Origin of the sequence: Shewanella sp. SM23 (assembly GCF_025654295.1) — a bacterium.
GTDB lineage: Bacteria > Pseudomonadota > Gammaproteobacteria > Enterobacterales > Shewanellaceae > Shewanella > Shewanella oncorhynchi.
The window spans coordinates 346,029-576,714 of the sequence record NZ_JAKKRM010000001.1 but is presented as its reverse complement, the minus strand read 5'-3'; the positions used below and the strand labels follow the sequence as shown (position 1 = coordinate 576,714).

At 44.8% G+C, this 230,686-nt stretch carries 203 protein-coding genes, 10 tRNA genes, 3 pseudogenes and 2 riboswitches (2 of these 218 only partly in view); of the genes and pseudogenes, 85 read left to right on the top strand and 131 right to left on the bottom strand.

What is annotated here, in order from left to right; all coding sequences use genetic code 11:
- The 10 genes from hyaB to hypA all read left to right on the top strand — a co-directional run.
- On the top strand, positions 1–533 hold the end of the coding sequence (gene hyaB, locus L5L98_RS02540; protein WP_028760177.1) for a nickel-dependent hydrogenase large subunit. It extends 1,171 nt beyond the left edge of the window; the window shows 533 of its 1,704 coding nt (coding positions 1,172–1,704); the start codon falls outside the window, past its left edge; its stop codon occupies positions 531–533.
- Between the two features lie 19 nt (positions 534–552).
- A complete protein-coding gene (gene cybH, locus L5L98_RS02535; RefSeq protein ID WP_028760178.1) occupies positions 553–1,227 on the top strand; it encodes a Ni/Fe-hydrogenase, b-type cytochrome subunit in 675 nt (224 codons plus the stop codon).
- 7 nt (positions 1,228–1,234) lie between these two features.
- Positions 1,235–1,792, top strand: a complete 558-nt coding sequence (locus L5L98_RS02530; RefSeq protein WP_028760179.1) for a HyaD/HybD family hydrogenase maturation endopeptidase — start codon at positions 1,235–1,237, stop codon at positions 1,790–1,792.
- Positions 1,793–1,795: 3 nt separating this feature from the next.
- Positions 1,796–3,712 (top strand): NiFe hydrogenase, encoded by a 1,917-nt coding sequence (locus tag L5L98_RS02525; protein ID WP_263138292.1) that lies wholly within the window; start codon positions 1,796–1,798, stop codon positions 3,710–3,712.
- A gap of 94 nt (positions 3,713–3,806) precedes the next feature.
- Positions 3,807–6,212, top strand: a complete 2,406-nt coding sequence (hypF, locus tag L5L98_RS02520) for a carbamoyltransferase HypF (protein WP_263138291.1) — start codon at positions 3,807–3,809, stop codon at positions 6,210–6,212.
- Positions 6,213–6,399: 187 nt separating this feature from the next.
- Positions 6,400–7,197 carry a hydrogenase nickel incorporation protein HypB gene (gene hypB / locus L5L98_RS02515; protein WP_263138290.1) on the top strand — a complete coding sequence of 266 codons (798 nt, stop codon included), beginning with the start codon at positions 6,400–6,402 and terminating at the stop codon, positions 7,195–7,197.
- A complete protein-coding gene (locus tag L5L98_RS02510; RefSeq protein ID WP_028760183.1) occupies positions 7,197–7,442 on the top strand; it encodes a HypC/HybG/HupF family hydrogenase formation chaperone in 246 nt (81 codons plus the stop codon). Before hypB ends, L5L98_RS02510 begins: the two co-directional genes overlap by 1 nt.
- A gap of 62 nt (positions 7,443–7,504) precedes the next feature.
- A complete protein-coding gene (gene hypD / locus L5L98_RS02505; RefSeq protein ID WP_263138289.1) occupies positions 7,505–8,644 on the top strand; it encodes a hydrogenase formation protein HypD in 1,140 nt (379 codons plus the stop codon).
- On the top strand, positions 8,637–9,653 hold the full coding sequence (gene hypE, locus L5L98_RS02500; RefSeq protein WP_263138288.1) for a hydrogenase expression/formation protein HypE: 1,017 nt from the start codon (positions 8,637–8,639) through the stop codon (positions 9,651–9,653). The genes hypD and hypE overlap by 8 nt, the downstream gene beginning before the upstream one ends.
- The gene (gene hypA / locus L5L98_RS02495; protein ID WP_168824038.1) at positions 9,653–10,006 is read left to right on the top strand and encodes a hydrogenase maturation nickel metallochaperone HypA; all 354 of its coding nucleotides are present in this window, start codon (positions 9,653–9,655) and stop codon (positions 10,004–10,006) included. The genes hypE and hypA overlap by 1 nt, the downstream gene beginning before the upstream one ends.
- Positions 10,007–10,161: 155 nt before the next feature.
- Here the strand turns inward: hypA and lpxM are convergent, their stop codons facing one another.
- From lpxM to pheS, 4 genes are all read right to left on the bottom strand, one after another.
- The gene (gene lpxM / locus L5L98_RS02490) at positions 10,162–11,100 is read right to left on the bottom strand and encodes a lauroyl-Kdo(2)-lipid IV(A) myristoyltransferase (RefSeq protein ID WP_263138287.1); all 939 of its coding nucleotides are present in this window, start codon (positions 11,098–11,100) and stop codon (positions 10,162–10,164) included.
- A gap of 104 nt (positions 11,101–11,204) precedes the next feature.
- On the bottom strand, positions 11,205–11,501 hold the full coding sequence (gene ihfA, locus L5L98_RS02485) for an integration host factor subunit alpha (protein ID WP_006081370.1): 297 nt from the start codon (positions 11,499–11,501) through the stop codon (positions 11,205–11,207).
- 3 nt (positions 11,502–11,504) lie between these two features.
- Positions 11,505–13,892 carry a phenylalanine--tRNA ligase subunit beta gene (gene pheT, locus L5L98_RS02480; protein WP_263138286.1) on the bottom strand — a complete coding sequence of 796 codons (2,388 nt, stop codon included), beginning with the start codon at positions 13,890–13,892 and terminating at the stop codon, positions 11,505–11,507.
- A gap of 15 nt (positions 13,893–13,907) precedes the next feature.
- On the bottom strand, positions 13,908–14,891 hold the full coding sequence (pheS, locus tag L5L98_RS02475) for a phenylalanine--tRNA ligase subunit alpha (RefSeq protein ID WP_011789476.1): 984 nt from the start codon (positions 14,889–14,891) through the stop codon (positions 13,908–13,910).
- A 469-nt stretch (positions 14,892–15,360) separates the two neighbouring features.
- On the opposite strand from pheS, the gene L5L98_RS02470 reads away from it, so the two are divergent.
- Positions 15,361–16,881: a methyl-accepting chemotaxis protein gene (locus L5L98_RS02470; RefSeq protein WP_107947207.1), complete on the top strand. Its 1,521-nt coding sequence runs from the start codon at positions 15,361–15,363 to the stop codon at positions 16,879–16,881.
- 174 nt (positions 16,882–17,055) lie between these two features.
- Here L5L98_RS02470 and L5L98_RS02465 read toward each other — a convergent pair whose 3' ends face one another.
- Positions 17,056–17,496, bottom strand: coding sequence for a YcgN family cysteine cluster protein (locus tag L5L98_RS02465; RefSeq protein ID WP_131525467.1), 441 nt, complete (start codon positions 17,494–17,496; stop codon positions 17,056–17,058).
- Between the two features lie 143 nt (positions 17,497–17,639).
- Positions 17,640–17,918, bottom strand: coding sequence for a YcgL domain-containing protein (locus L5L98_RS02460; protein ID WP_028760191.1), 279 nt, complete (start codon positions 17,916–17,918; stop codon positions 17,640–17,642).
- A 122-nt stretch (positions 17,919–18,040) separates the two neighbouring features.
- Here L5L98_RS02460 and minC point away from each other — a divergent pair, with 122 nt between their 5' ends.
- Genes minC through minE form a run of 3 tightly spaced genes read left to right on the top strand, consistent with a single transcriptional unit; the run spans position 18,041 to position 19,803 of the window.
- Entirely contained in the window at positions 18,041–18,706 is a 666-nt protein-coding gene (minC, locus tag L5L98_RS02455; RefSeq protein WP_006086392.1) for a septum site-determining protein MinC, read from the top strand.
- A 27-nt stretch (positions 18,707–18,733) separates the two neighbouring features.
- Positions 18,734–19,543 carry a septum site-determining protein MinD gene (gene minD / locus L5L98_RS02450; RefSeq protein WP_006086391.1) on the top strand — a complete coding sequence of 270 codons (810 nt, stop codon included), beginning with the start codon at positions 18,734–18,736 and terminating at the stop codon, positions 19,541–19,543.
- A 2-nt stretch (positions 19,544–19,545) separates the two neighbouring features.
- Positions 19,546–19,803 carry a cell division topological specificity factor MinE gene (gene minE / locus L5L98_RS02445; RefSeq protein ID WP_028760193.1) on the top strand — a complete coding sequence of 86 codons (258 nt, stop codon included), beginning with the start codon at positions 19,546–19,548 and terminating at the stop codon, positions 19,801–19,803.
- Positions 19,804–19,896: 93 nt separating this feature from the next.
- Here the strand turns inward: minE and rnd are convergent, their stop codons facing one another.
- From rnd to tsaB, 7 genes are all read right to left on the bottom strand, one after another.
- Positions 19,897–21,006, bottom strand: coding sequence for a ribonuclease D (gene rnd / locus L5L98_RS02440; RefSeq protein ID WP_263138285.1), 1,110 nt, complete (start codon positions 21,004–21,006; stop codon positions 19,897–19,899).
- Positions 21,007–21,076: 70 nt separating this feature from the next.
- Positions 21,077–22,750, bottom strand: coding sequence for a long-chain-fatty-acid--CoA ligase FadD (fadD, locus tag L5L98_RS02435; protein WP_028760195.1), 1,674 nt, complete (start codon positions 22,748–22,750; stop codon positions 21,077–21,079).
- Positions 22,751–22,954: 204 nt separating this feature from the next.
- Positions 22,955–23,818, bottom strand: coding sequence for an alpha/beta fold hydrolase (locus L5L98_RS02430; protein ID WP_263138284.1), 864 nt, complete (start codon positions 23,816–23,818; stop codon positions 22,955–22,957).
- A gap of 21 nt (positions 23,819–23,839) precedes the next feature.
- The gene (locus tag L5L98_RS02425; protein ID WP_028760197.1) at positions 23,840–24,652 is read right to left on the bottom strand and encodes a class I SAM-dependent methyltransferase; all 813 of its coding nucleotides are present in this window, start codon (positions 24,650–24,652) and stop codon (positions 23,840–23,842) included.
- Between the two features lie 210 nt (positions 24,653–24,862).
- A complete protein-coding gene (locus tag L5L98_RS02420; RefSeq protein WP_028760198.1) occupies positions 24,863–25,591 on the bottom strand; it encodes a M50 family metallopeptidase in 729 nt (242 codons plus the stop codon).
- Complete coding sequence (locus L5L98_RS02415; RefSeq protein ID WP_263138283.1) at positions 25,584–25,898, bottom strand: hypothetical protein; 315 nt, start codon at positions 25,896–25,898, stop codon at positions 25,584–25,586. Before L5L98_RS02415 ends, L5L98_RS02420 begins: the two co-directional genes overlap by 8 nt.
- A 106-nt stretch (positions 25,899–26,004) precedes the next feature.
- Entirely contained in the window at positions 26,005–26,718 is a 714-nt protein-coding gene (tsaB, locus tag L5L98_RS02410; RefSeq protein WP_263138282.1) for a tRNA (adenosine(37)-N6)-threonylcarbamoyltransferase complex dimerization subunit type 1 TsaB, read from the bottom strand.
- A gap of 351 nt (positions 26,719–27,069) precedes the next feature.
- Here tsaB and hemB point away from each other — a divergent pair, with 351 nt between their 5' ends.
- Entirely contained in the window at positions 27,070–28,053 is a 984-nt protein-coding gene (gene hemB / locus L5L98_RS02405) for a porphobilinogen synthase (protein WP_028760201.1), read from the top strand.
- 148 nt (positions 28,054–28,201) lie between these two features.
- On the opposite strand, the gene L5L98_RS02400 is transcribed toward hemB, so the two are convergent.
- Complete coding sequence (locus tag L5L98_RS02400) at positions 28,202–29,107, bottom strand: bifunctional methionine sulfoxide reductase B/A protein (RefSeq protein WP_263138281.1); 906 nt, start codon at positions 29,105–29,107, stop codon at positions 28,202–28,204.
- Positions 29,108–29,467: 360 nt separating this feature from the next.
- On the opposite strand from L5L98_RS02400, the gene L5L98_RS02395 reads away from it, so the two are divergent.
- Entirely contained in the window at positions 29,468–30,307 is an 840-nt protein-coding gene (locus L5L98_RS02395; RefSeq protein WP_105252267.1) for an isopenicillin N synthase family dioxygenase, read from the top strand.
- A gap of 150 nt (positions 30,308–30,457) precedes the next feature.
- Entirely contained in the window at positions 30,458–31,399 is a 942-nt protein-coding gene (ylqF, locus tag L5L98_RS02390; protein WP_011919190.1) for a ribosome biogenesis GTPase YlqF, read from the top strand.
- A 301-nt stretch (positions 31,400–31,700) separates the two neighbouring features.
- Here the strand turns inward: ylqF and L5L98_RS02385 are convergent, their stop codons facing one another.
- The 7 genes from L5L98_RS02385 to L5L98_RS02355 all read right to left on the bottom strand — a co-directional run bounded on the left by L5L98_RS02385 (position 31,701) and on the right by L5L98_RS02355 (position 38,872).
- Entirely contained in the window at positions 31,701–32,078 is a 378-nt protein-coding gene (locus L5L98_RS02385) for an SH3 domain-containing protein (RefSeq protein WP_263138280.1), read from the bottom strand.
- 334 nt (positions 32,079–32,412) lie between these two features.
- A complete protein-coding gene (locus L5L98_RS02380) occupies positions 32,413–34,401 on the bottom strand; it encodes a GMC family oxidoreductase (RefSeq protein ID WP_263138279.1) in 1,989 nt (662 codons plus the stop codon).
- Positions 34,398–34,928 (bottom strand): hypothetical protein, encoded by a 531-nt coding sequence (locus L5L98_RS02375; protein WP_219250513.1) that lies wholly within the window; start codon positions 34,926–34,928, stop codon positions 34,398–34,400. Before L5L98_RS02375 ends, L5L98_RS02380 begins: the two co-directional genes overlap by 4 nt.
- Positions 34,929–34,947: 19 nt before the next feature.
- Positions 34,948–36,264: a hypothetical protein gene (locus L5L98_RS02370; protein WP_263138278.1), complete on the bottom strand. Its 1,317-nt coding sequence runs from the start codon at positions 36,262–36,264 to the stop codon at positions 34,948–34,950.
- A 993-nt stretch (positions 36,265–37,257) separates the two neighbouring features.
- Positions 37,258–37,725 (bottom strand): GNAT family N-acetyltransferase, encoded by a 468-nt coding sequence (locus tag L5L98_RS02365; RefSeq protein ID WP_028760209.1) that lies wholly within the window; start codon positions 37,723–37,725, stop codon positions 37,258–37,260.
- Between the two features lie 298 nt (positions 37,726–38,023).
- A complete protein-coding gene (locus L5L98_RS02360) occupies positions 38,024–38,320 on the bottom strand; it encodes a hypothetical protein (RefSeq protein WP_028760210.1) in 297 nt (98 codons plus the stop codon).
- Between the two features lie 69 nt (positions 38,321–38,389).
- Positions 38,390–38,872, bottom strand: coding sequence for a low molecular weight protein-tyrosine-phosphatase (locus tag L5L98_RS02355; protein ID WP_263138277.1), 483 nt, complete (start codon positions 38,870–38,872; stop codon positions 38,390–38,392).
- A gap of 431 nt (positions 38,873–39,303) precedes the next feature.
- On the opposite strand from L5L98_RS02355, the gene L5L98_RS02350 reads away from it, so the two are divergent.
- On the top strand, positions 39,304–40,374 hold the full coding sequence (locus tag L5L98_RS02350; protein WP_131525545.1) for a type I restriction endonuclease: 1,071 nt from the start codon (positions 39,304–39,306) through the stop codon (positions 40,372–40,374).
- Between the two features lie 70 nt (positions 40,375–40,444).
- Here the strand turns inward: L5L98_RS02350 and L5L98_RS02345 are convergent, their stop codons facing one another.
- Positions 40,445–41,356, bottom strand: a complete 912-nt coding sequence (locus tag L5L98_RS02345; RefSeq protein ID WP_263138276.1) for a DNA ligase — start codon at positions 41,354–41,356, stop codon at positions 40,445–40,447.
- Between the two features lie 280 nt (positions 41,357–41,636).
- Here L5L98_RS02345 and L5L98_RS02340 point away from each other — a divergent pair, with 280 nt between their 5' ends.
- On the top strand, positions 41,637–42,008 hold the full coding sequence (locus tag L5L98_RS02340; RefSeq protein ID WP_028760259.1) for a diacylglycerol kinase: 372 nt from the start codon (positions 41,637–41,639) through the stop codon (positions 42,006–42,008).
- A 10-nt stretch (positions 42,009–42,018) separates the two neighbouring features.
- Here the strand turns inward: L5L98_RS02340 and hdfR are convergent, their stop codons facing one another.
- Positions 42,019–42,888, bottom strand: coding sequence for an HTH-type transcriptional regulator HdfR (gene hdfR / locus L5L98_RS02335; protein ID WP_263138275.1), 870 nt, complete (start codon positions 42,886–42,888; stop codon positions 42,019–42,021).
- A 108-nt stretch (positions 42,889–42,996) separates the two neighbouring features.
- Here hdfR and L5L98_RS02330 point away from each other — a divergent pair, with 108 nt between their 5' ends.
- The 3 genes from L5L98_RS02330 to L5L98_RS02320 all read left to right on the top strand — a co-directional run bounded on the left by L5L98_RS02330 (position 42,997) and on the right by L5L98_RS02320 (position 45,705).
- Positions 42,997–43,446, top strand: coding sequence for a DUF413 domain-containing protein (locus tag L5L98_RS02330; RefSeq protein ID WP_028760261.1), 450 nt, complete (start codon positions 42,997–42,999; stop codon positions 43,444–43,446).
- A gap of 20 nt (positions 43,447–43,466) precedes the next feature.
- Positions 43,467–44,468 carry a RimK family alpha-L-glutamate ligase gene (locus tag L5L98_RS02325; protein WP_113941500.1) on the top strand — a complete coding sequence of 334 codons (1,002 nt, stop codon included), beginning with the start codon at positions 43,467–43,469 and terminating at the stop codon, positions 44,466–44,468.
- 373 nt (positions 44,469–44,841) lie between these two features.
- Complete coding sequence (locus L5L98_RS02320) at positions 44,842–45,705, top strand: hypothetical protein (RefSeq protein WP_263138274.1); 864 nt, start codon at positions 44,842–44,844, stop codon at positions 45,703–45,705.
- A gap of 132 nt (positions 45,706–45,837) precedes the next feature.
- Here the strand turns inward: L5L98_RS02320 and L5L98_RS02315 are convergent, their stop codons facing one another.
- Positions 45,838–47,460: a M28 family metallopeptidase gene (locus L5L98_RS02315; RefSeq protein WP_263138273.1), complete on the bottom strand. Its 1,623-nt coding sequence runs from the start codon at positions 47,458–47,460 to the stop codon at positions 45,838–45,840.
- A 209-nt stretch (positions 47,461–47,669) separates the two neighbouring features.
- Here L5L98_RS02315 and L5L98_RS02310 point away from each other — a divergent pair, with 209 nt between their 5' ends.
- A complete protein-coding gene (locus tag L5L98_RS02310; RefSeq protein ID WP_028760265.1) occupies positions 47,670–48,695 on the top strand; it encodes a GGDEF domain-containing protein in 1,026 nt (341 codons plus the stop codon).
- A gap of 105 nt (positions 48,696–48,800) precedes the next feature.
- Here the strand turns inward: L5L98_RS02310 and L5L98_RS02305 are convergent, their stop codons facing one another.
- The 3 genes from L5L98_RS02305 to pdsO all read right to left on the bottom strand — a co-directional run bounded on the left by L5L98_RS02305 (position 48,801) and on the right by pdsO (position 52,762).
- Entirely contained in the window at positions 48,801–49,508 is a 708-nt protein-coding gene (locus tag L5L98_RS02305; protein WP_263138272.1) for a class GN sortase, read from the bottom strand.
- A 17-nt stretch (positions 49,509–49,525) separates the two neighbouring features.
- Positions 49,526–51,844, bottom strand: coding sequence for a marine proteobacterial sortase target protein (locus tag L5L98_RS02300; RefSeq protein ID WP_263138271.1), 2,319 nt, complete (start codon positions 51,842–51,844; stop codon positions 49,526–49,528).
- Positions 51,845–51,931: 87 nt separating this feature from the next.
- Complete coding sequence (gene pdsO / locus L5L98_RS02295; protein WP_317633945.1) at positions 51,932–52,762, bottom strand: sortase-associated OmpA-like protein PdsO; 831 nt, start codon at positions 52,760–52,762, stop codon at positions 51,932–51,934.
- A gap of 258 nt (positions 52,763–53,020) precedes the next feature.
- Between pdsO and pdsR the strand changes: the two genes are divergently transcribed.
- The 3 genes from pdsR (at position 53,021) to L5L98_RS02280 (ending at position 57,395) form a co-directional block, all read left to right on the top strand.
- A complete protein-coding gene (gene pdsR, locus L5L98_RS02290) occupies positions 53,021–53,713 on the top strand; it encodes a proteobacterial dedicated sortase system response regulator (RefSeq protein ID WP_006081337.1) in 693 nt (230 codons plus the stop codon).
- Between the two features lie 93 nt (positions 53,714–53,806).
- Positions 53,807–55,966: a proteobacterial dedicated sortase system histidine kinase gene (gene pdsS, locus L5L98_RS02285; protein ID WP_028760269.1), complete on the top strand. Its 2,160-nt coding sequence runs from the start codon at positions 53,807–53,809 to the stop codon at positions 55,964–55,966.
- 229 nt (positions 55,967–56,195) lie between these two features.
- On the top strand, positions 56,196–57,395 hold the full coding sequence (locus L5L98_RS02280; RefSeq protein WP_263138269.1) for a cystathionine beta-lyase: 1,200 nt from the start codon (positions 56,196–56,198) through the stop codon (positions 57,393–57,395).
- 156 nt (positions 57,396–57,551) lie between these two features.
- Here the strand turns inward: L5L98_RS02280 and L5L98_RS02275 are convergent, their stop codons facing one another.
- On the bottom strand, positions 57,552–58,040 hold the full coding sequence (locus L5L98_RS02275; protein WP_173496577.1) for a CreA family protein: 489 nt from the start codon (positions 58,038–58,040) through the stop codon (positions 57,552–57,554).
- A 45-nt stretch (positions 58,041–58,085) separates the two neighbouring features.
- Complete coding sequence (yegD, locus tag L5L98_RS02270) at positions 58,086–59,552, bottom strand: molecular chaperone (RefSeq protein ID WP_263138268.1); 1,467 nt, start codon at positions 59,550–59,552, stop codon at positions 58,086–58,088.
- A gap of 376 nt (positions 59,553–59,928) precedes the next feature.
- On the opposite strand from yegD, the gene ppk1 reads away from it, so the two are divergent.
- From ppk1 to atcC, 6 genes are all read left to right on the top strand, one after another.
- Positions 59,929–62,100, top strand: a complete 2,172-nt coding sequence (gene ppk1 / locus L5L98_RS02265) for a polyphosphate kinase 1 (protein ID WP_028760273.1) — start codon at positions 59,929–59,931, stop codon at positions 62,098–62,100.
- A gap of 42 nt (positions 62,101–62,142) precedes the next feature.
- Positions 62,143–63,687 (top strand): exopolyphosphatase, encoded by a 1,545-nt coding sequence (gene ppx / locus L5L98_RS02260; protein WP_263138267.1) that lies wholly within the window; start codon positions 62,143–62,145, stop codon positions 63,685–63,687.
- A 402-nt stretch (positions 63,688–64,089) separates the two neighbouring features.
- Positions 64,090–64,374 (top strand): J domain-containing protein, encoded by a 285-nt coding sequence (locus L5L98_RS02255; protein WP_006081330.1) that lies wholly within the window; start codon positions 64,090–64,092, stop codon positions 64,372–64,374.
- Between the two features lie 22 nt (positions 64,375–64,396).
- Positions 64,397–64,924 (top strand): cold adaptation protein AtcA, encoded by a 528-nt coding sequence (gene atcA / locus L5L98_RS02250; protein ID WP_115015148.1) that lies wholly within the window; start codon positions 64,397–64,399, stop codon positions 64,922–64,924.
- A complete protein-coding gene (gene atcB, locus L5L98_RS02245) occupies positions 64,924–65,682 on the top strand; it encodes a cold adaptation protein AtcB (protein WP_173245325.1) in 759 nt (252 codons plus the stop codon). The genes atcA and atcB overlap by 1 nt, the downstream gene beginning before the upstream one ends.
- An 11-nt stretch (positions 65,683–65,693) precedes the next feature.
- Positions 65,694–66,590 (top strand): cold adaptation protein AtcC, encoded by an 897-nt coding sequence (gene atcC / locus L5L98_RS02240; protein WP_263138266.1) that lies wholly within the window; start codon positions 65,694–65,696, stop codon positions 66,588–66,590.
- A gap of 208 nt (positions 66,591–66,798) precedes the next feature.
- Here the strand turns inward: atcC and L5L98_RS02235 are convergent, their stop codons facing one another.
- The 7 genes from L5L98_RS02235 to L5L98_RS02205 all read right to left on the bottom strand — a co-directional run bounded on the left by L5L98_RS02235 (position 66,799) and on the right by L5L98_RS02205 (position 77,402).
- Positions 66,799–67,191: a DUF6678 family protein gene (locus L5L98_RS02235; protein ID WP_263138265.1), complete on the bottom strand. Its 393-nt coding sequence runs from the start codon at positions 67,189–67,191 to the stop codon at positions 66,799–66,801.
- Between the two features lie 689 nt (positions 67,192–67,880).
- Positions 67,881–69,197: a hemolysin family protein gene (locus tag L5L98_RS02230; protein ID WP_263138264.1), complete on the bottom strand. Its 1,317-nt coding sequence runs from the start codon at positions 69,195–69,197 to the stop codon at positions 67,881–67,883.
- A 942-nt stretch (positions 69,198–70,139) separates the two neighbouring features.
- Positions 70,140–71,117 (bottom strand): transposase, encoded by a 978-nt coding sequence (locus tag L5L98_RS02225; RefSeq protein WP_263138263.1) that lies wholly within the window; start codon positions 71,115–71,117, stop codon positions 70,140–70,142.
- A gap of 404 nt (positions 71,118–71,521) precedes the next feature.
- Entirely contained in the window at positions 71,522–74,356 is a 2,835-nt protein-coding gene (locus L5L98_RS02220) for an ExeM/NucH family extracellular endonuclease (RefSeq protein WP_263138262.1), read from the bottom strand.
- Positions 74,357–74,639: 283 nt separating this feature from the next.
- Complete coding sequence (locus L5L98_RS02215) at positions 74,640–75,155, bottom strand: GDYXXLXY domain-containing protein (protein ID WP_263138261.1); 516 nt, start codon at positions 75,153–75,155, stop codon at positions 74,640–74,642.
- Complete coding sequence (locus tag L5L98_RS02210) at positions 75,155–76,318, bottom strand: DUF4401 domain-containing protein (protein WP_263138260.1); 1,164 nt, start codon at positions 76,316–76,318, stop codon at positions 75,155–75,157. The genes L5L98_RS02215 and L5L98_RS02210 overlap by 1 nt, the downstream gene beginning before the upstream one ends.
- Positions 76,305–77,402 (bottom strand): DUF2157 domain-containing protein, encoded by a 1,098-nt coding sequence (locus L5L98_RS02205; protein WP_263138259.1) that lies wholly within the window; start codon positions 77,400–77,402, stop codon positions 76,305–76,307. Before L5L98_RS02205 ends, L5L98_RS02210 begins: the two co-directional genes overlap by 14 nt.
- 137 nt (positions 77,403–77,539) lie before the next feature.
- On the opposite strand from L5L98_RS02205, the gene L5L98_RS02200 reads away from it, so the two are divergent.
- On the top strand, positions 77,540–78,355 hold the full coding sequence (locus L5L98_RS02200) for a substrate-binding periplasmic protein (RefSeq protein ID WP_263138258.1): 816 nt from the start codon (positions 77,540–77,542) through the stop codon (positions 78,353–78,355).
- A gap of 66 nt (positions 78,356–78,421) precedes the next feature.
- Here L5L98_RS02200 and L5L98_RS02195 read toward each other — a convergent pair whose 3' ends face one another.
- The 13 genes from L5L98_RS02195 to L5L98_RS02135 all read right to left on the bottom strand — a co-directional run bounded on the left by L5L98_RS02195 (position 78,422) and on the right by L5L98_RS02135 (position 89,248).
- The gene (locus L5L98_RS02195) at positions 78,422–78,817 is read right to left on the bottom strand and encodes a hypothetical protein (RefSeq protein WP_105252761.1); all 396 of its coding nucleotides are present in this window, start codon (positions 78,815–78,817) and stop codon (positions 78,422–78,424) included.
- 327 nt (positions 78,818–79,144) lie between these two features.
- On the bottom strand, positions 79,145–79,549 hold the full coding sequence (locus tag L5L98_RS02190) for a hypothetical protein (protein ID WP_263138257.1): 405 nt from the start codon (positions 79,547–79,549) through the stop codon (positions 79,145–79,147).
- Between the two features lie 32 nt (positions 79,550–79,581).
- A complete protein-coding gene (locus tag L5L98_RS02185; protein ID WP_263138256.1) occupies positions 79,582–80,046 on the bottom strand; it encodes a GNAT family N-acetyltransferase in 465 nt (154 codons plus the stop codon).
- Positions 80,047–80,065: 19 nt separating this feature from the next.
- Positions 80,066–80,671, bottom strand: a complete 606-nt coding sequence (locus tag L5L98_RS02180) for a GNAT family N-acetyltransferase (protein WP_105252763.1) — start codon at positions 80,669–80,671, stop codon at positions 80,066–80,068.
- Between the two features lie 383 nt (positions 80,672–81,054).
- Positions 81,055–81,678 (bottom strand): 2OG-Fe(II) oxygenase, encoded by a 624-nt coding sequence (locus L5L98_RS02175; RefSeq protein ID WP_173496565.1) that lies wholly within the window; start codon positions 81,676–81,678, stop codon positions 81,055–81,057.
- A gap of 193 nt (positions 81,679–81,871) precedes the next feature.
- Positions 81,872–82,369, bottom strand: a complete 498-nt coding sequence (locus L5L98_RS02170) for a GNAT family N-acetyltransferase (protein ID WP_263138255.1) — start codon at positions 82,367–82,369, stop codon at positions 81,872–81,874.
- 31 nt (positions 82,370–82,400) lie between these two features.
- Positions 82,401–82,949 carry an NAD(P)H nitroreductase gene (locus L5L98_RS02165; RefSeq protein WP_263138254.1) on the bottom strand — a complete coding sequence of 183 codons (549 nt, stop codon included), beginning with the start codon at positions 82,947–82,949 and terminating at the stop codon, positions 82,401–82,403.
- A gap of 185 nt (positions 82,950–83,134) precedes the next feature.
- A complete protein-coding gene (locus tag L5L98_RS02160; RefSeq protein ID WP_263138253.1) occupies positions 83,135–83,728 on the bottom strand; it encodes a DoxX family protein in 594 nt (197 codons plus the stop codon).
- An 81-nt stretch (positions 83,729–83,809) separates the two neighbouring features.
- Positions 83,810–84,667: a DUF6279 family lipoprotein gene (locus tag L5L98_RS02155; RefSeq protein WP_263138252.1), complete on the bottom strand. Its 858-nt coding sequence runs from the start codon at positions 84,665–84,667 to the stop codon at positions 83,810–83,812.
- Positions 84,668–84,859: 192 nt separating this feature from the next.
- Positions 84,860–85,972: a phosphotransferase gene (locus tag L5L98_RS02150; RefSeq protein ID WP_263138251.1), complete on the bottom strand. Its 1,113-nt coding sequence runs from the start codon at positions 85,970–85,972 to the stop codon at positions 84,860–84,862.
- Positions 85,972–86,625 carry a nicotinamide riboside transporter PnuC gene (pnuC, locus tag L5L98_RS02145; RefSeq protein WP_105252816.1) on the bottom strand — a complete coding sequence of 218 codons (654 nt, stop codon included), beginning with the start codon at positions 86,623–86,625 and terminating at the stop codon, positions 85,972–85,974. Before pnuC ends, L5L98_RS02150 begins: the two co-directional genes overlap by 1 nt.
- Before the next feature lie 46 nt (positions 86,626–86,671).
- Positions 86,672–86,932, bottom strand: a complete 261-nt coding sequence (locus tag L5L98_RS02140) for a hypothetical protein (protein ID WP_028760297.1) — start codon at positions 86,930–86,932, stop codon at positions 86,672–86,674.
- Positions 86,933–87,028: 96 nt separating this feature from the next.
- Entirely contained in the window at positions 87,029–89,248 is a 2,220-nt protein-coding gene (locus tag L5L98_RS02135) for a TonB-dependent receptor (protein ID WP_263138250.1), read from the bottom strand.
- A 54-nt stretch (positions 89,249–89,302) separates the two neighbouring features.
- Positions 89,303–89,441: riboswitch (TPP riboswitch) on the bottom strand.
- A gap of 197 nt (positions 89,442–89,638) precedes the next feature.
- Here L5L98_RS02135 and L5L98_RS02130 point away from each other — a divergent pair.
- The gene (locus L5L98_RS02130; protein WP_012196926.1) at positions 89,639–90,319 is read left to right on the top strand and encodes a Crp/Fnr family transcriptional regulator; all 681 of its coding nucleotides are present in this window, start codon (positions 89,639–89,641) and stop codon (positions 90,317–90,319) included.
- 67 nt (positions 90,320–90,386) lie between these two features.
- Here the strand turns inward: L5L98_RS02130 and tsgA are convergent, their stop codons facing one another.
- The 6 genes from tsgA to hinT all read right to left on the bottom strand — a co-directional run bounded on the left by tsgA (position 90,387) and on the right by hinT (position 94,547).
- Positions 90,387–91,562, bottom strand: a complete 1,176-nt coding sequence (gene tsgA, locus L5L98_RS02125; protein ID WP_263138249.1) for an MFS transporter TsgA — start codon at positions 91,560–91,562, stop codon at positions 90,387–90,389.
- 50 nt (positions 91,563–91,612) lie between these two features.
- On the bottom strand, positions 91,613–92,317 hold the full coding sequence (gene deoD, locus L5L98_RS02120) for a purine-nucleoside phosphorylase (protein WP_012196924.1): 705 nt from the start codon (positions 92,315–92,317) through the stop codon (positions 91,613–91,615).
- 300 nt (positions 92,318–92,617) lie between these two features.
- On the bottom strand, positions 92,618–93,013 hold the full coding sequence (locus L5L98_RS02115) for a YcfL family protein (protein WP_263138248.1): 396 nt from the start codon (positions 93,011–93,013) through the stop codon (positions 92,618–92,620).
- Positions 93,014–93,182: 169 nt separating this feature from the next.
- Positions 93,183–93,680, bottom strand: a complete 498-nt coding sequence (locus L5L98_RS02110) for a PaaI family thioesterase (protein WP_168823948.1) — start codon at positions 93,678–93,680, stop codon at positions 93,183–93,185.
- A complete protein-coding gene (locus L5L98_RS02105) occupies positions 93,667–94,194 on the bottom strand; it encodes a PaaI family thioesterase (RefSeq protein WP_028760303.1) in 528 nt (175 codons plus the stop codon). Before L5L98_RS02105 ends, L5L98_RS02110 begins: the two co-directional genes overlap by 14 nt.
- Positions 94,191–94,547 carry a purine nucleoside phosphoramidase gene (hinT, locus tag L5L98_RS02100; RefSeq protein ID WP_006081303.1) on the bottom strand — a complete coding sequence of 119 codons (357 nt, stop codon included), beginning with the start codon at positions 94,545–94,547 and terminating at the stop codon, positions 94,191–94,193. The genes L5L98_RS02105 and hinT overlap by 4 nt, the downstream gene beginning before the upstream one ends.
- Positions 94,548–94,691: 144 nt before the next feature.
- Between hinT and L5L98_RS02095 the strand changes: the two genes are divergently transcribed.
- Positions 94,692–96,458 (top strand): M61 family metallopeptidase, encoded by a 1,767-nt coding sequence (locus L5L98_RS02095; protein WP_263138247.1) that lies wholly within the window; start codon positions 94,692–94,694, stop codon positions 96,456–96,458.
- Positions 96,459–96,576: 118 nt separating this feature from the next.
- On the opposite strand, the gene L5L98_RS02090 is transcribed toward L5L98_RS02095, so the two are convergent.
- Positions 96,577–97,212: a LuxR C-terminal-related transcriptional regulator gene (locus tag L5L98_RS02090; RefSeq protein ID WP_028760305.1), complete on the bottom strand. Its 636-nt coding sequence runs from the start codon at positions 97,210–97,212 to the stop codon at positions 96,577–96,579.
- A 297-nt stretch (positions 97,213–97,509) separates the two neighbouring features.
- On the opposite strand from L5L98_RS02090, the gene L5L98_RS02085 reads away from it, so the two are divergent.
- On the top strand, positions 97,510–98,256 hold the full coding sequence (locus tag L5L98_RS02085) for a cytochrome b/b6 domain-containing protein (RefSeq protein ID WP_263138246.1): 747 nt from the start codon (positions 97,510–97,512) through the stop codon (positions 98,254–98,256).
- 98 nt (positions 98,257–98,354) lie between these two features.
- Here the strand turns inward: L5L98_RS02085 and cctA are convergent, their stop codons facing one another.
- From cctA to L5L98_RS02070, 3 genes are all read right to left on the bottom strand, one after another.
- Positions 98,355–98,705 (bottom strand): tetraheme c-type cytochrome CctA, encoded by a 351-nt coding sequence (cctA, locus tag L5L98_RS02080; RefSeq protein WP_105252823.1) that lies wholly within the window; start codon positions 98,703–98,705, stop codon positions 98,355–98,357.
- 510 nt (positions 98,706–99,215) lie between these two features.
- A complete protein-coding gene (locus tag L5L98_RS02075; protein WP_263138245.1) occupies positions 99,216–100,298 on the bottom strand; it encodes an AI-2E family transporter in 1,083 nt (360 codons plus the stop codon).
- Positions 100,299–100,523: 225 nt separating this feature from the next.
- Entirely contained in the window at positions 100,524–100,757 is a 234-nt protein-coding gene (locus L5L98_RS02070; protein ID WP_131523892.1) for a sulfurtransferase TusA family protein, read from the bottom strand.
- 111 nt (positions 100,758–100,868) lie between these two features.
- On the opposite strand from L5L98_RS02070, the gene L5L98_RS02065 reads away from it, so the two are divergent.
- The 4 genes from L5L98_RS02065 to L5L98_RS02050 all read left to right on the top strand — a co-directional run bounded on the left by L5L98_RS02065 (position 100,869) and on the right by L5L98_RS02050 (position 105,502).
- A complete protein-coding gene (locus L5L98_RS02065) occupies positions 100,869–102,338 on the top strand; it encodes a M48 family metalloprotease (protein ID WP_173496555.1) in 1,470 nt (489 codons plus the stop codon).
- 128 nt (positions 102,339–102,466) lie between these two features.
- On the top strand, positions 102,467–102,817 hold the full coding sequence (gene arsC / locus L5L98_RS02060; protein WP_105252827.1) for an arsenate reductase (glutaredoxin): 351 nt from the start codon (positions 102,467–102,469) through the stop codon (positions 102,815–102,817).
- A 52-nt stretch (positions 102,818–102,869) separates the two neighbouring features.
- The gene (locus L5L98_RS02055; protein ID WP_028760312.1) at positions 102,870–103,244 is read left to right on the top strand and encodes a DUF2069 domain-containing protein; all 375 of its coding nucleotides are present in this window, start codon (positions 102,870–102,872) and stop codon (positions 103,242–103,244) included.
- Positions 103,245–103,546: 302 nt separating this feature from the next.
- Positions 103,547–105,502: a hypothetical protein gene (locus L5L98_RS02050; RefSeq protein ID WP_263138244.1), complete on the top strand. Its 1,956-nt coding sequence runs from the start codon at positions 103,547–103,549 to the stop codon at positions 105,500–105,502.
- A 118-nt stretch (positions 105,503–105,620) separates the two neighbouring features.
- Here the strand turns inward: L5L98_RS02050 and hda are convergent, their stop codons facing one another.
- Together hda and L5L98_RS02040 are read right to left on the bottom strand one after the other, a co-directional pair.
- Complete coding sequence (gene hda, locus L5L98_RS02045; protein ID WP_168823935.1) at positions 105,621–106,331, bottom strand: DnaA inactivator Hda; 711 nt, start codon at positions 106,329–106,331, stop codon at positions 105,621–105,623.
- 62 nt (positions 106,332–106,393) lie between these two features.
- Positions 106,394–107,485 carry a DUF2066 domain-containing protein gene (locus L5L98_RS02040; protein ID WP_105252829.1) on the bottom strand — a complete coding sequence of 364 codons (1,092 nt, stop codon included), beginning with the start codon at positions 107,483–107,485 and terminating at the stop codon, positions 106,394–106,396.
- 215 nt (positions 107,486–107,700) lie between these two features.
- Between L5L98_RS02040 and L5L98_RS02035 the strand changes: the two genes are divergently transcribed.
- Positions 107,701–108,951 (top strand): uracil-xanthine permease family protein, encoded by a 1,251-nt coding sequence (locus L5L98_RS02035; RefSeq protein WP_028760316.1) that lies wholly within the window; start codon positions 107,701–107,703, stop codon positions 108,949–108,951.
- Positions 108,952–109,112: 161 nt separating this feature from the next.
- Here the strand turns inward: L5L98_RS02035 and grxD are convergent, their stop codons facing one another.
- Positions 109,113–109,445, bottom strand: coding sequence for a Grx4 family monothiol glutaredoxin (grxD, locus tag L5L98_RS02030; protein WP_011846572.1), 333 nt, complete (start codon positions 109,443–109,445; stop codon positions 109,113–109,115).
- 225 nt (positions 109,446–109,670) lie between these two features.
- On the opposite strand from grxD, the gene sodB reads away from it, so the two are divergent.
- From sodB to L5L98_RS02010, 4 genes are all read left to right on the top strand, one after another.
- Entirely contained in the window at positions 109,671–110,255 is a 585-nt protein-coding gene (sodB, locus tag L5L98_RS02025; RefSeq protein WP_028760317.1) for a superoxide dismutase [Fe], read from the top strand.
- Positions 110,256–110,541: 286 nt separating this feature from the next.
- Entirely contained in the window at positions 110,542–112,476 is a 1,935-nt protein-coding gene (locus L5L98_RS02020) for a PrkA family serine protein kinase (protein WP_131523897.1), read from the top strand.
- A gap of 66 nt (positions 112,477–112,542) precedes the next feature.
- Positions 112,543–113,811, top strand: coding sequence for a YeaH/YhbH family protein (locus L5L98_RS02015; RefSeq protein WP_063883574.1), 1,269 nt, complete (start codon positions 112,543–112,545; stop codon positions 113,809–113,811).
- A 9-nt stretch (positions 113,812–113,820) separates the two neighbouring features.
- The gene (locus tag L5L98_RS02010; protein WP_198572694.1) at positions 113,821–115,347 is read left to right on the top strand and encodes a SpoVR family protein; all 1,527 of its coding nucleotides are present in this window, start codon (positions 113,821–113,823) and stop codon (positions 115,345–115,347) included.
- Positions 115,348–115,431: 84 nt separating this feature from the next.
- Here the strand turns inward: L5L98_RS02010 and fadR are convergent, their stop codons facing one another.
- Complete coding sequence (gene fadR / locus L5L98_RS02005) at positions 115,432–116,148, bottom strand: fatty acid metabolism transcriptional regulator FadR (protein WP_028760321.1); 717 nt, start codon at positions 116,146–116,148, stop codon at positions 115,432–115,434.
- A gap of 301 nt (positions 116,149–116,449) precedes the next feature.
- On the opposite strand from fadR, the gene nhaB reads away from it, so the two are divergent.
- The 3 genes from nhaB (at position 116,450) to L5L98_RS01990 (ending at position 121,459) form a co-directional block, all read left to right on the top strand.
- A complete protein-coding gene (gene nhaB / locus L5L98_RS02000; protein WP_028760322.1) occupies positions 116,450–118,051 on the top strand; it encodes a sodium/proton antiporter NhaB in 1,602 nt (533 codons plus the stop codon).
- An 89-nt stretch (positions 118,052–118,140) separates the two neighbouring features.
- Positions 118,141–118,668, top strand: a complete 528-nt coding sequence (dsbB, locus tag L5L98_RS01995; RefSeq protein WP_028760323.1) for a disulfide bond formation protein DsbB — start codon at positions 118,141–118,143, stop codon at positions 118,666–118,668.
- A 160-nt stretch (positions 118,669–118,828) separates the two neighbouring features.
- A complete protein-coding gene (locus L5L98_RS01990) occupies positions 118,829–121,459 on the top strand; it encodes a PAS domain-containing protein (RefSeq protein WP_263138243.1) in 2,631 nt (876 codons plus the stop codon).
- 11 nt (positions 121,460–121,470) lie between these two features.
- On the opposite strand, the gene L5L98_RS01985 is transcribed toward L5L98_RS01990, so the two are convergent.
- The 8 genes from L5L98_RS01985 to L5L98_RS01950 form a co-directional block, all read right to left on the bottom strand.
- Positions 121,471–121,833, bottom strand: a complete 363-nt coding sequence (locus L5L98_RS01985) for an STAS/SEC14 domain-containing protein (protein WP_028760325.1) — start codon at positions 121,831–121,833, stop codon at positions 121,471–121,473.
- Positions 121,834–122,256: 423 nt separating this feature from the next.
- A complete protein-coding gene (locus L5L98_RS01980) occupies positions 122,257–122,613 on the bottom strand; it encodes a DUF3802 family protein (RefSeq protein WP_028760326.1) in 357 nt (118 codons plus the stop codon).
- Positions 122,614–122,789: 176 nt separating this feature from the next.
- Complete coding sequence (locus tag L5L98_RS01975; RefSeq protein WP_028760327.1) at positions 122,790–123,365, bottom strand: YceI family protein; 576 nt, start codon at positions 123,363–123,365, stop codon at positions 122,790–122,792.
- Between the two features lie 155 nt (positions 123,366–123,520).
- Positions 123,521–123,973, bottom strand: coding sequence for a YaiI/YqxD family protein (locus L5L98_RS01970; protein WP_006081277.1), 453 nt, complete (start codon positions 123,971–123,973; stop codon positions 123,521–123,523).
- Between the two features lie 68 nt (positions 123,974–124,041).
- Entirely contained in the window at positions 124,042–124,680 is a 639-nt protein-coding gene (gene pdxH, locus L5L98_RS01965) for a pyridoxamine 5'-phosphate oxidase (protein ID WP_263138242.1), read from the bottom strand.
- Positions 124,681–124,708: 28 nt separating this feature from the next.
- Positions 124,709–125,650 carry an S-adenosylmethionine decarboxylase proenzyme gene (locus L5L98_RS01960; RefSeq protein ID WP_263138443.1) on the bottom strand — a complete coding sequence of 314 codons (942 nt, stop codon included), beginning with the start codon at positions 125,648–125,650 and terminating at the stop codon, positions 124,709–124,711.
- 159 nt (positions 125,651–125,809) lie between these two features.
- Positions 125,810–127,723, bottom strand: coding sequence for a biosynthetic arginine decarboxylase (speA, locus tag L5L98_RS01955; RefSeq protein ID WP_028760330.1), 1,914 nt, complete (start codon positions 127,721–127,723; stop codon positions 125,810–125,812).
- Positions 127,724–128,210: 487 nt separating this feature from the next.
- Positions 128,211–128,363, bottom strand: coding sequence for a hypothetical protein (locus L5L98_RS01950; protein ID WP_011846564.1), 153 nt, complete (start codon positions 128,361–128,363; stop codon positions 128,211–128,213).
- Positions 128,364–128,959: 596 nt separating this feature from the next.
- On the opposite strand from L5L98_RS01950, the gene L5L98_RS01945 reads away from it, so the two are divergent.
- The 9 genes from L5L98_RS01945 (at position 128,960) to L5L98_RS01905 (ending at position 141,031) form a co-directional block, all read left to right on the top strand.
- A complete protein-coding gene (locus L5L98_RS01945) occupies positions 128,960–129,802 on the top strand; it encodes a S1 RNA-binding domain-containing protein (protein ID WP_263138241.1) in 843 nt (280 codons plus the stop codon).
- 133 nt (positions 129,803–129,935) lie between these two features.
- A complete protein-coding gene (locus L5L98_RS01940; protein WP_263138240.1) occupies positions 129,936–130,607 on the top strand; it encodes a YceH family protein in 672 nt (223 codons plus the stop codon).
- 175 nt (positions 130,608–130,782) lie between these two features.
- Positions 130,783–131,613 carry an ABC transporter permease subunit gene (locus L5L98_RS01935; RefSeq protein ID WP_263138239.1) on the top strand — a complete coding sequence of 277 codons (831 nt, stop codon included), beginning with the start codon at positions 130,783–130,785 and terminating at the stop codon, positions 131,611–131,613.
- Positions 131,610–132,521, top strand: coding sequence for an ABC transporter ATP-binding protein (locus L5L98_RS01930; protein WP_105252836.1), 912 nt, complete (start codon positions 131,610–131,612; stop codon positions 132,519–132,521). Before L5L98_RS01935 ends, L5L98_RS01930 begins: the two co-directional genes overlap by 4 nt.
- Before the next feature lie 340 nt (positions 132,522–132,861).
- On the top strand, positions 132,862–133,137 hold the full coding sequence (locus tag L5L98_RS01925; RefSeq protein ID WP_006086318.1) for an HU family DNA-binding protein: 276 nt from the start codon (positions 132,862–132,864) through the stop codon (positions 133,135–133,137).
- A 688-nt stretch (positions 133,138–133,825) separates the two neighbouring features.
- Positions 133,826–134,440: a MotA/TolQ/ExbB proton channel family protein gene (locus tag L5L98_RS01920; RefSeq protein WP_263138238.1), complete on the top strand. Its 615-nt coding sequence runs from the start codon at positions 133,826–133,828 to the stop codon at positions 134,438–134,440.
- Complete coding sequence (locus L5L98_RS01915) at positions 134,437–134,775, top strand: DUF2149 domain-containing protein (RefSeq protein WP_263138237.1); 339 nt, start codon at positions 134,437–134,439, stop codon at positions 134,773–134,775. Before L5L98_RS01920 ends, L5L98_RS01915 begins: the two co-directional genes overlap by 4 nt.
- Positions 134,762–138,718: a cobaltochelatase subunit CobN gene (locus L5L98_RS01910; RefSeq protein ID WP_263138236.1), complete on the top strand. Its 3,957-nt coding sequence runs from the start codon at positions 134,762–134,764 to the stop codon at positions 138,716–138,718. The genes L5L98_RS01915 and L5L98_RS01910 overlap by 14 nt, the downstream gene beginning before the upstream one ends.
- Positions 138,719–138,745: 27 nt before the next feature.
- Positions 138,746–141,031 carry a TonB-dependent receptor gene (locus L5L98_RS01905; protein ID WP_263138235.1) on the top strand — a complete coding sequence of 762 codons (2,286 nt, stop codon included), beginning with the start codon at positions 138,746–138,748 and terminating at the stop codon, positions 141,029–141,031.
- 99 nt (positions 141,032–141,130) lie between these two features.
- Here L5L98_RS01905 and bioD read toward each other — a convergent pair whose 3' ends face one another.
- From bioD to bioB, 4 genes are all read right to left on the bottom strand, one after another.
- Entirely contained in the window at positions 141,131–141,874 is a 744-nt protein-coding gene (gene bioD, locus L5L98_RS01900; RefSeq protein ID WP_263138234.1) for a dethiobiotin synthase, read from the bottom strand.
- A 166-nt stretch (positions 141,875–142,040) separates the two neighbouring features.
- Positions 142,041–143,000 carry a methyltransferase domain-containing protein gene (locus L5L98_RS01895; protein WP_263138233.1) on the bottom strand — a complete coding sequence of 320 codons (960 nt, stop codon included), beginning with the start codon at positions 142,998–143,000 and terminating at the stop codon, positions 142,041–142,043.
- Between the two features lie 64 nt (positions 143,001–143,064).
- Complete coding sequence (locus L5L98_RS01890) at positions 143,065–144,297, bottom strand: aminotransferase class I/II-fold pyridoxal phosphate-dependent enzyme (protein ID WP_263138232.1); 1,233 nt, start codon at positions 144,295–144,297, stop codon at positions 143,065–143,067.
- A 151-nt stretch (positions 144,298–144,448) separates the two neighbouring features.
- On the bottom strand, positions 144,449–145,501 hold the full coding sequence (gene bioB, locus L5L98_RS01885; RefSeq protein WP_263138231.1) for a biotin synthase BioB: 1,053 nt from the start codon (positions 145,499–145,501) through the stop codon (positions 144,449–144,451).
- Positions 145,502–145,625: 124 nt separating this feature from the next.
- Here bioB and bioA point away from each other — a divergent pair, with 124 nt between their 5' ends.
- Together bioA and L5L98_RS01870 are read left to right on the top strand one after the other, a co-directional pair.
- Positions 145,626–146,981: an adenosylmethionine--8-amino-7-oxononanoate transaminase gene (bioA, locus tag L5L98_RS01880; RefSeq protein ID WP_263138230.1), complete on the top strand. Its 1,356-nt coding sequence runs from the start codon at positions 145,626–145,628 to the stop codon at positions 146,979–146,981.
- A 379-nt stretch (positions 146,982–147,360) separates the two neighbouring features.
- Positions 147,361–148,903: pseudogene (locus tag L5L98_RS01870) on the top strand (methyl-accepting chemotaxis protein).
- Between the two features lie 141 nt (positions 148,904–149,044).
- Here the strand turns inward: L5L98_RS01870 and L5L98_RS01865 are convergent.
- Positions 149,045–152,485, bottom strand: a complete 3,441-nt coding sequence (locus tag L5L98_RS01865) for a PAS domain-containing hybrid sensor histidine kinase/response regulator (RefSeq protein ID WP_263138227.1) — start codon at positions 152,483–152,485, stop codon at positions 149,045–149,047.
- Between the two features lie 174 nt (positions 152,486–152,659).
- Here L5L98_RS01865 and acs point away from each other — a divergent pair, with 174 nt between their 5' ends.
- From acs to L5L98_RS01850, 3 genes are all read left to right on the top strand, one after another.
- Complete coding sequence (acs, locus tag L5L98_RS01860) at positions 152,660–154,612, top strand: acetate--CoA ligase (RefSeq protein WP_263138226.1); 1,953 nt, start codon at positions 152,660–152,662, stop codon at positions 154,610–154,612.
- Between the two features lie 222 nt (positions 154,613–154,834).
- Positions 154,835–156,589, top strand: a complete 1,755-nt coding sequence (locus L5L98_RS01855; protein ID WP_263138225.1) for a DEAD/DEAH box helicase — start codon at positions 154,835–154,837, stop codon at positions 156,587–156,589.
- Positions 156,590–156,649: 60 nt separating this feature from the next.
- The gene (locus L5L98_RS01850) at positions 156,650–156,910 is read left to right on the top strand and encodes a GrxA family glutaredoxin (RefSeq protein ID WP_028760344.1); all 261 of its coding nucleotides are present in this window, start codon (positions 156,650–156,652) and stop codon (positions 156,908–156,910) included.
- A 382-nt stretch (positions 156,911–157,292) separates the two neighbouring features.
- Here the strand turns inward: L5L98_RS01850 and L5L98_RS01840 are convergent.
- The 19 genes from L5L98_RS01840 to motY all read right to left on the bottom strand — a co-directional run bounded on the left by L5L98_RS01840 (position 157,293) and on the right by motY (position 167,849).
- Positions 157,293–157,368 (bottom strand) — tRNA-Lys (locus tag L5L98_RS01840).
- 40 nt (positions 157,369–157,408) lie between these two features.
- Positions 157,409–157,497 (bottom strand) — tRNA-Lys (locus L5L98_RS01835).
- 59 nt (positions 157,498–157,556) lie between these two features.
- Positions 157,557–157,632, bottom strand: a tRNA-Lys gene (locus L5L98_RS01830).
- Between the two features lie 37 nt (positions 157,633–157,669).
- Positions 157,670–157,760, bottom strand: a tRNA-Lys gene (locus L5L98_RS01825).
- Positions 157,761–157,797: 37 nt separating this feature from the next.
- A tRNA-Lys gene (locus tag L5L98_RS01820) sits at positions 157,798–157,873 on the bottom strand.
- Positions 157,874–157,910: 37 nt separating this feature from the next.
- Positions 157,911–157,986: transfer RNA gene (locus L5L98_RS01815), tRNA-Lys, on the bottom strand.
- Between the two features lie 59 nt (positions 157,987–158,045).
- Positions 158,046–158,121, bottom strand: a tRNA-Lys gene (locus L5L98_RS01810).
- A 37-nt stretch (positions 158,122–158,158) separates the two neighbouring features.
- A tRNA-Lys gene (locus L5L98_RS01805) sits at positions 158,159–158,234 on the bottom strand.
- A 37-nt stretch (positions 158,235–158,271) separates the two neighbouring features.
- Positions 158,272–158,361, bottom strand: a tRNA-Lys gene (locus tag L5L98_RS01800).
- A 58-nt stretch (positions 158,362–158,419) separates the two neighbouring features.
- Positions 158,420–158,495, bottom strand: a tRNA-Lys gene (locus L5L98_RS01795).
- A 142-nt stretch (positions 158,496–158,637) separates the two neighbouring features.
- Positions 158,638–159,384: a tol-pal system protein YbgF gene (gene ybgF / locus L5L98_RS01790; protein ID WP_028760345.1), complete on the bottom strand. Its 747-nt coding sequence runs from the start codon at positions 159,382–159,384 to the stop codon at positions 158,638–158,640.
- A gap of 24 nt (positions 159,385–159,408) precedes the next feature.
- The gene (gene pal / locus L5L98_RS01785; protein ID WP_028760346.1) at positions 159,409–159,942 is read right to left on the bottom strand and encodes a peptidoglycan-associated lipoprotein Pal; all 534 of its coding nucleotides are present in this window, start codon (positions 159,940–159,942) and stop codon (positions 159,409–159,411) included.
- Positions 159,943–159,988: 46 nt separating this feature from the next.
- Complete coding sequence (gene tolB, locus L5L98_RS01780) at positions 159,989–161,317, bottom strand: Tol-Pal system beta propeller repeat protein TolB (protein ID WP_028760347.1); 1,329 nt, start codon at positions 161,315–161,317, stop codon at positions 159,989–159,991.
- Positions 161,318–161,326: 9 nt separating this feature from the next.
- Positions 161,327–162,352 carry a cell envelope integrity protein TolA gene (tolA, locus tag L5L98_RS01775; RefSeq protein WP_263138224.1) on the bottom strand — a complete coding sequence of 342 codons (1,026 nt, stop codon included), beginning with the start codon at positions 162,350–162,352 and terminating at the stop codon, positions 161,327–161,329.
- Positions 162,353–162,787 carry a protein TolR gene (gene tolR, locus L5L98_RS01770; protein ID WP_028760349.1) on the bottom strand — a complete coding sequence of 145 codons (435 nt, stop codon included), beginning with the start codon at positions 162,785–162,787 and terminating at the stop codon, positions 162,353–162,355.
- Positions 162,787–163,473: a protein TolQ gene (gene tolQ, locus L5L98_RS01765; RefSeq protein WP_028760350.1), complete on the bottom strand. Its 687-nt coding sequence runs from the start codon at positions 163,471–163,473 to the stop codon at positions 162,787–162,789. The genes tolR and tolQ overlap by 1 nt, the downstream gene beginning before the upstream one ends.
- The gene (ybgC, locus tag L5L98_RS01760) at positions 163,463–163,864 is read right to left on the bottom strand and encodes a tol-pal system-associated acyl-CoA thioesterase (protein WP_006081251.1); all 402 of its coding nucleotides are present in this window, start codon (positions 163,862–163,864) and stop codon (positions 163,463–163,465) included. Before ybgC ends, tolQ begins: the two co-directional genes overlap by 11 nt.
- 171 nt (positions 163,865–164,035) lie before the next feature.
- Entirely contained in the window at positions 164,036–166,219 is a 2,184-nt protein-coding gene (locus L5L98_RS01755) for a prolyl oligopeptidase family serine peptidase (RefSeq protein WP_168823900.1), read from the bottom strand.
- 760 nt (positions 166,220–166,979) lie between these two features.
- Positions 166,980–167,849, bottom strand: a complete 870-nt coding sequence (motY, locus tag L5L98_RS01750; protein WP_113938782.1) for a flagellar protein MotY — start codon at positions 167,847–167,849, stop codon at positions 166,980–166,982.
- Between the two features lie 141 nt (positions 167,850–167,990).
- On the opposite strand from motY, the gene rnt reads away from it, so the two are divergent.
- The gene (rnt, locus tag L5L98_RS01745; protein WP_105252848.1) at positions 167,991–168,662 is read left to right on the top strand and encodes a ribonuclease T; all 672 of its coding nucleotides are present in this window, start codon (positions 167,991–167,993) and stop codon (positions 168,660–168,662) included.
- A 101-nt stretch (positions 168,663–168,763) separates the two neighbouring features.
- Here rnt and L5L98_RS01740 read toward each other — a convergent pair whose 3' ends face one another.
- The gene (locus L5L98_RS01740; RefSeq protein WP_006081247.1) at positions 168,764–169,369 is read right to left on the bottom strand and encodes a peroxiredoxin C; all 606 of its coding nucleotides are present in this window, start codon (positions 169,367–169,369) and stop codon (positions 168,764–168,766) included.
- Between the two features lie 385 nt (positions 169,370–169,754).
- On the opposite strand from L5L98_RS01740, the gene L5L98_RS01735 reads away from it, so the two are divergent.
- Positions 169,755–171,074, top strand: coding sequence for a Na+/H+ antiporter family protein (locus tag L5L98_RS01735; protein WP_168823896.1), 1,320 nt, complete (start codon positions 169,755–169,757; stop codon positions 171,072–171,074).
- Positions 171,075–171,226: 152 nt separating this feature from the next.
- Here the strand turns inward: L5L98_RS01735 and L5L98_RS01730 are convergent, their stop codons facing one another.
- Entirely contained in the window at positions 171,227–172,642 is a 1,416-nt protein-coding gene (locus L5L98_RS01730) for a GGDEF domain-containing protein (RefSeq protein WP_263138223.1), read from the bottom strand.
- A gap of 253 nt (positions 172,643–172,895) precedes the next feature.
- A complete protein-coding gene (gene upp / locus L5L98_RS01725; protein ID WP_011789711.1) occupies positions 172,896–173,522 on the bottom strand; it encodes a uracil phosphoribosyltransferase in 627 nt (208 codons plus the stop codon).
- A gap of 330 nt (positions 173,523–173,852) precedes the next feature.
- Here upp and purM point away from each other — a divergent pair, with 330 nt between their 5' ends.
- The 7 genes and pseudogenes from purM (at position 173,853) to asnB (ending at position 181,995) form a co-directional block, all read left to right on the top strand.
- The gene (gene purM / locus L5L98_RS01720) at positions 173,853–174,890 is read left to right on the top strand and encodes a phosphoribosylformylglycinamidine cyclo-ligase (RefSeq protein WP_113938786.1); all 1,038 of its coding nucleotides are present in this window, start codon (positions 173,853–173,855) and stop codon (positions 174,888–174,890) included.
- Positions 174,890–175,534: a phosphoribosylglycinamide formyltransferase gene (gene purN / locus L5L98_RS01715; protein ID WP_028760357.1), complete on the top strand. Its 645-nt coding sequence runs from the start codon at positions 174,890–174,892 to the stop codon at positions 175,532–175,534. Before purM ends, purN begins: the two co-directional genes overlap by 1 nt.
- A 159-nt stretch (positions 175,535–175,693) precedes the next feature.
- A complete protein-coding gene (locus tag L5L98_RS01710; RefSeq protein ID WP_028760358.1) occupies positions 175,694–176,440 on the top strand; it encodes an HAD-IIA family hydrolase in 747 nt (248 codons plus the stop codon).
- A 314-nt stretch (positions 176,441–176,754) separates the two neighbouring features.
- Positions 176,755–177,564, top strand: coding sequence for a nucleotide-binding protein (locus tag L5L98_RS01705; protein WP_263138222.1), 810 nt, complete (start codon positions 176,755–176,757; stop codon positions 177,562–177,564).
- Positions 177,565–177,712: 148 nt separating this feature from the next.
- Positions 177,713–177,853: pseudogene (locus L5L98_RS01700) on the top strand (HAD hydrolase-like protein); the annotation flags it as partial.
- Positions 177,854–178,082: 229 nt separating this feature from the next.
- Entirely contained in the window at positions 178,083–179,759 is a 1,677-nt protein-coding gene (locus L5L98_RS01695) for a M28 family metallopeptidase (protein WP_131523918.1), read from the top strand.
- Positions 179,760–180,330: 571 nt separating this feature from the next.
- Positions 180,331–181,995: an asparagine synthase B gene (gene asnB, locus L5L98_RS01690; protein ID WP_105252850.1), complete on the top strand. Its 1,665-nt coding sequence runs from the start codon at positions 180,331–180,333 to the stop codon at positions 181,993–181,995.
- Positions 181,996–182,165: 170 nt separating this feature from the next.
- On the opposite strand, the gene L5L98_RS01685 is transcribed toward asnB, so the two are convergent.
- The 3 genes from L5L98_RS01685 to L5L98_RS01675 form a co-directional block, all read right to left on the bottom strand.
- Positions 182,166–183,266, bottom strand: a complete 1,101-nt coding sequence (locus tag L5L98_RS01685) for a patatin family protein (protein WP_263138221.1) — start codon at positions 183,264–183,266, stop codon at positions 182,166–182,168.
- Positions 183,267–183,509: 243 nt separating this feature from the next.
- Positions 183,510–185,756 carry a TonB-dependent siderophore receptor gene (locus tag L5L98_RS01680; protein WP_263138442.1) on the bottom strand — a complete coding sequence of 749 codons (2,247 nt, stop codon included), beginning with the start codon at positions 185,754–185,756 and terminating at the stop codon, positions 183,510–183,512.
- 386 nt (positions 185,757–186,142) lie between these two features.
- On the bottom strand, positions 186,143–187,933 hold the full coding sequence (locus L5L98_RS01675) for an acyl-CoA dehydrogenase C-terminal domain-containing protein (RefSeq protein ID WP_263138440.1): 1,791 nt from the start codon (positions 187,931–187,933) through the stop codon (positions 186,143–186,145).
- Between the two features lie 246 nt (positions 187,934–188,179).
- Here L5L98_RS01675 and L5L98_RS01670 point away from each other — a divergent pair, with 246 nt between their 5' ends.
- Positions 188,180–189,028, top strand: coding sequence for a D-hexose-6-phosphate mutarotase (locus L5L98_RS01670; protein ID WP_131523921.1), 849 nt, complete (start codon positions 188,180–188,182; stop codon positions 189,026–189,028).
- 205 nt (positions 189,029–189,233) lie between these two features.
- Here the strand turns inward: L5L98_RS01670 and L5L98_RS01665 are convergent, their stop codons facing one another.
- From L5L98_RS01665 to yceD, 11 genes are all read right to left on the bottom strand, one after another.
- Complete coding sequence (locus L5L98_RS01665) at positions 189,234–190,109, bottom strand: NAD(P)-dependent oxidoreductase (RefSeq protein ID WP_263138220.1); 876 nt, start codon at positions 190,107–190,109, stop codon at positions 189,234–189,236.
- Positions 190,110–190,277: 168 nt separating this feature from the next.
- Entirely contained in the window at positions 190,278–190,757 is a 480-nt protein-coding gene (locus tag L5L98_RS01660; RefSeq protein WP_105252855.1) for an acyl-CoA thioesterase, read from the bottom strand.
- Between the two features lie 117 nt (positions 190,758–190,874).
- Positions 190,875–191,243: a hypothetical protein gene (locus L5L98_RS01655; RefSeq protein ID WP_028760367.1), complete on the bottom strand. Its 369-nt coding sequence runs from the start codon at positions 191,241–191,243 to the stop codon at positions 190,875–190,877.
- A 232-nt stretch (positions 191,244–191,475) separates the two neighbouring features.
- Positions 191,476–192,714 carry a beta-ketoacyl-ACP synthase II gene (fabF, locus tag L5L98_RS01650; RefSeq protein WP_006087466.1) on the bottom strand — a complete coding sequence of 413 codons (1,239 nt, stop codon included), beginning with the start codon at positions 192,712–192,714 and terminating at the stop codon, positions 191,476–191,478.
- Positions 192,715–192,950: 236 nt separating this feature from the next.
- On the bottom strand, positions 192,951–193,184 hold the full coding sequence (gene acpP / locus L5L98_RS01645) for an acyl carrier protein (RefSeq protein WP_006081231.1): 234 nt from the start codon (positions 193,182–193,184) through the stop codon (positions 192,951–192,953).
- A gap of 164 nt (positions 193,185–193,348) precedes the next feature.
- Positions 193,349–194,095, bottom strand: a complete 747-nt coding sequence (fabG, locus tag L5L98_RS01640) for a 3-oxoacyl-ACP reductase FabG (RefSeq protein ID WP_263138219.1) — start codon at positions 194,093–194,095, stop codon at positions 193,349–193,351.
- 9 nt (positions 194,096–194,104) lie between these two features.
- Entirely contained in the window at positions 194,105–195,031 is a 927-nt protein-coding gene (gene fabD, locus L5L98_RS01635) for an ACP S-malonyltransferase (protein ID WP_263138218.1), read from the bottom strand.
- 62 nt (positions 195,032–195,093) lie between these two features.
- Complete coding sequence (locus L5L98_RS01630) at positions 195,094–196,053, bottom strand: beta-ketoacyl-ACP synthase III (protein WP_131523925.1); 960 nt, start codon at positions 196,051–196,053, stop codon at positions 195,094–195,096.
- Between the two features lie 9 nt (positions 196,054–196,062).
- A complete protein-coding gene (plsX, locus tag L5L98_RS01625) occupies positions 196,063–197,091 on the bottom strand; it encodes a phosphate acyltransferase PlsX (RefSeq protein WP_263138217.1) in 1,029 nt (342 codons plus the stop codon).
- Positions 197,092–197,106: 15 nt separating this feature from the next.
- Positions 197,107–197,277 (bottom strand): 50S ribosomal protein L32, encoded by a 171-nt coding sequence (gene rpmF / locus L5L98_RS01620; RefSeq protein WP_006081226.1) that lies wholly within the window; start codon positions 197,275–197,277, stop codon positions 197,107–197,109.
- Positions 197,278–197,293: 16 nt separating this feature from the next.
- Positions 197,294–197,818, bottom strand: coding sequence for a 23S rRNA accumulation protein YceD (gene yceD, locus L5L98_RS01615; protein WP_028760371.1), 525 nt, complete (start codon positions 197,816–197,818; stop codon positions 197,294–197,296).
- A gap of 262 nt (positions 197,819–198,080) precedes the next feature.
- Between yceD and L5L98_RS01610 the strand changes: the two genes are divergently transcribed.
- A complete protein-coding gene (locus L5L98_RS01610; RefSeq protein WP_198572246.1) occupies positions 198,081–198,665 on the top strand; it encodes a Maf family protein in 585 nt (194 codons plus the stop codon).
- A 172-nt stretch (positions 198,666–198,837) separates the two neighbouring features.
- Here L5L98_RS01610 and L5L98_RS01605 read toward each other — a convergent pair whose 3' ends face one another.
- Positions 198,838–199,554 carry an HAD family hydrolase gene (locus L5L98_RS01605; RefSeq protein WP_113938797.1) on the bottom strand — a complete coding sequence of 239 codons (717 nt, stop codon included), beginning with the start codon at positions 199,552–199,554 and terminating at the stop codon, positions 198,838–198,840.
- Positions 199,555–199,576: 22 nt separating this feature from the next.
- A complete protein-coding gene (rluC, locus tag L5L98_RS01600; protein WP_105252860.1) occupies positions 199,577–200,536 on the bottom strand; it encodes a 23S rRNA pseudouridine(955/2504/2580) synthase RluC in 960 nt (319 codons plus the stop codon).
- A gap of 542 nt (positions 200,537–201,078) precedes the next feature.
- On the opposite strand from rluC, the gene rne reads away from it, so the two are divergent.
- On the top strand, positions 201,079–204,519 hold the full coding sequence (gene rne / locus L5L98_RS01595) for a ribonuclease E (RefSeq protein ID WP_263138216.1): 3,441 nt from the start codon (positions 201,079–201,081) through the stop codon (positions 204,517–204,519).
- Positions 204,520–205,524: 1,005 nt separating this feature from the next.
- Here the strand turns inward: rne and L5L98_RS01590 are convergent.
- The 4 genes from L5L98_RS01590 to L5L98_RS01575 all read right to left on the bottom strand — a co-directional run bounded on the left by L5L98_RS01590 (position 205,525) and on the right by L5L98_RS01575 (position 208,420).
- On the bottom strand, positions 205,525–205,734 hold the full coding sequence (locus L5L98_RS01590; RefSeq protein ID WP_011789734.1) for a cold-shock protein: 210 nt from the start codon (positions 205,732–205,734) through the stop codon (positions 205,525–205,527).
- Positions 205,735–206,041: 307 nt separating this feature from the next.
- Complete coding sequence (gene rlmA, locus L5L98_RS01585) at positions 206,042–206,857, bottom strand: 23S rRNA (guanine(745)-N(1))-methyltransferase (RefSeq protein ID WP_105252862.1); 816 nt, start codon at positions 206,855–206,857, stop codon at positions 206,042–206,044.
- Positions 206,858–206,896: 39 nt separating this feature from the next.
- Complete coding sequence (locus tag L5L98_RS01580; RefSeq protein WP_219252064.1) at positions 206,897–207,724, bottom strand: hypothetical protein; 828 nt, start codon at positions 207,722–207,724, stop codon at positions 206,897–206,899.
- Between the two features lie 288 nt (positions 207,725–208,012).
- Positions 208,013–208,420 carry a DUF1398 family protein gene (locus L5L98_RS01575; protein WP_219252065.1) on the bottom strand — a complete coding sequence of 136 codons (408 nt, stop codon included), beginning with the start codon at positions 208,418–208,420 and terminating at the stop codon, positions 208,013–208,015.
- Between the two features lie 452 nt (positions 208,421–208,872).
- Between L5L98_RS01575 and L5L98_RS01570 the strand changes: the two genes are divergently transcribed.
- Positions 208,873–209,796, top strand: a complete 924-nt coding sequence (locus L5L98_RS01570) for a hypothetical protein (protein ID WP_219252066.1) — start codon at positions 208,873–208,875, stop codon at positions 209,794–209,796.
- A gap of 174 nt (positions 209,797–209,970) precedes the next feature.
- Here the strand turns inward: L5L98_RS01570 and L5L98_RS01565 are convergent, their stop codons facing one another.
- On the bottom strand, positions 209,971–212,217 hold the full coding sequence (locus L5L98_RS01565) for a TonB-dependent receptor (RefSeq protein ID WP_263138215.1): 2,247 nt from the start codon (positions 212,215–212,217) through the stop codon (positions 209,971–209,973).
- A gap of 232 nt (positions 212,218–212,449) precedes the next feature.
- Between L5L98_RS01565 and L5L98_RS01560 the strand changes: the two genes are divergently transcribed.
- Positions 212,450–212,911, top strand: a complete 462-nt coding sequence (locus L5L98_RS01560; RefSeq protein ID WP_049821724.1) for a Fur family transcriptional regulator — start codon at positions 212,450–212,452, stop codon at positions 212,909–212,911.
- A 335-nt stretch (positions 212,912–213,246) separates the two neighbouring features.
- Here the strand turns inward: L5L98_RS01560 and L5L98_RS22415 are convergent, their stop codons facing one another.
- Together L5L98_RS22415 and L5L98_RS01555 are read right to left on the bottom strand one after the other, a co-directional pair.
- Positions 213,247–213,435 (bottom strand): Arm DNA-binding domain-containing protein, encoded by a 189-nt coding sequence (locus L5L98_RS22415; RefSeq protein WP_411569199.1) that lies wholly within the window; start codon positions 213,433–213,435, stop codon positions 213,247–213,249.
- 985 nt (positions 213,436–214,420) lie between these two features.
- Positions 214,421–215,161: a carbonic anhydrase gene (locus L5L98_RS01555; RefSeq protein ID WP_219252817.1), complete on the bottom strand. Its 741-nt coding sequence runs from the start codon at positions 215,159–215,161 to the stop codon at positions 214,421–214,423.
- A 549-nt stretch (positions 215,162–215,710) separates the two neighbouring features.
- Positions 215,711–215,822: riboswitch (yybP-ykoY riboswitch) on the top strand.
- Between the two features lie 92 nt (positions 215,823–215,914).
- On the opposite strand from L5L98_RS01555, the gene L5L98_RS01550 reads away from it, so the two are divergent.
- The 3 genes from L5L98_RS01550 (at position 215,915) to L5L98_RS01540 (ending at position 219,357) form a co-directional block, all read left to right on the top strand.
- Positions 215,915–216,919 (top strand): sodium:calcium antiporter, encoded by a 1,005-nt coding sequence (locus tag L5L98_RS01550; RefSeq protein ID WP_263138214.1) that lies wholly within the window; start codon positions 215,915–215,917, stop codon positions 216,917–216,919.
- 92 nt (positions 216,920–217,011) lie between these two features.
- Positions 217,012–217,404, top strand: a complete 393-nt coding sequence (locus tag L5L98_RS01545) for a GGDEF domain-containing protein (protein WP_263138213.1) — start codon at positions 217,012–217,014, stop codon at positions 217,402–217,404.
- A 243-nt stretch (positions 217,405–217,647) separates the two neighbouring features.
- Positions 217,648–219,357: a potassium/proton antiporter gene (locus L5L98_RS01540; RefSeq protein ID WP_263138212.1), complete on the top strand. Its 1,710-nt coding sequence runs from the start codon at positions 217,648–217,650 to the stop codon at positions 219,355–219,357.
- A gap of 76 nt (positions 219,358–219,433) precedes the next feature.
- On the opposite strand, the pseudogene L5L98_RS01535 reads toward L5L98_RS01540, so the two are convergent.
- From L5L98_RS01535 to L5L98_RS01525, 3 genes and pseudogenes are all read right to left on the bottom strand, one after another.
- Positions 219,434–219,764 (bottom strand): annotated as a pseudogene (locus L5L98_RS01535) (hypothetical protein).
- A gap of 19 nt (positions 219,765–219,783) precedes the next feature.
- Complete coding sequence (locus L5L98_RS01530) at positions 219,784–219,999, bottom strand: helix-turn-helix transcriptional regulator (RefSeq protein WP_168823718.1); 216 nt, start codon at positions 219,997–219,999, stop codon at positions 219,784–219,786.
- A 54-nt stretch (positions 220,000–220,053) separates the two neighbouring features.
- Positions 220,054–220,311 (bottom strand): hypothetical protein, encoded by a 258-nt coding sequence (locus L5L98_RS01525; protein ID WP_251073342.1) that lies wholly within the window; start codon positions 220,309–220,311, stop codon positions 220,054–220,056.
- Between the two features lie 122 nt (positions 220,312–220,433).
- Between L5L98_RS01525 and L5L98_RS01520 the strand changes: the two genes are divergently transcribed.
- Entirely contained in the window at positions 220,434–220,559 is a 126-nt protein-coding gene (locus L5L98_RS01520) for a hypothetical protein (RefSeq protein WP_263138210.1), read from the top strand.
- Entirely contained in the window at positions 220,556–220,771 is a 216-nt protein-coding gene (locus L5L98_RS01515) for a helix-turn-helix transcriptional regulator (protein WP_105252880.1), read from the top strand. Before L5L98_RS01520 ends, L5L98_RS01515 begins: the two co-directional genes overlap by 4 nt.
- 71 nt (positions 220,772–220,842) lie before the next feature.
- Here L5L98_RS01515 and L5L98_RS01510 read toward each other — a convergent pair whose 3' ends face one another.
- The 4 genes from L5L98_RS01510 to L5L98_RS01495 form a co-directional block, all read right to left on the bottom strand.
- On the bottom strand, positions 220,843–221,964 hold the full coding sequence (locus L5L98_RS01510) for a fascin domain-containing protein (RefSeq protein WP_263138209.1): 1,122 nt from the start codon (positions 221,962–221,964) through the stop codon (positions 220,843–220,845).
- Positions 221,965–222,308: 344 nt separating this feature from the next.
- Positions 222,309–222,923, bottom strand: a complete 615-nt coding sequence (locus L5L98_RS01505) for a hypothetical protein (protein WP_263138208.1) — start codon at positions 222,921–222,923, stop codon at positions 222,309–222,311.
- 232 nt (positions 222,924–223,155) lie between these two features.
- Entirely contained in the window at positions 223,156–223,395 is a 240-nt protein-coding gene (locus tag L5L98_RS01500) for a hypothetical protein (RefSeq protein ID WP_394473549.1), read from the bottom strand.
- Between the two features lie 604 nt (positions 223,396–223,999).
- Positions 224,000–224,365, bottom strand: coding sequence for an Arm DNA-binding domain-containing protein (locus L5L98_RS01495; protein ID WP_263138206.1), 366 nt, complete (start codon positions 224,363–224,365; stop codon positions 224,000–224,002).
- 176 nt (positions 224,366–224,541) lie between these two features.
- Here L5L98_RS01495 and sbcB point away from each other — a divergent pair, with 176 nt between their 5' ends.
- Positions 224,542–225,960, top strand: a complete 1,419-nt coding sequence (gene sbcB, locus L5L98_RS01490) for an exodeoxyribonuclease I (protein WP_263138205.1) — start codon at positions 224,542–224,544, stop codon at positions 225,958–225,960.
- A gap of 211 nt (positions 225,961–226,171) precedes the next feature.
- Complete coding sequence (gene cdd, locus L5L98_RS01485; RefSeq protein ID WP_212599913.1) at positions 226,172–227,062, top strand: cytidine deaminase; 891 nt, start codon at positions 226,172–226,174, stop codon at positions 227,060–227,062.
- Positions 227,063–227,189: 127 nt separating this feature from the next.
- On the opposite strand, the gene L5L98_RS01480 is transcribed toward cdd, so the two are convergent.
- From L5L98_RS01480 to L5L98_RS01470, 3 genes are all read right to left on the bottom strand, one after another.
- The gene (locus L5L98_RS01480) at positions 227,190–227,423 is read right to left on the bottom strand and encodes a DUF1289 domain-containing protein (protein WP_113938807.1); all 234 of its coding nucleotides are present in this window, start codon (positions 227,421–227,423) and stop codon (positions 227,190–227,192) included.
- Positions 227,398–227,748: a VOC family protein gene (locus L5L98_RS01475; protein ID WP_105252887.1), complete on the bottom strand. Its 351-nt coding sequence runs from the start codon at positions 227,746–227,748 to the stop codon at positions 227,398–227,400. Before L5L98_RS01475 ends, L5L98_RS01480 begins: the two co-directional genes overlap by 26 nt.
- A 102-nt stretch (positions 227,749–227,850) precedes the next feature.
- Positions 227,851–228,555: a DUF445 domain-containing protein gene (locus L5L98_RS01470; protein WP_105253144.1), complete on the bottom strand. Its 705-nt coding sequence runs from the start codon at positions 228,553–228,555 to the stop codon at positions 227,851–227,853.
- A 434-nt stretch (positions 228,556–228,989) separates the two neighbouring features.
- On the opposite strand from L5L98_RS01470, the gene L5L98_RS01465 reads away from it, so the two are divergent.
- Together L5L98_RS01465 and L5L98_RS01460 are read left to right on the top strand one after the other, a co-directional pair.
- Positions 228,990–229,370: a VOC family protein gene (locus tag L5L98_RS01465; RefSeq protein WP_131524339.1), complete on the top strand. Its 381-nt coding sequence runs from the start codon at positions 228,990–228,992 to the stop codon at positions 229,368–229,370.
- Between the two features lie 255 nt (positions 229,371–229,625).
- Positions 229,626–230,686: the start of a DUF748 domain-containing protein gene (locus L5L98_RS01460; RefSeq protein WP_263138204.1), read on the top strand. 2,335 nt of this gene lie beyond the right edge of the window; 1,061 of the gene's 3,396 nt are visible here — the first part of the coding sequence; its start codon is at positions 229,626–229,628; the stop codon falls past the right edge of the window.

Below are 230,686 nucleotides of genomic sequence, written 5' to 3'. Positions count from 1 at the left end.
CCCGCGGTAACAAGGTGGTCGTGGATTCGGTCAATGGCCTGCTCGCTCGCACAGGTCTACCCGTAGCGGCTCTATTTACCACTTTAGGTCGCACTGCAGCCCGTATGTTGCAGACAGTCATCGTCGCCCAAGAAGGGTTAAAAACCTTTGATGCGCTGCTGACGAATATCCAGTCCGATGAATCTACCTATGTAAAACCCAATATTGATCCAAATAAAGAGTATGTAGGTCACGCTATGATCGAGGCGCCACGCGGCATGTTAAGCCACTGGATCCGCATTAAAAATGGAGTGATTGAGAACTATCAAGCCGTCGTACCAACTACCTGGAACGCAGGTCCAGTGGATGCCAACGGTAAAATGGGTCCCTATGAAGCCTCTTTAATTGGCTTGAAACTGGAAGATCCTACTAAGCCCCTTGAGGTGATACGTATTATTCACTCATTTGACCCTTGCATGGCGTGTTCTGTACACGTAATGGATTTCAAAGGCCAAGCATTGAGCGAGTTCCGTGTCAGTCCCAATGGTCAATAATCGAGGGAGGGAACGCAAAATGAACCATTCTGCAACCCGCATTCGGACACTGATTTTTAGTCCGGCAATACGGATTTTCCACTGGCTCAGGGCACTATCAATTCTGGTGCTAGTGATCACCGGATTCTATATTGCTTGGCCGTTTCTTGTGGCGCCTGAAAGTACGGACGTACTCGTACAAGGCTGGATCCGCTTCGCTCATCTGATTTGCGGTTTTGTACTAACCGCAATCACTTTAGTGCGCTTCTACCTGTATTTTTTCAGCCGAAGCGACATTGAGCGGCGCTCATTTCGCGATGTCATGAGCGTAAAAAGCTGGATCACTCAGCTGAAATCTTACTTATGGATGGGGCACTTACATAAAGCCGGTGTCTATGGACCGCTGCAATTTGTGACTTATGTAGCAATCTCACTGGTCGCTCTTGTGATATGTATAACAGGTCTGGTGTTGTATGCCAATGTGTATCACCAAGGTTTAGGTGGCATGCTTTGGGGCAGCGCCGCTTGGATCACGGCACAAATGGGTGGGCTAGCACAAGTTAGGATTTGGCATCACTACCTCACTTGGGCATTTGTTATCTTTGTGGTTATCCACGTCTATATGGCGGTTTGGTCAGGGATACGCTTCAAACATAACTCAGTTGACTCGATTGTCTCTGGCTATGACTACCCAAAGCCAGACTCACACCACTAGGAGTCCAATGAAGATATTGCTACTCGGTATTGGCAATGTCCTGTACGCCGATGAAGGCATCGGCGTACATTTTGTCAATTATATAGCTGATAATTATCAGTTTACCCACGAGTCCCACCAGCTAAAGCTGCTCGATGGCGGCACCTTGGCTCAGGGACTTATCCCTATTATTTGCCAATACGATTATTTAATCGTGGTCGATACTGTTAACGCCAATGGCGTAGAAGCGGGCGAAGTCTACTTCTTCGATTTTGATAAAGCGCCAAAGGAAATCGACTGGCAAGGCAGCGCCCATGAAGTCGAAATGCTGCAAACCCTCAATATGATGGAAATGGTTGGCGACAGACCTAAGACCTTCGTGCTGGGCGTCACCCCAACCGTGCTCGAACCTATGGTGCTAGGCTTGACCCCTAAAGTCGCCGCCGCGGTACCTTTAATGGAATCAAGCTTGTTATCCCACTTAGCCTCCCTTGGGTTCACTGCGACGCGTGTTGCCGAGCATAGTATTGACTCGCTGATCCCTGACTCTTATAAACGTGGCGTTACTACTGGTGAAAGTATATAGAAGATGAAAAACATCAGATTTGATTTTACCTGCTCACGTCAGGTGCCTCTGTACGCGCATTTATGTAATCAATACCTAAATTATGATGAACTAAATATCAGCATAGGCTGTGATGGTCAACATAGCTCAGGTCAATATAGTGCTGGCCAACATGACTTTGGCCCTCAAAGCTATTTTATTGAAGCTCAGGGCGAGCAAAACCAACTAGAACAATTGGCCGATGCCATTGCCGCGGACTTTTTGATTTCCGCTTGGTTGATTGACTCTAGCATTAAAGTCATCGACGAGCCCCAAGGCAGTAAAACCTTACTGCCCTTTCCACAGTCTGGATCAAGCCCTGCCATAGTGCCTTTTTGCCAGCATTGTTATCCGTTGATTGGCGATAATCAGTCGGCTAAGTTTGGCACACTCGATTTAATTTGCCCTTGCTGCAAGGGCGAAACACAATTAACGTCCGCACAAAAAGCGTTAACCTTGTCAGATATTAAAGCCATGGCACAGGGACTGCTGACACAAGGCCCACTGACATTAGCGGCCGCCGATAATCTGCAAATCAGCCTGACACCGTTTGAGCAGCCCTTAAGCGAGCGGCCACAACTGTTAATTTGTAATCCCAATACGCTGAACGCCCATTTTTGTCTGAACGATGCGCAGGTGCTCGCGCTTTCGAGTATTGAAAAGCCACTTATCTGCGCGAGACCCACGCAAGAACACGACAAACTCAGTGCGCCACTGTACGACATTTGCTTTGCCTACAGCCGAGTAATCTTAGTGCTCGGGGAAGTATTACGACAAAAAGGGGTCGATTGGGTTTACATTAAAGGGCCGCATAATAGGCCGAAGCTAGCGTGGGTCGATGGTGCTTGGGCACAAATCGCCAGTCACGATTTAAGCTCAACACAGGTTCAAACCAAGCACTTTATCGCTCCAGAACCCTTAAGGGAAAAAGTCAGTTTTCACGGCTATCAAGCCCAATGGCAAGCGGCGAAACGTTCACGATCGCACCAAGGCGAACTGAGTGTGTCAGTATTGACTCAAGTACCGTCAAGTGAAGACAGTGATATTCATTGCACCAGTATGCTAAGCGATAATAATCAAAATACAGTCAACACAGAAAATCACACCCTTGCAGACGCAGCGCTATTCAGTGCGCTGCTCAACGGTAAGTTTACCAGTCATAAACAGGCAAAAAATGCTGCGGTCATTTACTTAAGCCATACCCACGCCAGTCAAATTGTCACCTGCGATAATAAGGGCGACACTGAACTTTTCTTTGCCTTGCCCGAGCTGCCCGATAACGGTTACGAAATCTTCCATCAACTGGACAGCAGTCCGCAAAAAGCCGTAGCGCAAAAATTTAAGAGCCTGTTCCCCGAAGATTACCTAAAACTTTTAAGCCTAAAGCTTCACGGCAGACGGGACAACTTACAAAGCCTGTGGGCGATTGCTGCCATATTAATTGGCCTTAATACACAAGAAGATACTCAAAGCCAAGCAAGGCTCAGCGATGCACTCATGGCCGCTGCCATGCGCTACCACGGTGCCAATGCACCGCGTATCGATTATCCGCTGACCAAAGGTGAAGCCCACCGCAGCCTAAATTGGTGTAAAACCTTAGGCACTGTCTTAAGTTTTCGTATTGCGGGTAATGACGATCCGAGTCAGCTCGCCTTTGCAATGCAAGACTCGCTGGCGGACTATTTATCTAACTGGATCGAGCATATCGATTTAAATATCGGCGTGCACAATATAGCCTTAGCGGGCAATGAATTAATCAATGAAACCCTGTGCAAACGCATCAGCTTACGCTTAGGCAAAAACTTTCCATTGGTGATCAATCGCAGCCTAGATTTAGACGGCGATAACTTAGCCGTTGGGGCACTTTACGTTAAGCAGCGCCAACTGAATGCCCATGATTAGGAGGCCAAAAGTTAAGTCACAACGTATGAAGCCACATAGGCACAATAGTCGTCACAAAAAGCACAGTGACCTGCAGATAAAACGAAGGCTGGCATTGGAATACCTTGTCCACAAGGGAGCCACGTTAAAACGCTGTCAGTTGCACGTCACTGGCATAGTACAAGGGGTGGGATTTCGCCCCTTTGTCTATCGTTATGCCCTTGAGTTTCAACTGACGGGCACTGTGCTCAACAATGCCAAGGGCGTGACCATTGAGCTGCAAGGTAATGATGAAAACCTCACTCGCTTTATCACTGTACTCAATACCACTCCACCGCCACTCGCCCGTATCGACAATATCAGCCAAATACCACTGCCGATTTTATTAAGCGAAACCACGTTTGAGATTATAAAAAGCGACAGCCATGAGGACGATGACCCCAGTTCACCGATAGGTGCGCAAGTGGCGGTATCGGCAGATAAAAGTACCTGCCACGATATACATAATCCTGATGACCGCCACTTTGGCTATGCCTTTACCAACTGCACTAACTGTGGCCCTCGATACACGATTATCAATGCTTTACCCTATGATAGACACAACACCGCCATGGCCGATTTTGACATGTGTCCCGAGTGCGCCAAAGAATATCAAAACCCACTCGACCGCCGCTACCATGCCCAGCCCATAAGTTGCCCCGCCTGTGGCCCCAGACTCAGTTTAAAAACACCGCAAGGGGAATACATCCTTCCCAATGCCTCAAATGTCAGCGCACCTGAATTGAGTACGGACCTTGCGGTACTGACAGCAGCGGCTGACAGATTACGCCAAGGGCAGATTCTGGCAATTAAAGGATTGGGTGGATTTCACTTAATCTGTGATGCCCGAAGTGACAATGCCGTCAACGCACTCCGGCTGCGAAAACAGCGCCAAGCCAAGCCGCTAGCGGTGATGATGGCGGATATCACCATGGTGCAGCACTATGTCACAGGGACGGATGCCGAGTGGCGAGTGCTAAGTTCGCAAGAAAGGCCCATAGTGCTGATGAGCAGCCGAGCCGAACATGATCTCAGCTTAGCTGTCGCCCCCAATCTGAATAAACTCGGGGTATTTTTACCCTACACACCGCTACATCATTTGCTATTAGGTCTCTTCAAAGGGCCATTAGTTGCAACCAGCGCCAATGTTTCCGGTGAACCTATCATCACTGATTGTGATGAGCTTATTAGTCACTTAAGCCATGTGGTGGATGCCATAGTCGATCATAATCGGCCGATTATTAATGGCTGCGATGACAGTGTGGTGCAAGTGATTCAGCCGCAACTGGACTACTCCGCAGAGGTACAAGTGCTGCGTCTCGCCCGCGGCTATGCGCCCTTAAGTTTTCCACTTGATACACCGCTAACCCAATCAATTTTAGCCGTAGGTGCACAGCAAAAAAATGCCATCGCCTTAGGCTTTGGCAACAATGTGTTTTTAAGTCCCCATATTGGCGATTTATTCAGTGTCAGCGCCGAGCAGTATTTTGAGCGCACCTTAGCCACTTTTGCTCGGTTGTATCACTTTACGCCAAATCTTATTATTTGCGATAAACACCCAGATTATGCCCCTTCGCGCTGGGCTGAAATGCACTCAAACTCGAGTGTAAAACTCAGCGATACCCGTCAAAATAAATGTTTATCGGTGCAACACCACCATGCCCATGTGCTCAGCGTAATGGCGGTTAATCAATATCGAGATCCCGTATTGGGCTTTAGTTTTGACGGTACTGGGCTTGGCGACGATGGCAGTTTATGGGGCGGTGAAGTGCTATTAACTACGCTCGATAAAGCGCAGCGACTGGCCCATTTTGAGCCCATAGCTCTGCTAGGTGGCGAGCAAGCCATTAAGCAACCCGTGAGGTTGTTACTGGCATTATTATTCGAGCAAATGAGCCTCAATGCTGTACTCGCATTGCAATTACCTATATTAAACAACATGCACCCAAACACTCTGACTAACTTACATAAGATCTGGCAGAACGGCAGTGCGATAAAAACCTCCTCTGTCGGACGACTGTTCGATGCCCTCGCCTGCGCCTTAGGCTTAATCGAAACCACACTGTTTGAAGGTCAAGCGGGCATGGCGATAGAAGCCGCGGCCAATCGCGCCGATGCATTAGCCCTTGAAGTCATTTCGCTTAACTTACCTCTTGACATCGACCAGTGGCGCAGCAGTGAGATGTTCAAGCAAATTGTTGAATTCATTACAGCACAACCGCTAACAGACAATAGATGCTATGCCATCGCCCGCGCCTTTTTACACACATTAGGTGATGCTATCTGTGATTATACTGCCCAGTATCAACACCTCCCAACCGTGCTCTGCGGTGGCGTATTTCAAAATAAATATCTATTGGAATACTGCCTGAGCAAGCTCAGCGCCCAAGGAAATAAAGTGTTATCCAGTAAACAGATCCCCATCAATGATGGCGGCATCGCCCTAGGCCAACTTTGGTATGGCATTCATCAGAGTCAATAACCTTACTTATTTGATAACCCCTGATGTTCGCTCGCCATTTTTATCCCCATAAACCTGACGAACATCAAAGATCCGTAGCGCAATTTGTATCACACTCAACATTAGCGTAACCAAATTAACGATTCGTACATCAATCATTATTTGTCAGGCAAAGTCCTCGTACTCTGCCGATACAAGGAGAGGTAAAATGTGTAAAGACTGCGGCTGCTCCCTTACCCGCCACGACCATGATCATCTAGGCGCGCATGCCCATAGCCATGAGCATAATAATGACCATTCACATACTCATGAGCATAGCCATCAAGAGTTACACACAAATCCTCAGTTAAACGATAAAAAAACCTTGTCAGTCATCCACAAAATTTTAGATAAAAATGATGTCGAAGCAGGTCATAACCGTGCCCACTTTGAGGCACATAACATCACGGCCTTCAACATCATGAGTAGCCCAGGCAGTGGTAAAACCACCCTATTAGAAAATCTCAAAGAATACACGCAGCTCAACTATGCGGTGATCGAAGGCGACTTAGAAACCTCCCGCGATGCCGACCGCTTAATCGCGAAAGGCATTACGGCCTATCAAATTCAAACGGGCTCTGCCTGTCACCTTGACGCCTTTATGGTACACGGTGCCCTGCATCACTTACCACTTGATGGACTGGATATTTGCTTTGTTGAAAACGTCGGCAACCTTGTCTGCCCAGCCAGTTATGACGTAGGTACCCACAAAAATATCGTGCTGCTGTCCGTGCCAGAAGGCGATGATAAGATTGAGAAATATCCCGTGATGTTCCGCCGCGCCGATGTAGTATTTATCACTAAGTGCGATCTACTGCCCTATTTTGATTTCAAGCTAGACGAAGCCAGAGAACAGCTTAAAAAACTCAATCCAGCAACTCAAATCATTGAAGTCTCCATCAAAGATGGCGACTCCATGCAGGCAGTAGCCGCTTGGCTTAAAGACAATATTCGAGGTGCACAATAATGTGCTTGTCCATACCTTCCCAAGTGGTGGCGGTCGATATTGAGCGCCAGAGCGTCACAGTCGACACCTTAGGCGTGCGCCGCGATGTCAGCAGTCATTTAATGAATGAGCCACTGGAAATTGGCGACTATGTACTTATCCATATTGGTTTTGTGATGAACAAAATTGATAAGGAAGATGCGCAGCAAAGCATTGATCTATACAAAGAAATCGTCACTAAGCTTGAAAATGAAGCCATACACTGACCATCAGCAGTGCAGGATTAAGTCGCAAGGCGCACCCCTATCGAGTGCACCGAGGAAAAAGCATGCTTGAACTAAGACACCTCTATCAAGGCTTTCGCGATCCCCAAACGATTGCCAATTTAGCACGGGATATTCAGTTAACCGCTAAATTGGTTAAGCAACAAATCAATATCATGGAAGTCTGTGGTGGCCATACTCATACGATTATGAAATACGGCTTGCTAGATTTACTGCCGGATAATATTGAATTTATCCATGGTCCTGGCTGCCCAGTGTGCATTATGCCTAAAGAGCGCATCGACCAAGCCGCGGCGCTTGCCTCCCAAGAAAATGTTATTCTTGTGACGCTGGGTGATATGATCCGCGTGCCCGGTTCTCAAGGCTCTTTAGCCAGTTTTAGGGCCAAGGGCTGCGATATTCGCCCAATTTACGATCCCTTAGATACGCTCAAAATTGCCCGCGACAATCCCGATAAAACCGTAGTGTTCTTCGCCATTGGCTTTGAAACCTCAACCCCAATGACAGCAATTTTGTTACAACTGGCCGAACAAGAAAAACTCGAAAATCTACTATTTCATATCAATCATGTATTAGTGCCACCCGCAATTGATGCCGTGATGCACGACCCAAAAGCGAGGGTCAACGCCTTTATCGGCCCAGCCCATGTGAGCGTGATCAGTGGCGCAAAAATCTATCGCAGCACAGTCGAAAACTATGGCACGCCCGTAGTGGTCGCAGGATTTGAGCCCGTCGATGTGATGGAGTCGATTTTACGGATTGTGCGCCAAAAAGCCGCGGGTAAAGCTGAGCTCGATATCCAATACAGCCGCGCAGTTTCACAGGACGGCAACCTCACGGCGCAGGCCAAAATGAATCAATTCTTCAATGTCAGACCGCAATTTCGCTGGCGTGGACTAGGCCCAATCCCCAATTCAGCGCTGCAGCTCAAACCCGAATATGCCCACAGGGACGCCGAACTGCGCTTTAAAGACCGCTTACCCGTGAAGGAAATTGACGATCATAAAGCCTGCCAGTGCGGCGATATACTTCGTGGGCTTGCTAAACCAAAGGACTGTAAAGTTTTTGGCCGCGGCTGCAATCCCGAAACGCCCTTAGGCAGCTGCATGGTCAGCTCCGAAGGTGCTTGCAATGCCTATTACCGCTATCAAGGTATCGATATCAAGGAACCACATCATGGCTGATACGCTTAAAGATAAATCCATTCAACTCAGCCACGGCGGTGGCGGTAAAGAAATGAATAAACTGATCCGTGATCTGTTTTTTGCTGAGTTTGATAATCCCATCCTTCGCAGCGAAGAAGACGCTGCCAAACTCGATTTGCACGGTGCCAACGCCTTTACCACAGACTCTTTCACCGTATCCCCTTTATTTTTTGCCGGTGGTGATATCGGCAAACTCGCCATCGCAGGCACAGTCAACGATCTTGCTATGATGGGCGCAGAACCTCAGTATTTGAGTTGTAGTGTGATCATCGAAGAAGGCTTTTCTATCAAGGATTTAACTACGATTGTCCGCAGTATGGCGAAAGAATTAAAACACAGTGGTGCACGGATTGTCTGCGGCGACACTAAAGTCGTACCCAAGGGGTGCGCCGATGGTTTATTTATTAATACCTCAGGCATTGGTCGTATCTTGCGTCCCAATATTTCCGCGGCGAATGTCACCGTGGGCGATGCCATTATTGTCTCCCGTGATATTGGCTGCCACGGTGCAGCGATTTTAATGGCGCGAGAAGGACTCACACTCGAATCGGCATTGCAAAGTGACTGCGCGACGCTCTGGCCGATAGTCGAGCAATTGATCGCCGCCAATATTCCCATTCATGCGATGCGCGATGCGACTCGCGGCGGCTTATCGGCGGTGCTCAACGAATGGGCTGTTGCCTCCAATGTTGGCATCACAGTGAATGAAACCAGTATTCCCGTCAGCGATGAAGTCAAAGGTCTGTGCGAACTCTATGGTTTCGAAGCCATGGATCTTGCCAACGAAGGCACTTTCATCCTCGCCGTTCCCAACGACATCGCCTTAGGTGCGCTCGAGATCATGCAACGCTTTGGGCGCTGTGAGCATGCAGCGATAATCGGCACTGTGAGTGATGATTTAGTGGGGAAAGTCGTGCTAAGAACACCTTGGAATACTAAACGTTATCTCGATCTTCCCCAAGGTGAACTGCTGCCAAGGATTTGCTGATGCACGAATATTCGATTGTGAGTGCCCTGATTGAGCAATGCGAACAGCACGCGCAGGCCAATCATGCCGATAAAATCACCCGAGTGGATATCAAACTGGGAGTCATGAGCGGGGTTGAACCTAGCCTGCTACAAACGGCCTTCGATACCTTTAAGCTCGATGGGATTTGCAAAGAAGCCCTACTCAATATGCAAATTCAGCCGCTAGTGATACTTTGCCAAGACTGCCAGACTGAATCCGTACTGAGTGAGCGCACGGTCGTCTGCCCTGCGTGTCAAAGCTTTCGTACTCGCGTACTCGATGGCGAAGATATGTTACTGATGCAACTTGAGATGGAACAGAACGAGGATTAATCATCCACGATACGCATTGTTAACGACAACGCTATTGATAAAACGCTCTATAAATAAAGAATGCTATCAATAAAGAACGCTCTTCAACACAAAAATGGCTTCGAGCACTTCGCGCTCAAAGCCATTTTAAACCACACTATTTCAGTCACGCTATATCAGCCGTAAATAGAAGCTTCACCCTCTGGGCGCGTCTTGAGAACGCGCAGGAACCACATATACTGCTCTGGGTAAGCTAAGATCACTTGCTCGACCACTTTGTTCAGTGCCAACGCCTCGTTTTCTTTGCCCACCATCTCTTCAGGCGCAACGGCCGCCATCACGGTGAGATCAAATTGGCGTGTCGCTTGGTTGTAGCCAATCTTTACTGGCAGCACTTGGGCATTACCCGCCTGCGCTAAACGCCCAACAACAGGTAGCGTTGCCTTCACTGTGCCTAAAAAAGGCGCAAACACGCTTTGTTCAGGACCTAAGTCTTCATCGGGAAGATAAAAGAAACTGTTACCGCGCTTAAGCTCAGCCAATAACGCCCGAATGCCCGCCTCGCGCATATACACATGGCCACCACAAATGCTGCGTACACGATTACTAAACCAATTGAATAAGCCGTTTTTATGGGCTTTGGCCATAGTCACCATAGGCAACTCAAGGTTAAGGCGTAAACCAGCATAATCAATTGGCCACACATGGGGCATGATAAAAATGATCGGCTGCCCCGCAGCCTGCGCTTTAGTCACATGCTCAAAGCCGATTAAATTGACTCGACGACGTAAATGCGCTTTTGAGCGCACCAGCAATTCGCCCTGTGCTAACAACACCAAAACGAAGTTTTGCACGTTCTCACGGATTAACACTTCAATCTCGGCGGAAGATTGTTCTGGAAAGCACGCCCTTAAGTTGGCTCTGGCAACGCTAATGGGCTTTTTGGCAATTGGCATCACTATTTTTGCCAATAATCTTGCAATAGGATCACGCAGCCATGCGGGCATGAGTCCGAAAATCACTAATAGACCAATCACTAACCAAGTGGCCCAGTATCTAGGGTGTAATAAGGCGAGTTTAAAACGACGGTCAAAATGTTTGGGCTGTCTTGACAAAGAATTCACCTCAGACAGTGGATAAAAACAATGGAGATATTGCACGAAAAAATAAACAGGAAAGCCACTCTCTAAGGAGTGGCTTTCCCATCAAACAAACGAAATTACTTACCCGTGTTTGCTGCTTCTACACGAGTTTTCAGCTTTTGGCCGGGACGGAAAGTCACGACACGACGAGCAGAAATTGGGATATCTTCGCCTGTTTTTGGGTTCCTTCCCGGTCTTTGATTCTTGTCCCTAAGGTCAAAGTTGCCAAAGCCAGATAACTTGACCTGCTCACCACTTTCAAGTGCGCCCCGAATCTCTTCAAAGAACGACTCAACCATCTCTTTGGCGACACGTTTGTTCATTCCGAGTGTTTCAAAAAGATGTTCTGCCATTTCGGCTTTGGTAAGTGCCATACTTTAATCCCTCAACGATGCGTTGAACTCGGACTTAAGGGCAGAAACGACTGAACCAACGGTCTCAGCAATCTCTTTTTCCTCAAGCGTACGAGTAGTGTCTTGTAATGTAAGTGCTATCGCCAGGCTCTTCTTGCCGGGTTCAACACCTTTACCTAAGTATACATCGAACAAGTTTATGCCAACCAACTGATTTTCGCCAACTTTTCTTATCACTTTCATTACATCGCCTGCAGATACACTCTCATCTACTACAACTGCGATATCACGACGATTAGCTGGAAACTTAGATACAGCTTGGGCTAGCGGTAAACTGGTATGCAATAAAGCATCCAATTCCAACTCAAAAACGATGGTTTTACCATTGAGTCCAAAAGGCTTCTCCAAACTAGGATGGATTGCACCTATATGACCGATCACTCGATCATTTCTCAATATTTCAGCACATTGCCCCGGATGGAGGGCAGAATGCGTTGCTACTCTAAAGCTAAATTCTGACGCGGAAACTGTCAAGCCGATAATTGCTTCTAAATCACCTTTAAGGTCGAAAAAATCAACGGTTTTCGATTCCATAGCCCAATGTTCATCATTTTGAAGCCCTGTAATGACACAAGCGAGCATAGCTTGCTGTCTTACACCGGATTCTGCATTGATATCAGGAACAAAGCGCAGGCCAGTTTCAAAAAGTCTCACTCGACTCTGCTGACGACTTTGGTTGTAGCCAACGGCGGCCAATAAACCAGTGAACATTGACAGGCGCATGGCCGACATTTCACTGGAAATGGGGTTTGGTAACACCATAGCCTGCTCACTGGGATGCACCAGATTTTGCAATTTCGGATCAACAAAGCTATAGGTAACCGCTTCTTGGAAGCCGCGAGCGACCAGTAAGGCACGAACGCGTTTTAGGCTTAAGTCAGATTCTTTATGATCTGACATACGCAGCGCGGCAACAGGCGCCGTATTAGGAATATTGTCATAACCGTAGATACGCGCCACTTCTTCGATTAAGTCTTCCTCAATCGCCATATCGAAGCGATACGTGGCCGTGGTCACCTGCCAGCTATCTTGGCTAGCAACCACACTAAAGCCTAGACGTTGCAGAATCTCAACCACATCAGTGTCAGGTACATGGTGACCCAAAATTCTATCTAACTTACTACGACGTAACAGGATTTGTGCAGGTTTGGGTAAATCAGCATCCGATTTCGCTTCCACCACTGGGCCCGCTTCACCGCCACAGATATCCAGTACTAAACGGGTCGCACGGTCGATAACCTTGTGTTGCATCTCAGGGTCAACACCACGTTCAAAGCGGTGTGATGAATCTGTGTGCAAACCTAAGCGACGTGATTTACCCATAATCGCTAAAGGCGCGAAGAAGGCACATTCAAGTAGAATATCTTGGGTCGTGTCGCTTACCCCTGAGTATTCGCCGCCAAACACGCCTGCAAGGGCTAATGGACGCGCATCATCGGCGATAACCAAGGTATCGCTTGGAATCGTCACTTCGCTGCCATCAAGCAGAGTGATTTTCTCTTCGCCGTTGCCTAAACGCACTTGGATATCGCCCGTTAATTTGGCCAGATCGAAAGCGTGCATCGGTTGACCAAATTCAACTAACACAAAGTTAGTGATATCAACGATAGGATCGATAGAGCGAATACCGCTACGGCGCAGTTTTTCCTGCATCCATAAAGGCGTTGGCGCTTTCACATTGACGTTTTTCACCACGCGACCTAAGTAGCGTGGGCATGCCGCTGGCGCCTTAACGTTAATGGTTACTTTAGCATCTATCGTTGGTGTAACGGCTTGCCACTGTGGCTCAACCACTGCTTGGCGGTTTAACACGCCCACTTCACGGGCAAGACCTACCATGCCTAAACAATCGGCACGGTTAGCGGTTAAATCCACTTCTATCACGGCGTCATCAAGCTTGAGATACTCACGCAGATCCGTGCCTAATGGCGCGTCCAATGGCAGTTCAATAATGCCATCGCTTTCGACGTTAATGCCAAGCTCGCTGTATGAACACAACATGCCTTCTGATGGCATGCCACGCAGCTTGGCTTTCTTGATTTTGAAATCGCCAGGTAATACGGCACCAACCATAGCCACGGCCACTTTAAGACCCTGACGGCAGTTTGGTGCACCGCAGACGATATCGATAAGCTCGCCTGTGCCCACGCTGACTTTGGTCACGCGCAATTTATCGGCATCGGGATGCTGACCACACTCAACCACTTCACCCACTACCACACCATTAAAATCGGCGGCAACAGGATCTACGCCATCAACCTCAAGGCCGGCCATAGTGATCTGGTGGGATAATGCTTCACGGCTGACAGAAGGGTTTACCCATTCACGAAGCCAAGATTCGCTAAATTTCATGCTATTACAGCTCCGTTATTTAAATTGCTTCAGGAAACGTAGGTCGTTTTCGAAAAACGCACGTAAATCGTTTACGCCGTAACGCAACATAGTTAAGCGCTCGACACCCATACCAAAAGCAAAACCAGAGTATTTTTCTGGATCTATGCCAACGCTGCGCAGCACATTTGGGTGTACCATACCGCAGCCTAACACTTCTAGCCATTTGCCGTTTTTGCCCATCACATCCACTTCCGCTGAAGGTTCAGTAAAGGGGAAGTAAGATGGACGGAAACGCACTTGCAGATCTTCTTCGAAGAAGTTACGCAGGAAGTCATGCAAAATGCCTTTAAGCTCAGCAAAGTTCACATGCTCATCCACGAGCAACCCTTCCACTTGGTGGAACATAGGCGTGTGAGTTTGGTCGTAATCGTTACGATAAACACGGCCCGGAGAAATAATGCGCAGTGGCGGCTTTTCAGTTTCCATAGTACGAATTTGCACACCCGAAGTTTGGGTACGCAGCATCAGTTTAGGATTGAAATAAAAGGTATCATGATCGGCACGGGCTGGATGGTGCTCAGAGATATTCAAGGCATCGAAATTGTGGAAATCATCTTCAATTTCAGGCCCCTGCTTTACCGAGAACCCTAATTCCCCAAAAAAGGTTTCGATACGCTCGATAGTGCGCGTCACGGGGTGCAAACCACCGTTCTCTTGAGTGCGGCCAGGCAAAGTCACATCAATCTTTTCAGCGATTAATTTGGCTTCCAGCTCCGAACTCTTCAGACCATCGATGCGTTCAGTTAATTTTTGTTGAATCGCCTGTTTAGCATCATTGACCGCTTGGCCAAAGGCGGGCTTTTCTTCAGGGCTTAAGCTACCCATCATTTTCATCATGTCGGTGATCTTACCTTTCTTACCAAGGTAATCGACACGGATATCATCCAGTGCTTTTAGATCACTGGCCTGGTCAATAATGACTAAGGCTTGTTCTACGATCTCAGTTAACTGCTGCATTTTCTCTTCCACTGCATAGTCGCGCTTGATAAACAAGTGCTATGGGCGCCAAACTTTCAGGCTATTTGGGTGCTCAGGTTATCGGGCGTTAATGCCAGACGCTTTGCTAGCTATAACGAAATAAAAGGATAGAAATTTTACGCGAGCGAGCGGCATATTACTAGGGCTTATTGGGGGTTTTTATCATGCAAATTCATGTGTTACCCCAGTTCAGAGCCTGAGTTTTGCTCAAGGTGAAATACAAACCTCGATTCTGACCAAAACAAGTTCTCTATTCAGCCACTAGCAGCACTTGTAACTAAACTGTAAACTAATGGTTGTACCCTGCCAAAATTGCAGCAAACAACACAATAACGACTGCAATTAGACTACATTAGCGATATAAATCATTACAAAACAGAAAACTATCAAGTCTATGGCAAACTGACCGATATACATTCGGTTCACAGCCCATTTTATCGAGGCACTCATGAAAGAAGTAAAGTTTCGCTGGATAGATCAATATCTTATCCATATGACCTTAAAAACTAAATTCGCTATTCTCTCTATCGTTCCCATGCTAATGATTGTTGGGCTGGCGATTTTTCTTGATAACCAATCCCAGCAAACCTTAGTGCAAGGACAGCTCAACGGCCTGCAAAATGCGTCACAACAAATCAACCAAGTCACGGGCACCTTATATAACAAACTACCAGAGCAAGAACGCCAAGCTATCCTTAGCCAGCTAAGCCGCGACATCAAAGGCAATGTCAGCATTATTTCGGTGAATGAGGCCGACAGTAAAGCGCAATCCTTAGCTCGCAGCGGTGGCGGTATTGATAATAGCGGTAAGCTACCTAGAGCTGTGAGTGGCGTTAACGATCAAAACCTGATCACGATTATTCCCTTAGACAGCAAAGAAATTGATGCCCTGCTCGCCAAAGATAACCTGCTGGTTTACGGCCTGATGGCGGCGCTTCTATTTGTGTTGTTTTTATTTAGCTACTACATTTCGACCTTCGTGGGCGGCGCACTTTATACCACAGTGATGGCATTAAAACGGGCCGCATCGGGCGATTTAACTGGGCGTTTAAACTTCTTCGAAGTAAAAGACGAGTTCAGTATCTTAGCTATCAGCATAGATACCTTAGTTGAACGTCAACATCTGTTAGTGAAACAAATCGCAGAATCGACAACAAAAATCCGTGAGGTAGTCTCCTCGTTTCGTAGCACAGCGCAGCAAGGTCAATCTTTGGCGGTGAACCAGAGACAACATTTGGATTCCCTAGCAACGGCAATGGAAGAAATGACCGCTGCAGTGAAGGAAGTTGCCCGTAATGCTGAACAATCTTCTGCCGAAACCCAAGAAGCCAATCAACAGGTTAGCGCTGGCGGTAAAGACATTGAAACCACAGTCAAGGCTATTGACGTGTTATCGGATGAAATTTCTGCGGCCTCAAATGCGGTGGGCGTTCTCAATGACAACGCCAGTAAAATTGATGAAGTGGTATCAACTATTAATGCGATTTCCCAGCAAACCAACCTACTCGCCCTCAACGCGGCGATTGAAGCGGCGCGCGCCGGAGAACAAGGTCGTGGTTTTGCCGTGGTCGCCGATGAAGTACGTACCTTAGCGGGCCGCACTCAAGCCGCGACGGTTGAGATCAAAACCATGATCGAATCACTGCAATCGGGTACGCGCAATCTAACCCAAGTGATGTCGCGTACAGTGAATCAAGCCGATGAAGGTAAACAACACGTACTGCAAACGGGTAAAGACTTAGAGTTTATCGCCCACCACAGTAACAAAGTGTTTGAAATGAGTGTGCTAATTGCCACCTCGGCCGAAGAGCAATCGGCAGTGGCCAACGAGATAGCGACTAACCTGATGGAAATTCGTAACCAGTCCCACGATGTGGAGCAATCGGCGAACCAGTCGGTTTCAGGTTGTGATGAGCTGCAAGCAACAGCTGGGCAACTTGATCAGTTGATGGTGGGATTAAAAATCTAGTCGAGCATTATTTGATGGAATTTATATTCACTTAACACCCAAAATGCACAAGGGAGCGATAATCGCTCCCTTGTTGTTTTCATTCTGACGGTCACTTTCCAATCAACAAGTGTCGTTTCAATTAATAAGTTAATTTTCAATCGATAACGCTACGGCAAAATGAATTCACGTCTGTTAATCCACGTCTTTAAGTGGCCATAGCACGATATGATCTTCAATATCCTTCACGCGTCTTTCATCCACCACCTTGCCTTGGATCGACATACCCGCTAAATGCATCGCTTCTTTGGAGCCTGTGAGCAGCGGATGCCAGCTCGGTAGCTCACGCCCTGCCGCTAGGCGGCGATAGGCACAACTGTCGGGCAACCAAGTTAACTCATGGATATTATCAATCGTGATCACTGTACATTGGGGGACATGGGTGAAACGGTCACTGTAATGCTGACAGCCTGCCGTTTGATGATCGAGCAAAAGGCAAGCTGCATTGGTGTAATACAAGTCTTCGGTTTCATCATCTATCAACTTGTTTAAACAACATTTACCACAACCGTCACACAGGGATTCCCACTCGGTTGTGCTCATCTGCGCTAATGTTTTACTCTGCCAAAATGCCATGATTAACTATATCTTCTTAATAAAAAACCCGCTCAATGCGGGCTATTTTACACTAATTTGTCGTCAGATACGCAATGCCACTGAGATTAACGAGTGTGGTTTGACGCGCCTAAGCTCATTAGCAGCGTCTTGATGCTACCTGGTTAATCTTTGATCCCAAGGCTCAGCTTATGCTCAGCCAATAAATTCACCTGAGGTGGTGGAATTTGTAAATAAAAGCCATTTTCTGCCATTGCTGCTCTGACTTTATGTATATCTGCCATTCCTAACGCGTCGCGTTTAGCGATAGGAAACACCATCACCAACTTTGGCACGCCAAACATTTCCATCAAAGGCACTGGAACATCGTCAAAACAATCTCTTTTCTTCACAAATAAATAAGTATCAGCCTTTCGGCTACTTTTATAAACGGCACATAGCATAAGAATCAAATATCCAATAGTTCAAACTTGCCAGTCAATGGGGCACACTATAACATGGTCGCCTAGTAATTTAATTGTAAAATCAGCGAACCGACTGATGATTTCTGGAGAATAGTGCCGGGATGTCAAAACCTAGCTTAGAGTTAAAAGGCGCTTCTTTTACTCTTTCAGTGCTTCATATTAATAGCAGCGATTTACAAGCTGTCATGACTGAATTAGACCATAAATTGGCACAGGCTCCTCAGTTTTTTCTGGGTGCTCCTTTAGTCGTCAATCTGAGTGCCATTCAGCACGACAGCTTGAATTTAAGTGCGTTAAAGGATCTGCTGATCTCACGTCAATTAGTGATTGTTGGCATAACGGGCGCGACAACCGTACTCAGTAAACAGGCAAAAGACTTAGGCCTTGCCATAGTCAAAGCGGGAAAACAGAGTAGTACCCCGCCGCCAGCCCCGCGCCAAACTAAGATAGTGAAGCAAAATATTCGTTCAGGCCAACAAGTCTACGCAAAAAATGGTGATTTAATCATATTTGGTGCGGTAGGCAATGGCGCAGAAGTCATCGCAGATGGTAGCATTCATATCTATGGCGCATTACGAGGGAAAGCCATGGCAGGCGCCGCGGGCGATACCAGCGCCGTTATCATTGCCCACTCTCTGGAGGCCGAACTCGTTTCAATAGCAGGGCAATATTGGCTCGCTGAAAATCTACAACAACATAGCTCAGATAAAAGCGGCTGCATTCGCCTAAACGGTGAGTCGCTTATGGTTGAATCATTGCCCCTCTAAATGGCAGAACAAAGGATAGAGAGAAACATGGCACAAATTATTGTTGTCACTTCAGGTAAAGGCGGCGTAGGTAAAACCACATCGAGTGCTGCAATTGCGACCGGTCTTGCCATGCAAGGACACAAGACAGTCGTTATTGATTTCGATATAGGTTTACGAAACTTAGACTTGATCATGGGTTGCGAGCGTCGTGTTGTTTATGACTTCGTTAATGTGATCAATGGTGAAGCCAATTTAAATCAAGCGCTGATCAAAGATAAACGCTGCGATAAGTTATTCGTTTTACCCGCTTCACAAACCCGTGATAAAGATGCGCTGACCAAAGAAGGTGTTGGCCGTGTTTTAGACGATTTGGCCAAAGACTTTGAGTTTATTCTGTGTGACTCTCCCGCAGGGATTGAGCAAGGCGCTATGATGGCATTGTATTTTGCCGATATCGCCATTGTGACCACGAACCCAGAAGTCAGCTCAGTGCGCGACTCAGACCGTATTTTAGGTATGTTGCAAAGCAAATCACGCCGCGCAGAACTGAATCTAGAGCCGATAAAAGAATATTTACTCTTGACTCGCTATTCACCGAGCCGTGTAAAATCGGGCGAAATGTTGAGTGTTGACGATGTTCAAGAAATTCTGGCCATTGAGCTACTCGGCGTTATTCCTGAGTCACAATCTGTACTGAAAGCCTCTAACTCAGGCGTACCTGTGATTATCGACCAAGAAAGTGATGCAGGTTTAGCCTACAGTGATACAGTCGCACGCTTACTGGGTGAAGATGTACCAGTACGCTTTATTACGGAAGAAAAGAAAGGTTTCTTACAACGGATATTTGGTAGCTAATTATGTCTTTACTCGACTATTTCAAAAGCAAGAAAAAGCCTAGCACTGCGGTAATGGCAAAAGAGCGCCTACAGATCATCGTGGCTCATCAACGTGGACAAAGGGACACTCCCGATTATTTCCCACAGATGAAACAAGAGATCATTGCCGTTATTCGCAAATATGTGCCGATTTCTGATGATCAAGTTTCTGTGCAGTTAGATCAAAACGACGCCAACCTGTCGGTACTCGAGCTTAACGTCACTTTGCCTGACAGATAAGTCGATGACACAAAAAAATGTCATCTTCAATTGAAGATGACATTTTGATGTGGATGTTTTTCAGCGATAGCTTCAAGTACGAAATATTAAGCACTAGACCTCAAGCTTTGCTAAAGCCTCAGTTGCCAATTCCCCTCGCCAACCGCATAACACTGCCGGTAAATCCCCTTGTTGCTTATCCCAACGCCATTGCAAAAACTCATGGATATGACGTTTAGAACCGAGCATTTCCTGCGGCACATCATGCTTTTCGCATAATTCGACCAAACAGCTTTTAATCGCTTTAAAGGCCGATTTGTAGCCTGATTTTAACGCCAATACATCCACTAACTCGGGTAAATTAACCAAATCCGCAGTTTGTAGCACACGTAATAAATCTTTGCCGTGGATGCGTTTTTCCTGTTCGGTCAAGTCATTGAGCTTAAACAAGTCAGCCGAAGTTTTAGGTTGCTTCTTCGCTAATGCAATAAGACCATGATCTTTGATCACAAAACCTAAGGCTAAATCACGGACTAAGGCTTTTTCAAGGCGCCATTTGGCGAGCACTTTAAGGTAAGCCAATTGAATTTCAGTGAGTTGAAAAGCATTTTTCACTTTCAAATAGGCTGTATCAAGATCAGGATCGGCAAGCCTGCCCTGAGTCATCCTTTCCCCTTCCTCGTATAACCAAGCTAAACGCCCTTGGGCGCTGAGTTTCGCTTCCAGTTGAGGATAGAGCTGATACAAATACAGGACGTCATTGGCGGCGTAGCTTAACTGGGCTTCCGTTAAAGGACGACGGATCCAATCTGTACGCGATTCACCTTTATCGATTACTTCACCAAGGCAAGTTTCAACTAACTTGGCATAACCCACACCGTGGCCCATACCACACAAAGAGGCGGCAATTTGGCTATCAAACAAAGGCGTAGGCTGACATTTGCCATAGTGGGCAAAAACTTCTAAGTCTTCACTGCAGGAATGCACTAGCTTAACGATATTCGGGTCCGATAACAGCGCCCAAAATTGGGTTAAATCAGGTAAAGCGACCGGATCAATCAAAGCTAAGGTTTTACCATCATAGGCTTGGATCAAACCTAACTTGGCATAATAAGTACGAGTACGAACAAACTCGGTATCTAACACGAGTATCTTACTCTGTTTATATTGGGCAACGAGGGCATTAAGGCTTGCTTCATCACTCACATATTGAAACGCTGACAAATTCTTCTCCAGATCCTGTGGGTCAATCACAGTCCATAAAAACAAAAGCCGGCAAATGCCGGCTTCAATCTTACGCGCGCTTAGCTTCGTCTCTAAGCTCTCGTCGCAAGATTTTACCCACGTTGGTTTTAGGTAACTCGTCCCTAAATTCTACCAGCTTCGGCACTTTATATCCCGTTAAATGAATACGGCAGTGCTTAATGATGTCTTCAGCGGTTAAAGATTTATCTTTTGCCACCACAAATACCTTCACTAACTCGCCACTGGCGTCGTTTGGCACACCAACGGCAGCCACTTCAATCACTTTGGGATGAAGTGCGACCACTTCTTCGACTTCGTTAGGGAATACGTTAAAGCCTGATACTAAGATCATGTCTTTCTTACGGTCGACAATATAGAAGAAACCTTTCTCATCCATATAACCAATATCGCCCGTAGCTAACCAACCGTCAGTGTCGATCACTTTGGCGGTTTCTTCAGGACGTTGCCAATAGCCTTTCATCACCTGAGGACCTTTACCAAAAAGCTCGCCGGTTTCGCCTTGGGCTAATACCTTGCCGTCATCATTACGGATTTGGATCAGTGTCGAAGGGGCAGGAAAACCAATTGAACCGTTATAACCGTCTAAGTTATATGGACAACAGGTTAATAAGGGTGAGGCTTCCGTCAGACCATAACCTTCAAGTAAACGGGTTTTAGTAATGGTTTGCCATTTATCCGCCACGGCTTTTTGTACCGCCATGCCGCCACCGATAGAGAGTTTTAAGCGTGAGAAATCCAACTGGGAAAAATCATCACTGTTCACTAAAGCGTTAAATAAGGTATTTACCCCAGTTAATGCGGTGAAAGGATACTTTTTCAACTCAGCCACAAATCCTGGGATATCACGAGGATTGGTGATGAGTAAATTCTGACTACCTTTGTGCAAAAACAGCAGGCAATTCACGGTCAAGGCGAAGATGTGATACAGCGGCAAGGCCGTTACGACAAACTCACTGCCATCGTTTAAAGCGGGAGAATATGCACCATCAGCCTGCAATACGTTTGCGACAATATTGCCATGGGTCAACATAGCGCCTTTAGAAACCCCAGTGGTGCCACCTGTGTATTGTAAAAACGCTAAATCATCGTTAGTGACTTCAGGTTTGATGTATTGCATGCGACGACCCGTTGATAAGGTATCGCGCATTGATAAGGCATGGGGTAAATCGTATTTTGGCACTAACTTCTTGATGTACTTCACCACAAAGTTCACTAAGGTACGTTTTGGTGCACTTAATTGATCACCTAAACTGGTGATAATCACGCTTTCAACGGGAGTTTGATCGACCACTTCTTCTAAAGTGCGGGCGAAGTTTGACACCACCACAATGGCTTTAGCGCCAGAGTCAATCAACTGATGTTTAAGTTCGCGCGGTGTATAAAGTGGGTTAACGTTAACAACCACCATACCTGCACGCAAAACACCAAACAGTGCAATGGGATACTGCAACAGGTTTGGCATCATCAAGGCGACACGGTCGCCCTTTTCAAGCTTTAATTCATTTTGTAAATACGCAGCGAATGCTCGGCTGCGTTCTTCCAATTTACGATAGGTTAGCGTGGCACCCATGTTGATAAATGCAGGTTGATCTTCATACTTAGCCACCGCTGTCTCGAACATATCGACAAGCGATGAGTATTGTTCCACATTAATTTCAGCAGGCACATCTTCTGGCAAATGATTAATCCAAGGCTGATCCACTACTCTCTCCTAAATCCCCACAACTGCGGAAACAATATCCATACAAGCGTCAAGACTCGATAAATACCGAGTTAAAATACCGGCTTACATTTTATAGTTATTAATTTACTCGTCATAAATCATACGAGCGTTTTAATTTTGATCATCATCACATAAAAAAAACAAAAAACCTAGCGTCTTTTTTATACCCATATAAGCAACCTATTAAACGAATTTGCGGATCAAACGTGCAACGCCTTCGGCATTGTCCATATGCACATGATGATCGCCCTCAATTATGTGCTCAGACAAATGCTTGAACCACGTTCTGGCCTTAGGTATCGCGCTCTGCAACTGGCTAAATCCCTGTTTGCCACAAATTAATAAGGTTTCGACATTGATATCCTGCATCAAGGCATCAACTTGGGCGAAGGTTAATCGTTGGGGTGAATCTAATCTTAATCGAGGATCACTACGCCAACCTATGCCATCACCTTCGGGCTGCATATTACGATCGAGCAACAAACGACACCAAGGTTCGGCAAGTCCTGTTAAATGTGCCCTCGCCCGCACCGCAGTATCTATACTGTCGTAAATCTTTGCCTGCCCATGCTTCTGAGTTAAATACTTCTCATGCTGATAGAAGCTTTTTTTCAATCGCGCCTTAGCTTGCGTTGGCAACTCAGACAAGGGGCTTAACGCTTCAATCAATACCAGCTTGTTAACCTTTTCGGGAAATGTCGCCGTGTAAGCTGAGGCGATTATACCGCCAAGCGAATGCCCAATCATTGCCGCTGGCTTTTGCGGTAATGCCGTTAACAACGCGTCTAAATCATACAAATAATCAATCCAATGCAGCGGATAGTGTCCCGGCCTATGTGCAGAAAAGCCGTGTCCTGGCCAATCAATGGCGAGCACTTGATAATCGAGTAAATGCGCTGCTAAGGGTTCAAAACTGTTGGCGTTATCTAACCAACCATGTAAGGCAAGCAATAAAGGTTTATCCTTCGCCCCCCATAATCGGCCCGCGACCGTAATATGAGGTAATACAAATTCGATTTGATTTTTGGGGGCGAAAGATTGCCACATAATGCCTCTGATGTCAGGTAATTAAGATGATTTTTTGACAAATTTAAGTGTCATACGGTCACTTTCACCGATCGCTTGGTATTTTTCTTTATCGGTATCACCCAAGGCAAAAGAGGGCGGTAGCGTCCAAACACCTTTGGCGTAATCTTTCGTATCTTTGGGGTTCGCATTGATTTCTGCACTTTCAACTAAGGTAAAACCTGCTTTTTTGGCTAAAGCAACCATAGCGGCTTGATCCATATAGCCAGTGCTGAAGTTCATTCCTTCGTTGGCTCTATGCTCTACCACGCCAAAGATACCGCCGTCCTTCAACACTTTATAAGACGCGGCAAACACGTTTTCCAATTGATCTGTTGATGCCCAGTTATGTAGATTTCGGAAGGTTAATACCAGATCAGCACTACCATCAGCGCCTAAATCCATCTTATGTGGAGGATCGAAGGTAACAATCTTAGCATTGCCCATGACGTCTTTATTGGCCGTCATCCACGCAGCATACTTAGTACCCGCGTTCGCGCGATAACGATTTCCGGGAGTATCTGTCGCAGGAGCCGTTTCGAAACTGGCTGCGATATATTGGCCCTCTTTAGCAAGATAAGGCCCTAATATTTCACTGTACCAGCCATTACCCGGCCAGAGTTCAATCACAGTCTGTTTTGGGGTAATGCCAAAAAAAGTTAAGGTTTCAGCGGGATGACGATAAACGTCACGGCTGGCATTTTTGGCCTGACGAAAATCGCTTTTTAAGACTTTATCTAAGCTTTCATCGGCATAGGTAACACTCGAACATAAACCAGCAAGCAGCAGACTGGCAACTAAGGTGACTTTTTTCATTGTAATTCTCCATGGATACCGAAGGCTTAACCTAGCAGCCAATGGCCAAAAATCCAAGGAATAGAAGTCGGAAAACTAAGCTTTAAGCGACATAAGTGGTTATAGCTCAAAGTGATGAGCAAAATCACCTTTACCTAAATCAACAAAGTTCAAAGCAGAAACACGATGGGGAAAACACTAGACGACTGAGGCATTAAACAAGCTTGAGAACTAACGACTTGCGGCATTATCTACGCGGCGCCACGCAAAATACAAAGCGCAGGCACTGGTTAATAACCATAATCCCACCCAAATCCACGCGGGGATCCAAGAACGCTCGGCCAACATCACTGCATCACCTTGACCATCAAGCCCGAGCAACACAGTCGGACTCGCAAGTGCATTAAGCATGATCATCAAGCCAATAATACGCAAAAACTGGGTCAACATTTTGTTTTGACTGAGTTTAAGCGGTAACAACAAAATAATAGTCAGCACAGCTAAAATCGCTAACGTGAGAATATCCCTGCCCCAAAGCAAGCCGCTTAGCACAACTAAGGCACCTAGCAAGGCAAAACTCACGCGGATCCCCTTTGGCCAAGTTGCTAATAAATAGATTAAATATCCCCAACAGGCCGCACCAAAATACCCTGCAAAGCCAATAAACATCGGCGAGCCGCCTTGGCTAAAACAAAATCCTGCTCCATTCGGAAACAACTGAATATGGCTGACCACGCCCGAGCTTAAAATCGTTGCAATGCCATGGGACAGTTCATGAAAATAGCTTTCAAGCCATTTAAACGGCACGCTCAAATAGGGAATTCGAGTTATCAATAAAGCTAAAACTAGCTCGATAATAAACAAACCACGGCTTGGCACACCACTTGTGGCTAAGCCTGTCAGTTTAGAAGAGGAAAATCGCGAGGTTGAACGGGAAGACGTTTTTTGATGCTCAAGCATACAAGTCCACACCCACCATTTGCTGAATTTCATCGCGTTTGGCGGCATGTTGGGTTTGTAAATATTGGGCAATCGCTCCCTGATGGCCACGCGTATCTTGCTCATACTCGAGGTGCGCACCAAGCCTTGACTGTAAATTTCCCGCTGCGTTTTTACTTTTAGGCTGAGTTTCTAAACTAAGGGCTTCAACGGCATCTTGCTCAATCACTGGGCGTGACGATTCAGGCGCAGTCAGCCCCTGAACGATAGCGGGTCTATTACTCGCTACAGCATTCATCAAACTCATTTGATTCACATTAACTTGCATCAAGAAGCCTTAAGTTTGCACTATTCATCGTTAAGCCATTCATAGTTAAGAATGCTTAGCAGTAATTGCCTGAGATTCTATCGCAGATACTCAGGCAAAGAACAGCTTATTCACGGCCGGGTAACTTTTTCCATGTGACTGTATCACGTAAGTACACAGGTTCAAGCTCATCGACCGAGGTTATCAGTCCTGCTTTGATGCCTGCTTCAGCCAATATCAGCATAGCCTTTGCATCGGGATATTTCACGGCCTCGAGAGCTAAAATCCCCTTGCCGAGTGCCAGCAAATCGGGATAAGCATCAAAACCTGTGCCGCAGCCCACAATTGGCGCTTGAGTATCGAGCTGAAGTAGTACGTCCGCAGGCGCACTGACCACTTCTTTACCGACAAGCGTTGCAATACCATCAACGGCCACAAACTGGCCCCAATACACTTCGCCCATGCGCGCATCAATGGCGCACAAAACTTGCTCGGCTTGATGCTGGCTAATCGCCATTTGTGCCATTGCCGCTAAGGTTGAAATACCAATCACAGGCAAATCTAACCCCAGTGCCAGACCTTGCGTCATGCTAGTGCAGATACGGATCCCCGTAAAACTGCCAGGGCCTCGTCCGTAAGCAATCGAAGTCACTTTATCTAAGCGAATGCCCGCTTGCTTGAGCACTGAATCGACCATAGGCAGCAGACGTTGACTGTGTTCACGCGGTGCATCGGCAAGTTCAGCATAAATCTGACCTTGGTATTGCAGCGCAGCTGAGCAGGATTCGGTACAAGTGTCTAAGGCAAGAATACAAGCAGAGTGTTCATGTGTTATTGTCATTTCAAAACCGGATTAGCGGGCAAGATTTCGCATCAAATTTACATAATCTGTATTGCGCGAATATGCCATGAGAAAACTGGCGCAAATAATAACATCAAATGCCCGAAAACAAAGGGCTAAGCAAGCAAGTCAGCTAAAATAGCGCTCGCATGATATTCAGTCGCAAATCTGGACGAGATGAATTTATGTGATCTGAGTCAATGATCAATAAACTCATTAATGAATATAGCTCGCTTGGGGAAACTTTTTCAACTTTGATTGTCAGAGCAGAAAAGTAAGGGGCGAATTTATCCCTTGCCATTACCTTAGTATTGTACGATTGCTTTAACCCGCTTTCGATAAGGACATTTCATGTTAAACACGCCTCCATTGCGTCGCTTAAGACGCTTACGTAATTCAGAAGCAATGCGCGATCTGCTGCGCGAAACCCATATTTCACTGAGCGATCTTATCCATCCCCTGTTCATTGAAGAGCACATCACCCATGCAGTGCCTATCTCCACGCTACCTGGCATCAGCCGTTTACCTGAGAGCGCACTGGCGGATGAAGTTCGCGAGCTTTACGCCCTCGGGATCCGCTATGTGATGCCCTTTGGGATTTCCCACACTAAAGATGATAAGGGCAGCGATACATGGGACGACAATGGTTTACTCGCCCGTATGGTGCGCACCATTAAAGCTACCGTGCCTGAGATGATGGTGATCCCCGACATTTGTTTTTGTGAATACACAGATCACGGCCATTGCGGCGTGGTGCACAATAATGAAGTCTGCAACGATCTCACAGTCGAAAATTTAGTTAAGCAATCGATAACGGCCGCCAAAGCGGGCGCTGATATGTTAGCACCATCGGCCATGATGGACGGTCAAGTGAAAGCCATTCGCCAAGGGCTCGATGCCGCAGGTTTTGAACATGTGGCGATTCTGGCCCACTCGGCAAAATTCGCCTCTTCCTTCTACGGTCCTTTTAGAGCCGCGGTCGATTGTGAACTCAGTGGAAATCGCAAGGGATATCAACTGGATTATGCTAATGGTCGTCAAGCCCTGTTAGAAGCCTCATTAGATGAAGCCGAAGGCGCCGATATCCTGATGGTTAAACCCGGCACCCCCTACTTAGATGTGCTCAGCCGTTTAAGACAAGAAACCCACTTGCCACTCGCCGCCTATCAAGTCGGCGGTGAATATGCGGGCATTAAATTTGCCGCCCTTGCGGGCGCGTTGGATGAGCGTGCTGTGGTGACTGAAACGTTTATCGGCTTAAAGCGGGCGGGTGCAGATTTGATTGTCAGCTATTACACCAAACAATACGCCCAATGGTTAACTGAAAGCCGATAGTGCGTCGGTAGCTAATCAAAAGTTACGCTAATCGTTAAACCGATAGCTAAGCGGCTTGTTAAGAGAACAACTAGGTTTTGCACTTTAGAAACCCCATAAAAAACGCCACCTTTATCGGTGGCGTCTTTGTATTTAACACCCTATTCACTTAAGCCTTCTGCAATTTTGCAAACAAGGCTTTCACTTTTTCCACTTTAGGACGCACGACCATCTGACAATAGGGCTGCTCACCGTGTAAAGCGAAGTAGTCGTTGTGATAATTTTCAGCGGGATAAAAAGTATCAAACGCTGAAACTTGGGTCACTATCGGCGCATCAAAAACCTTGGCTACTGCTAACTGAGCAAGCATAGCGGTAGTTTGCTCTATCTGCTCAGCATTATGGGTAAACACCACGGAGCGATATTGTGGCCCCTTATCATTACCTTGGCGATTAAGCGTGGTCGGATCATGGCTCTCAAAAAAGACCTGTAATAGCGTCGTAAAATCAATTTCCTCTGGGTTGAACTCGATATGCACAACCTCAGCATGGCCGGTTTGGCCCGAGCAAACAGATTTATAATCGGCATCATGGGCTTCGCCGCCGACATAACCTGAAGTGACATTCACCACGCCCTTTAGGCTTTTAAAAATCGCTTCGACGCACCAAAAACACCCTGCACCAAAAGTCGCAAAGTGATTCGGTGCTGGTTCAACAGCATCATCCATCCCTTTGAAAACCATAGAAACTGAGTTAACACAGTGACGGATATTGTTAGGTGTTAACATTTCACCTTCAAAGACATGCCCCAAGTGACCGCCGCACTGGCTACAAACAATTTCAGTTCTGCGGCCGTCGGCGTCTATGTGGCGGGTTACAGCGCCGGCAATTTCATCATCGAAGGCTGGCCAGCCACAATGGGCATTAAATTTATGCTCAGAGCGATACAAGGGGGCATGGCATTTTTTGCATAAATACAAACCCTTAGCATCGTGTTCATAATACTCACCACTAAAGGGGCGTTCAGTGCCTTTCTCTTCGATAACATAGCGTTCAAAATCGGTCAGTTTATTCATATTAATGCCCTTTCGACTCACGTCGTTGTGTATTTCGATATTCTTTGATTAAGAAGCTGATTTATAAGGAAGCCAACATAAGACCCACTCCAAGCAAGATTTCTTGCACTCGGCTTCAAAATGCGGCTGACATCAATCCAATCACAACAAATCTAATGCCCATACTAACGGATTTGGTGACTAAAATCTTACCACTCAAGTAAGTACTAATATAAGTGCTTAATATAAGCGACTGCATAAATGACGGAAAATACGGCAGTTGATCCAGATCACAGTCGCTGAGTATTTGCACCCACATCAGCGCACGGCTACACTTGCAGCGGGTCAAATTACAACTAAATATAACAAGTAGAAACCAAAATGAAATTAGAAACCATTGATTACCGCGCTGAAAACAGTGCCCAGCAATTCGTTGAATCACTTCGGGAAACTGGCTTTGGTGTTTTATCTAATCATCCGATTGATAAGCGCTTAGTTGAAGACATCTACACCGAGTGGCAAGCCTTTTTTAATTCAGAAGCCAAAAACGACTATATGTTTAAAAAAGAAACCCACGACGGTTTCTTCCCTGCGTCGATTTCTGAAACCGCCAAAGGCAACACAGTCAAAGACATTAAAGAGTACTACCACGTGTACCCTTGGGGCCGTATCCCCGATTCACTACGTACCAATATTCTCGCCTATTACGATAAAGCCAACGCACTGGCTGCAGAACTATTAGAGTGGATCGAAACCTACTCACCAGAAGACGTAAAAGCCAAGTTTTCGATACCATTGCCAGAAATGATCGCCAATAGCCAAAAAACCTTACTGCGTATTCTGCATTACCCACCGATGACGGGCAGTGAAGAAATGGGCGCCATTCGCGCCGCAGCACATGAAGATATCAACCTTATCACAGTGTTACCTGCTGCCAATGAGCCTGGATTGCAAGTGAAAGCCAAAGATGGCACTTGGTTAGATGTTCCAAGCGATTTTGGCAACATTATTATCAATATCGGTGACATGTTACAGGAAGCCTCTGGCGGCTATTTCCCATCGACGTCACACCGCGTCATCAATCCTGAAGGTACGGATAAAACCAAGTCGCGGATCTCTTTGCCGTTATTTTTACATCCAAACCCTGCTGTAGTGCTATCGGATCGATATACCGCTGACAGCTATCTGATGGAAAGATTGCGCGAACTCGGGGTGATCTAAGCCTTAATTCAGCCTATTAATCCAAGCAACAATCGCAAGAGACAGTCAAGGATTAAGCGATTAAAGCGCCTTAGGGCGCTTTTTTTATGACATTCGCCACCTTCAAGGTAGAATAGCCGTTCTTTAAGTTATTTAGGACAAGGCGTTATCATGGCAATTCAGTGGTATCCGGGGCATATGCACAAGGCACGCAAGGAGATTGAAGAGGCAATGCCTCAAGTCGATCTTGTTATCGAAGTGCTGGACGCGCGTATTCCCTACAGTAGCGAAAACCCCATGGTGGCTCAGCTTCGAGGCGACAAACCTTGTATCAAACTGCTCAATAAATCTGATCTGGCCGATCCAGAGATCACCGCACAATGGATTGAATACTTAGAGCGTGAGCAAGGCGTCAAAGCCACGGCGATCACGACACTGCAAGCGGCAATGGTGAAAAAAATCCCTGATCTCTGCCGTAAACTAGTGCCAAGTCGTGATAAAACCGAAAAAGACATTCGCACTATGATCATGGGAATACCCAACGTTGGGAAATCTACCATCATCAATACCTTAGCTGGCCGTGTTATCGCCAAAACCGGTAACGAACCTGCGGTAACCAAAACCCAGCAACGGATCAATTTACGTAACGGTATCGTGCTGTCGGATACCCCAGGTATTTTATGGCCCAAAGTGGATAACGAAGCGAGCAGCTATCGCCTTGCCGTCACTGGCGCGATTAAAGATACGGCGATGGAATATGAAGATGTGGCCCTGTTCGCCGCCAAGTATTTCTTAACCGCTTATCCAAAAGAGATTTGTGAGCGCTATAACTTAAGTGAATTACCAAAGGATGATGTCGCACTTCTCGAGGAAATCGGCCGTAAACGTGGAGCGCTACGTCCCGGTGGTCGCATCGATATGCACAAGGCATCAGAGTTATTACTGCATGAATATCGCTCGGGGAAAATAGGCTTACTCTCGCTAGAAACGCCTGCGATGGCAGAGCTTGAAAAGATTGAAGTCGCCCGTATCATGGCCGAAAAAGAAGCAGAGAAAGAAGCCAAATTGGCAGCAGAGAGACTTAAACGTTCAGGCAAACGTCATAACGACTAGTCAGCCCGCCACTCTGCATTTGGAATATAAGGCGCAGAGTTTGTTAAAGACGTTAAAGACAAGACGCTGATGACTTTTATATTCCAGCTTATGGCGCTCATTCATCAAGTTTAAAGTTAAAGCCAGTATATTGAATATACTGGCTTTTTATTATCAGAAACGGAAAGCTTGTGCTAAAAAACACTTTTACGCCAATGACTTCTGCGTGCCAGATATAAGCTCTCAATATCCGCCAGTCATCATCCTCTTGGCACAATACACCAAGGAGCCATCTTGGATTTGACTGCACAGCAAAGATGCTTTAGTCGCGGGATAGATCTACCACTTCTTTCAAGTTTTCTAATGGTACCCACCCTGATTCTTCACTGACAGCTTTTATACACCATACCCAGCCATTCAACATTCGTGTGCCAATGAGTTGTTCCCCTTCATGCACATTAAGTTCTCTTGCCGTATAGTCCTCAAGCGCCAGCCCGTTGGAATTTTTTAGGCGCTGAATCACTTGACCAGGAACCCAACCAGCATCTTGCCCTGGCGTAGTGCAAAGGAACCAGAGATCCCAGCCTTCAGGACCTGCATATTTTTCTCCAACGATAAGAGGATCACCTTTTTTGAACGTAATGGGGTTAGGAAACTCACTTTCATGTGGATTGACAACGATATATTTCTTAGTAGTCATGTATTCAGCTAATCTTTTGATAAATATTCGTAAAAATTAACTTTGTTCGCTTATTAAAGCACGCCCAATTAACGCTCGGTTTGAGTGAAACTTATCAGTTTTCTATCAGACATACTATCCGACAACACACGCATGCACAGTTTTCAAACTAATTATCAGCATAAAAAAACTGTAATATTTTGATTTTAAATACGATGACAATAAACTGCATTGTGAGTAGGAAAATGCCAGTTAGCATAATATGAAGGTATATTCAGTTAGCCAAAAACCGCGCCAATTTGCACGCGGTTTTCAATGGGAATTAACAGCAAGCTAATGAATAATTACAACTTTTTTAACTTATTTTAAGGTCTTCCAAAACATGATCTGCAGCCTGGAATGCCAACGCTGCCAAAGTGAGGGTTGGATTACCCGTTGCAACTGTTGGAAACACTCCGCTACCGACTAAAAACAGATTGCTATGGTCCCAAGATTGCTGACGAGGATTCACCACCGACGTATCTCTGCAGTCCCCCATTCGATACGTCCCCACAATGTGTCCAGCACCGTAAAACGTAAAATTATGGCCCTGATATTCAAAATTATTCGACGTTACTTGACTCTTATCACCATAAAATACCGGCGCAGGCGGAGCCTTGGTATATTCCCGCGCATCAAGGGCGTCAAAGAGTTTGGTCGAAATATCTTTAGCCGACACGAACGCATTGCGCACATAATCCTCGCGTACACGATAGGTTAATTTGGGGCGCGGCAAACCTAAGTTATCTTTCAGCGTCTCCGACAACTCGACACGGTTTTCCGGATCAGGTAATTGTTCAATTAAATAGCCCATACGAATTTGCCGTGTGTAAATACCATTCAAGGTATTCACCAGTGAGGCACCAAATAAGGCGCTATTCGCAGACATGGCGGGATCAAACCGTAATGGAATCCCCTGCTGATTGACAGAATCCCCATTTAATTGCGAATTATTTTGCCCAAATACAAAATCAGCTAAGGTCGTGAATGGATCATTTGCTGCCCACTGCCAACCTTCATTGCCGATTTCAATACGATAGGCGGCACGGTCTTTACGAAAGGCGCCATCACGTAAACTTTCTATACCCGCAGTAGATAAAGGCCCCCGAAAACCATAGACAGGATCTTTCGCCAGACCCCAGGCCAAATACATAATGTGATCCATCAAATTACGCCCCACTTGATCGCTATGGTTGGCGACGCCGTTCGGACAGGCTTTATTACGTTTAGACATGAGCAATAATTTAGGCGTCTCAATCGCGTGAGCTGCAATCACATATTTTTTACCCGTAACGGTACCGCCGCCCGTCGCTATCCCTCCGTGAGTTTGATAGGTCACATAATCAATACCAACAACATCCTTTGTATTTTCATCCACTTGAACATTTGTCGCAACATGACGATAAAACACATCAACATTGCCGGTTTGCAATGCTCGCCCGAGCGTCACAGTAGCATCGTATTTGGCTTGGATTGGGCAAATAGGAATACAATTTGTATTCCCCGCACATTGACGGCGTTCACCTGGTAATGAATTGCGCCCCTGGGGGGTTGGCGTAACCGACAATTGAACATTGTCATACACCATATCGCTCACCGCTTGTTCATATTGTAGATCGACTAAAGATGAAACAATGCCAGGCATGGGATAATCGTAATTCGACCCATAAACACCATCTGGTGAAACATTAAAGCCGCGATAAAGCTGATCCATCGCCTCTTTGTCACCGGCGACGCCAATCTCATTGGTCGCCTGTTCATAGTAAGGAACCAGCGCCTGATAAAATTGTTTTCCACCGGGCCAATCCACACCCTGCTTATACTGGGTTTGCAACTCAAAATCATTGGGCAATAAATGCAAACTGGTTCCTAGCCAATGCCAAGTTGTGCCGCCGCCAATACGCTCATAGGAACTCGCAAAAGCAAACTTTGCTTCAGGGCTGTCAGGTTTCAAATGCTCTGGTTGCGGCGTGTAATCGAAATAACATTGCTTTGGATTGCGCCATGCGCCAATTTGCAACACGGTATAACGCGGCACATTTTCCTTCGCAGGATCAGGCAGCCCGAGTGGATTATCCGCCGTCGATGCCGCTGGATTTTGCGTGGTTGGAGGATAAGGTGACTCTGGTGTTTTGGCATTGGCTTTAAAAAAGGTTTCCATGTAACCACTGCGGTCAACAGGCACTTCCTGCCCTGCTTCGAGGATTAATACTTTTTTCCCCGCCATCCCCAATTGATAAGCCATGATAGAGCCGGCAATACCTGATCCCACAATAATGACATCGTAATTGGTTTGAGTGCTCATACTGCACCTCCTTGATGACCCGTATATGCCGACAGTGCAGCGGGTGGTTTCGCCCAATAGCCATAGCGATAATTTGAATCCCCCATCGGATGAGCCTGCATAACTTGCCAGACTAAACCTGTGGTATAACTTTTAGCCGAAATCATATCGCTAACCGTGGTTTCCGGCTCTGTATCCGTCGCGGGAATAATGGTTGGCCATGCACCTGAGTACCACATAAAAATCAATTTACGACAGGCCAACACAAAATTAGCCCCGTTGTCTGGCACCAGCATTTGCGTGCCAATTTGTTGATCTGATAATTGCTGCGCTTTTAACGCCGCAAATTTTTGCAGAATAGTTGTAACTAAAGTTAGGTCCTTCGATTCTTCGGTTATTTTTTGCGTAAACACGGCTAAGTATTCGGATTTAATATCCACGGGATCCAATGTAGGGGCAATAATACTGGTAGCAAAGCCGGTTAATACCGCGCTCAAACCAATAAAATTATTCATAGTATCGGCAGTCGCGCCTGTAATATCAGTCATGATGAGTTCCTTTCGTAAATTATTGCGCGCGTTGCAGCAAGTAAGTGAAATCTGCAAAATTACCGTTAGTGGTTGCCGCATTATTGTGACAAGCCATACAGCTGCTTGATGTTTGCTTTACCGAACCTTGGATATAAGTTTCGAGCGTGGTGTTCGCTAAAAATGAGGGAGCAGGCACGCCCGTTGGATCGGTGGGATTTTTGGCATCGGTAGGCCATTGCGTGCTGATCAATTCGTAGTTCTTCCATACCGATCCCGGCACGACAGCGTCGAGTGCAGCGTGATAACTGGCATTTAAGGCTTTAGCATCGGCAGTGATAGGAATAACGCGTTCAACTTGAGTTGGTTTAGTGTGCGGGTTTGCCGGATCCCACGGGCGTACTGGGGGTTCATTCACTTTGCAGTCAGTACATTTAGCATCGTAAAAATTATATGCCGACAATGATGCTGACTCACTTTGGGTTGGCGCATTAGCAACATGCTCAAAGGTAGACCAAATCCATTGTGGTTCGTCTGCGGTTTTGTGGGCAATGTGAAACCCCACTAACCCGACTTGCTCAAGCGCACACGCGGGCTTGACCCCGTGCTGCTCTTCGGGATTGTTATAAACTAGCGCGTAAGTTGTATAGTAATTCGTCGCATCAAACTTGCCGCCCATTTTTATCCATGAGGCCTTAAGCATGATAGAACCTACCTGCCCGGTTTTACTGTCGCTCGCGGTAAAGTCGACATCGGCATTAAACTGTTTCTGTCCTTTTTTACTGTAAAGGTTATTGTCCAAAATAAAATTGAACATAGTTTCATTGGTTAATATTTCATAACGGGTATAAAGCCCGTTTTGATCAATCAATGGACCCGTTGTAAAAGGCTCGCCACTTTCATCCAACACATTCGGGGTCTTCCCTACTTGCGTTAAATAAATAGTCCCTTCAGGAATGGACTTGGGATCAATACTTTTGCAAACATCCGGCACATTATTGGACTGATCCCACCCAGGTGGTTTTACGCCATCGGGTAAAAAAATATCTCGGCTTTCCTTCCAATGCAGCCACACGACTGGCTGGTTAGTTTTTTGCCCAATGGTGGACATGGTATTGGGTGTACCATCGGCATTGGCTGGCCAGTTAAGTGCAATAAACGATTGCCAAGAAAAATCATCAAAATCATGTTGTAGGCTTTCGAGTGAGAACGGGGGTTTTGCTGTGATTTCCAGTGGCATAACAGGGCTTAACGTGGGTAGCGTTATAGCTGTTTTTGTCTCTACTGGTGCTTCTGCATGTACAGCAGCACTCATACACAAAAAAAGCGTACTGTAGCTAAAAGATTTGATAGACATGAAATTAACTCTCCTTGTTATTGGGACTTATTCAATGCTTAAAACGTTACAACTCCACTTTCTTTAACGACTTAAAATCAGGGCTTTCACAACACCCGCCACTGCAGGCGTGATGGCACGATACAAATAGCGTACAAGACTTGACCTCAACCAAATTCAAATAAATGGGTTTGGATATTAAAATTGAAGTTTGCTGTTTTGATCGCAGTCTCTGGCTTACTGAGCCGGTCTGAACAGATTGATACGGATAAATATTAACGTCTTTCATTGAAATTCCTTTTCATGATTGCGTTTTATCACGATACCTTGAGTCTAGATTATTCATTGATGATCACCTCAAATGAAACCTAGTTATCTCAGTGGAAGGGTTAAACACTCCTGTGTTCCCGTAGTGAAAATAATTCTATTCTGCAGAAAGAAAAGTAACCTTCTGAAAATATTCCATGTTAAAAGATTGTTTACGTTTCACTTATTGTCAAGCGTGAGGCAGGAGGTTTATTTTATTTGCAAAAAAGCTCGCCGCACGACACGACGATAACAGCGGTAAAAAGCATAATGTAATATCAAGAGTTCAACATTGATCTGAAGTCTGCGAGGACCAAGCGTGGGCAGTGCTCCAACACTGACTAAGCGATCGTAAAATCGGTCGCAACTACGCGCGGCCTATTCTTATTTGGTAGCCATTGATTCAACAATAACTGTCAAAGTTTGGAAGATTTCGACTCATTTTCATCATTAGATTCTGTAAAGAGTCACTCAGCATCTGATTATATGGCCTTGCTAATGACTTTATAAACACTTTGACTGAAACAGAACACAACTTGTTCTTACTGTTGAAACAGGAAATCCATTTTCTTGTACTGACGAAAACTCTAAGATTAAAAATGATGCCATTTGGGGATGCTTTGACCTACTTAGGTAGCCCTGTGAAATATGATCATATCGTTCCACTAGCTTCCCGCAATTGAGCCGCAGTGTACCTTCAAAAACTTGTTATTCACCGATGTTTGTGCCCATAACCAATACATTTATACCTTTATAATTCACTTGTTCTATAGGCTTAAACCCATGATGTAAGTACAAACCTCCAGTTAAATCTTCTGTTTGAAGATATAATTTTTTCACGCCTATTTTATGTGCTAGCGATATTATCTCTTTCACAAGTTTTGAGGCGACACCCTGTCCCCTAGCCTGCTGAGTGACGTAAACACCACCAAGCCAAAATTCAAATTCTGGGTATATGTCCATTTCTCGAATTTTTAGCTCTGCTGAACCAGCAAGAACACCATTTACTTTTCCAATGATCAGAATAGGCGCGGTATCTCGATTTATTGATGCAGAGACTTTTTCAACGACTTCCTCCTTGGTATAGCTACCATTGTCTTGGCACCATTCGTTGAAATACCAACTAGCTACCGTGTCTATCGCAGAGGGATTATCGGCAAGTAATGAAATTTCCATATATGTCCTTAGATGTACAACGATTTGATTTTCTTTATGAACAACATCTTACCAACTTAACCTTGTAAGGCAAGCAGCCCACAACCATTGATGTTTGTAGTCAAACTATACTGATATCTATTAATGACTTTATGATGATGTTTACTTTGCTGTGGCTTTATTGAAAGTTCGGACTGGCATGACTTCTAGGTTGAAAGTAACCTCATCACATTAGCTTTTTTATAGCCACAACTTTATTCGCCCTACTTGCATTTTAAACTTTGAAACAAGCTTTGGGGCATTTTAGAGTTAACCGATTTTAAGCACGCCACGCTTTAATCGCTTCTGTTGCTAAACCAGCTAGCTGTTTTGAAACTTCACGACCTTTGTAAATTGACGTTGTGTCTTTTGCGATTGGAACAGAATAATGAATATCGTGAGCAAGATTATTTAGATACTCGCGGCCACCACCTTCATAATTTTGCAGTTCCTGACCATTGAGCTGGATCATATAGCTATAGCCAAATGCACTCATGTTGCAATTTGCATTCAAGTACAAGCGACCTTCATGCTCCAAAAGGAACCATACTCGGTTTTCAGAATCCATTACTTTCATCGTCATCTCGCATAAGGGGATTTACCCGAACTTATCATAAAACCCAAACCGTAAATGGAAATACGCATCTCAACGGAACTTTTCGGTCAATTGATCTAATAAAGCTTCCATACTCTGCTCGAGGAGATCGAGCACTAGTTCAAAACCCTGTGCGCCGCCATAGTAAGGATCTGGTACTTCCGTTATTTGCGTATCAGCATAGGACAACATTAACTGTAACTTGTGTTGATACTCAACCGGACAACGGCTAAGCAGATCCGCCAAATTGGCATTATCCGCAGCTAGAATTAAATCAAAATGCTCAAAATCAGCATTCACCACCTGCCGCGCCCGCATGCCCTCGAAACTAAAACCCCGCTTTTTACCAGCCTCAATAGCGCGGCTATCGGGCTTATACCCTTGGTGATAACCAATAGTACCCGCCGAATCCACCTCAATATTAAGCCTGCGCTCAGCAATCTTAAAACGACAAACCGCCTCTGCCGTCGGTGAGCGACAAATATTACCCATACAAACCATCAATATTCGCCGTACACTTTGATTTTTTAACATGAATACCTCATAGCTTAGTATTATCAATAATTTATCTAATGTGCTTAAACCTAGATGTAAACTTAATATGATAAGCAGCTTAATACATTAATTATTTACCTATAAATACAACATGTTAAACCTAGAAACACAAAATATTCTTACGCCAAACCATTATCAAAAATAAAATGCGCGCTACGATCCGAAAGTTAAGGGTGTCACCTCAGCTAAAATATTCTCCTTGAGCCATATACATACCAAGCACGCACAAAATTTAACCTAACCCGTAAAATATACGATAAACAGCACAGAAACAAATTAGCCTCCTTGCTAAGGATTTTTTATCGACTAGGTTTATATGTCAGAGTACGGTTTAAAATAAAACTGAATGTTCACCGCATACTCGCTCAAATAAAAAATACACCACAAAGTACAAGAAGAGGAAAAGTAAAATGGATTTTATTGAACGAATCGATGTTCTATCAAAACGCATCCCTCAAATTGCTAATAGCCTTCAAACTGAGGAAGCGACTAAGAATGCCTTAGTCATGCCATTTTTGCATACAGTTCTAGGATATGATGTTTTTAATCCTAGCGAAGTTGTCCCAGAATTTACGGCAGATACTATAGGTAAAAAAGGTGAGAAAGTTGACTACGCATTAATTAAGGAAGGTGAAGTGCAAATCCTTATTGAATGCAAAAAGTACAATGAAAAGCTGTCCATAAAGCATGCGTCACAACTATTTCGTTATTTTTCTGTCACAAACGCACGCTTAGCTATTCTTACAAACGGTACTGAATATCAATTTTATACCGATCTTGATGCTCCTAACAAAATGGATGAAAAACCATTTCTGATCTTAGATCTTGAAAATATTGATGAACACTTAATTCCTGAAGTTAAAAAACTGACTAAAAACTCGTTCGACGTTAACTCAATAGTCAGCGCGGCAGGAGAACTAAAATACTTGAGTCAGATAAAACGTATTATTAGTGAGCAATTTAAAGAACCTGAAGAAGAGTTTATTCGCTTTTTTGCCTCAAGGGCTTATGATGGGGTTCTTACACCTAAAGTAAAACATCAATTTGCTGAAATTACTCATAAAGCACTAAGACAATTTCTCAACGACAGCATTAATGAACGTTTAAAATCCGCTATTGGCAATGATAAACCAACTGATGAAAACAAAAATTTAATCGATACCCCAATCCCATCCAATGATGAAAAAATTAAAGTAGTAACTACTGAAGAAGAAATTGACGGTTTCAATGTGATAAAAGCTATATTGAGGCAAAAAATAGAAGTTAATCGAATCATCGCAAGGGATACCCAAAGTTACTTTGGCATACTATTGGATGATAATAACCGAAAACCCTTATGCCGCTTACACTTCAATGCTAAACAAAAGTATCTAGGATTAGTGGATGAAAATAAAAATGAAACTCGTCATCCTATTAACTCTGTAGATGATATTTTTAATTTCAGTGAACAACTATTATCGACAGTCGCCTATTACGAATAATACTATCAAAATATCAATTGCGCATTACTCAGCGTAAAGACTTATGCGCAATTTGATTTACTAAGAACGGCTACTCAGTTTCAACATCGGTTCTTACCCGTAAAAAACTGGCAAACCGCGGTAAACCGTTAACGGTAAGCCCAAGGTATTTATAGGTGATGATAGTGCCCACTGCAGGGGGATGTTGGCGCTCTGCGAGACTAAAACCTGTGCCAATACTAAAAATTCGGCCGTCTGGCGTTTGCACTTTTAATGCGCCCATCTGCCCTGCAAATTGACCTTTACCAGGGATATAAGCGATAAAAGTAGCTTCAGCATCATAATAAGGTTTTAACTTCATCAGATGAGGATTACGGCCACTGATATAAGTCGCAGAACTGCGATGCAGCATCAAGCCTTCGGCGCCTTTTGCAACTAAGGCATCGAGTTTTTGATACAGGGCTTCAAGGCTTTCTACTTGGAACTGCACTATGACTTCAAGATAATTCGATTTGCCACTCAGTTCAGTCAGCGCAAATTGATAGCGATGCTGAAAGTCGCCACTCGCCTTAGGGACATCGAACACCATAAATCGCACTTTGCGCCAATCATCATCCTTCGCTGAGGCTTGTCGAACTAAACTCGACATAGCTTCAAACTGACCTCGCCCAAGCCATAATTCACCATCGAGAGGATAATTCGGAAAATTTACAGTAAACCAAATGGGTGTAGCGATGGCATTTCCCTGCCGAGTGAATAATTCCTTGCCATTCCAGTAACCTCGAACCCCGTCGAGTTTCTCACTAATCAAAAAATTTTGAATATTAATATCTTGCGAAGTTCGAGTCGCATCAAACTCGGTAGCAAGTTGTATCGCAGGTGGTGAGGTTTGTGCGTTAACCGAAAGAGCTAAACCGCAAAGTATGAGCAAGCTGAGCTTAAAAGCACTAAAACGGATGAAATGATTAAATGTTAAATTTCGTAACGGGTTTGTATGAGTCATTCCCTTGCCCACGCTGCAATATATCCTTCATCAAGCTTAGGCCGCACGGCTAAAGTTGCACTAAAATAACCGCAAAAGTCACTAACTCCCTAAGTTAACAACGAATGTTGATGATCAAATTTGCTCAGTTAATTGTTTATGCACTTTTCATCTCAGGCTATACTGCGGCCAAATTTATGACTCAGTCAAATGTTAACAAAGACAACAGTAGGGTTTATTCCCCCCTGTTTTGAATGAGCAGAACCTCAGCGCTTTGTCGCTAACGTCAATTGGAAACACTATGAAACCAGCCAATAATCACGGTATTAAGCGCATATTCAGAGCGACGGGATTTTCGATGAAGGGCCTAAAGGCCGCTTGGATCCACGAAGCCGCCTTCAGACAGGAATTAATCTTAACGATAGTCATGTTACCCGTAGCCTTATGGGTTGATATCAGCACTATTGAACGCCTTATGCTGATTTTCACGTTGTTTATCGTGTTGATTGTTGAGCTATTAAACTCGGCGATTGAAGCTGTGGTTGACCGTGTCGGCAGTGAAATACACCCGTTAAGTGGCCAAGCCAAGGACATTGCCTCGGCTGCCGTCTTTATGAGTCTTGCGCTTTGTGGATTAACTTGGCTGGTTGTATTAACGCCGCTAGTGCTTTAATTCTTAGTTTCTAAACCGTCGCATGAACAACCATTGAGCCATCGTCCCTTAAAAAGTCGATGGCTTGTTTGATCTGGGCTAAGCGGTCATTCTCAGCCCAATACGCAAGATACACATTTCGTGAAATGGCATTCGCGCCGCTGACGAGATGCAATTCGCCGCCGCGCAATGCATGTTGCACTAGATGCTCAGGTAAAAATGCGCAGCCGCCATTATTCAAGATGAAATCTAACGCAATACGTGCTGAACTCGTGTGCAGCGTTGGCACTGGCAGCGAGGCATATTCCTGTGCGTGAACAATATTGAACGCCGTACCCCAATCGACTTTTACATATTGCCCCGGCACAACCGCTTTTACCGTTTGACCTTTTAAGCTCGACACCAACAACAAATTAATTTGCCCCAGTTGTACTATCTCAAATTGATCAAGCTTTGGCGGATCGAATGAAATCGCAATATCTAGGGTACGGTCCATTAGCTGACGCGTCATTGCATTCGCGGGTAGCACTTCGGTGCGCAACGCCACGCCAGGTAAACCGACATGCAGTCCCTGTAAATAACCTTGCAAGTAAGCGTCCCAAATATTCGGCCCTGCACCAATGGCAAGCTGAGTCGACTGTAACTGGCTGAGGGAAACATCTTGCTTAGCCCGCTCCCATGCTGTTAACACCGCCTCGGCATGACCAAGCATACGTTCGCCTGCTGGCGTGGGCTGAATATTATTACGTTGCCGTTCAAATAAGGCGACACCCAAAATGCTCTCAAGCTGTTTCACCCTAAAGCTCACAGCGCTTCGGGTGAGGTAAAGATTCTCAGCCGCTTTACCAAAATGGCGAGTACGGGAGACTTCGAGAAAGGTTTTTAGTAAATCGGTATCCATAAAAATTCTTGACCAACATAGGCAAATTTTTTTGATTTATAAATCAATAATACTAGCCAATACTCCAGTTGCAAATCTTTGTATATCAAAAACTAGAGGGTATCTGCCATGTCTGAACAGTCTTTTTTTAACGCTAACAAGGGTTCTGAGACGTTTAACGGCTCAGTTGCTGCCAGTTTTGTCTCTCAAAAACGTTTCTACGACGACGCTAATTTCCCCAAAGGCTTTAAACGAAGCGGCGATTTTACCAATAAAGAAGCTGAACTCCTTGAATTGCATGGTCATGCAATGAAGAATTTAGCGGAAGGGAAAACGCTGCCTTGCACCTCTGATGAAGCCCAATTTGTGGAAGTCGCCAAAGGAAATATCGCCCCCAGTAGCTTGTTAGAGCAGATCTGGGTAAAGTATCGCAGGCTCGCCATGGGGAAACCCTTTTATGCCGTGGTTGGTACAGTGCATTTGCCTGCAACCAAGCCCGAGATAGAAATAGAGGCTGAAGCTGTATTTGATATTGAAGATGATGTTCAGGATGAACCTGAACCCGAGGATAAAGAATGAAGATTAAGGTTTGCTACTAAATGCGTGGTTGGATTTTATATAAAGAAACCGCGACTCAGCTAAAACCTGAATGGTATGAAATTGAGCGTCTACTGGCGGCAGCAAAAGCCGATAACATAGAGTTGGAAGTTTACGCACCTGATGAATTTGATCTGACTGTCACCAGAGAAGATAACAAGAGTATTTTATTGAATGGGCAAGCCGTCGAGCTGCCCGATTTTATCATTCCGCGAATGGGCTCAGGCACGACCTACTTTGCTTTAGCCATTATTCGTCACTTAGAAAGATTAGGGGTATATTGCCTCAATCCATCTAAAGCCATTGAAATCGTTAAAGACAAGTTATTCTCCCAACAATTGTTGGCCGAGAAGAATCTGCCTACGCCTAAAACCATGTTGGTTAAATTCCCCGTCGATATCGCACTCGTAGAACGCCATCTCGGTTTTCCTGTGGTGATAAAAACACTTTCAGGCTCACAGGGCAGTGGTGTGTTTTTATCCCATAAGGCGCGTGAATTTGACGATTTAATGCAGTTGATTGAAGCGACCAATAAAAACGCTAACATCATTCTGCAAGAGTTTATCGCTAACAGTCATGGGCGCGATCTACGCGTATTCACTATTGGTGGTCGTGTGGCGGGTTGCTATGAAAGGCGTGGTCAAGAAGACAGCTTCAAAGCCAATGTCAGTGCCGGCGGCTCAGCGCGTCCATTTCAGATCACTCCTGAAATTGAATGGCTTGCCACCCAAACAGCCAATATTCTCGATCTTGATGTTGCAGGTATCGATTTATTGTTTGATAACGGCCATTACAAAATTTGTGAGGCTAACTCATCTCCTGGGTTTGAGGGCTTAGAATCCTGTTTGAATGTGGATATTGCCGCGCAAATTTTGCATTTTATTCGCATCCGTTTAGGCATGTTTAATAAAGATGAACCAAGTAGCCCAAAAATCGTGGCTGATAGCGTAGAGGCTGAGACTTCTACCCCGTCACCTCTATCGTCCTCTATCGAGACGAAATAGAAGTACTAGGACATATCAATATCTAGCGGGATCGTACCGCTAGATATTCTCAATATCGATGATTCTCCACCATGTTTGTGTCTATATCCATTTGTATCTCGCCCCATCCAACACAACAATCCTAAAGCCGTTCAGGAAGCACTTGCCCTTAGTCTTTCAATCCACAATTGATGTGATCGCTCACTCAAATTTCATTCAACCTCACGAGAACCAGCTCTACTTTTGTTTTGAATCACAATTTTTTGCATTTCTTAAAACATTTTGTTCACATTAAAAAATTTGCTGTTAAACTCCAAATGTTGTTTTTTTATGGCACTAAATTCTGACCTTATCGCTAAACATAATAAGAATAATGCAGGAGTCACTCCTTAACATGTCGATCCGCCTATTACCCCTAATCATAGCGTCACTGCTCAGCACTCAAGTGCAAGCCGATGATTTTACTATTCAGTTAGGCGGCTTTTATTCGCAATCAGACACCAATATGGAAGTCACTAACCCTATTTCGGGTAATAATTTCACCTTAGATTATGAGTCCGATCTACAACTTGCAGAAAACGAATTTTTACCCTTTATCGAGTTCAATTATCACTTTAACGAACGGCACAATATCTACCTAGACTGGAAACAGCTTCATCGTAACGCCGAAACCCAAGCCTTAACCAAACCCTTCCAGCTCGAGATTAACGACACCATTTACGATATCAAAGCAGGCGGTAATCTAAATTCAACCTTAAACATTGATGTACTGCGCTTCGGCTATGGCTATGATGTATTTCAAGGCAGTAACTATGATGTCGGTCTATCACTTGGTTTACATACTATGTTTATCAAGACAGGTTTTGAAGGGGTGATTGGTGTTTGCGCTTCATCGGAATTACTCAATAATGTCTGCGGTAGCCAAGCAATTCCGCGCATTGTTGACGAAAATGTCACTGCGCCACTGCCCGACATTGGCATATATGGTCAGTATGAATTTGTTCCTGGTTGGCAAATCACCAGCCATGCACAGTATTTTTACATCAAACTCAATGATGTCAAAGGCGAACTGGTTGATATTAAAGTGGGGGTTAATGCACAAATCACCCCAAACTGGCGTATGAGCGTGGCCTATAACTACTATAAAGTTGACGTTGATATCGCCCAAAATTCGCCGAATAAAGATACTCAAATCGCCGATTACAACATCTATTACAATTTTATTGGCCCTATGCTTTCTATCAGCTATTCCTTTTAATTCTATAAAAATCTCTTCCCATATTGTATTAAACACCCCTTCTCGCTCAAACAGTTGCCCGAACCCTAGCCCAAATTAGTGCTAAACAATAAGGGCGCCTACTGGACGCCCTCATGATCCAACCCATTAAACCTATTTACGGCCATCCTGCTCACGTTTGGCTTTAAAGTCTGATGATTCAAGCCAATGGGGCCAATCTGAACCATTCGCTAAAGTGGTTATCATACTGGCGATCAAGTCTAGGTCTTGACTCACGCCCTCCAACGTCCAATTTGGATCATAATCATCGGCTCCTTGGTGATATTTATGCGCAATATAGTCAGGATCTGTATCCCCAAGACTCATAAATAACAATCCTGGTACACCTTGCTGGGCCAGCGCAAAATGGTCTGATCTAAACATCAATCCATTCTGTGGTCTTGGATCCGCTTTTACCGAACGGTCTTGGGCTTTGGCAGCTTTATCTAAGTATTGCTCCAACTCAGATACCCCTTCCCCATAGCGCAAAATGTAATCCACGCCTTTATTTACATTCATGCCATCAATATTTAAAAAGGCGACGATATTTTTGGTTGGCACACTGGGATGCTGAGCAAAATGCTGTGCACCAATCAGACCTGTTTCTTCTGCAGTAAAGGCACTAAAGAGAATCGAGCGATCTAGTGGCGCCGTCTTAGCTTGCTGTTTGAAGTAACGCGCTAACGCTAAAACCCCCGCCACACCGCTGGCATTATCGACCGCACCGTTTAAAATCTCTGACTTACCGTCTTCAATCACAGTACCAAGGTGATCCCAATGGGCATGCATCATCACCACTTCGTCGGGGCGCGTTTTACCGGGCAGTAAGGCCGCGACGTTATGGGACTCGGCGCGTTCAATTTTATTGTTTAACGTGAGCTGCGCGCTCAGCTTAAGTGGGATAGCCTTAAAGTTTGGCTTAGCTGCTTGCCGTTTTAAGGTATCATAATCCAATCCCGCTTTGGCAAAGATTTTTTGTGCGGTTTCGTGCTGAACCCAGCCCATCACGCCCACTTGACCTTGGTTATTATTGGCATCGACCAGAGTAAACTTAGTGCCCGTGTTGGAGTTTTGCACCACTCCCCAGCCATAGGCGGCTGGCGCGGTTTCATGGACAATAAACACGGCCTCAGCGCCTTGACGCGCCGCTTCCTCATATTTATAAGTCCAGCGACCATAATAGGTCATAGCATTGCCTTTAAATATTGTTGGATCTTGGGTCGCAAAGCCGGGGTCATTCACGAGTACGATGACCGTTTTGCCTTTTACATCTAACCCTTGATAATCATTCCAGCCATATTCGGGTGCATTAATACCATAGCCAACAAATACCACATCGCTTTTATTCAGGCTCACGGTGTCAGCGATTCTTTGGGTTCTCGCGGTAAATTCACTGCCATTGGCAAATTTAAGTCCGCCGATATCAAGCTGCATGTTTTGATCGGCACTAATTTGCGCCAAAGGAACCGCCTGTAAATAGCTATCGCCAAATCCGGGTTTGAGACCCATATCTTTAAATGCTGTCACTAAATAGTCTAAAGTTAACGTTTCACCTTCAGACAAGGGCGCGCGTCCCCCAAAAGCATCACTCGCTAAGGTTTTCACATCGGTTCGGTATTGCACGAGATCGAGACTTTTCACAAATGCCGTTTCAGCAAAGGCTGGTAATGAGATAGTGGCCAACAGACTTGTGGTTATGATTAAATTTTTCACAACTTTCTCCCAAGTTATTATCATTATTTGGTTTTAAGGATAGACTTTACCATATCATCTTTAATTTATGATGGAAGTCTTAGCGCAAACGGAGTCGCTGCATCCAAGAGTAAACGGTAATCATGTCTCCATCTGACCGATATTCTTGTCGTTGACCTAAATCTGACTGTAACAGAATAAAAAATAGCGAAACTTTAAAATATCCGTATATTTTCATTGAGTAAGGTAACAATATGTCGCTAGAGTTATTACAAGCCGCTGCACTGAACCTCAAAAAAGCAGTGCCTCTGATGCTCAAACATAAAATTCCGACCACACCCGTTAACTATGCGCTTTGGTACACTTATGTTGGTGAACAAAATCCCGAATTAAATCAACAACTCGATACTGTTATTGCCCAATACAACACTTGCCCTCCAGTCAGTAGCGAAATCTTGTATCGCCAATATGTTGCCGACCCAGTTGAACTCGATGTCAGAGAAATGCGCCAAAATCTGGATGCTATGGTGACTGAGCTTTCCCAATCACTCAAAGATACCAATCTAGATGCCAATGACTTCCAGTCACGTATCGAAAGTAATTTTGAAAAGCTCAATCGCATCGAAGACGAAGGCTTTAGCGTCGAACAAGTACTCGATCTGGTCCGCAGCTTAGTGAAAGAGTCGGACAATATTCGCTCGAGCACAGAGTTCTTTACCGGTCAGCTGCAGAAGGCTCAAACCGAAATAGACGCACTAAAGAAAAAACTTGAACAAACAGAAAAAGACGTTCTCTACGATGCACTGACGGGCTGCTTTAATCGCCGCGCCTTTGACACTGATTTTGCAGGAATGATAGCCCAAGCCCCCTTAGGCACTTGTGTGATCTTGGCCGATATCGACCATTTTAAAGTGTTTAACGACACCTATGGCCACCAGCTCGGCGACCAAGTGTTACGCGCCGTGGCGAAACGACTACAGGAATCCTGCCGCGATGGCACGAAACTGTATCGGTTTGGCGGTGAAGAATTTGCGATTATTGTCCCTAAAAGTCAGCTACGTATCGCAAGGCAACTGGCCGAAGCTATGCGCCGTGGACTCGAAAAACTCAGTTTAAAAGACAGACGCAAAGACGAACGCATTAATAATATCAGTGCTTCCTTTGGCGTCGCCCAATGGCAAGAAAAACAAACGGGTATGCAATTGATTGAAGCGGCAGACAAATTACTTTATGAAGCCAAACGCTTAGGACGAAATCGTGTGCTGCCTATCAGTAACTGATGGTTATAACTTAGCCTGAAGCCGATAATTCAGCTTCAGGCTAAGATGATTAACAAAGGAGCATTTTTTTGAAAGCTACATGAAGGATTTAAATGAGATTTCAGATTAATGTTTGAAACTGCGAGAAACAATTCCAATATTCCCTTGCACGCCACTCCCTATTGAAACGGATACATTCGTACCGTGTGTTTCCATCGACTCATTTTCGACGGGAATCGCCTGCACCACAAACCGCAGTTCAGCACCACCTTGAAGTGAATCGAAGGGATAACACGTAATTAACGTTAAGCGATTATCATCGGATGGCGCCATAAATTGAGTTTCTGTTTCATGTACTACCTGAGTCGCCACCACTTCATAAATAATGTGATTGCCTTTAAGCGTTTGTAACGATAATCGACGCCCCACCGCCATGCCATTGAGTATCGCAAAATGCGTATCCCTGTGGCCAGCAATCACAGTATTGCCTTTTTGCCCCGCTGGCGCACTGGACAACACCAGACTCGGACCAAAGGCCAAATTTCGCCCAGAAGCCCCCGCAAGAACGTATAAACTGTCATTAAGCTCTGCTTCAATATTGTTGTTCGCCGCCACTTGCTCACGATGAATAGACAGCTTTGCCACGGGATAGGTATCCGCCCATGACCAAGGCTTATGGGATTGACCATCAGCCAAGGTTTTAGTCCACGCCTGTTCAATCAAATACTGGGCAAAGTGTGCTTTAGCTTGCATATAGAGTCCCTTTCCTAACAATGTTGCGCCAATTAAAAATAATCCCACCATTAAAAATTGCTGTGTTCTGCTTTTGCTCATCGCGCTTAACTCGTCGCTCATCGTTCACTGGTAAGTGCCACCAAGGCCGCCTTCTCTTCCCGTCTTTGTCGAAGAATCGATCCCGTAAGAATCAAGGCGAGTAGCAAGGTCAGCGCACCTAATAACATATCCAAACGGCTTGACGTCGCGGTTTGCGGCAAGGCACCAAAAGGTTGCCAACCTAAGGGCAAGTGCTGACGAACCACGGCATCACGGCTCATTGCAGTTGAATCAATTGGGGTTAAGTCCACCGCCACTAAGCTGGTATAGGCGCTGACTAAGTGATAACTCATTGATAAGGCCGTCACTTGCTGTTTGACCTTGTCATCATTCGCGCCATTTTTACTCAACTCCAATGCACCAATCTGTTTACGCGCCCACAGTAAGTCTAAACCTGCACCTTGATGGGTCATCAATCCTGCGGAGTTATCCTGCAGCGAGAGCGACTGTTGCCAGTTTTGATGCCCTTGGCGTCCTGAAATCACTAACTCCTGTGGCTCACGGGCGCTGCGCTTTAGACTCACAAGCACTGGCTCACCGCGGTACAGATCGGCAATCGGTGATGGCCAGTAATCGGGTACACTGCCATCATCAAAACGCACTTGAATATCGGTTAACACCGGATATTGAATTTTGCTGAGTAAGGCGCTGATCTTCTCATCGACTTCATCCACTTTGCCAATATAGGTAAAAGTGCCACGACCGAGTTCAGCCGCTCTTTGCATAAAGTGAGAATTAGGTGCCGAGCCTATGCCGACAGTAAATAGGCGGCTTTCACCTATTTGATAACGGATCAAATCAAATAACGCTTGTTCATTGCCCACAGAGCCGTCGGTCATAAAGATCACTTGGCGCAAAGGCTGCGTTGCATCAAGCGATACACTGCCCAAAGATTTTGGCAAGGCAGCGTCCAGTGCTAACGCCATTTCAGTGCCACCATCGGCCTGTAAACGGCTCACAAATTGACGGGCCCGTGACAAATTCGACGAGGTCGCCGGTAATGACACTGTTGAGAACTGAGACAAACTGGAGTTAAATTCGATAATGTTAAAACTGTCCTCCGGCTTCAGTCCTTTTAACGCGTATAACAGTGCATTTTTAGCTTGAACGATAGAATCCCCCGCCATAGAGCCCGAAGTATCAATCACTAAAATTAATTCACGGGGCAAACTCGGCTGAGTACTCTTTTCAACCTTAGGAGGCAACACCATGACGAGACTGTAATTATCATCATTTACGCCGCTGGTTTTACTTGTCTCAAGTGTATCCTGAGACAGATTTTCGCCATCGAGCTTATGGGTTTTACCTTGCTGATTAAACACCCAAGCCATTGGGCTCGTGCCCTGCTGTACTCGCCATTGCAGCACAAAATCACAATTAGCGGGCACACGTTGCGCCAGCGATACATCGACCGCGCCGCTGTTGTCTTGCTTGAGTTTGATGTCATGGTAAGGACTCTCAATGGACGCTTTATCAACCCCCTTTGCGAGTAAGACTTGAATGTCTGCCTTCAGCACAGGATCGCGTCCACTGGCGCCGTCCCGCACTGGTGCCACAATCCGGTCAGCATCAAACACCTGCGAACTTGTCACTCGGCTTGATTGGCGCACCTGTGCCATAGGATCATGTGAGTCGCTAGCACTTGAATCCGATGTTAATCCCGGAATATAACGGGGCGCGACCACCAGCGGAAAACGTAAACTAAACAAACCATCTTCATATTTAATGGTCTCCTGATAGCTGATTTCTACAATCAGATCCTCTTGAGGTGCTAGGTTTGCGACTTCGGTCGTAAACATATTAGGCCGCTCTTGGCTCACTAAGCTGGCACGTTTACCTTCAGCTTTCGCTTGCTCAAAAATCTGCTTGGCATCGGCCTTAGGATGAATTTGCCCTTCGATCACTCTCTGGCCTATATGTAATCGCAACGAATCCACCGCAGCCTCATTGGGCAGCGGGAACAAATATTGCCCATTCAACACAAATTCAGTGTTGTTGCGAAAAACCTGTTTCACGCTCACGCGATTACTTAAGCCAGAGACTTGCATCGACACTTGTGTATCGAGCGGCAAAGATGACACCCAAGCACCGCTCTGCTGGCGATAAAGCAACAACCCCTGCGTAATATCATCGTAATTAATGATGTGTGACTCTGCCGTTCTGTGAGCACTATTTTGCCCGACCAATGCCGAAGCCATATTCTGTGGCACAGATAATGTGCCGGTACTATTCGGCGAAGCCAATGCCACAAAGGGCAAACCCCAACACACGGCGGCACTGATCAGCAATACCGCTACCGCTTCACTCACTTCTTTTACCCTTTTCCCTGTGATCATCACAAAGGCTTCCTCTATTAACAAATATGAACTGATGTTGGTTGTCGTTAATATGAACGACGTAAAATGGACAGCTTAAATTGACCGCTAGTCAGCAGCGTGCCTGGCCGTCAAGGCCAAATGAGGCTGTAGTGTTAATGTCACGCGGCGGTCGAACACATCCGATTCTCTGTCTTGGTCGGCTTGCAAAGGCGATAAAGCGCCAAAGGCTTGAGTGGTCATACGCTCGGCAGTGACGCCTTGCTTAATCAGGTAGCCACGCACCTCCAGTAGACGCTGCTCAGAAAGGGCTTGGTTGTAACTCTCATCACCACGGCGGTCGGCATAACCCCTCAGCTCAAGATTGAGTTCTGGTGACAAATTCATCACCTCAGCCACATCATCTAATTGAGGTAAAAAATGCGATTCAACCTCAGAGGAACCGGTACGAAACTGTACGCTAAGCCCCAAGGCAAGTTCACTGAGCAATTGACGTTGCGCTGACAGCAACTCATCAAGCTCTTGCTGCACCTTGGTATATTCGCTCGCCCGTTTTTCGGCGGCTTGCTGTTTTACACTCCACTCGGATAACTGGGACTCTTGCAAATGGATCTGTCTTTGCTGAACGTGCAGTGTGTCTGTATCGCTGACTGATTTGCCAATCAAGGTGCCTGTGAACGCACCAATAATAGCCCCCACTGGACCACCGACTAACGCCCCCACTATGGCTCCACCACCGAGGCCAATTAGGGCTTCCGGTTGTTCGTCCTCGCTTGCGTATTCGTCATCCATCGCGATACCGCTAGCATAGGCATCATTTTCTAGGGTGAGGTCTTGTCCTATCACTTGGTTTTGCAGTGAAACCCGCGCGGACACACTGGCTATAGGTGCGCTTAATAAACTCAAAACCAATAGATTAATTAGTGTCTTTTTCATCATCTCATTCCTTTTTGATTATTAGCTGAGCTTGGACTCGTACCTGAAGCAATCCACTCAACACCACATCAGGTCAAACGGGTACAAAACTGAATGGGGCTATTAAACACAAGTGGAATGGCATGAGCAGGGATGGAAAATGGCAATACAACTATCAATTGTGGCAACAAAATGGCAATTGCATTTGTGGCCTTTTTTCTCGGGTAAAATCCTGTATAGTCACGAAAACTTACTCCCCCAAGTCAATAGGAATACGGCTCTATGAAGCGTATCGCCATAGTGGAAGATGAAGCGGCCATTCGCGAGAATTACAAGGACGTGCTGCAACAACACGGTTACAGCGTGCAAACCTACGCCGACAGACCATCGGCCATGCTAGCCTTTAATACCCGTTTACCGGATTTAGCCATTATCGACATAGGCTTAGGTAATGAAATTGACGGCGGCTTTATGCTATGTCAGTCATTGCGCGCCATGTCGAGCACGCTGCCGATCATCTTTTTAACCGCCCGTGACAGTGACTTTGATACTGTATGTGGCCTGCGTTTAGGCGCCGATGATTACTTGAGCAAAGAAGTGAGTTTCCCCCATTTAACCGCACGCTTAGCCGCATTATTTCGACGCTCTGAACTTGCGGCCAGCCAAACAGCGCAGGAAAACCTGCTCGAACGTGGCCCACTGACCATTGATGCCAATCGCATGCAAGTCTATTGGAACCAGTTACCAATCGAACTTACCGTGACCGAATTTTGGATGGTGCATGCGTTAGCCAAACATCCAGGCCATGTACGCAGTCGCCATGAATTAATGCAAGAGGCTAAAATCTTTGTCGATGACAGCACTATCACCTCCCATGTGAAACGCATTCGCAAAAAGTTTATCGCTACCGCGCCAGAGTTTGATTGTATTGATACTGTCTATGGTATGGGTTATCGCTGGGACAGCTTAGCCTGATCTATGGCTTAACCAACCTTTAAGCGCGCGGCGTTGAACCAGATAACCTTGGATGAATGAACTTTTAAACCCATTAATGCTGATCCCTAACTTATGACACGTTTCCCCTTTGGTCTACGCACTAAAGTCATCGGCCTTAGCCTGTTCTTGCTCTGCCTTCCTTGGCTGGGGTACCAATATGTGTGGGAAATGGAAAAGTATCTTCGCCACGGCCAAGAACGCACCTTAGAAGGCACCACTCAAGCACTAGCCACCGCGCTGCACGAGCGGCCGAAATTGTTCGATGGGCAAGCGAGTTTTTTAAAGCAAGTGGAAAAAAGCCGCGATCTATACGCCTATCCACTGGCGGGGGCGATTCTACTCGACGGCAAACTCAACGAATGGCAGGAATATCAGCACAGATTTATCCAATACGGTGAGGCGCACCAAATTATGCGTGCCGATCCGAACGCTCCCCTGACCTTAAGCTTTACCCACATGGTCGGACAATACGATGGTTATCTGTATGCTTTTTTTCAAGTCATTGATCCAACAGTGGTACTGCGGGGTAAAAATGCCCTAAGTGTCGATAGAAACGATCATCTCTCGATTGCGACACTCGCGCCCGACAATAAATTCAAACGCTATATCGTTGCCACGACTCAACCCGGCTGGATCAGCGCCTTCGAATTACCCGCTAATCCTAAGCAAACTGTGCCCGTCACACCTGAGGTGCGCATCCAAGGACAATGGGCGACGACAGATGTGGGCTACAATGTCGAGCTGCGTATTCCCTTAGACATGGTCGGCAGCAAACTCGGATTTGCCATTGCCGATGTCAACGACAGCAAATACCGTGATGTGGCTGCAGTTGTCGGCACCTCGGCCTTAGATACGGTCGACAATCTCGGTACTGTGCTGGTACCATCACCGGAAATTGAAAGTATTATCAAAGGCATGAGCCACTATAGCTCACGTATTTGGGTGGTCGATAAACACGGCCGCGTACTGGCAAAATCCGGTGACATTCGTGCTAATGACAGTGTATGGACCCGCACCTTAGAAGATGAAAAGAGCACCGCGCTGTGGGATACCTTCAAGCGTGATTATCTGCATCCGCTGTACTATAAAATTCTCACAAAACCGCCCAAAGACTTTATTGATTCCTTGCAAGATTCCACCGAGCTTGACGGCAGTCATATCCAAAAAGCCCTCGCGGGTCAGCAAAGTTCGACTTGGCGGTTAACCCCAGACAACAAAGCCGTGGTACTCGCCGCTGCGAGCCCCATTTGGATTGATAACAATGTGATGGGTGCCGTCGTCGCCGAAGAAACCACCCACGGTATTCGAACTCTACGTAACCGAGCGCTGGAAAAACTCTTTAACGTGATTTTGACCATAATGAGTATGGGCACCTTGGCGCTGTTCTTCTTCGCCTCGAGTATTTCTAACCGCATTCGTAAATTGCGCGATGAAGCCGAAAATGCCATCGACAGCCAAGGCCGTGTGCGTAATCACCTCAAACCGTCGAAGGCTCGGGATGAAATTGGCGATCTGTCCCGTAGCTTCTCTAGCATTGTGGGACGACTGGGTCAGTACACTCACTATCTAGAAAACATGTCGTCGCGCCTGTCCCATGAGTTGCGCACGCCCGTGGCTGTGGTGCGTTCATCCCTTGAGCATTTAAACCTGCAGACCTTAGATAAAGACACGCAAAAATATGTCGACCGCGCCCAAGAAGGTGTCAGCCGCTTAAGCATGATTTTAAACAACATGAGCGAGGCAACACGCTTAGAACAGAGTTTAACGCAGGCCGATATCACTAAGTTCCCACTCTCCCAAGTGGTCAGCGGTTGTATGCAAGGTTATCAAATGACCTATCCAGAACAAGGCTTTAGTGTGAAAGTGCCCGAGCAACCACTGATGATGCAAGGTGTGCCAGAATATATCGCCCAGTTAATGGACAAACTTATCGCCAACGCCATTGAGTTTTGCCATAAAGACAGTGCTATCGAAGTCACACTCACCCAAGTGGGTAAGCAAGCAACTCTGCTTATCAGTAACTTAGGGCCTGAACTGCCCATTGATATGTCGGAGCAGATTTTCGATTCCATGGTGTCGGTACGGATTAATCAAGCCCAAGATAAACCCCACCTAGGCTTAGGTCTGTATATCGCGCGATTGGTCGCCGAGTTCCACCAAGGACAAATCCTTGCCCGTAATCGCAGCGAACATAATGGTGTGGATATCCTTGTTACCTTACCTTTAAATTAAGAACATACGGCCTTTAAGTTAAGCGTGTTACAGCTTTTAAGCCCTGCGTCATAATCTCAACAGCTAAAATACAGGAGGCCAATAACATGAGCCAAACTCATCACGCGCCTCCTGTCATTTATGCGTGCAGATGCTAAGATGACCGCCATAACAATCGATAAGAAACGCCAATTATTCTCCCAAATTGTTCAACCTCTTCGTTCAACCTAAATGCCAAGGTAATGATCCAATGACAGATAAACATCATCAAGCCACTCAAATCGTCAGCTTAGGTCGAGACAAAAAATGGACCAAAGGCGTGATCAATCCGCCCGTCTTTCGCGCTTCGACTATCGTCTTCGAAACCATGGATGAAATGCGCCACGCCGCAAAAAATAAAACCAATGGCGAGATGTTTTATGGCCGCCGTGGCACCCCAACCCATTTTGCCTTTCAGGCCGCGATTGCCGAACTAGAAGGCGGCGTCGGTACGGCGCTGTATTCTTCTGGCGCTGCGGCGATCAGTGCGGCGCTACTGTCATTTTTAAAAACGGGCGATCACCTGTTAATGGTTGATAGCGTGTATGAGCCAACGCGGGATCTGTGCACCCATATTCTCGGCGGTTTTGGTATCGAAACCACTTACTACGATCCGCTGATTGGCGCAGGCATTCGCGACCTCATTCGCCCCAATACTAAGGTACTGTTTTTAGAGTCTCCGGGCTCAATCACCATGGAAGTGCAAGATGTACCGACCTTGTGCCGCATCGCCCACGAACATGGGCTGATCACTATGCTGGACAATACTTGGGCCTCGCCCATCAATAGCAAACCCTTTGAAATGGGTGTAGATATCTCAATTCAAGCGGCGACCAAATATATCGTCGGCCACTCAGATGTGATGATAGGCACGGCCACGGCCAACGAGAAATACTGGCCACAATTACGTGAACACAGTTATTTGATGGGACAAACCACATCGCCAGACGATGTGTACCTTGCTGCCCGCGGCCTACGTACCTTAGGCGTGCGTATGGCGCAGCATGAAAAAAATGCCCTGCAAGTAGCCAACTGGTTGAAAACCCGGCCAGAAGTCGATCATCTGCGTCACCCCGCGTTCGAGACATGCCCCGGGCACGAATTCTTTAAACGCGACTTTAGTGCCTCCAACGGCTTGTTCTCCTTTATCTTAAAACAGGGCGATGCCGATGCCGTCACCGCACTGGTTGAAAATATGAGTCACTTTAAGATGGGCTTTTCTTGGGGCGGCTACGAGAGTTTAATCCTCGGCATTTTCGGCATTGAAAAAATCCGTTCGGCGACGCAATGGGATGCGAGCAAACCTTTGATCCGTTTACATATTGGTTTAGAAGATCCCGCTGATTTAATCGCCGATCTCAGTGCTGGGTTTGAACGCTTTAACGCAGTATTGGCGGCCAAAGCTAAGTAACGATATTTAATGTACTAAGTGCTAGCAGAATATAAAAAAGGGGCGGAATAAATATTCCGCCCCTTCTCTTATCGGTACTGATACAAATACGAATTTTTATTGCAATATCATTATGCTTATCGCAAATAAACCGCTAAACCATAAACTCTACAGCGATTAATTCGCTTTCGCTCCAATACTTAATGCAGGATCGACCCAAGCCGCAGAGCCATAAAGCGGCACTGTTGAGAGCGCATGTTTATGGCTACCATTGGTCTCTTTCGTCGAATAGGACAAATACAACAGAGTCTGATTTTGCGCATCATAAATTCGGCGCACTTTTAATGACTTAAATAAAATACTCAGGGATTCGGTGAAAATCACTTCGCCGTGTTTTCCCATGTCTATCTTCGCCAGATCGGCCGCAGTAATTGGCCCAGTTTGACGGCAACTGATCCCCATATCGGACGGATCAGCAAAATCTAAATTGGCTTCGATACGACTGATATGGCAAGTCACCCCAGGTATTTTAGGATCGTTTTTAGCATCAATAATCACATCTTTAGTGGTAAAAAGCCCTAAGCTCACCTTACCCACATCGTCACCACAACCCGCAAGCAATAAACCTACAGAGGCCGCAAACGCACACTTCAACAGAGTTTTCATTCATACATCCTTTTACATTAGTGCTGATATGCTAGCGCTTATATATTAATGCGTAGCGAATAGCTTTTGTGCCCAGCGGGTTAATCCGGCTGTCACAGAGCCAAAGTGATCGCCGACCACGACCGGAATATCGGGATAAATACCAGCGATTTTCGCATAAATCGCAGGGCTTCGTGCCGTACCACCCGTCACGTAAATCACATCGGGTTTACACTCTGCTTCAGCGGATAAATCCTCTGTTGCTGAGCGGTTTACCGCGACATTTGTTGCAGCCAAAGTTTTTGCAGCTTGCGCGAGCGCTTGGTGCATCAGGGCTTCCACTTTCGTCAGCGACGGCTCAATGGCATTTTCAAACAATTCACGACTCACACCCGCGTGCAGCGCCGCTTCGATAAAATCCAGATTAACATCAGTATTATCGGTATCTGACAGCGCAATTTTCGCACGCTCGGCTTGGCGAACCAGTTGATAGCTTAACTGCTGCTGTTGCACCTTTAACAATCGCTTCAGTAACTGTGGCTGCTCGGCTTCTTTAACCAATTCATCAATCAATTTACGGCTACTTAAGGTACTGAATTCTCGCTGGGCGCTAATATCATTCACTGCGACCGCATTCCAAAATGTTTTACTGGGCATAGGTTTGCCATTGATCATCAAGGAACCTAAACCAAAGTGCGGCATAAAGGTATTCATTGCAAGGGCGATATCGAGATCGTTACCGCCGATACGCTGACCACTATGGCCGAGGAAATCTTCACTGCGATCCGCTTTTTGTTTATGAGCGGGTCCCATTTTTACCACAGAGCAGTCCGTTGTACCGCCGCCTACGTCGACGACCAATACCGTTTTGTTGTCGGTCAAGGTCGCTTCATAATCCATCCCCGCCGCTAACGGCTCGAACAGAAAATCAACGTCGATGAAACCCGCGCGTTTTGCCGCTAAGGTCAAAATGGCTTCGGCCTGACGGTTACTCTCTTCTCCGCCTATGCCTTGAAAGTTCACCGGACGACCAATAATCGCATGGGTGATCATCGCAGTGCTACCCTGCTTCACAAGGTCTTTTTCAACTAACACAGATTCGGCGCGCACTTTAATATGCTGCATCATCAAGGTAACAATATCTTCAAACAGGGCCACTTGTTCGGGTCTAAGCCCTGTCGCGCCTAAAAAGGATTTTGGCGAACGGACATAGAATCCCTCCTCCGGCATCTCTAAATACGCGCTCACCGCCTGCTCGCCAACAAATACAGCCTGAACATCGGCATCGAGATCTAACTCATGGCGCACCATACTGGCACGACTCAATTGCGCGGCGCGCTTTTTGGCGTAATCGGCTTTTAATTCAGTGGGAAGGCCACGATAAACCGCCTCGGCGATCAGTTCCCTGTCCATCGCGTATAAGGTCGAAGGCAAATAAGCTGATTGCTCTGATAACGCCAATAACTGCACACCATCACCCAGCATGATCCCTACGGCGCAGTTAGCACTACCATAATCAAATCCAACAAACATACCTTTTACTCCCGCGATAAAAAAGCCGAGCAAGATAACATAGTTTGCGATAATGCCCAAGGAGTTAACACTGACGGATTTATTCTCAAGGAAGCCACGTTTGCACAGTTTCTCAAGACTTAAATCGCAGTAACGCGAACAGAGTTTAAGCTCAATCCAAGATGATCATCATAAGGTCATATTTCTGTCACACTCGTCATCAAGTTGACATATTTCCCTCGTATCTTTATCCCAGATAAATCCCAGACTGATTTTGGCGTGTACGCAATATTTATCATTGAAATTCCTTCACTTGTCGGCAGTAAATCTGATTGCACAACGGCGGATGAATGCTATTGTATATTGCGCCATGACGCTTGCTTAAAGGAGCTGTGCAGTGTCCCCGAATACCGATAAACTTTCGATTGATAAAGAACTCTCTTGGTTGTCTTTTAATGAGCGGGTATTGCAAGAAGCCTGCGATCACAATGTTCCCTTAGTGGAGCGAGTCCGCTTTTTAGGGATATTTTCCAATAACATGGATGAGTTTTTTAGGGTGCGTGTGGCTGCGGTCAGACGCTCCATTTTGCTGTCATCCCTGCAGGAAGGTCGCAGTAACAGCCGCCATTTAATGGCCAAGATCCAATCGAAAGTGATGGCATTGCAAGAAAGGTTCGATGGCATATACACGGATTTAATGCGCGAACTTGTGCGCCGTAATATTTTGTTAATCAATGAGAAACAATTAAGTGAGTTCCACAGCGACTGGCTGAAAAAGCATTTTAGAGACCATTTCAAACGCCATATCGCGCCGCTTATGGTCAATAATAATCGCGATCTGATCAAGCAAATCAACGACGACGCCACCTATTTGTGTGTGTGTTTGTTCACTAAAGCTCGCCGCCAATACGCCTTAGTCGAAGTGCCGACTAAAAATGTACCGCGATTTATCGAACTCCCAGCCGAAAAGAGTAAAGCGAAAAAATATCTGATTTTATTAGATAACATTATTCGCCACTGCGTGGATGAACTCTTTGGTCCCTTCTTCGAGTACGATGCTATCGAAGTGTATTCGATGAAGTTAACCCGCGATGCCGATTTTGATATCACTGACGAGCTTGAACAAACCCAGCTTGAGAAAATGACCAAGGGATTGAAAAAACGTCTTACCGCCGAGCCTGTACGCTTAGTGTACGACAAAGAAATGCCTGAACACATGTTGGTGATGCTCAAAGAAAACCTGAACATCAGCTCGACCGAATGTTTGATCCCAGGCGGGCGTTACCACAGCTTTAAAGACTTTATCGCCTTCCCCAACCCGAGCCGCGACTACCTCGAAAACGAAAAACTACCGGCGCTCAATAGTGCAGGTTTTGGCCGCAGTGCCAACAGTTTCGATGCGATTCGGATGGGCGATATCATGCTCAATTATCCGTACCATAAGTTTTCCCACTTTACCGAAATGGTGCGCCAAGCGGCCTACGATCCGGCGGTGCGCTTTATTCGAATTAATTTATATCGAGTGGCGAAAAAATCCCATGTGATGCAATCACTTATCGATGCAGTGAAAAACGGCAAACAAGTCACCGCCGTAATTGAACTCAGGGCCAGATTCGATGAGCAATCCAACATCGAATGGACCCGCATCTTGGCCGAAGCGGGCGTCAAAGTTCACCACGGTATCACCAGTTTAAAAGTGCATTCCAAGTTGTGCTTGATTGGCCGCGAAGAACAAGGGGAAATCAAACTCTATTGTCACGTTGGCTCAGGCAACTTTAACGAAGGCACGGCGCGGGTTTACACCGACTTGTCACTGTTCACCGCCAATCAAGAGATTGCCCGTGAAGTGGAGCAAGTATTTGACTTGATTGAACATCCGTATCGCCGCGATAATTTCCAGCATTTAATTGTGTCGCCCTACGATGCCAGACAAAAACTGAGCCATTTAATTGATAATGAAATCGTTAATGCCCAGAGCCATATGAAGGCGGCGATTACCTTAAAATTAAATAACTTACTCGATGAATCCTTGGTCCAAAAACTCTATGAGGCTTCAGCCGCTGGGGTCAAAATCAAGTTACTTATTCGCGGCATGTGTTCGCTTATCCCGCAAATTCCGGGGATCAGCGACAACATCGAAGTCTATAGTATCGTCGACCGATTCCTCGAACACTCACGAGTGATGCTGTTCCACGCGGGCGGTGAGAACAAACTCTTTATCTGCTCCGCCGACTGGATGAGCCGCAACATAGATAATCGCGTTGAAGTGAGTGTGCCGATTTATGATCTGCGCCTAAAACAGATGATAATGGATATTTTATCCTTACAGTTCAATGACAACACTAAAGCACGTGTCATCAACAAGGAACAAAGTAATCCTTATCGGAATCGCGGTAACAAACGAAAAGTGCGTTCTCAAATTGCCATTTATCAATATCTGATTAATTATGAGAAGCGCCAACTGCAAGAATTTAATGCCTTACGTATGTCCACCCATGAGGGTGACGCTGAGCGAGAAGTGAAAACTCAGCCTGACATAACACCTGAGTTACGGGCCAAAGCCAGCTAATCGCTGGCTTTATATCGCTTTGATTGCCTAAGGATAATCCGATTGGTAACCACATATTCGCACACACAGTCACACGCTACGCCCAGCAATGTACTCGCAAACTCTAAATCGCGCCACTTTGTCGCCATCGATATGGGGTCGAACAGTTTTCATCTGGTCATTGCCCGCGAGCAAGATGGCAGTTTACAGATTTTACATAAAGAAAAACAACAGGTTCAGCTCGCCACAGGGCTCAATGCGCAAAATATTCTCGACAATGACGCCATAGAACGTGGGCTCAATTGCCTACGGGATTTTAACCAACGATTTTCCAATCTCGACCAAGCGCAAGTACGATTAGTCGCCACCCACACTCTGAGAATCGCCAAAAACCGCGATCAGTTTATCGAGGCAGCGCTCGCCATCATGCCCTATCCGGTGGAGGTCATTTCGGGCCATGAAGAAGCGCGTTTGATTTATAACGGTATTGCACAAAGCCAAGTGCTAGGGAAAAGTAATTTAGTCATCGACATCGGTGGTGGTTCTACCGAAGTGGTGATCGGCCAGAAAAATACCCCAACTCAGTTATCTAGCCTGCGCTGCGGTTGTGTGAGTTTTAATGAGCGTTTCTTTATTGATGGGCTCATCACCCCTGCCTCATTTCGCGATGCCCAAAGTGCGGCCGATAAGCAGTTCGCGTCGCTCTCAAAGGAATATTTCGCGGGCGGCTGGGAACTCACCTTGGGTAGCTCAGGCACAGTAAAAGCCATCTGCGAAGCAATTCAAGAAGAGCACGGCGATGAAACCATCACGCTATCACGACTCAAACAGCTCAAAATCAAGTTGATCAAATGTGGCCATATTAGCCAAATCCAATTTGCCAACGTCGATGATAAACGCATTCCTTTAGTGCCCGCCGGACTTGCCATTTTGATCAGCTTTTTTAGGCGCTTACCGATTCAAAAACTTGAGTTTAGCCCAGGTGCACTGCGTGAAGGCGTACTCTATGAACTGGCCAAGATTGGTCAATATCAGGATATTCGCCACCGCACCGTCGACAGTATTGCCCAGCTTTATCATATCGATATGGCCCACGCGGCTAAGGTACGCGACACTGCCATGGCCTTGTTTGAACAAGTCGCCGACGAATGGCAATTAAGGCCCCATGCGCGCTTGCTCGCCTATAGCGCGACTTTACATGAGATCGGATTACACATTAATTCAAAATCCCTGCACAAACACGGCGGTTACATTATCAGTAACAGTGACTTACCTGGGTTTAGCGAAGCATTACAGCTGGATTTAGCGCGGCTTATCACCAATCACAGAAAAAAGCCTAACGAATTAATGCTGACTGAGCTCGATCCCAACCATAAGCTCACACTCAATCGCCTACTCTGCCTGCTTAGGCTTGCTGTCTTGCTCAATCTTGGCCGTATCGCTAAGACGCTGACCTTAGATCATATTAAAGTGATCCCCGATGGACTCATGCTAGTACTACCAAGCCATAAGCGGAAAATCAGCTTGTTTATGAAAGATTTACAGCGAGAACAAAAACAAATGCTCACCCTTGGAATGAACCTACGTTTAGTGTCTAGTCTGACTTAGCGGTTACGGCGTTAGCTCAGCCTAACGTGGCCGAGCCGAGTGTGGGTTAGCTCTGTGTGAATGCGTTTAGCGAGGATTCGGCACTGTTCGGCGCTAAAATATTGCCCTTAATCGAGGGCCATTATCTCGCCTAAAACAAGGTTAAGTTAGCTGTCAATCTGGCTAGGTAACCGGATTTCAACAGCATAGCGGTAGACTTAATCCATGCGCCACAACAGATTAAAGTTTAAAGGATTTTTAACCCTTCACTAAAGCACAAATTCCTGCTCGCGCGTTTGCCGCTGAGTGGGAATTTCTGCTATCATCCACGGCTGACTAATCATAATTCCACGAATTTAAAGATAATCAGAGTCAAACCCTTTTTATCTCGCGATATCAGCCCCATCGCCTGCAGGTACAAGTATGATTAACCACTTTAGTGTGCTTGGTATAAAACCCAGTGCCAAAGAAGACGACATTAAAAAAGCCTATCGACGGCTGTCAAACAAATATCATCCCGACAAGTTGTTAGGCGCCTCGGAAGAGGAAAAGCAGCAAGCCGCCGTACAACTTGAACGCGTTAAAAATGCTTATGATGTGTTGTCCGATCCTAAGCGACGTAATGCGTTTATCAAAGATTTCAATAACGTCATAGTGACCGATCCCGCTAGCGCCATGCGCGAGCTGTGGGATCAATTTTATCCTTGAGCGTTTTCTAGAGTAGTGTCAAATGGTCAAAAAACTGAATATCTCACGCATTAATGAGCTAAAAAATAATGCCTACGACAATATCGAGTCCTACGACGATCCCGATACACCTAAAGCGCTAGAGCAATTTACTAGCCAAATCAAAAAGGTGTTAGAAGCCGATCCTAAGATGCTCGATACTGTGCCTGAGTACCTGCCTGTCGCGCTTTACGGTCGAATTAAGTTTCCCGCCGAAGCCAAACTCAAGTGGGCACATTGGATAAACACGGCAACTCAACCCGAGTGGGATGAGTTTAAAGTCACGATTGGCTTTAACAATGCTGATTTACCTTTAGTGTTAGCCGTGCGTGGTTACTCGGAAACCTTACTGATTGAAAGCTGCGCCGTGCTGTATTTACTTGAAACTCAAGGTAAAGCAACGCCAGCAGCAAAACATCACGACGATGAAGATGATGACAACGATTATGTTGGCACCTCAGATAACGACGATGATGATGAAGGCGAAGAGGAAGATGGCTACTACGATCACTACGATGATGAGGACCGCTAATGAACACTAGTCTCATTGAGATTACCGTCGCCGAAATTAAAGAGTTGGCGGACGTAGAGCCAAAACAAGCGAGCAAACGCTTTGAAATCATTGCAAATACCATGAGCGACGAGCAATTAGTCGAAGTTATCGAGCACATGGATATCGTCACGCTGACCCAAATCAACAGTCACCATGATATCTCTTGTCCTTCGATCATGTCTGAACTCATGACCCCAGAACAAATTCGCGACATCGTCTGTCAGCAACCTTTGTACTGGGAAGAAAAAATCAAAAACAATGCCGAAGAACTTATTCAGCATACCTTTGATTTTTTGACCTATTTAATTCGCATCCAAGATAGCGAAGAAAAGCAAACTGCGATTCTAGAATGTATCGCCGAAGATCCAGCGGGCCTGTTCTACCTGTCGATCCCTTTCATCGAAATGATGTTAGGCGAGAAACATGAAGATGATGACGGCTACACAGATCTCTATGATGACGAAGAAGACACTGAAACCATCGGCTACGACAGCCGCGTCGCCAGTGAAGATGCACACAGCCTCAGCATAGACGACCCACGCAGCCTAATGGCCTTGATCCACGAGCTCGCGCCCGATGTTGAAAAAGCCATTAAGAGCCTGCTGCGAAACGAAAGCTCAGGTTGGGAAATGATCATCAGCAAGTTTGTCAACGAGCTGGTTATTCAAGCCAAAGAGAAAAACCAAGTGACGGATGAATACGCTGAAGTCGATGATATGTTTAGCTTTTTGGATTAAGGAATTATTTGATGCAACTGGTACTGCGTGATGTAGATCAAGGACCCTACCTGAGCAAGGTATTGATCCAAGGCCAAGCAGACGAAACGCTGAGCGGTGAACAGCTGTCACAAATCAAATCCAAAGCCATTTTGATGAGCCTCAAACTGGCCGATAAATTTTACAACAAGTACAAAATGCACCTGCTCGAACAAGCAGCGCACGATGTCATTGGTGTGGTGAGTCTTGGTTTGATGGAATTGTCAAACCAAAACCCGCAGCAGGCGATACGCCTGTTGATCACCGCCGATGGCGTAGTCAAATGCTTTCAAAAAGGCTGGAGCATGCTCAGCACTGTCAGCAAGCATAAACTCGTCAACGGCAAGTCACTGTACGGTGATGTCGACAAGTTCTTGCTCGAACAAGTGTCCAGTCCGCCCGATGCGGAAGAATGGTTAGGCTATGAAGCCTATCAAGATGCCCTGCTTGAACACCAACGCCAACAGTCGATTGCGGCCCTATTGGCACAGTTTTACGCGCAATCGAGCTATGATCCGCTAGATTTTCTCAATCTAGAGAGTGTATTAGCCGAAGCGGTACTGTATCGATTGTTGTTTGATGGCGCCAAAGTCAGACAGGATTTGAAAAAGCGTATCGGCAAAATCACCTTAAAAGAGGAATGGTTTACCCGTGAGCATATCGAATTGGAAACCCAGAAAGCATTAGCAGAATTGCCCGCAGAACTCGCTGAAACCATCAGTAAAGATCTCGGCAAAAACTTTGCCCCCGCCCTACTGCGTACCCTGCACTTTGCGAAAAGCTACCGCGAACTATTACTCAGCGACGCTTCACCCGAACGCTTAGAAAGATTCGAACACAAGGAAGGTCTCATCGGCCTCCTTGGTTGGCCACTCTACATAGTACTTTGATCGGTACTTTGATTGGGACTTTAATCAGTACTGTGTTCAGTACGTTAACGAGTGCTTGAGTCGCTTAAAAATGAGTGCTTTATTGAAAAATAAAGCACTTTTTAATGTCTTTTGTCTCTATGCTCAATCCCAACAATCAGTATTGACGTCTCAGTTTTGAGTGGTTTTAGCTTGAAAATAAGTAACTTACAGAGATAAAGTTCTTCAGTTAGATAAATTCTGGAGATTCATCCCTCCTCAGATAACCCCAAATCCGAAACATACCATTTTCTAGCGAATAAGGAATTGAATATTGGGCTAATTGCGCGCTTACAACATCAGAAAAGTCCGTCACTCGATCCGCCACTAATCGGCCTAGCCATTCTCTTTTGAATGGATCAACTTCTAACCACTCAATGGTTTCTGCTATTTCAAGTAACTCGTGCCACCACACAGCAGTAAAACCTGCATTAGGGTTTTCATCATAAATCAATTTGTATCGCACATAGGGAATAAAGTCTTCAGATCCATTTAATGCCTTTTCAAGCTCGCACCACTTTGTTTTATTCATTACAGACGAAAGCTGATGCTCGTTTACATACTTCAAAACTTCAGAATTCATTTTTTAGTGTCTCAAGCGACTAAGTGAAAAACTAAATGATATAGCTTTAATAGATATATATTGCCAATAAAAACTAATTAAAATGACAGATAAAATGATGGGCAATAAATTAGGCCATCCATTTTAAATCGTGGAGCGCTTATTGGTTTGACCTACTCATATAAGCTTGCCATCGTATTTGCTCGTCGACAGGGTGAATAGAAACCTAGGGATTCTAAGTTTATGAATGAGAGCCATGGAGGGCGAACGGTCGTATCGCAAATCACCACGGCTCACCTTTCGAGCATTCGCGTAACCTGTAGGTTTAAAAGGCATACGCAACATACTTTTGGACAAAACCTTGTTAGATAATTCACTCTGCTTAGTCAGATTCGGATTAGCTATTCTATTAGTAACGTCTCTGTTGACTGTAAATTAATCAACTCTCGATATTACTAGTCGGAATAGGCATAGCAGGGACATGAGATTTGATTAATCTCAAGGGAAAAAGCGCCCCAGAATAGCTGCAAACGAGGCGTTGGGGATATCGTGAATCAGTCTGATTTAGAGTGATTCACGGGCACGATTTTTAGTAAAACAACCATGAGGAAATTTATGGCTAATGCTCGACTCACCGAGCAGGTTTAGTTGGTTGCTCTTTAGACGTGTTTTTTGCACTAAAGCTGACAACTACTATGCTTTTGAATTTATCAATCAACAAATATAGATTCTTCTGAATCATCAGCATCAGGTAACATTTGAGCAAGGACTTTATCTACCCTTTTACCGTCCATATCCATAATTTCGAGTCGCCAGCCTGCAACTTCAACAATATCTGTGGTTTGAGGTATTTTCCCTAATTCATACATTAAAAATCCATTTAGCGTTTGATAACGCCCATCCTCTTCATTTGGCAATTGCTTTATACCTAAAGCGTCTTTTAGGTCAAAAATAGGGATTAGACCATCTAGTAATAATGAGCCATCTTCCCTTTTTATCACCATCTGATCATTCACATCTTCCTGTAAAAACTCACCAGTCAGTGCATCCATCATATCTTGAAGCGTTACCAGCCCTTTCAAATCACCATATTCATCAACAACAAACACCATCTGCGAGCCTGTAGTACGAAAATGCTCAAGTAGCTCCATTCCAGATAAGCTGTTGGGTACAAAGTTACAATTCTTAACGAGATCCACCAGTTCTAAACGTTCACCCGCGATAGACTGTGAAAGGAGTTGTTTAGCTGAAATAATACCCACCATATCATCAACATTGTTACGACAAACAGGAAATCGTGAGTGCGGAGACTGCATAACAGTTCGCAGATTTGCATCAAGAGGCAGGTTTAAGTCGAGAAATACAATATCAGACCGTGGCACCATCAATGAAGAAATAGTACGTTCATCTAATCGAAAAACATTTTTAACCATAGCATGTTCATTGTGCTCAATCACACCAGCGGATGAACCTTCCTGCAACATTGCCTGAATATCTTCCTGAGTCACATTGTCGTCAAGTCTATGCGAAAATCCCATTAGACGCATAAGAGCATGAGTTGAACCAGATAACATCCATACAAATGGTTTGGTTGCTATTGCTAGAAATACCATTGGTTTAGCCATTAGACAGGCAATACTTTCCGCACTGACTTGACCAATTCGCTTGGGAACTAACTCACCAATGACAATTGACACATAAGTGACAATGATAACCACTAGAACGGTTGAAAAGATGTTGGTTAAATCTGGACTTAGACCAAAAGTCTGAAGCCAAAGTGACAAAGGTTCGGCGAGGATGGATTCACCAAATATTCCGTTTAAGATCCCTATTGATGTTATGCCTATTTGCACAGTTGACAAGAATTGCGTTGGATCTTCTGCCAGTTTGAGCGCAGCTTTAGCAGTGCTGCTACCGCCATGAGCAAGGGCTGTTAGCCGTGACTTGCGAGCAGTCACAATGGCGATTTCCGACATAGCAAATAAGCCATTTAACACAATCAAACCAATAAGAATAAAAATTTCCATAGTCGTGGCTCTGGGTTCCGCTTTAAGTTGAACAAGAAAAAATGAATAGACAATTGATACTGAAACTCAATGAGCTCAGCTAAATATCGAAAGATAGCTTAGATACAACTCATGACATAATCTTCTTAAAAAACAAAAGAATATAACGAAATGACCGTTCCCAGAACGGGCTTGGGGTATGATTTGAAATTCTCAGAACAAACCATCTACTACCTGCTATCAACTTTTTGATTAGCCGTGTATTTGATTGTGTAGAAAGTTGTCTTAACTCATTGAAATAAAGGGAAAGACAATGTTTATTGATAATGGCTGCAACAACTGAAGTTACAGCGTATCGTCGGTGAGGGTCCATAATCCTACATAAAAAAGTGATTGTAATTCGCATATTAAACGAAAAGAGAGAGTTGTAAAGTATTAGTAATTAACATAATTAGTACGGATACTTAAGCTCTAATATTAAAAAATTATAGCTTAAGTGTATGAGTAGCGAAGACTACTTAGGTCATCAGTTGGACGGAGCACTTACGTTTTTACCTTACTTAAGCACACTAAGGTTAACAAAAATTTAAGAAAAACACCTAAATTTTAATGAAGCTCTAGTTGATTAGAATAAAACCAAAAGGCATAGTGCGCACATAGATTTTAACCGTTATCACATTAAAGTGAATTTTTGCAAAGTGTCCTTATCCTATCTCCAATAACAGTGGCACTGAGTGAAAGCAAAATCTGGCCACCCATTTTAGATCAACAACATAATGCACTTTTGGTTTGTCTACAACTTGTACGAGCTAAAATTGCTTAAATAAGAGTCATCAAAAATTGAAGGACTAAAGCTGAGGCATAAAAATGAGCTTACTCATTAAAAAATAGTGGATTTAAGACATGCTAACCCACCCAATAAAACACATGGGCAGAGATTGGTTTAGTTAAGCAGGATCACAGTTAGTTGCTGTGAAAGTGCTGACAGCTTGCGGCAAAGTGCCGTCGTCGCTTTTCTAGATGTTCACAGTAATCAGTGAGTGCTTGCAGCGTACCCACCGGACCATGAAATAGCTTGCCAAACTCAGTAGTGAGCTTGAGCCAATTGTCATGTGGGATATTTAATCTTGCCAGTAACTTAGCGCTATTTACACTGATTGCCCCACGTTTGTCGCTTCGAATAATTCGGCCTGTATCATCGACCAATTCAAGGTAATCCGATAATAAAAACGCAATGCCATTGGGCTGGTTGTCGCGCTCATTACCGATAAAAGGCAGCAGATTTTTAGGCTGCTCACCTTTTAATGCGGCACGAATACGCAACTGGATACTGGTATGGTCGGATTGTTCTGGTGTATCAGCCAGTTGCGCTCTAATAGGATTCAAATCAACATAGGCCATACAAGTTAAAACTGCGGCTTCATCGAGTAGGGCTTGCGATTTAAAGCGACCTTCCCAGAAACGACCTGTACAGTTATCTTCTTGATTCGCTTGTCTTGCGATGGGTTCGTTGAGGCAGCGCATAAACCAACTGATATCACATAAACGGCTGCGATAAATGGCAATTGAATGCTTTAATCTGTGAACCTCATGCGCTTCAACTAACTCACCTTTGGCGAATTTTTGCGTTAATTCATCGCCTTTAAACAGCTTATGCCACTGCTCAAGTACTTCGTGGTCAGTCCAACGATTGGCGCTGTCGATATCGACCCGCAGCACCACATGCAGATGATTGGACATCACAGCAAAAGCCGCCACATCAATAGCAAAAACCGCTTCGAGTTCAAACAGTAGCGATTCTACCCAAGCGCGGCGATGGTCATAATTTTTTCCCGAATAGGCATCGTCACCACACAAAAACGCACGCCGCACAACGCGACTACAGCAATGGTAATAGGGTGTGTCTTCAACACTTATCTGAGTTCTGCGAGGGCGAGGCATACAAACCTCCTTGTTCAATGCTTAACCAAAGCATAGTCGGAGGTTAACAACTGCGCTATTTAGGCTGGGTGTCCACTTTTACTTTTAGGATCTTTCCCTATTTAGACTGGGTGTCCACTTTTAGGAATAACTTGTTTCGGGGCAATAGCTTTTTAGCTAAACAAACAGCGAAAGAGTTAGTTAAAATTGGCATTGTTGCACCTGTAACCTTCTAAAACAGGGATATTTTATTAGAGCCCTCAGGGAGGCTTCTTGTTAAATAAAGAGGTGACGAGTCACTGGGGAAACAATGACAATTGATGCGTCACAACTGACAACAACTTTATTTTGCTTTTAGACAAAAAGAAAAGCCCGCGGCTGCGGGCTTGGCGTCACTTAAAAATCAACGGAATACAAAGACTGACTTAACGATACGTCAGCGTCGTGGTATCCGTTAACTTGTCGTTATCTTTAACGGTCAGTTCAACAGTGTGTTGTCCACGGCGGGCAAGGCGGAGTGCCACTTGACCGTTAGCGCGGGTGCCATTGTCGAACGTCCACTTATGTTGCTTGATCACGCCATCGGTATCATAGCTAGTCGAGATAAACATATCGACGAACAGTAAATTGATACGCTGAATTTGCGCAACGGGTGGTTGTTTCACGTTATCAGCAACCACTGTCACCATTTGCGACGTGCTATGGGTTAGGCCGTCGTTATCAGTCACAGTTAGCGTGACCAGATACTCACCGCTTTGGCTGTAACTGTGAGTCACTACCTCACCCATTGCGACGGTATTATCACCAAAGCTCCACTCAGCTGACACGATTTGTCCGTCGCTGTCGGTTGAAGTGGATGTCAGTTGTACCGCAGCGCCATTCACCACTTGAGTGAAACTGGCCACTGGCGCGGCTTTTTCCGCTTCGAGCAAGAGTGAAATCACCACAGGATCGTGATCCGATGAGCGATAAGCATCACTTGCGAATAAGTCTTGGATTTGAGCAGGCGTCTTAAACTCTTCGTTGTAATCCAATACACGTGGTTCGTCGGTATTGATATGCCACTGCGTCACATCCACCACTTTATCCACCAGGGCAGCGTTTGCTAAAGCATGGTCCAACTGACCCGATTCAGCCGAGAACACATAGGAATAAGGATTTGGCTTTTCAAGTTTGGCAAACAGCTCACTAAAGCCTGCATTACCTAACGCCGTTAATGGATCTTCCTTCGCATAGGCGTTCAAATCACCAATCAGCAATACGCCTTGATCTGGATATTGCTCGCTAATCCATTGACCTGCAGCCGTCGCCGCACGGGTACGAGTGATATTACAGTTGCCTTGACCGTCGTTAAGATCAGGTTCGCCCGCACATTCACTGCCCTTAGATTTAAGGTGATTAACCGCAACAACCACGCCTTCTTCACTGCCGTTCACGCTAAAGGCTTGCGTCAGCATTGGACGGTTTTTGCTATCGTCAAACAGGGGCTGTTGATCGCTATCTAATGGCGAATTGGCACTGGATAAAATACGCGCAGCGCCCTGCGGCGTGACTTTATCGCTGCGATAAATCAAGCCGACTGTGATGGCATCGGTGCCAATCGCATTCATGCCTGTTGGCGCGATATAAACGTAGCGCGCTTCACCCACAGCGGCATTCAAACCTGCGACTAAATCGGCAATGGCTGAATTAGCGCCGAAACCATCGTTTTCAATTTCCATCAAACCAAATACGTCGGCACTAATGCCCACCATGGCACTGACAATCTTCGCCTTTTGACGCTCAAACTCGCTTAAGGTATTGGCACCACGCGCGGTTGGGAAACCTGCACCTTGGCCATCACCATTGAAGTAGTTAAGCACGTTAAAGCTAGCGACTTTTAGATTACCCCCCTCAACCAATGTGGGCGCAACTGGGCGTGGGTTTTCAGCCACAAAGTTCACTGTTCCGATTGGCATAATACGATACAGATTAAAGCCATAGTGCATTACACCTGTGAGCGATGTGGCTTTATCGCCTACACGCACAGTGTTTGATGCGCTCAAACCAGGAGCGGGGAATTGCACAGGATCAGGATTCTGCGCCGTTAAACCGTCATCCAATAAAATACTGTCACGTTGGTTGGCTGCGCTCACCGCCAGCGCATCCGCGCCCGGCGCAGCCACCTGCGTACCAATAAAGTGGCGCTGACTGCCTAATGAAATCTCGCCATAACGGCCTAGGTTATAGACTTCATTCACCACTAAATCTTGGCTGAAACGAACCCGCATGCCCTCAAAGGGCTCAAAATCATCACTGCTGTTAACAGGTAAGGTCACTAGCGCGGCCGTTGGTAACGTTTGTCCTGTGGCACACAACTTGTGATCAGATAAAGTCGTTAGTTCAGTTAAGCCTTGATATTCAGTGACTTTGGCTTTTAAACGAATACGATCGCCTGCCACATAAGCTGTGGGCGCAGTGCCGGTATATACAAACACACCTTCCGAGGTTTGGGGATCGCTATCGGCTTCATTATCGGCCATTTGTACAAAAATGCCCTTAAGACCAGTTTCTTGATTACTGACGACAACCGCCTCAACCACTAAAGTTTGACCATTAAGAGGGCTGGCAGCGCCCGCGCCTTGGAGCGCATGAATTGCTGTGGCTTCTTCGCCGCACACTAAAGAGCTTGGTGGAGGGTCGACTGGATCGGTTGGCGTACCCGCACTGAACTTACCAAGATCAGAAACATCGTCCTTAGCAAAACCTAGCCAAGTGCTAAAGCTTACTGCATCAGTACTGATAGGATCGGCAATCAGCAGATCAGGATTACGGCGCAGGGTATTATCTTGAGTGGAGAGATCACCACTGCCCCACTCGGCACCGGGATCAACACCGACTTGGCCTAAACTATCAATGACTTGATTTTGATAGGTCAGTTCAATCGCATCGTCGCCGTTAAAGAAGCTGGCGCTACTCTGTTGATTTGTGACCGCAAGGATATCGGCAGAAGAGTCATTATCGGCAACCACATAAGTCGCCCCCGCCGCTAATGAGCCAGTGAGCGCAATGGTCGTGCCGACATTTGTGCTGCCATTAAAATAGAAGCGCAATTGGTATTGGCTTAAATCAATAGCGCCCGCGGTTGGGTTATACAGTTCGATAGCTTTATTATTGCTGCTGCCTTCGACGTATTCAGAAATGATCACATTATCCGCGCCATGGGCAAGCCCACAAACGCTGCTGATGGCTAACGCCAGCACAGTTTTAGTGTTAAACATTGAGACCCCTAAATGTATTGTTTTAATATTTGGTATTTAATTGATGCGCTTAGATGCTTCAAGGTGATATCACCTCGAAGACTGACAATACTATAGGCGGTCAAGGTTACAAATTGGTTGCATCAAAGTTGCAACTTAAGGTGGATATTATTCGTGCGATTTAGCGATCAGAACTAGGAAGAAAGCAGTACGGGAGATGCTGGCCGCACTACACAGTGCGGCCAGAGATAAATCTAGGTTAATCAAGTAAGCAGAACAAATGGATGGCAATCCTGACATAGGGTTATAAGGGCTGAAGCTTTTCATCGAGTAAACTGACGAGCAGTAACTCACCTTGCAAATTCACTCTAAACTCACCGTATTTAGCTGCACTAAAATGATCGGCTTGTCCTTCTTCAAAGAAAAAGCTGTTCGATGCGAGCTTAATTTGATTACCACGGACACGAAACTGCACTCGTAGTTGATCTTTACCGAGTGCTTGGTCGGTATAAAAGTCCACAAAACGCGCCACTTTTTGCCCATCGACAGCCAGCAATAACTGCCCCTGCATTTGTTGCGGCGCTAAGGCGCTACGCACATCGCGCGCAATGGCATATTCAAGCGCCATGTAATCACCCTGCATTAATGAGCGCGGATCGACCGGTGCTAATGCAAAACGCACCACTTGACCGTGATTAAGCAGTTGTTCGAATTTGAAAATTCGCCAATTCACGCCAGCGAGAATCGCCACTGTTATGAACAGTACGAGCCCAAGCGCCCATTTATGTGAAGCCGACAGTTTGCCCATCACATTGCCCATTACACAGTCTCCTTGGCATTTTCATTGGCAGGAAATAACCGCCACATCACTAACCTTGTCACCAACAGCAAGGCGCCTAAGCCCATCAAATAACCAGATTTAAGTAACAGAGTCGTTTCTAGGGAATAATAATACCCGCTGACAAATAACAGCGCCGACACCATTCCCATACCTTTCAACCAAGACTCGTTGCAATAATGGCCAAGCAAGATCAATAGAATAGCTGTTGATAAACCCTGCATAGGTAAGGATAAACCGCTAACGATGACTAAACCGATAACACACCCTAGCGCCGCTGGTGAGCTTAGTGATTGATGGCGCTCGCGCAAGATTGTCACCAATAAAAATCCGCAAATAGCGAAAATAATCAACAGATGAGTCAGTGTCAGCCACAGGCTTTGCTGCCAAGGGCTAAATAAGGCTTCAAAAATACTGTCCATACTAAAAGCGTGCATCAACTGCAACGAAAGCAACGCGAGTGCGAAACCATAGATGAGCATCCGAGCCCTGCGATAATGACGCCCGAACTGATTGATATTTAATAACACTAGACTAATGACTACGGCAAAAAGGCTTGGGCTAAAATTGAGCAGTTCAAATTTTGCCATCAGGCCAATCACGCACCAACTTAAGCAAAAAGCGAATACAAACTGGGCTAGCCCGTGGGCAATCAAGCCCCACAGTACCAATGTAATACCCGCCATACAGAGATACCATGTGAGGCTAAAATCATTGTTAATTAAATCAAATAATCCCCATGCCACACTGATCAAACCACTCAAACAGGCGGCAAAAGCAAATTGTTCAATAAAAATCTGTTGCCGCGGTAAAAAATACAGCCCAATCCCCAAGGCTAAATAGGTTAAGCCGATAAATAAAATGACATCTTCTTCAACATGCTCAAAAATGGCACCAAACACTGCCATCATGAAGCTCAATAAAAACAACGCCGCTATCCAAGCAGCAAACGCCTGCATAGTGGCAATATACCAAGGGATATCATGGTCTTCTGGCATTTGAGCTGCACTAACATTGCCTTCGGCATACAAAGCTTGCCAGAGTTTGATTAGACTTAACTCACTCGAAGCGTCGATTGACGTAACACTATCAGTGCAGGGTCGAGTGATCATTTCGCTATCCTGTAAACCATTATTGTTGCTCATGAACATCTCCCACGCCCACGCTCCCTTGGGTGGCGATTCCTACAAACTGTGGTTTAAGTTTCCGGCTTAGCTCCCTCAACCAAATACTCAAACCTGTGCTTGCCAAAATGATATAAAGCCCAATAAACAAAAATCCACCTATGGGGTCATTATCCTCAAACATCAGCTTTATCAGTAACGCGGCGCCTACGGCAATCAAGCTAAAACCGCCCAAGGCCAAGGGATATATGCGTGGTAATCTATAACGAAAAATAACGAATCCGAATATAAGATGGGCAAAATAACCACAGAAAATCCCAGTGCTGAAGCTGTCACGTTCAAGGAAATCGTCGAAAATAAGCCAAGTGATTAACCAAGTAAAACAGCCCATAGCAAACAATGAACAAACATATTCAAGGATTGGCGCATGCCAGCGCCCCGCGACTTTGTTGTCTAAAAGTACGAAAGCATAATAGATAATTAAATTCAAACAGATAAAGATCAGCAATTGTCCTTGAGCGCCCCAAAATAATCCCCAGAAATGGGAAAAGGAATCCAGAAATATCCCTATGCTGAGGTTTAGCAATCCCACCAGCAACAGCCACAAACCATCAAATCCCGCCACCCAAGCAAAGGGTAAGATAACGAATGCCCATAGCGCAAATAACTGCCAAGGATCGGCGCCCGTTTGATAGGTTTGCCCAACTAACGCTAATAAGCCACCAACTAACACACTTGCGGCCAGTAGCACGCCATTGGCGGTCGTCGCACCAAAAGTGCTGTCTTTACGATAAGAACTAACAGGGGAATAAATATTGGCACGATAATAGAGCCAAGCAAATGCGCTGATAGCGAGTATTATCGCCACTTCAATCAGTCCAAATTTGGCAAATCGCCCCAAAGATTGCCAATTATAGGCAAAGAAAAAAATCACCCCACAGGCAAAACTTAACGCACCGAACCAGAGTAATAAATGAGCAATTAAGCGACGCCAACTCGACCCATCCGGCAAGACAGTCACCTGTCGATAAAGCTTATTCGCCTGCTCTTGCGTGATATGTCCCTGTTCAACCCAACCACACACTTGAGATTTTATCTTGCTCAATGTGAAATCTCCCTCATCCTGTTTGCGCTAGCTTACTATGACAGATTTAAAATTCGCACTTTATCGACAGCATTGAACAAATTAAATTGTGTATACTTGTAAAAAATCATTCATGCTAAAAATAACAAGGGGTGACTATGATATTGAGCCAGTTGTGTCGTCTACTCTTTTGTTTAGCCTTAAGCATTAGCGCATTTACCACGGCTATCGCCCAAGATAAAGTTCAGTCGCCAGCGATTCCCGAGTCAATTCCGACAATTCATGTCGGTGGTTATCAATTTGCTCCCTATGTCCATCAACAACAAGACAGCCGTTACACAGGTCTCACACTCGATATCATTAATGCATTAAATCAAGTACAACAAGAAGTGGTCTTTAAATTTGCCGTCACCAGTATTGAGCACAGATATAAAGCCTATTCCTTAGGTCGATTCGACATGATGCTCTTTGAGAATCCCGCTTGGGGATGGCAAAAAATAGCGACTCAGTTTATTCCGCTACATATGATAGATGGTGAAGTCTTTATTGCACTTAAAACTAAAGCTCATAACCAAAGCTATTTCAAAAACTTAACCAACAAGTCAATTGCGTTCATCAAAGGATATCACTACCAGTTTGCCCACTTTGAAACCGATGCGAATACGCTGGCAAAGCAATTTCGTCCCTTGTTCGTCAGTCACAATAACGCCTCTATCGAAAGTATTCTACGTGAACGCGCCGACCTAGCGCCCGTGACTAACTCTTACTTACAGTATTATTTAAAGGTTCATCCAGAAGAGAGAAAATTACTTTTAATATCAGATGAATGGGACCAAAAATACGCCAATGGCATTTTACTCAACCCCAGTTCACAGCTCGATAGCAAAAGGCTCTCACACTGGATTGAACTGCTCATCAATAATGGTAAACTCGCTGAACTCGCCGCCCAATACGGTATTCAATTAACCCCATAATTCACTGTTTGTTTTTCAAACTCTTACGCTTCAATCGCGATGATTTATCAAGTTCTCATGAGCAATTTACGCGGCAGACAAGAGTGGCCCTAACATAGCCAAAATACCAATGAGTAAGAAAATCAGCGCTTGCACTATGATCATCTGACCACTATTTGGTGGACTCAGAGTGGCAATGTAAAACTGCCAAATCGCAAAGATCCCATAGTTCATCCCGAGGAATAACAACAGGCTAAAGGCATACATCCCAGGGATTACCTTTAGTGCACAGGCTAAAAGTGCAGCCGTTGAAACCACAAAAAATACCGATTGGCAGTGAAATAAGCACAGTAGCATTTGCTTGCTTTGCTGTGACACATTCGCCTTCAAGAGTGGTGCTAATAAAACCCGCTTACCATAGATTAAATGGTACCCACAGACTCCAGCACTCAAAACAGTCGCTGCCATTATTGTTAATACCATAGTGCTCCTATTTAGTACTCATATTTGATTATCTTTGAATATCGTAACGGAACTAAGAATTTAAAACTGAGGAGAATTTAAACCGAAGGCTTAAATACTTGGCCATGTAACTAGGACCCTAAAAACTGCGGTTGAGTTTCAGCCGAGCTAAAATAAGCAACTTGGTTCTCAGCCCCTAAACCAAACGGGGCTAAAATCTATGGGGAAACCGACTCAATATGAATGACCCCATCAGCTCCTTAGTGCTTGTACTTTAACGCAAAAAAGGAGCCATCAGGCTCCTTCTCTTCACAATCCGTAAACGATTACCCTGACTAAAACCTACGATTACATCGTCGCCATAGTCCAATAATTTAAGCGCTTTTGTGGATCGGCTAACAGGTTTTTACATTCTTCTTTATATTTACCCATTAACGCACCTAAGTTGCTTGCCCCCCCTAAGCTTTCGATTTGACGGGCTTTAGCATCGGCAACCGCTTGAGTGACCTCTGCTTCAGAGCTGTATTTCTTAGCTAAATTCTCAGACTCAATTTTAGAACTTTTTAAACGCTCACCCACGGCCTGCATTTGTGGTGCATTCATCGCGCCAATGGCTTCTGAGCTAATTTGATAGTAAGCGGCACATTCAATGGCTTCTTTACTAAACGCTTTTTCTGCTTCATCAGCCCAAACTGCAGTACTGGCACTTAAGACTAAACCACCTAATACTAACGTTTTTACCTGAGTTAACATGTTACTTTTCCTTTTAATCGCCATAAATAAACCTACTCAAGCCCTCGGTGGAGCTCAAGTTCGTAGATATAAAAATCTTGGTTACACACAAACCCTAAACCTTCATACAAGCCCTGCGCGCGCTGGTTTTTTTGCTGTGTTTCTAACATCAAATAACTCATATTATGCGCTTTGGCATAACTGGCGGCCTGTAGCACTAATGCCCGCCCAATACCGACACATCGGGCATGTTGAGTCACATACACATCATTGAGGATCAACATAGGGGCCAAACGTAACGATGAAAAACTGGGATACATTTGAACAAAACCTAATCCAAGCCCTTGATTATCCTTAGCTATAAATATCACCGATGAGCCATCTGACACTCTTGAATAAATAAACTGCTCCGCAGCCGCGAGATCATCCCTACGCCCATAAAACTGTCGGTACTCATTGAATAACACTGCAACCTCATGGACATGAGTCACATCTACTCGAGTTATGATGCTTGCCATGGGCTTTTCCTATTTATCATTAGAGTGTTGGCGGTCGTTGTCGCAATCGAAATTGCAGACTGTTTTTCACCGTTGGCCACTCGGTATCAATAATGGAATACACCACGGTATCGCGGATAGTGCCGTCCTTAAGAATCTTATGATTTCGCAATACACCATCTTGCTTAGCGCCCAGTCTTGCAATGGCTTGTCTCGAAGCTTGGTTATGCCAGTGGGTACGAAACTCAACGGCAATGGCGTCTAAGGTTTCAAAAGCAAAGGTCAATAACAGCAGTTTAGCTTCAGTATTAATCCCAGTGCGCTGGGCACGTTTAGCATACCAAGTGTATCCAATCTCAAGACGGCGATTATCAGACTCCCAGTTGCAAATTCGCGTGCATCCGACGATTTCCCCTGACACTCTATCCCGCACCGCAAAGGGAAAACTCTGGCCCCGCGCTTTTTCTTCGAGTGCTTTAGCCACATAGAGCTTCATCTCAGTTGGCTCAGGGACACTGGTAAACCATAAACGCCAAAGTTGACCATCTGTGACGGCTAGACTCAATGCCGCCACATGGGACAAAGATAAGGGCTCAAGTACAATATGCTCACCACTTAAACAACCTAAGTTATCTTCACAGCCCACAGTATCGCCTCCGTTAGATGATAGAAAAGTGTGTCGTAGCGCACGTTTTTATCTAGCCTAACATTAAACGAGAATAAAAAAACACCCTATTTTCAGCATGATTGGACAAATTCATTCCATTTTCGGCGGCTTAGATTACCTAAAGCTTAAGAGTGTAAAAAAATTTGAAAAAATGAGTACAAGGCAGTTAAAACAGGTTGGAATAAATACTGCTGCGGAAGAACACGCCGTGATGGCCAATCAATATCCGAGAAATAGCCAATGACATTGCGCAGTCGCGATAAGTGATTGGTGATGACCAAAAGCGGCAATCGAGAGCAAAAACACCTAAACCAGTGGGCAGCATTTAGGCGTTTGTTATCTGGTGAAGTTAAAAGCTAAAGTTAAAAGCCATGCACGCTGTTACTGACCCTAAACCAGCCCGCAATACTATTACGCTGGGCCAAGGTTTTGGTCACCTCATGGGGAAAACGCTCACTGAGGAAAATCACAAAATGGCCCATTTTAGGCGCGATGCGCTCAATCTCAATATCGGCTTCATCATAGATAATCAACTCACCACAATCTGCCGCTTTCCAGTCAGGATTTAAGAAAAACACTGTGGTTAAAATACGATTTTGGCTGCCTTTTAGCGCATCAACATGTTTTTTATAAAAGGCCCCAGGCTGATATACCGCATAGTGGCTTTCATAATCGAATAAGCCCATAAACAAGCGACGATTCAAGCCATTTTTGAGTTGTGTCATCAACTCAAGATACTGGGCATCAGGCTCATTTTGCTCTTCTAGCCACTGTATTCTGTCACGACGAATGTCTGGATTTAAGTGCTGTTCAGAACCTCGACCAATAGAGGCAGCTTTTAATTCATATATTTCAGTTGATTGAATTTTTTCCAATAGTACTTGGCTAATACAGAGAGGAACTAAGTCAGATAAAAAGATATAGCCTTTGTCTACCAAGGCATCAGCGATCACGTCCAGCATTGCTTCACTTAATTGCGAAACCATTATGCTACATCCAAAAAAGGGCTACGCTTTTGCTGTACTCAAGGGCTCAAGGAGGGATTAAGTGAGCCTGATTTTCGAGGGGCGTCGATAAGAGATATGATTGCCATATCTCAACGATAAATTTTGCGAAATTCTAGAATAAAGAAGACGGAATTACAATAAAATAAAAACCTATATAAACAACACGTTAACGTTAACCAAACAGTTCAACAGGCGCATCATGATCACTAAGCTGCAAACAACGCTCAAAGTGTAATCCAAGTTTGTTCAGCAAAGCTTTTGAAGCACTATTATGGGCACTCACAATCGCGACAATACGCGCTATTCCTAGGCTTTTGCCTAAGTCCATAGAAGCTTTAGCCGCTTCGAATGCATAGCCCTTGCCCCAATATTGCGGCAAAAAAGCATAGCCTATATCGACATTGTCCAGTGTCGGCCGTTTGATTAAACCGCAGATGCCAATAGTGAATCCATTCTCGGCGAGCACTACAGCATAAAAACCAAAACCGCACTCGGCATAACTTTTCATCGGTCCATTGACGATATAATCCTTAGCCTGCACAAGTGTGCGTACTCCTCTATCCCCGATATTCTCTATAAAGCCTTGGCTATTGAGCAAGACTAACATAAAAGAAGCGTCGGCTGGGGTTAACTGCCGCAGGATGAGTCTAGGAGTACGCGCAACTTGCATAGAATTTCTCCACTAAAAAAGAGGGGCGGATTTATAAATAACGGACGTACTGACTGCCGTCCTTTTGCGGTTTCTTAGGAGCAGTAACGGCTGGCGTACCCACATACAAAAAGCCGACAATTTGATCGTGTGGCTCAAGACCTAAAGCAACATTCACATTCGCATCAAAGGCAAAATCCCCTGTACGCCACACTGCCCCTAAACCTAAGGCAAAGGCAGCCTGCTGCATCGCCATGGTCGCACAACCCGCTGCAATAAGCTGTTCAAGTACGGGGACTTTGGGATGTTGCTGCGTTTTCGCCACGACAGTAATCACCATAGGCGCACGCATTGGCATGCCCTTAGCTTTATTGACAAAATCCTCGTCGGCGCCGCTCGCTTTCGCTGCCTCAACAAAGATATCTGCCAAGGTATCTAACCCTTTTCCTACGGAAATAATAAATTCCCATGGTGCTAGGGCGCCATGATCTGGCACACGAATGGCAGCATCTAAGATGATTTTTAATTGACTCGCATCTGGAGCAGGAGCAGTTAATCGTGGAGTTGATTGGCGAGTGAGTAAAAGTTCAATAGCGTCCAAGTTCTTATCCTAGTTCGATATAAATTGCGCTCAAGCATAGCAAATTGCTGACAAAGAGGCATAAAAAAATCCCACCGCTTGAGTGGGATTTAACTTGTTGAGTGCACTTACCATCGAGTGTACTTAAAAATTAAATGCGCTTGAAAATCCGATGCAGTTAACAATTGAGCCCGCTTGAGAAAGACTTACTTAATCCTACAGCGCTTAGCGATGAAATAATCTAGGCTAGTGTAACGACCACCGCCTAAGGTAAAAAGTGTCAACAACATAATAAAATAGGTGATCGCAAACTCAATACCATTATTAAGCACAGCAAAATTACCTGAACTGGTCAGCCAGTCATAGTTACCGTGCTCCTGCAATAACTCTTTGGCTTTTATCAGTTTATCCCCTGCCTCAATCACTCTGTCATTCGCAAGCCAAGAACTACCATCGGCAATCGCTAACCAACCATTTGGCCAATGCACAGTCAATGCGGCGACCAACATAGTGACCATTAAAGGGATTGAAATCAGTCGCGTCGCGAGCCCAAGCAGTAACAAGATAGCGCCAAAGAACTCAGTTCCCGCCGCCAGTCCTGCCATTAACGCCGACATTGGCAGACCTAAGCCCCAATCGGGATTGGCAAACCAAGCAACCGTATCTTCAAAGTGAGCGAGCTTGTTATAGCCTGCTTGCATTAACACAGGTGCAAGGTAAATCCTAAGGGCTAATGGCGCTAAGCCTTCGAAATAGCGGCTCATATTGAGTAGTTTCTGGTAAAGGGATACGAGTGGCATAAGGTCTCTATTTAGTCGTTAGTAGGCTGATTTATTGGCTTGCAGAAATAGACCCTAGCAAGGCAATAAATCTTTCATGACCTAGGCTTCTTTTTCAATCGCTTCCTGATTCAGTTCCTTGAGATCTTGAATGAGCCCACCTAACTTTTTATAAAAATGCTTAGACTGCTGCTCCGATAAGCTCGCATTCATCGCCAACAACAAAGTCCCAAATGCCTCAGTATTTTTACGTAAAAACACTTTATGTTGTTCTGACTTAAGCTCATCGGGCTGCGTCATCAGCAAGGTTAAACGCTCGGTTAATAATGTTTTATCGGCGCGCTGACCCAGTGCAACTTCAAACTGGCGTAACCATTCGTGTCTGTACTCAAGCCACATATCTAAGGTGGATAAACGCTGTTGATTATATTGGTGAATAAGCACTTTTTGCTCCACAGTTACACTTCCAAGCCAATCATCAAATTGGGTTTGAAGGTTTTCATCGGCATCTTTTTGTAACTGTTCAGGGGTTTTTCCCGCAAATTCTTTAACGAGCTCCTGCTCTTCCTCCCGTAATTTTGTGAGGATCTGCTTCACCTGTTCATCGGACAAAGACATTATGATAGGTAGAAGCTCGGGCAAGGCGAACTCAAACAATCGAAACCAATGCCGCTTAGCAATATTCACATGATCTGCCCATAGCACTGGCGTTAACGTATTGGTTTTTATGAGGCCTTCGACTTCGGTCAATTGCACCACATAATGAGCTAACTCTTTGGATTGATGCCAAATGACAAATTTTTCAATGAGGGCATCAAATGCCTTTTGCTGAGATTTATCTAAGGTAACATAATCCTCTTGCTCCCAGCCGATGGCCCAGTCAAGGAAATGGTAACTGAATTTAGTGGAGCAGGCGCTTAAGCCTAAGAGACACACAAGTAGCATCACGCCTTTTTTCATACTGAATAATCCATCCTAGAATTGTTGCTAATAAGACGCTTGAGACTATATAAAGTTGCTTTTTATATCAAACAAGTTTGTCTAATAAAGGTTTTCAGTATGTTCTACCCGCATGTCCCACCATAGCGCGGTCAATGCCATAAGGGAATGAACCATTATCATCAGATGGAAACTAAGCACACGCAATAATGACTATTTGGGGGTGATCAGCGGCCAGAAGCAATCAAACCAAGCAAGGTAGTCGGCGCTACGACTGGGTTCTGTTTGCGCTGCCATCAATAATGCCCAGTAGCAAGCAAATACCCAATACATGTCAATAGCGGCAGGCACTGCCGTTACGGCTTGTGCAGTAACATAAGGATGTCCACTCAGATACTGTTTCACCAAAACACTTTGCTGATAGGGTGTTAACGCATGGGTCGCTAACACTACAGCCAACTCACACAGTGGATGCGACGCCGTCGCATACTCAAAATCGATACAACACAAGCGGTTACTTTTGAGTAACAAATTATGGGGATTAAGATCGCGATGGCAAAACTGCGGCTTGATTATGCAGGCTGCTAACTCATCACACCAATGTTTGATTTCAATTTGAATTGCAAGCAGCTTAGCCACCCGCTCATTCCAATCGTGAGTATTGCTATCACCAATATCACTACCCTGCTTCAATGGCACAGGTCGCCTTAATACTGGCTCACTAAATGTTGCAGAAGTCTGATAGGCAAGCATTTGCTGGTGATATTCCTGCCACTGCTCAGTGATGCTAATAGCATAAGGCCCTGTAGGCAGATCGCGTAATTGCAGCAATAACGCCAATAGCAAACAATGGGCTTGGTTAGGGTGCGTTTCTTGTTCTGCTGCCGGATACTGTAAATAATTAAACGTCGATTGCCCCAGCACAAAATCAGCAGCACTCGTTTGGCGCTCTAACGCTGGCCAGTGGATTAAGACCTCGTTTTCAATATCGTCACTTTCAATAAAATCACTTTCAATAAAATCACTGAGGTAATAACGCTCATCTTCGCTCACCCACAACAGTTCAGGAGCAAGTTTAGCTTGAGCCAATTGCTGCCAGTAAAAACGCTCCTGCTGGCGGTTGCAAAAACTGTCCGCCGCATCCGCATTCACCCGCAGCACATAACTGCCTGTGGGCGTAGTGATTTTATAGTTGTGATTACTTAAGCCGCCCGCAAGCTCATGAATACTTAACACGTTAACTAGCCCTGCACTTTTGAGTATGGGGTAAAGTGCTTTGAATAGCTCGCCTGCTGAGCGTTGCATCGAGGCGTTTATATCGAGCATTAACTGAGTAACTTCAAGGTATTAGCTTCACGGGCGTCGGCTAACGCGGTTCGCCACAGGAAATACCCCACGACCGCCAGACCCACATAAAGCACGAATAACAAGGATGTCAGCATCAAGCCTTTGCTGAGATAAAGGTAAATCGACACTATGTCGATAACTACCCAATAAAGCCAATTCTCAAGTACCTTTTTTGCCACTAAATAAGTCGTCATCACGGCGAAACAGGTTGTCGCCGCATCAAGATACGGGAATGCGGCTTGGGTATACGTCGCCATACCGTGACCAACCAAAAGCGAAATCACACCCGTCGCTGCCATCAACTTTAAATGGGTTTTCAATGGCCAAGTGGTCACTTTTACGCCTTGATGCTTATCACCACCTTGGGTCCAGAGCCAATATCCATAGAGCGCCATTGCCATGTAATAGACGTTAAGCACAGACTCCATCAGTAGCGACACCTTCCAAAACAACACAGTGTAAATGGCGGTACTGGCAAAGGCCGCCGCCCAGCACCACACACTGGCCTTCATCGCCAGCAGTAAATATGCCATCGCCAACAATACCGCGAGGGCTTCCCATACTGTCATCACATGGACTTCACCAAAGGCCGTATTAACGCTCTCGACCAAGGTTAACCATAAATCTGTCATAGTGTTGTTCTCATTGCCTATTTGTCGCTTACATGGCGGTCAATCATTATTCGCTGTGGGCTAAATTCAGCTCACCACCGATAAACTTACACACAAATACCGCCTTGCCCCACTTCTCATGGGCCGCTTGCATCTCGGTCGCTAGCATAGTCATCACATCTAAATAATCGCCGCACACTTGAGTTGCCATCGCATTAGTCACGCGCTCGATATTGGGATAGCTATCCACGCGGCCAATAAACCACTTGATAGGATCGAGGTAATTTTCATTAAAGGGATACATGCTAATTTCTGCGGTCAGTTTCATTTTAATTCCTTGATATTCTGAAGTAAGGCTGTAGCCCAAACACTGGGCTACAGTTCAGTTACACTTAAATGATTGTGCTCACTTTAAAATGAGCTATTACATAAACTTAACGTTAAAGGTTACGCCAACCTGACGCGGATCGCCGTAACGAATATATTGCTTTTCCGCCCAACCGTTATCTGGCTCATTGCCAAAATAGAAGCCACGCACACCGTATTCTTCATTAAACAGATTGCGTCCCCATAAATATGCCGACCATGCGCTCGCCTCATAACCTACGCGGGCATTGACGATAGTGTAGGGTTCAGAGCGGGATTCATTGCTGTCTGAATAATAGAATTCACTCTTACCGCTAAGATTCAGGTTAGCAAACCAACCCGAATTAGCACGATAAGTCCCGCCAAGGCTGTATGTAACATGTGGAGAATGGGCTAGATCGCGGCCAGTTAAATCCACCTCAGTGCCATATTTGTCCTGATACTGGTAGTCACCGTAGGCCGTTTCTAACCAACCTAAGCTTGAGTAAACTTGCAGATTATCCGTGGCATACCAGGTTGCATCTAACTCAGCGCCATAGTTATTCGAACTGCCTGCATTTTCAGTGAACAAGATAAAACGCTGTGGTTTATCGGGATCTTGCTGTGATGCAGCCACCTGTTGATCTTGTCTGTCCATATAGAACAGCGCCAAATTAGTATCGATAAGTCCCGCTAACCAATGGGATTTAAGGCCGATTTCATAGTTATAGAGCGTCTCAGTACTAAACTCTTTTTTATCGTTCAATTCGACGGGCAAAGTCATGTTGAAACCGCCCGCCTTGTAACCGCGTGCGACTCGGATATAAGCATTGTGTGAGTCGTTCAGCACTTTACTCACAGCAATATGACCGCCCCACATGGTTTCGCTCGGGTCGAAATTATCGTTATTCGTATCAGAGTAATGACTGTTGCGACGCTCTAAACGTAGACCCACAGATAAAGCATAATTTGAGCCCAAATCCGTATCAAGCTGGCCAAACAGTGCATAGTTTGTCGCCTCATACTCTGAGTCTAAGACTTCATCCGGCCAAGCATTGTATTCAGAATACAATTGGTTATCTTCTTTCAGATTCATGGCATACACACCAAGCAACCAATCAGTACTCTCTGCAAAAATACGGCCCTGCTCGGTAGAACTTAGGCGAAACTCTTGCGACGCGGTTTTACGCTGACCCGTTTTATCCCAAAAATAATCGTATTGACACGGCGCCAGATTGCCATTGTCATCATTGCATTGCTTAGAGGCCCAATATTCTGAGTTAGCCCAATCGCCATCGTAACTGTAATGGTGATCGGTATTCGCAAAAGAGGTTAACGAAGTTAATTCGAAGTTTTCTGCGCCAGAATAGGTCGCTTTAAAACCCGCGCCTGTGGTGCGTTGGCTATCGACACCCGGTTGATCCGATGTTGTCTGAGTTGGTGAATTAGTTAAACTCCACACATCATAGCCATTATCAAAATCGGCATGCAGCACAGTTAAATCAAACTGCAAATCATCTGTCGCATACCAGCGCAGCTTAGCGCGGCCGCTGAATTCATCGCGACCATTGGTATCATCACGGCCTAAATACAGGTTATCGTGGTAACCATTTTGCTGATGTTGCTGCATTGACACACGATAAAGCAGCTTGCCAGAATCCGTTAATGGGCCAGAACTGAAACCGCTAAACGTGCGTAAATCATCATCGCCTAACGACACTTCGCCGCCATGTTCAAACACATCGGTGGGATCGTTACTTTTCAGATAAATCAATCCCGCTAAGGCATTCGCGCCGTAACGCGTCCCCTGCGGTCCACGAAGCACTTCGACCTGCTGTAAATCGTACATACTCGACACCATACCAATACCGGATAAATCGATATCATCTATGATGTAGCCCACGGAAGAATTAGGTGCACCTTGGTATTGTTCCTGCTCCCCTACACCGCGAATTTGAAAATATTTCGGCCGCGAGCTTCCACCTGACCAGTTAAAATTGGCGATAGAATTAAGCAGATCTTCAAAGTGTTGCGCACTTTCATCTTGAATTTTTTGACTGTCGATAACGGTAATGCTTGAAGGCATTTTTTCTAAACTTGAACTGCGAAAATCCGCCGTCACCACCATGACTTCCATCTCAGGGCTGGGATCAGGTTTATCGATAGCGTCGGTTTGTGCAAAAACAGGGGTGCTCAGCGCTGCGGCGATGGCTAATGCCAGCGGCGCTCGGGCTAAAAATAAGCTTGGCGATACGGTTGAAAATGGGGATTGATGGTTTGACGTTTTACGGTTTGACATAGGACCTCAAATATAATGTTTGAGATCCGGCAACGAATAAGCGATTCAGAAGTGTGCTGTTAATTGGCCCATTCCTACGCCGGTATTAGCCGGATCAGGTTCTAAGGGTTCGTCAGATGACATCTCAGTTTGCAGCCGTTAACGTTAAAATCAGAGTAACATTAATGCACAACAAACACCCCTTGGCGGCGCCTAGTATACATGACGGAAATAAAAAGTGGGCACTCTTATCTCTGCGATTCAATTAAATGTCGCGAAAACCACTGCCCTTCAGTTCGTATGATGAAAATGTCTTTAGTAGCCGCCTAAATCCTTTCGTCCATTTGACCGCCTATCATGATAATGCTATAGAAGGTCGCAATTTCGAACACAGTAAGAGGATCATAGTCGATGCAGCTAAAACCTTTATCGAAAGGACGTTATAGCCAGCGATGGGAGCAAGACTATCCACTTATTGAAGCGGTTGTACTTAGCTGCATCAGCGAAATAAAAATGCTCAAAAAAGGCGCTCACCTCATGACGCAGGGGGAAGCGATGGCATCACTTGTATTGGTGAAGCAAGGTCGCGTATCACTCGGCCATACCGCGAGAAATGGTCGGTGTTTTCAATTAGGTACTATTGATTGTGATTCACAGCTGTTTGGCGAAATGGAGTTCTTCACCCAGTACCACTGTCAACTAGACATTATTGCCAGTGAACCCTTAGAAATCATGTTGATTAGCGCTGAAAAACTGCAACATTGCCTCGGTCAACACCCTCAACTCGCGCTATTTTTCGCTAGTGCAATTGCGATTGACTACCAAGACACAGTGGATATTTTTACTCGGCGACTGCTCTATCCCATCAGTTATAACGTGGCATTTGATATTTACCATGAATACTTAAATGACTTGCCCGTAGATGGCTTTAGTAAACGCTATTTAGAGGCTGAACGATTTGGTACTACCGACCGAGTCTACCGTCGGGCACTACAAAATCTTGAGGAACGAGGCTTAATTGAGCGGAAAAAAGATGGCATTCGGATTTGTGATCTCAACGCACTCAAGAAATTTGTTGAAGCAGGTATATAACCGCTTTCAACATAACCCACACTCGACTTAATTTAACAACCGAGTGTGGGATGGATGCACAGGTAAATTAACTTACCGATGGCGAGTGTTGTTCCATAGCCGATTTCATCCGACTTGAAACGATCAATAGCATAAATATCGCTGCGTAAAGCAGAGGTATCACATACATCACTGTTTGTAATCCGATAATACGTTCAAAGAAAGAACTGATGGCTGGGCTAAACATCGCCCCTGCACTTCCGCTAATAAGAATATATGACACATTTTTGCTGCTAGCTTTTTTTACAAAAGACACGCCATAAGCAATAAATGCATTATAAAGCGCGGCACACACAAAACCATAGCCATAGGTTAAATAAGCTATCCAATTAAGATTATTGGTACTGACAATGGCAGCGGTGATCACCATAGCTAAAGCAATAATACCGACTAAGAAATGGTGAATTTTTACACGAGTCACAATCACAGTCGAAATTAACGCACCAATTAGCGCAGCGGACCAATACTGGGTAATAATATTACCTGCATCTTCAAACGGAATATCAAATTTTTGTTTTACAAATAAAGGTGCCCAAGTTAAAAAAGTATATAAAGCCAGCATTCCTAAAAATAAACCAATACCTCCACTAATAATGCCGAGATTCCATTCAGACTGTTGTTTCTCTTGTGTTGTAGAAGATTGCTCACAAATAGAGAAATGAGTGAACAAGGTAATAATGACTGTACCGAACGCCACTAAACCTACGGCTAAATAGCTATAACTCCATGATAATGAACTTGTTAATGCATAAGTCGTTATTAATGGAAAAATAACGCCTGCAATATTAAACGTTGCATCTTGCACCACTAACATTGTGCTTTGTAATTTCTCTTGCCACACAGACACCACAATCGTACCAGCAATACATAGACCGATACCGCCACAAAAACCAATTAAGGTCATTGCTACCATCACAGCTTGTAGAGAACTGGTTAGATGTAAAGCCAGAGCAGAAAGAGCAACCAGACTGTAACTTATCAAGGTCATTCTTTTGATACCCATTTTTTCAATAAAGAAAAATGCTGCAATCGTTCCCGCGAGTGCACCGCCATTAAGCAATGAAAAAATTGATGCAACTTCGTTAACATTAGCGGCAAATTTCTCAGCTATGGGTTCAATCAACATCCCAAATTGGGTCGCAAAGCCCGCCATAATAAAATTGGCGAGAAAACTGATGGCTGTTAAAGTAATTTTATTATTCATTATGTCATTCCATAAGTGAAATGCTAAGGGTTCAAAGGATGGCTTTAAACCTAATTGAGGGCGGTTTCTAACGCGAGCTCGATCATATTATTAAAAGAGAGTTGGCGTTCTTCGGCCGTAGTTTCTTCACCGGTTAAACAATGATCCGATACCGTTAAAATGGCTAATGATTCGATACCTTGTTGGTGTGACAATCCATAAAGCCCCGCCACTTCCATATCAATACCTAATACCCCAAAACGTTCAAGTGCGGGGATCATATCTTCATCGGGATCGTAATAAAGATCACCACTAAAGATATTGCCAACTTTTACACTAATGCCTTTCTCATTCGCTGTTGTATAGGCTTTATGCAATAAAGAAAAGGTCGCAGAAGTTGCCATTTGGTAGCCACTACTACGCTTAGCGTTAGTAGGTGAATCCGTGCCTGCGGCTTGGGCTAAAATGACATCTCGCATTTGTACATGTTTTTGTGTTGCACCTAAACTGCCAATACGAATAATGCGTTTCACGCCAAAATAATTAATCAGCTCATGGCCATAGAGCACCATAGATGAAATACCCATACCATGACCCATAACGGAAATGCGCTGTCCTTGGTAAAAGCCCGTGTAACCAAGCATATTGCGAACATTCGTGACTTCTACGGCATCGGTAAGATAGGTTTCAGCGATATATTTAGCACGGAGTGGATCACCCGGCATAATAACAGTTTCAGCAAAATCAGTAGGTTGAGCATTAATATGAGCAGTCATCTTTCTATCCTCATGTGGTAATATGCTGATAGTAGTGCTCAATCACTGAATGTATTTAGGACTAAAGTCCGGATTTCACCTTGCCGTAAACCTTTTTGCTTAAAAATGGGTAATTTATCGCAACTTTCAATGTCAAAAAGACGAAAGCTAATAACATTTGAGTGACCTTAAGGTCATTGAAAGTTGATGTAAAACGAATAAAAAGGCTTACTCCTTAAAAGAAGTAAGCCATTTTAGAACGGGTTTAATATCAAAAAATCAATTAAACACGGAATAAACTAAACAGAAGCAAACTCAAGCTTAGTTTGAAAAGGTTTCACGCACGTATACATCAAATTTAACCACTTGGGCATTAGGTGCAACAGCGCCGACTTGCAATTGCTGTTTACCGTGTAATTTCACCGATTTCCAGCTGGTCGCTTCATCTTCGATAGTAAAGCCGCTGGCATCGTACCAAGTGAATTTATATTGCACACGCATATCGGACGAGGATTTACTAACAATCAACGCTGTACCCTGCACTAAATCACCGACTCGGCGTGCATCCACACTCTGTACCGCAATATCTCGAGCAAAGCTGGAATTATCGACGCGGGTTTCACCCAGTGAACTCACTGAAATCCCTGCGGTATGTGAGGCACAAGCACCTAAGGTAAGCGCTGCGGCCAGTAATAACCCTGTATAAACTTGTTTCATATATTTCTCCTAGTCACGCCACAAAATACGCAGCTAGCGCATCATTTCCCATTAAACGACAAACTAATCGAACAGTGCTGAACTCATGCTTAATAACATAGGCTAAATAAAGCATTCTCAATCTAAAATAGTGAATCAGTCATGCTTCATCAATCTAAACTTAATCAGATTAATCAATCAAAAAATGTGCCCGTGCCGTAGCAATAAGCTGCTTACGATTGGTTTGCCAACAATCAATATTCACGTTAGCGACTCGTCGACCCTGACGGGTAATACGACACTCAGCAAAACTATCCTTGTGCAGACCTGCACGTAAATAGTCGATTGAAAAATCAACGACTTTAGGCACCTTTGCTGTTTGCATAAATACCATTAACTGCACTATCGCTGACATTTCCATAAAGCCCGCAATCACGCCACCATGAATAGCGGGCAACACAGGATTACCGATATTGTCGTCTTTAGCGGGCAATTTAAAAATCAGTTCATCACCAAAACGCTCCACCTTCATGCCAATAAATTTGGCATAGGGAACGTGCTCAAGTAAATGGCCAAAATCATTAAGTTCAGTGGCGCGTTTAACTATCCCTTGCACATCAATAGGCGCTTTAACCTGTGCGTTTTGAGTTGTACTGGCTGCATCTAGTATCGAATTATTTGCGCTCATCACTCTCTCCTATCGCAGGCACGGCTTCACCCATTAACGCTTGCCTAAAGGCATCACCGACCATTTCAGGGCTTATCCGCATAAAAGAGCCGACGGCATGGGCGATGGGATCGTCGATACTGTCTTGGTAAGCAATTGCACGGGTAAAGGCAATATTAGAAGACAACTTGTAGCATTCCGCAAATCCAAACACTGGCTTATGGGGCTGAGCGGGCTTCATGTAGTCCACCCGTAAATCGAGCGTAGGTGATATTTCTAATAATTTGAATTTATGGAAAATAGCGCTCACGACTGCACTACCACACGCGGTATCCATTAAAGTAGTGATCACCCCACCATGGATAACGCCCGTATCGGGATACCCAATTAATTCAGTGCTGTAGGGCAACTCAATCAACACATGGTGCTCACTCGCCTCCAATACGGTTAAACCGAGACGGCGACACTGAGCGAGTTGATCCACAAACCGCTGCGCCATTTGGGTCAGCGGGAAAAAATCCGAATTGACCTTCATTTTCCTTGGCTCAACATGGGCCCCAGAGGCTCCCCGCCCACAAGGTGGAAATGAATGTGATAGACTTCTTGTCCACCATGTTGATTGCAGTTCATGATCAGTCGGTAGCCATCTTTAGCGATACCCGCTTCCGCCGCCAATTTCGCCGCAACTGTCATCATACGGCCAAGCACGGGCTCATCAGAGGCTTTCATGTCGTTAGCCGTTGGGATCAAGTGATTCGGCACAATCAAAATATGAGTTGGCGCCTTAGGGGAAATGTCTCTAAAGGCAGTCACAAGTTCATCTTGATACAGAATATCCGCGGGAATTTCGCGACGAATAATTTTGCTGAAAATCGTTTCTTCGGCCATGGGGCGTCCTCCTTGGGTTAGTTGGCATAGTATACTAGCAATTCAATACTTTGTGTCTGCAGATATTTTGCTTTTCATTTGCCAGTTGCAGGCATTTTTGGCAGCATGGCCACCATTAAAACACTCAGGTTTTGCAGGATAAATATGATCCATTACCAGATAATCCCCGTCGATCCGAAAGCCCATTTATTCGCTGTCACTATGACATTATCACAACCCAAGCCAGTGCAGGTCTTTAGCCTACCCGCTTGGCTGCCAGGCAGTTATATGGTGCGCGACTTTGCCAAAAATATCATTGAACTCAAGGCACAAGATGCACAAGGCCAAACGCTTAAGCTCACCCAACTAGATAAGCAAACTTGGTCGGTTGACAATAATAGCAGCGAAATTATTCTGACTTATCAAGTGTATGCTTGGGATCTGTCGGTGCGCACCGCGCATTTGGACACGACCCACGGCTTCTTTAATGGCAGTAGCGTGTTTTTATCCGCCCATGGTTTCGAAGACTCTTTACACACCGTCTCTATAGAGCCACCAACAGAGCCAACATTAAGTGACTGGCGCCTTGCTACCAGCATGACTCGCACCAATGGTGACGATTTTGCCTTCGGCCAATTTTCAGCTAAAAGCTATGACGAGCTCATCGATCATCCGGTGGAAATGGGCTTATTCACCTTAGGGAGTTTTGATGCCTGTGGCGTGCGGCATGATATCGTACTCAATGGTCGCCACCGTGCTTGCATGCCAAGGCTCTGCCAAGATTTAAAGACCATTTGTGAGTATCAGATTAACTTCTTTGGTACGCCTGCACCGTTTAAGCGTTATTTGTTTATGACCACAGTATTAGACAATGGCTTTGGCGGTTTAGAGCACAGAGCTTCTACTGCATTAATGTGTTCACGCAAAGACTTACCACTGTCGCTCGATGCGCCAATCAATAATGACTATCGCACTTATTTATCCCTGTGCAGCCACGAGTATTTCCACAGCTGGAACGTTAAGCGCATTAAGCCTGAATGCTTTTTACCCTATAAACTTGATGCAGAAACCTATACGCCACAATTATGGGCCTATGAAGGCATCACCTCCTATTACGATGACTTTCTTACCTATCGTGCAGGTCTGGTAGATGAACAAAGCTATTTAGATATGCTGAGTGAAACCTTCACCCGTGTCTATCGCAGCCAGGGACGCTTTAAACAAAGTGTTAAGGACTCAAGCTTTAATGCTTGGACTAAGTTCTACAAGCAGGATGAAAACGCACAAAATGCCATCATCAGTTATTACACTAAAGGGGCTCTGTTTGCGCTGTATTTAGATTTAACCCTGCGCAGCGAAACCCAGGGCAAATATAATCTCGACCATGTTATGCAGATTTTATGGCAGGAATATGCTCTGCAAGATAAAGGCACCACAGATACTTGCCATCAAGCCATCGTGGAACGACTCCTTGGTCGTGATTGCCAAGATCTGTTTGCCTACTTAGATAGTACGGACGATATTCCGTTAGCGGCTTTACTCGCCGAATTTGGGGTCAACTGGAGTCTTCGATCCAGTCAAGGTGCGCAAGATGTGGGCGGCGGGCAAGCGAAAGGTTATGAGATTGCATTCGGCGCGAAAACCCAAGCAGCACCTGTTGGATTAAAAATCGTGACTGTCACCCAAGGCAGCCCTGCACACCTTGCAGGGTTAAGTGCAGGTGATGTGTTAATTGCCGCGGATAACCTACAAGTCTCAGGACAATTTGAGGCGCAGCTACAGCAGTATCCGCTGGGTGAATCGTTGAATTTACATTGGTTTAGACGGGATGAATTGATGACAGGTGAGTTAACTATTGCTGCCGCGCCTAAGGATACTGTCGCCCTATCCATTCGTGACAAAAGCAAAATAGCGGCTTGGCTTAGACGTTAATAGGCTTTCGGCTTAAGAACAACTTTTGAGAAATAATAAAAGGGGCTTTAGCCCCTTTTATCTGAGATAAGACTTAACTTAAACGTAGATCCGTTTGTATATCAATACTGATATCGACTTAAACCACCACATCGTGCAAATAGGTTTGTGCCCACGCAATCGCTTGACCACGGCTAGACACTCCAATTTTACGGAATACTCGGTACAAATGGGTTTTTATCGTGCTTTCACTGACAAACAACTGATTGGCGATATCTAAATTAGTACTTCCCGTCAACAATGCTTGTAATACTTCACGCTCACGGATAGTTAACGGTTCAGTGTCTTCGAACAATCCAAAATCATCATTTACCCCATTAATGAGTTGAATTGGGATGACCCTATGACCTCGTAAAATATTCGAGAGTCCCAGGCTTATCTCAGTTAAACCTGCATCGAGATAAAACACCCCTGCAGTTGTGGCAGCTTGCATTAAGAAACGTGCATCCACTTGTTTAGGGAACTGTAAATAGACAACTCGCACACTCGGTTGCTCACGGGCAAGTAAACGTTGAAATTGATGGGCTTTTTGAAGATCAACAGTCGCTAAATCGATCACGACCATGGAGGCATTATTATCTTTGATTTTCTCACACATCTCATCAGGGCTGACTTGGGTCAACTTAACGAGAAACTCCTGCGGCCAACGTCCTGCGAGCAATTCCATCAATACTTGCGATCGTGACACTACAATCCAATGTAATATTTTGAACATCCTGCTCACTCCCTGTCTGGTTAACGATTATTCACTTTAAGGATCTAAGATCCTCCAAATACGACTTCAACATCCGTTCAATAGACTTCCAAGTCTACCGTGGTCACGATATTAGCATTAGATAAAACAGATTAAAAAGACTTACGTAAAAAATATTTACCGTACGCAAATCAAAAACTTCTAACACTTTCGTTGACTACACTATCAATCAGAAGTCTTAATTGAAACTGAAAAAAGTTACTGAAATTTTAGGATAAAAGCGTAAGATCATACCAACACAAAAAATAAGGAAATTCCATGTCCAGCAGTAACCCCACCGCTTTTGAAATAAAATCCTATCCTGTGTGGGACAAACCGACGCGATTATTTCATTGGATTAATGTCATTCTTGTACTCGCACTCATCTTAGTCGGTGGCATCATGATGTATCGCACTGAGCTAGGCATATCTGAGTTAACAGGTAAAATTGGCTTGAAAACTTTACACGTGTGCATAGGATATGCGTTCGCAATAAACCTCATCGTCCGCCTTGTGTGGGGTTTTATCGGTAACAAATATGCGCGTTTCAGCCACATGTTTCCCAATGCTAATAGCAAAAGCGAATTAATAGCTTATAAGACTGAATTAGCCGCGGGGAAAAATCCGCAGTATTTAGGTCATAACCCTAAAGGTAAATTTGCCGTGCTGGCCATCATGTTGCTATTAGTGACCATAATGATCACTGGACTTTTGCGTGCAGGCACAGATATTTATTATCCGCCGCTAGGTAGTGCTGTACAAAGCTATCTTGCCGATACCAATGTCGAACCTACAAGCATAAAACCCTATGATGCAACGGGTGTGAACGCAGAAAAAGCGGATGCACTTAAACCAATGAAAGGATTGGCAGGTCAAGTGCACGTCTATGCGGTTTATGTGTTGTTACTGCTGATGTTATTACATGTATTCGCGGTGATTTATACTGAAGTAAAACGTCAACCAGGGATTATTTCAGCCATGTTTTCGGGTAAAAAAATCATCCAAGGCCAACCAAAAGACGAGTAATCGGTTAGTAAACGGATAAAAATAACGCCAGCTATTCGCTGGCGTTATTTATTTAGACATGAAGGTATATACCAACTTTTCTAAACGTATTTTTGAGATTATTTTTTCAGAACAGTTGCTGGGGTACGACCATCATCATGGCAACTTTCACAGGTAGGTTTTTGACCGACATTCATATCATGTACCGCATGACAATCTGCACAGACTAAATTACCGTCATGTGGCTTATGCACAGCGTCCATTTCAGCATAGGTACCATGACAACTTTGGCACTGTGCAAATTCAAAGGCACCATCCGCAGAAGGTGTACCATCTTTATGACAGCTTTCGCATCCACCTGACTCAGCATGGAAATCAGACAATTTTTGATCTGCAGCAAATGCGGTTGGCGACAGCGCTAACGCTGCAAGACTTGCCCCGAAAAGCGCACTTAATAGTTTTTTGCTCACAATAGTATCCTCCAATGGCGATTGTCAGTGGAAATTCTTGTCAGGGTGACTTCCATCTCTCAACCAAAATAAATAGCACGACTCGATATAACTTAGCTAAGGATGAACGAATAAGCAAACCCAAACTAAGCGATACAACTTTATCAACATACTCAAGGGTAAAATGTGCGCTGCATCATGTAACCACATGCTTATATAAGAGTTTTACATCTACCTAACCTAGAGGCTACATAATGTAAATCCCTAAACTGGCAAGCGACAGAATAAATCCCCCTTAATCTAAAACTAAAAGCTCGATTCATGATGATACTTAAGACAAAGTGATAATAAAAAGGAATGACAATAAGTGAATGGGTACAGAGTACTAGACGAGGATGCTTTAAATAGTGAAGGCACAACATTCAACCAAAACGCCTCTGGCACTTAATTCAAATGCCAGAAGGAATTAGCGATAACGGTTAACTCGTCTACTGTAACCAATGATACAAATGGCGGTTAGACAGGTAGGCATCAACTCGCATCAAGTTTATTGTCAGCCTCAAGCTCTGTTTTAGGCCAAGCGTTAATCACGGCTTTGACTAACGATGCCAATGGAATGGCAAAGAATACTCCCCATACACCCCATAAACCGCCAAAGACTAAAACGGCCGCTATGATGATCACCGGATGTAAATCCACCGCATCGGAGAACAAAATAGGCACGAGTAAATTACCGTCGAGCGCCTGAAGAATACCGTAACCCAACATTAAATAGCCAAATTCAGAACTAAAACCCCACTGAAAAAATGCCACTAGGGCGATAGGTAATGTAACTAAGGTTGCACCGACATAAGGGATCAATACCGATAACCCCGTTAACACACCAAGCAACGCCGAATATCGCAGTCCCATCAAGGCAAACAAAATATAAGTTGCGACACCAACAACCACGATTTCGATCACTTTGCCACGAATGTAATTAAAAATCTGTTGGTGCATTTCAAACCACACTTTACGGGCTAACTGGCGATTTACGGGAAAAAATCGCTTACTGCCGCTAATCAGTTGGTCTTTATCTTTTAAAAAGAAAAACACCAGTAAGGGCACTAAAATCGCGTACACCATCAAGACGAGTAAAGAAGCTGAATAACCGATTAATTGCTTAGCAATATCCAACACATGTTGAGTATCGAGCAGTTTTTTAAGCTCACCCACCATCAGATCTAACTGCTCTGGATTGATAAATCGTGGATATTGATTGATCAGCGTTTGTATTGTCAGCAGGCCTTTATCTATCATGCTAGGCAAGTCGGCAATTAAGCTAACACCTTGACGCCACACACTCGGAATTAAGCCAAATATCAGTAAAACCACGATTCCCAAAAACAACACAATAACCAAGGACGCACCAGCGGTGCGATTAATCCCCAATTTAAGCATTTGCGCCACAGGCCATTCCAATAGAAATGCCAACACAAGAGCGACCAACAGCGGAGCAAGTAAACCTGCCGCAAAATAAATCACTAGCGCGAGCCCGACAAGAATAGCCATTAAGGTCACAGCTTGTGGATCACTAAAGCGCTCTTGATACCAACGAGAAAAAACAGTAAACATGGATCATTCCAATAGTGATGGTTGGCGATGCTTCCCAAACGCTCAGGAAAGTTTATTTATCATGATGTTATTCGAGACTTTACTCAGTTAGACTTTCGCTTCTACACGTCAGCTAAATCAAAAAATCAACTGATAGGAGTAAACAACTTAGCCTGAGCGGCACTCTGGCTCAGAATTAGGCGCTTGATGCTAGTCTAAGAGGATTTAAACATAAAAATCCTCAATTTATCCCTGAGATAGATCAACTTTGGTGACCATCAAGGCTAACAGACCTGCATCATTACGCAACTCTTGCACGACATGCCCTTGTTTTTTTAAATATTGGGGAACATCTCGCCGCGAACCAGAGTCTGAGAGTAAGATATGCAACTGCTCACCCTCTCGCATTGGCTTCAATGCAAGCTTCACTTTCACTAAGGGTACTGGACAACGAAAGAGCGTTAAATCAATAAAAATCATAATGAACTTGCTATAGACGAACTTGGGCCATTATCCTAAGTTGCACCTCAAACTACAAGCTAAGTGCAGTATCTGCCTTTAGTTGAGATAATTAGAAATAAAAGGATCCGCTTGCGTAACTTGACTTTTTTGACTCGATTCAAACCTTTTGTTGCAGGCGCACTCTCCTTGATGCTGCTAACCTTCGCCGCCAAAAGCTTTGCCAACAATGACTTACCGGATTTAGGTACGGCCGCAGTTAACACCTTCAGCCTTGAAAAAGAAATGGTTTACGGTGATGCTTATATGCGCATCATTCGCTCATCGGCACCTATGCTAAATGACCCCGTGTTGAGTCAATATCTTACCGAGCTTGGCAATAAACTGGTCGCCCATGCCACAGGCGTAAAAACGCCGTTTTATTTTTTCCTATTACAAAATGATGAAATCAACGCCTTCGCCTTCTTTGGCGGCCATGTTGCCGTGCACACAGGCTTATTTCTCAATGCCGACAATGAAAGCGAACTGGCTTCAGTATTAGGCCACGAAGTGACTCACGTTACTCAACGTCACCTTGCGCGTTCGCTTGAAGCACAGCAAAAAAGTAATCCTGCAACAATTGCCGGTTTACTCGGCGCCATTTTGTTAACTATTGCAGTACCACAAGCAGGTATGGCGGCACTTGCGACAACCCAAGCTATGGCGACACAATCGAAAATCAACTACACCCGTTTGCATGAAAAGGAAGCCGATCGCATCGGAATGCAAATTCTAGTGGATGCAGGCTTTAATCCTAATGCTGCAGCGGATTTCTTTGGTAAATTAGCCAGTCGTTATCGCTTTACCACAACACCACCACAAATGTTATTAACTCACCCATTACCTGAATCGCGGATCACTGAAGCCCGTAACCGTGCCGAGCAATACCCTAAACGTTATATCCCTGATAATCTTAATTTTCAGCTAGCAAAAGCTCGTATTCAAGTCCGTTTTTCCAGCTATAGCGACGAAGCAGTATTAAGCATGTTTGATCGGCAGCTCAACAAACAGACCTATACCTTCAAAGAGGCAGCACTTTATGGCAAAGCGCTGGCTTTATATAGATTGAAGAAGTTTAATGAATCAGAAAAAATCGTCGATGAACTGTTAAAAATCGATAATAACAACCTGTTTTATATAGACACTAAATCTGATTTACTGATCGAACGTAAGGACTATGCAAAAGCGATTACTATGCTCGAAGCCCAGCGTAAAATGAAACCAACGTCTCAAGTGATCAATGCCAACTTAGCCAATATATATATCGAAGCCGATCAAGCCCCCAAAGCAATTCCTTTGCTGGAGGATATGATTTTCCTCGATAAACAAAATGAACTGCCCTATCAATTGTTGACTATGGTGTATAAAAAAACCGGCAACCAAGCATTGGAATATTTTTCCACCGCAGAGCTGATGGCCTTAGGTGCTAACTATAAGGGCGCAATCGATCAACTTAACTTTGCCTACCGTGCATCCGAAAATAATCCATTACAGCTTGCACGTATTGAAGCACGTATTCGCCAGTTTAAAATGGCTGATAAAGAAATGGATGCGCTTAAGTAATAAGTTGTTTTACAAATAGATTAAAGACAATAACCCATTTATGCGCCCCGAACACACTGACGGGGCGCGGTTTTTTCTGTTATTATCCGCGCCATTGTTATTTCAGCCCGTATTGAGCCTCTAGTACTATGACCCAAGCGACGATTTACCATAACCCACGTTGTTCAAAAAGCCGTGAAACCTTAGCTTTACTCGAGCAACAAGGCTGCGACATTACCCTAGTGGAATACTTAAAAAATCCCCCTACGGCTAAAGACATCGGCGACATTCTGGCTAAACTAGGCATAAGTGCTCGCGAATTAATGCGCACCAAGGAAGCAGAATATCAAGCCTTGGGACTTGCAGACTCATCACTAACAGAATTGCAGTTGATTGAGGCTATGGTCAACACTCCTAAACTCATCGAACGGCCAATTGTGCTCGCCAATCAAAGCGCAGCCATCGGCCGTCCTCCTGAGAATGTGCTCACTATTCTTTAATCCATGATTTTTAAACCAAAATGGCTTTTATTTTCAACCCTTAGGTAGACTTATGACGTCCAACACCTTATTTATCCTTAGCCGTTTAGGCTACTTTGCGCTAGTGCTGCTATTAGGCGGTTGGTTTGTTGGCCAAGGGATTAGCGGTGAATACACCCTGCTATTTAGTCTCTTATGGATAGTGCCGTTATTACTACCCGCAAAGGGTGTTTTCCAAGGTAATCCATACACTTACGCTTGGGCAAGTTTTATTCTGTGCTTATATATGTTACATGGGCTCACCCTGCTTTATGTCACCAATGACGCCTTCGCTTTTGCCTTAATCGAAGTATTATTGATTGGCGTACTGCTAATCGCTTTCCCATTTTATGCCCGCATACGTGGTCGTGAACTGGGATTAGGCCTGAAGAAAAAATCTAAAGAATAGTCAGTTCAATGTATTTTCAGTGCCGTTTAACCTTGCTGGGTATGGCGGCATTTTTTATATTAGAAGGCCAAACCTTGGCTCAAATATCCCTTATGATCTCAGTCTGAATATCCATTTCAACCTTAGTTTCAACCTCTGTTCCGACGTCAATTCCCATCACGACAAAATTAACACTTATTATACTTACACTGACTTTTTGCAACTAAGTACCCGTGCTATAGTCAGTTTCTCACAGTATAAGCGTCCCATGACGCCACAAAAGTCTAAATAGCACAGCAGAGTTAGCAAGGGAGAATGGTGTAATGGGAATGTCGATACCACTGAAATTTTTCGGATTTATGGCTTGCTCTGGCCTACTTGCGGCATGCGGGGGTGGTGGTGATAGTAAACCAGATGATAGTGTAGTCACGCCCCCCTCCACCTCACTAGCACGCTGCACAGATAGCATTTCGCCACTCATTACCACCACGTCATCCTCAATTCGCTTTCAAACCGAGCAAAATTATGTGGCGGGTCAATCTAGTACTATCATTGCCAATATCCTAAATCGTGACAGCCAAGACTTAACCTTCCGTTGGCAGCAAATCGATGGCCCTAACATAGCACTCGTCAGTCAAAACAGCCCGGTATTAGCCCTTGATACTCCCACCACAGGCGGCTACCGTTTTAGCTTGCATGTGACGGGCAGTAATCTAGATGTCTCCGGAGAAATTGGTATTAATGTCGATCCCGCATCGACGGGTATGCTAAACGTCCGTCAAGATCACCAAGTGGTTGAAGGCAATAATGTGAGTTTAAGACTCGGGCAACAATCGGAATTAAGCGCAGCAAATATCTCTTGGTGTGTAGCATCTGGCCCAGATTTAATGGTCGATGTGAGCGATCCGTTTAGACCCTTGTTTACCGCGCCAACGGTCACTCAGGATACAATCACTCGCCTCAAAGTGAATGCCAACGTCAATGGCAATCAGCTTAGCGATGATGTCTTTGTGCTAACAACCTCAGCGCCAGCGATCAGTTCGCCATACTTCGATACCCCAGTTGCGCGCACCCATGCCTATCGTCCGACTTCACCTTACGCCAATGTGCTAGCAAACTGTGTTTACTCCAATCAGCTTAATGATAGCTGCACTATCAATACCTTACCTTTGATAGGTCAAACCTCAAGCGATCTAAATCGTGAGACCATTCTAAATCGTGTACTGGTTTCACACGACTGGATGGGCGATAACTTTGCCGCTTTCTTAGCCCAGATGGACCCCAACAGCGATTTTGCTCGCCTATTACAATCCGTCACGGCCGTGGTGATTAGCTATGATGTACGCCCTTCTTTTTATTGGGTAGTCACAGGGGCGATTTATCTCGATCCCAATGATTTATGGCTTACGCCAAGCCAACGCGACACTATTAATGAAGCGCCGGATTACCGCAGTAATTTTGGAAATGATCTTAACTTTGTGATGCCTTGGCGTTATGTAAAAGATAACCAATATGCCTCCCTTGGCGTGCCTATCACCGTCAGAGCAAACCGCACATTAGCGCAAATCAACCCCGATCTGGCCTCCTTGTTGTATCACGAACTCGCCCATGCCAATGACTTTTTTCCACGCAGCGTGCATGCCACACTCACAGGGCCAAGACTGTTAGATGACTACAGCCGCCGCAATGCCAACAAGAGTCTAATTTCAGATCAAGTCAGCAAAACCTACCCATTAACGAGCACTGAAATGATGGGACTTGCCAATGTTAGTTTCCTCGGCGCAGCGGCGAGTAATGTGCAAAAGGCCTATCAAGCATCGGATGTCAGTACTTTCTTTTCTACCGATATCGCCAGCGACTTCTATGCATATTCCAGTACCCGTGAAGACACGGCCATGTTATTTGAGGAAGCCATGATGAGTTATCGCTATCAAATATTGCGTGATGTCGCCGTCACCAATAAACCTGCGATTTTAACTGCGGATTCGCTGATTATTGACTGGGGACAAAGGGGACGAATTGCGCAAGACAGTCTAGAAAATCGCGCTGCGTTGGTGATTGATGAAATGCTGCCAGAGCTTAATGGGATCAGTCTGGTCGAAAGCCTACCCGAGCCAATTAATATGGTGCAAGGTCAAAGCTGGCGTCAAACATTAGCAATATCGCCTGCGAATACGCAGCTCAAAGGCCAAAGCAATGCAACTGCAATTAATGCCGAGTCTCGTTTTGAAGCCGAACTTCGCTTAAGTGGTGACCGTCACCAACATCCACAACAATAGCGTTTTAAATTTTAGATAAACAAAAGCCCGTATGTATTCAACATGACGGGCTTTACTCTTTTTGGCTTTAATGCCAGTAGGTTTTGTATCTTCAGAACGAACACAAGCCATGCTGTATCTAAAGGTGTAGCATCTCTTTAGCAAACGGAATCGTGAGCTTACGCTGATGCACTAATGAGGCTTTATCTAACTTATCCAATACATCAAACAAGGTACGCAAATCCCGCGCCATACGGTTCAGTAAAAAACGCCCGACATCTTCCGGTAATTGCAGGCCACGCATAGCGGCGCGGCGTTGCAGTGCGGCAAGTTTTTCATCATCTGCCATGGGTTGCAGTTGGTAATTCAACCCCCATTGCATACGTGAAACAAGATCTGGCAAGAGGAACCCAGCATCCGCAGGAGACGAGCTGCCGCTGACCACTAAGGCGCAATTCTTATTTTCTGCGACGCGATTGTAGAGATCAAAAATCGCCTCTTCCCAAACGGGGTGGCCGGCGATGGCATCGACATCATCGATACAAACCAAATCCAACTGTTCTAGGCCTTCAAGCAATGCGGTCGAAATACTCGCATGTATGCCTAAGGGAATATAAAAGCTGCGACGCTCCACTTCATTAGCGTGCGCGCAAGCAGCGTGCATTAAATGGGTTCGACCCGATTTAACTGGGCCCCACAAATAGATGGCGGCTTCACCATGCCCTTCGGCATTCGCTCTCAATTTTTGAATAAGTTCATCATTACCCGCGGCGGGGTAATAACTATTAAAGGTTTCGTCGTCTGGCAAATGCACAGGTAACGAGAGTTGCAGAGGTGAGTTTAAGGGCACTCGGTCTTCTCAATATTAAATAAAAACAATGCCGTGCTTAACTAAGCACGGCCGATAACATCTTAATGTAAACGCCATTCATACACAGGTTTGCCAGTTTGATTAGAGACAGGGCTAAATTCACCTGCACTCACAGGTGCGACCACAGAAATACGCGGCTCTAAGCTTAATAAGCGTTGTAAATCCGTCTCTGAGCCAAATAAATCTAACGAGAAAGTCACAGTATTACCTTGAATATGCGTTAACGTGGCATTTTTAATCGCGCTGAGTTGCTTCAAATATTTTTCAACTTCAACTAATTGCGCCATTTTTTGGATATTAACGAAGGTAACACTCGCACCAAGCTGAGTACCAGTATCGGCAATCGCATACTTAGTAAAATAATATTCACCTAACGCCGCCATCATAGCGGTAATCGCTTGGGCCGAATTTTCAGCAGTACCGTTGTAACTGAATAACGGTGGCGTCAAAGAGTCAATGGTAGCCTTAGTATAAAGATTTAAACGATAACGAACCTGATTCCCGGCGGCATCAATTGCCACTAGCGCCAAAAAGTCAGCTTGATAGCGGCCAGATACACTCGCTACTATGTCGGCAAACATCCCTTTAATATCGTTAGGATTTATACCCATCAACTCATCAAGATCTAAGATAGGCAGGAGTACAGGTATACCGCGGGCATAGGAAAAATCGCTAAAAATCTTACGTTCGGCTAACGCAGATGAGTCACCCAATATCATAGTGTCGCCATCACCAGGCATAGCGACCCAAAATAAGGTCAGCGGGCGTTGAGTTCCCCAAACAGGCAATTGTGCCTGACGCAGTAACGCCACTATGCGGCGGTGCTCAAAACTCGCGGTCAACAGCAATTGGCCATTTTGCTCGATATAACCATACTGGCTCAGCAAGGTATCAGGATTACTGAGCTGAGATTGGATTAGGCTGTTATCGAGGGATCGCGCAGTCCCAGTGTTCTTGATAATGACTTGCTCAAGTGCACTTTTTAAGGCTTTGTCGCGTTCAGCAACTGCGCGCGAAGACACAGGCACATTGGCCTCATCTAATTTACTCACCTCAACAGCATTGACGCTATTAATCGTGAACAGACAATATAGAAATGCAATTAAGCTCGGCTTCAATAGGAATTTCAGCATCTTTGAGTAGTTGAAGTAGCGTCAGATGAGGCAAATTGTACCATAGTTAGCGCCTTAAGCGAGTCTTGCCAAAATTTAGCCCCATTTCCGTGCCTGCCATAGCACAGAAAACCCAAACAGTGATCAACGTCGGCAAAACAGGCGATTTTCTCCTGCTCAAAATCCAACAAACTGTTATCATTTGGCGGTTTACCCTAAATTAACGAGAATAATAAATGAGACGACTCGCTATCCCCCTACAGGGCGCGCAAATGCTATTTGTGGCCTTCGGTGCCCTAGTACTAATGCCGCTACTTACAGGGCTCGACACCAGTGTGGCATTGTTTACCGCAGGTATCGGTACCCTACTCTTCCAATTGATTACTAAACGCCAAGTGCCTATCTTCCTCGCATCTTCCTTCGCCTTTATTGCCCCCATACTTTATGGCGTGCAGACTTGGGGAATTCCATCCACAATGGGCGGCATTATGGCCGCGGGCGTGGTCTACGTCATGCTCGGCGCCTTGGTTAAAGTGCGCGGTACTGACTTTATTCACAGACTATTGCCCCCAGTCGTAGTGGGACCTGTGATCATTATTATCGGCCTTGGCTTAGCCCCCGTGGCAGTGAATATGGCATTAGGCAAGAGTGGTGATGGTAGCTTGACTTTAGTCGCTACAAATACGGCGTTATTTATTTCGCTCGCATCACTTGGTACCACTATCGCGGTGGCGATTTTCGCAAAGGGCCTACTCAAAGTGATGCCGATTTTAGCAGGTATTATAGTAGGTTACAGTTTAAGCCTAGCCTTTGGTATTGTTGATTTTGCAGTCGTGACCGCTGCAAGCTGGATTGCTATTCCTAAATTTGTCGCGCCAGAATTAAACTGGTATGCCATTGCATTTATGATCCCAGTGGCAATCGCCCCTGCGGTAGAACACATAGGTGATATTCTGGCGATATCCAACGTCACGGGTAAAGATTTTATGAAAAAACCCGGCCTGCATCGCACGCTAACGGGTGACGGGATTGCCACAATTGCAGCCGCAGCCTTTGGTGGTCCACCGAACACGACTTACTCAGAAGTGACAGGTGCAGTAACCTTAACCCGAAATTTTGATCCTAAGATCATGACTTGGACTGCCATTACCGCCATCACTTTAGCCTTCGTTGGCAAACTAGGTGCGCTGATGCAAACTATTCCCGTCCCAGTGATGGGCGGTATTATGTGTTTGCTATTTGGTTCCATTGCCGCAGTTGGCCTCAACACCCTTATTCGTAATCATGTGGATTTATCTGAGCCACGTAATTTAAGTATTGTCGGTGTTACCTTAGTCTTTGGTATCGGCGGCATGGCATTTGGCATAGGTTCATTCAGTCTTACTGGTATTAGCTTGTGCGGTATTGTCGCTATTACCATGAACTTACTATTACCCGCGACTAAGCCACACAATAAACACCATGAGTCTGATGTGACGCCTCATTAATTACGGCTTGAAAACACGATCAATTTCGAAGTATATCGTTGAAAAATAACCACTTTATAAAATTGATCGTTTCTTAAGAAACCACCATAAAAAAGCCGCCGTGATATCAATCACGGCGGCTTTTTTATGAAGCAATATTTTTATGAAGTAAGAATTAACTCTTACTCTTCAGTCTTGATCTTAGCGGCAGCCGCTTTGATCAAAGGTTGTAATTCGCCTTTTTGGAACATGTCCACTACGATATCACACCCACCGATCAACTCGCCTTCAATCCACAATTGTGGGAAAGTCGGCCAGTTAGCAAACTTAGGTAATTCTGCGCGAATGTCTGGATGCTGAAGAATATCCACGAATGCAAACTGCTCGCCGCAGTTAATCATGATCTGAGCGACCTGTGACGAGAAGCCACAGCTAGGCAACTTTGGAGAACCTTTCATATAAACAATGATAGGGTTTTCCGTGATCTGTTGCTTAATTTTCTCTACTGTTTCCATTTTGATTCCTAAGTAGGATGACATTGACTCAATGCGACTATTGTACGTCAGCTAGACGCAGAACAAAATCCCACAGTTTGTAAGGTTATGTCGACATTTGATTTTTCGATGGCGTCTATCTAGTCAATTAGCTAAACAATGATTCACATCACAAATTTTATCGGTACAATAGTCCTAAGTGAGCACGTTTAAGAAACGATAACCTAAGACCATGGAGAGATACTAATGGCTTTCGAATTACCCGCATTACCATATGCAAAGAACGCACTAGAACCACACATTTCTCAAGAAACCATAGAATACCACTACGGCAAGCACCACAACACTTATGTTGTGAAGCTAAACGGCTTAATCGAAGGAACTGATTTCGCTGGCAAATCTTTAGAAGATATCATCAAGACTTCTACCGGTGGCGTATTTAACAACGCAGCTCAAGTGTGGAACCACACTTTCTACTGGAACTGCTTAGCCCCTAATGCTGGCGGCGAACCAACAGGCCCAGTTGCTGATGCAATCAATGCCGCTTTCGGTTCATTCGACGCATTCAAAGCGCAATTTACTGATTCAGCAGTAAACAATTTCGGTAGCGCTTGGACATGGTTAGTGAAAAAAGCCGATGGCACTCTTGCTATCGTTAACACTAGCAATGCAGCGACACCACTGACTGACAGCACAGTAACGCCAATCATGACAGTTGACGTGTGGGAACACGCTTACTACATCGATTACCGTAACGTGCGTCCTGACTACCTTGCCCACTTCTGGCAATTAGTTAACTGGGACTTCGTTAACCAAAACTTCGCAGGTTAATTCATTTAACCTAACGTAGTTTACTGCCGAATGAGCAGTGGGTTAATCCCAGTAAAAAGAGCCCTAGTGGCTCTTTTTTTATGCCCCTCGTTTGCCGCCCATCCCTTATCCCACCGATTTATCCTCCGCTAACTACAAGTGCAATAATTGCGTTTGCAACTATTTGTTATTGTTTTTATTTGATATTTTTTTGACACAGATAGTGAGTTTGTGTCTAAGATTAGAGTAGGAGGCTGGCTAGCCAGTTATCCGTTCCATGACATCACTGGCGTTTCAGGGGGTTTATATGGGCATTTTCGAGCATTACCAAAAGCGCTACGAACAAAAACTCGATGAAGAATATTCTTTGCAGGAGTTTCTGGACATCTGCAAGGGAGATCGCAGCGCTTACATGTCAGCATCAGAGCGACTACTGCTTGCAATTGGTGAAGCAGAAGTCATTGATACCGCAAAAAATCCAACACTTAGCCGTATTTTTTCGAATCGACTTATTTCACGCTATCCCGCATTTAAAGATTTCTTCGGCATGGAAGACGCCATAGAGCAAATTGTGGCTTACCTAAAGCACTCGGCTCAAGGATTAGAAGAATCCAAACAAATTCTATACCTACTGGGCCCAGTGGGCGGCGGTAAGTCATCGCTAGCCGAAAAACTCAAAGCCCTAATGCAAAAAGTGCCCATTTACATTCTGAGCGCGAATGGAGTCCGCAGCCCAGTCAACGATCACCCTTTCTGCCTGTTTGATGTGGAAGAAGATGGACAGCTGTTAAAAGATGAATTCAACATTCCCAACCGTTATCTGAAAACCATCATGTCGCCTTGGGCGGTAAAACGTCTGCATGAGTTTGGTGGCGATATCTCCAAATTTCGCGTGGTGAAAGTCTTTCCATCCATTCTGGACCAAGTGGCAATAGCGAAAACTGAACCCGGTGATGAAAACAACCAAGATATTTCGTCCCTTGTCGGTAAAGTCGATATTCGGCAGCTCGAACATTTCTCCCAAGATGATCCCGATGCTTACGCCTATTCAGGCGCATTGTGCCGTGCAAACCAAGGGGTGATGGAATTCGTCGAGATGTTTAAGGCACCAATTAAAGTGCTGCATCCACTACTAACTGCAACTCAGGAAGGTAACTATAACGGCACAGAAGGCTTATCGGCCTTGCCCTATAGCGGGATTATTCTGGCTCACTCAAACGAGTCCGAGTGGTCAACCTTCAAAAACAACAAAAACAACGAAGCCTTCCTCGACCGTGTTTACATAGTCAAAGTGCCATACTGTTTACGGGTCTCAGAAGAGCTGCAAATCTATCAAAAACTGCTAATCAACTCTGAGTTATCGAAAGCGCCCTGCGCTCCCGGCACCTTAGAAACCTTAGCGCAATTTAGTGTGTTGTCACGCATCAAGCCGCCTGAAAACTCCTCCATCTACTCTAAGATGCGGGTATATGACGGTGAAAGCCTGAAAGATACCGATCCTAAGGCTAAGTCTTACCAAGAATACCGTGATTACGCAGGTGTCGATGAAGGCATGAATGGACTATCCACCCGTTTCGCCTTTAAGATTTTGTCGCGGGTATTTAACTTCGACCATTCAGAGATCGCCGCCAACCCAGTACATTTATTCTATGTCCTCGAACGACAAATTGAACAAGAACAGTTCCCCGGCGATACCGCCGAACGTTATCTTGAATTCCTAAAAGGTTATTTGATCCCTAAATATGTGGAGTTTATCGGTAAAGAGATTCAAACCGCTTACTTAGAGTCTTACTCTGAATACGGCCAAAATATCTTTGACCGCTATGTCACTTACGCCGACTTTTGGATCCAAGATCAAGAATACCGTGACCCAGAAACAGGTCAGCTATTCGACCGCGCCGCCCTCAATGCTGAACTTGAAAAGATTGAGAAGCCCGCGGGGATCAGCAATCCTAAAGATTTCCGTAATGAAATCGTTAACTTTGTGCTGCGCGCCCGCGCGAACCATGAGGGTAACAATCCGCTATGGACCAGCTACGAGAAACTTCGCACAGTAATCGAGAAGAAAATGTTCTCCAACACAGAAGATTTACTGCCTGTTATTTCCTTTAACGCCAAAACGTCGAACGACGATCAACGCAAACACGATGATTTCGTCAATCGCATGATGGAGAAAGGCTATACCAAAAAACAAGTCCGACTCTTGTCTGAGTGGTATTTACGAGTTCGTAAATCTTCTTAAACTTGCGCTAACTAAGTATAGGGCTTTGGTGTTGCCAAAGCCTTCGCTGGGTTTTGGGAGGTGCGTATGGCGAACTTTATCGATAGACGGTTGAATGCGAAAGGAAAAAGCACAGTCAACCGCCAACGCTTTATCAATAGATATAAGCAACAAATTAAAAAAGCCGTCAGCGATGCAGTGACTCGTCGCAGCGTAACGGATGTAGATAAAGGCGAAAAAATCAGTATCCCAACACGGGATATCAGTGAACCTATGTTTCACCAAGGCAAAGGCGGTGTCAGGGATAGAGTGCATCCCGGTAATGACCAATTTACCCGTGGCGATAAAATTGACCGACCACCTGGTGGTTCAGGCGGCGGTTCGGGCAAAGGTGAGGCCTCAAACTCGGGTGAAGGCGACGATGACTTTGTGTTCGAAATCTCTAAGGATGAGTATCTAGAGTTATTGTTTGAGGACTTAGAACTCCCCAATCTACAAAAAAATCGCCTTAATAAACTGGTGGAATACCAAATCTACCGTGCGGGATTCACCAATGATGGCGTCCCCGCTAACATCAATATTGTCCGTTCATTACGTTCATCCCTTGCTCGTCGCATTGCGATGTCGGCCAGTAAAAAGAAACTATTAAAAGAGTTAGAACAAGAACTTGCTGAACTGGAAAATATTCCAGGTACTAAGGCGGAGTTGATTTTGGATTTAAAAGCTCAAATTGAGGAGTTAAAACAAAAGATTGCTAGAGTGCCGTTTATCGATACCTTCGATCTGCGCTTTAATAATTATGCGAAACGAGAAATCCCCTCTAGCCAAGCTGTGATGTTCTGTTTAATGGATGTGTCTGGTTCTATGGATCAGGCAACTAAAGATATGGCAAAACGCTTCTATATCTTGCTGTATCTGTTCCTCACCCGTACCTATAAAAATTTAGAAGTGGTTTACATTCGCCACCATACCCAAGCCAAAGAAGTCGATGAACACGAGTTCTTTTACTCCCAAGAAACGGGCGGCACCATAGTGTCCAGTGCATTGAAATTAATGCATGAAATTCAACAAGCCCGCTACCCAGCCGATGAGTGGAATATTTACGCAGCCCAAGCATCCGACGGTGATAACTGGGCTGACGATTCACCTACCTGTAGGCAATTGTTAGAACAAAAAATATTGCCACTGGTGCGCTACTACAGCTATATCGAAATCACCAATCGCGCCCATCAAACCCTGTGGCGCGAATATGAATCCCTGCAACAGCATTACGACAACATCGCCGTGCAGCATATACGTCAAGCCGAAGATATTTACCCTGTCTTTAGGGAGCTATTCAAGAAACAAGCGGTTTAAGGGGGCACTATGGGGATAACTAAATCAACATCTTGGACACCACTGAGCGATGGTCCCGACTGGAGCTTCGAGCTACTGCAAGACTACCTCAAGGAAATTGAGCGGGTGGCAGCGCTCTATAAACTCAGCACTTACCCAAATCAAATTGAAGTCATCACTGCTGAACAGATGATGGATGCTTATGCTGGCATAGGCATGCCCATAGGTTACACCCATTGGTCTTTCGGCAAACGTTTTATCGAAACCGAGCAAGGTTACAAACGTGGCCAAATGGGGCTCGCCTATGAAATTGTGATTAACTCTAACCCCTGCATCGCTTACTTAATGGAAGAAAACACCATCACAATGCAGGCGCTGGTGATAGCTCACGCCTGTTTCGGACATAACAGCTTTTTTAAAAACAATTACTTATTTAAGACATGGACAGATGCGAGCTCGATTATTGACTACCTTGTCTTTGCTAAAAACTACATAAGTGACTGCGAGCAAAAATACGGTGTAGAACAAGTCGAAAGCGTCATAGACTCCTGTCATGCGCTAATGAACTACGGTGTCGATCGTTATAAACGTCCCTCTGAAATCTCATTCAGGGAAGAACAAGCAAGACAAAAGGATCGCGAGGCTTACCTTCAAAGCCAAGTAAATGATTTATGGCGCACGATTCCGACCCATCAACATGAGCAGTCTCAATCGAAAAAACGTCGTTTCCCCGCCGAACCGCAGGAAAATATTTTATATTTCATCGAGAAAAACGCTCCTTTGCTTGAACCATGGCAAAGGGAAATAATCCGTATTGTGCGTAAAATGGCGCAATATTTTTATCCGCAAAAACAAACTCAAGTCATGAATGAAGGCTGGGCAACCTTCTGGCATTACACTATCTTGAATCACTTGTACGACGATGGCGTGGTCACTGACCGCTTCATGATCGAGTTTTTGCAAAGTCATACAGGCGTTGTGGCCCAACCCGATTACAACAGTCGTTATTACAGTGGCATCAACCCATACGCCTTAGGTTTTGCCATGTTCACCGATATTCGGCGTATTTGTGAAAATCCAACCGATGAAGATAAAGCTTGGTTTCCCGACATTGCTGGCAGCGATTGGATTGAAACCTTACACTTTGCGATGCAAAACTTTAAAGATGAAAGTTTTATTAGCCAATATCTCTCACCTAAAGTTATCCGCCAATTTAAATTGTTTGGTATCCATGATGATGAGAAACGCAATTATCTTTCGGTATCCGCGATCCACGATGAACGGGGCTATCAAGATATTCGCCAGTTACTATCACAACAATATAACCTGTCTAATATTGAGCCAAATATCCAAGTACATAATGTGGAAATCAACGGTGATCGATCCTTAACCTTACATTATGTGCCAAATAACGATATTCCCTTAGCCAATAGCCATAAAGAAGTATTAAAGCATTTACATCGATTATGGGGTTTCACTGTCACCTTAGAGCAAAAAAATGCAGATGCGAGTATTAGCGTCTTAGCATCCTGCCCTGAAGCCAATAAACCAGAATAATAAGCACAATAAAAAGGCCGTTTCCAATTGAAACGGCCTTTTTGTTTATTTAGCGCTATCTTAACGCAATATCACTCACAGAGATTAATGATCTTGAGCAATAGAAGCTGGCATATCTTCGCGTAATTGTAACCACATCTTACCGCTATTCATGCCATAGGTACGCATTAGCGCAGAGACATCGAGGTAATTTTTCGCCTGAGCCAACAGTTCTAATTCTTTGTAAAAGTTCAATGCTAATAAACGCGCATCTGAGCTGGTAAAGTAATAACGACCAACTCGACTATACAAACCTTTAAATCCGTTTAATATCAAAACGTAAAGTGGATTTCCAGACGAAAACGCTAAGGTGTGATGCAGTAAGTAGTCAAATTCAGCATAGGATTCAGCCGTATCTTCAAGCTGGTGAATCTTTGCAAGTACCTCCACAGCGGTATCCGGGTTATAACGCAAAGCACCGCGAAAATAGATAGCACTGACGTTCGTTCTAGCTGACAAGAGTTGGTCAACCAATACCGGAAAACCCTCGGGATTCAAATCAGCAATAGTCTCAAGGATGTTTAAGCCTGAAGTTTCCCAAAAGTTGTTAACCCGTGTTGGTTTGCCATGCTGAATTTTCAACCAACCGTCACGCGCCAAGCGCTGTAGCACCTCACGCAGAGTGGTGCGAGTCACACCAATCAATTCTGAAAGCTCACGTTCAGCCGGTAAAATGGACCCTGGAGGAAATTTGTTTTCCCAAATTGATCTCACAATATACTTCTCTGCAAAACTTGCAGGTCCTTTGGCATTGATAATCATCAGCCCACTTATCCAGTTGTTGTGCGTCGTAATGGTCACTGATCATACCAGAGCGGTAAAAAATGGAAACCATTCACTTAAAATCACTGTGTTATCGCCGTGTAAATGTCACAGAATCGTTCAAAAAAACGACCAAGGTCAATACAGGATGGGCCAATTTTGCCGCTTAGCTCCGCTTTTTGAAATGTCGGTATCAGTAACTCATTACATTAGCTTTCTCTTTAGGCTAGACTCATTTAACTAACGCAGGTATTGATAATAATCACGTGCAATTTTTAACATAATTAGAAGAGAGGCTGCCATGCCGGCGACAATGAGTCAGGCGTTTATTGGGAACTTCTTAGGAAATTCTCCTAAGTGGTACAAAACCGCAATACTGTCATTTTTAATTATCAATCCAATACTCTTTTTCTATGTCGACCCCTTTGTGGCTGGTTGGGTATTGGTGCTTGAATTTATTTTTACCTTAGCAATGGCATTAAAATGCTATCCATTACAGCCCGGCGGATTATTGGCAATTGAAGCCGTCGCGATCGGAATGACATCGGCAAGCCAAGTCTTACATGAAATAGAAGCCAACCTCGAAGTATTATTACTCTTGGTATTTATGGTCGCTGGTATATATTTCATGAAGCAATTGCTGCTATTTGGCTTCACGAAAATCATTACTAAAGTGCGCTCTAAAATTTTAGTGTCATTAATGTTTTGTTTGGCTTCAGCCTTTTTATCAGCCTTCTTAGATGCGTTAACGGTTATTGCCGTCATTATCGCGGTCGCTGTGGGTTTCTATTCTATTTACCACAAGGTCGCTTCTGGAAAAGATTTCGGCGCCGATCACGATCATACCTCTGAAGGTAAAAATGATGATGGTGAAGATCAGTTAAACGAAGAAGAACTCAGTGCATTCCGTGGTTTCCTACGTAATCTGTTAATGCATGCGGGTGTGGGTACTGCGCTGGGCGGCGTGTGTACTATGGTGGGTGAACCACAAAACCTTATTATCGCCGCGCAAGCAAATTGGCAATTTGGTGAATTCGCCGTGCGTATGTCACCCGTTACTGTTCCTGTATTAATCTCGGGTATCTTAACTTGTTACTTAGTTGAAAAATTTGGCATTTTTGGTTATGGCGCTAAGTTGCCAACGGCCGTTCATCGGATCTTATGTGAATATGCCGCCCATGAAGATGCGCGCCGTACCAATAAAGACAACATGAAGTTAATCGTCCAAGCCTTAGTGGGTGTCTGGTTGATCGCTGGACTTGCATTGCACTTGGCCTCAGTGGGCTTAATTGGTCTTTCTGTGATTATTTTAACCACAGCCTTTAACGGCGTTACCGATGAGCATGCCCTCGGTAAAGCTTTCGAAGAAGCACTGCCTTTTACCGCGTTATTAGCTGTCTTCTTTGCGGTTGTTGGCGTGATTATCGACCAGCACTTATTCGCACCAGTGATCCAATGGGCACTGAGTTATCAAGGCAATACTCAGTTGGTGATTTTCTACATCGCCAACGGATTGCTGTCTATGGTGAGTGATAACGTGTTCGTCGGCACTGTGTACATTAACGAAGTGAAAGCGGCATTGATTAACGGTCAAATCAGCCGTGATCAATTCGACTTGCTGGCCGTTGCGATTAATACTGGAACTAACTTACCTTCGGTTGCCACGCCCAATGGTCAAGCGGCGTTCTTGTTCCTACTAACCTCAGCCCTAGCGCCACTTATCCGCTTATCCTATGGCAGAATGGTATGGATGGCATTACCTTACACTATCGTGCTGTCTATTGTAGGTGTCATGGCGATTCAAACGGGTTTCTTAGAACAAGCCACCCAATATTTCTATGATTCCCAGATAATCATCCATCACAGCGCTAGTGAAGTTTTAGAGCCGATGACTGGACATTAATCTTCTTTATTGACTGAACTTTATTTAATAAGTAGAGTCCAAAAAACGCCCCATGTCTGAGGGCGTTTTTTGTTGATATGGAGCTCACTTTGACTGTAATGACTCGCTTTGCCCATTCCCGTTCATCTTGGTTTATTCTCGCAGGCACAGCCCTTGGGTTAGAAGCAGCCGCCCTGTATTTTCAATATGTCATGAAACTGGAACCCTGTGTCATGTGTATTTACCAAAGACTCGCTATTTTTGGTTTATTGGCAGCAGGCCTCATTGGCATGACAGCCCCAAAATATCGAATAGTAAGGATCTTAGCTGCCGTGCTCTGGGCCATCAGTGCAACTTGGGGATTAAAACTAGCTTTATCGCTCGTAGATATGCAAGCCAACCCATCCCCTTTTTCAACCTGCTCATTCTTACCTGAATTTCCAGCTTGGATGCCATTACACGAATGGTTCCCTGCCGTTATGATGCCTACTGGCATGTGTACTGATGTACCTTGGGTCTTTATGGGTGTAACGATGCCCGAATGGATGGTAGTTGCCTTCAGTGGCTTCTTAGTCGCTTGGTTACTCTTTATTGTGCCTGTCCTAAGTGGTTCAAATAAACCGTCTCTTTATAAATAACAAGTTTGAGATAAGGCAGGCATAAAACCTGCCTTTTTATTGACGATTGTATTCCACTTATCCCATTCAATCCTCGCAACTTAAACATATGCCAATAGCAAAACAGTGAGAAAGCGCTACACTGGCTCAATGAAAAGTGGTGATTTGGAAACTGGGGATTATGGGAAAAAGTTCGACATCTGAGCCACGCACGCCATTAACCCAATGGCAAAACAGTTTGCCATTCAAATTTAGCCTTATTCAGCTCGTCATTGCCGCTATTTTGATTTGTAGTACAGCTTGGGTCATGCTGAGCATTCAACGCCAACAAGTTCTTGATCAGCAAGCCGTGTTAAACCAAAACTATGGCCAGTTGATTATCGCCAAACTGCAAGAAATGACTTCACAGGTTGAAACCGTAGTCGACTCTATTTCCAGTATTGCCAAACTTTACCGCTATGATCATGAGCAACTGGTGAAAACCATTCCCACGTTGCTGAAACTCGATAGTCAACAACGCATCATCTCTGGCGGTGGCGTCTGGCCGGAACCCGGCGCGTTTAATCAGCAAAAATTTCGAGATAGCCTGTTTTGGGCACACAATGTAAACGATGAATTAGTCGCCATTGATTCCTATAACAAAGACACATTCCCAAGCTACCACACCGAAGAATGGTATCGCCCGACGCGCTATTTTCCTGCTGGTAAAATTTTCTGGTCAAAATCTTATTTCGATCCGACAACCCATGAGTCAATGATCACAGCCTCAGGCGCTATGTGGATGGACCATCAGTTTATTGGTGCCGCCACTGTGGATATCAGTTTAGAAAAGCTCAATGTGCTATTACGCAATACTATGATTAATGTCAGAGGCTATGTCATAGCCTTAGATCATCAAAACCAAGTACTCGCCTATCCAGATGCCAATAACGATCTTAAGCATCAAACCAATACCAATCATTCTTTCGTCACCTTCAATCATCTCACCAGCCAACAGCCAGATTTCAGCCCCGTCGAAGTCGCATTACAGAGTGCAGATAAAGCCTTTATAGAAGCGGCGATTGCCGAGCGCGTTTTTACCCAAGAACAGATGCAGCATCTAACGAGACTAAGTCATCAAAATGAGCGTGACATGTTAGCGGCCATCGTAAATAACAATGCCTTAAATCATTTTACTGTCCCGAAATTACTGACGTCGGTAACTTTGACCCATGATCCAATCCTTAAAACGGCATCTCTCGTTTCGGTATTTCTCATGCCAAATACCTATTGGAAGGTACTTGTCGTCACCCCAATTTCACCGCTGCAGGATACCGCTAAACATTTAATCGAAAAGGTCGGCGTTTATTTAGTCTGTATTCAACTATTAGGCTTAATTCTATTATTCTTACTCCAGCACCGACTATTTATCACCCCCATTATTGAAATCGTCCAAGCCTTAAAACGTAATGATTCCGCCTCTATCGAACTCAAAGCCAATAACAGCCATGACGAAATTGGCTTATTGGCAAAAACATTCCTATCGCGTACTCGACAACTTGAAGTGGCAATGGCGAGCTTAGATGCGAGTAACCTGGCACTAGAACAGCAATTGCAGAGCCAAAATCTGTTTCAACTGGAGTTAAAGCGCCATAAAGAACAATTGAGGGCTTTGCTTAAATTTTCTCAAAATCTCATCTATATCAAAGATCTTCACGGTAAATATATTCTAGTCAATGACAAATATTGTGAAATCTTAGGTATAGAACGCAGATGCATTATTGGCACCTCTGATTTTGAGATATTTCCCAGCCAATTTGCCCACGAGTATCAACAAAATGATCGACGCGTTCTGCATAATCATGAAGCCATAAACTTCGAAGAAGCTATTCCATCGCCCCTAGGCAATCTTATTTATATCGTGACTAAATTTAAGATCAAAGATGATGACGATACCGTTATTGCAGTCGGTGCTATCGCCTTTGATATCACCTTACAAAAAATTAAAGAGCAAGAACAAGAAAAGTTACTTTTAGGGCAAGTCGAGGCGCTTAATCACCTACAAGAACAAGTTCGCCTCAGTAATCAACATAACCATGAACTCTATCTGCTCCAAGACAAATCAACCCAATTGCTTGAGAAACATCATCAACTCAATCTCAGTCGTGAACAAAGCCAACAGCTAATGCAAAATTTTCTAGCTGAAATGATGACGCAAATTATGCATGAGCAAGATCAGCTACTCGCCAAAGTGTGCCAACTTCAGCCAATAGATAATGCTAACGACCAAAATCAGATCACCGAAATCATGGTGACTCAGGCAGATAAATTGCGACATATTGCCCAGTTATTAACGAATTATCAAAATGACATTCGGCCACTGCATCTCGCACAATTTATGCGCCATCTCTTAGGGTTGCTAAAGGTACAATTAGCTAAAACAAATGTGGAAATAGCGTTAAATTGTGAAGAAAATATCATCATTGATGGCCCTTCATGGCAATATTTGCAGCTGTTTTATCGTCTAATCACCAACACGTTGAATCATGCATTTAAAGCTCACAATGAACAGCGTGAAATAACCATTAATATCGACAAGTCGAGCGAAGAGTTACACATCAGTATTATCGATAATGGGATAGGTATGACAGAGCCGCAACTCGCACAGTTACGGCAAGAACTAGCGCAAGAACTCTGCCTTGGAACGCTGACCTGTATAAATCTGTGGCTTAAAAATGATCTCAATGGCAGCCTTAGCATCAGTAGCCACTTGAACCAAGGCACACACATTCAATGTCGTTGGCCACTGAGTACAGATTTAGAACCGCAATAAACAAAGGTGCGTTATTGATCTAACCATGCCTTGGCTTGGCTATGTTCATCGGCGGTAAATACCTTTACCGGACATGGCAGCATGCAGGCTAGTGCATTAACCATAGCATTTGTTTGAGTGGCATTGGCAATCATCACGACCCTTGAAAAATCACTTAAATGAAATAAACCTAATACCGCATCATCCCACAGGGCCCCAACGGATATACCTTCAAATTCAGGGGAAAACTCGTACCAAAGGCGAATGCTGGCGTGGTCTTGCAGCTTGGCTTCTATGGCGGGAACCAAATAGCCTTCAACATCCCCATGGTTAACACGGCCAGATGCGACCACTGCCAATATATCATCAGCATGACCCGAAGAAATCGTTAGCATTGAACACTCCTTATCAATACATGAAGGGAAAAATAGTTAAAGCTCATACACTAAAGATACACAGACAATGACATAAATGCGGGAAAGATGGGCTTTTTATTTTAAGCTAACACCATTTTATACATACACATCAGCAATGCAAATGACGCCAAAAGGAGCGAATCCACAGCGATAACTCGCATAACCCAGTAACAAAACTTAGTCGCAGAACTCGATGAAAAATGGTGACCATACGAAATAACATGAGGTGAAGCAAAGAGAAGATATTTACCTCACACTCAAGGCTGCTACTGCTCGAGGTTAACAATAAGTGTGAGGAAACACATGGTACTCAAACGATGGTGATTTACGCTGCTAAAAAATAGTATTAGTCATGACTTACCTAAAATCATGCATTAATAAATAATCTAATTGCTATTCTGACTAAGCACTCACTTGAAGTTTAGCGATTTCTTGATCGAACAAATTCTTAATCAAACTAGAAAACTCAGTAATAAATAAAGTCTGTGCGGGAGTCGCTTTATGGTTGGCAACTGAAGCTAAAATCTCTTCTAAATCATACACAATTGCATCCACTTCACGGATAATCACATTACGTTGCGTAAAAGACAACGATGGATTTTGGCCACACACCATAATGATCTGTGCCGACAATTGCTCTTCAAATAATTCCATCACAGTATCGTCTGAAACTACCTCTGAACCTGGTGTTTCAAATAAGCCAAGATGTTCAGTTAAATACTGGACCAAATGCATGTAACCATCTTTATCTGTGACCATTTTTTACCCTTTAAACTCATTAACTTAATATCTATTGTGATGCTATTAATAGCACATCAGAAAATATCAAAGAAGCCAAAAGCTCAGCTTCTTATCAAGATCTCGCATACGCCACTTATTTAACTCTAGCCTATCTTCGATAACAGACGTATTGATCTATACCAATCTTATTGAAGTTACTGAGTTAAGGTTAGTACAAATGACACAGGAACAGCTTGACTAATGCTCGATAAACCCGCAATTTCACGTAATTTATCAATCCCAGCCACAAGATCAAACTCATTGGCATTAACAATTACCGGTTGAAAACTGTTCACTAAAAGTTTGTTATCAGAAACTTTAGTGATAATCACCGAAAAAGCCTTAGTTTGCGATTTGCCGTGTAACGCAATTTTTCCATCAATATCAAAAACTTTACTCTCACCGACGCCAAGATTTTTTAGTATCTTAGGGTCTACTTGTGATGACAGTTTCAGCTCTGGATACAAAGACACTTCAAATAACAAATTTTGCATCCGCTCATCGCGGACATCAATACCCGTTGCCACACCGATTAGTGGAATTGTTAATTCAAATTGACCGTTATCTTTTAGCGTACCTTTGAGTTGTTTAAAGTGATGGACTTCACCTATATCACCTTTCTTTACCGAAATAAAACTGACTCGCGAATCTTGTTCCATCACTTGCCATTGCGCGGCACAGCTAAAACTGGCCATAGCAGATAAGGCGACAATTCCCATCCATTTTTTCATCGTATCCGTCCTTAAATAGTGAGTTTAAAAGCCATGTCGTAAAGAAAATCGACATCCGCAACAGGCTAAAATCCTGCCCAGTTAAACGTGATCAACATCACCTAACTTAAGCTAAAGATACTCTGTTTATCCATTAGCGACCAGTAAACTATGATTCATACGCGCACTAACCATTTATCTAAGCTATTGGCAAAAGCCTGTTTATCTGCTTGAGAAAACGAATCAGGCCCGCCGGTGTGCACGCCAGAACCGCGCAAATCCTCCATAAAATCGCGCATCGTCAGCTTTTGTTTTATGTTATCGACGGTATAAAGCTCGCCACGGGGATTGAGCGCCAAGGCGCCCTTTTCAATGATTAAAGCCGCTAAGGGAATATCCGCGGTGATCACTAAATGCGTCGGTTCCACATGATCGACAATATATTGATCGGCCACATCAAATCCCGCACCGACTCGAATTTGGCTGATATAGGGAGATGGCGGTACGCGGATCATTTGATTAGCCACCAGCACCAGCGGCAGGGCTTTGCGCTCCGCCGCCCGAAACAGGATTTCTTTGATAGGATTAGGGCATGCATCCGCATCAACCCAAATTTTATAATCACTCAATGTATTTTAACTCTGTTGTTAGGTTCACGAGCTCAGTTTTATGCCGAGCTATCGAACTATGCACCGTACTAAGGCGCTAAACGATCGATTTCCCACTCTGTATCATGGCGAGAATAAATAAAACGATCATGCAGCCTATGTTCTCCACCCTGCCAAAATTCGATACTCGAAGGTCTCACTAAGTAACCGCCCCAAAAACTGGGTAAAGGCACATCGCCCTTAGCGAACTTAGCTTTCATTTCGAAGAATTTGCCTTCAAGTACTTGTCTAGCGCTGAGTTTACTCGACTGCTGCGATACCCAAGCCGCAATTTGGCTGTCCTTAGGACGGGTCATAAAGTATTTAAGCACTTCAGCGGTGGACAGTGCCTGCGCTTCTCCAAGCACTGATACTTGACGCTCTAGAGGATGCCAAGGGAAATGCAAACTGACTTTATTATTAGCAGCAATTTGCTGTGCTTTGCGGCTGCCAAGGTTAGTAAAAAATACGAAACCTGTGTCATCAAAACGCTTAAGTAATACTATACGTTGAAAAGGTTGGCCGTGCTCATCCACCGTCGCCACACACATGGCGGTGGGATCGCTAAGCTCTGCATCCCTCGCCTGCGTCATCCACAGTTCAAACAAATCCATCGGGTTTTGCGGTAAATCGGCACGTCTTAAGCCGCCTTTGGCATACTCGCGGCGGATATCACTGAGATCTGTCATAGGGTTTCCTTAAGCAAACACCAAAAATTCACATGAGTTCAGGGATCAGCACTTCAGCCTGAAGCTGCTGATAGTGGCTAAAACCAATGTCATAACCTTGCTCGGTCGTTAATGAACACCGCCCTAAGCATAAATGGGCAGGAAATCCCTGCGTTGAGTCGTCGGTATTAAAGCGGATTGTGTCCCAACTGACAGGAGCAAACAAGGTTAATAGACGCGCTAATAGATCTTGCGGATACTGCGCTAAATCCAGATTCGTTTCAAAGCTCACATAGGAGCTAGCGCACGCATTCTCGCTTTGAGGCGTAATATGCAAAGTAACATAATATTTGCCCCAGAGACCGTTCATCGAAAAGCCTGACGGATCAAATAAATGGGCGTCAATCTCAAATTCAGGGAGTAAATCGTTAAGTTCGAGTGCAGTGCAAATCTCATCTTTACTCTGCGAGCCGCCATTAAGATAGTCGGCAAATTCGCCACGAATGTGGTACATCAACAGTTCACTGGTTTGATCATCCTTTGGTGCTCGATAATCACTGTCAGAGCAAAAAAAATAGTGATGATGGCTGTCGAGATGACCCACTCGAAAGGCTTTACCGGTGATACGTTGGCGCAGTTTGCCAATATCCTCGGCAAAGCTCGTGGTTTGCAGATGAGCTTGGTATTCGTTTTTACGCTGATAACTCACCAATGCCATGGCAGGCACGCCAAGCGCGCCGATAAAGTAACAAGCGGCGTCCACTAAGGTACTGTTACCACAGGTGAGCATGACAAATCTGTCGTGCCATACAAACAAGCTGGATTCACTCAACAGATAGGCATCACAGTCCGCATTACTTAACTGCGACAGTATCTCGGCGTGGGCACAGTTGACTAAGGCAGACCAAAAACTCACATCGAGTTCTCGTAAATTCGGCGTAGACGCCGTCACGATAATCTCGAGTTTTTTTTCTGAACCTTCGAAAAACATCAACCCTTTGACCTCATGATCGTCACTCATCCTTTACTTGATCCTAGAACAACGCGATTTTACACGACTAAAACGGCAATAAAAGCGAAAAATCTGTCCTTATAAAAACAAAAATCAGCCGAGGTTACCCAAGGCTGATTTATTTTAACACGCTAGAAATTAAGAAAAATCTTCTAAATAGGTATAGCCTTTCAGCCCTAGTTGCAATTCTTCTAAAATTTGTGCGCGTTCACCTTCGGCGATATGCAGATTCACTAACTCTTCATAAGTGCGCATAAAGGCCACCGCATCTAAGTTAACGTAACGCAATACGTCAGCAACCGTGTCACCCGCCAATACAGATTCGATGTTAGTCACACCATTATCTTCGATGCGAACCACTGCTGAGTTTGTATCACCAAACAGGTTATGCATATCACCCAAGATTTCTTGGTATGCACCCACAAGGAAAAAACCAATCAGGTATGGGCTATCCGCACTCCATGCTGGCACTGGCAGCGTGGTTTCAATCCCTTGACCATCAACGTATTGATCGACAATACCGTCAGAGTCGCAGGTGATATCGAGCATGACAGCACGGCGTTCAGGGGCTTTATCTAGGCCCGATAACGGCAATACTGGGAACACTTGGTCAATACCCCAAGCATCCGGTAATGACTGGAATAATGAGAAGTTAACAAAGAACTTATCGGCTAACTTTTCATTGAGTTCATCAATGATAGGTCTGTGATAACGGTTTTTCGCACTCAATAGCCCTTGCACTTCATGACACACGCGCAGGTTAGCTTGCTCAGCCCACGCACGCTCCGCTAAGGTCAATTGACCTAAAGCGAATAGCGAATGCGCTTCTTGTAAGTCACTTTGGCTATCGTGGTAAATCTCAATCAAAGCACGTTGATCGGCGCGGCCGCTGATCTCAGACCATGAATGCCACATGTTATGCAATAACTGTGGTGAATCTTCCGCTGGCGGTTGAATATCTTCAGGCTGATAAGCTTCAGTACCGATAACATCGGTGATAAGCACTGCATGGTGCGCCGTTAAGTAACGACCCGATTCTGAAATAATACGTGGCATAGGTTGCTCGTATTCATTACAGATGTCAGTCAATACGTTAACTATGTTGTTGGCGTATTCGGTCAGGCCATAGTTCATCGAGTTATTACTTTGGCTACGAGTGCCATCGTAATCCACCGCTAAACCACCACCGACGTCAAAGCAGTTAACGCTTGCGCCTAATTCACGTAATTCACAGTAGAAACGACCCGCTTCACTCACACCTTGGCGAATATCACGGATATTAGCGATTTGCGAACCTAAGTGGAAATGCAGCAATTGCAGCGAATCCAGCATATCGTGTTGCTTAAGTTGCTCTACAACCAGCAAAATTTGCGCAGCAGATAAACCGAACTTAGATTTTTCACCGCCGCTCGCCTGCCACTTGCCTTTGCCTTGGAACGCTAAACGTGCACGTAGACCTAAACGCGGTGTCACACCCAGACGTTTAGATTCAGCTAACACCATTTTCAGTTCAGACAGTTTTTCTAAAACGATGTAAACCTTGTGACCTAACTTTTCACCAATCAATGCTAAACGGATATATTCATTATCTTTATAACCATTACATACAATGACTGAACTGGCTTTTTGCGCCATGGCTAACACAGCCATCAGCTCAGGCTTACTGCCCGCTTCTAAACCCAGTTGTGGTACTTCTTTTGATGCCTGACTCGCCAGGATCTCTTCCACCACAGTTTGCTGTTGGTTTACTTTAATCGGGTAAACCAACAAATAGTCCGCCTGATACTCGTACTTCTGTATCGCTTGGTCGAATGCTTGGCACAAACTGTTCACTCTGTGGTGCAGGATCTGCGGAAAACGAACTAGTACAGGTAAAGCGACTCCCGCCTTAACCATGTCTTTGGCTAGCTCATTTAAGCCAATCTTGTAATCAGGATTTTTGGGGTCCGGTGACACAGTCACCTCACCTTGATCGCTAATCCCATAAAAACCTTGGCTCCAGTGAGTAACATTGTACCCAGCACGAGCATCATCAATAGACCAATCATTCATTATTATTTAGCCCGTCTATTAAAAAATGGGTTAAACGGTTATGGCTTAATAGCACAACCGCCCGTTCGACAAACCCAGGCAAAGGGACACCTTACCTGACATACACGAAGGTAGATTTTACCTTCTCCTTAATGCCGCAACGTCACGCTAGTGTAAGTGACATTGCTGCGATTTTCATTAATAGCGCAAGAGACAACGCATCTTAGCGCAATACATCGTATCATATTGAAGGGAAAGCTTATTCCCTTACTTCAGTAAAGCTATCTTTACTTGCCTCGCTTGCATTTATCCTCAGGCTAAAGGGCGCAAATACCGCCAAAAAGCCAAATAAGATCCTGAGTCGCATCCTTAAAACATCAAGCTAATAAGTAGCTTAAAGACGTTCAAAAGAGATTAAGACCTTCAGAAACCGATAACACAAGTAGAAAACGAAAACCGATAACACTGAACTAGCGAAAACGCCAAACCAGCTTATCGCTAGGCAAGATTATTTTAACAGGGGACTATTGGCTTCTTCGCGGCCAGAATTGATGCGGATCAACGTGAGATGCTTAAGGCCAGTATCATCGTATGGTACGACAATCGAGCGTTGGCATTGTGACACTTTTAGGCAAAGTGCAAAAAATGGATGCTTGTGCATTAGCTAATAAAAACCCTCTTAACCCCATGTAACCACATCTACTGTTAATTACACGGTTAATGACTGGTGAACCATAAAACCTTTATTACTCACGTAATATTTGTAATGTCTGCAACGAGCAAAGTCGTTGAACGGCGCAATTAAACCGCGCAATGTCACAGAATGCAAGCAAGAATCTCATTTAATCTTTTACATTAAAATATAATAAACACCTGCTTAACAATCACCCGCCACCCATTGATTTTAAATAGAGTAATATTAGTTAGTTAATCCATAAACGTCGTACAAGTCTGTTCAATATTTTTTATATCACCTTTGTCACTTTTATTGACATTTACCCCTGCAAATATCCCTGATTTTTGTGTGTCACTCAAGTGATGCAGATTTGCCAACATTAAGCGAAGCCAAACAACCAATATCACGGCGCCAAACCCCGCCACAAATCAGTGGTTCCTCCGAGACACAATACGTGGTCAAGCCTGCGCAGAGTGACGACTCACACGCTAAGATAAAGCTCAAAGACAATAATGCTGCAGTTTCAGCACCGAAGTGTATAATCGCAACCGAATCACATTCCATTATGCACAGAGAGATCCATGGTACAGATAGGTAAAACCTGCAAACTTGAGGTTGTAAAACAAGTCAGCTTTGGCGTGTATTTAAACGCCCACGAATTAGGGCAAGTACTGCTGCCAAACAAAGTCACCCCAAAAGACTGCCAAGTCGGTGATCTGCTTGACGTGTTTCTGTATCTAGATTCTGAAGATATCGTGATTGCTACCACGCGCCGTCCATTGGCACAGGTAGGCGAATTCGCCTACTTAAAAGCTGTCGCAACCGGCCCTTATGGCGCCTTTTTAGACTGGGGCTTAGATAAAGATTTATTACTGCCCTTCGGTGAGCAACATAAGCCTATTGAAGAAGGCCGCTCATATCTGGTCTATGTACACGCTAACCGCGCCGATGAACGCATCATGGCCTCATCAAAAATCGATAAGTTCCTCGATAAGACAGAGCCAGGGTACACAGTCGGTGAGCAGGTCGATTTATATATCGGCGGCACCACAGATTTAGGCTACAAAGCCATTATTAATCATGCCCATTGGGGCGTGATTTACGAAAACGAAGTGTTCCAAAAACTGCGTTTCGGCCAAAGACTCAAAGGTTTCATCAAACAAGTGCGCCGCGACGGCAAAATCGATCTTGTGCTGCAACAAGGCAGTAAACAAGAATTAGATAAGCATGCCCACATCATTCTGATCAAACTCAAACAGGCTGGCGGCTTCTTAGCCCTGACCGATAAAACCGATGCTGAAATCATTTACGATCAGCTTGGTATGAGTAAAAAAGCCTTCAAAAAAGCCATAGGTGGCTTATTTAAGAATGGCCAACTGAGCATAGATAATGATGGTTTGCGTTTAACTGAAACAGCAGAATAATCAACTCTATTCAGGACTTAGCGTTAAAATTGTACAGTTTACCGCCACTAAGGCAGAGTTTGACTGACAACTCCTAGGATATTAAGCATGGCTCTGTTATAAACAAAGCCATGCTTTTTTCTTTGGAGCTTATATGGAACTCACGTTACACGAAGCCAGAGTCATCGGATGCCTGCTTGAGAAAGAAATCACCACCCCCGAGCAATATCCACTCTCGCTAAACTCATTGACCTTAGCCTGCAATCAAAAAACCAGCCGCGAGCCCGTACTCGAACTCAGTGAAACCCAAGTGCAAATCGCCGTTGATTCCCTAAATCGGAAACGTTTGATCAGCGAACAGTCGGGATTCGGCAGCCGCGTCGTTAAATACAAGCACAGATTCTGCAATACCGAATTCAGCGAACTTCAACTGTCCCCCGCCGCACTCGCCATCGTCTGTTTGTTGCTATTACGTGGCCCACAAACACCGGGAGAACTTCGGACCCGCAGCAACCGCCTACACGAATTTAAAGACGTGATCGACGTGGAAGATTGCATCCGCCAATTAATGAGCCGTGAAAAGCCCTTCTTAAAACAATTACCCAGAGAAGCTGGTCGCCGTGAATCCCGTTATGTGGAATTATTCTCTGCAGCGTCATCGCACGAAAGTGCTAGTCAATCCCATAGCACAAGTCATCCCTTAGCCCATGTCGCTGTATCTGTAGACGCAGAGCCGCTTGAATTAGTGAACAGAGTGACAGAGCTTGAACAACAAGTCGCCGAACTGACGCAAAAGCTCGATGAATTAATCGCCTCATTGAGCTAATTAGCGATAGATAATGACTGATAAATACCGATGGATAATAAGTGCTATGTGAGCAACATGGCACTTATGGACCAATCCACTGTCTACCCAAGGGTGAGAAACTGAACCGCACCAACATAGTCGCGCCAAGCACCATAGCCCCTGAACCTAGCGCAAAAAAGAATAGAGACAGCACATGACCAATAATCCACCCAGCAGTTTCAACAACATGTTTATTATCGCCATGTTTGAACTGCGCAAATTTTTATTTAATACCCGCGGGATCATCGCCTTGGTCGCCTTTGGTTTAGTTTGGGGTGTACTTCTGCTTTACCCCATTCAAAGTGCATCGGCCATGTTATTGCAGCCCAATGTAAAAGATATCATCGACAGCTTATTTGGTGCCAATACCCTCAATGTGCTCTTTGAGTGGCCCGTGGCCGAAATGGCAGTGTTTTGGTGTTTTGCGCTGTATTTGTTTCCACTGTTCAGTATTCTTATCGCCGCCGATCAGTTCTCATCGGATAAAACCCGCGGCACGCTGCGCTTTTTAACCATACGCACTAGCCGTGACAGCTTATTGTTCGGCCGTTTTCTCGGCCAAATTCTGATCCAAGGTTTACTGATCCTATTAACGATTATCGCCACTGTCGCCCTCGCGCTCAGCCGCGACAGCCAACTGATTTTATCTGCGTTAACGTCTGGCGCCTTAGTGGGCCTTAACCTCATCATAGTGATCTTGCCCTACACGGCTGTGATGACTTTATTGTCCCTGTATGCGCGCACGGCACGCCAAGCTATGGTGTTTGCCACCATTTTATGGACGGTGATTTCCATCACTATCGTGGTGTTAGCGAATCAATCTAGCCTACTAGCACAACTCCAGTGGGTATTACCCGGTGCTCAACTGTCGGACATGCTCAATACCAATGGACTCAATAGCTTAGTCTATGCCCCTATTCCACTGTTACAAACCGCTGTGGCCCTCTTGCTCGGCAGAATTTATATGCAAAGGAGCTCGCTATGAGTCTGATCCAATGCCAAGGGCTGTCGAAGCTTTACGGCAGCAAAAAGGCGCTGAATGATGTGAGTTTCAGTCTTGAAGCGGGTGCCCCCATCGCCCTTGTCGGTCCCAATGGCGCGGGTAAAACCACGCTTTTTAGCCTGTTATGCGGCTATTTATCACCCAGCTCTGGAACCATAACCCTACTCGGTGAAGCCCCCAATAGCCCTAAACTCTTAGGCAAGATTGCCGCTTTACCCCAAGATGCAGTGCTCGATCCCAACTTGACGATTGTCAGCCAGTTAATATTTTTCGCTCGCCTGCAGGGCATGAACCTAGAGCAAGCAAAGCAAGAGGCACTGCGCGTGTTGGCCTTGGTCGATCTAATTGATGTTGCCGAGCAAAAACCGCCTAGCCTTAGCCACGGTATGAGTAAACGTGTATCGATTGCGCAGGCGCTGATTGGCTCGCCAGAATTAGTATTATTAGATGAACCGACAGCGGGACTCGACCCTGCCAATGCAAAAAAAGTCCGTGAACTGGTTAAAGCCTTATCACCCACCACAACTTTTATGATCAGCTCCCATAATCTCGATGAGCTCGAAAAGCTGTGCGATCAAGTGTTGTATTTAGATAAAGGCCAACTGAGTCAAGCGGTGTCAATGCATGCGTCGACCGACAGCGATTACCTGACGTTAACCATGCAAAACTGTGACAGCGATGCATTGCAAGCGGAAGTGGCAAAACTGGCGGGAGTGGTGAACATCAGCTCAAAACAAAGCAATGTGTTTATTATCCAGCTAGACACAAATACAGAAAAAGCGCACAACAGTGATATTGAGATGCGCCTATTCGCCCTCTTCAATCAGCATCAATGGCAATACAAGATGCTGCTGAAAGGTCGCACTCTGGAAGAAACACTCTTTTCATAGGCAAGCGTTAAAAGGGATTTCTCATCACCCAACGGTTGAATAGTGTTCAATCCATAGCCTAAGCGCAATACGCCTTGCGCTTAGGCCTTTTAACTAAGGTTTTAAACTAAGGCTTTCAATAAGCCTTTAAATTAAGTCAGTCACTTCGCCCAGTAAAATCAGCCCACCACTCAATCCGACAAACTTGTACTTACTTTAGCAACACACAATCACCAAAAGCTTCACAAGCCTGTCAATAAAACACCAATCAACCGCGCTGAGCTTGCTATGGCTTTCAATCTCGGGACGAGCTTGTTATAACTCCCCTTCGATTGAACCTAAGCTGACTTCAGAGGTTTCTATGAACAAAGCACAACTTATCCAACGTATTGCCGCCGAGCTCAATGCATCGCAAGCGAGCACTAAACCTGTGGTTGAGCAGATACTGCAACAGATCCACGTCGCATTGAGCGAAGGCGAGAAAATTTTCCTGCCACAATTTGGCACCTTTGAACTCAGATACCATGTCGCTAAAACAGGGCGTAATCCACAAACGGGCGAAGCCATAGAAATCGACGGTTACAATCAGCCCAGCTTTAAAGCCTCAACCGCATTGAAGCAGCAAATCAATCGCTGATATCGCCTAAAACTCACCAGAACTTACCGTAATAAGGAAACAAAGCCCAATTCGTAACCTGATCGCTTGCAAAGAACGATCAATCACTGCGGACTTGGGCGTGAATTATTTAGAGGCTGTTTTCGTGTGTATCAATGGTTTTTCAGACTTTTAGCCCGCCGAAGGGAAACGGCTTATTTCCGCAGTTCTTAAGCCCGAAATTATGCTAAAACGGCTACAAACAACTTTAATGATAACGTAAAAAGAGGCAAAGAATACCTTGACAAAAACAGTATTTAATTAACTAAAGAATATTTCTCAGAGTAAATTCAAATCACCATAACTACGTGAGTTTTATTGTAGATTTTATCCCCAAATTAGTTACTTATATTACCAATCTAAAAAGCCATAATGATGCAAATCTGAGATGAATCACCAATGATTCTGTACAAAAATAATCCTACTGTATATTAATCCCTAGAAAATATTTAAATTATATTTAGGTAAATAATACTTTGAGTGTAATTTTTTTGTGATCGGCTAGGTAGTTTTAATCAATGCCTTAAGGAATAATGACGGCCATATCTAAGTGCGACATTTTTCTGTGACTCGAGTTACATTCAATTTTTTGACACCTATGTCCAACTCACTAATTCAGTATTCTTCACAAATAAATTAAGAGTACACCCTTTTTAATAAGGAAAAGCTAATGCAAATAATGGTTATGACTGAGGGATTTTTAGTTACGGTCGCCACCCTATGTTACTACCCAGTAAAACTCGGATTAGTCGCAATGGTACTCTACGTGGTTTTACTGGCCGGTAATCTACTCCGAGAATATCTAAATCGTAGGCAAGGTGAACACCCTCTGATTGAAACTTTCCGTCATAAATTAGGCCATGTCATCCAAGACACTCAACAAAAATATTTAGATCTAGAACTCGAAAAATTAATACAACAAACAGAACATTTAGCAAATACGAATATTGAACGTCTTCGTTTTATCGTACGTGCCGCACCAGGGATTGGACTGATGGGAACACTTATTCCTATGGGAATAGCGCTCGCTGCCCTTGCACAGGGGAATATGCCTGAAATGGCCGGAATGATGGTTAACGCATTTAATTCTGCCATTGTTGGATTAGGAACAGGCGTCATTGCTTTTGCGCTAGCGTTAGTCAAAGAACGCTGGATAAATAACGACAAGAATGAAATACGTTACCTTGCAGAACTAGCATCGATCGACCACACATCAATTTGTTCACAAACGCCCCTCACTTCAAATCCAATCAACGAAACGCATGCAATAGAGGGCTCACTATGAGTCTGAAATTTATGCGAAAGAACATGTTAACTTCACACCGTGAAGATATAGACCCCTTAGCAGGTATCGCTAACTTATTTGATGCCAGTATTGTTGTGATTGTCAGCATGATGATCGCACTCTTTACCACTTTTAATTTACTTGGGCTAATGGATGAAAAATCCCAAGTCACTATTACGACTAAAAATGCCCAAGGAGAAATGCAAATTGTCAGCAAACAAGGGGCTGAGATAAAAGTACAAAAAGTAACCAAAACGGAGTTGAGTGGTGAAGGTGTAAGGCTAGGTACAGCCTTTCAATTAGATGATGGCCGAGTGGTATATGTTCCAGACTAAATTTCATAGAACGTCATTCACCTTATTCCTTTGTGTATTTTTGCTATCAGTCACTCACCTTGCATGGGGTAAAACAACGCGTGTCAGTTTATTGCTGGGTGATAGTTCACTACGACAATCCACCTCAGTTGTAAAAGATATTTACTCAGAATTTGATGTAATGACGGATACTGATATTCGTATTTACTCGAGTACTAAGTTAAGCGAGCAAGATTTAAGTCATCTTCGCCAGTCAGATTTAATTATCATACAAACGATTGGAAGAAATCTAATAAACCATGTGCAACTCGATCTACAACAGGCTATGAAAAATGGTGCCAAAGTATATGCGTTTGGCTCTAGTATTAATGAAACCGATAAAAATGCTGGAATTATTGAGGATCCCCAAATCCAGCAGTATTTTGTTAATGCTGGAGCAAATAATATCCGTAATGGATTGCTTTACGCACTTAACCAAATAGGGATTAATCTGCCCTATCAGCCACCTGAAACTGTACCTGAAATAGGTTTATATCATGCAGGAACGGGGACTGTTTATGCTGATTTTGATCGTTTTAAGCAAGATTATCATCAATACAAACCTGGTAAACCTTGGATTGGATTCGTGGTTTATCAAAGTAATATTATTGCAGGCAGTACATCCCATATTGATGCAGTAATTAACGCTCTGGAGAGTCGGGACCTAAACGTGATGACGGTATTTGGTTATCCTGCACAGGTTCCCATCGAGCGCTATTTTTTCGACGACCAAGGCCATTCAAGGGTAGAAGTCATTATTGCTGCAAGCATAAAAATTGGCGTCACTCCAGAGATACTGACACCATTATTTGAACGCCTCAATGTTCCAGTGATTAATGCCATTTCATTGTTTTCAACATCAATCGAGGACTGGGAGGCTTCATCGGTTGGGATGGATATTACCGAACGCTCTTGGCAATTAGCCATGCCAGAAATGGCGGGGTTAATACAACCTACCGTATATGCTGCTAAACAGATGATACAAGATCCTCAATCTGGCATGACTTATATAGAAGAGCAGCCCATACCAGAACGCGTTGCCATGTTGGCAAACAGAGTCAAACGATGGGTAACCTTGCGTCAAAAACCTAATTCAGAAAAGCGCATTTTTCTGCAGTATTTTAATTTTCCTCCTGGACGAGACAATGTTGGCGCCGCATACCTTAATGTGTTGCCGCAAAGCATTTGGCAAGTGGTTAAACGCCTCGAGCAAGAAGGATATAACATCCAAAACCTTCCTAAGGAGCCTTCACTATTACGCCAAGATATTCTCAAATATGGTGCCAATATCCCCAGTTGGGAGCAATCACAAATTGATACTCTCGCCGTCTCAGGCGAGCCCGTACTTTTACCAATATCGACCTATCAACAGTGGTTTTTAGCATTGCCACAGTCAGCACAGGAAATGGTGACAAATACTTGGGGAAGTCCAGAAGAAAGTAACGCTATGACCTATAAAGACAGTGCAGGAATTGCATACTTTGTTTTACCTGTACGCCGCTATGGTAATGTCCTACTTGGACCACAGCCCTCCAGAGGAAAAACTGAAAATCCTGAAAAACTCTATCACGACCTAAAATTTCCACCATCACATCAATATATTGCGTTTTACCTTTGGCTCCACAAAGTCTTTAAAGCTGATGCGATGTTCCAATTTGGCACACACGGCACCCATGAGTGGCTGCCAGGCCGAGAGGCTGGTATGAATATCACAGATGCACCTGAATATCTCATTCGAGATCTGCCAAACTTTTATAGTTTTATCATGGATAATGCAGGAGAAGGTACAATTGCAATGCGTCGTGGTATGGGCATTATGATCACCCATTTAACCCCACCCATGGATCGCACCTCCTTAAACCCTGAACTACAAACCCTGAAAGGACTGATCGAAAGTTACCAGCGCGCGCGGCAACAAAACCCACAATTAGCAGAATCACAGATTAAAGAAATTGAGCTACAGGCAGAAAAACTCGGGATTTTACAAGATTTGGGTAAAGCCCCCACTGCAATTGATGCAAAGGCATCAACTTTAATCACTCAGGATAATGAGTCATCCCATCAACTCATTGAGGATATTCATCATTATCTTGAAGAAATTTCAGACCGTATTAATCCGATGGGACTGCACAGCTTTGGTGTCTCTCCAACTGCTGACCAAATCCAAAAAACAGCGCAAGCGATTCTATCAATTGAACCCACTTTAGATAAACAGCAGTACAAACAACGCATAGAACAATTATCTTCAGCCATTTCAGCTAGCGCTAAACAAGAACTCGATGCTCTTATTGCTGGTTTTTCAGGCCAGTACATTCCAGCAGGCGTAGGGGGGGATCCACTGCGTAATCCAGATGCGTTACCCACTGGACACAATTTTTACTCCTTTGACCCACGCCGAATTCCAGCTAAATCAACCTATGAAATAGGTAAAAAGCTCGCAAATCAGCTCATTGAGGACTATCGACAACGCCATAACGAATACCCTAAAAAGTTAACCTTTACCCTTTGGGGCGTTGAAACTATGCGTAATGAAGGAGTTCAAGAAGCGCAGATCATGTATTTGCTCGGCATACGCCCTAGCTACGATGAAAGAGGTATAGTGCGTGGCGTTGAAGCCATACCGCGTGAAGAATTAGGCAGACCTCGAATTGATGTCACTGTGATCCCATCCGGATTACATCGGGATCTCTTTGCTAATGTGGTTACCCTACTAGATCAAGCATTTACTCTTGCCCAAGCACAGGATGAGCAGGATAACCAACTACGTATCAATACGATAAAAACACAAGCTATGCTTGAAGCCAAAGGAGTTGAAACCACCTTAGCCACCAGAATGGCCGCGGTTAGGCTATTTTCCGTTCCCTCTGGAGCCTATGGCACAAACTTGGAAAGCGCGATAGATCGTTCTGATACTTGGGATAACGAGCAGACGCTGACAGAGATGTACTTTAATCGAATGAGCCATCTCTATGGACAAGGCTTTTGGGGAGAATCGGGGGCTCAGACTGAAACAGACGAATCCTCCCAAGTTGGGCAAATGCTACTCAAAAATGCCTTATCGGGAACCGCCATCACTGTTCATGCTCGCTCAAGTCATGTATTTCAAGTCCTTGATGGTGATGATCCCTTTGCATCCTTTGGTGGTGTATCCATGGCCGTCAGAGCCGTAGATGGCACAAGTCCAGAGGTGATGATAAGTAACCTTGCTGATCCAAATCAAGCCCAACAAGAAACCCTAGAACGATTTATGGGACGCGAATTACGCTCTCGCTACCTTAATCCTGAATGGATAAAAGCAATGCAAACAGAGGGCTATGCTGGCGCTAAGTTCATTAATAGTGTGATTCAGAATATGTGGGGATGGCAGGTCACAGTGCCAGAAGCTGTCGATGCAAGTAAATGGAATGATATGTACCAAACCTATGTACAGGATCGCTATCAATTAGACATGGAAGAGTTTTTCCGTGAATCTGAAAATTTAGGGGCATACAAAATGATGATGTCCCGCATGCTTGAAGCCGTTCGAAAAGGTTATTGGCAAGCCGATGCTGAAACCGTTAAAGATCTGAGTGAGCGCATCACCAAGCTGGCAGAAGAACAAGGTGTTCTTTGTGATAGCCAAGGATGTGAAGATCCCATTTTAGAAAAACTGATCCAGGCAAAATTAGTGTCAGCCCCTAAATTAACGCCACAGCCAATGATGCCTGCGCCACCAATGCAGTCAAGCAAAGCATCACCTGAAGCGCTCAAAAAGCCGAATGAGGCAACAAAAGCCATCCAAGGATATGCCATCGAAGAAGTCAATTTGACGCATCCAACTGAACAGCAAAGTACCTCAGTTTGGCTACATTGGCTTAGCTACCTGTTGTTGTGCTTAGCCTTTATCTTTGGTTTCAACCGATACCCTAAAATAATGACCCCTTAAAAATTATAATATTTCAAGGAGATATTAATGTATCAAGGCCACATAGCTCATATTCCTTATCCTTTAACTGTACTAGCACTCTTTCTTGCTTCTGCGGGTATACAAGCACAAGCATCAACCCCAAAAGAGACCGATGAAATGGAGATCATCGTAGTTTCAGCAACACGTACTGCACAGGATATTAAATCCTCCCCTTCCGCCATCAATGTGATCACGGAAGAAGATATCCAAGGAATGACACTCTTTACCATTGATGAAGCCTTAGGAAAAACCGCAGGTGTAATGGACCGACGTACTAAAGGATTTATGGAAACCACTCCGTCACTCACGATACGGGGATTAAGTAATGCACGGGATACATTAGTGTTAGTCGATGGTGTTCCCCAAAATGATTCCCGCAATGGGCAAGTCAACTGGACGATGATCGACAGTGAAAATGTGCAGCAAATTGAAGTTGTACGCGGACCATTTTCTAGCCTTTATGGAGGCAACGCCATAGGCGGTGTCGTCAATATTTTTACCAAAGTCCCCGACGAAAACAGTTTTTCAATGAAGCTGGGGATAGGTGGTTCAGCTGATAGTATCGCCCCTGAAAATTTTCACGATCAAGCCTTACAAGGTACCTTAAAAATACTGGATTCCGTCGCATTAGGCGCAAACTACCGCAAGCGTGAAACCGATGGTTATCCAACGACCCACGTTAATGCTTCAGATGCTGTTATTGATAAACTTCCCGAAGGCGTTACAGGTTGGCTCCCCTACACAACCAACATCGGTGGAAAAAGTAATCTTATTGGTGATATGGGGGATAACTGGTTCAATGATGAAACCTACGGCCTTCGATTAACTTACACCCCATCAGATGATACTCGTCTAAACCTTAGCTACGCTAACTCAGACTCAGTATATGGTTATGATCAGCCCCATAGCCTACTACGCACCACCGAAGTCACAGAATCAGGCAAGGTCGATAGCATTCCAACCTATGGCAATATCCCCATGACTACTTGGCTAAATGGCGCATTGTTTGCTCGGGGGGGGAGTACAACACAAACTAATACAGGATTGAATTTGAGTACAAGCTGGGATCAAATCAATTTACACATCTCAGCTGGGCATATTAGTAAAGAGACTACGACAATTATTGCAGGACTCACAACCGCCAGTGCCGGACATGCACCTATGAATCCGGTCACCTTTGAGGGTGGAGATGGTCGGCTAGCACCTGCAACTGAAAGCACCAGAAAAAGCATTGATGTTCAGCTAGATATGCCCCTAGGCGATAACCATACACTAGTGCTCGGGGTTGCGACAAACGAAGGTGATGTCACTGAAGAGCGTTGGAGCTTAAGCAATTGGACAGACCCAACGTCCAAAGTATTTATGTCTGCGGACACCACAGCCAAAGACCAAATACGTTCTTTTTATATCCAAGATGCTTGGCAACTGAATAATGAGTTCACTGTCTATATCGGTGCCAGACAAGATTGGTGGGAAATGCGCGGTGGAGAATCTCACTCCTACACTCAAGCAGGTGGAACGGGCAGTATTACCTATGACAAGGTAACAGACTCCCCTATCAGTCCTAAAATATCAATGGTTTATAAACCCAGTACCGATACCAGTTACCGCGCCTCTCTAGGCAAAGCTTTTCGAGCGCCCAATTTGTACGAGTTTTTTGGTACCGCAAGTCTAGGAGGAAATATCTATGTCGGTAACCCTGATTTAAAACCAGAGACATTGGTGTCATGGGAGTTGGGTGTTGACCACAGTTTTCAAAATAATATCAATGCGATAGCGACGATTTACCGTTCCGAGATTAATGATCGAATTGCAACTCAAACGGTTGATGGTATCAGTATGCCTCAAAACGTCGCAGAGGCAGAAATTCAAGGAATCGAGTTAGAACTCAAAGGCACATGGCACTACGGTTTAGGTTGGTCAGCCAACTACACTTATACGGACAGTGAAGTCACCCAAGACCCCAATCTGAATGTTGTCGGTAAAGCACTCCCCCATACCCCAAAAAATATGTACAACTTGAACCTGAATTGGCGCCAAGGCAGTTGGTATATTACTGCAAATCATAGCTATCAAAGTAAGAGATTTACGAATGTAACCAATACTGATGTCGTGACTCATGTGCCAGGTTCAACAGACTCTTTTATGTTAACCGATGTAAAAACCACTTATTTTGTTTCCGACAACATCACAGCTTCATTAGGGATCAATAATTTATTCAATGAACAATACAACCAGTTTTATCTCAGTCCGGGACGTTTTTGGTTTGCAGAATTACGGCTAAGTTATTAGGCTTATCTTAATTTTCATACTGTTAGCAAAAGGTCAGGTATGACCTTTTGCTAAATACAACTCGCATAACACTAACAGCAACATGCCAAGCCACTCCCGTTAATGAGCTTCAGGGATAACCCGTTTTAGTAATGCTTCACAATGTAAAAAATTCGCGGCATTATCAGCCGAGGGATCCTCGAGAAATGGCACACAACCGAGGAAAGGTGCCGTCATCATCTCTTTAAGGCTCGTCAGATTCTCCTCAAACATACTCATATTCGGGTCGACACGATTAGCAACCCAGCCTGCAATCTTAAGCCCATCGGCCAATATCGCCTCTTGAGTCAGCAATGCATGATTTAAGCAGCCGAGTTTCATGCCAACCACGAGTATCACTGGCAGTTCTAATCTCTGTACGACTTCCGAAAGATACCTGCCATCACCTAAGGGTAAACGCCAGCCTCCCGCGCCCTCAATCAAGCAAAAATCCGCTTGAGCAAATGCCACTAAATCTAAACTTTCAATAATAGCTTCAGGCGCTAAACTCACGCCCACTTGGGCGGCGGCAATGTGCGGTGCAATCGCAGGTTCGAAGGAAAAAGGATTGATGAGTGGATAAGCCAATTTTAACGATGATGACGTCATCAGCTGTAACGCATCGGCATTACGCAATCCTTCAGAGGTTTGCGCGCAGCCCGAGGCGATGGGTTTAACACCTAAAGTCAACATAGTGTTGGCTGCAAGAATACTCACAGCGGAGTCAGCATTGGCTATGAGCCCTAAACGATTCACAGCGGTTAATAATGCCGCCGAAACCAAAGTCTTACCGCTATCGGTATCTGTACCTGTTACAAAATACATATTAGATCCTTATCTGTTGCTATGAGTTGTGCTTTGTTAAGCACACTCTCCATAAGCTAAATGTCCATATAGCTAACGATCTCTATACGTAATGTTAAAAATCCAACGTTTTCTAGATATTAGTGCTAATTGATAATGCCATGACTAAAGGCATAATATGTGAACTTTAAAACCTGCGCCGAGCACGTATTTGAACTATCTGGTAGGTTAAAGGCAAACCTTCGGGTAAACGTAGCGATTCAGCTTTGGCCTGCATGGCCTGCCAATCTTGACGACCACGCAGCCGTGGAGTGAATTCTGAAGCACTCACTGTTGAACCTGAAACCCGAGTTGTTGAACTGGCGACATGTACAGAAGCCCCCACACCTTTAATTGAATAGAGTAGTGCCTTAAGAGTGTCAAAATACACTGTCATAGGGACGAGTTGCACTTCAAGTAATTGCCATGTATCGAGTTTAAATGCAGCCTTGAGTGCTTGCATCGTCGAAAAGTCATTCACTCTTAACCCTAATTCAGCTAATTGATTCAAACTCCCCTGCGCTACTAGGCTCAAATGACACTCGCCGTTCGGCTTAAGTACCCGCGCCATTTCGGCTACCGCAGCAGGAAAATCAGCACACCATTGCAGGGCTAGATTAGAGTAAATAACATCCATGCTGCCATTGGTAAAAGGTAAACACTGCGCATCGGCACATACGCCATGATAATCGGGATAAGACTGTTTTAGCTTTTGTAGCATGCCAAGGGCAATATCCACGGCAAATACTGTTGTGGATGAATTTTGCGTAGAGAGATCTGCTGGTTGAGAGACACTGTGATACCCAGAAAAATCCGTGCCTGGGCCTGCCCCTATGTCTAACAGATAACCTGCTGCCGAAAACTCACTGAGTAAACTGGCAGCGCTCAGGCGTTGTAATTGATTATGATCTTGGTAACTATGGGCCGCTGCGGAAAAACGTTCAGCAATTTGAGTCCCGTGCACATTGGACACAGTCCCCGCGAGAACGCCCCCATAAGAAACGCCCGCATTAAGCTCACTCAGCTTAAGATCGCAAGAAATAAACTTGTTTGACTCATGAGCAAACTCACTACAGCTTGGATCACTAGACTTTATCAGGCTTGGCATTTTAACTAACACTCAACCATAAAAACTTAACATTCAATAAAATAACGCGATCTATAGGGTACATTTATCTGTACTCATCGGCAGATTCTCGTTCACTGACAAGCGGAATACCAATACGACTGAGCACTTGGGCTAATTGCTCAACACAAGCAGCAATATCTTCAGGGCTATGGGTCGCCGTTAAGGTAATGCGTAACCGCGCCGACCCTACAGGCACCGTCGGCGGGCGAATCGCCCCAACCCAAATGCCCGCGGCTCTTAACGCTTCGGCGACTTGCAGGGTTTGCTGCGCATCGCCAATGATCAACGGCTGAATTGCGGTATCCGAACCTAAAAGGGGCACGGCAGTATCGAGGCATAACTGTTTGAATAGCGAAATATTCTCAAGCAGCTTTTGCTGTAACTCAGGATGTGCAGTGCAGTACCGAGTCGCGGCTAACGCTAATGCGGCATTGGCGGGCGATAAGGCGGTCGAATAAATATATTCGCGGGCATTACTGACCAAAAAGTCGATCAGCGCCTGACTCCCCAAAACCGCTGCGCCTTGGCAACCTAATGCCTTACCAAAGGTCACCACTTGCACATCGATAAGCTTGGCGGCTTTATCTCTTACATCACTATTTTGATAGCCATCGAGCACCGCAAAACCATGGGCATCATCAACAATCAACCAAGTATTTTGTTGACGACAAAGCGCCGATAACTGCACGATCGGCGCACAATCCCCGTCCATGCTAAACACGCTTTCTGTGATTAACGCCGATGCGTGATTTCGAGTTAGAAGCCGCTCAGCACTCTCAAGCGAATTGTGTAAAAAACGTTTAAGCTGCGTGCCACTATCTTGTAAACCATCGATAATTGAGGCATGCACAAGTTTATCGGCAATCACAGTATCTTGCTGATCAAACAAGGTTTTCATTAACGCCGTATTGGCACTAAAGCCCGAGCAGAATAATAATCCCGCTTCATGCCCCGTTAAGGCGCAGAGTTCACGTTCAAGTGTAACATGCGCATCACTGTACCCTGTCACTAAGGGCGATGCGCCACTACCCACACCGTAGGTCTGCGCGCCAAGGTGCAGCGCTTCAACCAACTCAGGAACGCGGGATAAGCCTAAATAATCATTACTGCTAAAATTAACATAGGATCGCCCTTCGAACACAAAGCGCGGGCTCGAAGTGGGTGCGTTAATATCAAAGCTGTGATCAACACTCAACATTTTACGTTGCCGTAATAAACCTTGCTCACGTAAGGCTTGCTGACGGGCGGCAATTTTCATCTCGAGCAGAGAACTCATCGATTTAGCCTCAAGAATGATTGTCTTAAAAATGCTGCTTGAAAAATGGAGTGCGGCCAATAAAGCTATCGGCCGCAATCAAAATAGGCTGCAGCCAACAAGGTTTACAGGCTATTCGACCTGTTTGTCGGACAACATGCACTCAGTGGTATTACAAAGCAGCCGCGTCATAGAATTGTGCCGATGACTTATCTTGATAGGCCGCCGCTTTGGCTAAAACAGCACTTTCTTCTTCCAGTTTTGCCGCGGCGCCCTGCTCGGGACGTAAGCCTAAACGTCGAAATAGCCCCATATCATCGCTTTCTTCTGGGTTTGGTGTGGTCAGCAATTTACAACCATAGAAAATCGAGTTAGCGCCAGCAAAGAAACACATGGCCTGCAGCTCATCACTCATATTTTCGCGGCCTGCCGATAACCGCACGCGGGAAAGCGGCATTAAGATACGCGCCACGGCGATAGTACGAACAAATTCGAGTGGGTCGAGGTCGTCAAGCTTCTCAAACGGCGTACCGGCCACTTTGACTAACATATTGATTGGTACTGAATCAGGATGCTGCGGTAAATTAGCCAGCTGTTGTAGTAAGCCTGCGCGATCCGTCGCCTTTTCACCCATGCCGACAATCCCGCCCGAGCACACTTTCATGCCAGAAGCGCGCACATGTGTCAGTGTATCTAAACGATTTTGATAGGTACGTGTCGTGATCACATCGCCGTAATATTCAGGCGAAGTATCTAAATTATGGTTGTAATAGTCTAAGCCAGCACTGGCTAAATCGTTCGCCTGCTCTTCCGACAGCATGCCAAGCGTCATGCAGGTTTCCATACCTAAGGCTTTAACTTCTTGCACCATTTGTTTAAGGTACGGCATGTCTTTTTCTTTTGGATTACGCCAAGCAGCGCCCATGCAGAAACGAGAGGCACCCGCGGCTTTAGCACTGCGTGCCTCGGTCAGCACAGTTTCCATCGCCAGCAAACGCTCTTTTTCTAGACCTGTGTCATAACGGGCGCTCTGTGGGCAATATTTACAATCCTCAGGGCAAGCACCGGTTTTAATCGATAACAAGCGGCTAATTTGCACTTCATTAGGATCGTACACTTCACGGTGAATGCTGTGGGCTTTAAATAACAAATCATTCATCGGCAGCGCAAATAAGGCTTCGATTTCTTCCCGCTTCCAATCATGACGAACTTGCAACTGCGACATTGAACACCCTTTTTATTCTGTTTTTTTATCTTGGCTAGGATAACCTCAGCCCTTAAACTGTCAACGCCAACCAGTGAACCCAGTTTACTAATGGCTACTTTATCACCAAAAAAAGTGAGCATTTATGCGCAATTTACTCGATTTTGACTTTGATAGCGCCCATATTTGGCATCCTTACACCTCAATGACCCGATCTCTTCCTGTTTTTGGTGTACATAGTGCAAAGGGCTGCGAGCTTGAACTCGTCGATGGCCGCAAGCTGGTCGATGGCACTAGCTCGTGGTGGGCCTGCGTGCACGGCTATGCACATCCCAAGATATTAACCGCGATGGAAAAACAGTTGCATCAACTGAGCCATGTGATGTTTGGCGGTATCACCCATGAACCCGCCATTGAACTGTGTAAAAAACTTATCGCTATGACCTGCGAACCGCTAACAAAGGTCTTTTTGTGCGACTCTGGATCTATCTCAGTCGAAGTGGCAATTAAAATGGCGCTGCAATATTGGCAAGGTCAGAGTTGGCAAGGGCGAAGTGTACATGGAGAAGAGCGACCGCTAAAACAACGCATTCTTACCGTTAAGAAGGGTTACCACGGCGATACCTTTGCCGCGATGAGCGTATGCGATCCCGAAGGCGGCATGCACACTATGTTTGGCGATGCAGTAACCAAGCAATCATTTGTGCCCGCGCCACAAACCGCCTTTGGCGAAGCCTTACAAGCCGATGATTTAACCGCAATGCGCGACATATTAAGCATTAATCACCATGATATTGCCGCAGTGATTATAGAGCCGATAATGCAAGGCGCTGGCGGTATGCGTTTCTACAGCGCAGATTATTTAACAGGTCTTCGTGCCCTATGTGATGAATTTGATGTCCTACTGATCTTAGATGAAATCGCCACTGGCTTTGGTCGAACAGGCAAGCTTTTTGCCCATGAACACGCCAATATTACCCCTGATATCTTATGTTTAGGCAAAGCGCTGACGGGCGGTTATATCAGCCTAGCGGCAACGCTATGTACCGATAAAGTTGCCCAAGGAATCAGCCAATCTCCCGCTGGCGTGTTTATGCATGGTCCGACATTTATGGGCAACCCGCTGGCCTGCGCGGCGGCGTGTGCGAGCTTAGACTTAATCAATCGCAATGAATGGCAAGCGCAAGTGGCCGCTATCGAGCAGCAAATGCGCTTAGAACTTAACGATGCGATTGATTTGCCGAGCGTAAAAGATGTGCGAGTGCTCGGCGCAGTGGGCGTGTTAGAGATGCACGAACCCGTCAATACCGCAGAGTTACAGCAGCAATTTGTCGATTTAGGCGTCTGGGTGCGCCCCTTCGCCAACCTTATCTATATCATGCCGCCCTATATCATTAGCTCAGCACAATTAAGCCAACTCACCAGCGCGATGAAGCAAGTCGCAGCAGGTATTAGCGCGGTATCAAAAAGTCTTGAGCCGCAGCTTATCAGCCACGGTTGATGCTTTAACACTTGACCATCTTTTAGCTTAACGCTCTTTCAACTCAATAAGCCTTTAACGTCGAATAAACGAACCCCTGCGCACTGTGCGCTAGGGGGGCGAACTGCTTGGCTTATATCAGACTCAGCAGCCCTTCCCTTGTTCGAATCTCGCATTCTCTCGATAGATAAACGCGCTAAGGTTGCAATTGCAATATTGCTCACAATTTCCATTAAAACTCTGTAATTTAGTGCATTTATTTAATCCGCCAACTGGAAATTTTATCAAAGCCAACGATGCTTATATCACTCACTTTACACAACATATCTTTCGCCAAAAGCTGACAACAACTTGAGCAGAGGGAATGGCTTAAATCGCTACACAAAGAAAAGGAGATCATATGTTCAAACTCGCTGACATCCCCGTTAATCGAAAACTCGCACTACAGCTCATTATCGCCCTCGCAGGTGCCTTAATTTTACTCACTATTTCCGTCACAGCCCTAAAGCACAACCTGATGGCAGAGCGTGAAGCACGACTTAATGCCGTATTGTCCCTCGCCAGCAGCCGTATCCAAGCGTTGTCGCAATCGCTGCCCCAAGATCAAGCACAGCAAGCCGCTAAAGACATGTTGAACGACATGCGTTTTGATGGTGATAACTACTTGTTTGTGATTGATGAATCGAGGCGAAGAGAATTATTGGTTCGAAATGGTCGAACTCGGCCGTGATGGCAAACAAGGATTAGTCGAATACCGCTGGACGACGGCGAATGGCAAATCAGCGCAAAAAATCTCACTTGTCATGGGATTTAAACCTTGGGGCTGGATCTTAGGCTCAGGTATGTTACTCCAAGATATCGAAGCTACCATTTGGAATGAATACCTCACCATGGGAGGCATTACATTTTTCATTATTGTGCTTATGGCTTGGCTAGGTTATGCCATTAGCCGCTCTATTACTCAGCCATTGGATGATGTGAATCTGGCTATGCTCGCCATCACAAAAGGTGATTTAACGACTCAGCTAAAAATCTATGGTAAAGATGAACTTGGCATCTTAGCCCACAATATAAACCAAAGCATAGACTCCATTCGTAGCACTTTACTTCAAGCGAGTCATAGCGCTGACAATGTTGCACAGGCCTCGGCTCGGATCGCCTCAACTGCAGAGGAAACCAATCAAGCGGTAAATAATCAGCGGGATCAACTCGCCCAACTTGCCACAGCCATGAATGAAATGAGCGCCACTATCGCCGATGTCGCGAATAATGCGGAGAGCACAGCCAAAGATACCAAAGAAGCCACTTGGGAAGCAGGCCTTGGCGACCAAGATGTTCACGCCAGCGTAGATGGTATTCATGCTCTTGCCAAAGAAGTGGAGCAAGCGACGGATCAAGTGAATATGCTTAAAGAGGAAGTCATGCAGATCAGCGAGGTCACCTCTGTGATCAGCGCGATTTCAGACCAAACCAACTTGCTGGCACTGAATGCCGCCATTGAAGCCGCCCGCGCTGGCGAACAAGGGCGAGGGTTCGCTGTAGTCGCCGATGAAGTGAGGCAACTTGCCAGTCGCACTAGGCAATCGACCGAAGAAATTCAAAACACGATTTCATTATTGCAACAACGGGCCGTGAGCGCCGCTAAGGCAATGGATGCAAGCCGTGCACTGGCAGAAAACAGTGTGAGTCAATCGGCAAAAGCGGGGAAAGATTTATCGCTTATTGTTGCTCATATAAAACATGTGAGTGACATGGCAACCCATATCGCCACCGCCGCAGAAGAACAAAGTGTGGTCGCAGAAGACATGAACAGAAACGTGTGCGGGATTAATAACTCAGCGCTCGAAGTCTCTGAATCGGCAACTTATTTGGCTCAAGAAAGTGAAAGTTTGGCCGAATTATCACTGAATTTAAACAATAAACTGGCCGTATTCAAACTCTAGTCATGTATTTAGTTACACCCGCAAACCTGTGTCAAGCCGTTTAGCCAAGATAAGCCGCATAAAAAACTACGCGATTATCTTGGCATTTCGTTAAACGTGCCGACGTCACTAAACTCATGTTACCTAGCACGTATACCAAGCTTATTTTACCAAGCTAGAAATCAAGGCACGTAGCGCGGCAGGTTTTATCATTTTCGCCATATAGTGATAGCCGCGGCGTTGCACATCTTCCACCAACTCTTTGCGGGTATTAGCGGTGATCAAAATACCGGGTAAATCTTGTCCATAAAGCGCGCGAATACCGTCCATCGCATCGACGCCATTTTGGCCATCATCTAAATGGTAATCCGCGAGCACAATATCAGGCGCGACGCCTTTCAGTCCTAGTTTAATGCGTGCATCAGATAAATCTTTTGCACAGATAACCTCACACTGCCAGCGGCTTAATAAGCTTTCTAATCCAGCTAAAATGGCCTCTTCGTTGTCGATACACAACACTTTGATACCCGATAACGGCTGCAGCAGCGACGGTAACGCTTTCACTTGTGGCTGACGCACTGTTTCTCCAAGCGGAACACAAATGGAGAAGACCGAGCCGCGCCCTAAATGGGATGAAACCTGAATACCGTGTTCTAACACTTTACTAATGCGATCAGCAATCGCCAGACCTAAGCCCAAGCCGCTAACATTGTTGCTCTTAGGATTATTCAACCGCTTAAATTCTTTGAAAATTTCTTGGGTTTCTTTTTCATCAATACCACAACCCGTGTCTAACACTTGGATTTCAAGGTAATGACCTCGATGACGACAACCAAATAACACTCTGCCACCGCGAGCATAACGGTAGGCATTCGTTAAAAAGTTTTGCAGGACACGCCTTAACAGCGAAGGATCGGAATTAACGGTTGCGCTGCATGGGATCATCTTAAAACGAATTTGGTTATCCGCCGCCATCGCTTCAAATTCAACGGATAAGCCATTGATCAGTTCTGAAATCGCAAAGTCACGGCGATTAACATCCACCATGCCAGAATCGAGTTTAGAAATATCCAGCAGATCGGTGAGCAACTCGCCGGCAATTTTTAGCGAGCTATTCACATGGGATAAGGTGGTTCTGGCCTCACGATCTAGATTGGGATACTGAGATAACGACGCAGTGAATAATCGCGCAGCATTAAGTGGCTGCATTAAATCATGGCCGACGGCGGCCAAGAAGCGACTCTTAGAAGCGTTAGCGATTTCTTCCTGCGCTTTAGCCTCCAGTAACTCACTGTTTAACATAGCCAATTCATAGGTACGTTCGTTAACACGGCTCTCTAAGGTTTCATTGGCCTCAAGCAGCGCGCGCTCCTGTTCGCGATACTGAGTAATGTCGGTAAAGGTCATCACAAAGCCGCCATCTGGCATAGGATTTCCCTGAATTTTTATCACTTTACCGTCCCTGCGATGGCGCTCAGAAGTGTGCGGCGTGCCATTACGCATATGCTGCACCCGCTGCTCAACCTGCTGTTCTATTTCCCCTTCACCACAATAACCCCGCGCCGCATTAAAGCGGATCACTTCACTGATCGGCATGCCCTGCTGCAAAAATCCATCGGGATATTGATACAGCTCCACATATTTGTAATTCCATGCCACAAGATTGAGATCGTTATCGATAACACTCATGCCTTCATAGGCGTGTTCAATCGCGCCGCGCAACATGTCTTGGCTGAGCATGATTTTCGATGAGGCTTCATCGACCAGACTAAAGACTTCATCCAGCGCTAAATCGCGCCCTTGCAGCACGGAATCCATCACTAGCGCTGCGCTTGAAGCGCCGAGCACCCCCGCCAATAAACGTTCAGTGTGGGAAATCAACTCCGGCGGCGCCGCTTTATGCCAACTATCACTTTTTACCGCATCAATCGAGAAACGGCTAAAACTCTCATAGGCGCGTGTTGGGCTAACGAAGCGACTCGCCAGTATCAGTAAATCTTGCTGTGAAATCGGACCATTTTTCTTATTAGCGCTGTTTTTCAATTTGCCAGGGCTCACAAAAGCACTGGCCTGAATACGCTCAGCCACACCGGCTCTAAACCAAATAGAACCCAAAATATAACAGGCGATATTGGCAAAAAGAGCCGTCAGCGCATCACGCACATTGGGCGTTATCGCATCTAGCAGGCCTTTCTCGCTCGCGACACTAGACAAGAACGCCGATGAACTTTGCACATCGGTCATGCCCTGCAACATGATGTAGAACCACAGCGAAAAGCCCACGCCGAGTCCTAAAAATACCCCAGCACGATTGCCGTGTTTCCAATAGAGTCCACCAACTAAAGCTGGCGCGAGTTGGGCAAAAGCCCCAAAAGACAACATGCCTAAATGGGACAAGGAATCACTGTCTGATAATGCCAAATAGCTGCCATAGCCTAAGCCAAGAATAATCACGATCGCCAAGCGGCGGGCATTAAGTAACAGGTGCGAGAACTGACTGAAGTTTTTCTCGCGGATATGACCCGTGCGCAGCATCACTGGCACCAGCCATTCGTTACTTACCATCACACTGATAGTCACCACCGCGACTATCACCATGCCGGTTGCCGCCGAAAGTGTGCCCAGCAGTGCAATCACCGCCAGCAAAGGTTGGTCTAAGGCGAGTGGTAGATTAATCACATAGGTATCGGCCGACACAGAATCGCCGAGGATAATTTTCCCTGCTAAAGCGAGCGGTCCAACGAATAAACCAAAAAGCGCTAAATAGATGGGAAATAGCCAACGTCCTTTCGACAGCACAGACTCATCGGCGCATTCCACCACCATCACATGGAACTGCCTTGGCATACACAAAAACGCCGCCATTCCGACGAGTAACTCAGGCATTAAAGCTTCAATACGTGGATTGGGATAATTAATTAGTGACTGCGCACTGGCCTGCTGCCAAATATCCCCAAAACCATCGAACACTCCGAAACTGATGACGATGCCGACCAACAAAAATGCGGCAAGTTTCACCAGAGACTCAAAGGCAATCGCGAGCATCATGCCGGGATTATGCTCGGTCGCATCGAGTTTGCGAGTACCAAATAAAATGGCAAATATGGCTAACAGCGAAGTGATCAGTAACGGAATCGTCACGCCATCGAGGGGATCGTCAGCGGGTTGAAACAAATTAAGGCTGAACACCATCGCCTTAAGCTGCAGGGCGATATAGGGCATGATGCCAAACAAGGCAATTAAGGTGACTAAAGCGGCTAAGGTTTGAGATTTACCATAACGGGCGGCAATAAAGTCGGCCACGGAAGTGATATTTTGCGCCTTAGACACTAATACCATCTTGCGTAACATGCCAAAACCTAAAGTAAAAATCAGAATAGGCCCGATAAAAATCGGTAAAAAAGACCAAAAATCCTTAGCAGATTGCCCAACTGTGCCTAAAAAACTCCACGAGGAGCAATAAACCGCTAAGCTCAGACCATAGATCACGACCTGAAGCTTTTTAGTGATCTGAGTAAACCAACGCTCCGCCCCCCAAGCCAATAGGAATAAAAGCGAGACATAACAGACGGCAATAACGGCGACGACTAAGGTTAAATTCATACTTTGCTCTTTTTTCTGATTATTGTGCGATAAAACCTGTCTAAAATCTAGCCGGATTTTTAATGCAACAGACTAAATATAAAGGAAAATTTAACACTAGACCAAGGTCTAATGGAGTTGCCGCCCCCTTGCATACCATACTCAGTCCACGCAATTTTTCAAAAGGGAAGCCCTATGAGCTCGCAGTCTCTCTACAAAGTCTCCGGCAATATCGCTGCCAATGCACTTGTAAACAACGATAAATATAAAACAATGTACCAAGAGTCGATTGTCAATCCTGAAGGTTTCTGGAGAGAACACGGCAAGCGTATTGATTGGATTAAACCTTATACCAAAATTAAAAAAACCTCTTTTGATGACCATAACTTATCGATCAATTGGTTTTACGATGGCACCCTGAATGCTTCAGCCAACTGTTTAGACCGTCACTTAGCCGAGCACAGTGATCGCGTGGCGATTATTTGGGAAGGCGATAACGCCAGCGAACAACGCAAAATCACCTACGGTGAATTACATGCAGATGTGTGTAAGTTTGCCAACGCACTGCGCAGCCAAGGCGTGCGCCGCGGGGATATAGTCACAATTTACATGCCTATGGTGCCAGAAGCCGCAGTCGCTATGCTTGCCTGTGCCCGTATCGGCGCTGTGCACTCTGTGGTCTTCGGTGGTTTCTCACCGGATTCTATCGCCTCTCGCGTGATTGATGGCAAATCAAAAGTCATCATTACCTCAGATGAAGGTATGCGCGGTGGCCGTGCTATCCCATTGAAACGCAACATCGATGATGCTTTAAAAAACCCTGATGTCACTACCGTTGAAAAAGTTATCGTGCTTAAACGCACGGGTGGCAAAGTGGATTGGGTAGAAGGTCGTGATGTTTGGTGGCATTCACTGATGGAAACCGCATCTGAATACTGTGAACCAGAGGAAATGGACGCCGAAGCGCCGTTATTCCTGCTGTATACCTCAGGTTCAACCGGTAATCCCAAGGGCGTATTGCACACCACTGGTGGCTACATGGTTTATGCGTCTATGACCCATGAGTATGTGTTCGACTACAAAGCGGGAGAAGTGTACTGGTGTACCGCCGATGTGGGTTGGATCACTGGCCACTCTTACATGGTTTACGGCCCACTTGCCAATGGTGCGACTGTGCTTATCCATGAAGGTGTGCCGAATCATCCAAGCCCTGCCCGTTTAGGCGAAATGATTGACCGCCATAAAGTGAACATTCTATATACAGCGCCAACCTTAATTCGCGCATTGATGGCAGAAGGTAAGCAACACTTCGATAAGTTCGATGGTAGCAGCTTGAGGATCATGGGCTCGGTAGGCGAACCTATCAACCCTGAAGCGTGGCGTTGGTACCATGAGGTCATAGGTCATGAACATTGCCCTATCGTCGATACTTGGTGGCAAACTGAAACGGGCGGCATTTTGATCACGCCACTGCCAGGCGCGACCGATACTAAACCTGGCTCAGCTACCCGTCCGTTCTTTGGCGTTCAACCCGCCTTAGTGGATAACATGGGGAATATTTTAGAAGGTGAGAACGAAGGTAACTTAGTGTTACTCGATTCTTGGCCGGGCCAAATGCGTACTGTGTATGGCGACCACGAACGATTTGTACTGACCTACTTTAAAACCTTCCGCGGCATGTATTTTACCGGTGACGGTGCACGCCGTGATGAAGATGGCTACTACTGGATTACTGGCCGCGTCGATGACGTAATCAACGTATCCGGCCACAGATTAGGTACTGCAGAGGTCGAAAGTGCGCTGGTATCACACGAACTGGTCGCCGAGGCAGCAGTAGTTGGCTACCCACATGATATTAAAGGCCAAGGTATTTATGCGTACGTCACGCTAACCCGCGGCACTGAAGAAACCGAAGAGCTACGACAAGAGCTGCGTCAATGGGTTCGTAAAGAAATTGGTGCGCTGGCAACCCCAGATCTCATCCAATGGGCGACGGGCTTACCTAAGACACGTTCGGGCAAGATCATGCGCCGCTTCCTGCGTAAGATTGCCGCTAACGAAGTGACCAACTTAGGGGATGCATCAACCTTGGCCGATCCAGCTGTGATCGAGACCTTGATTGAATCACGCTTGAATCGTACTGAGTAATATCCGAGTGACGAACAACGTCCACAACGCTTAGTCTATGCCCAATAGGCTAAGCGTAACCTGAACCTCCCTTTTTAAACCTCAGGTTAAAAGTGAACCCTGTTGAGAGAGTGTGTGTGATTGCTCCTTTCTCTAGCTTGCCCCTCCAACCAGGGGCATTTTTTTTGCCTGTTATGTTAAGCTTGCAGCCTCACTTTTATTCAGCATAGATTTTTTATCAGCGTGTCAGTCAAACTCAGAGACTATCAACAGCAAGCGGTTAATGCCGCCATCGCCCATTTTAGGCAAAGCCAAGCTTCCGCCGTACTCGTATTACCCACAGGCGCCGGCAAAAGCATAGTGATCGCCGAACTGGCACGCATCGCCAAAGGCAGAGTATTAGTGCTCACCCATGTGAAAGAATTAGTTGCACAAAATGCCGAGAAAGTCGGCCTCCTCACCGCACAAGCCAGTATCTATGCGGCGGGGCTTAATCAAAAAGCCACAGAGGGGAAAACCGTCGTTGCCAGTATTCAATCGGCGGCGCGGGGGTTAACCCAGTTCGATCAGCCGTTCTCGTTAGTCATTATTGATGAATGCCACAGAGTCAGCCTAGAAAAAACCAGCCAATATCAGCAAGTACTCAACCATTTACGCACGAAAAATCCCCAATTAAGATTGCTCGGTCTCACCGCCACACCCTATCGCCTTGGCACTGGCTGGATTTATCAGCAACACTATCACGGCAAAGTGGGGTCTCCCGAACATGCCGTGTTCGAACATTGTGTGTTTGAGCTACCCATCAGGCCGCTCATTAAGCAAGGTTACCTCACAGCGCCAACCCTGTTTGATGGCCTAAGTGCCCAGTACGACTTCAGCCAACTTAAAGCAAACGAGAATGGCGAGTATGCCGAAGCCGAGGTTAACGATTTACTGGGACATTACGGCCGCGCGACCACAGCGATTGTGAAACAACTCATTGAACTGAGCCAACATAGAAAAGGCATTATCATTTTTGCGGCAACGGTGCGCCACGCTAATGAGATTTTTGGCCTACTCAACCAAGCTCACGCTGCGCAGAGCGCCATTATCACGGCACAAACGCACGACAATGAACGTGACGCGACGATTGAACGCTTTAAAGCCCAAGAGCTTAAGTTTTTAGTCAACGTGGCTGTGTTGACGACAGGCTTCGACGCGCCCCATGTGGATTTGATTGCAATTTTGCGCCCTACCGCCTCAGTCAGTCTGTTTCAACAAATGATCGGCCGTGGATTGCGAATCGCTGAAGGCAAAAAAGATTGTCTTATCATCGACTATGCAGCCAATGGTTATGACTTGTATTTCCCCGAGGTCGGCCAAGCGAAACCCAACAGTAAATCGGTACCCGTGCAGGTGCATTGCCCTGTATGCGATTTTGCCAATATATTCTGGGGACTCACGGACGACGATGGCGACATTATCGAACACTTTGGTCGCCGCTGTCAGGGCATAGTCGAACAGCAAGGTAAAAAGCTGCAGTGCGACTTTCGATTTAGATCTAAATCTTGCCCTGATTGTGGCGAAGAGAATGATATCCCCGCGCGCATTTGCCAGCACTGCCAATCGACCCTCATCGATCCCGATAAACGCCTACGCCAAGTGCTCAGCCAGCAGCACCATCATTTATTCCGCTGCCAGCATATGAGCCTCATCGACGATGACGGCAATCTGAAAGTGCAGTACCTCGATATCGACGGCAATGAATTCAATCGCCGCTTTAAATTACAAACGCCGGCCCAGTGGCGAGCCCTATATGCCTTATTCATCTTTCCCCATAGCCGTACACCGGGATTAAAACCGAAAAAATACACTAAGGTGACAGAGTTAATCAGCGACGCGGATAAATTCCGCATGCCCGATCTCTTGCTGCTGAAGAAACATAAAAAAGGCTGGGATCTGCTCGAAAGCTATTTTGATTATCAAGGTCGCTATCAAACTGAAAATAAACGCGGCTGACATTATCAATTCACTTAGGCCTATGGTATAAAACGACTAAAGTAATCCTAAGGAGCTATTATGTTCGTTGTTATTTTTGGCCGTCCAGGCTGTCCTTATTGCGTTCGTGCTGTGCAATTATCTGAGCAACTCGTTGAAAAACGTGATGACTTTAAGTTCAGATATGTCGATATCCATGCAGAAGGCATCTCTAAAGCAGATTTAGAAAAAACTGTCGGTAAGCCAGTTGAAACAGTACCGCAGATTTTTGTTGATGAGAAGCACATAGGTGGCTGCACAGATTTCGAGCAATATGTTCGTGAAAACAATCTGTTAGATTAAGCGCTATAGATATGTGATCCGCTTAATGCAAAAGGAGACCTAAGGTCTCCTTTTTAGTCTTTATCACAACCCAGTGGGATTAGAGCTTTCCATAAGATAGTGCTCGGTACATAAAACTGCCTAGAAAGCCCCCCTGAATCCAGCGCACCGTTGTCATCATCACTGCACATAATGTCAGCTTTAATATAATCACCAAACTCAAGATACGTTTCTTTTTAAAGATGCCGCATTAGTCGAACTTGCTAATGCCAATAATTATGTTAGAAAAATATTTTGCAGTGGAATAAGTAAAACGAAGGTATTAAATTCGGTACTCAGTATTGGAGTTTAACGTGGGACATTCAGGGGGGAAATTCAAGAGAGATACAGCTGAAGAAATAAGTGGTGGGTCGTGAAGGATTCGAACCTTCGACCAATTGGTTAAAAGCCAACTGCTCTACCGACTGAGCTAACGACCCATCGAGGTATAACGCTGATTTATGCACTTTCAGTAAAGTGTAGTGCCGTGGAGGATTAGAACCATTCGACTGATTGGTTAAAAGCCAACTGCCCTAGCTTTATAAAAAAAGCGACTGAGCTAACGACCCATCTAAGTATTGCGATAAAACGATTCACTTATTGTGACATTTATAATGCAGATAATAAGTGGTGGGTCGTGAAGGATTCGAACCTTCGACCAATTGGTTAAAAGCCAACTGCTCTACCGACTGAGCTAACGACCCATCTAGTGTTGCACTGATTTATGCACTTTCAGTAAAGTGGTGTGTCATTAAGGATTAGAACCATTCGACTGATTGGTTAAAAGCCAACTGCCCTCGCTTTATAAAAAAAGCGACTGAGCTAACGACCCATCTGGTGTTGCACTGATTTATACACTTTCAGTAAAGTGGTGGGTCGTGAAGGATTCGAACCTTCGACCAATTGGTTAAAAGCCAACTGCTCTACCGACTGAGCTAACGACCCATCTGGTGTTGCGCTGATTTATACACTTTCAGTAAAGTGGTGGGTCGTGAAGGATTCGAACCTTCGACCAATTGGTTAAAAGCCAACTGCTCTACCGACTGAGCTAACGACCCATCGAGGTATTACGATAAAAATGTTCACTTATTTTGGCATCAACAATGCGAATAATAAGTGGTGGGTCGTGAAGGATTCGAACCTTCGACCAATTGGTTAAAAGCCAACTGCTCTACCGACTGAGCTAACGACCCATCTGGTGTTGCGCTGATTTATGCACTTTCAGTAAAGTGGTGGGTCGTGAAGGATTCGAACCTTCGACCAATTGGTTAAAAGCCAACTGCTCTACCGACTGAGCTAACGACCCATCTGGTGTTGTGCTGATTTATGCACTTTCAGTAAAGTGGTGTGTCATTAAGGATTAGAACCATTCGACTGATTGGTTAAAAGCCAACTGCCCTCGCTTTATAAAAAAGCGACTGAGCTAACGACCCATTGTACTACTGGCTATCTCATTAAATACCACTAACTTATTCTATTCATTAGAGTAAGTGGTGGGTCGTGAAGGATTCGAACCTTCGACCAATTGGTTAAAAGCCAACTGCTCTACCGACTGAGCTAACGACCCATTTACTGGTATTTCACGCCCCGAACGACCTCGCCGCTCTGAGGGCGCCTATAATACCTTTTTCATCTTCTCATGCAAGCGCAAATTCCCAATTTTTTGTCGTTTGCATGAAAAACAGACTAAGAGTATGTTTTTTAGTTAATTACGCTTTAATTGCAGCCAGTTGCTGCTGTGCAATGCGTGCTGCGGCGCTGTTTGCGTAATCTTTGACAACTTGTTGGTAGTATTGCATCGCACCAGCTTTATCACCGGTTTTCTCGGCGATCATGCCAAGCTTCACTAAACTATCGCCACGTTTATTAGAATCACTAAAACGATCAACCACAGTTTTGAAGGCTTGTTTGGCTTCTGCAAATTCGCTCTTATTAAATAATAGCTGTCCTAACCAATAGTTCGCATTCGCGGCATACACAGAGTCTGGGTATTGTTTAATAAAAGCACGGAAGGCAGGAATGGCATCGTCATACTTACGCTCTTTTAAGACTAAGTTAACGGCATTTTCATAACTTGCAGTTTCACTTAAACTACTTGCGGCAGCATTGGTCGATACCACAGAGGGGATTGATGTCGCTGCAGCTGCAGGTGCGGCAGATGCCTTTGAGGATAAATTAGCAAGCTCATCATATAACTGACGCTGACGCTCTTGCATCTGCTCAATCTGATAATTCTGTTGTTCGGTTAAACCGCGTAAATCGAGAACTTCCTGCTGCAGTGTATCAAGACGACGTTGCATCTCGAGCTCACTTTGTTGTCTCGATTTTACAATACGTTCGATACGAGCAAGTCTGTCATCACCCGAACCACCAGCAATATCTTCCACAGGAGCAGGCGCTGCAACTGCAGCGCCCGCACCAAGGAACATTGCCGTAATTAAGACGGCACGTTTCATTGTGTTACTCTCCGAGATTCAATCTTAGTAAACTAAAACTGCACGACGGTTTTTGCCAAAACCTTCATCAGTGCGAGAAAAATCAAGTGGTTTTTCTTCGCCATAGCTGACTACGCTCATTTGGCTTGGCTGTACGCCCATACCTTGTAGGTATTTAGCAACGGCTTTAGCACGACGTTCGCCCAGAGCAATGTTGTACTCAGGAGTGCCACGCTCGTCCGCATGACCTTCAATCAGTACGCGCACACTTGGGTGCTCAACTAAGTAAGTACCATGAGCTTCTAATACAGCGGCGAATTCAGTTTGAACTTCACTGCGGTCGAAATCGAAGTAAATGATGTGTTCTTTTCTCAACTCTTCTAACTGCTGACGTTGCTGCTCTTCAGATGACAACATAGCACCCACACCACCAGTTTGAATGCCACCATTCAGTTCGCTACCTGAACCGTTTGTTGAGCCCATTGCATCAGTTTCTGATTCTGAAGTTGAGCTACATGCACTAATAGCCATAATTGGAAGTGCTACCAACATAGCTTTTAACAACTTATTCAGATCCATTACGTGTTCCTTATAAAATTAAATGTGATTAAATCAAGGTATAACATTAGAGAAACGGAGACCAAGAAGGTGATTTCACCTCGCCTTGACCCACGGGTAATCTCGCTTTAAAGCGTCCATCCGTAGAAACAGCTGCTAATACTTGCTTACCTTGGTGTGTAGTGCCGTATATGACCATAGTACCATTAGGCGCCACACTTGGGGATTCATCCAAGCGTGTAGAGGTTAGCACCTGCATAAAACGCGTATTTAAATCCATACGCGCAATATTAAACTTACCGTTAGTACGGTTAACAAAAATCATACTACGTCCATCTGGAGTAATTGAACCGCCAAGGTTCCATTCACCTTCAAATGTTTCACGACTCACTTTACCTGAACTTAACTCTACGCGATAAATTTGCGGTCTACCACCACGTTCAGAGGTGAAAATCAACGACTTCCCATCAGGATACCATGATGGTTCAGTATCGATAGCATAGTGATTGGTAATACGCTTAATCGCTTTTGTCGCAATATCGATAACATAGATCTCAGGCTGACCATCCTTAGACAGCGTCACAGCCAAAGATTTGCCATCAGGAGAGAAAGCCGGCGCACCGTTAATACCAGGGAAAGAGCTCACTTTAGTGCGCACTTGGGTATAAAGGTCTTGTACGAAAATCTCTGCTTTTTTATTTTCAAAGCTAACATACGCCAAACGACGCCCATCAGGCGACCAAGTAGGTGACATTAATGGCTCAGGTGAGCGCAGTAACATTTGCTCGTTAAAACCATCATAGTCCGCAACCATCAACTGATAAGGGGCTTTTTGAGTATGATTGACCACGACGTAGGAGATCCGCGTTAAGAATGCACCGCGAATACCGGTTAACTTTTCATAGACGATATCGCTAATTCTATGACCATATTGACGAAATTGCGCTGCTGAAATCACAGTTTGGCGACTGTCCATCAAAAATTCTGTAGCACTGACTGAGCCTTTCAATGCTTGGTTTTGTGCTTTAACTAAATCGATTAAATCAAAGCTCACCAAATACTGATCGGTTCCGTAAGGTTTCACAGTACCTAACACCACAGCTTCTGCGCCAACGCTAGACCATGAACTAGGTTGAAACTGAGCCAAAGCACCAATATTGCGCTGAGGTAGTCCGAGCTCGTCTAAAGGTTTAAAGGTACCGCTACGAGCTAAGTCAGACATCACCACATCAGCAATTGCTTGTGGCGGTGCGCCAGGACCTTGCCATACAAAAGGCATCACAGCGATGGGACGCGCTGCGTCAACACCTTCTGTGATCACAATATCCAATGCCGCTTTCGCGGGGGTGGTGCACAGCAGAACTGCCAGTGCTAACCATTTTGCCAATATTTTCATGGTGCTCCTTTAATTAAACGTTGGTTCAACGATTAAGTTAATTTCTTTCATCAAGTTATAAACCGCAGGATCCGGAGACACAGGCAGTTTGCCCGCTTTCAAAATCGCCGCTTTTGCTGCACGACAAACGTTGGGATCACCACCTTTTGTTTGGCTGCTGATCACAAACCCATCATTCGCTAAACGCACAGAGACAGTACAAGTCTTTCCACGCATAGATTCATCCACTACCAAATTACGTTGAATAGTTGATTTTATCATTGCCTGATACTTACCGACTTCACTCTGCATCTGCTTATTCATGGTTTGCGACAGCGCCGCTTGCTCAGCCGCTAATGCATCAGCCATTTCCTGCTCTTGATCGGCAAGGGCTTTAGCATCCGCTTTAGCTTTAGCATCCGCTTTAGCTTTAGCATCCGCTTTAGCTTTGGCATCTGCTTTAGCTTTGGCATCTGCTTTAGCTTTAGCATCTGCCTCCGCTTTAGCTTCCACATCTGCTTTTTGCTTACGGTCAGTTTCAGCTTTCACTGCAGCAGCTTCTTCAACCTTGCGTTTTTCAGCGGCTTTTTGTGCGGCGTCTTCAGCAACCTTACGCTCCTGCTCTTTCAGCTTACGGTCGGCTTCGGCTTTGACCGCCTTTTCCTTTTCCTGCTGCTGTTTCACCTGGGCTAATTTGGTCGCTTCATTGGCTTTTTGAATCTCAATTTCCTGCTGCTTACGTTCTTGCTCTAGCTGTTTAATCTGAGCTTGTTCGCGCTCGCGTGCCTGTTTCGCTTCTTGAACTTTGCGTTCAAGCTCGGCTTGACGTTCTTGCTCACGGCGTTCGGCATCACGCTTTTCTTGCTTAAGTTTCTCAACTTGATTAGCCACTTTTTGCTGATCAACCATAACCGCTTTGATTGCTGGTGCGCTAACTTGTTGCATAGGCTCAGGTTTGTGAGAAAAATCTATTCCTAATGCCAGAATAATTATCACGCCAATATGAATACCCGCTGAAATTGACAGAGGTAATGTTACATCTGACTTATCTGCCACCTATTTCTCCTTGGGTGAATCCGTCATCAAACCGACTGATGGCACGCCAGATTGCTGCAGTGTCACCATCAACTGAATCACTTTATCGTAAGGAATATTTCTATCGGCTTTAACCACAACAGGACGTTCAGGTTCAGTCACGATAAGTGCAGCCACTTCCGTTGCCAATTCTTCCAAATCCATAGGCACATTCGTTGAACCGCCTTTATTGAGGAAGTAATCACCATCACCATCGATTGAAGCAACAATGGGCGGCTTACTGTCATTGGGTAAAACTTCTGCCGCCCCTTGAGGCAGCTCCACTTTGACCCCTTGGGTCACTATGGGTGCTGTTACCATAAAAATAATTAACAGCACGAGCATGACGTCGATATAAGGCACCACGTTGATTTCAGCAACGGGGCGACGACGTTTGCGCTGATAAGCTGGTTGCATTATGCCCCTTCCTTCTCACTGTATGCTTGGCGATGCAAAATGCTGGAGAACTCTTCCATAAAGTTTGCGTAAGCCATTTCTAATTTATCGACTTGAGTCGAGAAACGGTTGTACGCAATTACCGCTGGAATTGCAGCAAATAAACCCATAGCCGTTGCAATCAAGGCTTCAGCAATACCTGGTGCAACCATAGCTAAAGTGGCATTTTCCATCGAACCAATAGCGATAAAAGAATTCATGATCCCCCATACAGTACCAAATAAACCGATATAAGGGCTAGTCGAACCAATCGTTGCTAATAACGGCAAGTTAGCTTCTAACTTTTCCATTTCGCGAGACAAGGTCACACGCATAGCTCGCGATGTACCATCCATGACGGCATCGGGCACTTTGCTATTTAATTTATTCAGGCGTGAATATTCCTTAAAGCCAGTCACAAATAATGACTCTAAACCGCTATTATCTGGACGAGATGATAATTCTTTATACAAACGGTTTAAATCAACACCTGACCAAAATTTGTCTTCAAACTTCGCCGATTTACTTTTTGCGGATGTCAGTAAGCTACGGCGTTGTAAAATCACAGTCCAAGACATCACCGACAAGCAAAGTAAAGTGAACATAACAAATTTCACTAATAAACTGGCTTGTAAAAATAACCCAACAATCGACATATCAGCTTGCACTGTCAAACTCCTGCACAATATTTAAGGGAATAGCTCGGGGACGCATACGTGATAGCGCAACACAAACAACCAGCACTGTGCCTTCACAATAACAGTCTCCCTGTTTATCGACCAAGCGTTGATGAAAGATCAACGAGGCCTTTTTCAACTCTATGACCTTAGTTTCAACAATAAGGTTCTGTTCAAAACGTGCTGCTTTGCGAAAATCGAGTTCCGCACGCTTTACGACAAAAGCGGTGTCGTCGGCTAATAACGCAGTCTGACTCACGCCAAGGGCTTTTAGCCACTCGGTTCGCGCGCGCTCAAAAAAGTTGAGGTAGTTCGAATGATAGACAACGCCACCAGCGTCGGTGTCTTCGTAATAGACTGAAATTGGCCAATGAAACATCATTTGAAAATAAGCAAATTTTGGTTGAAAAATTGACGCTTACTATACCTAGGGAAACAAGACTTGTGAATGACCCGATGAAGATATAGATAGGAATAGCGCGGGTTTCAGATGAATAGGGGCAATTGTAAAAGAGAATGGGGTCAAACGACCCCATTTTATTAACATAGTTAGTTATTTTGCGATAGCTTGTGGCAAGGTTAAGCCAAAACTCTGCCACAAGAAACTGTAGATGTCGGCAAATTCGTCGATCTTCATCGCCGTGGGCTTACCCGCTCCATGACCAGCATTTGACTCGATACGCATAATGACTGGTTTATTGCCCTGCTGTTTCTCCTGCAGCATGGCCGCAAACTTGAAACTGTGTAATGGCACAACACGATCATCATGATCCGCTGTCATTACCATAGTCGCAGGATAAGCTTGCGCTTTTACATTGTGATAGGGCGAATAAGCCAATAGCGCAGGGAATTGCTCTGCTTTATCAGCACTGCCGTATTCACTCGTCCAAGCCCAACCAATAGTGAACTTGTGAAAACGCAGCATATCCAACACGCCCACCGCAGGTAATACGGCAGCAAAAAGTTCAGGACGTTGAGTCACAGCAGCGCCCATCAACAGACCACCATTACTGCGGCCATAGGCACCGAGTTTAGAGCTGTTGGTGTATTTTTCGCTTACCAGATATTCAGCAGCAGCAAAATAGTCATCAAACACATTTTGCTTTTTATCGAACATCCCCGCTTGATGCCAGCTTTCGCCATACTCAGCACCGCCACGTAAACTCGGCACAGCATAAATGCCCCCCATGTCTAACCAAGCGATATTGGCAGGGCTAAAACGTGGTGTCATCGAAATGGCAAAACCACCATAGGCATAAAGTAATGTCGGATTTTGACCGTTTTTCACTAAGCCCTTTTTATAGGAGAGCATCATAGGCACACGCGTACCGTCTTTGCTGCTATAGAAAACCTGTTCAGAAACATAGTCATCGGGATTAAACGAGACTTTGGGTTTAGCAATGACGGTTGAACCGCCAGTTTTAAAATCAAACTTATAGGTGGTTTCAGGCTGAATATAACTATTGAACACATAATAGAAATAATCTTTGCTGGCTTTACCAAAAGGCCCTGCCACATTGCCAAGACCAGGCAATGCCACATCTTGACGCTTCTGACCACCCATACTGTAAATCGATAATTGACCTAACACATCATGTAAATAACTCACCACTAAATGGTCATTAATAATGGCGACATTATTAATCGGATCTTTAGACTCAGGAATAATCGTTTGCCATTGCGATTTATCACTATTGCGGGTATCAATCGCAATCACTTTACCATTAGGCGCCTCTAAGTCGGTTTTGAAATAAAACACTGAACCATCATTACCGAGAAATTCATATTCAGCTTCTAATTTGAGGATCAATTCCACCACTTGGGATTTAGGCTCAAATAACGATTTATAGAAGAAACGATTACGCTTATCCGTACCTTGAGAAATCGACAGTAATAAGTATTCACCTTTCTCAGAGACATCAATACCAAAGCCCCAATCTTTATTCTGTGGACGCTCATAAATCAATAGATCTTGATGTTGGTCTGTACCTAATTTGTGGTAATACACTTTTTGGTTAAAATTAACGTCAGCTAAGACATCCCCCCCTGCTGGGGCATCATAACGGGCGTAGAACACACCTTGATTTTCTTTATCCCACACTGCGCTAGAAAATTTAATCCATTTCAGTTCATCGGCCAGTTTCTTACCGGTTGCGATATCAACGAACTGCCATTGCTGCCAATCTGAGCCAGAATTTGAAACACCATAAGCTAAAATTTTACCGTCATTACTCACAGCAACGCCGGATAAGGCAACAGTACCATCCGCAGACAGTTTATTTGGGTCAAGAACAGGCTTTTCAACACCATCTAAACCTTTAACGTACAAAACCGATTGCGCCTGTAGGCCATCATTACGGTAGTAAAATTGATTGTCGCCGTTTTCAAACGGAGCAGAGACTTTTTCGTAATTCCAAAGTTCTGTAATACGTTCGACCACAGCTTGTTTATTGGGGATCTTAGCGAGGTAGGCTTGACCAAAGTCTTGTTGTTCTTTTACCCACTCTTCAGTTTCAGGCGTATTGGCCTCCAGATGACGATAAGGGTCGGCCACTGCGACACCATGAATGGTTTCGACGAGGTCATCTTTTTCAGTAACAGGGTAAACGAGTTTAGTTGCGCTTGCCTGCTCAGTCGAATTTTGCTCAGGTGCATTGCCACTTTGGCAGGCACCGAGTGCCATCCCCAATGTGGCCACTAACAAACCTTGCTTTGCAAGGCGAAATCTTAATGCCATCGTGTTGTCGTCCTTCTTATGGTTTCGGGCTTAAGGCCTTTTCAGCAAGTACTATACAAGCAAAAAAAATCATGGCAATGGCGTAACTTAATATGAAGTTTTTTAAGCTGTATCGTGAATTTAACAAAATAGCAGCAAGGATAAACTTATTGAAGTGTATTATTATGCATTAATAGTGAGTTATAAGTTATTAATCAAGGTAAATAGTGACTTAAGTGATATAAATCACCTTTGTAGCCATTAGAATTACTAATGTTTATGGGCAATTTTTCTCGTTTGTTTTACAACGGGTTTCCCAATAGAATGTGCTTGTTTTCAGGAGATAACTGCTTGCAGATATCGAAAACAAAGAACTTTTAAACTGGTGTGTTCCCAACACTTCAGTTTCTTTTCTGGTTCTTATGCTTGACTTCCTTCCTTCAATTTGTTGATTGCAAATGCATTATTTTTGCGGCCCGCTTAGTTTAAGCGGGCTTTTTTTTAGCATTTCAAACACAATCCTGATTATTGCAACGGCCAAGTTTTATACTTCATCTATATTACTCGTACTTATCCCACTCTCGCTTTCTGCAGTACTTGTTGAGGTGGATATGTCATCACTACAAATTAAAAAATCTCATTATTTTTACCCATACGCGCAAATTGAGCGAATCATTCGATTAAAGTGGCATACTGCCTGAACTCTCCTTCTTTTAAAAACGACAATGCCAAGTCATAAACTTGGCATTGGAAAACACTTAAAACCTAGGTAAAACAAACACTACAAAGGTTTACTGATCCGTATAACAACACGACGGTTACGCGCCCTTTCATCCATATCATCATTGGAAGCCACGTGACGACGCTCACCATGCCCAAATGTGACAATACGATCTTGAGGAATACCACTGGCAACAAAGAACTCTTTTACCGACGCTGCTCGTGTATCCGACACTTTCTGGTTTACTGAACGGCCACCATAGCTGTCGGTATATGCATCCACCAGCACTAACTCTACCAAGGGATCATAGGCTAAATATTCTTGCACCCGAGACAGTTGTTGCTGGGAGAAACGAGTTAAATCGGTTCCGCCTTCATCGTAATTTAATACAGTAAAAGCGATATCTTCAAAGCTATAGGGCAATAAATGCGCTAGACAAGCTTTAAACTCAGTATATTTACGGCCAAAATTAGCTGAAGACAAACCCACAGCTATCTTATTCGACTCGTTATACCAATCAGCATAGTAAAACGTTGGTTCCATACCGCGACTCAACTCTGCCAACATAGACCAAGCTGCACGCTTAGGCACTTCACCGTTAAAGTACTTTTGATAATGTAATGAAGTGATCTCTTTCGATACCACACCAGGACGCCACTGCGGCGCGCGGCTAATTAATTTCGCCTGCGTCACTTGATCAGGTTTTACCCACATATCTAAGGTAAAAGTCATATTCTGCTGTTTACCTGCTTCACTGGTAAAAATCGCTTTACCGTAAGAAGGAATATCATGCTCAAGGCGACAGACGATGGGAGTATTTTCACTCACTCGCCACTGGGAATCACTTAAAGAGGCGACATAATGGCGCAACTCTGCCATTGCAGTTGCTGGAACGCATAAAATTGATACTAATATCAGTTTTCGCCACATAGCCTTTACTCATGTTTAATCGGTTACATGGCTTTATCGGCAAACTATTTAGTTCCTTTAGCTCATAAAACCACCAATCAAGCATGACACACCCCAACACATTTAGCATAATAGCGCCCTGTGAATTTTCTTGAGTACTTTATGAGTGACATTTGCGACGCGAACAAATTGAAATACCGATTTCGAGGCTACTTTCCCGTAGTCATTGATGTCGAAACTGCGGGCTTCAACTCTCAAACCGATGCGTTGCTAGAAATTGCCGTCACCCTACTAAAAATGGACAATGAAGGTGTGATAGGAATCGATAAAACCCTACACTTCCACATTGAGCCCTTTGAAGGTGCAAATTTAGAACCCGAAGCGTTAGCATTCAACGGTATTGATCCCACTAATCCGTTACGGGGAGCGGTGAGCGAGAAAGAAGCGTTTTTAGAAATCTTTAAAGCCGTGAAGAAAGCCCAAAAAGCCTCCGACTGCCATCGCAGTATCATAGTGGCGCACAATGCGGCATTCGATCATGGTTTTGTGAGTAAGGCGATAGAACGTTGCGACTTAAAACGCTCGCCGTTTCATCCTTTTGCCACCTTTGACACAGCAACGCTCGCCGGACTCGCCATTGGTCATACCGTACTTGCCAAGGCATGCATTATGGCGGGTATTCCCTTCGATAATAAAGAAGCCCATTCGGCGCTATATGATACCGAACGTACCGCGGAGCTTTTTTGTCATATCGTGAATCGTTGGAAATCATTAGGTGGCTGGCCATTACTGGCTGTGGATGCGCAGGATGCAGAAAGCGGTACTGTGGAATAAATTTAACAGTTAACAATAGATCTTAAGTAATGAAAAAACAAAAAAGCTGCCATTGGCAGCTTTTTTCATTTAACAGGCGACTGTGATTAGAAAAGTACTAATTACAGTGAGCTTGCGTTTTCAGACAGGTAAGCAGCAACACCTTCAGTGCTTGCATTCATACCTTTATCGCCTTTTTCCCAGCCAGCAGGACAAACATCACCGTGCTCTTCATGGAATTGCAATGCATCGATCATACGTAGCATTTCATCAACGTTACGGCCTAATGGCAGATCGTTAACGACTTGGTGACGAACCATGCCTTCTTTGTCGATCAAGAATGAACCACGGAAAGCCACACCCGCTTCTGGATGCTCAACATCGTATGCTTTACAGATTTCATGTTTAACGTCAGCCACTAGCGTGTATTTAACTTGGCCAATACCGCCTTTTTCAACTGGGGTGTTACGCCATGCATTGTGGGTAAACTGAGAATCGATAGACACACCAATCACTTCTACGCCACGCTTAGTGAACTCTTCCATACGGTGATCAAAAGCGATCAACTCTGATGGGCAAACGAAAGTGAAGTCAAGTGGATAGAAGAATACGACGGCTGGTTTGCCTTTGATGGCTGCAGTCAAGTTAAAGCTATCAACGATTTCGCCAGAACCTAATACAGCTGCAGCAGTAAAATCAGGAGCCTGACGGCCTACTAATACGCTCATTTTATATCTCCATCTATGAGTTGAACTAAGTGTAAGGCAAGATGCCTTCTAGCCAGTATGTTCTCAACCTAGGTCAAGTTAAATCCTTACTGATTAAAAGGTGTTCTTACCAATCAAATCCTTAGGCATTATAAGTCGTGTGCTGTGCCTTACAACCTATTTAAGATCAATATCACATTTTTCAAGGGTATTTCCGTTTTACCTGACTAAGGATAGAGCAATCTGTGTATCCAGTGTGCGGAGCAATCCACATTCAGCTAACAGACAAAAACCAGCATGATCACATTTTCAGATATTTTTCCGATATCGCCTCGGCAAACTGGACATCCACTGCCTTTGCAGTCGAAAATAGCTCCTTTGGCTTAAAGAATTAAGAAAATTGATAATGAATGCAGTCGTAATTGCAGTGTGCTTAATGTTAGCACTCAGTTTAGCTAGGGTGAATGTGGTTATTGCCCTGACCGTGAGCGCCCTCGTGGCGGGATTGGTAGGCGGAATGGATCTGCACCAAACTATAGATGCCTTTAATACAGGCTTAGGTGGCGGCGCACAAATTGCGCTCAGTTATGCATTATTAGGTGCTTTCGCTGTCGCACTATCGCATTCAGGCTTAACGACGCTGATTTCTAGAAGCATCATTAGTAGCCTTGGACAAGATCCTAATCCCACTAACACTAACTGGGTACGATGGTTACTGCTGTTATCGCTACTCGTCATGTCGATGGCTTCACAGAATATTTTACCGATCCATATCGCCTTCATTCCGATTTTAGTGCCACCACTCTTACATGTGATGACCAAACTGAACATCGACCGTCGCCTTGTGGCTTGTGTTCTCACCTTCGGCCTAGTCACCACCTATATGATTTTACCGATTGGGTTTGGTGGCATTTTCTTAAATGATATTCTGCTTTCCAACTTAACCAGCAATGGCTTAGCCGCTGCTCGCGAGCAAATTCCGCCAGCCATGTTAATCCCTGCCGCGGGTATGGTCGTAGGGTTACTCACTGCAGTATTCATCAGTTACCGTAAACCTCGGACTTACGACGAGGCAAAAGTGTTGGTCGCTGAACCTGAAGAAAATCTCAACAAACGCAATATCATCATTGCTGCACTGGCAATATTAGCCACTCTCATCGTACAACTTGAAACTGACTCTATGATTTTTGGCGCCTTAGTCGGCTTCATGATTTTCAGTTTTTCGGGTGCCTTGAAGCATGTCGCCGACCAAGATATCTTCAACCAAGGTGTGCGAATGATGGCCAATATCGGCTTTATCATGATTTCAGCCGCAGGCTTTGCCGCTGTAGTGAAAGAAACCGGTGAAGTGGGTACGCTTGTGGCCTCGCTTAGCGACATCATTGGGGATAATAAAGCCCTCGCAGCCTTTTTGATGCTACTGGTTGGGCTACTGATCACTATGGGAATTGGGTCGTCTTTCTCCACCATTCCAATTATCGCGACGATATATGTACCATTGGCATTGAGTTTTGGTTTTTCAGTAGCGGCCACAATCGCGTTAGTCGGCACTGCCGCCGCGCTGGGTGATGCGGGCTCGCCAGCATCAGATTCCACCTTAGGTCCCACTGCAGGTTTGAATGCCGATGGTCAACACGATCACATTCGTGACAGCGTGATCCCAACATTTATCCACTACAATATTCCACTATTAGTGTTTGGGTGGATTGCGGCCATGGTGTTGTAAGTGTTATCGCAGATGTTTACATTACCGGATTAGAAAGTAACAACAGCGCGGCATTCTCCGCGCTGTTTTTTATCTCGGGTATTCACTTTATTGCGGGCAGCTGGCTAACTCACTGATTCACTCGATAACTCACGTACTAATTAACGTAATAATTAAGATGTCGGGTCAAGTTTGCGACTCCCTTGCCTATTCTTTTTATCTTCATATAACGCTTTATCCGCCGCTTGTAGCACTGCCTCAAAGGAAGCATAATCTTGCGAATCAGCCACACCGCAGGAGACTGTCAGCACATTTAAAAACTGCCGCTCTGCGACCGCCTGACGTAAATGTTCAGCCAACAATAAGGCCCGTTCAAAAGTACAATTGGCTAAGATAACGACAAACTCATCACCGCCGGTTCTGATTAACAAATCATTTTCTCGAAATACACTGCGCATCGCATCAACAATTTGCATGATCGCCATATCCCCGAGTTTATGCCCATAGGTATCATTAATGGTTTTGATTTTGTCGCCGTCCACGCAAATCACCGCGTAATGCCCCTTAGTTGCGACATCAAACAGTGTGGTCTCATAGACTTTCTTATTGTAGGTGCGAGTAAAAGCATCCAATAACATCGCTTCACTAAACCGTTGACGCTCAGTACGAAGTTTCCTAAAACGATTGATATTAATTTGAACGAAGAAGATCACGATAGATAACAAAAACCACAGGGGCAAATTCCACACAATGAAACGAAATATACTGATTTTATATGTCAGTGAAGTCATGTTATCTAAATGATTTGTCATCGAATAAAACAAGAACTCCGGCGTCAGTTCAGCCCAAAGGCTATCTGTCGTGATCACCAACTCAGTACCATAATCCGTTTTCTGCAATTCAACATGTTTATTACGCATAAAAACCGACGTCATTAAGGCCGTGTCGGCAATAACATCACCGATGAAATGATTAGGATCATTAGATGATGAAATCGGTGATGCCATCGATAAAATGACTTTCCCACTGACTTCATCTTGATAAGGAATGGATAATACGATTCCATCGGCTAAGGACTCTGGGGTCGCGTCTTTCGCGCAATAGTGCAGACTCTGACAAAACTCATTCGTTGAAGTACGGTCTTTAATCAGCCGCGCTTTTACGTCCTCAGGAATTGGGGAGGCAAAATACATGGCATCACTGCGATAAAGTCCCACATACAGGAATATATCTTCGACATTGGTCTTTTTACTGGTTTTACTGGAATAGAGATAATCAAAATAGCGTAATACTTGCTCTTCTTCTGCGGAAAGCACTCCCCCTTGCGGCAGCATTAATCTGGAAGGGTCGAGTTGAAAAAGCGCTAAAGAGGATTTATTGAAATCAATAATATCGTGCAGAGATAAGCTTTTACCGAGCAGTTCAATATAACTCGGTGTAAGTTGCTCGTTTTTTACAAAAGACACAAAGGATTTATGCTCTCTATCGATTTTAAACGGTAATAGAATAAGTAGGAGTACGACAAACAAGAGGGTCGCAAATTCAAATGATCGACGCAATAATAACCAGTTGAGAGCCGAATTTCCCATAATTCCTCTTAATCCCTGTTCTACCAACAATGTACCTTGCACAAAACGTAAACTGCGAACAATAAAATTGCAAAATAAGCCAATAAAAACAACTTCAATAGATAATTATTATTTACCTTATCCTAAACTTTAGCAGCTTAAGATAAAGTTGTTATTACTGTATTGAACAAAAACAAAAAGGGAGCCTAGGCTCCCTTACTGACCACATCCGCTCAATTGAGCATCATCAACTCTGATTATTTAGCAACTTTGGCTATTTAGTACCAAAGATTTTATCGCCCGCATCACCCAGACCTGGCAGGATATAACCTTTCTCGTTTAAGCATCTATCGATAGCGGCAGTATATAATTCGATATCCGGATGCGCCGCTTCTAAGGCTTTAATGCCTTCAGGCGCAGCCACTAGCACTAAGGCCTTAATTGAAGTACAACCGCGCTTTTTCAATAAATCAACGGTCGCAATCATAGAACCACCTGTCGCGAGCATAGGGTCGACAACTAAGGCGATACGTTCGTTCATGTCGCTGGCCAGCTTCTCAAAATAAGGCACAGGCTCAAGGGTCTCTTCATCACGGTAAATACCGACAACTGAGATACGCGCACTTGGAATGTGCTCGAGTACGCCGTCCATCATACCCAAACCCGCACGTAAAATTGGCACGACAGTGACTTTTTTACCTTTGATTTGATCGACTTCAACCGGACCGTTCCAGCCTTCAATCGTCACCGTTTCAGTTTCGAAATCTGCGGTAGCTTCATAGGTTAATAAACTACCCACTTCGGCGGCTAGTTCACGGAAACGTTTAGTGCTAATGTCACCTTCGCGCATTAAACCGATTTTGTGACGCACTAAAGGATGTTTAACCTCGACAACTTTCATTTTTCTCTCCTGCTTATTTTTCGGCGTATTATTTTAGGCAAATTTTTCAGATTCTAGTTGATTTGTTTACTAGGTAAAACAGAAAGTTTTGCCATTCGGTCTAATCGTGAGCTATCTCCCAAGAATAATCCCCAATCGTCTAAGATACCTACTGTGATTTACTATTTTGTGACCAAACTCAAGACCTCTAAAAATTGAATATCTCGCATTCAGACCAAAAAAACTCCGCCGAGGGGCATAAATCCAAATCATGACTTTCGACCCCTAGCACAAGCTGGTAGAATACCGCCGCATAAAATCCAATAACGATGTACCCGAGAGGATCCCTCCGTGAGCACACCTACCCCACTGAGCTATAAAGATGCCGGCGTTGATATTGATGCAGGTAATGCACTGGTAAGTAACATTAAAGCCGCCGTTAAACGTACCCGTCGTCCAGAAGTTATGGGCAACTTAGGTGGTTTTGGCGCCCTGTGTGAAATCCCCACTAAATACAAACAACCGGTTTTAGTGTCTGGCACCGATGGTGTTGGGACTAAATTACGTTTAGCTATCGACTATAAAAAACATGACACTGTCGGCATAGACTTAGTTGCCATGTGTGTGAACGATCTGATCGTCCAAGGCGCTGAGCCACTGTTTTTCCTCGATTACTACGCAACAGGCAAACTCGATGTTGAAACGGCAACGTCCGTCGTCAACGGCATCGGCGAAGGTTGTTTCCAATCTGGTTGTGCGTTAATTGGCGGTGAAACCGCTGAAATGCCAGGCATGTATGAAGGTGAAGATTACGACCTAGCGGGTTTCTGCGTGGGTGTAGTTGAAAAAGCCGACATTATTGACGGTAGCAAAGTGGCAGCGGGTGATGCACTTATTGCATTAGCCTCAAGCGGCCCTCATTCAAATGGTTACTCTTTAGTACGTAAAGTATTAGAAGTGAGCCAAGCAGACCCTCAACAAGATCTCAACGGCAAACCGCTGATTGAACATCTACTTGAGCCAACCAAAATTTACGTAAAATCATTGCTCAAACTGATTGAAGCATCTGATGTCCATGCGATGGCGCACATTACTGGCGGCGGCTTCTGGGAAAACATCCCACGCGTACTGCCAGATAATTTAAAAGCGGTTATCCAAGGCGATTCATGGCAATGGCCCGCTGTTTTCAGTTGGTTAATGGAAAATGGCAACATTGCAGAATACGAAATGTATCGCACCTTCAACTGTGGCGTCGGCATGTTAGTCGCGCTGCCAGCCGATAAAGTGGATGCAGCACTTGCATTACTGGCTGCAGAAGGCGAACAAGCATGGCTTATCGGTGCTATCGCACATCGTGAAGGCAATGAAGAGCAAGTGGAGATCCTGTAATGCCCCAGAGCTGTCGTGTAGTTGTATTAATTTCCGGAAATGGCAGTAACCTGCAAGCGGTTATCGACGGTTGCGACGATAATCTGCAGGCCGAAGTTGTCGGAGTCATCAGTAATAAACCCGATGCCTATGGCCTAGTGCGCGCCCATCATGGCGAAATTGATACCAGCTGCGTGATAGCTCACCAAGGTGAATCTCGCTCTGAATACGATGCACGTTTAATGACAGTGATTGAAAAGTATCAGCCCGATTTAATCGTGTTGGCGGGATTTATGCGGATCTTAACCGATGATTTCGTGAATCATTACCTAGGTCGCATGATCAATATTCATCCTTCGCTGCTACCTAAATATACTGGCTTAAACACCCATCAACGTGCCATAGACGCGAACGATAGCGAACATGGTGCTAGCGTGCATTTTGTCACGCCTGAGCTAGATGCAGGCCCAGTGATATTACAGGCCAAAGTGCCTGTTTATGAAGACGATACGGCTGATATGCTCGCCGCCCGCGTGCATGAGCAAGAACATGCTATTTATCCGCTCGTGGTGAAATGGTTTAGTCAGCAACGTCTTAACATGCAAAATGGCCAAGCCTATCTCGATGGCAACCTTATCGGCCCAAGCGGTTACGCGCCCGATTAGTTCCACTTGACCGTAAGTTGTACCAATCAAAAAAATAGAGACCTTCGGGTCTCTATTTTTTTAACTATTTTCAACAAAAGCATTGTTTTCTTAGGCAATGTGGCATTAGATAACTTAACGAAAAAGTGATTTTTGATCGGCATGACAAGAGACTATTAGATGAAAAATATTATCTGCGATATCGATGGTGTACTACTGCACGACAATAAACTGATCCCCGGCAGCGACAAATTTATCCAGCGCATTTTAGAGCAAGGCAATCCGTTAGTAATATTGACTAACTATCCCGTACAAACGGGTAAGGATCTGCAAAACCGTTTAAGTGCCGCCGGTATTGATATTCCTGAAGAATGCTTTTACACCTCCGCCATGGCCACCGCCGACTTTTTAAAACACCAAGAAGGCAGCAAGGCCTATGTCATTGGCGAAGGCGCCCTCACCCACGAACTCTACAAAGCAGGCTTTACCATTACCGATATTAACCCCGATTTTGTGATTGTCGGTGAAACCCGCTCCTACAACTGGGAGATGATCCATAAAGCGGCAGGCTTCATCGCACGCGGCGCGCGCTTTATTGCCACTAACCCCGATACCCACGGTCCAGCCTACAGCCCTGCTTGTGGCGCACTCTGCTCACCCATCGAACGTATTACCGGTAAAAAACCTTTCTACGTGGGCAAACCGAGCGCTTGGATTATTCGCTCTGCACTTAATCATATCGATGGGCACTCGGAAGACACTGTCATCATAGGCGACAATATGCGTACCGATATTTTGGCGGGCTTCCAAGCAGGGCTTGAAACCATTCTGGTCACCAGTGGCGTGAGTAAGCTTGAAGATATCGACAAAGAACCCTTCCGCCCGAACCATGTGTTTGCCTGCGCTGGCGACATCGACGTTGTTTAAATCTTCATTTTAATTAAGCTCATTTCCCAATGTGTGCCCAGTGCTTACAGCGCTGGGCACCATAAACTAAATAGAGGCTGTTCATAATTCTGTGTCAGGTTAATTTCACAAATCGATGTGGTTTTCTAAGCGCCCCTTAAAGTGGATTGAAAGCTGTGACAGTGTCAAACTCCAATTGTGGATAGAGTTACTAGTAACACCTCTAGAACGGCATCACAAACCTCATTTTAAAACAGCAAGTTACCACCCTACTTCTTGCCATATCTACATCACGCGATAGAATGCTTCTAATAGCATTGTTTTGTGAGGCATGGATGGATAAGCAAGAAATTATTGATGGATTAGAGAAACTTAAAGAACGACTACTAAGCGACGTTTATACATCGTTTAATGATCGAGGTGCTAACTACGGTGCACGCAGATTTGTAACATGGAAACATGTTACTACGGCTTTTCTTGAAGAGAATATGCCTCGAGAAGTTAAACACTTTAATGCTTTGTTCGTGGTTTATGCTGTTTTATTACGCCGAACAGAAAGCGATGCTGACTATTTCTGGATAACTGATGGAGAGAAAACATATTCATATTTAGATTCGTTAATTCTTGATATCCAAAATGATGAATATGATTTCACCCCAATCAATAAGGAAGTTAAACAAGTGGAAGCAACACCTAAAGAAAAATCAAAAAACGTGTTTATCGTGCATGGACACAACAACGAAGTCAAAGAGCGAACCGCCCGCTTCATCCAAAAGTTAGGTTTTGAACCAATCATTCTTCACGAACAAGCTAGTGGCGGCAGCACTACAATCATCGAAAAAATCTTGGAGTATGCTAAGACAACTGACTTCGCGATTGTCCTCTACACCGCTGATGATGTAGGTGGAATAAAGAATACAGAATCGAGCGGTCTAAAACCAAGAGCAAGACAAAATGTTGTCTTCGAACATGGCTTATTGATTGGTCTACTTGGGCGAGAAAATGTTGTGCCATTAGTTGCTGATAACATTGAGATACCAAACGACATTAGTGGTGTGGTTTACGTCAGAGATGACTGGCAAACAGCTATAGCTAAAGAAATGAAGAAAGCAGGTTACGAGATCGACTTCAACAAGCTTTTCTAAGTTTTGATTGAAAGCCCTTACTAAATACATAAGCGTATTGTTGTTACAGTAAGGGTTACATCCTAAGTCAGGTGCTAATCATTACCGATACCACCCCCAACAACCACCACGGTCCCGCTTACAGTTCGGCCTGTGGAGCCCTGTGTCCACCGATATTTTGGCAGGCTTCCAAGCGGGGCTTGAAACCATTCTGGTCACCAGTGGCGTGAGTAAGCTTGAAGATATCGACAAAGAACCCTTCCGCCCGAACCATGTGTTTGCCTGCGCGGGCGATATAGATGTTGTTTAAACAATTATCTAAACCTTTGTCTAACCCTGCGTAGCCAGTCATTCTGCAATTACCCATGCAACACGCCTCGCCCAAAGGCGTATTGCATAGGGTAAAGCAACATTAAGTAACATATTCGCCTTCTTCTCAGCCTTGTGGCTCACAGCGGCTTGCTTCATGATAAGTCTCGCTTCTGATTGATTAACAGAAATCTAAAATACCTTAATTAAAACAACAGTAGGATTAACCTATGCGACGTCTGTATCCCCTCTGTGCGTTGGCCATGCTCAGTGCCTGTAGTCCAAATGTATCAGAGCCTGATGGCAACAGCACTTTGGCTGAACTCAAACCAGTGCAGTTTAATGAAGCGCGCTTTAGAAATGATATTAAAGCCCTGTCATCCGATGAATTTGAAGGTCGTGCGCCCACCACTCACGGTGAAAAACTCACCTTGGATTATTTGACCAAAGCCTTTACAGAGATGGGACTCAAGGGCGCGTACCAAGGCAGCTTTTTACAACCAGTGCCTATGGTGAGCTATACCGCAGATGAAGCACAGCAAGTCACGCTGGCAGGATTACCCTTTAAATACCGAAAAGATCTAGTGCTCAGCAGTCGCCACGATAACGGTGGTATTAGTATTGAGAACGCACCATTAGTCTTCGTCGGCTATGGGGTGAACGCACCCGAATATGGTTGGAATGATTACCAAGATCTCGACATGAAAGGCAAAATCGCGGTGATCTTAGTGAACGATCCCGGCTTTGCTCGCCCTGACTCGGGTAAATTCAACGGCAAAGCCATGACCTATTACGGCCGTTGGAGCTACAAATTTGAAGAAGCCAGTCGTCAAGGCGCACTCGGCGCACTGATTATCCATGATACCGAGCCCGCCTCTTACCCTTGGTCCGTGATAGAAAATAGTTGGACTGGACCACAGCAAGATCTGGTCCTCAGTAAAGCAGAACAAGATAGCCGTATCCAAGTCGAAGGCTGGCTTACACTGGACGCGGCTACGCAACTGTTCGATAAAGCCGGTTTATCACTGCCTAATTTAATGGCGCGCGCCGCCGACAGCTCAATCAATTTACCCCTTGAACAAACGGCCAACATCGCCTTTAAAAATAAAGCCGAATACGCAAATAGCTACAATGTGGTCGCCACACTCCCCGGCAGCACACAAGCCAACGAGCAAATCCTCTACACCGCCCATTGGGATCACATAGGTAAAGACGAGACGAAAGAAGGCGATCAAATTTATAACGGCGCCATGGATAATGCCTCAGGCACTGCCGGCATTCTCGAAATCGCCAGACAATTAGCCGACAATGCGAAACAAGGCCATGGTTTAGCGCGCTCGGTCACCTTTATTGCCACCACAGGTGAAGAACAGGGCTTACTCGGTTCACGCTATTACGCCGCTAATCCACTTTATCCTATCGACAAAACCGTGGCAGTGTTAAACCTCGACAGCACTAATATCTATGGCAAAACCAAAGACTTTACCATCGTCGGCAAAGGTAAATCTGAGTTAGAAACTTATCTTATCGATGCGGCTAAACAACAAAACCGCATCGCCATGGGTGAGAAAAATCCCGCTTCGGGCGGTTTCTTCCGTTCAGATCATTTCAGCTTTGCCAAACTAGGCGTGCCCGCCGTCTTTGCCGGCGGCGGTAGCGATCCCGTTGATGAAGCCACGGCTGCTTATAAAACTCAGATGCAAGCTACAATGAAAGGCTGTTATCACAATGTCTGCGATGAATACCGTGAAGACTGGGATTTGAGCGGCGCGCTGCAAGATTTGCAAATCTACTACCAAGTCACACGCACATTGGGCAACAGTAAAGATTGGCCGGGATACTATCAAGGCACAGAGTTTAATAGCCTGCGCCCAGCCAAAACGACGCTGGTAACGGACGCAAAATAACAGGCTAAGTCAGTGGCTTCTTGCGAGAGACAGTTGGGTTAGTCATCTCTTATTGGCGTCTGCTTGAAATAAAGCGCCTCCTCCGCCAGCCAAAGCGCCAAACAAGACCTACAAGCACGTGAACCATTCACGTGCTTTTTTGTTTTCAGCTCACAAAAATGCCGTTATCGCGAAATATCCATTCCACAACGCCATTATGAATAGGCTTATGCCATTTGTTGATGTCAAACTCGACGCATTAATTGATTAAAAATAAAACACTTAAACGAGCCAACTCATTATTTATGGTCTTTTTTAACGGTTTTTCTGTCATCGACACTTTTTTAAAACACATTGTGAATTCCCCAAAACCCCTCATGCCAAATCAGACAATAAAAACAAATCATCAAAAATAACTCGAATTAGATGAATTATTCTCAAATAAAACCATAAAACATAAACACCTAAATCAACAAAAACGTCAATAAACAGATAAAGCATTAAAAATAGTGTTTGGCAAATGCCTAAATTGCTGGCACATTAAACCTCAATTGAGACATCCTCAAATGACAGACAGTGTGGGAGTTGTACTATGTGTTCAATCTTTTCGATTTTAGATATCCAATCTGATGCCAAAGAACTGCGCCAAGTCGCACTAGAAATGTCTAAGCTCATGCGCCACCGAGGCCCTGACTGGTCAGGTATTTATGCCAGTGATAAGGCAATTCTTGCCCACGAACGTTTAGCGATTGTTGACATTGAACACGGTGCCCAGCCACTGCTGACCGAAGATGGCAGCTTGATCCTTGCGGTCAACGGCGAAATCTATAACCACAAAGAATTGAAAGCCCAGCTAGGCGATAAGTACAGCTATCAAACCAACTCTGACTGCGAAGTGATCTTGGCGCTGTATCAAGAATATGGCACTGAATTTCTTGATAAATTAAACGGTATCTTCGCCTTTGTGTTATATGACAAAGCCCAAGACAGATACCTTATCGGCCGCGATCACATGGGTATTATCCCGCTATATACAGGCCGTGACGCTGCGGGTAACTTCTATGTTGCCTCAGAAATGAAAGCCTTGATGCCAGTGTGTAAAACGGTAGAAGAATTCTTACCGGGCCAATATTTGTACTCAAGCGATGCCGCCGCAGTGAAATACTACACCCGCGATTGGCAAAGCTATGATGCGGTTAAAGATAACCCAGCCAGCCAAGAAGAATTGCGTGACGCATTAGAAGCGGCGGTCAAACGTCAATTAATGTCAGACGTACCCTATGGTGTGTTGCTGTCGGGCGGCTTAGATTCATCGATCATTTCCGCCGTGACGCAAACCTTTGCTAAACGCCGGATTGAAGACGATGGCGAAACCAACGCTTGGTGGCCACAGTTACATTCCTTTGCCGTCGGCCTTGAAGGTGCGCCAGATTTAATCGCCGCCAAAAAGGTCGCCGAAGCGATTGGTACGATTCACCATGAGATCCATTTCACCTTCCAAGAAGGCTTAGATGCGATTAAAGAAGTGATCTATCACTTAGAAACCTACGATGTCACCACCATACGTGCTGCCACGCCAATGTATTTAATGGCGCGTAAAATCAAAGCGATGGGCATTAAGATGGTGTTATCGGGTGAAGGTGCTGACGAGCTATTTGGCGGCTATTTATACTTCCATAAAGCGCCAAACGCACAGGCATTCCACGAGGAATTAGTCCGCAAACTCGATAAGCTGCATCTGTTCGATTGTCTGCGTGCCAACAAAGCCATGGCCGCTTGGGGATTAGAAGCCCGCGTGCCCTTCCTCGATAAAGAGTTTATGGATGTGGCGATGCGCATCAACCCTGAAGCGAAAATGTCTAAGGATGGCCGTATTGAGAAACATATTCTGCGTAAAGCCTTTGAGCACAAGTTGCCAAAAGAAGTGGCGTGGCGTCAAAAGGAACAATTCAGTGACGGTGTGGGCTACTCTTGGATTGACGGTTTGAAAGAACAAGCGGCAGCGCGTGTGGATGATTTACAATTGGCGAACGCGAAATTCCGTTTCCCATACAACACGCCAGAAACCAAAGAAGCCTACTTCTATCGCTGCTTCTTTGAGGAACATTATCCACTGAGCGGCGCTGCAGAAACGGTTCCAGGTGGTAAATCCGTCGCCTGTTCAACGCCAGAAGCATTGGCTTGGGACGAAAGCTTACGCGGCATTATCGACCCATCGGGCCGAGCAGTACGCTCTGTACACACCTCAAGTTATTAATAGCCTAACGTTGAAGGACTAAGTTCATAAATTAGGTTAATGAGCTAGATTGATGAACCGGTTAATACAGCCAACCACAAGCGCTACCCTAGGGTGGCGCTTGTATTTTGATGCTTTTTACTTTTATTGCTTTCTCGCGTACACAATGATGACTTAGCTAAAATACCAAACTAGGCCGACAGCGCACTGAATGGCTTGATTTGAGAGTGAGCTTGAATGTGAGTTTGAGTGTGAGCGTTGGTTTGCACTTGAGTTTGAAAATAAGCATTACTCTGCGTCAACGCCATCGGATCTAAGCTTAAAAACTGCTTTCCAGCACTCAGCCCCGCATGATAATCATGGCGTAAATCCGCATCGGTACTGCCCAGCAATTTACTTTGCAAATTTTCAGCAGCAAAAATCTGCACTATCTCCACATCCTCTGGTGGATTAGCGATAAAGTCCAATTCATCCTGATAGGCTTGTTCGTGCTGCACTAAGTAATCTATGGTTTTCGGACAAAAGCCAGAAACACAAATCCAAGATTTTAATTTGTGAACCCAAGCCGATTGCGCCTGAAAATCCTCGCTCACAGTACGGATCACCACAATTTTGCGGGCACCACGACGATAGGCCTCACGCACAGGTAAAGGCGCAGCTAAGCCGCCATCGAGATAAAAATCACTATCAATACCTTCGCTTAATGCTGTGCCGTGACCAGAGGCGCTATGATTAGCCGCGCCGTTATTACAGGCGTTGTCACTCAGCCAAGGCGTGAGTTTCACCCCTTGTTTATACAAAAATGGTAATGCGCTAGAAGCTTTTAGCAATTCGCGCCACTGGCTTTTACTGCTTGGACTTAAAAAATAACCTTTGCGATCACTGGCATTAGTGGTGGTGATCAGTAACTGCCGATGACCGAGTGAAGCTGTCGCCGCGTTAAGATCTAATTTAAACATCCCTTGTCGAGTCTGCTCAAAATACCAATCTAAATCGACTACATTGCCGCCGACTAACCCGCGACCGAGTCGATAGAAGCGTTTATGGCGCGATAAACCGCGGATTAAGCGTTTGGCATACCCCTTTTGGCGGGCCAAAAAACTGCTAAGATTCTGTGAACCTGCTGAGGTACCGATAAATAAATCAAAGGGATCGAATCCGCCATCAAGCCAAGCATCGAGCACGCCTGCGGTGAATATACCGCGCTGACCACCCCCTTCTGCAATCAGGGCCACCTGTGGGCTAGCGTTAGATTGAGGGTCTTTGGAGGCTAAGTGGCTGACGGCGTGCATAGGAAAACCTTATCGAATAATTCATATAAGGCGAGTCTAAACAAGCTGAATCAGAAAGGATAACGGATAGAAACTATCATCTTAATAGGTAAACACTATTAAGATGATAAGTCACACAAGGTTAATCCATGCTAAATGCACGAATACAGACAGAGAGCTACGGCGGTTATTCGCGCAAGATTAACCCATTCGCTCCAGCTTGCTCATAATCCTTAACGAACAAGCTATTTTTACATCAATACATTAAAACTTATGACTCAGTTCAAGCGTGATATTACGCGGCTCACCGGGGAAATGGCCATTACGCTCGCTAAAACCACTGACGGCATATTCTTTATCGAAGATATTTTTAAGATTTAAGCGAACTTGAGTTTGATCCCACTGGGTCGTCCAGCTCATGTCAAAAATCGTATGGGGCTTCACCGTTTGGCCATCGAGGCTGAACTGCTCGCCCACATAGTCCATACCAAAAGCAATCGCCGAATCGAGTGCATTGATATCGTAACGGGTCCATATCCCTGCTTGATGGCGCGGCGCATTGGCAAAGTGCTTACTATCAAAAGTATTGGTTAAACTATCGTTTGTTACCCCTTTAACCACTTCGGTCTCGTTATAGGCATAGTTTGCCGTGACGGTCAGGTTATCGGTTAAATCCCCCACCAGCGTCCATTCAAGGCCTTGACTGTGTACTTCACCCAAATTAAGTAAAGCGGGAATACCATCGTCATCGCCAGTATCTAAAGGGTTAGCTTGGGCGACATTTTGTTTTTCAATGCGATACACAGCAAGCGTGGTCATAAACTGGCCATCAAGCCATTCATTTTTCATCCCAAGTTCAATTTGATTGCCCGTTTCTGGATCGAGGAAACCATCACCAATATCTTCCGCTTGATTGGTTAAAGATGCTGGATTAAAGCTCTCTGAGTAATTCAAATAAAAGGACATTGAATCAATTGGGCGATAATTAAGCCCTGCTCTTGGCGTTATCGCGTTATCGCTGAAGGAGAAACCAGTATTTTTATCATAATCATCAAACTGGCTAAAACGCAGACCAGCAATTAATGACCACTGTTCATTAAAGTGCAGATGTTCCTGTACATAAATGCCGTAACGGTTAGCGCGGGTACCATCGGTATTTTTATCCTTCAAGTTGTAACTATTAGGGTTGGTTTCACCATAGTTAAGGTCAAAAATATTCAGGTTACCAACACCATCCTTATCAGTCGCCAATTTGTACTGATATTCGGTTTCGACATAGTGATAGTCGCCGCCGAACAGGAATTCATGTTCAAAACCTAAAACATCGAATGCATAGACAAAATCATTGGTTAAACTGATTTCATCATTAGCCCGTGCTTGAACTCGGTATTCACGCTTAATGGTGCCATCACCCATAATGGGCTTTTTATTGGCATCTAAGGTCGCCCAACCTCTCGATTCATGATATTGCTGCGTGGAATCATTATTCAGATAACGGATCTGAGTCTTGACCGAGAAATTATCGGTAAATTGATGATCGAGAATCGATTGCAGCACCAGTGCATCCATCTTCTGGAAGTCACTCTTCTCATTGGCATTATAGGATGGCGCAACCAGGAAGTTACCGTCATTATCGACAGGAACGCCGCGCAGTCGATTGCCACCTAAATCCTGCTTAATAATATCGAAAGTGGTAGTGAGCTTAGTATCATCACTGATTTCGTAGAGTAACCCACCCGCCACTTCGGCATTTTGGCTATCGGCATTATTTCGAAAGCTATCTTCCTGCTGATAATAGGCGCCAAAGCGATAGGCAAGATTTTGGGTTAAGCCACCGGTGAAATCCAGCGAGCCGCCCATCATATCCTCGCTGCCCGTACTTAAGGTCAGCTCTTTACTCTCGACAAAGGTTGGTTTTTTAGTGACATAGTTGATCATGCCGCCGGGTTCACCGCCGCCATAAAGTGCGGATGCAGGGCCTTTTAACACTTCAACCCGCTGCACATTAAACAGTTGCGGCACAGAAAATCCCGAATAGGGATCGCCCCTTACCCCATCATAAAAGACGTTGGCATCGTCACGGAAACCGCGAAAGGTCACGCCAGAATAACTGAACTCACTTACGCCAGCGATTGAGCGGTATAAATCGGTAATATTGCGCGCTGCTTGGTCAACGATTAACTGCTCGGTCAGCACTTGCACCGACTGCGGCAATTCCATCACATTAATCGCCGTCTTAGTGCCAACCGTTGTTTCTTTATCGACGTACATTTGCATCGCGCGGCCATGAACGGCAATTCGCTCAGGTGCAGCCAATTTAACTTGCTCATAGGCTGCAGGCTCAGTCGATGCAGGACTTGCAACGGGTGAGCTTGTAGACAAGGTCTGCTGTGGAGCCTCTTTATCGAGTACGGTTTCAGCGGCGAATGCCGACTGATATTGAGCGAGTGCAAGTGCAATTAATGAGTAGGCGAAACGAGTCTTCACAGAATGTCCCCAGCGCGAGCGCATAAAAATGGCATAAACCAAAGGGTTTACAAATGTATTCAAACGAATTGGCCGTCATTATAAAGAATGATTTACGAATAACAACGATTATCATTTGAATTTACATAAGTGTGAAATCAGTTAGGTAAATAGCTAGCGTCAGCTCACATAACCCTTGTTGTGTTTGGTTATGACTAAAACGAAAAGAGCGTCAGTCGCACAGACCTTAGATAGAAGTTTTAATGTGGGACAAGCAAGAGACTCACAGTATCGAGCTCAATACTGGCGTGGAACCTAAGAATGAAAACAAGTTAAAGATTTAAACTATGCAAAAATAAAAACCAGCGACAATGCGCTGGTTTTTGAGCTGTTCTTAAGCAAAGGCTTCACTCAGCCTATAAGGTGAATGCTTAAAAGATTGCTTCATCCAATTGCGTTAGCATTTCACTCGCCTGCTCGATTTGCTTACGCAGACTGCGACCTTGCACCGCCCAGTAAGCCATGTAGAAATCAGCAGTTTTCAATTTAGCTTGGTAAAACGCGGTTTCTTCAGTGCCCTGCTCCAGTGCCGCTAATGCCACCGCGGCACTTCTGGCCCACATCCACGCCAGTGCCGTCACCCCAAACAACTCCAGATAAGCCATTGAAGCTGCGCCAATAATGTCAGGATTAGTCGCCGCATGGGTCGCTAAATAACCACTGGCCTTTTGCAAATCACCCGCACAATCCATTAAACCACTCACGTAAGGTTGCATCGCCGCATTCGTGCTATGCGACTTAATGAACTCAGTCACTAATGCCGACCATTGCTGCATCGCCGCGCCGCGGTCGCTAAGTAACTTACGCCCCACTAAATCCAGCGCCTGAATGCCGTTAGTGCCTTCATAAATCAGCGCAATACGGCTATCACGCACAAATTGCTCCATGCCCCACTCATGGATATAACCATGTCCACCAAACACTTGCTGCGCATCGACACAGGCATTAAAACCACGGTTAGTGATAAAACCTTTCACAACGGGCGTGAACAGGGCCACTAACTGGGATGCCGCTTTCGCTTTGGCGGGATCGGTATGGCGCTCAGCTTCATCGAGCCACAAAGCTTGTTGTCCAACTAAGGCTCTTGCGCCTTCATTAAAGGCTTTTTGCGACAGCAACATACGGCGCACATCGCCGTGAACCAAAATCGGATCGGCGGCTTTTTCGGGTGCTTTGGCACCGCTTAAGGCGCGGCTCTGTAATCTATCTTTGGCATAGGCCAGCGCATTTTGATAGGCAATCTCAGAGACGCCCAGCCCTTGCACGCCCACACCTAAACGCGCTTGGTTCATCATAGTAAACATGGCTCGCAGTCCTTGGTGTGGCTCGCCGACAAGCTCACCCAATGCACCTTCAAATACCATTACACAAGTTGAGTTACCGTGAATGCCCATCTTATGTTCAAGGCCACTGGCATATAAAGTGTTCGGTGCGCCTAAACTACCATCGTTATTCACTAATACTTTAGGCACTGCGAACAAAGATATGCCCTTCACGCCTTCAGGCGCATCCGGCAAACGAGCTAATACGAGGTGCACTATGTTGTCGGTGAGTTGATGATCGCCTGAGGAGATAAAAATCTTCTCGCCAGTAATGGCAAAAACGCCTTCGGATACTGGCACGGCTTTGGTGCGTAATAAGGCTAAGTCAGTACCGGCGTGGGACTCAGTCAAGTTCATGGTTCCCGTCCATTCACCGCTGACTAATTTGCTTAAATATTTTTGCTTGAGCGCATCACTGCCGTGGGCATGGATGGCGGCATAGGCGCCATGGGTCAAACCGGGATACATGGCAAAGGCCATATTGGTTGCCGTTTGTATCTCAGTGGCAAAAATCCCCACCACTTCGGGTAAGCCTTGGCCGCCATATTCAGGATCGCAGGTCAGCGTCGGCCAGCCATTATCAACAAACTGCCGATAGGCATTATCAAATCCTTCCGGTGTAATCACCTTACCATCGACCAACTTACAGCCTTGCAGATCGCCGACACTATTGAGCGGTAACATCACTTCAGTACTAAAGTCGGCCATACCTTGCAGGATCGCATCGACAAGATCTGGATCGATTTCATCGAACCCCTTGAGTGCATCTTGCTGATAAATATGTAACATTTCATCGAGGATAAATTGATAGTCGCGCAGCGGCGCTTGATAAACTGGCATAATCGCTTCCCTTTTCTTGTTAGACTGCAACTCAACTAAGTGATCTGACCACTTTGGTGCTCTGACCACTTTAGCTAAATCTGCCGAAAAAGAAAGCACCTCAGTATCCGCCACAGACTTTTGTTTACACAAACGAACAGCGAAACCGTAAATTGATCGCAACAAAGCCTTATGTTATCGCGGAAAACTTTGTAAGCTAACTGCCTGTTTTTCTGATATGTCAGCAGAGTTAAGGATATTGTTACTATGGGTTCTGTCACTACTAAAAAGCACGCCAACGGGCTCGATTATGTCGAAGTGAATACGGCGTTATGTCAGGCAAGAATTTTTTTGCAGGGCGCGCAAATAGACTATTTTCAACCCGTAGGCAAACCACCTTTGCTGTGGGTTTCATCGGCTGACGATTATCAACCCGGTAATGGGATCCGTGGTGGTGTACCCGTATGCTGGCCTTGGTTTGGCATGAGTAGTGAAGCGAACTTTCCCCAACACGGTTTCGCCCGTACCCGTATTTGGGCGCTGGAATCGGTAGAAATGCGTAATCAGTTAGTGGATTTACGTTTTAGCTTAAAAATCAGTGAGCAAGATAAAATCTATTGGCCGCATAACACTGAGGTCAGCGTGTTATTCACCCTAGGCGACACTCTAAGCATTAGCCTTGTGAATACCAACGTAGGCGATGAAACCGTCACGCTTACCCAAGCGCTGCACAGCTATTTCCCGATTGAGGATATCCACCAACTCAAAGCCAGCGGTTTTAGTGGGTCAAAATACATCGAATTTGCACAAGGGCCTTACCCGCAAACAACGGATGAAGTGCTGTTTAATCGCGAGACAGATCGTGTCTATACCGATCTCGGCCCAGTGCAGTTATTGCATACGCCGCAGGGGATAATCGAAGTCAGCCGTGAAAACAGCCAATCAGCGGTATTATGGAACCCATGGATTGAAAAGTCACAACGCCTGGGCCGATTTAATCCAGAGGATTATCTGACCATGGTCTGCCTAGAAGCGGCCAATGTATTAGAAGATAAAGTCGTGCTTGCTCCAGGTGAAACCCACAGTTTAGTGACCCATATTCGCTGGAAAGACTAACGATTAAATATCCTAGCTCTTAATGTCCTAGTCAAAAAACGATACACACAAAAATGCCCAGTCCTATTTGCCAACGCAATCGGGACTGGGCATTTTTATCATTGCAAAACCTATCACTGAGAAACCAGAGTGTTTATCACTCCGAAACCAGAGTTTTATCACTACGAAACCTAAGTTTTTATAACGATGAAACTTAAGGTAAAACTTATTTCGCCGTTTTTTCTAAGCGCGCCAGCAAGCTAGACGTATCCCAACGGTTACCGCCCATGCCCTGAACTTCTGAATAGAATTGATCAACTAACGCGGTTAATGGCAAGTGTGAACCATTGCGGCGAGCTTCTTCTAAGGCGATGCCTAAATCTTTACGCATCCAATCGACGGCAAAACCAAAATCATAGCTTTGGCCCCACATCGTCTTGTAGCGATTTTCCATCTGCCAGCTTTGCGCCGCGCCTTTGCTGATCACTTCAATGACTTTCTCGCCATCGAGTCCCGCTTTACGAGCAAATTGCAGCGCTTCCGCCAAACCTTGCACCACACCCGCGATACAAATTTGGTTCACCATCTTAGTTAACTGACCTGCACCAACCTCACCTAAACGTTCGGCGCAGCGGGCAAAGGCTTCAATAACGGGTTTAACACGCTCAAATACCGCTTCATCGCCGCCGACCATCACAGTCAAGGCGCCATTTTCGGCGCCCGCTTGACCACCCGACACAGGCGCATCGAGGAAATCAACGCCCTTTTCCGCTAACACTTGATGAAGCTCACGGGCAACATCGGCCGAAGCCGTAGTATGGTCAACTAACACTGCGCCCTTTTCCATCCCATGAATAACGCCATCACTGCCTAATACCACTTCACGCAGATCGTTATCATTGCCCACGCAAGTAAACACAATATCTTGACCCTCTGCCGCTTCCTTTGGTGTTGGACAGCAGCGGCCACCATAGGTGTCGACCCAAGTTTGCGCCTTGGCAAAAGTACGATTATAAACAGTGACCTCATGGCCTTTGTTCAGTAAATGCCTCGCCATGGGATATCCCATTACGCCTAAACCAATAAATGCGACTTTTGCCATGAGCTGATCCTTAAATAGATAAACAAAATGAATCGATTCAAAATAGTAGCCGCAGTTTAACATCCATCTACGATAACGTCAGAGTGAAATCGGAGCGAGTGATAAACGCACTTTTCGCTAGAAACAACAAAGGCGCCTTAAGCGCCTTTGCTGATTTAATTTATGGGGCTATTTCACCACATGGGCTTCCATTTCGGCGCCAATCTTTTTACGCATTTCCATCAAGCGCAGTGCAGAATCCCGCAAATGAATATCATGTTCCGTCTGTGGTATCCACTCAGGCACTGGCGTAGGTAGGCCATCTTCATCAACTGCTACCATGATCACAATACAATGGGTGGTGAGATGACGCTCAGAAACTTTAGGATCGCCCGCTCGCACATCGATACCGATATGCATAGAAGTTTTACCCGTATAAATCACTTTTGCGCTGACTTCAACGATATTGCCCACCAAAATGGGTTGCACAAAACGAATACCGCCCGCATAAGCAGTAATACAATATTTACCGCTCCAGCCCGCTGCACAGGCATAGGCCGCGAGATCGATCCACTTCATCACAGCGCCGCCGTGAACTTTACCACCAAAATTCACATCCGCAGGCTCTGACAAAAATCTCAGGGTACTTTGTCTATCGATACCAGCCATATAACCTCAACTTATTCAGCCACTGTGGCTCAATGTTTCGTGCAATAGGCTGAGTTTACGATAGAAAGCGCCATTAGCGTAAAAATAATTACGATTGACCTCGTCAAAAAATTCGATTTAACCAAAGTGGCTAATAAGCACGCAGCAAAGCAATAAACTCGGCAACGCTAAACGATAAATCCATAGCTGAAATTCACTACTGACGAAACGCGTACCCTTAGCAAAAGTGTAAACGCCTAAGCCAAACATAAAGAAACCAAGCACTTCGAGGCCCGAAGACATATTGCTATCGCCACCGACGTTAATCGCCGTCACCAATAAGGCAAACCAAACCACCACGTAAGCAGCGATTGCTAAGGTAAAAGTCTTGATCCCAATGTCCATGTTTGGATGCCACACTTTAAACTCACCACGGATCAATTCGGTCAGATTGGCAGTTAATGCGCCAATGAGGGGAACAAGCGGGATCACCGCGGGATTTAACATGACACACTCCATTAAGATTGAATATGTCTGTCATTATCTGTGGTCATTAGAATTAAACAAGCTTGATGAACAAATGTTAACACTATGGATATCATACAGTTAGAAAGTGACATCCATCACAATAAAGTCATAAGATAACGGAGTTCAACTCACATGAGCAATGAATTTGACCCATAAAAAATGCGCCCTCAGGCGCATTTTTTCACTGTTTTTTACACCATAAATGCGTGTTTTACACTTTCTTGAACAGTAACGAACCGTTAGTCCCACCGAAACCGAAGGAGTTACACAGAGCGTAATCCATTTTCACGTCACGGGCTGTGTGGGCAACAAAATCTAAGTCACAACCTTCATCTGGATTATCCAAGTTGATGGTTGGCGGTACGGCTTGGTCGCGCAGTGCTAGCAAAGTGAAAATCGCTTCAACCGCACCCGCAGCACCTAACAGGTGACCCGTCATCGATTTAGTCGAGCTAACCAGTACTTTATAAGCGTGGTCGCCAAATACTGACTTAACCGCTGCCGCTTCCGCTTTATCACCAGCTGGCGTCGACGTACCGTGGGCATTGATATAACCAATTTGCTCCAGTGATAACTTAGCATCATTAATAGCATTGACCATAGCAGCTGCAGCGCCTGCTCCGTCACTTGGAGGCGATGTCATATGGAACGCATCACCGCTCATACCAAAACCGACTAATTCGCCGTAAATGGTCGCACCGCGCGCTTTTGCGTGTTCGTACTCTTCCATCACCATAACACCAGCGCCATCACCGATCACAAAACCATCACGGTCTTTATCCCATGGACGGCTCGCCGCAGTCGGATCGTCATTGCGTGTCGATAACGCTTTCGCTGCACCAAAACCTGCAACGCCTAAAGGAGAAGTGACATCCTCAGCACCGCCCGCAACCATCACGTCTGCATCGCCATAGGCAATGGTACGCGCCGCGAAACCGATATTATGCACACCCGTAGTACAAGCGGTCGTCACGGCAAAATTTGGGCCTTTCATGCCAAACATGATCGACAAGTGGCCTGAAATCATATTGATAATGGTACTAGGTACGAAGAAAGGAGAAACCTTACGCGGGCCACCATTCATCAATGCGCTGTGACCTTGTTCAATCAACCACATACCGCCCATACCCGCACCAATAGCAGTACCGACACGACCTGGGTTTTCTTTACTCATGTCCAGACCTGAGTCTTGGATAGCTTGGATGCCAGCCGCCATACCGTATTGAATAAAGAGGTCCATCTTACGGGCGTCTTTTTTCGTTACATATTGCTCAACATCGAAATCTTTTACTGAACCACTGAAACGAGTGGTAAATTCACTGGCATCAAATTTGGTTATCGGTGCAATACCACTCTTACCCGAAAGCAAAGCCTTCCAAGTAGTATCGACAGTATTGCCCACTGGAGTTACTAACCCCAAACCGGTTACCACTACACGACGTTTAGACACGGCAGTCACCTTTAAATGCTAATTTGTTAATTCAGATAGAGGACGCAGGGTTTTCTATCATTAGACAATTTCTTAAATAACTTTTATTTAGAAAAATTCGCCAATCTGCGGCGAGCATCTCGTGGATAATAATTAAAACACGATCCAGAGACGATTGAATGGCACGGAGGCAGAATTTGACGGGGGTAAAACAAAAACAGGCGGCAAAAATGCCGCCTGTCGTCAAGAATTCAGAATTACTGATTCTTAGAAACGTAGTCGATCGCTGCTTGAACAGTAGTGATCTTTTCAGCTTCTTCATCAGGGATCTCGGTATCAAACTCTTCTTCCAGAGCCATAACCAACTCAACAGTGTCCAGAGAATCTGCACCCAGATCGTCAACGAAAGATGCCGCTGGCTTAACGTCTTCTTCTTTAACGCCCAGTTGCTCTACAATGATTTTCTTTACACGTTCTTCGATGTTGCTCATTAGTTTTCTTTCCTATTCAAATTACGCACTTGCGTAAGATTGCGAGTAGTTTATTAGATTTGGCTGACAATGCAAGCTTAGTTTTCGTGGTCTAACCACGAAATTTCACTATCAATTGATACAGATCACTACTCAGTTGCGACAGAAATCCCTGCCATTCGCCCTTAAACCATGTACATGCCGCCATTCACATGCAAAGTTTCGCCTGTGATGTAAGCGGCTGAGTCCGAGGCCAAAAAGAGCACTGCATTGGCAATTTCTTGCGCTTGCCCTAATCGTTCCATCGGAACCTGTGACATGATAGCTTTTTGCTGCTCTTCGGTCAGCTCATCTGTCATATCGGTCTGGATAAATCCAGGAGCGATAGCATTAACTGTAATTTGACGAGATGCAACCTCTCTTGCAAGAGATTTTGTAAATCCAATCAAACCCGCCTTTGCTGCCGAGTAGTTAACTTGACCTGCATTGCCCATGGTGCCTACCACTGAACCGATATTGATGATTCGGCCAAAGCGCTTTTTCATCATGGTACGCATCACAGGTTTTGACAGTCTAAATAACGATGTCAGGTTGGTGTCGATAATATCCTGCCATTCATCATCTTTCATCCGCATCAGCAGATTATCACGGGTTATACCCGCGTTGTTGACTAGAATATCAACATCACCCGCTTTTTCTTTGATCGAGGCGAATAAATCTGTAACAGATTCACTATCTGTGACATTAAGCACTAAACCAAAACCTTTGTCACCCAGATATTCTTGGATCGCCGCAGCGCCCTTCTCACTGGTTGCGGTTCCAATAACCACGGCGCCCGCTTCGACCAATGTCTCAGCGATCGCACGGCCAATACCGCGGCTCGCACCTGTCACCAAAGCCACTTTGCCTGTTAAATTCAGGTTGAAACTCATATAAACTCCTTACTCAGTTAATGCTGCTAATGAAGCAACATCATTAACCGCTTGGGCTGATAGTGATTTATTAATTCGTTTTGCTAATCCTGTCAATACTTTACCAGGACCGCATTCCACCAGTTGGGTAATGCCTTTTTGGGCCATTAGCTCAACAGTTTCGCTCCAGCGGACAGGACAATATAACTGACGCACTAACGCATCTTTAATGTCATCAGCAGAGGTGGGTGATGCCACATCAACGTTATTAATCACAGTAATTGTTGGGGTATTAAACTGTACATCGTTTAATGCCACGGCCAGTTTATCCGCCGCAGGTTTCATTAATGCACAGTGTGATGGCACGCTGACAGGTAAAGCCACCGCCATTTTAGCGCCCGCTGCTTTACAAGCTGCTGCAGCGCGCTCAACTGCGTCTTTTTGACCTGCAATGACCACTTGACCAGGACTGTTAAAGTTAACTGGACTCACCACCTCACCTTGAGCCGCTTCGGCGCAGGCATTAGCGATACTCTCGTTGTCCAAACCGATAATCGCATACATAGCACCCGTGCCAGCGGGTACCGCTTGCTGCATCAGTTGACCACGTAATTCCACCAACTTAATCGCGTCTTTAAAATCCATCACACCCGCGCAAACTAAAGCAGAATACTCGCCTAAACTGTGACCCGCGAGTATAGCAGGCATAGGTTTGCCTGAAGCCACGTAGGTACGCCAAATCGCCACGCTCGCCGCTAATAGGGCCGGTTGAGTTTTATCGGTTTCATTTAAGCTTTCAACAGGACCTTGCTGAACCAATGCCCACAGATCATAACCTAAGACGTCACTCGCCTCAGCAAAGGTTTGTCCAACAACAGCATGAGATTCGGCAAGCTCGGCTAACATGCCTATGGCTTGTGAACCTTGACCCGGAAATACAAAAGCAACATTTTCCATATTCAAATTACCTATGGCTAACTTAATTTATTGAAAAATCATGTGGAACACACATGTAGAACTTAGAAACGAATGAGCGCACTGCCCCACGCAAATCCAGCACCAAAGGCCTCAAGCAACAGTAATTGTCCGCGCTGAATACGGCCATCACGTACGGCTTCATCCAATGCAATGGGCACTGACGCGGCAGAAGTATTACCGTGTTTAGCTAAAGTCAATACGACTTTCTCAAGACTCATATCGAGCTTTTTAGCGGTAGCATTGATAATTCGGAAGTTGGCTTGATGTGGCACTAACCAGTCAATTTCTGACTTATCGATATTGTTAATGCGCAGCGTCTCAGTCACCACATGGGACAATTGAGTCACAGCCACTTTAAAGACATCGTTGCCTTTCATGGTCATAAAACCGACCGCTTCAGAAGTTTCGCCTTTACGTGGTGGGAAAGCGCATTTCAATAAGTCACCTTGGCGACCGTCGGCATAAATGTGGGTCGAAATGATCCCTGGTGTTTCGGATGCGCCTATCACAACCGCGCCCGCACCATCACCAAATAAAATAATCGTTGAACGATCTTCTGGCTCACATAAGCGAGACAGTACATCGGCACCAATCACTAATACTTTTTTAGCCGCGCCCGTTTTTACAAATTGATCGGCAACAGATAAAGCATAAACAAAGCCTGAACACGCCGCTGCGATATCAAAAGCTGGAATGGTATGCACGCCAAGCATGGCTTGAATTTCACAAGCTGCAGCCGGAAAAGCATTGGGAGCACTGGTGGTGCCGCAAACGATCATGTCTAAATCTGATGCTTCTATGCCAGCCATTTCTAGCGCTTTTAATGCCGCTTGGTAGCCCATAGTTGAAACGGTTTCATCGAAAGCCGCAATGCGACGTTCTGATATACCTGTACGTTCAACAATCCATTGGTCAGTGGTTTCCACCATTTTTTCCAAATCTTGATTGCTACGCACCTGCACTGGTAGATAACTACCAGTTCCGAGAATTTTTGTATGCATAAGGAGGGATCAGTTATTTATATCTAAAAGAATCGACTCCAAACGATCTTTTATCATTTCAGGGAGTCGACGTTGAGCTTCCGTTACTGCCAAACTAATTGCTTGTAAATAGGCAGTTTCATCCGCGTTTCCATGGCTTTTTACAACTATTCCGCGCAATCCTATCAGACTTGCACCGTTATAGTGGTCGGGGTTCATCTGACTAAGGACCGCCTGGATACGAGGGGCGATAAGTTTAGCCAGAAAACGAACGAATAAACCTTGGGTTAGTCCCCGTTTTAACTGATGTACTAATAACTTGGCAATACCTTCAGAGGTCTTGAGCGTGATGTTACCCACAAACCCATCACAAACAATCACATCCACATTACCGGAATAGATTTCATCCCCTTCGATAAAACCTGTGTAATTGATTTGTTCTGTGTGTTGCAGCAACTGCGCGGCTTGCTGAACTTGGTCATTACCTTTAATTTCTTCAACGCCCACATTGAGCAAGGCGACTTTTGGCCGAGATTTCTTATCGACCACTTCGCACAGGACTGAGCCCATCACGGCAAATTGAAATAAGGTTTCCGAGTCACAGGAAATATTCGCGCCCAAATCCAACAAATAAACCGGTTTTTGAGTCACCGCAGGTAAACAACTGACTAATGCGGGTCGATCAACACCAGGCAAGGTCTTCAGCAATACTTTCGCCATTGCCATCAGCGCCCCTGTGTTACCGGCACTCACACACGCTTGTGCGCGGTCGTCACGCACTAACTCAATAGCCAATCGCATGGAACTGTTTTTACGTGTACGCAAGGCATGCACAGGCCTATCGGACATACTAACGACTTCATCGGTATGAATGATTTCTATGCGCGAAAGTAAACTCGCTTCGGCTTGACGTAGATAGACATCAATTTCAGTCTTGTCACCGACTAAAATGATTTTAAGAAAAGAATGTAATTGTAGTGCCCGCAAGACTGCAGGCACCGTGACGTGGGGGCCATGATCACCACCCATTGCATCTAACGCAAGCGTCAGATTCGTCATTAGGAAACCAACAAATTACTTGTTGATTACCTTTTTACCGCGATAGAAGCCATCTGCAGTCACATTGTGACGCATATGGATTTCACCGCTGGTAGCGTCTACAGACAGCTGAGCAGTGCTCAGTGCGTCATGTGAACGGCGCATTCCGCGCTTTGAACGTGATTTTTTGTTCTGTTGTACAGCCATTGGCCTGTCTCCTCGATTACTTGCTCTTCAGTTTTTCTAACACTGCAAACGGATTTGGACGCTCCTCTTGAGCGGGTTCTATCTCGCCTACAACCATGTCTTTAGATCCTGCACTGCAATCAATTTCTTGATGCATTGGGATTATCGGCATAGCGACTATCAATTCATCTTCGATCAATTGATGTAGACGCACTTCGCCAATTTCATTGCACTCAATTGGGTCATACGCATCCGGGAGCTCATCGATTTCTGCTTTAGTCCGGCATGGACCAAAACAAAACTCGACCGTAACCTCAGTGGTAAATAGCGTCATGCAACGTTGACATATCAGAGTGAGCTCCGTCACAGCCTTCCCTTTCAGGTAGACTATCCCCTGTAAATCTACGCCACATTCAAGCGACACTGCCACATCGGAACAGTCGCCGGCACATAACTCAGTTAATCTTTTCAGTTGCACACCAGGAACAACGCCCTGATAAACTAGGCGACTCGAGGCGGCGCGAAATGGATCAATTGAAACCGGTATCTTTACTGTTTGCATAAGGCGCGCATATTATAGTTTGAAAACGCTAGAGTCAAAGAAAAAATGCTAACTTAAGTCCCAGTTTGCGACTTAAGCCTTTCCCCTGCCCCAACATTGAAATTGACGGAAGCGAAATAGTACCCAAGCATGGGGCCGCATACAAGCGCAAGCCGCCTAAAATAGTCGCATTCATTGAAAAGAAACCGTAAAAGACGAAACTCTTGCACTCTCTCGCATTGATTGGTCACAATATGAGTCACTCTTTTGCGGATATCTCATTATGCCAACCCCATTAATCTTAGCTTCGACGTCTGTATATCGACAATCTTTACTGCAAAAACTCGGGTTACCCTTCGAATGCTGCAATCCTAATATTGACGAAACGGCGTATCTCGAAGAATCGGCCCATGCTTTAGTGCTGCGATTAGCCAAAGCAAAAGCCGTCGCGGGAGCAGAACAATTCCCCGATGGTCTGATTATTGGTTCCGATCAAGTTGCCGTCATTGATGACAAGATTATCGGTAAACCCCATCATTTTAATAATGCCGTCGCGCAGCTCACTCAAGCCTCAGGCAAGGCAATCACCTTTTATACTGGTCTTGCACTCTATAATGCCAAAACTGGCGCTATGGCCGCTGAGGTTGAACCCTTTACGGTTCATTTTAGGCACCTTAGCCATGCGCAGATTGTGGCATACGTAGAAAAGGAAGAGCCCTACTACTGTGCAGGCAGTTTTAAGAGCGAAGGTTTAGGTATCGCGTTATTTACAGAGCTCGAAGGGCGCGATCCCAATACCTTAGTTGGCTTACCACTGATATTACTGACGGAAATGCTGTTAGCCCAAGGTGTAGACGTTCTTGCTTAAACGTTTACCAAGGCTTTGCTCTATTTGCTCAGTTTATTGAATCGATGACGCGCATCAAAAATACCGAGCTACTGAGTCGTTTCATCGACGAAAAGATGAGACGTGAATAAAAGTGATAAGGAAGTCTCATGCGCAGCGGCATGTATTGCCGCTTCAGTATTAAATAGCAGTGTTAGAGGTATTGCAGTAATTGCTTTGGTGAATCAATCAAGGCGATAGGTTTTGCCCGCAGCAACTTTTCGGCACTGTGAGCGCCATAAGTCACACCAACGCTATCAATCCCTGCATTGGCCGCCATGGTTAAATCCAGCAGAGAATCACCCACCATTAAGGCTCTGTTCGGTGCAATATTCAATTCTTTCAGCAAGCTTGAGATCATTTCAGGATGGGGTTTGCTGTGCACTTCATCGGCGCAGCGTGACGCAACAAAGTATCGACCTAAGCCTGTTTGCTCAAAGACGCGATCAAGTCCCGCACGGGCTTTACCAGTTGCGACGGCTAACTTATAGCCTTGGCTATGCAAGTCATCAATTAACGCTGGAGTTTGTACAAACAATGGCGTTGGCGTGGTGTCTAAATGCAAATATTGCGCTTTAAACTCAACGCGCATCTGCTGATATTGATCATCTTCGCCTTGGCAGAATGCATTATTAGAATGTAGAGGCTGAGAATATACTGAAGAAGCGCTGCAATTAAGCCCCTGTGGGAACAGGACTCGCAGCGCTTCTGTCATAGAAAGACCAATAATATCGCGAATGTCACTTTCAGTTGGGATAGGTAACTGCAATGCCTTAGCCATATTTTCAATACAAGTGATAATTTTACCGATGGAATCCATCAGAGTGCCATCCCAATCGAAAATCACTAAATCGTATTGCTTTATCTTCATCCTTGAAACCTATCCCCGTCGATTACGCACGCTTTAACTTATCGAGTAATTGCGACAAATTTTCATCTAAAGGCGCTGAAACCCGCATCACTTCATCATTTTCTGGATGAATGAACATCAATTCAGCGGCATGTAAAAAGAGTCGAGTTAAGCCTAATGCACGCATGCTATCGTCAAATCCTTGCTCGCTGTACTTATCATCACAGGCGATTGGATGACCGGCAAATTGACAATGCACCCGAATTTGATGAGTACGTCCAGTGACAGGGCTTGCCTTCACTAAAGTACAACCTTGGTAACGCTGCATAATTTTAAAGCGCGTTTCTGAAGGTTTACCCTCAGCATTAACACGCACAATGCGCTCACCGGATTTAAGGGTGATTTTCAATAAAGGCTGTTTAACGGCTTTATCTTGAGCAGACCATTCACCTTTAACTAAGGCCAAATAGTCTTTCTGCATCTTTTTATACCGAAGCTGATCATGCAGATGTTTAAGCGCGCTACGCTTTTTCGCCACCAACAACACACCCGAAGTATCTTTATCGAGACGATGTACTAGCTCTAAAAACTTTTGTTGAGGACGCAGTGAACGCAATGCTTCAATCACACCGTAATCGACTCCACTACCACCATGCACGGCAATGCCAGCAGGTTTATTCAGCACGATCAAATGATTGTCTTCATGCAAAATACGATCTTCGAGTTGCGAGACTTTGCTTAAGTTCGCCGATGGTGCGGTACGGTTATCCGGCTCTGCCACGCGGACTGGCGGAATACGTACTATGTCGCCAATCTGCAACTTGTACTCGGGTTTGATGCGTTTCTTATTCACTCGAACCTCGCCCTTGCGGACAATGCGATAGATCATGCTTTTCGGCACGCCCTTCAGCTTGGTCATTAAGTAGTTATCGATACGCTGTTCGAAGTGATCTTCATCAATCGTGATCAACTGAACCTGTTGTGGGGTGGATTCTATATTCATGATGCGCCATCTAATTATAACGGTCGCCATTGTACAACAACTGAGAAGAATTGTGCCTTTCCATTGCTGAATTTTTTGATTATTGCTATATTTCACCAGCGATTAGGGATAAGCCGTGAATAAAGTGTTCACAACGCCCTGATCCCAAGCGGAAAATTTAACGGATAAAAAAAGATTTTCTTGATAGCAAATCATTGATTTGCAAATCGTATACAGAGTAAAAATACCACAAATGCGTTTTTTACGATTAAATCGAGAAAGTCACCTTACTTTAATAAGGTTTACCCTAGGTTTTCCTCCCCGATTTCGAAGGATATTTTAACTTGTCGTCAGACAAACCGATTCGACTTGGGCATTACCGGAACGAAACTAAAGAATTTATGGGGTTGGTTGATGTTTTACAACGAATTCCTTGTTTTTGTAATCATTAAAAAATAAGCCATAAATAGGATGCGACACGCAGCGACTGCGTCTAACAGTAATGCGCACCTCTTGCCTAGCCACCAGCCGTGAGGCTCAGTTGACCTACTGCTAGGCCCGTAATGCAGCGAAGCGCGATGTTTGATGACCTCTATTTAAAGAAGAATGACGTCATCATGAAACGTATGTTAATCAATGCAACTCAATCAGAAGAGTTGCGTGTTGCCCTTGTTGATGGGCAACAACTGTATGATCTAGACATTGAAAGCCCAGGTCATGAGCAAAAAAAATCAAACATTTACAAAGGTAAAATTACCCGCGTAGAACCGTCTTTAGAAGCCGCTTTCGTCGACTACGGTGCCGATCGTCACGGCTTTTTGCCACTGAAAGAAATCGCTAGAGAATATTTCCCGAAAGGATATTCGTTCCAAGGTCGCCCAAATATCAAAGAAGTGGTCAGTGAAGGACAGGAAGTTATTGTCCAAATTGACAAAGAAGAACGCGGCAATAAAGGTGCAGCCTTAACGACCTTCATCAGCCTTGCAGGCTCTTACTTAGTATTAATGCCAAACAACCCACGTGCTGGCGGGATTTCTCGTCGTATCGAAGGTGATGAACGCACTGAGCTAAAAGAAGCGATGGCTGACTTAGAAGTGCCTGCGGGCATGGGTCTTATCGTGCGTACTGCGGGTGTAGGCAAAGAATCTGCCGAGTTAAAGTGGGACTTAAAAGTTCTACAACACCACTGGGCGGCGATCACCGAAGCTTCACAAGTTAAAGGCGCACCTTTCTTAATTCACCAAGAAAGCAATGTGATAGTTCGCGCTATTCGTGACTATTTACGCCGTGACGTGGGCGAAATCCTCATCGATCATCCACGTATTTTTGAAGAAGCGAAGCAACATATTGCCTTAGTTCGCCCTGATTTCGTTGAGCGCGTAAAACTGTACGAAGCTGAAGTGCCATTGTTCACTCACTTCCAAATCGAATCACAAATTGAATCCGCCTTCCAACGCGAAGTGCGTCTGCCATCTGGCGGTTCAATTGTTATCGACCCAACTGAAGCCTTAACCTCAATCGATATCAACTCTGCCCGTGCCACTAAAGGCGGCGATATTGAAGAAACAGCACTTAACACTAACCTCGAAGCCGCCGATGAAATTGCCCGCCAATTGCGCCTCCGCGACTTAGGTGGCTTAGTGGTTATCGACTTTATTGATATGACGCCAGTGCGTCATCAGCGTGAAGTTGAAAACCGCTTACGTGATGCTGTGCACCATGATCGTGCTCGCGTGCAGTTAGGTCGCATTTCTCGTTTCGGTTTGATGGAAATGTCGCGTCAACGTCTGCGCCCCTCTTTAGAAGAATCTGCAGCGCATATCTGCCCTCGCTGTCATGGCCAAGGCACGATTCGCAGTACCGAGTCTTTAGCACTGTCAATTTTACGTTTGATGGAAGAAGAAGCCATCAAAGAAAACACCTCACAAATCGAAGCGATTGTGCCTGTGGATGTTGCAGCTTTCTTGTTAAACGAGAAACGCAAAGCCATTCGCATCACAGAACAGCGTCACGATGTCGAAGTGTATGTGATCCCTGACGCACACATGATGACGCCTGATTACCGCGTGATCCGTCACCGTAGTGATGATGAAATCAGTGAATCAAGCTATAAGCGTATAGAGCATCCTGAAGCCAAATTGTATGAGCCACGCAAACTGGAACGTACTGCGGCGCCTATTCCGGCATTAAAAGGTTTTGCAGCGCCACAAAAAGTAGAACAAGCCCCATCACCAACGGTGAAAGTTGAAGCGCCACAACCAGGCTTCTTCAGCAAGCTTGTGAGTGCAATCAGTGCCATGTTTGCGCCAAGTGAAAAAGCTGAACCCGTAAAAGTTGTTGAAACTAAAGCAACTGATACCAGTGCGGCTAACGCCAATCGCCGTAACCGTCGTAATGACACTCGCCGCCCACGCAATGCCCAAGATGCCGACAAAGCAAAAGAAGGCACTCGTGAGCCGCGTAGCCGCAATCCAAAAAAACCGGCTGATGCCGTAGTCAGCACACAAGAACGTCCAGTACGCGAAAAAGAAGAAGCGGCTAAACGTCCAGCTAAAGCTGAACCAAAGCCTCGCGTACAAGCGCCAAAAGATGTTGTTGCCGATATTGAAGCAGATGATGCCCCTAAGCAAGAAGTCGCCCGTGAGCGTCGTCAGCGCCGTAACATGCGTCGTAAGGTGCGTATCGATAATGGCCATAATACGCCAGATAATGCGATCCCAATTGCACCTGAAGATGCCGCAGAAGTGTTAGCGGAAATTGCAGCCCTTAACGCCGCAGCGGCAAGCACTATCAGTGTTAATGCCAAAGCTGAAGTCATTGCCCAAACGCCAGTAGAAACTAAAGCGCCAAGAACACGTCGCCAGCCTCGTAAGGAAGCGGCACCGGCTCAAGAAGCGCAAGAAAATATTGTGCTAGAAGAGACAACTGTAATTTCTACTGTAGTAGAAACACCTGCTGTTGATGCTGTTAACGTAGCTGAAAACTCCTTGGTTGACATAGCAGCTCATACTGTAGCAGCGGATGCTGTATCGCAAGATAGCGAAGTTGATGCAGACAACGAAAATGCTAATGCAGATGATCAATCAAAACGCGAGCAAAGAGATGGTCAACGTCGTAGCCGTCGTAGCCCTCGCCACCTTCGTGCAGCGGGTCAACGTCGTCGTCGCGACGAAGATGACCAAGGTACATCAACGCCAGCGCAATTCGTTCCTAATGACGAATTAGGTGCTGACCAAGAGTACCCAAGCGAAATCGTCAGTGTTCGAGTGGAAACTCCTGTTGTTGCAACTCAAACAACAGCGGTAACTGAACCGGCCGTTAAAACTGATGGCGTCGAAATAGCTGAAACAAGTTCAACTCCAACTGTTGAAGCTCCTGCTGTTGTTAAAGTAGAAGCAAAAGTTGAGCCTCAGCCTCAAGCAAATGACGTTGCAGCAGTTGAAACTCAGCAAGTTGAAACTAAACCTGTTGTGACTAAAACCACTGAAACGAAAGCGGAAGAGCCAAAGGCTGCTGACGTAAAAGTTGACCTTGCGTCAATCGTTGAAACTCAGGTGACCAGCGTTACTGCTGAAGCCGTAGTCGTTGCAGTCCCATCAGTTGAAAGCTCAGTGACTAAATCAGTAGCAGTACCCAAAGCTGAAGCAGCTAAAACCGAAACACTTGTCGAGCCAAGTGTTGCACCGAGCGCTGAAGTAAAAGAAGCCGTGAAAGCAACAGCCTCTGCGCCAATGGCCAGACCGGCTGCTATCGCTAAGCCTCAAGCCACAGTACAAACAGTTCCAACAACACCGCAAATCACGGATGCAGTTGTTGTCAGCAAGCCAAAAGCCGCCAGCCGCTTTGGCTCTATGGTGTCTTCGGATATGACCAAGCCTGTCGTTGAGGTGAGAGAACAAGTGACAGTCCCTAAAGGACGAGAGTATGAGAATACTGCGAACGAAGAGTCTACTGCCAAAATCAAACTCGCTAATGGTGCAGAGTCTGATATGGCACGTCCATAATCACTTAAGCTAAACCAGAAAAGCCATGCAATTGCATGGCTTTTTTATTTACACTGTAATACTCACACAATATTTAAATTTAGATCAATCCATTTTTCGGCTTAATCGTAGCCCCTTGAATAACATAACCCATCAAAAGATCCTCAGTATATAGTTATCAACTTTAAGTATTCTTGTATTGTCACCAACGTCACATTAGAAGCAATAAATATGCTAACAAAATATCAGGCCAATACCGCCAGTAGAAAGGGCACTTAATCCATTTAGTGCTAACTGTAGACCTCTCCTTTATAAGTTAGGGAAACTAGTAGAGGGAGAGCATTATCCCGCTATAAAGTAGCCGATAATTAAGTTGGATTAGCAGCCTAAAGCTTCTGTCGGAAATACTTAAATGTACGAAATGCAAGGCATATCAATAGCCATATTCGTTTTTTGGTCGACTCCAAAACACATCATAAATAAGGTAATGTTCTTTAATATCAAACACTAAACGCTTTTTCAGTCTCAAATCTTTACTACAAGTCTTTCAGACTTAGGTGCAGCTTAGTATATGTAGGATGACTAAGTGCAAGAAATGTATATGCACCAATAATATTCGGCAATATCTGAAGTCACTGATTTACAACAAATGAATGATTAGACACATTCGCGTTCGACATTGAATATAAGATTACGCAAAAAATAAACTCGATAAGAGCAAGCGTTAAGAGTTAACATATAATGGAATTGAATGTTACAGGGGTAAAAATAAGGAGAGTGTATCAAATGGTTTTATTGAAAATCTGGGAGATATCAGAATTTGATTCTAACAGAGAAAGATTAGAGGATTAACTTCAGATTTAAGCATTAAATCAATGCGACATGTTAAGTGGATCTCGTCGCTTATACTGGATTCAACAATCTAAACTAAATGAAATCTTATTTTCGCACAAATAAAAAGAGCCACGGAATTAACCATAGCCCTTTAATCCATTGCTATCAGCTCTAGGCTAACAGCACTGAAAATTAACCAATGATAGTTACGTTTTCAGCTTGTGGACCTTTTTGACCTTGAGTCACAGTGAAAGACACTTTTTGGCCTTCATCAAGAGTTTTGAAACCGTCAGAGTTGATCGCACGGAAGTGTACGAATACATCTGGACCAGATTCTTGCTCAATGAATCCGAAACCTTTGTCAGAGTTGAACCACTTAACAACACCAGTAACTTGAGACATAATATAAATCCTGTAAATAAAAAATTAAAGCCTTAACGGCGGGTGGAGCTGGAAAATGCCGGTATTACTTATGTTTACAGGACGAACTGGTCGTATTGAACACATAAATATAAGCCCAACCTTCAAGCTGATAAGACTATAAACCATTCTAAAGATAAGTCAACACACTGCGACACTTTGGATTATTTATTTTGCCTAAATCTACTTTACGGTTTTGCAACCGGCTAGCAGAACACTAGGTTCATGCTGTTTAGCAAGTACAGTTAAGCATTTTAAATAATTTATTTCAATAGCTTAATCTTATCGCTTACTTTGAAATCCGATGCACTTCAATTTGGAAATCCAATTCACAGTTCAGTCCTTGCAACGCAAATGCTTGCTTTTGGGCATGAGTAAACTTCCAAGCATAGGGCGTCATTTCTAAAAAATGAGCAATATGTTCACTGTTTGCCAGTTCTAACTGGGAGATTAAGCGCTCCTGATGAAGACACTCAAATCCAGCAATATGCGCTGTGGAAACGGGATGTAATCTTGGCTCAGCATAAATTTGTTGTTTCAACGCAAAATGGTGTAAAGGTCCCGGAGAAACCGTTATCAGTAAGCCTCCATCAGCCATAATCCGTTGTAACTCTTCTACTTTTGAAGGGGCATAAATACGAATGGCAAGATCGACACTTTGGGATGCGATTGGCATTTCATAGGCACTTGCGACACAAAATTGCAAATTAGGGTAACGTTTAGCTGCATATTTAATTGCAGACTTAGAAATATCTATACCTTGTAAATTGCAATCATGGTGCTGGCTCAACACATGGAATAAACGTTGACTGTAGTACCCTTCCCCACAGCCTATATCGAGGATTTGTTTTGCTTCGACACCAAACTCAAGCGCGAGCTCATTCACTCTATCACTCAAACCTTGATAGTAACCCGCGTTTAAAAATTCACGCCGAGCAAACATCATCTGTTTATTATCACCAGGATCTTTTGAGTTTTTCTTCTGTACAGGTAATAAGTTGACATAGCCTTCTTTGGCCATATCAAACTTATGTTGCTGTGAACAACCCCAAGTTCGCTCCGTTAACGTCAGTGGGGCGGCACACAGGGGACATAAATAATGCATAATGGACTCTTATCATTTAGCTAAATTTGGGTAAAAAGTTTATGTTTCGTCTTCCATCAATCGATCTACCATCAGGGTCAATTCCGGTGAAGCGAGTAATTCATAACACTCTAATTTTCTTAATAGCTTATCAGTGTTATCAACATCATTAGCAGCGCGGCTGTAGTTTGGTCGCTCAAACATATGGGTATAGGTTCTAAATAACCATTGTTGTTTCTGCAGTAGCAAGGGATCGATCCTTAATACTTCATCAGCAAGGCTGGCGTGACATTGACCAAGCTCCCCGCGAATAAACGACTGCAATTCTAATCTAACCTGCTCGATTTCGGTCATGTAAATTGCAAGAGATTCAGATGATGCGGCATAGTCGTAGTGCCTTGCTAACAGTGCTTTAGCAACCATTAACGCTTTGGGCTCGTGCAAAACCCGCAAATCCGCTTCTAAGGGTACTAACTCAAACTTTGAATTGGCTTGTAAGGCAAAAGTTAAGTCATTATCTGCACCTAAATGACGAGTCGTGTCTAAGGTAAAAGATACACCTCGCCTCAATTCAGCCGCACAAAATTTCGCAGCAGTTCCCATCCGTGTATAAAGCCTAAAACCTTGCCCAATGCTGCGGGTTATTGGCGTATTAAAAGCCTGAGGGCTTTGCGGTAACGATTCGACCTTAAGACCCATAAACGGCTGGAAGCGGATGACTATATTTTGCTGAATTCCGGCTTCAGCTATGACGATAATCTCTAGTAAAGGGGCATTGATCGCCTGTGACACAATAAAATCACTCACATCGTCGGGTAGCCGTAATGTGAGTATTGATGCCTTTTCAATATCAAGCACCATAGGTTCATTTAGAAATTGATGGTACATAAGACATTATTCTCCTATTTAACCGCAATTGTACCGTCCAATACCAATTAAAATCACCCCGTAAACCATTACCATCGCAAGATATGACTTAATCTTCATGATGCCGTAAATCGGCATTCGAGAAATAGTAGTGACATTGCGTGGTAGCATATTTATGCCTCCAGTGATCTATAACGTTAAGCACAGGAAGATGTAAGTGACGTATACAATGAACTTCACGTAACCATTCACCCAATGTAAAACTCACGATGCACCCTGCCCAGAAAGTGACGAGCCTAGTCAGCATTGTTAGACATCGCTCGGCTTAGCACCAGAAAACCATTCGGTATGCTGGTCACCTTGACGGCCAAAATAGGTTACACGTTTACCTCGCAAAAACACGAAATAACCTTGAACTCCAGCATTCATAGCGCGCTGGCAGAAAAGCCGAAATGTTTGCCCATGCTGCTGACTATCCAAGATGGCAGCTCTGAGTTCAATCACATTAAAATTTTCAGCAATTAATGGAAGCCACTCAAATGATAAAGATGCTTGCACTGTAGAACCTGCTGCGCTATAGAAAGTAAATGACTTCGTGGCATAGTCTAAATAGTAATACTCGACACCTTCAGCAATAAGATTGCCGACAATTTGAGGAAATGGTATTAATCCAGACAAGGTTGCTTGTGCAGATTCTAAAATTTTATCCGAGTTCATTGATGTCCTCTCTGGGTCTTGAGTGGTCAATTTATATGTTTAACATCAGCAGTAGAGCCAAAGTGATAGCACTGTAAAAACCTGGAGCATGCGCCGGCGCTGGTTAAACGCTCAAAGCACGTTCTCATAAATGATTAACGCAATAAACACGACCTTCAAACTTCCCCCAAAATCGTTGCCAGACTACAAACACGTTTATGCATATATAACGTAAAGCCATATTAAAAACACTATGGCTAAACAACATAAGGACTTTAAAATATTCTGCGAGCCACTCGCACCCAGTGCCAACACCGTTGGGCTGTCTAAATTGATTTACAACTCACATAAACCCAAACTAAAAAAATATATCATTTACGCTTATCATCTGTTTCTTTATCCCGCAAGCCATCTAGGCTACTGCTAAAATAAGCACACCGAATCAATTTCAACCTCTAGCAATGAGTTTATTGATGGATAATTTACAGCGACTGGGCATTATTTTTTGTATTCTTTCCCTGTGGGTCTTGGCAAACATACCCGTCACTTCTGCTAATGATCAATTCATTATCAATCAGTCAGAATCCAAGCTTGATCACAGATATCAGTATACTTATGACCTTTTACAATTAGTTATTGATGTAACCAAAGCCGATTTTGGTGAAGCATCACTACAAGTCTCAGATCTAATAATGAGTCGAAATCGTATCTTCAGAGCATTACAAGAGGGTGAAACCATCAATGTTATTGCAGAAGCCTCTAACCTACAGTGGAATAAACAGCTTATTCCAATAAAAATTCCCATTAGAAAAGGCATTCAAGGATTTAGAATTTTTATTATTAAAAAGGAAAATGTACCTAGGTTAGCTCAAATCACCTCGCTAGCGCAGTTAACTGCTCTTGATACTGGTTCAGGTAGCCAATGGTCAACTAAAGTTGCCATGCAACAAGCAGGATTTAAGATTATAGAAAGCAATCAATATGACAGTTTATTTAATATGTTATCAAAAGGACGGTTTATAACATTTGGCCGCGGAGTGAATGAAGTCTTTCAAGAGGTTAAGCAGTTTAATCAACAATATCCAGATCTCGTTGTTGATGAAAGCATCATGCTACATATTCCGCTAGCGACATATTATTATGTTTCACCTAACAAACCTCGCTTAGCTCAGCGAATACAAATTGGCCTCCAGAGAATTATCGATAATGGTCAATTTGACCAGTTATTTTATCAACGCCATTGCGATTTTTTGATAAAAAGTAAATTGAATCAACGATTATTTTTTAAAATTGACAATCCTTTTATATCTGAATCAGAAATGACTTCCATTGTCGGTAAAGATTTCTTACTCAATCCAATGGATGACTTTTCCATATTATGTAAGAAATATCATTGAATAGGCTTCATCAGATAAACGCTTAGGGTCCGTCATGACTTAAAAACATCTCTCGGAAAATGGGATAAAAAACAGCAAATCGCGGCTTGAATTGAAGGAGGTTAGATTTTTGGCCTTGGGTATCAAGAAATCAAACGAAAACCTTCAAGGGCATTAGCCTTGAAGGAAACTTTTTTAGAATTGCACTCTGACACCAATAGCCGCTGAGCGACCTGGCATAGGGGATAAATGCCTTAGGAAACTGTTATGTGGGCGCGCATCTACATCGGTAAGATTATCTAAGCTTAGGTAGAATTGAGTCGGCACTTTCGAAATGACTTGATCTAAAGTGATATTGGCTCCGAGCAAAGCATAAGATTCAGAGGGCCTCTCAAATCTGCTAACGTCACTTTGTGAATGATAGCGAACATAATCGATGGACACAGTAAGCGCATCATACTGCCAATTTAGTGAAGTGCCTGTTTTGGATTGTGGTGTACGAGGCATTGAAGTGCCTTCTAAGCTACGGCGAAAGAATTCGTCCCGCTCACCAGTGAGAGGTGGACGAGTACTAAAGATGTCGTAACTACCATCGTATTGATATCGAGGAGTATTTCTCACTCTGTCAGTAAATGCGCTGAGCTCAAAAACTCCCCACCTTTGCCACGGGAAGGTATAGATAGCTTGTACCTCTAACCCTTGATTGTTTGTATCTGCTTGGCGCCATTCACGAACATAAGTACCATTACGCTCAAGGCCTGTACTACCAAGATAAATAAAATCATTGAATTGATTTTGATACCAACTTGCCATTAGCTGTAAATCGGCGATTTTAGCGGTGGTATTTATTTCAAAGGAGTGATTAATTTCCTTTTTAAGATTTGAGCTGCCCTGTTCTTCAATTAACAGAGCATAGTGTGGGTTACTGGCGTAAAGCTCATTCATTTCAGGAGCACGCTCGGCATGAACGTAATTGACTCGTGTTGACCAATTTTGCAATATGTCCCATTGCAGTGATCCTGAGTAGCTTTGGAGATAAAAATTTCTATCTTTAACATTCGCTCCTGAGCCTCGACCTACCTTGTACCCCTCTGCGTTTACTTGGTGCTTAATCGCATCATAACGACCTCCAAACTCAAAAGTAACCGGACCAAAGTGCAGGGTTTGTAGCGTATAGGCTGCATAGTTTTGACTATCGACATCAGGCATGTAATTGTCATAGCCCTCCCCTTTATAGGCTTTAGTGTCGTACTGTAATCCTAAGACACCATCGAAGTTTGATGTCCAACTATGATAGAGCTTAGGGCTAATGACCCAAGAGGTAAGTTCGAATTGGTTGACGGATACCTCTGCCATATGCTCATCATCGACTTGATTCGAATAGGCGCCATCGAGGCTAAATGAGTTTATCCAATTGTCATCCCAGTTTTCGACATACTTCATATCTACGCGATCACCACGGGAAAAAATTCGAATATTACCCCGTTGATCAAAATCCACTGGTGCGCTGCTGCCACGACGCATGAATCCCGGAATACCGCGATGAGTGTCCGTATAACCGTAAGCCAAACCCAAAAGACGTTGTTGGCCAGTGTAGCTTCCGCCTGCCGAGAATGATGATGTGTGGTGGCTGCTGTTAAGCACAGTACCATTACTGTCTATTGAGTAGTCGGTGATAATTTGTTGTTCTAAAGGTGTAGCATCTTCATAGCGTTTTAATTGATTGTTCATCTGCCACACAGGTTGCGCATATTTGATTTGGCATAGATCGGCAAACTGTGCAGCACCTACGACTTTTGACCACGTTTTACAATCGCTGTCTTTAGAATATCCAGGGATATCGTAGTCACCACGGTCTTTGTTGATCATATTCAGCGCAAAGTTAAAAGATTCATTCCCTGCGGTAAGTTTTGCCAGTGCGGTACTTGTACTATTGAAGCCAGCTTTCACTTCAGCGCGACTGTTAAACCCATTGATTGGGCTCAATGGAATACGACCATCTTGGAGATCAACAATGCCTGCCATCGCTTGCCCACCATAGGCAATCACAGCTGTAGGACCTTTAATGGCCAAGATACTATCAGCAAGAAAGGGCTCGATGGGGATGTATTGATCCTCACTCACCGACGACATATCCTCAACTTGAGTTCCATTGAGCAACATTTTAACCCTGTTTCCACCAAATCCACGGATTTGTGGCCTACCCGATGAGCTTCCAAAAAAACCACTGTCTACCCCCGGTAATTGGCTTAAAGTTTCTCCTAAGGTATCGGCTTTACGATTATTAAGTTCATCGCCGCTGAGTTCGATTTTACTGGCTTGTATTCTTTGACTTAGCGGTTTTTCTAAAGCATGCCCAGTGACATTGATACGTTCAATAGGTTCTGCTGAAACAGCTAAAGTGCCAACACCTAATAACAGAAGGTATTTGTGGAAGTTCATTTTGTGGGTCGTCTCCATATGATTACTACTGAAACAAATGATATGTTATAACGTATCATTATGTGTCAATCGGGTTCAATATAAATAAAAGTAAATTAAGTTACTGATTGTAAATGGCAATCAGAACAACACTCGGTATGGTGACTGATGATTGCTAACAAAGATTGTCATTAGAAGGGGTGGATCAGGTAAACTGTGCAAGTATGATCATTTCAAAAAAATTGGCAGTTCTATGACAGGAAAAAATCTTGATTTACTGCGTGAAGTAGTGAAAAAGTGTGAAGAAAAAGGCATCAATCTTACCAGTAAGCGCAAAAAAGTACTTATCGTATTACAGGAACATGATGTTCCTTTGTCTGCCTATGAAATTGCCGATGTGTTAAAACAAAGTTTGGGCGAGAGTTTACCCATAATGTCTATCTATCGCATGTTGGATTTCTTAGTACAGGAACAATTAGTGCATAAGTTATTAACGGTGAATAAGTATATTGCCTGCCATCATGTATGCGATCATCACATTCACAATCAATTTTTAATTTGTAATACTTGTCAAAAAGTCACGGAGATAGCATTGCCCACTGCTCTTGTTGAACAGTTACAGTTGAATGTTAGCCAAGCAGAATTTACCTTATCGAGCCCACAGCTTGAATTAGCGGGTTGGTGTCATGAATGTCAGCAGCAACATAATAGTTAAGTTATGTACATTAACTAATTTGGAACGCTATTTATCATGGTTGCTGAACTTATCCCATACTCACAGTAACGCTATAAATTCCCCAGCCTCCGACATTCTGGTCGATAATGTCCGTCTAAAATCGTGGATATGCCAGTCTTTATTTCATATCGCGGACCAGCTCATTAATAGAAGCAACATTACCCGGTCGCTTGCCGTGGGAAAGCGCCATGGCGAGTGATATAAGTTCCACTGTTCTTATAATATCTCGAGTAAAGCGGAATTGATCGGCCTTCGAATGTGTTAAGCGGTTTCCAAAACGCATAGGGATCTATAATATTTACCCATGAATTTAGTCACGCAGGGACCAGCTTACATGCGTCAGCAAGTCCTAAATCCGGGTAGAGACCAAAGGTTAAGCACCCTGATGGATTATCAATCCTAAATCGATACTGCCATGTTATAGTCCCTGTAGGGGTAATACGAACGCTTAAGCCGTCGCGGTCTGCAAGCTCTGGTTTCTCTAAATATGGCCTGCCGTTTATCGAACTTAACTAATTGTCAGATAAAGACATTTTTATTACTCTGTGTACATGTGATTTTAGCTAATCTGACGCAGAACCCAATATATACAGATTATGTACTCACATCGAAGAACTTCATACTAAATTGATGTAAATGACAACGAATCCAATTAAAGCAATTTAACTACTGATAACATGAAGTTACATGCTTTAGAGAACGAAAATAAATGAAGATGAAAGACGATAAAGTAGGGTCGATTTTTTGGCACGACTATGGAAACATGTAATATTAACCATTGATTTATAATAAATATATGTACACACTTCGTTTAAGAACCTTCCAATATCACAGCTGCTAAACAACAAAATCACTTCTAAATTCGATACTATTTTTAATTGCAAAAAAATGTTGTCTAATTATGTTTATCTATTAAAAAGTGGTGTGCATGACAAGTGCTTAAGAACTTCCGGCTCCATACTTCTGATTACTTTAGCAGAGTGTTCTAATTCTAAATTAAGCTCAGACCAACCATCAGTGCTCATAAACTCTGCCAGTAGATAACAAATCCTAGGTGTAACGGCTCACAATCGAAATTCCTTGTGCTCGCCATTAGCGCAATCTTCGGCTCAGATTAAGTGACAATAAAATCTTACTGAGCTCACATTAAGTGATAGACAGATGACGGTCAGCTTTATTGGTAGTGCTTAATTTCAATGCAGTGTTCAGTTCACAATAGTGTTCTGTCGCGCAGAGTTTGCGTCAGCAAGGCGAGCTCCTGATCTTTGCTTCAAACCCGAGCATAACCGTAAAAGGCCATTGTTATTAAAAATGTCTCGTTAGGCTTTAGATGAGGAAAACATAACATCCAAATGAGACAGAAAAACCGTCTCATTTGGATGTATGCTTTAGGTATACTCAAAACATACATTAGCATCAGAGATAAAATTTAATAATCTCTTAGTAGAGTGCGAGGCAGACTTTTAGGGCTAGGGACTTATGTTGCCGTTATACCTCGAAAAACTCAATCTTACCGCCAGTAAGGTGATACATACTACCAACGATTTTAATTTTATTCTGGTCTTCCAGCTGTTTCAGTACCGGGCTGTTTTTGCGGATATTCTCGATAGTCAGTTCAACATTTTTCCTTGCCACAGCATCGACAAAATCGTAATTACTCCCTTTACGCTCTCCGGTGTACTCGGTTTTTTCAATAGCAGGTTTAATTTCATTCAGCAGGCCCGTCAGGTTGCCTAGTTCTGCATTATCAATAGCGCCACGTATCGCACCACAGCGGGTATGCCCCATAACCAGCACCAATTTCGCACCAGCAAGAGCACAGGCGAATTCCATACTGCCCAATATATCGCGATTACTGATATTACCCGCAACACGGGAATTGAACGTTTCGCCGATCCCCGCATCCAGCACAATTTCCGCTGGCGCACGTGAGTCAATGCAGCTAAGGATCACTGCAGCAGGATACTGACCCGTGATACTGTTGCGTTTCTGCGCCAAATAATCATGTTTCGCCGTGCGATTCTCCCGGAAGCGCAGATTGCCCTGCTTAAAATGTTCAATCACAGCCTCAGGTGTCATGCCATCACGTTCATCTTTACTGAGGGATGCCGCAAAAGAGATAGAGGGCACCGATAAGGCCGCCAGCCCAGTTACCGAAAGGGCCGAGACAGCAAGTGTTTGTTTCAGGATTGTCCGGCGTGAGGGTTGAGCAGGTTGGTTATTTTTCATAATGTTCTGCAGTCCAGTTTGTTGAGTTAACAAAGGTTGTTGCGATAGTACTGTTAAACAAATCACAGCTTCAACCTAATGATAGTGGAGACCCAGTCAACGCGATTAAATACGGGCGGCAGGGTTACAGGTATGGCGTTTTTCATTTGCAGTTATTGTGAACCATAAGCAATGGATAGCTAGCCCGAGGGATTTCGATTGCGAGCCGCCACATCTAGGTTCTTCCACTGATGCCTGTAACATTCCTGATAAACGAAATATTCCAAAATTTGTATACATACGATTATCGAAAATTTCTTCATATGCTGCCTATAATTTCGCAGCTCAACTACCATAAGTCTAACAAAGCTAAGAGAAAGGGCGCATAAAGCAAAGATCAAAAGATCACAAAATAGATCTGTCAAAGTTGTTGTTTCCCGCATACCTACTATTTTCAACTTCTGAGAAGAAAAAAATAACAACGCAAAATCAATACCATGCACAGAGTTTGAAATTATGAGCACACTAAAACCTAATGGCGACATTTACCTGCAAGAAAGGTAAAATGCCCCCATTGTCATTGGGGAGTAGTCATCCTTAGCCTCCCACTAAGGAGTCCACGTCAACAAAATTGAGGTCTAACACCTCATGGCGTGGTCAGCCTCTGCGAATGCGGAGAGCCAGGCGAGACCTTTGGCCGCAATACGCTTTCCCAGCCGGGCGAGCAGTGTTGTCGTGCCATTGGATTATTGCTCGCCCGGCCGGATTGCTCACATGATCCTTACTCTGACTCTGTTTTTCCTCTCAGCAGGTACCATTTATTTGGCCTGCGAATACTTCGTCAACGGCATCGAATGGTTCGGCCGCCGTTTGAATCTTGGCGCGACTGCAGTGGGTTCAGTACTTGCAGCCTTCGGTACAGCACTACCTGAAACGGCGGTGACCTTCATTGCCGTTGTCTTCGGCAAAACACCAGAGCAAAAGGACATTGGCGTCGGCGCAGCCATGGGCGGTCCGCTCGTTCTCGCTACTTTAGCCTATGCAGTGGTCGGCTTGGCACTGATTTACCACCATCGCCGCCTTCAACGGGAAACGTATCATGTACGTGCCGATCACGCCCGAATGAGTCACGACCAGCTCGCCTTTCTCGCAGTGTTTGCAGTGAAAGTGGCACTTGGCCTAATCGCCTTTGCCATCAAGCCGTGGCTGGGTGTCTTGTTTCTCGCCGCCTACGCAATCTATGTCTGGCGCGAAATTCAGGAGAGCGACACAGCGCCTGAAGAAGAAGAGATTGAACCTCTCAAAATTCAGCCTTCCGTGACGGAGCCATCGTTAAAATGGGCGGCGCTGCAAGCCGTGTTGTCCCTGATAGTTATAGGCATTGCATCCCATATATTCGTAGGTCAACTTGAGGCCATTGGCACAGCGCTACAATGGTCACCACACTTGGTAGCATTGCTGCTGAGTCCAGTGGCGACGGAGCTGCCAGAGATGATGAACACACTTATATGGATACGGCAAGGAAAGGAACGCTTGGCATTGGCCAATATTTCTGGTGCCATGATGATTCAGGCAACGATTCCCAGTGCGTTGGGTATCTTCTTTACGCCATGGCTTTTTGATGGTCCACTGATGGCGGCAGGAGTCATTACTGCTTTGGCTATTATTTTTCTATGGCAGCTATTTCGGCGAGGCGTTGTCGATGCGCGTGCATTGGTCGCAGTAAGCTCATTGTACGGCATATTTGCCTTGCTGATTGCGTTCTACTTCCCTCTCTAAGGAGCAAAGTGTCAGAGAACGCCGTGTGGTACGGCGTTCCTATTTGGCTAAATTTGCCCAACACGCCAAGAGTGTAATGTTAAATTTTGTAAATGTTGCAAAAAATTGATTTAAATGAATTAAACTTTTCAGTGATCCTTGTGACCATCAGTAGTGATGATCAATGTATATATCTCGTCACAAAAGCACAACGCACAGCGATACACCGCCCGAACGATTTGGTTGCGCACTATGGTGGTGAGAAATTTATTTGTCTATTACCGGATACTCAGCATTTAGGCGCGATGAACATACCTCATCGTCAACGCAGTGCTCGCTTTACATTTACTCTAGTTTCCAAGCGGTCACCATTAACTGGCGTTGTGCGTATTCAACCTCATCGGCATTTGAAATGGCAAACGCTTATCGAATCCGCAGATAAGCAATCATACTTAGCTAAAAAGTATGGACGTAATCAAGTCAGCAGGGCCACCTTGCTACGGTAAACAGCATTATTGAGTGCCAATCGTAAATTTTGATTTTTTTGAAATTATCAAAATTGAAATGTGAAGCGGGTCACGTATCATTTGGATAAATGGAATCATTGACTACAAGACCAAAATGCATCATGCATTTGACGATTTCTAACTGACAATTAGGCTTAGTGAAGTATCTTTTTAGAGCTGGCGCAGTCATTGAAAGCTCTGTAATGGTTTAATTTCCCTACATTAATTAAAGAGAAACTATTTATGTTTGTGATCGATCAAATTATTCTCCTCGCCGCGATTTTGATTATTCTTGGTATTTTATCCAGTAAATTGTCTGCGAGATTGGGTTTACCCGTACTGGTGCTCTTTCTCATGGTGGGCATGTTAGCTGGTGAGGATGGCCCTGGAGGTATTGTTTTTGATAATGCACAAATTGCTCACGCGCTTGGGTCTTTAGCTTTAGCCATTATTTTGTTTGATGGTGGTTTGCAAACACCCATCGCGTCGATTAAGCAAGTGTGGAAGCCTGCTTCTGTGTTGGCGACTTTAGGCGTATTGGTGACAGCCATGATCACTGGTGCTGCAGCAGCTTATATTCTAGATGTTTCCTTACTTTACGGTTTACTGATTGGTGCCATTGTTGGTTCAACCGATGCCGCCGCCGTATTCTCATTACTGCGTAATGCAGGTATTCATATCAACCCACGCCTTAAAGCCACATTAGAAATTGAAAGTGCGACTAACGATCCTATGGCAATTTTTTTAACAGTTGGCTTATTGGAGGTCATGGTCAAAGGGCTTGAACCTGGGACTGGATTATTGATGCTGTTTATCCAGCAAATGGGTATCGGCTCCGCAGTGGGTTTAGCGGCAGGCTGGTTGTCAGTACGTATTATTAATCGTATCCATCTGACGACCTCTGGATTATATCCTGTGATGGTCGCGGCATTTGGTTTACTGTCCTTTGGCGTAGCAGCTAATCTTGGCGGCAGCGGCTTTTTAGCTATTTTTATCACTGGTGTGGTGATAGGGAATAGTCGTTTTGTTTTTCAGCGCAGTACCTTTTTATTTCACGATGGTTTGGCATGGTTAGGCCAGATTGTTATGTTTGTTTTTTTAGGCTTGCTGATTAATCCTTCGTCTTTGCTGGATGTCTGGCAGGAAGGACTGATGATTGCAATCGTCCTGACCTTAATTGCACGCCCCTTGTCGGTAATCCCTGTACTAAAGATTTTTGGCTTTAATGCGCGTGAAATTACCCTAGTATCCTGGGTTGGGTTACGTGGTTCGGTGCCTATTATTCTGGCTATATATCCGCTGATTTATGGCCTGCCTGGTGCCAGTCTTATTTTTAGCGTGGTGTTTTTCGTCGTGTTAATTTCAGCGACAATACAGGGGTCAACATTACCCTGGGTTGCACGCGCTTTAGGACTCACGGAACCGCCTCCTGCGACACCTGCAGCGACACTGGAAATTACTGCTTTAGGCGATGTGGATGCTGACATTGTCGAGTATCAATTGGGCGATACCTCACGCGCTTCTAGTCGCCGTTTATCCCAAATGGCTTTACCTGACGGTACAGTAGTGGCGATGATAACCAGAGGAAACAATGTAATTCCACCTAGGGGATCAACCTTCCTGTATGCTGGCGATCATTTATTTATTGTGATGAAACCCGATGTGCGTGAGTTTGTTGATCTGGTTTGCTCTGGTGTTGCAGAAGCCAATCATTATGAATTACCTACGGGTGAATTGAAGTTGAAAGGCTACACCAAAGTAGCAGATTTAAAGCACTCCTACGGTATTGAACTCTCTGCTAATGATAATTTGTCATTAGATGAAGTGCTACGTCAGAGCTTGACTGACGAGCCGACCTTAGGTGCAAGTAAAGATTTTGGGGAAGTAATATTGCATGTTCGTGAGATGGTGGGATCGAGGATTGCGACTGTGGGTGTCGTACCGAACCTTTGATAAAATCCAATCAACGGGTTAGCAGTCTTGGTGGACAACCGTCTAACCCGCCAGCCCTCGCAAGAGGGCGTTCTTTCTAATTCATCCTATCCAGCAGTGCCATTTCGGCTTTATCTTAGCCAGAAGATATAAGACTTTTTGCTGTCAAATCCCATTAAAGCCCACTGCTCTTTACACAAGTAATGGGCGCGAATAGCGCGTTTGCAGTTAATCGATAACTGTTCAACGAGCTGGTCAAAATGGGCGACGTGGGCAGGCACGTTGAGTTCATGCTTTAAGTTGCCACCGCCCAAGGCTTCGCCTAAACGGTCGCAGGCGTAGCGGTTTGAAAAACCCTTGCCCAATTCTTGGTACACCCAATAACAGCCCCAGCGATATAACCCTAACCGTAACGCCTTAATGTTCATCCTCTACTCGGGGTCATCGCTAAAGGCCATTAGCTACCTCATTTATCTTCTTAACCGAAAGCTTAAACACATCAATGCATATCGATGTCACATCGTCATAGGGCGCATTAGTGCGGCCATTTTCCCAACGTTGATAAGTGCTGCGACTGATGCCGTAAATCTCAGCCACTTCGTCTTGGGTCATGCCCCGTAAACGGCGCCCTACTTTCAGTAAATCCGCGGCGCGACTAGCCATAAATCCTCCTGCGTGAAGTCCATAACCCAGTTGTGCTATTTGTTATTGTCATTGTCATAACCACCCCACTAACATTGGCTCGTCCGTCTCAGTGGTCGATTGGCGCATAATCTCGGGCGCCACATCATCAAACCCCAGTGTGATTAAGTGTGTGTGGGAGGTAAATGCCTTAAACCGAATCGTTTCACTCCAATATTGCGCAGTGCGAATGCTCACCGGCCCTACATCGTAAGGGAACAAAACGCTCATACGACGGACATTGAAGCGGTGATCTGCATCGGCGAGGCGTTTTATTGCAACGCGGCGGGCCATTCACAAAAGCAAGCTGACATTGCGCAGCACAATGCTAAGGCCGAAGCCTTTAAACAGCGACTGTTATCACTGCGCCCTGCTCTCACCTTCACGGCGTTTAACAGCACCAAGGAGAAATCGGCATGAAGCAATCTGCAGTCATCAAAGACGCTTTACGCCAGTGTTACACCCTGCCCCGCAAACAAGTCAGCAGCTGCCAACAATTTTTAAAACGACTCGCCGAGGAATTGGCAAAGGAAGGTAAATGATGATTTCGACCCAATCGACCGTGGATCAGCAAATGCAAGTGCCGCTCTTTCTTACCACTAAGGAAGTCATGACACGCTACCGGATTAGCTCATCAGCAACGCTTTGGAAGTGGCGAAGAAACGACGGTTTCCCTGCTCCTATCCATAATGGCCGCCATTACTTAAAAGCGTCGCTCGATAAGTGGGATGAAAAACAGCAAGTCGCTGCTTGAATTAATTTTTTAAACCTTAAGATAAAGCCCCATTTTTGGGGCTTTATTATTAGACCTTTATTGATGAACTGCTAGGCCATTACCCCCTCGCCTTCGACGTTGCAGCCTTTACTACTACCGCAGTTAGTGCCTACTGCTACAGCATCAGCGATGATAGCGGCGAGACCTGTGCCGACCAGCACTATTTGGGCAATTAACAAGACACCATCGGTTGATATCCATGCGACGACTGTCGCGATGAATGATACCACCGCGACTATGGCTCCAAACCAGCTTAGGCCACTGACGATTGTTTTAATGACGCCTTTAATAAATCCTATATTGAATAGTTGTGAGATGAACTGAAATATCAATGTCGCCTTTTTTAACGTGGTAGAAGCACTGCTTATACCCGTGATCAGTTTCTCCAAGCCTACAGCTTCAGCCCCCAGCGCTTGTACTGCCGCTTTTACCATGCTGTCAGTTCGCATAATGCGTATGCTTGCAAGTTGCAGAGCAAGCAATAACACATCAATACAGAATGTTGCGATTGATTTAGTGCAAGGTGAAATTGCTTCTAAATCAATTGCTTCTATTGCTACACTTTCGCTCTCAGTTAACGTTAAAAAACTTTGCATTTCAGTGGCCGCTTGCATTTCGACATTACTTGGCTGTTGGCCTGTGATAATGGCTGCCACAAGCTTCTCTATCTGTGCAGGTGTAGGCTGTGAGTCTGGGAACCACAGTCCAAGAGTCTCAACTGACTCTTTAAGGACTGCACCTAGATGAAATTGCTCATAAGGTCCGACAGAGGCTTGGCAATTTACGGTACCAAACCCTGCAGCATTAAACGAGGGAGATTGCTCTCCGGCCATACGAAGATAGTTACTTGGAAACGCATTTGACGCTATGGAGGTTAAGACCCCACTGGCGCTGTCGCTTAGAACTGCGACATTGAACTTTTCCCAAGGACCAATCGATGCTTGGCAGTTTACGGTTCCAAATCCATTCCCATTAAAAACTGGCGAAGCTTCACCCGCCATTCGTAAATAGTTACTCGGAAACGCCATAGACTCAAAGGAGACTGTGCCATCGCCGTTACGAATAGCGTTAAAAATTTCCCATGGGTTTTTATCTGGATCATTTTGGTCTGCCTGACAATTAACGGTACCAAAGCCATCACCATTGAACTGTGGTGAATCCTGTCCAGACATTCTCAATAAGCATTGTGGAAATTGATTGGATCTGATCATGACAGGAAATGTTGAGGGGAATATTGGATCACTATTTGAGGCAGAAGTGTTAAGCGTGCTCATAACAAAAGTCCTTTTTAGTTAACTAACAAAGCTATACATCGTCATTGATAACATAGCGTTTTAATGAGCTGAAAAACTGCATCTAGCAGCCCCTAAAAGAAGGCTGTAGCGATCAGTTCATCATTTTTAAGGTTAGTTCAAATGTGACTTTTAACAAAGGCTCACTTCGCTGGATGTTCAACAACAATCGCGTTAGTGGCAATAGTGAACTGATTGAATCATTCATGCGATATTTTGATGTTTTACCGTCCCATTCTATCGGGCTGCAGCCGAGACGTTATGTACTCTAAACCTGCTTGATAGCCTGCGGTTTCTGTTGTGTCACCATTTTTGGCGACTAAATAAGTGGCTTTAAACATCATCAGATTACAGATGGTAAGATAATAAAAATCATCGTCTTGCTTGAAAGCACAAAACTTTTTCCACGGTATGGTGATGGATTTACCGCTAGGGGGCACAAACGTTAGCGTCGAGGCTGTGGCGGTCACTGTATGGCTACCTTCTAGGCTCGCAAGGCTCTGTAAGGTTTTGTTTTCAATAGTTCGATCCAGAGTGGTTATCTTGCCTGCAAATTTGTTAGCTTGATTTTCGGCGATGTTTTTTAATACAAATCTCCACACAAGAAGGTAAGTGATAGCGCAAATTGCGATTGCGATATATGTCTCTGGGGAGTGAATTTCTACGAAAAAATAAAACAGTAGTAACGGGGATAATAACGGGATCCATAGGAATAATGCACGAACGATAAGGGCATACAACCACTTAGCTAAACGAGTATTCTTTGCAATGCTTGCTGAATTTATTCTTTCCGCGATTGTGATTAACTGTTCCCGCGTGATTAAAAATTGTAGTTCCATGACGTCCTTGCTTAACGTTAATCCGAACACTGTGCCAAGTGCATGATTAATTGAGTTGAAATGACTAAACCATAAATAAAGCTAATAGTGAACAGATAACAGTTTACCTTGTGCCGAATTGAGCTCCAATGCACCTAATTACAAAAGGGTGTTTCTGCTGCACTGCAACGCAACGCAACTAATTTACATACTGAATAAGCTCACCATTTTCTGCTGTCAGCGACAAACATGCCTAACCCCTTCTTTCTAACACGACTATTTTGCTACCACCCAGAGCTTCCAATCTCAGCTTATTTGTCCATTGTTCATAGGCCTCAGCTTGATCATCTAACCAATCATGTTTGTTGTACACCGCCATCACCCCGCCTAATAGATGGCCTAGCATCTTCTCTGCCACATGGGGCAACACCCCCGCTTCTAACATTCTGGTCGATAATGTGCGTCTAAAATCCTGAATACGCCAGTCAGGGATTTCTAGTCTTAGTTTGATCTCGCGGACCAGCTTATTTACTGAAGCGATGTTGCCCGGGCGCTTAAGATCGTTTGCAGCGGGAAAACTCCATGGCGAGTGATAGAGGTTTCACTGTTCTTGCAATATGTCGAATAAGGTGGGACTGATTGGCCTCCGGATTGACAAATTAGTTTTGCTATTATTTATCGGGAAGGTCCAGACCATCGACTCAAGGTCAAAATCAGCCCGTTTGGATTTTAATATTTCTGATATATGCCCCCGTAAGTAAACATGCCTTGATAGCATTGGTTACTGCTTTGGTCGCGCGGCATTTATCAAGCTCACGGATGATTTTGCCACACTCTAGAATGGTGAGTACTCGCGAACCGACTTTGGGCGCGGAGCCCACATCACTGACTCGTAATTGAAGAACATCAACAAGCGATATCATTTGTCGGCGAACGGACCAGCTAAGTACCGTCTTTAACTGTTTGAGTATCTCACCTGCGGTGACTCGACTATGAATTGCCTTTTTATCGAAAAAATCTATCCACTCGCCGAGTGTGATACTTTCGACTTTGCGATCAGCAAAAGCATCATAGAGATGTGCTCTAAAGCAGGATTGCTACGTAGCAACAGTGCTCGGCTTAAGTGCTGCACTTCGCGCCGATAAAAATTGTTCACAGCAATCCCTCAGTGTTGTCTGGCCTGCAAATGTGTTGCGCTGTTTCCAAAACACACGTGGATCTATATTATTTGCCACAGAGTTCCGTAATTCAGGGATCAGTTTCCGTGCGTCAGCTAGTTTCAAATCAGGATAGCGACCAAGGGTTAAGCGTCCAGGTTGATTATCAATCCTAAATCGATACTGCCATGTTATAGTCCCTGCAGGGGTAATACGAACGCTTAAGCCGTCGCGGTCTGCAAGCTCTGGTTTCTCTAAATATGGTTTGCCGTTTATTGCACGTAACCAATTGTCAGATAAAGACATTTTAATTACCCTGTGTACATGTGATTTTAGCTAATCTGACGCAGAACCTAATATATACAGATTATGTACTCACATCGAAGAGCTGCATACTAAATTGATGTGAATGACAACGAATCCAATTAAAGAAATTTAACTACTGATAACATGAAGTTACATGCTTTAGAGAACGAAAATAAATGAAGATGAAAGACGATAAAGCAGGGTCGATTTTTTGGCACGACTACGAAACATTTGGAGCGAACCCAGCGAAAGACAGACCCTCGCAATTTGCGGGTATTCGCACGGATTTAGATCTCAATATCATCGGCGAGCCTGAGACATTCTATTGTAAGCAAGCCACTGATTATTTGCCGTCTCCGGAAGCAATATTAATCACAGGGATCACTCCACAGTTAGCTAATTTAAAAGGCATCCCTGAAACTGAGTTTATGGGACGAATTCAAGCACTATTTAGCCAACCAAACACTTGTGTTGCAGGTTATAACTCACTGCGTTTTGACGATGAAGTGACCCGTTATGGCTTTTATCGGAACTTTATCGATCCCTATGCCCGTGAATGGCAAAATGGCAACTCTCGTTGGGATATCATTGATTTAGTGCGCGCTTGTTACGCATTTAGGCCCGAAGGTATTAACTGGCCGACAAAGGAAGATGGCTCTCCGAGTTTTAAGCTAGAACATCTGACACAAGCGAATGGTTTAAGCCATGAGAAAGCCCATGATGCTATGTCTGATGTGTATGCGACCATCGCTATGGCAAAACTCATTCGCGAGAAACAGCCTAAGTTATATCAGTACTATTTTGACCTGCGCCGTAAGCAAGCGGTTAGCGATCAAATCGATGTGCTCAATATGCAGCCTTTGGTTCACGTGAGCTCTAAAATTAGTGCGCGCAATGGTTGTGCAACGTTGATCTCACCCGTAGCGCACCATCCTACTAACAAAAATGCCGTTATTTGCGTTAATTTAGCCATGGATTTAACGCCGCTATTCGAGCTAGATGTCGAACAAATTAAAACGCGCATGTATACGTCAAGGGCTGATCTTGCCGAAGATGAATTACCTATCGCAGTAAAACAAATTCATCTTAATAAGTGCCCTTTTATCACCTCGGCAAAAATCCTCAGTGATGAGCATGCCGCTCGTTTAGGCATAGATAAAGAATTTGCCAGAGAGCAGTATAAACGCCTAAAACGTCACCCAGAATTACGCGAAAAACTGGCGCTATTATTTGAGCATGATGACAGCAGAGTAACCACAGATCCCGATTTGATGCTGTATTCTGGTGGGTTCTTTAGCCAAGCTGATAAAGCAAAAATGGAAATCATCCGTCATACCCTACCGCAAAATCTAGCGGCGTTAGATTTGCAGTTTGATGATCCACGTATTCCTGAGATGCTGTTTCGTTACCGCGCCCGTAATTACCCTGAACTACTCGATGATACAGAATCGCAGCGCTGGCGTGAATTCTGTCAAAATCGCTTAGCCGATCAAGACTACGTACTTAAATTAGAAAATTTGCTACAAGAAACACAAGCGGATGAGACTAAGCAAAAGCTACTTGCTGCCCTTTGTCATTATTTGCGTGAACTTTAAGTTGTGTAAATTCAAGCTTAAGTCTTTTGTTTTATAGTCTTAAGCTTATTTGTGTGCACCAATAGACTCAATCTATACGTGAGTAACATAAGTTTATCACTCTCGATAGCACTGACATTGACAGCGTATAAACGCGAGCTAACTCGCATTTATGCTGTAACAAAATTACTAGAATGTTCTTCCATGAACTTAACAAATAAGGAATAGGGAAATGCAAGATAGATTCATTCGTAGCATAACCCAACTGCCAACGCCGTTAGCCGATGCACTTATCCCAATGTTACACCAGAATTTTGCTGGACACATTGATGCGCAGCAACTTGCTACGCTAACAAGTGCAAGCAAAATGACCGAAGCAGAAGTGTTATTAGCATTACTGCCGATAGCAGCGGCATTGGCCAAACCGCCTATCAGTGAGTTTTATGTCGGCGCGATAGCCAAAGGTAAAAGTGGCGATATCTACATGGGTGCCAACTTAGAATTACCCGGTGAAGCGTTATTTCATTCTGTCCATGCAGAACAAAGCGCTATCAGCCACGCATGGCTCAGTGGTGAAAGCCAAATTGTTGATATCATAGTTAATGCCAGTCCTTGCGGTCATTGTCGTCAGTTTATGAATGAACTGGTTGAAGGGAGCAAGATCAGCATTCATCTACCCGCACAGGAAAGCCATCCTCTGGCCTATTATTTACCCTATGCTTTTGGGCCAAAAGACTTAAATGTCACTTCGCCCTTAATGGCCAAGCAACAAACTGAATTTGCACTAGACAGTGCCGATCCTATGATCATCGAAGGTTTAGATCATGCAGGTTTAAGCTATGCACCTTACACCCAAAGTTTTGCCGCCGTGGTATTAGAAACCCATGATGGCGCAACCTATTGTGGTCGCTACGCAGAAAATGCGGCATTCAATCCTTCTATGCTTCCCATGCAGATGGCCTTATCAAATCTGGCGCGCCACAATCGTGAGTTTAGCGATATCAGCCGTGCGGTTTTAATTGAGTCATCTCAAGGAAAAATCAGCTTAGTTGGCGCGACTATGGATGCGCTCCATACCGTTGCCGCCATCGAACTTGAGCACATAGTGGTAGATCCAGTGTAACGTCTGCTTCAAGATGCCAAGGTGCTTCAAAATGCCAACGGCGAAATACGTTAATGCGTATTTCGCCGTTGGATTATTCAATTAACACTTCAAAATCAATCTATAACGCGCTAATGCTGACGACTAATCATGCTCCATTCTGTCTTCTACTAACCGCGTCATTGAACTTAGCCAGATACTCCCCCTTACGCTCCTCCATCCTGATAAAACAAGCTTGCCGCTCCACTTCCGACATAACGCGCCACGCTAAAATTTCATCAAGATGCCTGAAACAACCTAAACAAATATCTTGCTGATCTAAACAACAATTTCGAATACAAGGAGTGACATTAGGATCATTCTGACCAGACGGCATATTCATTGCCACAAGGTTCAACAAAATGGAATCGACGGCCTCCCGGAAAACTAAAGATGTCAGCTGTGATAATGCCACCAGCTGTTACGACAGCCGTCAGAGTCAATTCTAAGTTCTGGCTGTAGATCACAATCAGCGGGCAACCTTTTGCGAGGGTGAAATTCACATCGGCTTGATAGAATCCCCCAGTAATGCCGACATCCATAAAGCAACTGTATTCAGGGCCATAATCGACATAGGTCCATCCAAAAACTTGGCTAAAAAAAGCCTTAGAACTCGCAATGTCGCGACTTGGGATTTCCAAATAATTGATACTGTGGTGACGGTTCATAGACTTCCTTGCTATTTAATCAGGACACAAAATGATGGACATAAAATGCGTCATTAAAAATGGGAGCCAAAGCTCCCATTCTATTCGCGGCTTTAACTCAGGTTAACCTTGGATTAAGGCTGCGGCAAGTCCAATCAGACCGCCAAACACGCCGCCCCAAATCACTAACCAACCTAAGTGCGTTTGGATCATGTCCTGAACGATTTGTTTCACCATTTGTGGTGTTAACTCGTTTAATCTTTGTTCCACTATGTTAGCAATTTTAGTTTGCAGATCGGCCATCACATTTGGCTGTTCAATTTCTTGTTTCAGCAACTCGTGAAATGCATCGCTTTGTGCCATTTCAACTAAAGAAGCTTTCATCTTTACAATAAACGGCTCTTTTAACGGCAATAAGGCATCTGTGCCACCAAACATAGACAACATGCCGCCAAAGGAAGATTGGGCGACTGTGCTAATTAACGCATCAAAAGAAGGCGCTAAATCAACCTTTTCAATTACTGGCGCCAAGTCTATTTTACTCAGCCCTTCTTTTTCAGATAGGAATCGGTCGATATTTTCAGTGGTAAAAAACTGTTTCATCATCAAATGAGCAATACCCGCCTTAAACTCTTCAAAACGAGAAGGCACAACTCCCGAACCGTAGAGTCCGGGGACTTTCTCAAACAACATATAAACTGCAACCCAGTTGGTAATCGCACCCGATAAAGCAAATAATCCGACATTCAGGACAATTGCCGAATTCATCAGGTAACCCACAACGACCAAAGCAGCCGCCAATAAATTCGTCACTAAACTCTTATTCAATCTCGTATCCCCTAAGGTGGCATCGATAAGATGCAAAACTCGCCTATATTAACAAGTTAACGGGAGTCAGGTCTAACACTCAAACCACAGTAAACAAACCCGTTTTAAAATCTGTTTTCAGTGCTAAGTCTTGGCGCAAGGGGCAAGATGAAGCCCATCAACTAAGCCGCAGCGTCACTGAGCCACAAGAAGCTGATTAGCCAGCACTGAATAAAGTGAATCTCCTTGTAGAACATTAAGTTAATTTAATGTTTGCCGATCTAAAAAAGCAAAAATTTTAATTTGCCGCTTGTGAATTATCAACTTGCCTCAACTACACTCAATCAAGATAACACACAAAAAATATGGCTCAGAATACAGTCGGCACTGAACACTGACAGTTAACCTCGGCTCAATACACAAAATTTACCCAAAATAGAATAAAGGATGCGCTTATGGAATCGGCTTTTAACACTGCAGGGGCGTTAAGTTGGCATGAATTGACAACCCATAATACCGAAGAGGCTATGCACTTCTATGCTGAGATTTTTGGCTGGCACTTTAAAACTGTCAAAATGCCCCACGGTAATTATCATATTATCGAAAATCAGGGCGTCAGTATTGGGGGGATCACCGATAGTTTGCTCCCAACGCTTCCCTCACATTGGACCGGCTACATTACCGTTAATGATGTAGATCAAGTCGCTATCAGCGCAAAAAAACTTGGTGGGGATATTCTGTTTGGTCCTGAAGATATACCCGAAGTAGGCCGTTTTTGTTGGATAAAAGATCCACAAGGCGCCATTATTGCAGCGATTAGTTATTTAAATCGCTGATCAAAAATAGCCTCCAACATAGTGAGTATTGACGACTCAAATCATTAGCCATAGGCTGAAACACATGTAGTTATCAATGTAGATGATAGGTTACCACTCAGGAACGTCTTAGATCAGAAGACGTTATTGTATGTGTAATACCAAGATTTCATTGGTAAAAATATAAATAATTTCTGGAAACATTAGCATTATTCGCTAGAATATCCGTACTTATGGAAGTTTTTCCCTGTCTTATGCATTGGAGCCTTGATATTAATGCTGACCCAGTTATCGCAATTCAGACACTCTTTTTTTGCCCTCCCAAGATACCTGCGAGTGATTATTTACCTCACAGCAGTCTACCTTAGCTATGTCTGCACATTAGGTTTAATCCTCCCCTATGCGATAACCACGCTGGCACCAGAAAAACTCTCAACTCTGCTCGGTCGTCCCGTCACCCTCGGTGATATACGCATTAACCCTTTTAATTTCAAAGTCGAAATCGACCAACTGGCCATTAAAGAAAAAGACGACAAACCTTTTGCTGGCATTGCACAAGTCCAATTCGAAATACACTTTTGGCGATCTGTTTTTAATCGCGCCGCCGTTATCGAAAACATACACATACAAGCGCCCTACGCACATATCATTCGCGTGGAGAAAAAAGGGAAAGCTGGATTCAACTTCGACGATATTCTGCAGACCTTGAACGAGCATTCATCCGCGAGCACAGAAACGACACCCACAGAAGCCAGCTCACCCGTTCGTGTCCTGCTCAGCCAATTTGTGTTGGATGCGGGACAATTTAACTTCGATGACAAAATTACCCATGCTCAAGTGAACTACCCCAATATCAATCTAAAACTCAGTTCCCTTGATACTGAATATTTGATGGCGGCATCATCAGCATCGATAACACCAGCCATAAAAGTAAACAAAGTTGATAATACGACACCAAACGCCCAATCAACGTCTGACTCACCCATTGCGCCTATCAAGCACAATCACTATGCAATACAACTCAGTGATGATCATGCTGGTGAAATCAGTTTGCAGGGGCAATTCCAATTGTTCCCGCTAAAAGTTGCGGGTGACATCCAAGTCGCCAAACTCAAACTGACACCACTATGGCGATTTATCGACGATCAATTTAATCCCGTCCTCACGGATGGCGAGCTCAGTATTAAAACTCAGTATCAAGTGGATCTTGCCGAGAATGGTGAGTTACAAGTCACTAGCAACAATGGCCAGTTTATTGTTGAAAAACTTAACATTAACGACAAAGATCGCTCAGTGGTCAAGCTCCCCATGTTTGCCCTCGACGGCATTTCAGCCAA

What these genes read in the sequence shown, in the direction of transcription:
- cybH (WP_028760178.1), top strand. Translation starts at nt 553, where the DNA reads ATGAACCATTCTGCAACCCGCATTCGGACACTGATTTTTAGTCCGGCA.
- L5L98_RS02530 (WP_028760179.1), top strand. Translation starts at nt 1,235, where the DNA reads ATGAAGATATTGCTACTCGGTATTGGCAATGTCCTGTACGCCGATGAA.
- L5L98_RS02525 (WP_263138292.1), top strand. Translation starts at nt 1,796, where the DNA reads ATGAAAAACATCAGATTTGATTTTACCTGCTCACGTCAGGTGCCTCTG.
- hypB (WP_263138290.1), top strand. Translation starts at nt 6,400, where the DNA reads ATGTGTAAAGACTGCGGCTGCTCCCTTACCCGCCACGACCATGATCAT.
- L5L98_RS02510 (WP_028760183.1), top strand. Translation starts at nt 7,197, where the DNA reads ATGTGCTTGTCCATACCTTCCCAAGTGGTGGCGGTCGATATTGAGCGC.
- hypD (WP_263138289.1), top strand. Translation starts at nt 7,505, where the DNA reads ATGCTTGAACTAAGACACCTCTATCAAGGCTTTCGCGATCCCCAAACG.
- hypE (WP_263138288.1), top strand. Translation starts at nt 8,637, where the DNA reads ATGGCTGATACGCTTAAAGATAAATCCATTCAACTCAGCCACGGCGGT.
- hypA (WP_168824038.1), top strand. Translation starts at nt 9,653, where the DNA reads ATGCACGAATATTCGATTGTGAGTGCCCTGATTGAGCAATGCGAACAG.
- ihfA (WP_006081370.1), bottom strand. Translation starts at nt 11,501, where the DNA reads ATGGCACTTACCAAAGCCGAAATGGCAGAACATCTTTTTGAAACACTC.
- pheT (WP_263138286.1), bottom strand. Translation starts at nt 13,892, where the DNA reads ATGAAATTTAGCGAATCTTGGCTTCGTGAATGGGTAAACCCTTCTGTC.
- pheS (WP_011789476.1), bottom strand. Translation starts at nt 14,891, where the DNA reads ATGCAGCAGTTAACTGAGATCGTAGAACAAGCCTTAGTCATTATTGAC.
- L5L98_RS02470 (WP_107947207.1), top strand. Translation starts at nt 15,361, where the DNA reads ATGAAAGAAGTAAAGTTTCGCTGGATAGATCAATATCTTATCCATATG.
- L5L98_RS02465 (WP_131525467.1), bottom strand. Translation starts at nt 17,496, where the DNA reads ATGGCATTTTGGCAGAGTAAAACATTAGCGCAGATGAGCACAACCGAG.
- L5L98_RS02460 (WP_028760191.1), bottom strand. Translation starts at nt 17,918, where the DNA reads ATGCTATGTGCCGTTTATAAAAGTAGCCGAAAGGCTGATACTTATTTA.
- minC (WP_006086392.1), top strand. Translation starts at nt 18,041, where the DNA reads ATGTCAAAACCTAGCTTAGAGTTAAAAGGCGCTTCTTTTACTCTTTCA.
- minD (WP_006086391.1), top strand. Translation starts at nt 18,734, where the DNA reads ATGGCACAAATTATTGTTGTCACTTCAGGTAAAGGCGGCGTAGGTAAA.
- minE (WP_028760193.1), top strand. Translation starts at nt 19,546, where the DNA reads ATGTCTTTACTCGACTATTTCAAAAGCAAGAAAAAGCCTAGCACTGCG.
- L5L98_RS02430 (WP_263138284.1), bottom strand. Translation starts at nt 23,818, where the DNA reads ATGTGGCAATCTTTCGCCCCCAAAAATCAAATCGAATTTGTATTACCT.
- L5L98_RS02425 (WP_028760197.1), bottom strand. Translation starts at nt 24,652, where the DNA reads ATGAAAAAAGTCACCTTAGTTGCCAGTCTGCTGCTTGCTGGTTTATGT.
- L5L98_RS02420 (WP_028760198.1), bottom strand. Translation starts at nt 25,591, where the DNA reads ATGCTTGAGCATCAAAAAACGTCTTCCCGTTCAACCTCGCGATTTTCC.
- L5L98_RS02415 (WP_263138283.1), bottom strand. Translation starts at nt 25,898, where the DNA reads ATGCAAGTTAATGTGAATCAAATGAGTTTGATGAATGCTGTAGCGAGT.
- tsaB (WP_263138282.1), bottom strand. Translation starts at nt 26,718, where the DNA reads ATGACAATAACACATGAACACTCTGCTTGTATTCTTGCCTTAGACACT.
- hemB (WP_028760201.1), top strand. Translation starts at nt 27,070, where the DNA reads ATGTTAAACACGCCTCCATTGCGTCGCTTAAGACGCTTACGTAATTCA.
- L5L98_RS02400 (WP_263138281.1), bottom strand. Translation starts at nt 29,107, where the DNA reads ATGAATAAACTGACCGATTTTGAACGCTATGTTATCGAAGAGAAAGGC.
- L5L98_RS02395 (WP_105252267.1), top strand. Translation starts at nt 29,468, where the DNA reads ATGAAATTAGAAACCATTGATTACCGCGCTGAAAACAGTGCCCAGCAA.
- ylqF (WP_011919190.1), top strand. Translation starts at nt 30,458, where the DNA reads ATGGCAATTCAGTGGTATCCGGGGCATATGCACAAGGCACGCAAGGAG.
- L5L98_RS02385 (WP_263138280.1), bottom strand. Translation starts at nt 32,078, where the DNA reads ATGACTACTAAGAAATATATCGTTGTCAATCCACATGAAAGTGAGTTT.
- L5L98_RS02380 (WP_263138279.1), bottom strand. Translation starts at nt 34,401, where the DNA reads ATGAGCACTCAAACCAATTACGATGTCATTATTGTGGGATCAGGTATT.
- L5L98_RS02375 (WP_219250513.1), bottom strand. Translation starts at nt 34,928, where the DNA reads ATGACTGATATTACAGGCGCGACTGCCGATACTATGAATAATTTTATT.
- L5L98_RS02370 (WP_263138278.1), bottom strand. Translation starts at nt 36,264, where the DNA reads ATGTCTATCAAATCTTTTAGCTACAGTACGCTTTTTTTGTGTATGAGT.
- L5L98_RS02365 (WP_028760209.1), bottom strand. Translation starts at nt 37,725, where the DNA reads ATGGAAATTTCATTACTTGCCGATAATCCCTCTGCGATAGACACGGTA.
- L5L98_RS02360 (WP_028760210.1), bottom strand. Translation starts at nt 38,320, where the DNA reads ATGAAAGTAATGGATTCTGAAAACCGAGTATGGTTCCTTTTGGAGCAT.
- L5L98_RS02355 (WP_263138277.1), bottom strand. Translation starts at nt 38,872, where the DNA reads ATGTTAAAAAATCAAAGTGTACGGCGAATATTGATGGTTTGTATGGGT.
- L5L98_RS02350 (WP_131525545.1), top strand. Translation starts at nt 39,304, where the DNA reads ATGGATTTTATTGAACGAATCGATGTTCTATCAAAACGCATCCCTCAA.
- L5L98_RS02345 (WP_263138276.1), bottom strand. Translation starts at nt 41,356, where the DNA reads ATGACTCATACAAACCCGTTACGAAATTTAACATTTAATCATTTCATC.
- L5L98_RS02340 (WP_028760259.1), top strand. Translation starts at nt 41,637, where the DNA reads ATGAAACCAGCCAATAATCACGGTATTAAGCGCATATTCAGAGCGACG.
- hdfR (WP_263138275.1), bottom strand. Translation starts at nt 42,888, where the DNA reads ATGGATACCGATTTACTAAAAACCTTTCTCGAAGTCTCCCGTACTCGC.
- L5L98_RS02330 (WP_028760261.1), top strand. Translation starts at nt 42,997, where the DNA reads ATGTCTGAACAGTCTTTTTTTAACGCTAACAAGGGTTCTGAGACGTTT.
- L5L98_RS02325 (WP_113941500.1), top strand. Translation starts at nt 43,467, where the DNA reads ATGCGTGGTTGGATTTTATATAAAGAAACCGCGACTCAGCTAAAACCT.
- L5L98_RS02320 (WP_263138274.1), top strand. Translation starts at nt 44,842, where the DNA reads ATGTCGATCCGCCTATTACCCCTAATCATAGCGTCACTGCTCAGCACT.
- L5L98_RS02315 (WP_263138273.1), bottom strand. Translation starts at nt 47,460, where the DNA reads ATGATAATAACTTGGGAGAAAGTTGTGAAAAATTTAATCATAACCACA.
- L5L98_RS02310 (WP_028760265.1), top strand. Translation starts at nt 47,670, where the DNA reads ATGTCGCTAGAGTTATTACAAGCCGCTGCACTGAACCTCAAAAAAGCA.
- L5L98_RS02305 (WP_263138272.1), bottom strand. Translation starts at nt 49,508, where the DNA reads ATGAGCAAAAGCAGAACACAGCAATTTTTAATGGTGGGATTATTTTTA.
- L5L98_RS02300 (WP_263138271.1), bottom strand. Translation starts at nt 51,844, where the DNA reads ATGATCACAGGGAAAAGGGTAAAAGAAGTGAGTGAAGCGGTAGCGGTA.
- pdsO (WP_317633945.1), bottom strand. Translation starts at nt 52,762, where the DNA reads ATGATGAAAAAGACACTAATTAATCTATTGGTTTTGAGTTTATTAAGC.
- pdsR (WP_006081337.1), top strand. Translation starts at nt 53,021, where the DNA reads ATGAAGCGTATCGCCATAGTGGAAGATGAAGCGGCCATTCGCGAGAAT.
- pdsS (WP_028760269.1), top strand. Translation starts at nt 53,807, where the DNA reads ATGACACGTTTCCCCTTTGGTCTACGCACTAAAGTCATCGGCCTTAGC.
- L5L98_RS02280 (WP_263138269.1), top strand. Translation starts at nt 56,196, where the DNA reads ATGACAGATAAACATCATCAAGCCACTCAAATCGTCAGCTTAGGTCGA.
- L5L98_RS02275 (WP_173496577.1), bottom strand. Translation starts at nt 58,040, where the DNA reads ATGAAAACTCTGTTGAAGTGTGCGTTTGCGGCCTCTGTAGGTTTATTG.
- yegD (WP_263138268.1), bottom strand. Translation starts at nt 59,552, where the DNA reads ATGTTTGTTGGATTTGATTATGGTAGTGCTAACTGCGCCGTAGGGATC.
- L5L98_RS02255 (WP_006081330.1), top strand. Translation starts at nt 64,090, where the DNA reads ATGATTAACCACTTTAGTGTGCTTGGTATAAAACCCAGTGCCAAAGAA.
- atcA (WP_115015148.1), top strand. Translation starts at nt 64,397, where the DNA reads ATGGTCAAAAAACTGAATATCTCACGCATTAATGAGCTAAAAAATAAT.
- atcB (WP_173245325.1), top strand. Translation starts at nt 64,924, where the DNA reads ATGAACACTAGTCTCATTGAGATTACCGTCGCCGAAATTAAAGAGTTG.
- atcC (WP_263138266.1), top strand. Translation starts at nt 65,694, where the DNA reads ATGCAACTGGTACTGCGTGATGTAGATCAAGGACCCTACCTGAGCAAG.
- L5L98_RS02235 (WP_263138265.1), bottom strand. Translation starts at nt 67,191, where the DNA reads ATGAATTCTGAAGTTTTGAAGTATGTAAACGAGCATCAGCTTTCGTCT.
- L5L98_RS02230 (WP_263138264.1), bottom strand. Translation starts at nt 69,197, where the DNA reads ATGGAAATTTTTATTCTTATTGGTTTGATTGTGTTAAATGGCTTATTT.
- L5L98_RS02225 (WP_263138263.1), bottom strand. Translation starts at nt 71,117, where the DNA reads ATGCCTCGCCCTCGCAGAACTCAGATAAGTGTTGAAGACACACCCTAT.
- L5L98_RS02220 (WP_263138262.1), bottom strand. Translation starts at nt 74,356, where the DNA reads ATGTTTAACACTAAAACTGTGCTGGCGTTAGCCATCAGCAGCGTTTGT.
- L5L98_RS02215 (WP_263138261.1), bottom strand. Translation starts at nt 75,155, where the DNA reads ATGGGCAATGTGATGGGCAAACTGTCGGCTTCACATAAATGGGCGCTT.
- L5L98_RS02210 (WP_263138260.1), bottom strand. Translation starts at nt 76,318, where the DNA reads ATGAGCAACAATAATGGTTTACAGGATAGCGAAATGATCACTCGACCC.
- L5L98_RS02200 (WP_263138258.1), top strand. Translation starts at nt 77,540, where the DNA reads ATGATATTGAGCCAGTTGTGTCGTCTACTCTTTTGTTTAGCCTTAAGC.
- L5L98_RS02195 (WP_105252761.1), bottom strand. Translation starts at nt 78,817, where the DNA reads ATGGTATTAACAATAATGGCAGCGACTGTTTTGAGTGCTGGAGTCTGT.
- L5L98_RS02190 (WP_263138257.1), bottom strand. Translation starts at nt 79,549, where the DNA reads ATGTTAACTCAGGTAAAAACGTTAGTATTAGGTGGTTTAGTCTTAAGT.
- L5L98_RS02185 (WP_263138256.1), bottom strand. Translation starts at nt 80,046, where the DNA reads ATGGCAAGCATCATAACTCGAGTAGATGTGACTCATGTCCATGAGGTT.
- L5L98_RS02175 (WP_173496565.1), bottom strand. Translation starts at nt 81,678, where the DNA reads ATGGTTTCGCAATTAAGTGAAGCAATGCTGGACGTGATCGCTGATGCC.
- L5L98_RS02170 (WP_263138255.1), bottom strand. Translation starts at nt 82,369, where the DNA reads ATGCAAGTTGCGCGTACTCCTAGACTCATCCTGCGGCAGTTAACCCCA.
- L5L98_RS02160 (WP_263138253.1), bottom strand. Translation starts at nt 83,728, where the DNA reads ATGCCACTCGTATCCCTTTACCAGAAACTACTCAATATGAGCCGCTAT.
- L5L98_RS02155 (WP_263138252.1), bottom strand. Translation starts at nt 84,667, where the DNA reads ATGAAAAAAGGCGTGATGCTACTTGTGTGTCTCTTAGGCTTAAGCGCC.
- L5L98_RS02150 (WP_263138251.1), bottom strand. Translation starts at nt 85,972, where the DNA reads ATGCTCGATATAAACGCCTCGATGCAACGCTCAGCAGGCGAGCTATTC.
- pnuC (WP_105252816.1), bottom strand. Translation starts at nt 86,625, where the DNA reads ATGACAGATTTATGGTTAACCTTGGTCGAGAGCGTTAATACGGCCTTT.
- L5L98_RS02140 (WP_028760297.1), bottom strand. Translation starts at nt 86,932, where the DNA reads ATGAAACTGACCGCAGAAATTAGCATGTATCCCTTTAATGAAAATTAC.
- L5L98_RS02135 (WP_263138250.1), bottom strand. Translation starts at nt 89,248, where the DNA reads ATGTCAAACCGTAAAACGTCAAACCATCAATCCCCATTTTCAACCGTA.
- L5L98_RS02130 (WP_012196926.1), top strand. Translation starts at nt 89,639, where the DNA reads ATGCAGCTAAAACCTTTATCGAAAGGACGTTATAGCCAGCGATGGGAG.
- tsgA (WP_263138249.1), bottom strand. Translation starts at nt 91,562, where the DNA reads ATGAATAATAAAATTACTTTAACAGCCATCAGTTTTCTCGCCAATTTT.
- deoD (WP_012196924.1), bottom strand. Translation starts at nt 92,317, where the DNA reads ATGACTGCTCATATTAATGCTCAACCTACTGATTTTGCTGAAACTGTT.
- L5L98_RS02115 (WP_263138248.1), bottom strand. Translation starts at nt 93,013, where the DNA reads ATGAAACAAGTTTATACAGGGTTATTACTGGCCGCAGCGCTTACCTTA.
- L5L98_RS02110 (WP_168823948.1), bottom strand. Translation starts at nt 93,680, where the DNA reads ATGAGCGCAAATAATTCGATACTAGATGCAGCCAGTACAACTCAAAAC.
- L5L98_RS02105 (WP_028760303.1), bottom strand. Translation starts at nt 94,194, where the DNA reads ATGAAGGTCAATTCGGATTTTTTCCCGCTGACCCAAATGGCGCAGCGG.
- hinT (WP_006081303.1), bottom strand. Translation starts at nt 94,547, where the DNA reads ATGGCCGAAGAAACGATTTTCAGCAAAATTATTCGTCGCGAAATTCCC.
- L5L98_RS02095 (WP_263138247.1), top strand. Translation starts at nt 94,692, where the DNA reads ATGATCCATTACCAGATAATCCCCGTCGATCCGAAAGCCCATTTATTC.
- L5L98_RS02090 (WP_028760305.1), bottom strand. Translation starts at nt 97,212, where the DNA reads ATGTTCAAAATATTACATTGGATTGTAGTGTCACGATCGCAAGTATTG.
- L5L98_RS02085 (WP_263138246.1), top strand. Translation starts at nt 97,510, where the DNA reads ATGTCCAGCAGTAACCCCACCGCTTTTGAAATAAAATCCTATCCTGTG.
- L5L98_RS02075 (WP_263138245.1), bottom strand. Translation starts at nt 100,298, where the DNA reads ATGTTTACTGTTTTTTCTCGTTGGTATCAAGAGCGCTTTAGTGATCCA.
- L5L98_RS02070 (WP_131523892.1), bottom strand. Translation starts at nt 100,757, where the DNA reads ATGATTTTTATTGATTTAACGCTCTTTCGTTGTCCAGTACCCTTAGTG.
- arsC (WP_105252827.1), top strand. Translation starts at nt 102,467, where the DNA reads ATGACCCAAGCGACGATTTACCATAACCCACGTTGTTCAAAAAGCCGT.
- L5L98_RS02055 (WP_028760312.1), top strand. Translation starts at nt 102,870, where the DNA reads ATGACGTCCAACACCTTATTTATCCTTAGCCGTTTAGGCTACTTTGCG.
- L5L98_RS02050 (WP_263138244.1), top strand. Translation starts at nt 103,547, where the DNA reads ATGGGAATGTCGATACCACTGAAATTTTTCGGATTTATGGCTTGCTCT.
- L5L98_RS02040 (WP_105252829.1), bottom strand. Translation starts at nt 107,485, where the DNA reads ATGCTGAAATTCCTATTGAAGCCGAGCTTAATTGCATTTCTATATTGT.
- L5L98_RS02035 (WP_028760316.1), top strand. Translation starts at nt 107,701, where the DNA reads ATGAGACGACTCGCTATCCCCCTACAGGGCGCGCAAATGCTATTTGTG.
- grxD (WP_011846572.1), bottom strand. Translation starts at nt 109,445, where the DNA reads ATGGAAACAGTAGAGAAAATTAAGCAACAGATCACGGAAAACCCTATC.
- sodB (WP_028760317.1), top strand. Translation starts at nt 109,671, where the DNA reads ATGGCTTTCGAATTACCCGCATTACCATATGCAAAGAACGCACTAGAA.
- L5L98_RS02020 (WP_131523897.1), top strand. Translation starts at nt 110,542, where the DNA reads ATGGGCATTTTCGAGCATTACCAAAAGCGCTACGAACAAAAACTCGAT.
- L5L98_RS02015 (WP_063883574.1), top strand. Translation starts at nt 112,543, where the DNA reads ATGGCGAACTTTATCGATAGACGGTTGAATGCGAAAGGAAAAAGCACA.
- L5L98_RS02010 (WP_198572694.1), top strand. Translation starts at nt 113,821, where the DNA reads ATGGGGATAACTAAATCAACATCTTGGACACCACTGAGCGATGGTCCC.
- fadR (WP_028760321.1), bottom strand. Translation starts at nt 116,148, where the DNA reads ATGATTATCAATGCCAAAGGACCTGCAAGTTTTGCAGAGAAGTATATT.
- nhaB (WP_028760322.1), top strand. Translation starts at nt 116,450, where the DNA reads ATGCCGGCGACAATGAGTCAGGCGTTTATTGGGAACTTCTTAGGAAAT.
- L5L98_RS01990 (WP_263138243.1), top strand. Translation starts at nt 118,829, where the DNA reads ATGGGAAAAAGTTCGACATCTGAGCCACGCACGCCATTAACCCAATGG.
- L5L98_RS01985 (WP_028760325.1), bottom strand. Translation starts at nt 121,833, where the DNA reads ATGCTAACGATTTCTTCGGGTCATGCTGATGATATATTGGCAGTGGTC.
- L5L98_RS01980 (WP_028760326.1), bottom strand. Translation starts at nt 122,613, where the DNA reads ATGGTCACAGATAAAGATGGTTACATGCATTTGGTCCAGTATTTAACT.
- L5L98_RS01975 (WP_028760327.1), bottom strand. Translation starts at nt 123,365, where the DNA reads ATGAAAAAATGGATGGGAATTGTCGCCTTATCTGCTATGGCCAGTTTT.
- pdxH (WP_263138242.1), bottom strand. Translation starts at nt 124,680, where the DNA reads ATGACAGATCTCAGTGATATCCGCCGCGAGTATGCCAAAGGCGGCTTA.
- L5L98_RS01960 (WP_263138443.1), bottom strand. Translation starts at nt 125,650, where the DNA reads ATGTTTTTCGAAGGTTCAGAAAAAAAACTCGAGATTATCGTGACGGCG.
- speA (WP_028760330.1), bottom strand. Translation starts at nt 127,723, where the DNA reads ATGAATGATTGGTCTATTGATGATGCTCGTGCTGGGTACAATGTTACT.
- L5L98_RS01950 (WP_011846564.1), bottom strand. Translation starts at nt 128,363, where the DNA reads ATGCACAAGCATCCATTTTTTGCACTTTGCCTAAAAGTGTCACAATGC.
- L5L98_RS01945 (WP_263138241.1), top strand. Translation starts at nt 128,960, where the DNA reads ATGGTACAGATAGGTAAAACCTGCAAACTTGAGGTTGTAAAACAAGTC.
- L5L98_RS01940 (WP_263138240.1), top strand. Translation starts at nt 129,936, where the DNA reads ATGGAACTCACGTTACACGAAGCCAGAGTCATCGGATGCCTGCTTGAG.
- L5L98_RS01935 (WP_263138239.1), top strand. Translation starts at nt 130,783, where the DNA reads ATGACCAATAATCCACCCAGCAGTTTCAACAACATGTTTATTATCGCC.
- L5L98_RS01930 (WP_105252836.1), top strand. Translation starts at nt 131,610, where the DNA reads ATGAGTCTGATCCAATGCCAAGGGCTGTCGAAGCTTTACGGCAGCAAA.
- L5L98_RS01925 (WP_006086318.1), top strand. Translation starts at nt 132,862, where the DNA reads ATGAACAAAGCACAACTTATCCAACGTATTGCCGCCGAGCTCAATGCA.
- L5L98_RS01920 (WP_263138238.1), top strand. Translation starts at nt 133,826, where the DNA reads ATGCAAATAATGGTTATGACTGAGGGATTTTTAGTTACGGTCGCCACC.
- L5L98_RS01915 (WP_263138237.1), top strand. Translation starts at nt 134,437, where the DNA reads ATGAGTCTGAAATTTATGCGAAAGAACATGTTAACTTCACACCGTGAA.
- L5L98_RS01910 (WP_263138236.1), top strand. Translation starts at nt 134,762, where the DNA reads ATGTTCCAGACTAAATTTCATAGAACGTCATTCACCTTATTCCTTTGT.
- L5L98_RS01905 (WP_263138235.1), top strand. Translation starts at nt 138,746, where the DNA reads ATGTATCAAGGCCACATAGCTCATATTCCTTATCCTTTAACTGTACTA.
- bioD (WP_263138234.1), bottom strand. Translation starts at nt 141,874, where the DNA reads ATGTATTTTGTAACAGGTACAGATACCGATAGCGGTAAGACTTTGGTT.
- L5L98_RS01895 (WP_263138233.1), bottom strand. Translation starts at nt 143,000, where the DNA reads ATGCCAAGCCTGATAAAGTCTAGTGATCCAAGCTGTAGTGAGTTTGCT.
- L5L98_RS01890 (WP_263138232.1), bottom strand. Translation starts at nt 144,297, where the DNA reads ATGAGTTCTCTGCTCGAGATGAAAATTGCCGCCCGTCAGCAAGCCTTA.
- bioB (WP_263138231.1), bottom strand. Translation starts at nt 145,501, where the DNA reads ATGTCGCAGTTGCAAGTTCGTCATGATTGGAAGCGGGAAGAAATCGAA.
- bioA (WP_263138230.1), top strand. Translation starts at nt 145,626, where the DNA reads ATGCGCAATTTACTCGATTTTGACTTTGATAGCGCCCATATTTGGCAT.
- L5L98_RS01865 (WP_263138227.1), bottom strand. Translation starts at nt 152,485, where the DNA reads ATGAATTTAACCTTAGTCGTCGCCGTTATTGCCGTCTGTTATGTCTCG.
- acs (WP_263138226.1), top strand. Translation starts at nt 152,660, where the DNA reads ATGAGCTCGCAGTCTCTCTACAAAGTCTCCGGCAATATCGCTGCCAAT.
- L5L98_RS01850 (WP_028760344.1), top strand. Translation starts at nt 156,650, where the DNA reads ATGTTCGTTGTTATTTTTGGCCGTCCAGGCTGTCCTTATTGCGTTCGT.
- ybgF (WP_028760345.1), bottom strand. Translation starts at nt 159,384, where the DNA reads ATGAAACGTGCCGTCTTAATTACGGCAATGTTCCTTGGTGCGGGCGCT.
- pal (WP_028760346.1), bottom strand. Translation starts at nt 159,942, where the DNA reads ATGGATCTGAATAAGTTGTTAAAAGCTATGTTGGTAGCACTTCCAATT.
- tolB (WP_028760347.1), bottom strand. Translation starts at nt 161,317, where the DNA reads ATGAAAATATTGGCAAAATGGTTAGCACTGGCAGTTCTGCTGTGCACC.
- tolR (WP_028760349.1), bottom strand. Translation starts at nt 162,787, where the DNA reads ATGCAACCAGCTTATCAGCGCAAACGTCGTCGCCCCGTTGCTGAAATC.
- ybgC (WP_006081251.1), bottom strand. Translation starts at nt 163,864, where the DNA reads ATGATGTTTCATTGGCCAATTTCAGTCTATTACGAAGACACCGACGCT.
- L5L98_RS01755 (WP_168823900.1), bottom strand. Translation starts at nt 166,219, where the DNA reads ATGGCATTAAGATTTCGCCTTGCAAAGCAAGGTTTGTTAGTGGCCACA.
- motY (WP_113938782.1), bottom strand. Translation starts at nt 167,849, where the DNA reads ATGTGGCGAAAACTGATATTAGTATCAATTTTATGCGTTCCAGCAACT.
- rnt (WP_105252848.1), top strand. Translation starts at nt 167,991, where the DNA reads ATGAGTGACATTTGCGACGCGAACAAATTGAAATACCGATTTCGAGGC.
- L5L98_RS01740 (WP_006081247.1), bottom strand. Translation starts at nt 169,369, where the DNA reads ATGAGCGTATTAGTAGGCCGTCAGGCTCCTGATTTTACTGCTGCAGCT.
- L5L98_RS01735 (WP_168823896.1), top strand. Translation starts at nt 169,755, where the DNA reads ATGAATGCAGTCGTAATTGCAGTGTGCTTAATGTTAGCACTCAGTTTA.
- L5L98_RS01730 (WP_263138223.1), bottom strand. Translation starts at nt 172,642, where the DNA reads ATGGGAAATTCGGCTCTCAACTGGTTATTATTGCGTCGATCATTTGAA.
- upp (WP_011789711.1), bottom strand. Translation starts at nt 173,522, where the DNA reads ATGAAAGTTGTCGAGGTTAAACATCCTTTAGTGCGTCACAAAATCGGT.
- purN (WP_028760357.1), top strand. Translation starts at nt 174,890, where the DNA reads ATGCCCCAGAGCTGTCGTGTAGTTGTATTAATTTCCGGAAATGGCAGT.
- L5L98_RS01710 (WP_028760358.1), top strand. Translation starts at nt 175,694, where the DNA reads ATGAAAAATATTATCTGCGATATCGATGGTGTACTACTGCACGACAAT.
- L5L98_RS01705 (WP_263138222.1), top strand. Translation starts at nt 176,755, where the DNA reads ATGGATAAGCAAGAAATTATTGATGGATTAGAGAAACTTAAAGAACGA.
- L5L98_RS01695 (WP_131523918.1), top strand. Translation starts at nt 178,083, where the DNA reads ATGCGACGTCTGTATCCCCTCTGTGCGTTGGCCATGCTCAGTGCCTGT.
- asnB (WP_105252850.1), top strand. Translation starts at nt 180,331, where the DNA reads ATGTGTTCAATCTTTTCGATTTTAGATATCCAATCTGATGCCAAAGAA.
- L5L98_RS01685 (WP_263138221.1), bottom strand. Translation starts at nt 183,266, where the DNA reads ATGCACGCCGTCAGCCACTTAGCCTCCAAAGACCCTCAATCTAACGCT.
- L5L98_RS01680 (WP_263138442.1), bottom strand. Translation starts at nt 185,756, where the DNA reads ATGCGCTCGCGCTGGGGACATTCTGTGAAGACTCGTTTCGCCTACTCA.
- L5L98_RS01675 (WP_263138440.1), bottom strand. Translation starts at nt 187,933, where the DNA reads ATGCCAGTTTATCAAGCGCCGCTGCGCGACTATCAATTTATCCTCGAT.
- L5L98_RS01670 (WP_131523921.1), top strand. Translation starts at nt 188,180, where the DNA reads ATGGGTTCTGTCACTACTAAAAAGCACGCCAACGGGCTCGATTATGTC.
- L5L98_RS01665 (WP_263138220.1), bottom strand. Translation starts at nt 190,109, where the DNA reads ATGGCAAAAGTCGCATTTATTGGTTTAGGCGTAATGGGATATCCCATG.
- L5L98_RS01660 (WP_105252855.1), bottom strand. Translation starts at nt 190,757, where the DNA reads ATGGCTGGTATCGATAGACAAAGTACCCTGAGATTTTTGTCAGAGCCT.
- L5L98_RS01655 (WP_028760367.1), bottom strand. Translation starts at nt 191,243, where the DNA reads ATGTTAAATCCCGCGGTGATCCCGCTTGTTCCCCTCATTGGCGCATTA.
- acpP (WP_006081231.1), bottom strand. Translation starts at nt 193,184, where the DNA reads ATGAGCAACATCGAAGAACGTGTAAAGAAAATCATTGTAGAGCAACTG.
- fabG (WP_263138219.1), bottom strand. Translation starts at nt 194,095, where the DNA reads ATGAGTTTCAACCTGAATTTAACAGGCAAAGTGGCTTTGGTGACAGGT.
- fabD (WP_263138218.1), bottom strand. Translation starts at nt 195,031, where the DNA reads ATGGAAAATGTTGCTTTTGTATTTCCGGGTCAAGGTTCACAAGCCATA.
- L5L98_RS01630 (WP_131523925.1), bottom strand. Translation starts at nt 196,053, where the DNA reads ATGCATACAAAAATTCTCGGAACTGGTAGTTATCTACCAGTGCAGGTG.
- plsX (WP_263138217.1), bottom strand. Translation starts at nt 197,091, where the DNA reads ATGACGAATCTGACGCTTGCGTTAGATGCAATGGGTGGTGATCATGGC.
- rpmF (WP_006081226.1), bottom strand. Translation starts at nt 197,277, where the DNA reads ATGGCTGTACAACAGAACAAAAAATCACGTTCAAAGCGCGGAATGCGC.
- yceD (WP_028760371.1), bottom strand. Translation starts at nt 197,818, where the DNA reads ATGCAAACAGTAAAGATACCGGTTTCAATTGATCCATTTCGCGCCGCC.
- L5L98_RS01610 (WP_198572246.1), top strand. Translation starts at nt 198,081, where the DNA reads ATGCCAACCCCATTAATCTTAGCTTCGACGTCTGTATATCGACAATCT.
- L5L98_RS01605 (WP_113938797.1), bottom strand. Translation starts at nt 199,554, where the DNA reads ATGAAGATAAAGCAATACGATTTAGTGATTTTCGATTGGGATGGCACT.
- rluC (WP_105252860.1), bottom strand. Translation starts at nt 200,536, where the DNA reads ATGAATATAGAATCCACCCCACAACAGGTTCAGTTGATCACGATTGAT.
- rne (WP_263138216.1), top strand. Translation starts at nt 201,079, where the DNA reads ATGCAGCGAAGCGCGATGTTTGATGACCTCTATTTAAAGAAGAATGAC.
- L5L98_RS01590 (WP_011789734.1), bottom strand. Translation starts at nt 205,734, where the DNA reads ATGTCTCAAGTTACTGGTGTTGTTAAGTGGTTCAACTCTGACAAAGGT.
- rlmA (WP_105252862.1), bottom strand. Translation starts at nt 206,857, where the DNA reads ATGCATTATTTATGTCCCCTGTGTGCCGCCCCACTGACGTTAACGGAG.
- L5L98_RS01580 (WP_219252064.1), bottom strand. Translation starts at nt 207,724, where the DNA reads ATGTACCATCAATTTCTAAATGAACCTATGGTGCTTGATATTGAAAAG.
- L5L98_RS01575 (WP_219252065.1), bottom strand. Translation starts at nt 208,420, where the DNA reads ATGAACTCGGATAAAATTTTAGAATCTGCACAAGCAACCTTGTCTGGA.
- L5L98_RS01570 (WP_219252066.1), top strand. Translation starts at nt 208,873, where the DNA reads ATGGATAATTTACAGCGACTGGGCATTATTTTTTGTATTCTTTCCCTG.
- L5L98_RS01565 (WP_263138215.1), bottom strand. Translation starts at nt 212,217, where the DNA reads ATGAACTTCCACAAATACCTTCTGTTATTAGGTGTTGGCACTTTAGCT.
- L5L98_RS01560 (WP_049821724.1), top strand. Translation starts at nt 212,450, where the DNA reads ATGACAGGAAAAAATCTTGATTTACTGCGTGAAGTAGTGAAAAAGTGT.
- L5L98_RS01555 (WP_219252817.1), bottom strand. Translation starts at nt 215,161, where the DNA reads ATGAAAAATAACCAACCTGCTCAACCCTCACGCCGGACAATCCTGAAA.
- L5L98_RS01550 (WP_263138214.1), top strand. Translation starts at nt 215,915, where the DNA reads ATGATCCTTACTCTGACTCTGTTTTTCCTCTCAGCAGGTACCATTTAT.
- L5L98_RS01545 (WP_263138213.1), top strand. Translation starts at nt 217,012, where the DNA reads ATGTTGCAAAAAATTGATTTAAATGAATTAAACTTTTCAGTGATCCTT.
- L5L98_RS01540 (WP_263138212.1), top strand. Translation starts at nt 217,648, where the DNA reads ATGTTTGTGATCGATCAAATTATTCTCCTCGCCGCGATTTTGATTATT.
- L5L98_RS01530 (WP_168823718.1), bottom strand. Translation starts at nt 219,999, where the DNA reads ATGGCTAGTCGCGCCGCGGATTTACTGAAAGTAGGGCGCCGTTTACGG.
- L5L98_RS01525 (WP_251073342.1), bottom strand. Translation starts at nt 220,311, where the DNA reads ATGGCCCGCCGCGTTGCAATAAAACGCCTCGCCGATGCAGATCACCGC.
- L5L98_RS01520 (WP_263138210.1), top strand. Translation starts at nt 220,434, where the DNA reads ATGAAGCAATCTGCAGTCATCAAAGACGCTTTACGCCAGTGTTACACC.
- L5L98_RS01515 (WP_105252880.1), top strand. Translation starts at nt 220,556, where the DNA reads ATGATGATTTCGACCCAATCGACCGTGGATCAGCAAATGCAAGTGCCG.
- L5L98_RS01510 (WP_263138209.1), bottom strand. Translation starts at nt 221,964, where the DNA reads ATGTCTGGACAGGATTCACCACAGTTCAATGGTGATGGCTTTGGTACC.
- L5L98_RS01505 (WP_263138208.1), bottom strand. Translation starts at nt 222,923, where the DNA reads ATGGAACTACAATTTTTAATCACGCGGGAACAGTTAATCACAATCGCG.
- L5L98_RS01495 (WP_263138206.1), bottom strand. Translation starts at nt 224,365, where the DNA reads ATGTCTTTATCTGACAATTGGTTACGTGCAATAAACGGCAAACCATAT.
- sbcB (WP_263138205.1), top strand. Translation starts at nt 224,542, where the DNA reads ATGAAGATGAAAGACGATAAAGCAGGGTCGATTTTTTGGCACGACTAC.
- cdd (WP_212599913.1), top strand. Translation starts at nt 226,172, where the DNA reads ATGCAAGATAGATTCATTCGTAGCATAACCCAACTGCCAACGCCGTTA.
- L5L98_RS01480 (WP_113938807.1), bottom strand. Translation starts at nt 227,423, where the DNA reads ATGAATATGCCGTCTGGTCAGAATGATCCTAATGTCACTCCTTGTATT.
- L5L98_RS01475 (WP_105252887.1), bottom strand. Translation starts at nt 227,748, where the DNA reads ATGAACCGTCACCACAGTATCAATTATTTGGAAATCCCAAGTCGCGAC.
- L5L98_RS01465 (WP_131524339.1), top strand. Translation starts at nt 228,990, where the DNA reads ATGGAATCGGCTTTTAACACTGCAGGGGCGTTAAGTTGGCATGAATTG.